General features: G+C 69.8%; 213 protein-coding genes, 4 tRNA genes, 1 other RNA gene and 1 riboswitch (2 of these 219 cut by a window edge). Of the genes, 123 read left to right on the forward strand and 95 right to left on the reverse strand.

The features are described 5' to 3' along the window. The 9 genes from MTES_RS14775 to MTES_RS14815 form a co-directional block, all read left to right on the forward strand. A protein-coding gene (locus MTES_RS14775; protein ID WP_167539369.1) for a cytochrome c oxidase assembly protein crosses the window boundary here: on the forward strand, window positions 1-307 show its final stretch. Its footprint begins 485 nt before the window's first position; 307 of the gene's 792 nt are visible here — the last part of the coding sequence; its start codon lies off the left edge, out of view; the stop codon is at window positions 305-307. A gap of 31 nt (window positions 308-338) precedes the next feature. After that, window positions 339-1,010 carry an O-methyltransferase gene (locus tag MTES_RS14780; protein ID WP_013586082.1) on the forward strand — a complete coding sequence of 224 codons (672 nt, stop codon included), beginning with the start codon at window positions 339-341 and terminating at the stop codon, window positions 1,008-1,010. A 350-nt stretch (window positions 1,011-1,360) separates the two neighbouring features. Then, a complete protein-coding gene (gene eno, locus MTES_RS14785; RefSeq protein WP_013586083.1) occupies window positions 1,361-2,641 on the forward strand; it encodes a phosphopyruvate hydratase in 1,281 nt (426 codons plus the stop codon). A gap of 201 nt (window positions 2,642-2,842) precedes the next feature. Beyond that, entirely contained in the window at window positions 2,843-3,577 is a 735-nt protein-coding gene (locus MTES_RS19925; protein ID WP_013586084.1) for an FtsB family cell division protein, read from the forward strand. A 57-nt stretch (window positions 3,578-3,634) separates the two neighbouring features. Then, a complete protein-coding gene (locus MTES_RS14795; protein WP_013586085.1) occupies window positions 3,635-4,153 on the forward strand; it encodes a DUF501 domain-containing protein in 519 nt (172 codons plus the stop codon). Continuing rightward, window positions 4,150-5,451: a S8 family serine peptidase gene (locus MTES_RS14800; RefSeq protein ID WP_013586086.1), complete on the forward strand. Its 1,302-nt coding sequence runs from the start codon at window positions 4,150-4,152 to the stop codon at window positions 5,449-5,451. Before MTES_RS14795 ends, MTES_RS14800 begins: the two co-directional genes overlap by 4 nt. Further along, on the forward strand, window positions 5,448-6,845 hold the full coding sequence (locus MTES_RS14805) for an NAD(P)/FAD-dependent oxidoreductase (protein WP_013586087.1): 1,398 nt from the start codon (window positions 5,448-5,450) through the stop codon (window positions 6,843-6,845). The genes MTES_RS14800 and MTES_RS14805 overlap by 4 nt, the downstream gene beginning before the upstream one ends. 246 nt (window positions 6,846-7,091) lie before the next feature. Next, window positions 7,092-7,164, forward strand: a tRNA-Leu gene (locus MTES_RS14810). Between the two features lie 138 nt (window positions 7,165-7,302). Beyond that, on the forward strand, window positions 7,303-7,872 hold the full coding sequence (locus MTES_RS14815) for a LemA family protein (RefSeq protein ID WP_013586088.1): 570 nt from the start codon (window positions 7,303-7,305) through the stop codon (window positions 7,870-7,872). A 37-nt stretch (window positions 7,873-7,909) separates the two neighbouring features. Here the strand turns inward: MTES_RS14815 and MTES_RS14820 are convergent, their stop codons facing one another. Beyond that, the gene (locus MTES_RS14820) at window positions 7,910-9,151 is read right to left on the reverse strand and encodes a winged helix-turn-helix domain-containing protein (RefSeq protein ID WP_013586089.1); all 1,242 of its coding nucleotides are present in this window, start codon (window positions 9,149-9,151) and stop codon (window positions 7,910-7,912) included. A 70-nt stretch (window positions 9,152-9,221) separates the two neighbouring features. Between MTES_RS14820 and MTES_RS14825 the strand changes: the two genes are divergently transcribed. Next, window positions 9,222-10,412: an AI-2E family transporter gene (locus MTES_RS14825; protein WP_013586090.1), complete on the forward strand. Its 1,191-nt coding sequence runs from the start codon at window positions 9,222-9,224 to the stop codon at window positions 10,410-10,412. Further along, window positions 10,409-11,638 (forward strand): threonine ammonia-lyase, encoded by a 1,230-nt coding sequence (gene ilvA, locus MTES_RS14830; protein ID WP_013586091.1) that lies wholly within the window; start codon window positions 10,409-10,411, stop codon window positions 11,636-11,638. The genes MTES_RS14825 and ilvA overlap by 4 nt, the downstream gene beginning before the upstream one ends. A 309-nt stretch (window positions 11,639-11,947) precedes the next feature. Here ilvA and greA read toward each other — a convergent pair whose 3' ends face one another. Beyond that, on the reverse strand, window positions 11,948-12,439 hold the full coding sequence (gene greA, locus MTES_RS14835) for a transcription elongation factor GreA (protein ID WP_013586092.1): 492 nt from the start codon (window positions 12,437-12,439) through the stop codon (window positions 11,948-11,950). A 102-nt stretch (window positions 12,440-12,541) separates the two neighbouring features. Continuing rightward, a complete protein-coding gene (locus MTES_RS14840; RefSeq protein WP_013586093.1) occupies window positions 12,542-12,937 on the reverse strand; it encodes a DUF4307 domain-containing protein in 396 nt (131 codons plus the stop codon). A 63-nt stretch (window positions 12,938-13,000) separates the two neighbouring features. Between MTES_RS14840 and MTES_RS14845 the strand changes: the two genes are divergently transcribed. Then, the gene (locus tag MTES_RS14845) at window positions 13,001-13,252 is read left to right on the forward strand and encodes a hypothetical protein (protein ID WP_013586094.1); all 252 of its coding nucleotides are present in this window, start codon (window positions 13,001-13,003) and stop codon (window positions 13,250-13,252) included. 130 nt (window positions 13,253-13,382) lie between these two features. On the opposite strand, the gene trhA is transcribed toward MTES_RS14845, so the two are convergent. Beyond that, window positions 13,383-14,075: a PAQR family membrane homeostasis protein TrhA gene (gene trhA, locus MTES_RS14850; RefSeq protein WP_013586095.1), complete on the reverse strand. Its 693-nt coding sequence runs from the start codon at window positions 14,073-14,075 to the stop codon at window positions 13,383-13,385. Window positions 14,076-14,238: 163 nt separating this feature from the next. Between trhA and MTES_RS14855 the strand changes: the two genes are divergently transcribed. Continuing rightward, window positions 14,239-15,012, forward strand: a complete 774-nt coding sequence (locus MTES_RS14855; protein WP_013586096.1) for an isoprenyl transferase — start codon at window positions 14,239-14,241, stop codon at window positions 15,010-15,012. Between the two features lie 212 nt (window positions 15,013-15,224). After that, a complete protein-coding gene (locus tag MTES_RS14860) occupies window positions 15,225-16,574 on the forward strand; it encodes a PhoH family protein (protein ID WP_013586097.1) in 1,350 nt (449 codons plus the stop codon). Between the two features lie 286 nt (window positions 16,575-16,860). On the opposite strand, the gene MTES_RS14865 is transcribed toward MTES_RS14860, so the two are convergent. The 7 genes from MTES_RS14865 to xseA are packed head-to-tail and all read right to left on the reverse strand — an operon-like array spanning window position 16,861 to window position 23,285. Beyond that, complete coding sequence (locus MTES_RS14865; RefSeq protein WP_013586098.1) at window positions 16,861-17,517, reverse strand: response regulator transcription factor; 657 nt, start codon at window positions 17,515-17,517, stop codon at window positions 16,861-16,863. Beyond that, entirely contained in the window at window positions 17,514-18,929 is a 1,416-nt protein-coding gene (locus tag MTES_RS14870) for a sensor histidine kinase (protein ID WP_013586099.1), read from the reverse strand. Before MTES_RS14870 ends, MTES_RS14865 begins: the two co-directional genes overlap by 4 nt. A 41-nt stretch (window positions 18,930-18,970) precedes the next feature. Further along, window positions 18,971-20,365, reverse strand: a complete 1,395-nt coding sequence (locus MTES_RS14875) for a class II fumarate hydratase (RefSeq protein WP_013586100.1) — start codon at window positions 20,363-20,365, stop codon at window positions 18,971-18,973. A gap of 32 nt (window positions 20,366-20,397) precedes the next feature. Continuing rightward, on the reverse strand, window positions 20,398-21,084 hold the full coding sequence (locus MTES_RS14880; protein WP_013586101.1) for a carbonic anhydrase: 687 nt from the start codon (window positions 21,082-21,084) through the stop codon (window positions 20,398-20,400). Further along, window positions 21,081-21,713 carry a DUF4245 family protein gene (locus MTES_RS14885; RefSeq protein ID WP_013586102.1) on the reverse strand — a complete coding sequence of 211 codons (633 nt, stop codon included), beginning with the start codon at window positions 21,711-21,713 and terminating at the stop codon, window positions 21,081-21,083. Before MTES_RS14885 ends, MTES_RS14880 begins: the two co-directional genes overlap by 4 nt. Continuing rightward, the gene (locus MTES_RS14890; protein WP_013586103.1) at window positions 21,713-21,943 is read right to left on the reverse strand and encodes an exodeoxyribonuclease VII small subunit; all 231 of its coding nucleotides are present in this window, start codon (window positions 21,941-21,943) and stop codon (window positions 21,713-21,715) included. Before MTES_RS14890 ends, MTES_RS14885 begins: the two co-directional genes overlap by 1 nt. Window positions 21,944-21,953: 10 nt before the next feature. Continuing rightward, the gene (gene xseA / locus MTES_RS14895; RefSeq protein WP_013586104.1) at window positions 21,954-23,285 is read right to left on the reverse strand and encodes an exodeoxyribonuclease VII large subunit; all 1,332 of its coding nucleotides are present in this window, start codon (window positions 23,283-23,285) and stop codon (window positions 21,954-21,956) included. A 56-nt stretch (window positions 23,286-23,341) separates the two neighbouring features. On the opposite strand from xseA, the gene MTES_RS14900 reads away from it, so the two are divergent. From MTES_RS14900 to MTES_RS14920, 5 genes are read left to right on the forward strand one after another with little or no spacing between them, the layout of a single operon-like run. Further along, entirely contained in the window at window positions 23,342-24,403 is a 1,062-nt protein-coding gene (locus MTES_RS14900) for a 4-hydroxy-3-methylbut-2-enyl diphosphate reductase (protein WP_013586105.1), read from the forward strand. Continuing rightward, window positions 24,400-24,942: a DUF6264 family protein gene (locus MTES_RS14905; protein ID WP_013586106.1), complete on the forward strand. Its 543-nt coding sequence runs from the start codon at window positions 24,400-24,402 to the stop codon at window positions 24,940-24,942. The genes MTES_RS14900 and MTES_RS14905 overlap by 4 nt, the downstream gene beginning before the upstream one ends. 54 nt (window positions 24,943-24,996) lie before the next feature. Next, window positions 24,997-25,503: a sigma-70 family RNA polymerase sigma factor gene (locus MTES_RS14910; protein ID WP_013586107.1), complete on the forward strand. Its 507-nt coding sequence runs from the start codon at window positions 24,997-24,999 to the stop codon at window positions 25,501-25,503. Then, a complete protein-coding gene (locus MTES_RS14915) occupies window positions 25,500-26,204 on the forward strand; it encodes an anti-sigma factor (RefSeq protein ID WP_013586108.1) in 705 nt (234 codons plus the stop codon). The genes MTES_RS14910 and MTES_RS14915 overlap by 4 nt, the downstream gene beginning before the upstream one ends. Before the next feature lie 13 nt (window positions 26,205-26,217). Beyond that, the gene (locus tag MTES_RS14920; RefSeq protein ID WP_013586109.1) at window positions 26,218-26,763 is read left to right on the forward strand and encodes an MOSC domain-containing protein; all 546 of its coding nucleotides are present in this window, start codon (window positions 26,218-26,220) and stop codon (window positions 26,761-26,763) included. Window positions 26,764-26,853: 90 nt separating this feature from the next. Here the strand turns inward: MTES_RS14920 and fbaA are convergent, their stop codons facing one another. Next, on the reverse strand, window positions 26,854-27,882 hold the full coding sequence (gene fbaA, locus MTES_RS14925; RefSeq protein ID WP_013586110.1) for a class II fructose-bisphosphate aldolase: 1,029 nt from the start codon (window positions 27,880-27,882) through the stop codon (window positions 26,854-26,856). A gap of 177 nt (window positions 27,883-28,059) precedes the next feature. Between fbaA and glpX the strand changes: the two genes are divergently transcribed. Together glpX and MTES_RS14935 are read left to right on the forward strand one after the other, a co-directional pair. Further along, window positions 28,060-29,049 (forward strand): class II fructose-bisphosphatase, encoded by a 990-nt coding sequence (gene glpX / locus MTES_RS14930; RefSeq protein WP_043363089.1) that lies wholly within the window; start codon window positions 28,060-28,062, stop codon window positions 29,047-29,049. A gap of 181 nt (window positions 29,050-29,230) precedes the next feature. Beyond that, complete coding sequence (locus tag MTES_RS14935) at window positions 29,231-29,440, forward strand: hypothetical protein (RefSeq protein WP_013586112.1); 210 nt, start codon at window positions 29,231-29,233, stop codon at window positions 29,438-29,440. Window positions 29,441-29,476: 36 nt separating this feature from the next. Here MTES_RS14935 and MTES_RS14940 read toward each other — a convergent pair whose 3' ends face one another. Together MTES_RS14940 and MTES_RS14945 are read right to left on the reverse strand one after the other, a co-directional pair. Further along, complete coding sequence (locus MTES_RS14940) at window positions 29,477-30,883, reverse strand: DNA recombination protein RmuC (protein ID WP_043361515.1); 1,407 nt, start codon at window positions 30,881-30,883, stop codon at window positions 29,477-29,479. 53 nt (window positions 30,884-30,936) lie between these two features. Beyond that, window positions 30,937-31,533 carry a 3'-5' exonuclease gene (locus MTES_RS14945; protein WP_043361518.1) on the reverse strand — a complete coding sequence of 199 codons (597 nt, stop codon included), beginning with the start codon at window positions 31,531-31,533 and terminating at the stop codon, window positions 30,937-30,939. Window positions 31,534-31,802: 269 nt separating this feature from the next. Between MTES_RS14945 and MTES_RS14950 the strand changes: the two genes are divergently transcribed. Beyond that, window positions 31,803-32,552, forward strand: coding sequence for a class I SAM-dependent methyltransferase (locus MTES_RS14950; protein ID WP_013586115.1), 750 nt, complete (start codon window positions 31,803-31,805; stop codon window positions 32,550-32,552). A 22-nt stretch (window positions 32,553-32,574) separates the two neighbouring features. On the opposite strand, the gene MTES_RS14955 is transcribed toward MTES_RS14950, so the two are convergent. Further along, window positions 32,575-35,670, reverse strand: a complete 3,096-nt coding sequence (locus tag MTES_RS14955; RefSeq protein WP_043361521.1) for an Ig-like domain repeat protein — start codon at window positions 35,668-35,670, stop codon at window positions 32,575-32,577. 291 nt (window positions 35,671-35,961) lie between these two features. Here MTES_RS14955 and ychF point away from each other — a divergent pair, with 291 nt between their 5' ends. After that, on the forward strand, window positions 35,962-37,035 hold the full coding sequence (gene ychF, locus MTES_RS14960) for a redox-regulated ATPase YchF (RefSeq protein ID WP_013586117.1): 1,074 nt from the start codon (window positions 35,962-35,964) through the stop codon (window positions 37,033-37,035). Between the two features lie 21 nt (window positions 37,036-37,056). Here ychF and MTES_RS14965 read toward each other — a convergent pair whose 3' ends face one another. Further along, window positions 37,057-37,716 carry a site-specific integrase gene (locus tag MTES_RS14965; protein WP_231848097.1) on the reverse strand — a complete coding sequence of 220 codons (660 nt, stop codon included), beginning with the start codon at window positions 37,714-37,716 and terminating at the stop codon, window positions 37,057-37,059. Window positions 37,717-37,981: 265 nt separating this feature from the next. Here MTES_RS14965 and MTES_RS14970 point away from each other — a divergent pair, with 265 nt between their 5' ends. Continuing rightward, the gene (locus MTES_RS14970) at window positions 37,982-38,635 is read left to right on the forward strand and encodes a hypothetical protein (RefSeq protein WP_013586119.1); all 654 of its coding nucleotides are present in this window, start codon (window positions 37,982-37,984) and stop codon (window positions 38,633-38,635) included. 132 nt (window positions 38,636-38,767) lie between these two features. Here the strand turns inward: MTES_RS14970 and MTES_RS18600 are convergent, their stop codons facing one another. Further along, the gene (locus tag MTES_RS18600; protein WP_013586120.1) at window positions 38,768-42,832 is read right to left on the reverse strand and encodes a helix-turn-helix domain-containing protein; all 4,065 of its coding nucleotides are present in this window, start codon (window positions 42,830-42,832) and stop codon (window positions 38,768-38,770) included. 254 nt (window positions 42,833-43,086) lie between these two features. On the opposite strand from MTES_RS18600, the gene MTES_RS14980 reads away from it, so the two are divergent. Then, window positions 43,087-43,602 (forward strand): hypothetical protein, encoded by a 516-nt coding sequence (locus tag MTES_RS14980; protein ID WP_013586121.1) that lies wholly within the window; start codon window positions 43,087-43,089, stop codon window positions 43,600-43,602. A gap of 995 nt (window positions 43,603-44,597) precedes the next feature. Here the strand turns inward: MTES_RS14980 and MTES_RS14985 are convergent. Then, window positions 44,598-45,569 carry an IS481 family transposase gene (locus MTES_RS14985; RefSeq protein ID WP_013586122.1) on the reverse strand — a complete coding sequence of 324 codons (972 nt, stop codon included), beginning with the start codon at window positions 45,567-45,569 and terminating at the stop codon, window positions 44,598-44,600. A gap of 144 nt (window positions 45,570-45,713) precedes the next feature. Between MTES_RS14985 and MTES_RS18965 the strand changes: the two genes are divergently transcribed. Next, a protein-coding gene (locus MTES_RS18965; protein ID WP_099046929.1) for an IS5 family transposase occupies window positions 45,714-46,626 on the forward strand; the annotation gives its coding sequence in 2 pieces (ribosomal slippage) (window positions 45,714-46,064 and window positions 46,066-46,626; 912 coding nt in all). 733 nt (window positions 46,627-47,359) lie between these two features. Here MTES_RS18965 and MTES_RS15000 read toward each other — a convergent pair. After that, entirely contained in the window at window positions 47,360-47,626 is a 267-nt protein-coding gene (locus tag MTES_RS15000) for a Txe/YoeB family addiction module toxin (protein WP_013586124.1), read from the reverse strand. A gap of 271 nt (window positions 47,627-47,897) precedes the next feature. Between MTES_RS15000 and MTES_RS18970 the strand changes: the two genes are divergently transcribed. Together MTES_RS18970 and MTES_RS15005 are read left to right on the forward strand one after the other, a co-directional pair. Further along, window positions 47,898-48,179 carry a type II toxin-antitoxin system RelE/ParE family toxin gene (locus MTES_RS18970; RefSeq protein ID WP_013586125.1) on the forward strand — a complete coding sequence of 94 codons (282 nt, stop codon included), beginning with the start codon at window positions 47,898-47,900 and terminating at the stop codon, window positions 48,177-48,179. Further along, a complete protein-coding gene (locus MTES_RS15005; protein WP_013586126.1) occupies window positions 48,166-48,468 on the forward strand; it encodes a HigA family addiction module antitoxin in 303 nt (100 codons plus the stop codon). Before MTES_RS18970 ends, MTES_RS15005 begins: the two co-directional genes overlap by 14 nt. 164 nt (window positions 48,469-48,632) lie before the next feature. Here the strand turns inward: MTES_RS15005 and MTES_RS15010 are convergent, their stop codons facing one another. Both MTES_RS15010 and MTES_RS15015 read right to left on the reverse strand, forming a co-directional pair. Then, entirely contained in the window at window positions 48,633-49,076 is a 444-nt protein-coding gene (locus MTES_RS15010; RefSeq protein ID WP_013586127.1) for a hypothetical protein, read from the reverse strand. Next, window positions 49,061-49,807 (reverse strand): hypothetical protein, encoded by a 747-nt coding sequence (locus tag MTES_RS15015; protein ID WP_148272896.1) that lies wholly within the window; start codon window positions 49,805-49,807, stop codon window positions 49,061-49,063. The genes MTES_RS15010 and MTES_RS15015 overlap by 16 nt, the downstream gene beginning before the upstream one ends. 432 nt (window positions 49,808-50,239) lie before the next feature. On the opposite strand from MTES_RS15015, the gene MTES_RS15020 reads away from it, so the two are divergent. Together MTES_RS15020 and MTES_RS15025 are read left to right on the forward strand one after the other, a co-directional pair. Next, window positions 50,240-50,452, forward strand: a complete 213-nt coding sequence (locus MTES_RS15020) for a hypothetical protein (protein WP_013586129.1) — start codon at window positions 50,240-50,242, stop codon at window positions 50,450-50,452. 30 nt (window positions 50,453-50,482) lie between these two features. Continuing rightward, entirely contained in the window at window positions 50,483-50,845 is a 363-nt protein-coding gene (locus tag MTES_RS15025; protein WP_013586130.1) for a DUF4440 domain-containing protein, read from the forward strand. Between the two features lie 2 nt (window positions 50,846-50,847). On the opposite strand, the gene MTES_RS15030 is transcribed toward MTES_RS15025, so the two are convergent. Further along, on the reverse strand, window positions 50,848-51,801 hold the full coding sequence (locus MTES_RS15030) for an ADP-ribosylglycohydrolase family protein (RefSeq protein ID WP_013586131.1): 954 nt from the start codon (window positions 51,799-51,801) through the stop codon (window positions 50,848-50,850). Window positions 51,802-51,894: 93 nt separating this feature from the next. Between MTES_RS15030 and MTES_RS15035 the strand changes: the two genes are divergently transcribed. Then, the gene (locus tag MTES_RS15035) at window positions 51,895-52,635 is read left to right on the forward strand and encodes a type IV secretory pathway, VirD4 components (protein ID WP_013586132.1); all 741 of its coding nucleotides are present in this window, start codon (window positions 51,895-51,897) and stop codon (window positions 52,633-52,635) included. 9 nt (window positions 52,636-52,644) lie between these two features. Here MTES_RS15035 and MTES_RS15040 read toward each other — a convergent pair whose 3' ends face one another. Then, on the reverse strand, window positions 52,645-53,952 hold the full coding sequence (locus tag MTES_RS15040) for a D-alanyl-D-alanine carboxypeptidase family protein (protein ID WP_148272897.1): 1,308 nt from the start codon (window positions 53,950-53,952) through the stop codon (window positions 52,645-52,647). Beyond that, entirely contained in the window at window positions 53,949-54,599 is a 651-nt protein-coding gene (locus MTES_RS15045; protein ID WP_013586134.1) for a hypothetical protein, read from the reverse strand. Before MTES_RS15045 ends, MTES_RS15040 begins: the two co-directional genes overlap by 4 nt. 134 nt (window positions 54,600-54,733) lie before the next feature. Here MTES_RS15045 and MTES_RS15050 point away from each other — a divergent pair, with 134 nt between their 5' ends. Then, window positions 54,734-54,904, forward strand: coding sequence for a CsbD family protein (locus tag MTES_RS15050; protein ID WP_013586135.1), 171 nt, complete (start codon window positions 54,734-54,736; stop codon window positions 54,902-54,904). A gap of 69 nt (window positions 54,905-54,973) precedes the next feature. Next, window positions 54,974-55,942 carry an aldose 1-epimerase family protein gene (locus MTES_RS15055; RefSeq protein ID WP_013586136.1) on the forward strand — a complete coding sequence of 323 codons (969 nt, stop codon included), beginning with the start codon at window positions 54,974-54,976 and terminating at the stop codon, window positions 55,940-55,942. Window positions 55,943-56,002: 60 nt separating this feature from the next. Here the strand turns inward: MTES_RS15055 and MTES_RS15060 are convergent, their stop codons facing one another. Beyond that, on the reverse strand, window positions 56,003-56,410 hold the full coding sequence (locus MTES_RS15060) for a hypothetical protein (protein ID WP_013586137.1): 408 nt from the start codon (window positions 56,408-56,410) through the stop codon (window positions 56,003-56,005). 173 nt (window positions 56,411-56,583) lie between these two features. On the opposite strand from MTES_RS15060, the gene MTES_RS15065 reads away from it, so the two are divergent. Both MTES_RS15065 and MTES_RS15070 read left to right on the forward strand, forming a co-directional pair. Continuing rightward, the gene (locus MTES_RS15065) at window positions 56,584-58,002 is read left to right on the forward strand and encodes a flotillin family protein (RefSeq protein ID WP_013586138.1); all 1,419 of its coding nucleotides are present in this window, start codon (window positions 56,584-56,586) and stop codon (window positions 58,000-58,002) included. Window positions 58,003-58,013: 11 nt separating this feature from the next. After that, on the forward strand, window positions 58,014-58,838 hold the full coding sequence (locus MTES_RS15070) for a DNA-formamidopyrimidine glycosylase family protein (protein WP_013586139.1): 825 nt from the start codon (window positions 58,014-58,016) through the stop codon (window positions 58,836-58,838). A 51-nt stretch (window positions 58,839-58,889) separates the two neighbouring features. Here the strand turns inward: MTES_RS15070 and MTES_RS15075 are convergent, their stop codons facing one another. Continuing rightward, window positions 58,890-59,438, reverse strand: coding sequence for a type 1 glutamine amidotransferase domain-containing protein (locus tag MTES_RS15075; RefSeq protein WP_013586140.1), 549 nt, complete (start codon window positions 59,436-59,438; stop codon window positions 58,890-58,892). A gap of 138 nt (window positions 59,439-59,576) precedes the next feature. On the opposite strand from MTES_RS15075, the gene MTES_RS19590 reads away from it, so the two are divergent. Then, complete coding sequence (locus tag MTES_RS19590; RefSeq protein WP_158309758.1) at window positions 59,577-59,714, forward strand: hypothetical protein; 138 nt, start codon at window positions 59,577-59,579, stop codon at window positions 59,712-59,714. 24 nt (window positions 59,715-59,738) lie between these two features. On the opposite strand, the gene MTES_RS15080 is transcribed toward MTES_RS19590, so the two are convergent. Then, window positions 59,739-61,214 (reverse strand): MDR family MFS transporter, encoded by a 1,476-nt coding sequence (locus MTES_RS15080; RefSeq protein WP_013586141.1) that lies wholly within the window; start codon window positions 61,212-61,214, stop codon window positions 59,739-59,741. A gap of 220 nt (window positions 61,215-61,434) precedes the next feature. Between MTES_RS15080 and MTES_RS15085 the strand changes: the two genes are divergently transcribed. Next, on the forward strand, window positions 61,435-63,351 hold the full coding sequence (locus MTES_RS15085) for an ABC transporter ATP-binding protein (protein ID WP_013586142.1): 1,917 nt from the start codon (window positions 61,435-61,437) through the stop codon (window positions 63,349-63,351). A gap of 114 nt (window positions 63,352-63,465) precedes the next feature. Here MTES_RS15085 and MTES_RS15090 read toward each other — a convergent pair whose 3' ends face one another. The 6 genes from MTES_RS15090 to MTES_RS15115 are packed head-to-tail and all read right to left on the reverse strand — an operon-like array spanning window position 63,466 to window position 69,937. Further along, a complete protein-coding gene (locus tag MTES_RS15090; protein ID WP_013586143.1) occupies window positions 63,466-64,362 on the reverse strand; it encodes a glycosyltransferase family 2 protein in 897 nt (298 codons plus the stop codon). Continuing rightward, window positions 64,359-65,489: a cysteine desulfurase family protein gene (locus MTES_RS15095; protein WP_013586144.1), complete on the reverse strand. Its 1,131-nt coding sequence runs from the start codon at window positions 65,487-65,489 to the stop codon at window positions 64,359-64,361. Before MTES_RS15095 ends, MTES_RS15090 begins: the two co-directional genes overlap by 4 nt. Continuing rightward, a complete protein-coding gene (nadC, locus tag MTES_RS15100; RefSeq protein WP_013586145.1) occupies window positions 65,486-66,343 on the reverse strand; it encodes a carboxylating nicotinate-nucleotide diphosphorylase in 858 nt (285 codons plus the stop codon). The genes MTES_RS15095 and nadC overlap by 4 nt, the downstream gene beginning before the upstream one ends. Then, complete coding sequence (gene nadB, locus MTES_RS15105) at window positions 66,337-67,872, reverse strand: L-aspartate oxidase (RefSeq protein WP_013586146.1); 1,536 nt, start codon at window positions 67,870-67,872, stop codon at window positions 66,337-66,339. The genes nadC and nadB overlap by 7 nt, the downstream gene beginning before the upstream one ends. Then, entirely contained in the window at window positions 67,869-69,200 is a 1,332-nt protein-coding gene (gene nadA, locus MTES_RS15110) for a quinolinate synthase NadA (protein ID WP_013586147.1), read from the reverse strand. The genes nadB and nadA overlap by 4 nt, the downstream gene beginning before the upstream one ends. Before the next feature lie 11 nt (window positions 69,201-69,211). After that, complete coding sequence (locus tag MTES_RS15115; RefSeq protein WP_050901884.1) at window positions 69,212-69,937, reverse strand: NUDIX hydrolase; 726 nt, start codon at window positions 69,935-69,937, stop codon at window positions 69,212-69,214. A gap of 305 nt (window positions 69,938-70,242) precedes the next feature. On the opposite strand from MTES_RS15115, the gene MTES_RS15120 reads away from it, so the two are divergent. The 8 genes from MTES_RS15120 to MTES_RS15155 all read left to right on the forward strand — a co-directional run bounded on the left by MTES_RS15120 (window position 70,243) and on the right by MTES_RS15155 (window position 80,722). Further along, the gene (locus MTES_RS15120; RefSeq protein WP_013586149.1) at window positions 70,243-71,418 is read left to right on the forward strand and encodes a MarP family serine protease; all 1,176 of its coding nucleotides are present in this window, start codon (window positions 70,243-70,245) and stop codon (window positions 71,416-71,418) included. Window positions 71,419-71,502: 84 nt separating this feature from the next. After that, a complete protein-coding gene (locus MTES_RS15125) occupies window positions 71,503-71,841 on the forward strand; it encodes a hypothetical protein (RefSeq protein WP_013586150.1) in 339 nt (112 codons plus the stop codon). Window positions 71,842-71,981: 140 nt separating this feature from the next. Then, entirely contained in the window at window positions 71,982-73,562 is a 1,581-nt protein-coding gene (locus MTES_RS15130; protein WP_148272898.1) for a hypothetical protein, read from the forward strand. Beyond that, entirely contained in the window at window positions 73,559-74,059 is a 501-nt protein-coding gene (locus MTES_RS15135) for a hypothetical protein (protein ID WP_013586152.1), read from the forward strand. Before MTES_RS15130 ends, MTES_RS15135 begins: the two co-directional genes overlap by 4 nt. A 69-nt stretch (window positions 74,060-74,128) precedes the next feature. Beyond that, a riboswitch (glycine riboswitch) is annotated at window positions 74,129-74,223 on the forward strand. A gap of 164 nt (window positions 74,224-74,387) precedes the next feature. Continuing rightward, a complete protein-coding gene (locus MTES_RS15140; RefSeq protein WP_013586153.1) occupies window positions 74,388-75,635 on the forward strand; it encodes an aminomethyltransferase family protein in 1,248 nt (415 codons plus the stop codon). After that, window positions 75,632-76,006, forward strand: a complete 375-nt coding sequence (gene gcvH / locus MTES_RS15145) for a glycine cleavage system protein GcvH (RefSeq protein ID WP_013586154.1) — start codon at window positions 75,632-75,634, stop codon at window positions 76,004-76,006. The genes MTES_RS15140 and gcvH overlap by 4 nt, the downstream gene beginning before the upstream one ends. Beyond that, window positions 76,003-78,882 (forward strand): aminomethyl-transferring glycine dehydrogenase, encoded by a 2,880-nt coding sequence (gcvP, locus tag MTES_RS15150; protein WP_013586155.1) that lies wholly within the window; start codon window positions 76,003-76,005, stop codon window positions 78,880-78,882. Before gcvH ends, gcvP begins: the two co-directional genes overlap by 4 nt. Window positions 78,883-79,009: 127 nt before the next feature. Continuing rightward, window positions 79,010-80,722, forward strand: a complete 1,713-nt coding sequence (locus tag MTES_RS15155) for an ABC transporter substrate-binding protein (protein WP_013586156.1) — start codon at window positions 79,010-79,012, stop codon at window positions 80,720-80,722. A gap of 48 nt (window positions 80,723-80,770) precedes the next feature. On the opposite strand, the gene MTES_RS15160 is transcribed toward MTES_RS15155, so the two are convergent. Continuing rightward, window positions 80,771-81,598: a CPBP family intramembrane glutamic endopeptidase gene (locus MTES_RS15160; protein ID WP_050901801.1), complete on the reverse strand. Its 828-nt coding sequence runs from the start codon at window positions 81,596-81,598 to the stop codon at window positions 80,771-80,773. Window positions 81,599-81,761: 163 nt separating this feature from the next. Between MTES_RS15160 and MTES_RS15165 the strand changes: the two genes are divergently transcribed. The 3 genes from MTES_RS15165 to MTES_RS15175 all read left to right on the forward strand — a co-directional run bounded on the left by MTES_RS15165 (window position 81,762) and on the right by MTES_RS15175 (window position 86,333). Then, complete coding sequence (locus MTES_RS15165; protein ID WP_013586158.1) at window positions 81,762-83,555, forward strand: ABC transporter family substrate-binding protein; 1,794 nt, start codon at window positions 81,762-81,764, stop codon at window positions 83,553-83,555. Window positions 83,556-83,707: 152 nt separating this feature from the next. Continuing rightward, the gene (locus tag MTES_RS15170) at window positions 83,708-85,252 is read left to right on the forward strand and encodes an ABC transporter permease (protein WP_013586159.1); all 1,545 of its coding nucleotides are present in this window, start codon (window positions 83,708-83,710) and stop codon (window positions 85,250-85,252) included. A 31-nt stretch (window positions 85,253-85,283) separates the two neighbouring features. After that, window positions 85,284-86,333: an ABC transporter permease gene (locus MTES_RS15175; RefSeq protein WP_013586160.1), complete on the forward strand. Its 1,050-nt coding sequence runs from the start codon at window positions 85,284-85,286 to the stop codon at window positions 86,331-86,333. 20 nt (window positions 86,334-86,353) lie between these two features. On the opposite strand, the gene MTES_RS15180 is transcribed toward MTES_RS15175, so the two are convergent. Continuing rightward, window positions 86,354-86,956, reverse strand: coding sequence for a PH domain-containing protein (locus tag MTES_RS15180; RefSeq protein ID WP_013586161.1), 603 nt, complete (start codon window positions 86,954-86,956; stop codon window positions 86,354-86,356). Window positions 86,957-87,018: 62 nt separating this feature from the next. On the opposite strand from MTES_RS15180, the gene MTES_RS15185 reads away from it, so the two are divergent. From MTES_RS15185 to typA, 3 genes are all read left to right on the forward strand, one after another. Beyond that, window positions 87,019-88,773, forward strand: coding sequence for a dipeptide ABC transporter ATP-binding protein (locus tag MTES_RS15185; protein ID WP_013586162.1), 1,755 nt, complete (start codon window positions 87,019-87,021; stop codon window positions 88,771-88,773). 260 nt (window positions 88,774-89,033) lie between these two features. Next, on the forward strand, window positions 89,034-89,525 hold the full coding sequence (locus MTES_RS15190; protein WP_013586163.1) for a hypothetical protein: 492 nt from the start codon (window positions 89,034-89,036) through the stop codon (window positions 89,523-89,525). Between the two features lie 149 nt (window positions 89,526-89,674). Next, window positions 89,675-91,588: a translational GTPase TypA gene (typA, locus tag MTES_RS15195; RefSeq protein ID WP_013586164.1), complete on the forward strand. Its 1,914-nt coding sequence runs from the start codon at window positions 89,675-89,677 to the stop codon at window positions 91,586-91,588. 230 nt (window positions 91,589-91,818) lie between these two features. Here the strand turns inward: typA and MTES_RS15200 are convergent, their stop codons facing one another. Both MTES_RS15200 and MTES_RS15205 read right to left on the reverse strand, forming a co-directional pair. Beyond that, window positions 91,819-92,181 carry a DUF2200 domain-containing protein gene (locus MTES_RS15200; protein ID WP_043361530.1) on the reverse strand — a complete coding sequence of 121 codons (363 nt, stop codon included), beginning with the start codon at window positions 92,179-92,181 and terminating at the stop codon, window positions 91,819-91,821. Window positions 92,182-92,280: 99 nt separating this feature from the next. After that, window positions 92,281-92,832 (reverse strand): helix-turn-helix domain-containing protein, encoded by a 552-nt coding sequence (locus MTES_RS15205; RefSeq protein WP_013586166.1) that lies wholly within the window; start codon window positions 92,830-92,832, stop codon window positions 92,281-92,283. 65 nt (window positions 92,833-92,897) lie between these two features. Between MTES_RS15205 and MTES_RS15210 the strand changes: the two genes are divergently transcribed. Then, window positions 92,898-93,626: an AzlC family ABC transporter permease gene (locus tag MTES_RS15210; RefSeq protein ID WP_013586167.1), complete on the forward strand. Its 729-nt coding sequence runs from the start codon at window positions 92,898-92,900 to the stop codon at window positions 93,624-93,626. Next, the gene (locus tag MTES_RS15215) at window positions 93,623-93,937 is read left to right on the forward strand and encodes an AzlD domain-containing protein (protein ID WP_013586168.1); all 315 of its coding nucleotides are present in this window, start codon (window positions 93,623-93,625) and stop codon (window positions 93,935-93,937) included. Before MTES_RS15210 ends, MTES_RS15215 begins: the two co-directional genes overlap by 4 nt. 78 nt (window positions 93,938-94,015) lie before the next feature. Here MTES_RS15215 and MTES_RS15220 read toward each other — a convergent pair whose 3' ends face one another. Then, window positions 94,016-96,925 carry an Ig-like domain-containing protein gene (locus tag MTES_RS15220; protein ID WP_013586169.1) on the reverse strand — a complete coding sequence of 970 codons (2,910 nt, stop codon included), beginning with the start codon at window positions 96,923-96,925 and terminating at the stop codon, window positions 94,016-94,018. Between the two features lie 297 nt (window positions 96,926-97,222). Between MTES_RS15220 and MTES_RS15225 the strand changes: the two genes are divergently transcribed. The 3 genes from MTES_RS15225 to dapC all read left to right on the forward strand — a co-directional run bounded on the left by MTES_RS15225 (window position 97,223) and on the right by dapC (window position 99,141). Continuing rightward, a complete protein-coding gene (locus MTES_RS15225) occupies window positions 97,223-97,645 on the forward strand; it encodes a hypothetical protein (protein WP_013586171.1) in 423 nt (140 codons plus the stop codon). A gap of 68 nt (window positions 97,646-97,713) precedes the next feature. Further along, window positions 97,714-98,034 (forward strand): ferredoxin, encoded by a 321-nt coding sequence (gene fdxA / locus MTES_RS15230; protein WP_013586172.1) that lies wholly within the window; start codon window positions 97,714-97,716, stop codon window positions 98,032-98,034. A gap of 3 nt (window positions 98,035-98,037) precedes the next feature. Further along, window positions 98,038-99,141, forward strand: a complete 1,104-nt coding sequence (gene dapC, locus MTES_RS15235; RefSeq protein ID WP_013586173.1) for a succinyldiaminopimelate transaminase — start codon at window positions 98,038-98,040, stop codon at window positions 99,139-99,141. Between the two features lies 1 nt (window position 99,142). On the opposite strand, the gene MTES_RS15240 is transcribed toward dapC, so the two are convergent. From MTES_RS15240 to MTES_RS15265, 6 genes are read right to left on the reverse strand one after another with little or no spacing between them, the layout of a single operon-like run. Then, entirely contained in the window at window positions 99,143-100,846 is a 1,704-nt protein-coding gene (locus MTES_RS15240) for an ABC transporter ATP-binding protein (protein ID WP_013586174.1), read from the reverse strand. Further along, window positions 100,843-102,411, reverse strand: coding sequence for an ABC transporter transmembrane domain-containing protein (locus MTES_RS15245; protein WP_080575438.1), 1,569 nt, complete (start codon window positions 102,409-102,411; stop codon window positions 100,843-100,845). The genes MTES_RS15240 and MTES_RS15245 overlap by 4 nt, the downstream gene beginning before the upstream one ends. Then, window positions 102,408-103,211 carry an ABC transporter ATP-binding protein gene (locus tag MTES_RS15250; protein WP_013586176.1) on the reverse strand — a complete coding sequence of 268 codons (804 nt, stop codon included), beginning with the start codon at window positions 103,209-103,211 and terminating at the stop codon, window positions 102,408-102,410. The genes MTES_RS15245 and MTES_RS15250 overlap by 4 nt, the downstream gene beginning before the upstream one ends. Next, window positions 103,208-104,257: a FecCD family ABC transporter permease gene (locus tag MTES_RS15255; RefSeq protein ID WP_013586177.1), complete on the reverse strand. Its 1,050-nt coding sequence runs from the start codon at window positions 104,255-104,257 to the stop codon at window positions 103,208-103,210. Before MTES_RS15255 ends, MTES_RS15250 begins: the two co-directional genes overlap by 4 nt. After that, window positions 104,254-105,309 (reverse strand): FecCD family ABC transporter permease, encoded by a 1,056-nt coding sequence (locus MTES_RS15260; protein WP_013586178.1) that lies wholly within the window; start codon window positions 105,307-105,309, stop codon window positions 104,254-104,256. The genes MTES_RS15255 and MTES_RS15260 overlap by 4 nt, the downstream gene beginning before the upstream one ends. 6 nt (window positions 105,310-105,315) lie before the next feature. Next, on the reverse strand, window positions 105,316-106,371 hold the full coding sequence (locus tag MTES_RS15265; RefSeq protein ID WP_013586179.1) for an ABC transporter substrate-binding protein: 1,056 nt from the start codon (window positions 106,369-106,371) through the stop codon (window positions 105,316-105,318). An 83-nt stretch (window positions 106,372-106,454) separates the two neighbouring features. Between MTES_RS15265 and MTES_RS15270 the strand changes: the two genes are divergently transcribed. The 3 genes from MTES_RS15270 to ddaH all read left to right on the forward strand — a co-directional run bounded on the left by MTES_RS15270 (window position 106,455) and on the right by ddaH (window position 109,829). Continuing rightward, window positions 106,455-107,285 carry a helix-turn-helix transcriptional regulator gene (locus MTES_RS15270; RefSeq protein WP_013586180.1) on the forward strand — a complete coding sequence of 277 codons (831 nt, stop codon included), beginning with the start codon at window positions 106,455-106,457 and terminating at the stop codon, window positions 107,283-107,285. A gap of 214 nt (window positions 107,286-107,499) precedes the next feature. Continuing rightward, on the forward strand, window positions 107,500-108,795 hold the full coding sequence (locus MTES_RS15275) for a citrate synthase (RefSeq protein ID WP_013586181.1): 1,296 nt from the start codon (window positions 107,500-107,502) through the stop codon (window positions 108,793-108,795). A gap of 248 nt (window positions 108,796-109,043) precedes the next feature. After that, a complete protein-coding gene (ddaH, locus tag MTES_RS15280; protein WP_013586182.1) occupies window positions 109,044-109,829 on the forward strand; it encodes a dimethylargininase in 786 nt (261 codons plus the stop codon). 94 nt (window positions 109,830-109,923) lie between these two features. Here ddaH and dapD read toward each other — a convergent pair whose 3' ends face one another. Further along, window positions 109,924-110,835: a 2,3,4,5-tetrahydropyridine-2,6-dicarboxylate N-succinyltransferase gene (dapD, locus tag MTES_RS15285; protein WP_013586183.1), complete on the reverse strand. Its 912-nt coding sequence runs from the start codon at window positions 110,833-110,835 to the stop codon at window positions 109,924-109,926. A gap of 44 nt (window positions 110,836-110,879) precedes the next feature. On the opposite strand from dapD, the gene dapE reads away from it, so the two are divergent. From dapE to MTES_RS18975, 3 genes are all read left to right on the forward strand, one after another. Continuing rightward, entirely contained in the window at window positions 110,880-111,956 is a 1,077-nt protein-coding gene (gene dapE / locus MTES_RS15290) for a succinyl-diaminopimelate desuccinylase (RefSeq protein ID WP_013586184.1), read from the forward strand. Continuing rightward, the gene (locus MTES_RS15295) at window positions 111,938-113,176 is read left to right on the forward strand and encodes a hypothetical protein (RefSeq protein WP_043361533.1); all 1,239 of its coding nucleotides are present in this window, start codon (window positions 111,938-111,940) and stop codon (window positions 113,174-113,176) included. The genes dapE and MTES_RS15295 overlap by 19 nt, the downstream gene beginning before the upstream one ends. 92 nt (window positions 113,177-113,268) lie before the next feature. Continuing rightward, the gene (locus MTES_RS18975; RefSeq protein ID WP_013586186.1) at window positions 113,269-113,442 is read left to right on the forward strand and encodes a DUF3117 domain-containing protein; all 174 of its coding nucleotides are present in this window, start codon (window positions 113,269-113,271) and stop codon (window positions 113,440-113,442) included. Between the two features lie 99 nt (window positions 113,443-113,541). Here the strand turns inward: MTES_RS18975 and MTES_RS15300 are convergent, their stop codons facing one another. Continuing rightward, on the reverse strand, window positions 113,542-114,180 hold the full coding sequence (locus MTES_RS15300; RefSeq protein ID WP_013586187.1) for an O-methyltransferase: 639 nt from the start codon (window positions 114,178-114,180) through the stop codon (window positions 113,542-113,544). Between the two features lie 71 nt (window positions 114,181-114,251). Between MTES_RS15300 and MTES_RS15305 the strand changes: the two genes are divergently transcribed. Further along, window positions 114,252-114,623 (forward strand): twin-arginine translocase TatA/TatE family subunit, encoded by a 372-nt coding sequence (locus tag MTES_RS15305; RefSeq protein ID WP_013586188.1) that lies wholly within the window; start codon window positions 114,252-114,254, stop codon window positions 114,621-114,623. A 22-nt stretch (window positions 114,624-114,645) separates the two neighbouring features. On the opposite strand, the gene MTES_RS15310 is transcribed toward MTES_RS15305, so the two are convergent. The 3 genes from MTES_RS15310 to MTES_RS15320 are packed head-to-tail and all read right to left on the reverse strand — an operon-like array spanning window position 114,646 to window position 117,643. Continuing rightward, a complete protein-coding gene (locus MTES_RS15310) occupies window positions 114,646-115,800 on the reverse strand; it encodes a P-loop NTPase (protein ID WP_013586189.1) in 1,155 nt (384 codons plus the stop codon). Continuing rightward, complete coding sequence (locus MTES_RS19930; RefSeq protein WP_013586190.1) at window positions 115,797-116,324, reverse strand: DUF1003 domain-containing protein; 528 nt, start codon at window positions 116,322-116,324, stop codon at window positions 115,797-115,799. The genes MTES_RS15310 and MTES_RS19930 overlap by 4 nt, the downstream gene beginning before the upstream one ends. Then, on the reverse strand, window positions 116,324-117,643 hold the full coding sequence (locus tag MTES_RS15320) for a magnesium transporter MgtE N-terminal domain-containing protein (protein ID WP_013586191.1): 1,320 nt from the start codon (window positions 117,641-117,643) through the stop codon (window positions 116,324-116,326). Before MTES_RS15320 ends, MTES_RS19930 begins: the two co-directional genes overlap by 1 nt. A 71-nt stretch (window positions 117,644-117,714) precedes the next feature. Between MTES_RS15320 and MTES_RS15325 the strand changes: the two genes are divergently transcribed. Both MTES_RS15325 and MTES_RS15330 read left to right on the forward strand, forming a co-directional pair. Beyond that, the gene (locus MTES_RS15325; protein WP_013586192.1) at window positions 117,715-118,485 is read left to right on the forward strand and encodes a general stress protein; all 771 of its coding nucleotides are present in this window, start codon (window positions 117,715-117,717) and stop codon (window positions 118,483-118,485) included. Continuing rightward, entirely contained in the window at window positions 118,482-119,153 is a 672-nt protein-coding gene (locus MTES_RS15330) for an alpha/beta family hydrolase (RefSeq protein ID WP_013586193.1), read from the forward strand. The genes MTES_RS15325 and MTES_RS15330 overlap by 4 nt, the downstream gene beginning before the upstream one ends. A gap of 4 nt (window positions 119,154-119,157) precedes the next feature. On the opposite strand, the gene MTES_RS19405 is transcribed toward MTES_RS15330, so the two are convergent. From MTES_RS19405 to MTES_RS15360, 6 genes are all read right to left on the reverse strand, one after another. After that, window positions 119,158-119,640 carry a hypothetical protein gene (locus tag MTES_RS19405; RefSeq protein ID WP_013586194.1) on the reverse strand — a complete coding sequence of 161 codons (483 nt, stop codon included), beginning with the start codon at window positions 119,638-119,640 and terminating at the stop codon, window positions 119,158-119,160. Then, window positions 119,637-121,367, reverse strand: coding sequence for a hypothetical protein (locus tag MTES_RS18605; protein ID WP_013586195.1), 1,731 nt, complete (start codon window positions 121,365-121,367; stop codon window positions 119,637-119,639). Before MTES_RS18605 ends, MTES_RS19405 begins: the two co-directional genes overlap by 4 nt. Further along, window positions 121,364-121,717, reverse strand: a complete 354-nt coding sequence (locus MTES_RS15345; protein ID WP_013586196.1) for a hypothetical protein — start codon at window positions 121,715-121,717, stop codon at window positions 121,364-121,366. Before MTES_RS15345 ends, MTES_RS18605 begins: the two co-directional genes overlap by 4 nt. Window positions 121,718-121,799: 82 nt before the next feature. Next, window positions 121,800-123,581, reverse strand: a complete 1,782-nt coding sequence (locus MTES_RS15350; protein ID WP_043361540.1) for a gamma-glutamyltransferase family protein — start codon at window positions 123,579-123,581, stop codon at window positions 121,800-121,802. Then, the gene (locus MTES_RS15355) at window positions 123,578-125,035 is read right to left on the reverse strand and encodes an aminopeptidase P family protein (protein ID WP_013586198.1); all 1,458 of its coding nucleotides are present in this window, start codon (window positions 125,033-125,035) and stop codon (window positions 123,578-123,580) included. Before MTES_RS15355 ends, MTES_RS15350 begins: the two co-directional genes overlap by 4 nt. 85 nt (window positions 125,036-125,120) lie before the next feature. Then, window positions 125,121-126,143, reverse strand: a complete 1,023-nt coding sequence (locus tag MTES_RS15360) for an endonuclease/exonuclease/phosphatase family protein (RefSeq protein WP_013586199.1) — start codon at window positions 126,141-126,143, stop codon at window positions 125,121-125,123. Window positions 126,144-126,258: 115 nt separating this feature from the next. Here MTES_RS15360 and MTES_RS15365 point away from each other — a divergent pair, with 115 nt between their 5' ends. Further along, window positions 126,259-127,119, forward strand: coding sequence for a PHP domain-containing protein (locus MTES_RS15365; protein WP_013586200.1), 861 nt, complete (start codon window positions 126,259-126,261; stop codon window positions 127,117-127,119). Between the two features lie 83 nt (window positions 127,120-127,202). On the opposite strand, the gene MTES_RS15370 is transcribed toward MTES_RS15365, so the two are convergent. Beyond that, window positions 127,203-128,651 carry a DEAD/DEAH box helicase gene (locus MTES_RS15370; protein ID WP_013586201.1) on the reverse strand — a complete coding sequence of 483 codons (1,449 nt, stop codon included), beginning with the start codon at window positions 128,649-128,651 and terminating at the stop codon, window positions 127,203-127,205. Between the two features lie 150 nt (window positions 128,652-128,801). On the opposite strand from MTES_RS15370, the gene MTES_RS15375 reads away from it, so the two are divergent. Beyond that, window positions 128,802-129,518: a ferritin-like fold-containing protein gene (locus MTES_RS15375; RefSeq protein ID WP_013586202.1), complete on the forward strand. Its 717-nt coding sequence runs from the start codon at window positions 128,802-128,804 to the stop codon at window positions 129,516-129,518. A gap of 42 nt (window positions 129,519-129,560) precedes the next feature. Here the strand turns inward: MTES_RS15375 and MTES_RS15380 are convergent, their stop codons facing one another. Next, a complete protein-coding gene (locus MTES_RS15380; protein ID WP_013586203.1) occupies window positions 129,561-129,848 on the reverse strand; it encodes a hypothetical protein in 288 nt (95 codons plus the stop codon). Between the two features lie 13 nt (window positions 129,849-129,861). Further along, window positions 129,862-130,086 carry a DUF3107 domain-containing protein gene (locus MTES_RS15385; RefSeq protein WP_013586204.1) on the reverse strand — a complete coding sequence of 75 codons (225 nt, stop codon included), beginning with the start codon at window positions 130,084-130,086 and terminating at the stop codon, window positions 129,862-129,864. 202 nt (window positions 130,087-130,288) lie between these two features. Here MTES_RS15385 and MTES_RS15390 point away from each other — a divergent pair, with 202 nt between their 5' ends. Both MTES_RS15390 and MTES_RS15395 read left to right on the forward strand, forming a co-directional pair. Next, window positions 130,289-133,453 (forward strand): ATP-dependent helicase, encoded by a 3,165-nt coding sequence (locus MTES_RS15390; protein WP_080575440.1) that lies wholly within the window; start codon window positions 130,289-130,291, stop codon window positions 133,451-133,453. After that, window positions 133,450-136,737 (forward strand): ATP-dependent DNA helicase, encoded by a 3,288-nt coding sequence (locus MTES_RS15395; protein ID WP_013586206.1) that lies wholly within the window; start codon window positions 133,450-133,452, stop codon window positions 136,735-136,737. The genes MTES_RS15390 and MTES_RS15395 overlap by 4 nt, the downstream gene beginning before the upstream one ends. Before the next feature lie 15 nt (window positions 136,738-136,752). Here MTES_RS15395 and MTES_RS15400 read toward each other — a convergent pair whose 3' ends face one another. Continuing rightward, window positions 136,753-138,129 carry a phosphotransferase gene (locus tag MTES_RS15400; protein ID WP_013586207.1) on the reverse strand — a complete coding sequence of 459 codons (1,377 nt, stop codon included), beginning with the start codon at window positions 138,127-138,129 and terminating at the stop codon, window positions 136,753-136,755. Between the two features lie 64 nt (window positions 138,130-138,193). On the opposite strand from MTES_RS15400, the gene nudC reads away from it, so the two are divergent. Together nudC and MTES_RS15410 are read left to right on the forward strand one after the other, a co-directional pair. Next, complete coding sequence (gene nudC, locus MTES_RS15405; protein WP_013586208.1) at window positions 138,194-139,099, forward strand: NAD(+) diphosphatase; 906 nt, start codon at window positions 138,194-138,196, stop codon at window positions 139,097-139,099. Further along, window positions 139,096-140,850 (forward strand): ATP-dependent helicase, encoded by a 1,755-nt coding sequence (locus MTES_RS15410; RefSeq protein WP_013586209.1) that lies wholly within the window; start codon window positions 139,096-139,098, stop codon window positions 140,848-140,850. The genes nudC and MTES_RS15410 overlap by 4 nt, the downstream gene beginning before the upstream one ends. A gap of 740 nt (window positions 140,851-141,590) precedes the next feature. On the opposite strand, the gene MTES_RS15420 is transcribed toward MTES_RS15410, so the two are convergent. Beyond that, window positions 141,591-142,985 (reverse strand): zinc-dependent metalloprotease, encoded by a 1,395-nt coding sequence (locus MTES_RS15420; protein ID WP_013586211.1) that lies wholly within the window; start codon window positions 142,983-142,985, stop codon window positions 141,591-141,593. A 170-nt stretch (window positions 142,986-143,155) separates the two neighbouring features. On the opposite strand from MTES_RS15420, the gene MTES_RS15425 reads away from it, so the two are divergent. Both MTES_RS15425 and MTES_RS15430 read left to right on the forward strand, forming a co-directional pair. Further along, the gene (locus tag MTES_RS15425; protein ID WP_013586212.1) at window positions 143,156-144,295 is read left to right on the forward strand and encodes a PDZ domain-containing protein; all 1,140 of its coding nucleotides are present in this window, start codon (window positions 143,156-143,158) and stop codon (window positions 144,293-144,295) included. 42 nt (window positions 144,296-144,337) lie between these two features. Beyond that, window positions 144,338-147,253 (forward strand): UPF0182 family protein, encoded by a 2,916-nt coding sequence (locus tag MTES_RS15430; RefSeq protein WP_013586213.1) that lies wholly within the window; start codon window positions 144,338-144,340, stop codon window positions 147,251-147,253. Between the two features lie 219 nt (window positions 147,254-147,472). Here MTES_RS15430 and MTES_RS15435 read toward each other — a convergent pair whose 3' ends face one another. From MTES_RS15435 to idi, 7 genes are read right to left on the reverse strand one after another with little or no spacing between them, the layout of a single operon-like run. Beyond that, window positions 147,473-148,366, reverse strand: a complete 894-nt coding sequence (locus tag MTES_RS15435) for a prenyltransferase (protein WP_013586214.1) — start codon at window positions 148,364-148,366, stop codon at window positions 147,473-147,475. Then, window positions 148,363-148,707 (reverse strand): lycopene cyclase domain-containing protein, encoded by a 345-nt coding sequence (locus MTES_RS15440; RefSeq protein WP_013586215.1) that lies wholly within the window; start codon window positions 148,705-148,707, stop codon window positions 148,363-148,365. Before MTES_RS15440 ends, MTES_RS15435 begins: the two co-directional genes overlap by 4 nt. Further along, on the reverse strand, window positions 148,704-149,027 hold the full coding sequence (locus MTES_RS15445; protein ID WP_013586216.1) for a lycopene cyclase domain-containing protein: 324 nt from the start codon (window positions 149,025-149,027) through the stop codon (window positions 148,704-148,706). The genes MTES_RS15440 and MTES_RS15445 overlap by 4 nt, the downstream gene beginning before the upstream one ends. Before the next feature lies 1 nt (window position 149,028). Continuing rightward, window positions 149,029-150,585 carry a phytoene desaturase family protein gene (gene crtI / locus MTES_RS15450; protein WP_013586217.1) on the reverse strand — a complete coding sequence of 519 codons (1,557 nt, stop codon included), beginning with the start codon at window positions 150,583-150,585 and terminating at the stop codon, window positions 149,029-149,031. Further along, window positions 150,582-151,451, reverse strand: a complete 870-nt coding sequence (locus tag MTES_RS15455) for a phytoene/squalene synthase family protein (RefSeq protein WP_013586218.1) — start codon at window positions 151,449-151,451, stop codon at window positions 150,582-150,584. The genes crtI and MTES_RS15455 overlap by 4 nt, the downstream gene beginning before the upstream one ends. Further along, window positions 151,448-152,515, reverse strand: a complete 1,068-nt coding sequence (locus tag MTES_RS15460) for a polyprenyl synthetase family protein (RefSeq protein ID WP_013586219.1) — start codon at window positions 152,513-152,515, stop codon at window positions 151,448-151,450. The genes MTES_RS15455 and MTES_RS15460 overlap by 4 nt, the downstream gene beginning before the upstream one ends. Further along, window positions 152,512-153,063 carry an isopentenyl-diphosphate Delta-isomerase gene (idi, locus tag MTES_RS15465; RefSeq protein WP_013586220.1) on the reverse strand — a complete coding sequence of 184 codons (552 nt, stop codon included), beginning with the start codon at window positions 153,061-153,063 and terminating at the stop codon, window positions 152,512-152,514. Before idi ends, MTES_RS15460 begins: the two co-directional genes overlap by 4 nt. Window positions 153,064-153,135: 72 nt before the next feature. Between idi and MTES_RS15470 the strand changes: the two genes are divergently transcribed. After that, a complete protein-coding gene (locus tag MTES_RS15470) occupies window positions 153,136-153,606 on the forward strand; it encodes a MarR family winged helix-turn-helix transcriptional regulator (protein WP_043363133.1) in 471 nt (156 codons plus the stop codon). A gap of 17 nt (window positions 153,607-153,623) precedes the next feature. Here MTES_RS15470 and MTES_RS15475 read toward each other — a convergent pair whose 3' ends face one another. Continuing rightward, window positions 153,624-154,271, reverse strand: a complete 648-nt coding sequence (locus tag MTES_RS15475; protein WP_013586222.1) for a formylglycine-generating enzyme family protein — start codon at window positions 154,269-154,271, stop codon at window positions 153,624-153,626. Further along, a complete protein-coding gene (locus MTES_RS15480; protein WP_013586223.1) occupies window positions 154,268-155,176 on the reverse strand; it encodes an SMP-30/gluconolactonase/LRE family protein in 909 nt (302 codons plus the stop codon). Before MTES_RS15480 ends, MTES_RS15475 begins: the two co-directional genes overlap by 4 nt. Window positions 155,177-155,321: 145 nt before the next feature. Here MTES_RS15480 and MTES_RS15485 point away from each other — a divergent pair, with 145 nt between their 5' ends. Beyond that, window positions 155,322-155,972, forward strand: a complete 651-nt coding sequence (locus MTES_RS15485; RefSeq protein ID WP_013586224.1) for a TetR/AcrR family transcriptional regulator — start codon at window positions 155,322-155,324, stop codon at window positions 155,970-155,972. A gap of 58 nt (window positions 155,973-156,030) precedes the next feature. On the opposite strand, the gene MTES_RS15490 is transcribed toward MTES_RS15485, so the two are convergent. Beyond that, window positions 156,031-156,104: transfer RNA gene (locus tag MTES_RS15490), tRNA-Met, on the reverse strand. 83 nt (window positions 156,105-156,187) lie between these two features. Between MTES_RS15490 and MTES_RS15495 the strand changes: the two genes are divergently transcribed. The 3 genes from MTES_RS15495 to MTES_RS15505 all read left to right on the forward strand — a co-directional run bounded on the left by MTES_RS15495 (window position 156,188) and on the right by MTES_RS15505 (window position 157,827). Continuing rightward, window positions 156,188-156,685, forward strand: coding sequence for a DUF6328 family protein (locus MTES_RS15495; protein WP_148272899.1), 498 nt, complete (start codon window positions 156,188-156,190; stop codon window positions 156,683-156,685). Next, complete coding sequence (locus tag MTES_RS15500; RefSeq protein ID WP_013586226.1) at window positions 156,682-157,488, forward strand: carbon-nitrogen hydrolase family protein; 807 nt, start codon at window positions 156,682-156,684, stop codon at window positions 157,486-157,488. Before MTES_RS15495 ends, MTES_RS15500 begins: the two co-directional genes overlap by 4 nt. Before the next feature lie 63 nt (window positions 157,489-157,551). Further along, a complete protein-coding gene (locus MTES_RS15505) occupies window positions 157,552-157,827 on the forward strand; it encodes a helix-turn-helix domain-containing protein (RefSeq protein ID WP_050901803.1) in 276 nt (91 codons plus the stop codon). Between the two features lie 9 nt (window positions 157,828-157,836). Here MTES_RS15505 and MTES_RS15510 read toward each other — a convergent pair whose 3' ends face one another. From MTES_RS15510 to MTES_RS15520, 3 genes are all read right to left on the reverse strand, one after another. Further along, the gene (locus MTES_RS15510; protein WP_013586228.1) at window positions 157,837-158,166 is read right to left on the reverse strand and encodes a hypothetical protein; all 330 of its coding nucleotides are present in this window, start codon (window positions 158,164-158,166) and stop codon (window positions 157,837-157,839) included. A 127-nt stretch (window positions 158,167-158,293) separates the two neighbouring features. Further along, window positions 158,294-158,530: a hypothetical protein gene (locus MTES_RS15515; RefSeq protein WP_013586229.1), complete on the reverse strand. Its 237-nt coding sequence runs from the start codon at window positions 158,528-158,530 to the stop codon at window positions 158,294-158,296. Window positions 158,531-158,668: 138 nt separating this feature from the next. After that, complete coding sequence (locus MTES_RS15520; RefSeq protein WP_013586230.1) at window positions 158,669-159,874, reverse strand: aminotransferase class I/II-fold pyridoxal phosphate-dependent enzyme; 1,206 nt, start codon at window positions 159,872-159,874, stop codon at window positions 158,669-158,671. Between the two features lie 171 nt (window positions 159,875-160,045). Between MTES_RS15520 and MTES_RS15525 the strand changes: the two genes are divergently transcribed. The 3 genes from MTES_RS15525 to MTES_RS15535 are packed head-to-tail and all read left to right on the forward strand — an operon-like array spanning window position 160,046 to window position 164,401. Next, window positions 160,046-161,647 carry a S1C family serine protease gene (locus MTES_RS15525; RefSeq protein WP_013586231.1) on the forward strand — a complete coding sequence of 534 codons (1,602 nt, stop codon included), beginning with the start codon at window positions 160,046-160,048 and terminating at the stop codon, window positions 161,645-161,647. 40 nt (window positions 161,648-161,687) lie between these two features. Further along, window positions 161,688-162,950, forward strand: a complete 1,263-nt coding sequence (locus tag MTES_RS15530) for a CDP-glycerol glycerophosphotransferase family protein (RefSeq protein ID WP_013586232.1) — start codon at window positions 161,688-161,690, stop codon at window positions 162,948-162,950. Next, window positions 162,947-164,401 (forward strand): CDP-glycerol glycerophosphotransferase family protein, encoded by a 1,455-nt coding sequence (locus MTES_RS15535; protein ID WP_013586233.1) that lies wholly within the window; start codon window positions 162,947-162,949, stop codon window positions 164,399-164,401. Before MTES_RS15530 ends, MTES_RS15535 begins: the two co-directional genes overlap by 4 nt. On the opposite strand, the gene MTES_RS15540 is transcribed toward MTES_RS15535, so the two are convergent. Further along, window positions 164,398-165,492, reverse strand: a complete 1,095-nt coding sequence (locus MTES_RS15540; RefSeq protein WP_013586234.1) for a glycosyltransferase family 2 protein — start codon at window positions 165,490-165,492, stop codon at window positions 164,398-164,400. The two genes, MTES_RS15535 and MTES_RS15540, sit on opposite strands and share 4 nt — an antisense overlap. 43 nt (window positions 165,493-165,535) lie before the next feature. Here MTES_RS15540 and MTES_RS15545 point away from each other — a divergent pair, with 43 nt between their 5' ends. Next, complete coding sequence (locus tag MTES_RS15545; protein ID WP_043361552.1) at window positions 165,536-166,774, forward strand: hypothetical protein; 1,239 nt, start codon at window positions 165,536-165,538, stop codon at window positions 166,772-166,774. Here MTES_RS15545 and MTES_RS15550 read toward each other — a convergent pair. The 3 genes from MTES_RS15550 to MTES_RS15560 form a co-directional block, all read right to left on the reverse strand. Next, the gene (locus MTES_RS15550) at window positions 166,771-168,108 is read right to left on the reverse strand and encodes a maltokinase N-terminal cap-like domain-containing protein (protein ID WP_013586236.1); all 1,338 of its coding nucleotides are present in this window, start codon (window positions 168,106-168,108) and stop codon (window positions 166,771-166,773) included. The two genes, MTES_RS15545 and MTES_RS15550, sit on opposite strands and share 4 nt — an antisense overlap. 71 nt (window positions 168,109-168,179) lie before the next feature. Further along, a complete protein-coding gene (locus MTES_RS15555; RefSeq protein ID WP_013586237.1) occupies window positions 168,180-169,118 on the reverse strand; it encodes a hypothetical protein in 939 nt (312 codons plus the stop codon). Between the two features lie 74 nt (window positions 169,119-169,192). Beyond that, window positions 169,193-169,885 carry an NTP transferase domain-containing protein gene (locus tag MTES_RS15560; RefSeq protein WP_013586238.1) on the reverse strand — a complete coding sequence of 231 codons (693 nt, stop codon included), beginning with the start codon at window positions 169,883-169,885 and terminating at the stop codon, window positions 169,193-169,195. A 425-nt stretch (window positions 169,886-170,310) separates the two neighbouring features. On the opposite strand from MTES_RS15560, the gene MTES_RS19760 reads away from it, so the two are divergent. From MTES_RS19760 to MTES_RS15580, 3 genes are read left to right on the forward strand one after another with little or no spacing between them, the layout of a single operon-like run. Continuing rightward, window positions 170,311-172,077 (forward strand): ABC transporter ATP-binding protein, encoded by a 1,767-nt coding sequence (locus tag MTES_RS19760; protein ID WP_013586239.1) that lies wholly within the window; start codon window positions 170,311-170,313, stop codon window positions 172,075-172,077. Between the two features lie 8 nt (window positions 172,078-172,085). After that, on the forward strand, window positions 172,086-173,615 hold the full coding sequence (locus MTES_RS15575) for a hypothetical protein (protein ID WP_231848098.1): 1,530 nt from the start codon (window positions 172,086-172,088) through the stop codon (window positions 173,613-173,615). 60 nt (window positions 173,616-173,675) lie between these two features. Continuing rightward, window positions 173,676-173,942, forward strand: coding sequence for a DUF3039 domain-containing protein (locus tag MTES_RS15580; protein WP_043363140.1), 267 nt, complete (start codon window positions 173,676-173,678; stop codon window positions 173,940-173,942). Between the two features lie 75 nt (window positions 173,943-174,017). On the opposite strand, the gene MTES_RS15585 is transcribed toward MTES_RS15580, so the two are convergent. Continuing rightward, window positions 174,018-175,352 carry a nicotinate phosphoribosyltransferase gene (locus MTES_RS15585; protein WP_013586242.1) on the reverse strand — a complete coding sequence of 445 codons (1,335 nt, stop codon included), beginning with the start codon at window positions 175,350-175,352 and terminating at the stop codon, window positions 174,018-174,020. A 188-nt stretch (window positions 175,353-175,540) separates the two neighbouring features. On the opposite strand from MTES_RS15585, the gene murI reads away from it, so the two are divergent. The 5 genes from murI to MTES_RS15610 all read left to right on the forward strand — a co-directional run bounded on the left by murI (window position 175,541) and on the right by MTES_RS15610 (window position 179,556). Further along, complete coding sequence (gene murI, locus MTES_RS15590; protein ID WP_013586243.1) at window positions 175,541-176,359, forward strand: glutamate racemase; 819 nt, start codon at window positions 175,541-175,543, stop codon at window positions 176,357-176,359. Between the two features lie 36 nt (window positions 176,360-176,395). Then, window positions 176,396-177,121, forward strand: coding sequence for a ribonuclease PH (rph, locus tag MTES_RS15595; RefSeq protein ID WP_013586244.1), 726 nt, complete (start codon window positions 176,396-176,398; stop codon window positions 177,119-177,121). A 1-nt stretch (window position 177,122) separates the two neighbouring features. Next, window positions 177,123-177,719 (forward strand): RdgB/HAM1 family non-canonical purine NTP pyrophosphatase, encoded by a 597-nt coding sequence (rdgB, locus tag MTES_RS15600; RefSeq protein WP_013586245.1) that lies wholly within the window; start codon window positions 177,123-177,125, stop codon window positions 177,717-177,719. A gap of 17 nt (window positions 177,720-177,736) precedes the next feature. Continuing rightward, window positions 177,737-178,555: a glycosyltransferase gene (locus tag MTES_RS15605; protein ID WP_013586246.1), complete on the forward strand. Its 819-nt coding sequence runs from the start codon at window positions 177,737-177,739 to the stop codon at window positions 178,553-178,555. An 83-nt stretch (window positions 178,556-178,638) separates the two neighbouring features. Beyond that, a complete protein-coding gene (locus tag MTES_RS15610; protein ID WP_013586247.1) occupies window positions 178,639-179,556 on the forward strand; it encodes a cation diffusion facilitator family transporter in 918 nt (305 codons plus the stop codon). Between the two features lie 145 nt (window positions 179,557-179,701). Here MTES_RS15610 and MTES_RS15615 read toward each other — a convergent pair whose 3' ends face one another. Next, window positions 179,702-182,179: an ATP-dependent DNA ligase gene (locus tag MTES_RS15615; protein WP_013586248.1), complete on the reverse strand. Its 2,478-nt coding sequence runs from the start codon at window positions 182,177-182,179 to the stop codon at window positions 179,702-179,704. Window positions 182,180-182,417: 238 nt separating this feature from the next. Between MTES_RS15615 and MTES_RS15620 the strand changes: the two genes are divergently transcribed. Further along, entirely contained in the window at window positions 182,418-183,272 is an 855-nt protein-coding gene (locus MTES_RS15620; RefSeq protein ID WP_013586250.1) for a Ku protein, read from the forward strand. Window positions 183,273-183,281: 9 nt separating this feature from the next. Here the strand turns inward: MTES_RS15620 and MTES_RS15625 are convergent, their stop codons facing one another. The 3 genes from MTES_RS15625 to MTES_RS15635 all read right to left on the reverse strand — a co-directional run bounded on the left by MTES_RS15625 (window position 183,282) and on the right by MTES_RS15635 (window position 185,821). After that, the gene (locus tag MTES_RS15625) at window positions 183,282-184,028 is read right to left on the reverse strand and encodes a DedA family protein (protein WP_013586251.1); all 747 of its coding nucleotides are present in this window, start codon (window positions 184,026-184,028) and stop codon (window positions 183,282-183,284) included. Between the two features lie 49 nt (window positions 184,029-184,077). Then, window positions 184,078-184,159, reverse strand: a tRNA-Leu gene (locus tag MTES_RS15630). Between the two features lie 51 nt (window positions 184,160-184,210). After that, a complete protein-coding gene (locus tag MTES_RS15635; RefSeq protein WP_013586252.1) occupies window positions 184,211-185,821 on the reverse strand; it encodes an amidohydrolase in 1,611 nt (536 codons plus the stop codon). Between the two features lie 72 nt (window positions 185,822-185,893). On the opposite strand from MTES_RS15635, the gene MTES_RS15640 reads away from it, so the two are divergent. After that, window positions 185,894-186,916, forward strand: coding sequence for an NADPH:quinone reductase (locus MTES_RS15640; protein ID WP_013586253.1), 1,023 nt, complete (start codon window positions 185,894-185,896; stop codon window positions 186,914-186,916). Here MTES_RS15640 and MTES_RS15645 read toward each other — a convergent pair. From MTES_RS15645 to MTES_RS15655, 3 genes are all read right to left on the reverse strand, one after another. Further along, window positions 186,900-187,559, reverse strand: coding sequence for a YoaK family protein (locus MTES_RS15645; RefSeq protein ID WP_013586254.1), 660 nt, complete (start codon window positions 187,557-187,559; stop codon window positions 186,900-186,902). The two genes, MTES_RS15640 and MTES_RS15645, sit on opposite strands and share 17 nt — an antisense overlap. Window positions 187,560-187,692: 133 nt before the next feature. Next, the gene (locus MTES_RS15650) at window positions 187,693-189,468 is read right to left on the reverse strand and encodes a M20/M25/M40 family metallo-hydrolase (protein WP_158309759.1); all 1,776 of its coding nucleotides are present in this window, start codon (window positions 189,466-189,468) and stop codon (window positions 187,693-187,695) included. 160 nt (window positions 189,469-189,628) lie between these two features. Further along, on the reverse strand, window positions 189,629-190,912 hold the full coding sequence (locus MTES_RS15655) for an MFS transporter (protein WP_043361558.1): 1,284 nt from the start codon (window positions 190,910-190,912) through the stop codon (window positions 189,629-189,631). 25 nt (window positions 190,913-190,937) lie between these two features. Here MTES_RS15655 and prfB point away from each other — a divergent pair, with 25 nt between their 5' ends. The 4 genes from prfB to smpB all read left to right on the forward strand — a co-directional run bounded on the left by prfB (window position 190,938) and on the right by smpB (window position 194,611). After that, a complete protein-coding gene (gene prfB, locus MTES_RS15660; RefSeq protein ID WP_013586257.1) occupies window positions 190,938-192,050 on the forward strand; it encodes a peptide chain release factor 2 in 1,113 nt (370 codons plus the stop codon). Window positions 192,051-192,149: 99 nt separating this feature from the next. Continuing rightward, window positions 192,150-193,169 carry a cell division ATP-binding protein FtsE gene (gene ftsE / locus MTES_RS15665; RefSeq protein ID WP_013586258.1) on the forward strand — a complete coding sequence of 340 codons (1,020 nt, stop codon included), beginning with the start codon at window positions 192,150-192,152 and terminating at the stop codon, window positions 193,167-193,169. Beyond that, window positions 193,166-194,083, forward strand: coding sequence for a permease-like cell division protein FtsX (gene ftsX / locus MTES_RS15670; protein ID WP_013586259.1), 918 nt, complete (start codon window positions 193,166-193,168; stop codon window positions 194,081-194,083). Before ftsE ends, ftsX begins: the two co-directional genes overlap by 4 nt. 51 nt (window positions 194,084-194,134) lie before the next feature. Continuing rightward, window positions 194,135-194,611 carry an SsrA-binding protein SmpB gene (gene smpB / locus MTES_RS15675; RefSeq protein WP_013586260.1) on the forward strand — a complete coding sequence of 159 codons (477 nt, stop codon included), beginning with the start codon at window positions 194,135-194,137 and terminating at the stop codon, window positions 194,609-194,611. Between the two features lie 9 nt (window positions 194,612-194,620). Here smpB and MTES_RS15680 read toward each other — a convergent pair whose 3' ends face one another. Further along, a complete protein-coding gene (locus tag MTES_RS15680) occupies window positions 194,621-195,271 on the reverse strand; it encodes an SIMPL domain-containing protein (RefSeq protein WP_013586261.1) in 651 nt (216 codons plus the stop codon). Window positions 195,272-195,493: 222 nt separating this feature from the next. Here MTES_RS15680 and ssrA point away from each other — a divergent pair. After that, window positions 195,494-195,863: a transfer-messenger RNA gene (ssrA, locus tag MTES_RS18990) on the forward strand. Window positions 195,864-195,937: 74 nt separating this feature from the next. Here the strand turns inward: ssrA and MTES_RS15685 are convergent. Next, complete coding sequence (locus MTES_RS15685) at window positions 195,938-196,477, reverse strand: YaeQ family protein (RefSeq protein ID WP_043361561.1); 540 nt, start codon at window positions 196,475-196,477, stop codon at window positions 195,938-195,940. A 59-nt stretch (window positions 196,478-196,536) separates the two neighbouring features. Here MTES_RS15685 and MTES_RS19410 point away from each other — a divergent pair, with 59 nt between their 5' ends. Beyond that, window positions 196,537-196,803: a hypothetical protein gene (locus MTES_RS19410; RefSeq protein WP_013586263.1), complete on the forward strand. Its 267-nt coding sequence runs from the start codon at window positions 196,537-196,539 to the stop codon at window positions 196,801-196,803. 4 nt (window positions 196,804-196,807) lie between these two features. Here the strand turns inward: MTES_RS19410 and MTES_RS15695 are convergent, their stop codons facing one another. Both MTES_RS15695 and MTES_RS15700 read right to left on the reverse strand, forming a co-directional pair. Beyond that, window positions 196,808-197,371: a hypothetical protein gene (locus MTES_RS15695; RefSeq protein WP_013586264.1), complete on the reverse strand. Its 564-nt coding sequence runs from the start codon at window positions 197,369-197,371 to the stop codon at window positions 196,808-196,810. Continuing rightward, the gene (locus tag MTES_RS15700; protein ID WP_013586265.1) at window positions 197,368-198,186 is read right to left on the reverse strand and encodes an inositol monophosphatase family protein; all 819 of its coding nucleotides are present in this window, start codon (window positions 198,184-198,186) and stop codon (window positions 197,368-197,370) included. Before MTES_RS15700 ends, MTES_RS15695 begins: the two co-directional genes overlap by 4 nt. A 103-nt stretch (window positions 198,187-198,289) precedes the next feature. On the opposite strand from MTES_RS15700, the gene MTES_RS15705 reads away from it, so the two are divergent. The 5 genes from MTES_RS15705 (at window position 198,290) to MTES_RS15725 (ending at window position 201,135) form a co-directional block, all read left to right on the forward strand. Next, window positions 198,290-198,362 (forward strand) — tRNA-Lys (locus MTES_RS15705). 220 nt (window positions 198,363-198,582) lie between these two features. Continuing rightward, a complete protein-coding gene (locus tag MTES_RS15710; protein WP_013586266.1) occupies window positions 198,583-199,437 on the forward strand; it encodes a hypothetical protein in 855 nt (284 codons plus the stop codon). A gap of 10 nt (window positions 199,438-199,447) precedes the next feature. Next, complete coding sequence (locus MTES_RS15715) at window positions 199,448-199,696, forward strand: hypothetical protein (protein WP_013586267.1); 249 nt, start codon at window positions 199,448-199,450, stop codon at window positions 199,694-199,696. Between the two features lie 36 nt (window positions 199,697-199,732). Beyond that, on the forward strand, window positions 199,733-200,254 hold the full coding sequence (locus MTES_RS15720; protein ID WP_013586268.1) for an NUDIX hydrolase: 522 nt from the start codon (window positions 199,733-199,735) through the stop codon (window positions 200,252-200,254). After that, window positions 200,251-201,135: an alpha/beta hydrolase gene (locus tag MTES_RS15725; RefSeq protein ID WP_043361567.1), complete on the forward strand. Its 885-nt coding sequence runs from the start codon at window positions 200,251-200,253 to the stop codon at window positions 201,133-201,135. The genes MTES_RS15720 and MTES_RS15725 overlap by 4 nt, the downstream gene beginning before the upstream one ends. A gap of 52 nt (window positions 201,136-201,187) precedes the next feature. Here the strand turns inward: MTES_RS15725 and MTES_RS15730 are convergent, their stop codons facing one another. From MTES_RS15730 to MTES_RS15740, 3 genes are read right to left on the reverse strand one after another with little or no spacing between them, the layout of a single operon-like run. Continuing rightward, window positions 201,188-202,408 (reverse strand): MFS transporter, encoded by a 1,221-nt coding sequence (locus MTES_RS15730; protein ID WP_043361577.1) that lies wholly within the window; start codon window positions 202,406-202,408, stop codon window positions 201,188-201,190. Next, entirely contained in the window at window positions 202,405-202,839 is a 435-nt protein-coding gene (locus MTES_RS15735; protein WP_013586271.1) for a MarR family winged helix-turn-helix transcriptional regulator, read from the reverse strand. The genes MTES_RS15730 and MTES_RS15735 overlap by 4 nt, the downstream gene beginning before the upstream one ends. Before the next feature lie 35 nt (window positions 202,840-202,874). After that, window positions 202,875-203,666: an IclR family transcriptional regulator gene (locus MTES_RS15740; protein WP_013586272.1), complete on the reverse strand. Its 792-nt coding sequence runs from the start codon at window positions 203,664-203,666 to the stop codon at window positions 202,875-202,877. 103 nt (window positions 203,667-203,769) lie between these two features. Between MTES_RS15740 and MTES_RS15745 the strand changes: the two genes are divergently transcribed. The 3 genes from MTES_RS15745 to MTES_RS15755 are packed head-to-tail and all read left to right on the forward strand — an operon-like array spanning window position 203,770 to window position 206,497. After that, window positions 203,770-204,654: a CoA transferase subunit A gene (locus MTES_RS15745; protein WP_013586273.1), complete on the forward strand. Its 885-nt coding sequence runs from the start codon at window positions 203,770-203,772 to the stop codon at window positions 204,652-204,654. Window positions 204,655-204,656: 2 nt separating this feature from the next. After that, window positions 204,657-205,313, forward strand: coding sequence for a CoA transferase subunit B (locus MTES_RS15750; protein ID WP_013586274.1), 657 nt, complete (start codon window positions 204,657-204,659; stop codon window positions 205,311-205,313). Continuing rightward, entirely contained in the window at window positions 205,310-206,497 is a 1,188-nt protein-coding gene (locus MTES_RS15755; protein WP_013586275.1) for an acetyl-CoA C-acetyltransferase, read from the forward strand. Before MTES_RS15750 ends, MTES_RS15755 begins: the two co-directional genes overlap by 4 nt. A 48-nt stretch (window positions 206,498-206,545) precedes the next feature. On the opposite strand, the gene MTES_RS15760 is transcribed toward MTES_RS15755, so the two are convergent. Further along, window positions 206,546-206,800: a hypothetical protein gene (locus MTES_RS15760; RefSeq protein WP_013586276.1), complete on the reverse strand. Its 255-nt coding sequence runs from the start codon at window positions 206,798-206,800 to the stop codon at window positions 206,546-206,548. 197 nt (window positions 206,801-206,997) lie between these two features. Here MTES_RS15760 and otsA point away from each other — a divergent pair, with 197 nt between their 5' ends. The 10 genes from otsA (at window position 206,998) to MTES_RS15810 (ending at window position 217,741) form a co-directional block, all read left to right on the forward strand. Beyond that, window positions 206,998-208,458, forward strand: coding sequence for an alpha,alpha-trehalose-phosphate synthase (UDP-forming) (otsA, locus tag MTES_RS15765; RefSeq protein ID WP_013586277.1), 1,461 nt, complete (start codon window positions 206,998-207,000; stop codon window positions 208,456-208,458). Beyond that, window positions 208,455-209,234 carry a trehalose-phosphatase gene (otsB, locus tag MTES_RS15770; protein ID WP_013586278.1) on the forward strand — a complete coding sequence of 260 codons (780 nt, stop codon included), beginning with the start codon at window positions 208,455-208,457 and terminating at the stop codon, window positions 209,232-209,234. The genes otsA and otsB overlap by 4 nt, the downstream gene beginning before the upstream one ends. Before the next feature lie 59 nt (window positions 209,235-209,293). Next, window positions 209,294-211,012 (forward strand): dihydroxy-acid dehydratase, encoded by a 1,719-nt coding sequence (gene ilvD / locus MTES_RS15775; protein ID WP_013586279.1) that lies wholly within the window; start codon window positions 209,294-209,296, stop codon window positions 211,010-211,012. Between the two features lie 45 nt (window positions 211,013-211,057). Further along, window positions 211,058-212,866 (forward strand): acetolactate synthase large subunit, encoded by a 1,809-nt coding sequence (locus MTES_RS15780; RefSeq protein ID WP_013586280.1) that lies wholly within the window; start codon window positions 211,058-211,060, stop codon window positions 212,864-212,866. Between the two features lies 1 nt (window position 212,867). Then, window positions 212,868-213,377, forward strand: a complete 510-nt coding sequence (gene ilvN, locus MTES_RS15785; protein WP_013586281.1) for an acetolactate synthase small subunit — start codon at window positions 212,868-212,870, stop codon at window positions 213,375-213,377. Between the two features lie 155 nt (window positions 213,378-213,532). Beyond that, a complete protein-coding gene (ilvC, locus tag MTES_RS15790) occupies window positions 213,533-214,558 on the forward strand; it encodes a ketol-acid reductoisomerase (protein WP_013586282.1) in 1,026 nt (341 codons plus the stop codon). Window positions 214,559-214,727: 169 nt separating this feature from the next. After that, a complete protein-coding gene (locus MTES_RS15795) occupies window positions 214,728-215,267 on the forward strand; it encodes a hypothetical protein (RefSeq protein WP_013586283.1) in 540 nt (179 codons plus the stop codon). Continuing rightward, window positions 215,264-215,602, forward strand: a complete 339-nt coding sequence (locus MTES_RS15800; protein WP_013586284.1) for a hypothetical protein — start codon at window positions 215,264-215,266, stop codon at window positions 215,600-215,602. The genes MTES_RS15795 and MTES_RS15800 overlap by 4 nt, the downstream gene beginning before the upstream one ends. A 217-nt stretch (window positions 215,603-215,819) precedes the next feature. Further along, window positions 215,820-217,424, forward strand: a complete 1,605-nt coding sequence (serA, locus tag MTES_RS15805; RefSeq protein ID WP_013586285.1) for a phosphoglycerate dehydrogenase — start codon at window positions 215,820-215,822, stop codon at window positions 217,422-217,424. Window positions 217,425-217,561: 137 nt separating this feature from the next. Continuing rightward, a complete protein-coding gene (locus MTES_RS15810; protein ID WP_013586286.1) occupies window positions 217,562-217,741 on the forward strand; it encodes a hypothetical protein in 180 nt (59 codons plus the stop codon). A 1,026-nt stretch (window positions 217,742-218,767) separates the two neighbouring features. Here the strand turns inward: MTES_RS15810 and MTES_RS15820 are convergent. After that, window positions 218,768-219,310, reverse strand: a complete 543-nt coding sequence (locus tag MTES_RS15820) for a TetR/AcrR family transcriptional regulator (protein WP_013586288.1) — start codon at window positions 219,308-219,310, stop codon at window positions 218,768-218,770. A gap of 79 nt (window positions 219,311-219,389) precedes the next feature. Here MTES_RS15820 and MTES_RS15825 point away from each other — a divergent pair, with 79 nt between their 5' ends. The 5 genes from MTES_RS15825 (at window position 219,390) to MTES_RS15845 (ending at window position 225,389) form a co-directional block, all read left to right on the forward strand. Beyond that, window positions 219,390-220,928 carry an MFS transporter gene (locus MTES_RS15825; RefSeq protein ID WP_013586289.1) on the forward strand — a complete coding sequence of 513 codons (1,539 nt, stop codon included), beginning with the start codon at window positions 219,390-219,392 and terminating at the stop codon, window positions 220,926-220,928. Window positions 220,929-220,953: 25 nt separating this feature from the next. Further along, window positions 220,954-222,003, forward strand: coding sequence for a 3-isopropylmalate dehydrogenase (locus MTES_RS15830; RefSeq protein ID WP_013586290.1), 1,050 nt, complete (start codon window positions 220,954-220,956; stop codon window positions 222,001-222,003). A 54-nt stretch (window positions 222,004-222,057) separates the two neighbouring features. Next, window positions 222,058-223,164: a branched-chain amino acid aminotransferase gene (locus MTES_RS15835; protein ID WP_013586291.1), complete on the forward strand. Its 1,107-nt coding sequence runs from the start codon at window positions 222,058-222,060 to the stop codon at window positions 223,162-223,164. A 211-nt stretch (window positions 223,165-223,375) separates the two neighbouring features. Continuing rightward, complete coding sequence (locus MTES_RS15840) at window positions 223,376-224,143, forward strand: fumarylacetoacetate hydrolase family protein (RefSeq protein ID WP_013586292.1); 768 nt, start codon at window positions 223,376-223,378, stop codon at window positions 224,141-224,143. After that, window positions 224,136-225,389, forward strand: coding sequence for an MFS transporter (locus tag MTES_RS15845; RefSeq protein WP_013586293.1), 1,254 nt, complete (start codon window positions 224,136-224,138; stop codon window positions 225,387-225,389). The genes MTES_RS15840 and MTES_RS15845 overlap by 8 nt, the downstream gene beginning before the upstream one ends. On the opposite strand, the gene MTES_RS15850 is transcribed toward MTES_RS15845, so the two are convergent. Continuing rightward, a complete protein-coding gene (locus tag MTES_RS15850) occupies window positions 225,377-226,459 on the reverse strand; it encodes an aminotransferase class V-fold PLP-dependent enzyme (protein ID WP_013586294.1) in 1,083 nt (360 codons plus the stop codon). The two genes, MTES_RS15845 and MTES_RS15850, sit on opposite strands and share 13 nt — an antisense overlap. An 80-nt stretch (window positions 226,460-226,539) precedes the next feature. Between MTES_RS15850 and MTES_RS15855 the strand changes: the two genes are divergently transcribed. Next, window positions 226,540-227,496: a LysR family transcriptional regulator gene (locus MTES_RS15855; RefSeq protein ID WP_013586295.1), complete on the forward strand. Its 957-nt coding sequence runs from the start codon at window positions 226,540-226,542 to the stop codon at window positions 227,494-227,496. 10 nt (window positions 227,497-227,506) lie between these two features. Then, on the forward strand, window positions 227,507-227,790 hold the beginning of the coding sequence (gene gltX, locus MTES_RS15860) for a glutamate--tRNA ligase (protein ID WP_013586296.1). It continues 1,231 nt past the right edge of the window; the window shows 284 of its 1,515 coding nt (coding positions 1-284); it begins with the start codon at window positions 227,507-227,509; its stop codon lies off the right edge, out of view.

Genomic DNA, 227,790 nt, shown 5'->3' on the forward strand with positions numbered 1-227,790 from the left:
CCTGCTCGCGTTCGTCGAGCTGCTGATCGACTCGGTCCCGGGTCTGCTCATGCGCTTGAACGACAATGTCGTGGACCTCATTCCGGATGCCACGCAGGCGGTCTCGTGGTGGCCCTCGATGCTGCACGACCAGCACCTGGCCGGCGACATGATCTGGTTCATCGCGGAGTTCGCCGACCTGCCGATCCTCGTCATCCTCATGATCCGGTGGATGCGCAGCGACCGCGTCGAGGCGAAGGGCTTCGACGACCTCTCCGACGAGGAGTACGACGAGATGACCCGCGCGCACCTGCGCGGCGAGCGTTGACCCGCGCCCGACACCCCGACAGGGTGGAAGGGTGCCCACCCACGACGACGTCGACACGTTCCTGACCGACACCCTCGTCGGTGACGACCCGGTTCTGGATGCCGTGCTGCAGACGCAGCACGACGCCGGTCTCCCGTCGATCGAGGTCGCCCCCGTCAACGCGAAGTTCCTGCACCTTCTCACCCGCATCGCCGGCGCGCGGCGTGTGCTTGAAATCGGCACGCTCGGCGGGTACTCGAGCATCTGGTTCGCGCGCGCCGTCGGTGAGGACGGACGTGTCGTCACGATCGAGGCCGAGCCCGCGAACGCCGAGATCGCCCGCGCGAACCTCGAGCGTGCGGGTGTCGCCGCCCGCGTCGAGGTGCGAGAAGGGCGCGGTGCCGATGTGCTCCCGACGCTGGAGGGAAGCGAGCCCTTCGACCTCGTCTTCATCGACGCCGACAAGGAATCGAACACGATCTACCTCGACTGGGCCGCGCGTCTCGGCCGCCCGGGCACCGTCGTCGTGCTCGACAACGTCGTTCGCGGGGGAGAGGTGGCGGATGCCGCGACCCCCGACAGCAAGGTGCAGGGCGCCCGCGCGGGTTTGGTCATGCTCGGCAGCGACCCCCGCTTCGACGCCACCGCGCTGCAGACCCTCGACCGCAAGGGCTGGGACGGGGTGGCGGTGGCGATCGTGGTGGACCCATCCCCAGGTCCCTGAGCGTGTCGAAGGGACCGGACCTCGGCGCGCGGTCCGGTGGCTTCGACGGGCTCAGCCACCTCGTGTCGCAGGTGCCTGAGCGTGTCGCAGGTCCCTGAGCTTGTCGCAGGTGCCTGAGCGTGTCGCAGGTCCCTGAGCGTGTCGCAGGTCCCTGAGCGTGTCGCAGGTCCCTGAGCTTGTCGAAGGGACCGGACCTCGGTGCGCGGTCCGGTGGCTTCGACGGCCTCAGCCACCGTGCGCGGGGCGGAATCCGAGCTCGACCCCACGCCCATCGAGCGCGGTCACTAGACTCGACCACGGACCGACGACGCTCCGCCCTCTTCCACCCAAGAACCAACGAGGAGTCCTTCGTGGCACTTATCGAGGCTGTCAACGCGCGCGAGATCCTGGATTCGCGCGGTAACCCGACCGTCGAGGTGGAGGTGCTCCTCGACGACGGAATCGTCCAGCGGGCCGCCGTCCCCTCCGGCGCGTCCACCGGCGCGTTCGAGGCCTACGAGCTGCGCGACGGCGACAAGAGCCGTTACAGCGGCAAGGGCGTGCTGAAGGCCGTCGCGGCGGTCGTCGACGAGCTCGGCCCCGCGATCGAGGGCGTCGAGGCCAGCGAGCAGCGCATCATCGACGAGATCCTCATCGAGACCGACGGCACCGAGAACAAGTCGCGCACCGGCGCCAACGCCATCCTCGGCGTCTCGCTCGCCGTCGCCAAGGCCGCCGCCGACAGCGCCGACCTGCCCCTGTTCCGCTACCTCGGCGGCCCCAACGCGCACCTGCTGCCCGTGCCGCTCTTCAACGTCATCAACGGCGGCGAGCACGCCGACAACGGCATCGACTTCCAGGAGTTCTTCCTCGCGCCCATCGGCGCCGAGACCTACGGCGAGTCCCTCCGCTGGGGCACCGAGGTCTACCACGTCCTCAAGGGCGAGCTGAAGTCCGCCGGCTACAACACCGGTCTCGGCGACGAGGGCGGCTTCGCTCCCGACCTGCCCAGCAACCGCGAGGGCCTCGACTTCCTGATCCGCGCGATCGAGAAGGCCGGCTTCACCCCCGGCAAGGAGATCGCCGTCGGCCTCGACGTCGCTGCCACCGAGTTCTACAAGGACGGTGTCTACACGGTCGAGGGCAAGGAGTGGAGCGTCGACACCCTCGTCGACTACTTCGCCGACCTCGTCGCCAACTTCCCGATCGTCACGATCGAGGACGCCCTCGCCGAAGACGACTGGGACGGCTGGAAGAAGCTGACGGATGCCATCGGCTCCAAGGTCCAGCTCGTCGGCGACGACCTGTTCGTCACCAACCCGAAGCGCCTGCAGCAGGGCATCGACCTCGGCGTCGCCAACTCGCTGCTGGTCAAGGTCAACCAGATCGGCACGCTGTCCGAGACGCTCGACGCGATCTCGCTGGCCACCCGCTCGGGCTACACCTCGATGCTGTCGCACCGCTCGGGTGAGACCGAGGACACCACGATCGCCGACCTCGCCGTCGCGGTCAACGCCGGCCAGATCAAGACCGGTGCCCCCGCGCGCAGCGAGCGCGTCGCGAAGTACAACCAGCTGCTCCGCATCGAGGAAGACCTCGGCGACGCCGCGGTCTTCGCGGGCCGCTCGGCGTTCCCCCGCTTCAAGGGCTGAGCGTCTGACGTCGTGAGGAGGGGGAGCCGAGCGGCTTCCCCTCCTTTCGCGTTCCCGGGCGGCTTTGCGGGGTGTTCGCCGAGACCCTCCCCGGTCGTCGGCGCGTCCCCGGGTCCGCTCGGATCGGCGACGTAGACTCGGCTCCGCCCGTCGCCCGAACGCTCGGTGGGGAACGACGCGGGTAGGAACGAGAGGGATGCCGTGGACCGACCGACACTGCCTCCCCGTGGCCCGGCATCCGGGGGATCCTCGGGCGCCAAGGGCAAGGGTGCCAAGGGTAAGAGCACCAACGGCAAGATCACCAACGGCAGGGGCGAGAAGGCCAAAGCCCCCACCGCGTCCACCGCGAAGACGCCGTCCGCGCGGCCTCCGGGTAAGCCCCGCACGCAGGGCGCGGAGCCGAAACGCCCCGCCCGCACCGCCGCCCGCGCCGCCGCTCGCCCCGCCGCCGCTCAGCGCCGGGTCGACGTGCGGGGGTGGCTCGGTGGCATCCGGGTGTCCGGCTTCGTCGTCATCATGCTCGGTCTCGTCGTCCTCGGCACGTTCGTCCTCGTTCCCACCGTCGGCACCTACATGGATCAGCGTCAGCAGATCCAGGCGCTGAAGAGCGCCGTGGCGCTGAGCCAGTCCGAGGTCGCCGACCTGCAGTCGCAGCGCGAGCGGTGGTCCGACCCGGCGTACATCACGACGCAGGCCCGCGAGCGGCTGTACTACACGATGCCCGGGGAGGTCGTGTACCTCATCGACGACGATCTTCCCGCCTCGGCCGCCCTCCAGGATCAGGCCGACGTGAGCGGAGACGTGAGCCAGACCCGCACCGACTGGATGTCGCAGTTCATGCGCTCGCTGACCTCGGCGGGATCCGCGCAGGTGGCGGTCCCGACGGTCGGGGTCCCCGACCCGACGCCGACGCCCGACGCGCCTCCCGCTCCCTGATCCGAGCCGCCGACCGTGCTCGGCGGACGGGCAACACCGCCGGGTACCCTGAGAGCGATGACTTCCACGCAGCTTCCCCCCGCCTCCGACGCCGACCTCGCCGTTCTTCAGACGCAGCTCGGCCGCGTGCCGCGCGGCGTGGTGGGTATCGCGGCGCGCTGCGTTTGCGGCAACCCCACCGTGGTGGCGACCTCTCCGCGTCTCGACGACGGCAGCCCGTTCCCCACGTTCTACTACCTCACGCACCCCGCGGCGACGGCCGCGATGTCGGTGCTCGAGGCGGGGCACGTGATGAAGGAGTTCCAGGACGAGCTCGCCGAGGACGACGATCTGCGCGCCGCCTACCTTGCCGCGCACGAGGCCTATCTCCGCGACCGCGCGGCCTACGGCGAGCCCGAAGAGATCGCCGGGATCTCCGCGGGCGGGATGCCGACCCGCGTGAAGTGCCTCCACGCCCTCGCCGGCCACTCCCTCGCCGCGGGCCCGGGTGTCAACCCGATCGGCGACCGCGCCCTCGCCCGCGGGACCTGGTCGCCGGAGCGGTGCGTCTGCGAGACCCCCGGAGCCGGCGGATGAGACGCGTCGTCGCCGCGGCGGCATCCCTCGTTCTTGCGGTGATGCTCAGCGGGGCGACGACAGCCCCCGTGCCCGAAGACCCCACCGACAGCGTCCGCGCGGGGGAGTACTGGCTGGATCAGTACGGCATCCGCGAGGCATGGAACACGACGCGTGGCGCCGGGCAGAAGATCGCGATCATCGACACGGGCATTGCTCGCGGACCCGTCGAGTTCAACGGCGCGGTCGTGGGCGGAACCGATGTGTCGGGCGCGGGCTCGTCCGATGGTCGCACCCCCGTGGGCGCGGTGGACTCCAACCACGGCAGCTGGGTCGCCTCTCTCGCGGCCTCGCGCGGTACCGGGAACGGCCGGGGCATGATCGGCGTGGCTCCGGAGGCCGAGCTCCTGTCGATCTCGATCGGCTTCGGGGCGTCGGCCTCTGTCCCGTTCACCGAGCAGATCGCGAATGCGATGCGCTGGGCGGTCGACCACGGAGCCACCGTCATCAACCTGTCGCTGACGACGAACACCCTGGACTGGGACCCCAGCTGGGACGACGCGTTCATGTACGCGTTCGATCATGACGTCGTCGTCGTGGTCGCCGCGGGTAACAGGGGGAGCGGCACCGACCGCGTGGGTGCCCCCGCGACCATCCCGGGCGTGCTCGCCGTGGGCGGCGTGGATCCGTCCGGACGCGCGAGCAGCGACGCGTCGACCCAGGGCATCACGATCGGCATCTCGGCCCCGAGCGAGCGGCTTCTCGGCATCTCGGCCGACGGCACGCTCGCGCAATGGAACGGCACGAGCGGCGCGGCCCCCATCGTGGCCGGAATCGCGGCTCTCGTCCGCGCAGCGCATCCGGGAATGGATGCCGACAACGTCCTGAACCGTCTCATCTCCACCGCGAAGCCCGCCCCGGGCACGGCGCCCGGTCTCGACCTCCTGTACGGGTACGGTCTCGTCGACGCGTCCCGGGCTGTCTCGGCGGACGTCCCCTCGGTGTCGGAGAACCCGCTCGGCAGCCTCGAGGACTGGATCCGGGTGTATCGGCGGGCCGACAGCGAGCCCAGCCCGACGCCGAGCTCGGCGCCGGTGGAGATCCCGCCGTTGCCCCCGGTCGAGGGGCCGCCCTCCGCGAGTTCGCCTCTGCTGCCGTCGCGCGATACCGTGCTGTACGGGTCACTGCCGCTCGCGGGTGCCACGCTCGCGGCTATAATGATTGCGCTCGGCGTCAGTGCTGCTGCCCGGCGAATTCGAAAGGCGCGCGGTTCTCGCGAGCCGAGCCGCACCACAAACCAGGAGTCTCTCCCATCGTGACCAGCACCGTGCCCAGGATCCTCATTGTCGGCGGAGGCTACGCGGGGTTCTACACCGCGTGGAAGCTCGAGAAGCTGCTCGGCCGCGGGGAGGCCGAGGTCACCATCGTCGACCCGCTGCCGTACATGACCTACCAGCCCTTCCTCCCCGAGGTCGCGGCCGGTGAGATCGAGCCGCGCCACGTCGTCGTCGGCCTCCGTCGTCACCTCAAGCGCACCACGGTGATCGCGGGCAAGATCACGGGGATCAATCACGCGACCAAGACCGCGACGATCACCCCGATCGTGGGCGACGAGACCTGGCAGCACGAGTACGACCAGATCGTCGTGACCGCCGGTGCCGTCTCGCGCACGTTCCCGATCCCGGGTATCGCCGAGAACGCGATCGGCCTCAAGACCATCGAAGAGGCCGTCGCGATCCGCGACCGCCTGACCTCGAACTTCGACAAGGCGTCGGTCCTCCCGGCCGGCCCCGAGCGCGACCGTCTGCTGACCGTCGTCGTCGTCGGCGGTGGCTTCGCCGGCATCGAGGTCTTCGCCGAGCTGCGCGCCTATGCGTCGTCGCTGCTGAAGTCCTACCCCCAGCTGTCGTTCGATGACACGCACTTCCACCTCATCGAGGCGATGGGCCGCATCATGCCCGAGGTGTCGCAGAAGACCAGCGAGTGGGTGCTGAAGGACCTCGCGAAGAAGGGCGCGTTCGTGCACCTGGACACGCAGGTCAAGGGCGCAGTCGACGGTGTCATCGAGCTCTCCACCGGCGAGCAGCTGCCCAGCGACCTCATCATCTGGACCGCCGGTGTCATGGCGAACCCCACGGTCGTCCGTGGCAGCGACCTGCCCGTCGAGGAGCGCGGTCGCATCCGCACCCGCCCCGACCTCCGCGTCGGCACCGACGAAGAGGTCGTCGAGGGCGCGTGGGCTGCCGGCGACGTCTCGGCCGTCCCCGACCTCTCGGGCGGCGGCGTCGGCGGGTTCTGCGTCCCCAACGCGCAGCACGCCGTCCGCCAGGGCAAGCTCATGGCGAAGAACATCGTGGCGGTCCTGCGGGGCGAGCAGCCCAAGCAGTACTTCCACAAGAACCTCGGTGCCGTCGCCGGTCTGGGCCTGTACAACGGCGCCTTCCAGTCCGGCAAGATCGCGCTGACCGGCTTCATCGCGTGGCTCGCGCACCGCGGTTACCACGGCCTGGCGATGCCCACGTGGGAGCGCAAGTTCCGCGTGGTCGGCGACTGGGTCCAGAACTTCCTGCACGGTCGCGAGACCGTGAACCTCGAGGCCGTGCAGAACCCGCGCGCCACCTTCGAGGAGTTCGCGGCCCGCCCGCGCCCCGCGGCCCCCGCCGCCGAGGCTCCCGCGGACGAGAAGAAGCCCGAGCCCGTCGCCGCGAAGTAACTCTTCGCGTCCCGAGACCCCCGCCCCGTCCACGGTGCGGGGGTCTCGTCGTTTCCGGATGCCGCGGTCCCGGCGACGCGGCGGAGAGTGTGCGCACCGCGGTGCTGGCCGGCGCCCACCCGCCCAGATCACGCGATCCGCCCCAGCGCACACGTCGGGTGCTCATCGCAGCGCGTGATCTCGTACGGGACGTGTGATGTCACGGGGATACTCGCCCGCACACCCCGCGATACGGTGGAACCACGGGCCCCCGTAGCCCAATGGCAGAGGCAGGCGACTTAAAATCGCTTCAGTGTGGGTTCGAGTCCCACCGGGGGTACAGTGCCCGCGCACGACCGCTCGCGCCGTCTCGCCGGACTCCATCCACATCCCCTGAGAGTCCCCGTCACACCCCCGTTCTGCGCTGCGCCGCGCGGTTACACTGAAGGGCAATCTTCCGAACGGAGTGTGGGGACTTATGTGGGAGTGGCTCGTACCGGTCTTGGTGATCGTCGGCATCGTGGTGATCGCCGGTATCTACCTGTGGGCCACTTACAACTCGCTCGTCGCGCTCAACGTGCGCGTCGATGAGGCGTGGAGTGACATCACCGTCCAACTGAAGCGCCGTGCCGACCTGCTCCCGAACCTCATCGAGACGGTCAAGGGATACGCCTCGCACGAGAAGGCCGTGTTCGAGAACGTCACGCGCGCCCGCGCCGAGACCCTCACCGCCGAGAGTCCCGCTGCGGCCGGCGTTGCCGAGGGCCACATGCAGCAGGCGTTGAAGTCGCTGTTCGCGGTCGCCGAGGCGTACCCGCAGCTGCAGGCGAGCCAGAACTTCCTTCAGTTGCAGCACTCGATCGTCGACACCGAAGACAAGATCCAGGCGTCGCGCCGGTTCTACAACGGCGGTGTCCGCGAGCTGAACACGAAGATCAAGGTCTTCCCGAACAACCTCTTCGCCCGCCAGCTCGGCTTCAGCGAGCGGGAGTTCTTCGAGGTCGTCGACGGGGCGGCCATCGCCGAACCACCTCGCGTCCAGTTCTGATCGACAGGCGCTCTCTCCACCTCGGAGGGGGCGCCTTTCAGGTGGAGCGTCCGTCGGGGTGGTCGTGGCGTTCGGCCCGCAGCGCTCCGGCGACGGCGTCGGCGGCATCGCCCCAGCGCGCGACCGTGATGCGCTCGAGGCCCTGCCAGTTCGCCGCGGCGACCAGCTCCGCGGCGACGCGATCGGCGGCATCCGGGGGCGCTCCGTGCTCCCACCACGCCGACTGCACGCGCAGCGCGCTCGACGCGCGGTCGGCTTTGAGGTCTATCCGCCCCACGACGTCGTCGCCGACGACCACCGGGAGCGAATAATAGCCGAACCGGCGCTGCGGTGCGGGCGTGTAGATCTCGATGCGGTAGTCGAAGTCGAACAGCCGCTCCGCGCGGTCGCGGAACCAGACGACCGGGTCGAAAGGCGTGAGGATCGCCGCCGCATCCACCCGGCGGGGGCGCGCGGCATCCCGATGCAGCCATGCCTTCGCGGGCCGCCCGGCCACCTGCCATCCGTCGACCTGCACGGGGATCAGCTCGCCGGCGTCGACGAGGTCGTGCACGGCGGCCATCACCGCCGGCCGATCGCGGATGCGCCAGTAGTCCGCGAGATCGGCCGCCGTCGCCACGCCGTACGCCACGGCGGCGCGTCGCACGAGTTCCGCGATGGCCGCCTCGCGGGGCACGACGGTCTCGAGCGCCGATGCGGGAAGGACATCGGATGCCAGGGCATACCGGCGCTCGAATCCTCGCCGCCCTGCGATCGCGACCTCGCCGAACAGCCACAGCCGTTCGAGGCCGTTCTTCACGTCGTCCCAGCCCCACCACGACCCGCGGGAGCCGCTACGGGCGTCGTGGTCGATCTCGGCCGGTCGCAACGGCCCGCGCGCGGAGAGCTCGTCGCGGAGCCACTGCAGCAACGGCTGGTTGGCCTCGGCCCAGGCGTCCGCGCCGTACTTGGCCCGAAGGGCGTCGCGACGGAACTGCAGCAACGGCCAGTCGTCGACGGAGACCAGGGATGCCACGTGCGCCCACGACTCCACCCATTTCGGCCGGCGTGAGAAGGCGAGCTTGTCGAGCAGCGCGGTGTCGTACGGCCCGAGGCGCGCGAAGACCGGCATGTAGTGCGAGCGGGAGAAGACGTTGACGGAGTCGATCTGGAGGATGCGCATACGGTGCAGGGCGCCCGTGATCTGGCGGGTTCCGACCGTCTCGGGCCGCGGCCGGGCGAACCCCTGCGCGGCCAGGGCGATGCGGCGTGCGTCGGCGCGACGGAGCGTCGTGGTCATGCGTCTCACCGTATCCACAGCCTCCGACATCACGGCGATCGCCCGGGGAGCTCGGCGGTAGGCTGACAGGATGACCGGATCCGATCCCGAGCCCCGCGGATCGTTCCTCGACGCCCTCAAGCGCCGCACGGTCTCCAGCGACCTCCAGCCCCCGGTTCCTCCGGCCCTGCGGCAGGCCACGGCGTACGCCTGGCGGCTGCTCGTCATCGCGGCGGCGCTGGGCGTGGTCATCTGGGTCGTCATTCAGCTCAAGCTGCTCGTCATCCCTCTCCTGGTCGCGATCCTCATCACGGCGCTGGTCTGGCCGGCGTTCTCCTTCCTGCAGCGGCACCGCTGGCCGAAGTGGCTCGCGATCGTGGTGACGGTGCTGGGGACGATCGCGGTCATCTCAGGCCTGGTGTGGCTCGCGGTCTGGCAGATCTCCCGCGAGTTCGCATCGGTCCAAGAGCGCACGGTGCTCGCGGTCGAGCAGTTCCGGCAGTACCTGATCGACGGGCCCCTGCACCTCAGCGCCCAGCAGATCGACGACGGGCTCACGCAGGCCGGAGCCTTCCTGCAGCAGCAGGCGGAACTTCTGTGGACCGGCGCTCTCGCGATCGGGACGACCCTCGGCCACGTGGGCACCGGCGTGCTGCTGACCCTCTTCATCCTGCTGTGCCTCCTCGCCGACGGCGGGGGCATCTGGCGATGGACGACGCGTCTGTTCCCTCGCGTCGCACGTCCAGCGGTCGACGGAGCCGGGCGCGCCGGGTGGCGCACGGTCAAGAGCTACGCGCGCACGCAGCTCCTCGTCGCCACGATCGACGCCATCGGCATCGGTCTCGGTGCCTTCCTCCTCGGCGTCCCGCTCTCGATCCCGATCGGCGTGCTCGTCTTCCTCGGTGCGTTCATTCCGTTCGTGGGAGCCGTCGCCACCGGCGCTCTCGCCGTCTTCATCGCGCTCGTCTACAACGGCCCGCTCATCGCGCTGTTCATGCTGATCGTCGTCCTCGGCGTGCAGCAGGTCGAAAGCCACATCCTGCAGCCGATCCTCATGGGCTCGGCGGTCAAGGTCCACCCGCTCGCGGTCGTGCTCGTCGTCGCCGGCGGCGCGATGATCGGCGGGATCGCGGGTGCGCTGTTCGCCGTGCCGCTCGCCGCCTTCGTCAACGTGGTCGCGGTGTACCTCAGCTCCAAGGCCTGGGAGCACGAGGGACAGCCCCTGGCCTCCCGAGATCTCATCTGGCAAACCGTCCCGCGCGAGCGCGGAAGGAGATCATGAACGACACTCCCACCCTGGCCGAGTTCGAGGATGCCGCGCAGGCTCTGCGCGGCATCATCACGCGGACTCCGCTCGACGAGTCGCTGCACCTCACCGAGCTCCTCGGCGTTCCGGTCAACCTCAAGCTCGAGAACCTCCAGCGCACCGGCTCCTTCAAGATCCGCGGAGCTTCGCACCGCCTCTCGCGCTTGACCGCCGAAGAGCGCGCGCGAGGGGTCGTCGCCGCCTCCGCCGGCAACCACGCGCAGGGCGTCGCTCTGGCGGCGCAGCAGCTCGGCATCCCGGCGACGATCTTCATGCCCCTGGGCGTTCCCGTGCCGAAGCTGCTCGCCACGCGCGGGTACGGTGCCGAGGTGATCCTCGAGGGGGCGACCGTCGAGACGCCGCTGCGTCTCGCGGCGGAGTTCGCCGAGCGCACCGGAGCCGTGCTGATCCACCCGTTCGACCACCGCGACATCATCGTCGGTCAGGGCACGCTCGGTCTCGAGCTGATCGAGGACATGCCCGACCTCGACACGATCATCGTGGGCATCGGCGGGGGAGGTCTCGCGGCAGGAGTCGCGGCGGCCGTGAAGGCGCGTGCGGCGGTCGAGGGGCGCGACGTGCGCATCATCGGCGTGCAGGCGCACAACTCCGCCGCTTACCCGTCGTCGCTCGCCGCCGGGTACCCGATGCAGGTCGAGACGACTCCCACGATGGCCGACGGTATCGCGGTCGCGCGCCCCGGCGATCTGCCGTTCGAACTCATCCGGAAGTACGTCGACGAGGTCGTCACCGTCACCGAGGACGACATCGCGCGCGCTCTCCTCGTCCTCCTCGAGCGCGCCAAGCAGGTCGTCGAGCCCGCGGGTGCCGTGGGCGTCGCCGCGATCCTCGCCGGCAAGATCCAGGCCACCGGACCCACGGTGACGATCTTGTCCGGCGGCAACATCGACCCGCTCCTGCTCCAACGCGTCGTGGCGCACGGGCTGTCGGCATCCGGTCGTTACATGTCGCTCCGGATCCCCCTGCCCGATCGTCCGGGCCAGCTCGCTCGCGTGTCGGAGCTGCTCGCGCAGGTCGGGGCGAACGTCATCGAGGTGCTGCACACACGCCACGGTCAGGGCCTTCAGATCAGCGAGGTCATCCTGCAGTTGAGCGTCGAGACGCGCGGTGCCGAGCACCGGGCCCTGGTGATCCAGACACTCGAGGACGCCGGCTTCATCGCCACGGTCGTCCCCGACTGACGGCGCGCCTCGAGGCCTTCGGCCGGGGTTCGGGGAGCGCTCTGCCGTTGGGGGCGGGGGATTGGCGCGCCCAAGGGCAGGAATCCGCCACAAACCGGTGCGCGGACCCCTCCCGTTGCCTCAAACCCGCAGCCGCGCTCGCCCCCTCCCGGCGCCCTTAACCCTCCGGCGCCCTCGACCCCGCGAGCGCCCTCGACCCCTCCCGGCGCCCTTAACCCTCGGGCGCCGTCGACCCCGCAGTCGTCCCCGACCCCGCAAACACCGAGAGCCGCTCACCCCGGACGGGGGAGCGGCTCTCGGATGTGGGGCTTACTGCCCCGAGTAGGTCTCGACCTTGACGATCTCGACCGAGATCTCCTTGCCGTTGGGGGCGGTGTACGAGCCCTTCTCGCCCTCCTTGAGGCCGATGATCGCCGCACCCAGCGGCGAGGCCTCGCTGTACACGTCGAGCTCGGAGTTCGCCGCGATCTCGCGGTTGCCGAGCAGGAACTTCTCCTCGCCGCCGGCGACAACAGCGGTCACGACGGTGCCCGACTCGACCACGCCGTGGCTCTCGGGGGCCTCGCCGACCTTGGCGTCCTTGAGGAGCTGCTGGAGCGTGCGGATGCGCGCCTCCTGCTTGCCCTGCTCGTCCTTCGCGGCGTGGTAGCCGCCGTTCTCCTTGAGGTCGCCCTCTTCGCGTGCGATCTCGATGCGCTTCGCGATCTCCTCGCGACCGGTGGTCGAGAGGTGCTCGAGCTCCTGAGCGAGGCGGTCGTAGGCGTCTTGGGTGAGGAACGTCACCTGAGCGTCATTGGACACGGTTACTCCTTCGTCGAGGCCGAGCGGCATCCTTCGGGTGTCCGCCGGGGGTATATGTCGAACGCCCCGGCATCGAGCCGGGGCGCGTCATCTAGCGCTATTTTACGGCACCCAACAAGAGTTGACAAAACCCGTGGTCGCCAGGGCGAGCGTCGGAATCTCCTCCGTGAACGCGCGGCTGTGATCCTCGGATGCCGGGTACTCCACGACACGCCACCCCACGGTTCCGTGATCCTCGTCCTGCGCCTCGATCGCGCACGCGACGGGCTCGCCGACGGGGGCGGTGAACTGGAACGAGATGGTCACACTCGACGCGTCGTTCACCGTGTAGCCGGTGTCGTTGGCGGTGACCGATCGCATGGTGTTCGACACGGTGGTCCACCCCAGCAGCGCCGTGAGCGTCAGCGCGACGACCCCGACGATGCTCCACAGCACGATCCGGCGTCGCGGCGATGTGCGTCGGCCGTAGCGCTCATCGAGCATCTCCTGCGTCGTCATGGTCTCTCCGGGCTTTAGGCTGGAGTTCCAGGCTACGCGCTTCCGCCCGGACCGAAGGACTCCATGCTTCCCGTGCTCGTCGCTCTCGCGACCACGCCCACCCCGGCCAACACTCCGGACGATTCCCTCGTCACGCCCGGGCCGTTCGGCTTCGGCGCGATCGCCTTCATCGGCGTCGCGGTGTTCCTCCTCGTGTGGGACATGCTGCGTCGCATCCGCCGTGGTCGCTACCGCGAAGAGGTCAACGCCGAGCTCGACGCCGAGGAGCAGGCGCGCGCGGCCGAGACCCCCGACGACGCCGCCCCCCGCGCCTGAGGTCGCCGTCGCGGCATCCGTCCTCCTTCCCCGCGGGCGGCTTCGACAAGCTCAGCCGCCGGTGACGGCCTGACAGCGTCGATGTCCCCGCTGCCCGCTGAGGAGCCACGGAGCGGGCTCGGGAGCGGCCTCAGCCGCCGTGATACGCCGGGGCGAGGGCGATCAGCAGGCACGCCGTCCAGTGGCACAGGAACGCCAGCACCGTGCACACGTGGAAGATCTCGTGGAAACCGAAGTGGCCCGGCCACGGGTTCGGGCGCTTGAGCGCGTACACGATCGCTCCCGCGGTGTAGAGCAATCCGCCCACCACGACGAGCACCATCATCGCGACGTTGGCCTCGAGCAGATCGAACAGGTACATCACGGCGGCCCACCCGAGCGCGAGGTACAGGGCGACGTAAAGCCACCTCGGCGCGTTGATCCAGAAGACCCGGAACAGGATGCCGAGCAGCGCGCCGCCCCACACGATCGACAGCAGCAGCACCGTCTTCGGTGTCGGCAGGGCCAGCACCGCCAGTGGCGTGTACGTGCCCGCGATCAGCAGCAGGATGTTCGCGTGGTCGATCCGCTTCAGGACGGCCTTGGTCTTCGGCTTCCAATGGAAGCGGTGATACAGCGCCGAGTTGCCGAAGAGCAGGAGAGAGGATGCCGCGAACACGGCGGACGCCCACTTCGCCGGCGCCCCCTGAGCGAGCGTGATGAGGACGATCCCGGCCGCGATCGCCACGGGGAAGGTTCCCGCGTGGATCCACCCGCGCCAGGTGGGTTTGACCTCGTCTTGGGCGCCCACGGCGGACGCCTCGAGGAGGGGCAGCTGGGGCATCTCCACGCCGTCATCAGGGGTCGTCGGTGTCACAGGAAAACCCTACGCGCCCGACCATGCCGCGGAGGGAACACGGCGCGATGCTCACCTTTTGCGCAGGCGGAAGCCGTGCGCGAGCGACGGGGAATCGCGCTGCGCGCGGTAGCGTAGGCGGGTGGCGCGGATGCGAAGGAACGAGGGGCGCGGCCCCCTTTACCGTCTGTACGCCTCACGCTTGCGCCGACGCATGCCGGCGACCGTTCCGCACCATGTCGCGATGATGATCGACGGCAACCGGCGGTGGGCGCGTCAGCTCGGTTACGACAGCGCGGCTCACGGTCACCGCGCGGGCGCCGCGAAGATGCACGAGTTCCTGCGGTGGTGCGACGACCTGGGCATCGGCGTCGTCTCGCTGTACCTGTTGTCCAACGACAACCTCGTCAAGCGCGACAGCCGCGAGTTGAACGACCTGCTCGAGATCATCGCGGAGCTCGCCCGCGAACTCTCGCTCGAACCCGATTGGCGGGTCCAGCACGTGGGCCGCGCCGAGGGGCTCCCGACCGAGCTCGCCGACGTCCTGCACGAGGTCACCGAACGCACGCGCTCGCACACGGGTCTCCACGTCAACCTCGCGGTGGGCTACGGGGGTCGGAGCGAAATCGTGGATGCCGTGCGCAGCATCATCGCCAAACACGACGCCTCGGGGGGTTCGCTGGAAGAACTGGCGGCCAGCCTGACTCCCGAGCAGATCGGCGAGCACCTCTACACGGGGGGTCAGGCGGACCCCGACCTCGTGATCCGTACATCCGGCGAACAGCGCCTCAGCGATTTCCTGCTCTGGCAGTCGGCGCATTCCGAGTTCTATTTCGTCGAAGCCCTCGGCCCGGACCTTCGGGAAGTCGATTTCCTTCGGGCCATTCGCGACTTCTCCGCGCGGGATCGGCGTTTCGGACAGTAAGGCGCACGCGCCGGAAACCCTCACCACGAGGGTGAGACTTGTTCACACACTCGTCATTTTCGTGGCGTGTTAACGACCCTCGGACGCCTCGCGGCATCGTACGGTGATCACATCGGGCACGGAGCCCGATCGAGTCGGCCTTCGGATTGCGACTCGTGACCCACAGGTCGACTCGTGACAACCGGGTGAGACACCCGGGTCGGGAGTGGGTTGTGACTGCACGAGCACCATTCGACCAGCGTCACGTCGTCGAGAGCAGCGTTTCCGAACAGGACCTGCGCACCTACGTTCTGGACACGTCCGTCCTCTTGAGCGATCCGCGGGCGTTCTTCCGCTTCGCGGAGCATTCCGTCGTGATCCCCGTGGTGGTGATCACCGAGCTCGAGGGCAAACGCCACGATCCCGAGATCGGGTACTTCGCCCGCCAGGCCCTGCGCCACCTCGACGAATTGCGCATCGAACACGGCCGCCTCGATTTCCCCGTCCCCGTCGGCAACGACGGCACGCTTCGCGTCGAGCTGAACAACACCGACCAGATGGTGCTGCCCTCCGGCATGCGCACGGGCAACAACGACAGCCGCATCCTCGCCGTGGCGATGAACATCGCCAAGGACGGCGCAGAGGTCACGGTCGTGTCCAAGGACCTGCCGATGCGCGTGAAGGCGGCATCCCTCGGCCTGACGGCCGAGGAGTACCTGGCCGAGCAGGCCATGGACTCGGGGTGGACGGGCATCGCCTCGCTCGACATCTCGGGAGACGACCTCAGCGACCTGTACGAGAGCGAGGTCGCCACCAGCGACGAGGTGGTCGGTCTTCCGGTGAACACCGGCCTGATCATCCACTCCGAGCGGGGCTCGGCGCTCGGTCGGGTCACCGGTGACGGCGAGTTCCGTCTGGTCCGCGGCGACCGCGACGCGTTCGGCCTGCACGGTCGGTCGGCCGAGCAGCGCATCGCCCTCGACCTGCTGCTCGACCCGGAGGTCGGGATCGTGTCGCTGGGCGGCCGTGCGGGCACCGGCAAGTCCGCCCTCGCCCTGTGCGCCGCACTCGAGTCCGTGCTCGAGCGGCAGCAGCAGAAGAAGATCATCGTGTTCCGACCGCTGTTCGCGGTGGGCGGGCAGGAGCTCGGGTACCTCCCCGGCGACCAGGCCGAGAAGATGGGACCCTGGGGACAGGCGGTCTTCGACACGCTCGGCTCCGTCGTCTCGGGCAACGTCCTCGAAGAGGTCCTGGCACGCGGGCTCCTCGAGGTCCTTCCCCTGACCCACATCCGCGGGCGCTCCCTGCACGACGCCTTCGTGATCGTCGACGAGGCGCAGTCGCTCGAGCGCAATGTCCTCCTGACGGTCCTGAGCCGCATCGGGCAGAACTCCCGTGTGGTGCTGACGCACGACGTGGCCCAGCGCGACAACCTGCGGGTCGGCCGTCACGACGGTGTCGCGTCGGTGATCGAGACGCTGAAGGGGCACGCGCTTTTCGGTCACGTCACGCTCACCCGGTCGGAGCGGTCGGCGATCGCCGCCCTCGTCACCGACCTGCTGGAGGCGGGCGAGCTCTCCTGAGAATCGCGGGAGGGGTCCGGGCGTCTGCGGTCGGGCCCCTCTCTTGCTCAAGATGAGAGCATTCTCATGCCCGGCTCCTGCGTTTTTCATAGCCGAAAGGCAGACTGGAGGCATCGGCGAGGGAACAGTCTCGTCACCGCCCCGGCGGTTCCCCCTGAAAAATGAACACGAGATCCGCTCTATACGGGCTGGTCGCTGCATTTCGGGTAAGTCAGCAGACCCCCGGAGCAGGGTCTCCCCACAGCCCCCGGTTTCCCCCCGCCGGGGGCTTTCGGGTTTCCGGCGCCTACTCCCAGCGGTACCCGGCGCCGCGGACGGTCGCGATGCGCGCCGCCCCGAACTTGCCGCGGAGGTAGCGGACGTAGACGTCGACGACGTTCGATCCGGGATCGAAGTCCATGCCCCACACCCGGCTGAGCAGTTGCTCGCGGCTGAGGACCTGTCCGGCGTGTCGGAGGAACTCCTCGGCGAGGGCGAACTCCCGCGCGCTCAGGTCCACCTCGCGACCGTCGATGCTCGCTCGACGGCCGCGGACGTCGAGCGTGACATCCCCGTGCGAGATCGAGATCGTGTTCGCCGTCACGGGTTCTCGAAGGCGCGATCGGACGCGCGCCAGCAGTTCGTCGAACTTGAAGGGCTTCGCCATGTAGTCGTTCGCGCCGGCGTCGAGGCCGTCCACGGTGTCGCGCGTGCTCGTGCGCGCGGTGAGCATGATCACGGGCAGCGCGGAACCCTGTCCGCGCAGCGTGCGCAGGACCTCGAAGCCGTCGATCGTGGGCAGCCCGACGTCGAGCAGCACGAGGTCGACCTCGCCGGAGAGAGCGGTGTCGAGCGCGTCGGCGCCGTCGTCGACGGTCACGGTCTGGTAGCCGGCGGCCTCCAGACCTTTCGCGACGAACGCGGCGATGCGTTCTTCGTCCTCGGCGATGAGGATGCGGGTCATCCGGTGGCCTCTCTCTGCATCACGACGTCTCCGGCGCGCACGGGGGTGGGAAGGTCGGCGGCGGAATGCGCCCGGCGAAGCGGAAGGTGAAGAGTGACCGTGGCCCCGCCGCCCGGCGTGTCACTCACGCTGCAGTAGCCGTCGTGCGCCTTGGCGATGGCGTCCACGATCGAAAGGCCGAGACCCGACCCCTCGACGCCACGACGGGTCGAGATGCGGTCGAATCGGCGGAACACACGGTGACGTGCGGCGGGAGGGATGCCGGGACCGTGATCGCGCACCCACAGGTCGACGTTGCTGTCGCCGATGTTACTGCCGATCTCGATGGGGGTCCCGTCCGGGGTGTACTTCGCGGCGTTGTCGGCGAGCTGCAGCCACGCCTGGATGAGGCGGTCATGGTCGCCGTGGATGCTGCCGCGGCCGCGGGACTCGATCGTCCACGTGTGGTGGGGGATCGCGCTCACGAGCTCGCCGACGCGATCCGTGAGGGCGGCGACGTCGATGACCTCCGTGGTGAGCGCGCCGGCCTCGACCACGGCCAGCGCGTCGATGTCGTCGACAAGTCGGGAGAGGCGGTCCAGTTCGGCGATACCGAGGTTGCGCGTCTCCGCCACGTCGTGCGGATCCGCGGGATCCATCATCTCCAGATGCCCCCGCACGATCGTGATCGGCGTCTTGAGCTCGTGCCGCACGTCATCGAGGAGCTGGCGCTGCGCGTCGACCGACATCGCGAGGCGATCGAGCATGGAGTTCACCGACGAGGTCAGGTCGGCGATCTCGTCGTTGCCCTGAGGGGGGAGACGGGTACCGAGATCCGCCAGGGTGATGGCATCCGCCGTGTCGCGCAGGCGGCGCAACGGAGAGAACAGCACCCCGGTGACGAACCACCCCGCCACGGCGACGGCGAAGAGCACCACGGTGCCCGCGATCGCGAAGGTCGCGGTCGAGAGCGTGACGAGCTCCATGCGTTGGTCGATCGAGATCGCCTGGACCGCCGTCGCGTCGCCCAGCGGGACGGCGGCGTACAGGACGGGCCCGTGCGCGCTGTCGACCCGGCCGCGCAGCTCGCCGCGGTCGATGGCCGCGCTCACGGCGGAGAGGAACCGGCTGTCGTCGGAGAGCGCGAGGCCCGGGGGAGACGGTGTGCCGGCGAGGATCGTCGAGCCGGAGAGGGCGACGGTGCCGTCGGTACGGCCGGGGATCGCCGCGGCGACGAGGGCCACGGCATCCGTCCCGCTCGCCGCTGCCGTGCTCGAGAACCCGTCGAGCTGTCGTTCGGCGTTCGCGATCACCCGTTCGCTCTGTACGAGGAAGGTCACCCCGCCGGCGACGATCAGCCCCAGAAGCAGAACGCCGAGGATCGCGCCGAGGAGTCGCGCGCGCACCGAGACGGGTCTCGGTGCGCGGCTCATCCTTCGATTATGGCGCGCCTCGGCGTTTCTGCTGTTGGGGCTCAGCCCGGGTGGGTCATCGAGAGCAGGTCGAGCTTCGCGTCGAGCACCTCTTCGGTGATCTCGCCGCGCTCGACGTAGCCCAGGTCGAGGACGGCTTCGCGGACGGTGATGCCCTTGGCGACGGCGTGCTTGGCGATCTTCGCGGCCGCCTCGTAGCCGATGACCTTGTTCAGGGGGGTGACGATCGAGGGGGACATCCCGGCGAACGCCTCCGCGCGAGCGACGTTGGCCTCGAGGCCGTCGATCGTCTTGTCGGCGAGCACGCGGACGGCGTTGGAGAGGAGACGGATCGACTCCAGCAGCGCCGTGCCCATGACGGGGATGGCCACATTCAGCTCGAACGATCCCGAGGCGCCGGCCCAGGCGACCGTCGCGTCGTTGCCGATGACACGCGCGCAGACCATGAGGGTGGCCTCGGGGACGACGGGGTTGACCTTACCGGGCATGATCGACGAGCCGGGCTGCAGGTCGGGGATGTGGAGCTCGCCGAGGCCGGTGTTCGGGCCCGAGCCCATCCAGCGGATGTCGTTGTTGATCTTGGTGAGCGACACCGCGATCGTGCGGAGGGCGCCGGATGCCTCGACGAGGCCGTCACGGTTGGCCTGAGCCTCGAAGTGGTCCTTCGCCTCGGTGATGGGCAGCTGCGTCTCGGCCGCGAGCAGCTCGATGACCTTCTGCGGGAAGCCGAGCGGCGTGTTGATGCCGGTACCCACGGCCGTGCCGCCGAGGGGGACTTCGCCGACACGGGGGAGGACGGCTTCGACGCGCTCGATGCCGAGGCGCATCTGGCGGGCGTAGCCGCCGAACTCCTGGCCGAGCGTGACGGGGGTGGCATCCATGAGGTGGGTGCGACCCGACTTGACGATGCCCTTCCACGCGTCCGCCTTCGCTTCGAGAGCCACCGCGAGATGGTCGAGAGCGGGGATGAGGTCGGTGATGAGCGCCTGCGTCACGGCGATGTGGACCGAGGTCGGGAAGACGTCGTTGGACGACTGCGAGGCGTTGACGTGGTCGTTCGGGTGAACCGTCGAGCCGAGGATGCGCGTGGCGAGGGTCGCGAGCACCTCGTTCATGTTCATGTTCGAGGAGGTCCCGCTACCGGTCTGGTACGTGTCGACCGGGAACTGCGCGTCGTGCACGCCGGTGACGACCTCGTCGGCGGCCTGGGCGATGGCATCCGCGATCTGACCGTCGAGGGTGCCGAGCTCCTTGTTCGCGAGAGCGGCGGCCTTCTTGATGCGGGCCAGTGCCGCGATCTGCGTCGACTCGAGGCCCGAGCCCGAGATCGGGAAGTTCTCGACCGCGCGCTGCGTCTGCGCCGCGTAGAGGGCGTCCTTCGGCACGCGCACCTCACCCATGGTGTCGTGCTCGATGCGGTACTCGATGTCGGTCACGTCGTCGTTCCTCCAGGTCGTTCGTTCGGTTCTCAGATGCGGGCGTCCGCGAAGCGGGGATCGTCAACCCGGGGGTCGTCGACATCGCCCACGATGACGACGGGGAACGCTTCCCCCTCGTCGAGTCGGTAGTTGGCTCCCACGACCGCCGTGCGCCCTTCGGCGACGGCTTCGCTGATCAGCTCGGAAGCGCGCAGCAGCTCACCCACGGTGTGACGGAGGTGCTCTCGTCCGACCAGCTCGGGGTCGACGTGGTCGGGGACGTGGCCGTCCACGGCGGTCGCCCGCTGGACGCGGCGCACCGCGGGGACGATCGGCGCGATCTGGCGCCAGATGTATGCGGGCAGGGTGGGGGCGTCGACGCCGGTGCTCTCGATCGCGGCACCGACCGCGCCGCACGCATCGTGGGCGAGGACGACGATGAGGGGAACCTCGAGGACGCCGACGGCGTATTCGAGGCTGCCGATCACGGAGTCGGAGATGACCTGGCCGGCGTTGCGGACCACGAAGAGGTCACCGAGGCCCTCGTCGAAGATGATCTCCGCGGCGAGACGCGAGTCGGAGCAGCCGAACAGGGCCGCGGTGGGGTGCTGCGAACCGGCCAGCTCCGCGCGACGCTCCACGTCCTGACGGGGGTGTGCGGGTGCGCCGGTCACGAAACGACGGTTGCCTTCGACCATCTGCTGCCAGACCTGGCCGGGGCTCATGGGTGCGCTCACGGGATCTCTTTCAGCTGCTTCACCTGCGAGGTCACCGACGCCGCCGCGAGAGCCGCGGTCTCGGGCGCGGCGTCACCGTAGACGAGCACGTAGTCGGGGCCGGCGGGAGTCGCCAGCGCGTAGTCGATGTTGCCGGTGCCGGAGGGGTTGGCCGGACGGTAGACGTCCCAGGTGATGCCGTCGATCTCGGTGGTCTCGGTGCTGCGCGTGCCGCCCAGCACCTGGCCCACCCAGGCCTCGTCGGTGTCGAAACCCTGCGCGACACGGAGGAATCCCGATTCGCCCGAGCGCACGTAGACCATCGTCCACGCCTCGGTGCCACCGACCCCCTCGACGGTCGCCTGGTTGACCCGCCAGCCCTCGCCGAGCGACGGGGTGAGCACGGGACGGCCCCGATCGGCTTCGAGGTCGGCGGCCAGCGCGGGCACATCCGGTTCCGGACGGGGGACCGGCGTCCCCCGGGGCACGATGGCGACGATGACGAAGACCACGGCGACGGTCGCCAGCAGCGCGGCGATGAGATTGCGGAAGGTCTTGCTCGAGCGGTAGCGACGCGAGGACTCGGCCTTGCGGGCCGCGGTCTCCTCCGGCGTCTCGGGGCGACCGAGCTCGGCGACGATGCGGGCCATCAGGCGTCCTCGCCCTCGCCGCGCGCGGCGTCGAGCCGGCGCTTCGCTCCCAGCAGCCACTCTTCGCAGCGGGCGTAGAGCTGCTCGCCGCGCTCCCAGAGGGCCAGCGACTCCTCCAGCGTGGGGGCGCCCTGTTCGAGCTCCGACACCACGCGCACGAGTTCGTCGCGAGCCTGTTCGAAAGAGAGGGTCGCGACGTCTGCCGAGGGGCCGGGAGTCGTCGCGGTCATGGTCTCCATCTTAGGCGCGCCCCACCGACACGCCGTCGTCGGATGCCTCGTCGTCGAGCCGAGCGGTGGGGATCTCGTCGATCTCCCCCTCCGATCGTGCCGCCAGCGAGCCGCGCTCGACGGTGATCGTGAGCGCCGCTCCGGCGGGGGCTTGGCTCGCGTCGCGGACGATCGCCCCGCCCTCGACCTGCGCGATCGCGTACCCGCGCGCGAGCGTGGCGAGAGGAGAGAGGGCGCGGAGCGAGGCGCTGAGCTCCCGCGTCCGGCGCCGTTCGCTCTCGAGCCGACGATCGACGATGTCGCGACCGCGGTTCGACAGCATCCACAGCTCCTGAGCCCGCGAGGTGAGCATCGCGTGCGGGGTGCGCAACGACGGGCGGGAACGGATCTGCTCGAGCTGGGCGATGTCGTGCAGCACCCGCTGCGTGAGGCGTCCGGTCAGGCGGGCGCGCAGCTGGGCGACGAGGGCGCGCTGCTCCGCCACGTCGGGGACGACGCGCTTCGCCGCGTCGGTCGGCGTCGACGCGCGCAGGTCCGCTACATCGTCGAGGAGCGGGCGGTCGTTCTCGTGACCGATGGCGCTGACGACGGGAGTGGATGCCGCAGCCACCGCGCGCACGAGACGCTCGTCGCTGAAGCCGAGCAGCGTCTGCGGATCGCCTCCGCCGCGCGCGATGATGATGACGTCGACCTCGGGGTCGGCATCCAGAGCCTTCAATGCGGCGAGGGTCTCGGGGACGCACCGGTCGCCCTGGACGGCGGCGTACTTCGTGCGGAAGTTCACGCGGGGCCAGCGCAGCTCGGCGTTTCGGTGCACATCCTTCTCGGCATCCGAGTTCTCGCCCGTGATGAGTCCGATGCAGTGGGGGAGGAAGGGCAGCTTCTTCTTGCGGACCGGGTCGAAGAGGCCCTCGGACCGCAGCTGTGCGCGCAGGCGCTCGAGCCTCTCGAGCTGTTCGCCGAGGCCCACGTGGCGCAGGGCGGAGATCGCGAACGAGAAGTCGCCCGTGCGGGGGAAGTAGTCGGCTTTGACGCACGCGACGACGTGGTCGCCGACCTGGAAGTCCTTCGGGAGGCGTGCGAGCGTGCTCGACCAGATGCGGAACGCCACGGTCGATTCGGTGTTGAGGTCTTTCAGACGGCCGAAGACGTTGCCGCCGCGGCGGTTGAACGAGGTGATCTCACCCTCGACCCAGACCGAGCCCCAGCGTTCGATGAACCCTCGGATCGTGTCGTTCAGACGCGACACCGAGGTCGGGGTGTCGGTGCGCGAGTCACGGGGGTGCACCGAGTCTGCGGGGGGAGCCTCGCCGGGCACCGTCTCGGGGTGGAACGAGGTCATGGGCTCCAGTCTGGCGGTTCGGCCGTCGTCCAGGGGCGCCCCGGTAGAATCGAGGGGTGAGCACACCTGTCGTCCAACTGCCCGTTCCCCGGATCCCGGGTCGACGTGGGCGGCTCCAGGATATCCCGGTCAAGGGCCAGAAGAAGGTGCTGCTGGCCGCGCCTCGCGGCTATTGCGCCGGTGTCGACCGCGCCGTCGTCGCCGTCGAGAAGGCCCTGGACCGCTACGGCGCGCCCGTCTACGTGCGCAAGCAGATCGTCCACAACATCCACGTGGTGACCGAGCTCGAGAAGAAGGGCGCGATCTTCGTCGAGGAGGTCGACGAGGTCCCCGAGGGCTCGCACGTCGTCTTCAGCGCGCACGGGGTGTCGCCCGCCGTCGTCTCGGCGGCGTCCGACCGCGGCCTGCAGGCCATCGACGCCACGTGCCCCCTCGTCACCAAGGTGCACCGCGAGGCCGTGCGCTTCGCGCGCGACGACTACGAAATCCTCCTGATCGGCCACGACGGACACGAAGAGGTCGAGGGCACGGCCGGCGAAGCCCCCGAGCACGTCACCGTCGTCAACTCGCCCGAGCACGCCGACGTGGTGGAGGTGCGCGACCCCTCGAAGGTCGTGTGGCTCTCGCAGACGACTCTGTCGGTCGACGAGACGATGGAGACGGTCCGCCGCCTCCGCCTGCGCTTCCCGCACCTGCAGGACCCGCCCTCCGACGACATCTGCTACGCCACGCAGAACCGTCAGGTCGCGATCAAGAAGGTCGCCGTCGGCGCCGACCTCGTCATCGTCGTGGGCTCGGCGAACTCCTCCAACAGCGTGCGCCTCGTCGAGGTGGCTCTCGAGCACGGCGCGAAGGCCGCCTACCGCGTCGATTACGTCGACGAGATCAGGCAGGAGTGGCTCGAGGGCGTCGAGACGGTCGGTGTGACCAGCGGAGCGTCCGTCCCCGAAGTGCTCGTCACCGAGGTGCTGGACGAGCTCGCGGGTGCCGGCTACCGCGACGTCGAAGAGGTGCGCACGGCCGAAGAAGACCTGATCTTCTCCCTCCCGAAGGAACTGCGACAGGATGCCGCCGGACAGCGCGATCAGCGTGCGCTGGGCGGCCGGGGTCGTTCGTGAGCGACCTCGACCCCCGCCCCCGTCCGCAGTTCGGCGAGTACGCGACACCGGAGGAGCAGCAGGCCCGCATCCAGCGGCCCGAGGTCACCGAGGCGCTCGACGCGGGCGTCGCCCCGCAGGAGGCGGCCCCCGTCCCGAAGGCGGCAGCGCCCGCGGCGACCCGCGGTCCGCTCGTCGATCGCATCATCACCCTGATGCTGCTGATCTACGGTCTCGTGTCGGTCGTCACGACGATCGCCCAGGTCCTCGATTTCCCGCACTACGCCGAGCAGGCCGCTCAGCTTCTCAACGTCGACGCGAAATACACCAACCTCACGGCGGGCTTCGTGTGGGGCGCGATCGCCGCGGTGGTCTACGGCGTCGTCTACCTCGTCACCGCGCTGCTCACGCTGCGTCGGCTCCGCCGGGGCCGCATCTCGTTCTGGATCCCTCTCGTCGGCTTCGCCGTGGCCGCGATCGTGGGCGGCACGTGCATCACGATCGCGATCATGAGCGACCCGAACTACCTCTCCGCGCTCATGGGCGGCATCGCGAAGTGAACCATCGGGGCCGGCATCCCGTGTCCTCCTGAGAACCCGAGGGAGGAGCCGGCCGTGGTGCGAGACGATCACGCGCGTCTGACCGCGCTGTACGACGCCCACGCGGCGCCGGTATGGCGGTACGTGGTCAGTCTGACGGGCGATCACGCCGGGGCCGACGATGTCGTGCAGGAGACGCTGCTGCGCGCTTGGCGTTCGCCGCGCATCATGAGCGACGACCCGGGGTCGTTGCGTTCGTGGATGTTCACCGTCGCCCGCAACCTCGTCATCGACGAGGCGCGCAGCGCGCGGCGACGCCATGAGCTGCCCGTCGACGAAGTGCCGGACTCCGGACGGGACGACGACACGGATGCCATGTTCGACGCGTTGCTCGTCGAGGAGGCGCTCGCGACGTTGACCCCGGATCACCGCGCGGTGATCGTGAGCGCGTATTACGGAGGACGAAGCGTCGCGCAGACCGCCGAGGAACTGGGGATCCCGGCGGGCACCGTCAAGTCGCGGCTGCATTACGCGGTGCGAGCATTGCGGCTCGCGCTGCAGGAGAGGGGGGTGACGCGATGAGCGCCGAACACGAGAGATTGTCCAGCTGGGACGGCGCGTACGTTCTGGGCGCCTTGTCGGCGGCGGATCGCGCCGAGTACGAGGCTCACCTCGCTGTCTGCGCCCCGTGCCGGAAGGCGGTGGCCGAACTCGCCCCCACCGCGGGACTTCTGTCGCGCCTGTCGGCGGAGCGGGCCCGGGCGATCGCGGCTCCGGACGGCCCCGCGCCGGTGGTCACGCCCCACCCGTCGCTGCGCACCCGGGTTGTGCAGACTGCCCGGCGGCGCCGCGCCCGACGGATCACGGCGTGGACGCTCGCGGCATCCCTCGCCGTCGTCGCGATCGCCGTGCCGACCGTGATCACCGTGACGAACGCGTCCTCCTCGTCGTCGGGCGTGACATACGCCCTCGACGAGGTGAACGGCGCCCCGCTCGAGGCGTCGGTCAAGCTGACCCCGGTCGCGTGGGGGACCCGGATCGACCTGGTGTGCCAGTACACCGGGGAGGTTCTCGACGCCCCACCGGGCGGATGGCCGTACGCCCTCGCGGTGACCGACGATTCCGGGGCGACCTCGGTGCTGTCGACGTGGCGCGCCGGCCCCGGGGCGACGACCGAGCTGAGCGCGGGGACCGACCTGGAGGCATCCAGTATCGGCTCGATCGAGATCCGTTCGGTCGACGGTGACCGGGTGGTCATGCGGCGCGACTTCTCGACCCCGTAGGTAGCATCGACGGATGCCACGCCTCGTCGCCGTCTGCGCCGTTCACCAGCTTCGTCCCGACGCCGGATCCCTGGGCGTCACCGCGATCGACAAGCGGGCCCTCGAGGGTTCCGTGCGGATCGGACCCTACGGCGTGCGATCCGACGTGCAGGCGAGCCGGAAGCACCACGGCGGGCTCGACAAAGCGGTGTACGCCTACTCGGCCGCCGATGCGGAGTACTGGGAGTCGGAACTGGGTCGCGACCTGTACCCCGGCTGGTTCGGCGAGAACCTGCGGATCGAGGGGCTCGACGTCAACGCGGCGCGCATCGGCGAGGTGTGGCGGATCGGCGACACGGTCGAACTCGAGGTCACGATGCCGCGGACCCCGTGCGCGACCTTCGCGCGGTGGGTGGGCGGGCGCGATGCGCGCGGGTGGGTGAAGCGGTTCTCGGACGCGGGTCGTCTCGGCGCGTACCTCCGGGTGCGGCGCTCCGGCGACGTGAGTGCGGGGGATGCCGTCGAGGTCGTGCGCTCGCCCGAGGGAGCGCCCACGGTTCTCGAGGTGTATCGGGGCTGAGCCTTCAGGATGCCGTGAGGGCGTGGCATCCGGAGCCGGGAACGACGAACGCCCCGGCCGGAGCCGGGGCGTTCGCGAGAGAAGGCGGGGTCAGCTCTTCGACTGGCCGTACGAGCCCAGCTGCTTGGTGGCCTCGACCACGCGGACGGCCATGGCCGACTCGGCGACCTTGCCCCAGGCGCGGGGGTCGTACTGCTTCTTGTTTCCGACCTCGCCGTCGAGCTTGAGCACGCCGTCGTAGTTGGAGAACATGTAGCCCGCGATCGAGCGCGTGAAGGCGTACTGGGTGTCGGTGTCGATGTTCATCTTCACGACGCCGTTCGCGACCGCGAGGGCGATCTCCTCGTCGGTCGAGCCGCTGCCGCCGTGGAAGACGAGGTCGAGGGGCTTGGGGCCGGTGCCGAACTTCGCGGCGATGCCCTCCTGGATCTCACCGAGCAGCTCGGGGCGGAGCTTGACGCCGCCGGGCTTGTACACGCCGTGCACGTTGCCGAAGGTGAGGGCCGAGATGTAGCGGCCGTTCTCGCCGAGGCCGAGGCGCTCGACGGCCTTGGTCACGTCGGCGACCGTCGTGTAGAGGGCCTCGTTCGAGCCCTCGTGCTGCACGCCGTCCTCTTCGCCGCCGACCACGCCGACCTCGATCTCGAGGATGGCGTTGATGTTCTTCATGCGGGGGAGCAGCTCCGCCGCGATGTCGATGTTCTCGTCGAGGGGAACGGCCGAGCCGTCCCACATGTGCGACTGGAAGATCGGGTTGCGGCCGGCCTTGACCTCTTCTTCGGAGGCCTCGAGCAGCGGCAGGACGAAGCCGGGCAGGGCGTCCTTGGGGCAGTGGTCGGTGTGCAGGGCGACCGTGATGGGGTAGTTCTTCGCGACCTCGGTCACGTACTTGGCGAAGGCGAGGGCGCCGGTGGCGCGGGCCTTGACGGTGTGGCCGGCGAAGTAGTCGGCGCCGCCGGTGGTGACCTGCAGGATGCCGTCGGAGCCGGCCTCGGTCAGGCCCTGGAGCACCGAGTTGATGGTCTGCGAGCTCGAGACGTTGATCGCGGGGTACGCGAAGCTGCCGGCCTTGGCGCGGTCCAGCATCTCGGCGTACTGCTCAGGGGTAGCGACGGGCATTGTGCTCCTTGTGTCGTTGCGGGGACACCGCCAGCCTAGCGAAGCCGCCGGATCGTGCCGGGGTGTAGGCGGGAGGAAGTGGGGGAGTATGCGCCAGTGTTAAGAACACCGATTCCTTCGCGCGCGAAGCGGAGAAATTGGGCGATTGTCACAACCTTCGTAGCTACAGTGGGCCTCATGGTGAGCCTGACATCCGATATGAGTCCGTTACACCCCGATCGGAACCTGGCTCTCGAGCTGGTTCGGGCGACCGAAGCCGCGTCGATCCGCGCCGTTCCCTTCATCGGCCGGGGCGACAAAGAGGCCGCGGACGGTGCGGCCGTCGATGCCATGCGCGCGTTCTTCAGCACGGTCAACTTCGACGGCACGATCGTGATCGGCGAGGGGGAGAAGGACAACGCCCCCATGCTCTACAACGGGGAGCGGGTCGGAAGCGGCCGCGGTCCGCAGTGCGATGTCGCCGTCGACCCCATCGACGGCACCTCTCTGACCGCCGCGGGACGCCAGAACGCTCTGTCCGTCATCGCGGTGTCGGACCACGGGACGATGCTCGACGCATCGAGCGTCTTCTACATGGACAAGCTCGTCACCGGCCCCGCCGGTGTCGGCGTCGTCGACATCCGTCTCCCCATCGGGGAGAACATCCGCTTGCTCGCCAAGGCGCTCGGTAAGCCCGTCGACGAGATCGTCGTCTCGGTGCTGAATCGCCCGCGTCACGAGCAGCTCATCGCGGACATCCGCGCGGCCGGCGCCGGTACCCGCCTCATGAGCGACGGCGATGTGGCCGGCGGCATCAACGCGGCCCGGCACAACGCCCGGACCGACATGTGCGTCGGCATCGGTGGCAGCCCCGAGGGCATCGTCACCGCGTGCGCGATCAAGGCTCTCGGTGGGCACATCCAGGGCGTCCTGGCCCCGCGCAACGACGACGAGAAGCAGAAGGGCCGCGAGGCCGGTCTTCTCGTCGACGGCGAGGTCTACGAGGCCGACGACCTCGTCAAGGGCAAGAACACGATCTTCGTCGCCACCGGCGTGACCGACGGCCAGCTGGTGCAGGGTGTTCGCCGCGAGGGCGACTTCCTCTACACCGAGAGCGTGGTGCTGCGCGGGGCCTCGGGCACGCTTCGCCGGATCTCGTCGGAGCACCTGACCTCGAAGTGGCTGTGACGCGGTAGCGGGGCGCCGCCCGGCTGGGGACGCGAGGCTCGCCGCACGGTGCGCGACGTACACCTACAGCCGGGCGTGTCGTGACGCAAGCGTGACCGGTCTCGAGAGGGTCGTCTGGCAGAATCGTGTGCAGTGTCAACGGCGACGCTGTGTTCTTCCGAGACCCGAAGGGGGATCGTCCATGGCAGCTCCGACGAACCAAGCCGCACCTCAGACCGGGGCGCACGCGGTCATCGCCGACGCCGTCGACCCTGCGCGCCGGCCCGATGTGTTGCTGCGCGTGCGGCGCGCGGAGGGCCACGAGGTCAGCGCCTGGTGGATGGTCGGCGCGTTCGTCGGCGTCTCCGCCGCCGTGATCAGCCTCTTGAGCTGGGTGCCCGGCGGGTCTTGAGCCCGCTCGGGCCGGTCGTCGTCACCGCCTTCGTACTCATCGCCCCTGGTCGTTGAGGCCCGCCCGCGACCGCACTTCGCCGACGTCTGCGGAAGCGATGGTGCGGGGCTCCTCGCTATCGGCAGCACCGCTACCGGCGCCGCTGTCTCCCGCACCGGCTTCGGACGTTCGCCTGGCGTCGGCCGCCGCCGGGACCGGGTGGGTCTCGGCCGAGTTCTCAGCCGTCGCGTCGATGAACTCGGGGGCCGCCCAGCGCCGCGGCGCCGTCTCGAGCGCGGCGGGGGGCGTCACGGCGTCGAGCTTCGTCTCGTCGATCCCCGGGAACTTCCGCGCGGTCACCAGCACGCGTGACTCGAGCGACCCGGCGAACTTGTTGTAGCTGTCGACGGTGCGCTCGATGGCACGTCGCAGGTCTCCGGCGTGACCGGCGAGGACGCCGACGCGCTCGTACAGCTCGGTCCCGAGGGCGAACAGAGTACGCGCCTCGTCGGACACGTCCTGCTGCGTCCACGTGAACGCCACGGTCTTGAGCACGGCCCAGAGGTTGACGGGCGAGGCGAGAGCCACTCGCCGCGAGAACGCGTAGTCGAGGAGCGTCGGGTCTTCGTCGAGGGCCGAAGCGAGCAGCGACTCGCTGGGGATGAAGCAGACGACGAACTCCGGACTGCTCTCGAGCCCCGCCCAATACGTCTTGCGAGCGAGCGCGTCGACGTGAGCTCGGACGGCTTTCGCATGGCGCGCGAGCAGCGCGGCACGGCGTGCGCCCTCGTCGCCCTGCGCGGTGACGGGGATGGCGCTGGCCTGAAGGTACGCGTCGAGGGGGACCTTGGCATCCACCGCCAGAGCTTTGCCGCCCGGGAGACGGACGACCATGTCGGGGCGGCCCGAGCCGGCGTCGGACGAGATCGAGGCCTGCAGGTCGAAGTCGACATACCGAGTGAGCCCCGCCGCCTCGACCACTCGGCGCAGCTGCGTCTCGCCCCACACCCCGCGCGTGCTGCCGGAGCGCATGGCGGACGCCAGGGCTTCGGTGGTCGCGCGCAGCGCCTCGTCGGCCTCCCGCGACTGGCGCAACTGCTCACCCAGTGCCGAGTACTGCTCCACGCGGTCGCGCTCCAGGCCGTCGACCTTGCGCTGCATCGCCTCGAGGGTCTCGCGCACCGGGTCGAGCGCCCGCAGGACCGTCTGGTCGCGCCGCTCCCGCTCTTCGCGCGCGGCCTGATCGTTGCGCGACTGGCCGACGGCCTCGCGGTACAGCGCCACCTGATGATCGAGCTGCGATTGGAGTCCCGCGCGCGCGGCGTCGGATGCGGCCGCGCGCGCCGAGAGCTCCGCACGCTCGACGGCGGCGCGCGCCGTGGCTCGCGACGCGCCCAGGAACCACCCGCCGGCGACGCCGAGTGCCAGGGCGAGGATCACGAGAACGAGGGCGATGGCATCCATGGGGTCAGCATGCACCAGACCTCCGACATTGCCGGAAAGACGGGCCGTGCGGGTCAGGCGACGGCGCGCTCGGCGACGGGTTCGACGGCGATCTGCGACACCCGGACGCCCAGGTGAGCGGCGAGGGCGTGTACGTCGGAGGCGCCGGCGCGACGGGCGCAGTCGATCGTGATCTCGGCGCACGCGACGGCGTCGGCCAGGGCGTCATGGTGGGCGAAGGGCGAGCATCCCGCCTCTTCGGCGACCAGGGGGAGCCGGTACGACGCGAGGGAGTAGGTCTTCCGCGACATCTGGACGCTGCACAGGTAGCGGTAGGGCGGGCACTCATCGCCCGTCGCGGCGCACGCGCGACGCAGGACCGACATGTCGAAGCCCGCGTTGTGCGCGACCAGGACGTCCGCCCCGGCGAATGCGGTCAGGCGGGCCAGTTGAGTGCTCCAGTCGGGGGCGTTCACGACGTCGGCGGGCTGGATGCCGTGGATTCCGACGTTGATCGGAGCGAAATGGTCGTGTCCCGGCGGAGGCTTGATGAGCCAGGCGGCGGTCGCGACGACTCGGCCGTCGCGGACCCGGGCCAGACCGACCGCACAGGCCGACGCGCCGCTGGAGTTCGCCGTCTCGAAGTCGATCGCCGTGAAGTCCAGTCCCACGGCTCCACTCTCACCCGACGTGACGAGGACCCGCCGAGGCGCGCCGAGGTGCTCGGCATCCGGCGTCGTCCGCCGGGGACGTGCGGTGCCCGGATGCCATGTCGCAGGCGCCGTCGTGCGGAATCGCCGCTCGCCGCGCCGGCGCGACCGGGGCGACGCGCGGGGCGGGCACGCGAAGTCCGCAGGACGGCGCGATACGCGGCACCAGGGCTCCGCTCCGCAGGACGATACGGGGGAGTCGTGTCGGAGGCCCGGCGTAGGGTCGGAGCATGACCGATCGCGAGAAGTCGACCTCGTTCGGGCAGGCGGCCTCCGCCTACGAGTCCGGGCGTCCGGGGTACCCCTCCGAAGCCGTGGCATGGCTGCTCGAGCCGGTGCGCGAGCCCGGTCGCGCGCTGCGCGTCGCCGATGTGGGAGCGGGAACCGGCAAGCTCACGCGCGCCGTCGTCGAGCTCGGCGCTGACGTGGTGGCGGTGGATCCGGATGCCGACATGCTCGCGACCCTGCGAGAGAACGCGCGCGGCGTGCCCACGTTCGTCGGCACCGCCGAGAATCTGCCGCTGCCCGACTCCGGGCTCGACGCCGTCGTCATGGGTCAGGCCTGGCACTGGGTCGACGTCGAACCGGCCTCCCTCGAGACCGCGCGCGCGCTGCGCAGCGGGGGAGTCCTCGGGCTCGTGTGGAACATCCGTGACGATCGTGTCGACTGGGTGCGGCGCCTCACCGGGGCCATGGGCGGCTCGAACGCCGAGGTCCTCCTCGCCACGACCGGTCCCCGCATCGCGGAGCCCTACGGCGAGCTGGAGCACCGGGAGTGGTCCTGGGAGCGTCGCATCACTCTTCCCCAGCTCCGCGACCTCGTCGTCTCGCGCAGCGACATCATCACGGCCAGCCCGGAGCGGCGCGCGGCCATCGATGCCGCGGTCGACGGGGTCGTGGCATCCGTTCCCGAACTCGCCGATGGGGGCTCGGTGGCCTTGCCCTACGTGACCCACGCGTTCCGCGCGCGGCGACCCTGACTCCGTCCTCGCAGCCCCCGTCTCATCGGGAAGCTCGCCGGCGGCGCCCCCGGACGACGATGACGAGGCATCCCAGCCCGGTCAGCATGAGCGCCGCGGCCGTGCCGAGCATTCCGGTGAGAGGGATGTCGGCGCCCGTCGCAGCCAACCCGCTTCGCGTGCTCGGGCGGAGCGTGATCGACACCTCGGACGCGGCGGTGTCGTAGCCCGCGGGCTGGAAGGCGACTCTCACCGTTCGGTCTGCCGACGCGATCGCATCGGCGGAGAGCTGAATCACTCCGTGGCCGTCGATGACGACGCCCTCGGCGAGGAGGCGTTCGCCGGCCCAAACGCCGATGTCGCCGCTCGGTTGCTCACCCGCGAGGGACGATGCCTTGCCCGCATCGTCGATGCGGGCGGCGATCTCGAGCCCCACGCCGCCGTCCGCCGTGTCGGTCATCGCCGTCGACAACGTCGAGGGCCTCTTCTGAACCACCGACGTCGCAGCGGCCGAACGGCCGTCGGCGAATCCCGGATCCCCCGAGAACTCGGCGGAGAACGTGTGCGTGTCGGCGCTGAGGAGGGACAGGGGAAGGGTCCAGCGAAGGACGCTCCCGTTCTCCTCGGGAACAGCGTCTGCGTCGGAGAAGACGTACAGCTCGTGATCCTGGTCCGACAACAACCGCATCGTGCCCGAGAGTGCTGCATCGCCACCCGTCGCACGTGCGATGACCGTGAACTGCCCCGCTGCGTCGGCGACGATGCTCTCGGGGAGGCCCTCGACGCGCACCTCTACCGGCGTTTCTTCGTAGGAAACTGTCTGCGGGTCTGACGAACTGGGGAGAGTCAGGCCGTCGAGGCCGAGGTATTCGGCCCGTACGCTGTTGCTCTCGCCGTCGAGATGGATTCCGTCCAGAGTGGCGACGCTGTCGATGACGGGCGCGTGGCCGAGCAGGACGTCGTCGTCGTAGAACGCGACAACGCCTCCGTCGACCTCTTCGATGCCTGCGCCGCGCACACGAGCCTGCAGGCGCAGAGGGTCGCCCACCGGCTGTGTCTCGGCGGTGGGATCGGATGCCGAAAGGGTCGCCGTCGAGGCGCGCGCGGCGGAATCCGACCCGTTCGACGCGGTGAGGGTGACGCCGGTCGCGTCAGCGGGGACGGTGAACGTGTGCACGGGAGCGACGACGCCATCGGCGACGGCTTCTCCCGGCTTCACGTCGGCGGGGGTGAACACGGTCTGGACAGTGTGCTTACCGGGTGTCAGCGGGGGAAGCGCAAACCCCCACCCGGAGTGGTCGTAGGTCGCGTACCCGGCGTACGTGTTGTCGTAGTAGTAGTGAGCCACGTAGCGGTTCTCTTCACCGGCGGCTGTCCAGTACGTCCGCTGGATGATGACCTTGCCGGGCTGGTATCCGGACGGCGGCGTGTCGTAGACCTCTTCTTCGACACCGCTCCAGTGCCATTCCGGTCCGGTGGGCCACTCGCCCTCATCGTCGGGAGTGCCCGGCGGAGGCGGGGGCGCGTCGACGTGAAGATCGACAGGCTCGCCGCAGTCGGAGGGGAGTTCGCCCACTGGCGTCGTGGCGTCGACATATGTCCTCGACGAGGACGACGTCAGCGCGTCCGTGCCGCGGAAGGCCATCCCGATGTCGGTGCCGTCGGGAGCGTCGATGCGGATCGCCACGCACCGTGCCGAGGTGGGAAGCGACGGGGACGTGCGCAGCGGGATGTCAGCGACCGTGTCGTCGTACGTTCGCGGGGGATTGGCCCGCACGTTCATGGTGAGCCCGTCCAGATCGACGGCACTAGAGCCGATCATCGCGTCCCACCGCGCCAGGAGGAGGAACCGGCCGTCAGCGAGACGACGCACCTGCGTCGTCACGGTCGTCGCCGCGGGGACGCTCTCGAGGAGATGCACGATCCGGCCGGGGAGGACGGTCGCTACATCGGGGGTGTAGGCGATCGTCACGTTCTCGTACCCGATATAGCTGTCGTCGTCACTGCGGTCGATGACGTTGATGTCCGTGATGTGAGCGAGGGCATCGATCTTCCACTCGCCGACCCCGTGCTCGGTGGTCACGATCGCCGTGCCGTCTTCTCGACCGAGCGTGATCGTCCCCGGGAGGGGTTGTCCGGTCTCGGCGCTCACCACGCGCACGACGAGGGGATTGTTCGGGCGGTCGGCGGTGATGACCGGGGTGTGCTTCTCCTGCCAGCGGAGGGTGATCGACTGTGCGTCTCTCGACGCACGGGCCGTGCGACCCGCGCAGTCCCCGCAGACATCGGGGGAGAGGTAGTTCGCGCCTCCGCGTCCGCCTCCGGCGGAGGCGAAGTCATCGCGGAAGAAGCTGTGAATCATGCGATCGGGTCCGCCGCCGTCGCCGGCGACCACCCCGCCCCCGCCGCCGCCCCCGCCCGCGTGGCGGATGAGTTCCTGTCCCTCCGGCTCCGCGCCGCGGCTGTTGGCTCCGCTCGTCGAACACAGAGCGGCGGCGGTCACGTAGGAGCCGCGTAGCCACTCGCTGGCGTCGTGCCCGGGCTCGCCGCCGCGATACGCGCCGTGGGTGAAGACGCTTCCGGCGCTCCAGACCCGCGATTCGCCGCTTCCTCCGCCCCCGCCGGCCGCCACGGCGAGCACCTCGGCGTCGCTGTCGCAGCGGGCCCCGTTCGTCCCCGCGATGATGGCCGTCGCGTCTCCGCCGTTGCCGCCACTCTGACGAGTGGCCTTCCACGGCCAGGCCCACATCTCTTCCTGACCCGTGTACGCCGCGGGCAGGCCACTGCCCGCGCCTCCCGCGAGGGAGGCGAATGCTCGTGCATTCTGGGCGCCGAACAGGAAGCTCCATTGCTCGCCCGCGGGGCGCGTGACGCTGAAGTCGAAGGCCGCTGCCGCACCCCCACCCTGCCGCCCGCTTCCCGGCGCGCCGACGACGGTGACGTCGATCGCGCCGGCGATGCCTGCCGGTACGGTCCACGATTTCACCGGCGTGGACGGCGTGATGGTGAGGGAGCGTTCGAGCGACACGACGGCAGGCGCTGCCGCCTGCTCGGGTGCTGCCGCCTGCGCGGCGGACGCCTCACCGACGACGAATCCGGGTGCCATCACCAGGGCGGCTCCGAGGGCGAGTGCGAGCACTCGCGGGACGGCGGCGCGCCGAGAGGATACGGGCGCCAGCGCACCGCGAGAAGAAGTTTTCATCCGTTCCAGGACCCCCGTGTGGCGGGGCTCCTTCCGAAGGCGGTGGACGACCCCGGGGTCAGAGTATCGGAACCTGTGCATTCGCTGATGGTGCGGAGAGACTGTCCGCCGCAGCCGGTCGAGCTGTTGCTCGGTCCGTCGGTTTGCGGGGGCGTGAGCGCGTCCGCCCGAGGTCTCGCCGTCGAGCGCAGGCTCGAGAGGAGCCGCAGCCGGGTAACCTGGACTCCCGTGGCTCTTACCATCGGAATCGTCGGCCTTCCCAACGTCGGAAAGTCGACCCTCTTCAACGCTCTGACCAAGAACTCGGTGCTCGCCGCGAACTACCCGTTCGCGACCATCGAGCCCAACGTCGGGGTCGTGAACCTTCCCGATGTGCGCCTGCAGCAGCTCGCCGACGTGTTCGGCAGCGAGCGGCTCGTGCCCGCCGCGGTGTCGTTCGTCGACATCGCCGGCATCGTGCGCGGCGCGAGCGAGGGCGAGGGGCTCGGCAACCAGTTCCTCGCGAACATCCGTGAAGCGGATGCCATTGCCCAGGTCGTCCGCGGATTCGCCGATGACGACGTGGTCCACGTCGACGGCGCGGTGAACCCCGCGAGCGACATGGAAACCATCAACGCCGAGCTGCAACTCGCCGACCTCCAGACCCTCGAGAAGGCGATCACGCGCTACGAGAAAGAGGTCAAGGGCAAGAAGCTCGACCCCTCCGTGCTCGACGCCGCCAAGGCCGCGCAGGATGCGCTGCAGCGCGGCGTACTGCTGTCGGCATCCGGTCTGGATCTCTCGCCGATCCGCGAGCTGGGCCTGCTGACCGCGAAGCCCTTCATCTTCGTCTTCAACGTCGACGAGGCGGTGCTCACCGACCAGGCGAAGAAGGACGAGCTCGCTGCTCTCGTCGCCCCCGCGAAGGCGGTTTTCCTGGATGCCAAGATCGAGTCCGAGCTGATCGACCTCGACCCGGAGGACGCCGCCGAGTTGCTGGCGTCCACCGGCCAGGACGAGTCGGGCCTCGATCAGCTCGCTCGCATCGGGTTCGACACGCTGGGCCTACAGACCTACCTGACCGCCGGCCCCAAGGAAGCGCGTGCCTGGACGATCCCGCAGGGCGCGAAGGCTCCGCAGGCGGCCGGTGTCATCCACACCGACTTCGAGAAGGGCTTCATCAAGGCCGAGGTCATCTCGTTCGCCGACCTCATCGAGCTCGGCTCGGTCGCCGAGGCCCGCGCGAAGGGCAAGGCCCGCCTCGAGGGCAAGGACTACGTCATGCAGGATGGCGACGTGGTGGAGTTCCGCTTCAACAACTGAACGGGCTGTTTTGCCGCGGAATTACGCGGATGTTGACGAATCAGTCCGCACAGAGTCCGCAAAAGTCCGCAGAACGGTTTCAACGAGAGCGCCCGCGACGGCACGCGTGCGGTCGTCGGCGGTGGGCCACAAATGGCTGTACGTGTTGAGCGTTGTGGTCGCTTTCGCGTGCCCCAGGGCTCGCTGCACGGTGACGACATCGCAGCCCGCGGCGATCAATCCCGAGGCGTAGAAGTGTCGGAGATCGTGTAGCCGCACGCCTTCGATGCCGGCTCGCTGGAGCGTCGTCTTCCACCAGTGGTGATCGGTGTTCTGATGCGGCGGCTCATTGTTCTTGCCGTAGAAGATCCACCGGTCGGCACCGAACGTCTTCCACTTCGCGATGTGGTCGCTCAGCAGGTTCAAGAGCTCGTCGGGTGCGGGGATGTCGCGCTCGGAGCCGTACTTGGGCGGGCGTAGATCGACGAGTCCGCCGGGCTTGCGTTGCACCTGTCGCCGCACGTGGATCTGGCGGTGCAGGAAGTCGATGTCGGGAAGCTGCATCGCCGCTGCCTCGCCCAGGCGCAGCCCCGCGAACGCGCAGAACACGATGAAGGGCCGGAACCACTCCTCGGCGGCGTTCATGATCGCCGCGACCTCTTCCGGTGTGGGGATGCGCATGGCCATGTCGGCCTTCCGCATACGGGGGAGTGTCACCCCGAGCGAAGGGTCGGTGGCGATCAGTCGGTCACGTACCGCAGCGCGAAGCACCGCTCGCACGTTGTTGACGCGTGTCTTGATTGTTCCGGGCGCCCGCTTCGTATCCCTATCCGGGCGGTGCGCGCCGAGCGGCCCCGATTGTGCAACGCTGGCCAGCTGTCACCTATTCGTGCGGCAGTCCCGAGCCGACTCCGGTCTGCCTTGAAATCAAGACGCGCGGGTCGAGCCGACACGATAACGTTCCCGCGTGAGCATTCAGGAATGGGCGCCGATCCTCGGCGGAGCAGCTATCGGAGCGATCGTGACGTCGGCTGCCAGCATTGGGATTGCAATATTCAATGCCAAGCGGCGAGATGGAGAACGGGCTGCAGACCTGCTTGACCGCAAGGAGGAGCGCCGGCTCGCCGCGGATCAGCGTAAGGATGACCGGAGCAACGCGCTTGCGGACCGCGAGGACGAACGCAAACACACGCGGGCGGTCCTGGAGGATGAGCGGCAACACGACGCGAAACGCCAGGCAGCTGAACGCGCCAACGAGGCGCTTCGAGATACCCTCACGATGCTGCGGACGATCCGCGTGAACTACGCCGAGAGGTCGGAGGGTGTCGTGGTGCCCTACGCCGACTACATCAAGGCAGCCGATACAGCGCTTCTGATACCCGAGCGAGCGTTCGCGGAGTACCTGTCGCTCGACATCTTGAACCTGCAAGGGCTACCCATCCTCGGACGCTCCTTGGGCGAAGAACACAAGACAAGCGCCGCGCAGTGGGAGCACTTGAGCGACCTGGTTAAGCGGTGCACAGACTACGCGGTCGATGGGTCCTGGGACTCCGCGTGGCTCGAGACAGCGCGCAAGCTCGCAAAGGATATCGATGACGCTTGGGAAGAGATGGGCCCGTAGCGAAGCGCGGAGAGGCGCACGGGACATCGATGCTGATGGGAGCGGATATGAGGGCAACCGCAATCCTCTCACGAGCCGGGAACGAAAGTGGAGCCGTCCGCGGGCATCCAATGGCTCGCGGCCCTAAAGCCGTCACCAGCGACGCGGGTTCCGGAGGCTCGCATCATCCTGGCGCTCAGACGCGATTCGAGCGGTCGCGCGAGCCGCTACCTCGTCGTAGAACCGGCGCACCTCTGAAGCCGCGTCAAATTTGAGCGCCAGGCGCTCGGCGCCGGCCCTGAGGGCGACTTCTTCCGGATCGTCTGTGCCGACGGCTCGCGAGTGGCTTCCGTACTCGGCTGAGCCGTGAAGGCCCAGGATCACAGCACGCTTGAGCGATCCTGGCAGAGCGGATGCGGCCTCAATCGCTCGAGCAACGAAGCTCGGGGCTCGCAGAACGAAGTCACGAGGCGCGCCGTTCAGGACAGCTCGCGCCAAATCGACGCGATCCGGTTGCTGCGTCTGGATCAGTGAGAGCAGTGCGGCTTGCACGTCCTCCTCGTATCCAACGAACATTCGCTGAAGGACGTCGAGACCATCGTGCCCTCGACGATGCGGAGCATCCTCAAGGAGCCAGTTGATGTGGTTCCGAATCAATCCCGGTAGGTCCGGGCTCGCTCGAAAACTGAATGGCATCGATTCGAGGTAGGGCAATGCGTCGTAGCCGTCGGGTCCATCTTCCTGTCGATCGATCCGGCGTTGCAGGAAAGCGAGCGCTGCATACGGATCGATTGCGATCTGCCGCGTCATCAACTCACCGAAGTCATCAGCGTCGAGACTGGGCGTCTGCGCAAAGCGATCCATGAAGACCGCGCGCTCATCTGCGGATAGGTGAGCCCATGGAACTGTAGCGCCTCCGGTGAGAACGCTCGCCGCGGCCGCAGCAACCGCCGAGTTTGTTTCGATCGGAGCTGCGTGCAAGATCGCCAGCACGACTTCGGGGTCCAGCTCTTCGCGCCAACGAGCGGTCGCGAGCAGCGATGAGTATACGGCGGGGTGTTTCGTTGTCAGCAGTGCGTCGACAACGCGGAGCTGGCCGATGGTAAGTGGACTTCTAGTTCCCCCGACGGCTGATGCGACCATCGCAGCGGGCTGCTCGCCTTGCGCGATCTTGACCATCACGATTGACAAGAGGTCCGGGTAGTCCGAAGCGAAGCAAGCGCTAATGGCGGCTTCGACGATGCAATCGTCCGCAGGGCTGGCTGGAGTGCGCGGCGTGAGCGCGGCGCGAGCGAGGTCGGAATTCGACACGAACATGAGTTGGAGCAACCGCTGCGGCGGGGTGAATCGCTCTCTTTCATTTAGCGCATTGTCCATCGCATCGCGAAGTCGGGTGAGGATCTGCTCCGGCGAAAGGGTTGAGTTCCATCGGCGGGAAAGATCCTGTATTGCCCGCTCGAGCTGCGCCGCGGACCGGTGGTAACGAGCTACAGCAGGCGACTCGGTTCCCTCACCGCCCCCTTTAACGCTCTGGGCCTCGTCCTCGTCGTCCTCATCTGTATGGAAGCCACCGCGCGTCACGCGTGCGAGCAGAAGGTCATCGTCCGCAGCCAGTTTCCTGCGTGCCGCGCGTGCGGCCGACCGCCGAGCGCCTTCGCCGTAGGTGGCATGCCAGCCAAGCGCGCGATAGGCCGCAAGCCGAAGGCCGGCGGGACGCGACGCATCCGACAGCACCGAACTCAATCCGCCCATGATGGTCGTGAACTCCTCAGTCACATCATCAGAGCGGTGGTTCGACATCAGGCCTTTCTCTAGCACTTCCGTCGCTGCGTACGCCGACTTATCGTTGCTCTCCAGCGCGCTGATCGCGATGGTGATTGCGGCCGATCGCACGTCGGAGACGACGTCGAGGTCAATGTCGTGCCGGACGATGGATAGATTCCACCCGCGAGATTCCGTGACCACGATGTCGCGCGCCATGACCGCGCTCAGGAGCGAAACAAGTTGACTGGCGCGCGGCTTGAGTTCCGGTTCGGCGAGCAGTTCGGCGACCGTGTCGACATAGATGCGGTTGAAGCGCACTGTGCGGCGGGGGTGGAACTGACCCAACTCGCGAAGCAACCTCATCGCGTGCTCCGGGTTCTGGTTCTCTCTCCGCGGATCGGGACCACCGATTTCAACAAGCAGCCTCATCGACCGAGAAAGGTGGTCGACGTCGCTTCCCGCATGTGCGATCAAGGGTGCTAGTGCGCGCGCGACTTCGGCGGTGGTGAATCCGCGCGGAGGTCCCCATATCCCGCTGAAGGGATCCTCTTCGTCAGGGGCTGGACTTGCGAGCAGCAGGTCAGCCAGGTCCAGGGCGCGTCCGGGGTAGATGGCGGCCACTGACGCGACTCTCTTCGCAAGGGAAATGCGCGCAGAGTTAGGGAGCGTGAGAGCGTGTTCAGCCAGCGCCGACCAGAGTGTGTCGGCCAACTCAGATGGCCCCTGCGCGCGCCTTTGCCAATCGATCACGCTTACATTTCGAAGCGCATGCGAAAGGGCGAGACCGCGCGCCTCGTCGGCGAGTCGAATCGCGAAGCGCTTGTCTAGACCGGACCGCGATACAAGCGCCCGCTCCAAGATGGCGTCGCCCAGGAGGTCGGGGACGACCCGAACAGTCTGGCTCCGTCGTAGAACCAGACCGAGGTCATCGAGTTCATCCACTACGTCCAGAACCCTCGCTTCATCGATGTTGCTCACACTTGCGATGACGTCGAGGAACGACGAGTCCGTGAGGTTCGCCGGTTGAACGGCTGCAATGGCCTGCAGCACGGCGATGCGTGCATCCGCGTTCGAGCCGCGGATCACGATGTCGGTGAACCGCGTGAGGATTTGCTGGCGCAGTTCGTTCTGCGTCACGAGGTCTCTATCTGTCAGGACCCCCTCCCGGATCAGGTGCGCGCCGAGGACGATCATGAATGGGCAGTCGTAGCCAACGCGTGCTAGGCCTTCGACTCGAGTATCGGAGGCGAGTTCGCCCAGTGCCTCGCGAGCGAGAGACTCGGCCGCATCGATCGGAAGGTCATCGAGTGTGATCGAGATTCTCGCCGCCTCAGGGTCGGAGAGGTCAAGTGCGGCATGAAGTTGAGGGGTTGCGCGAGGACGCGTCGACATCACCAAGGTGGCGTCCGGCCGAGTTCGCCGTACCCCGAGTTCCAGAGCGCGTACGTCAAACTCAAAGTCCATTGCGTCATCGATCACGACGACGGGCGCGCCCTCCGGCAGAGCCTCGTAGGTTTCAGGAGCGATGGAACCGCGCGACGCGAATACCACCGGCCTTCCGACGTCGCTACGCGCGAAGGCTCGCAGGAGACGAGACTTACCTATCCCGCCGCGACCGATCAAGATGATCCGCTCCTCGAGTGCCGCGCTGAGATCGATGAGTCGGGTGAGCTCGTTCTCACGGCCGACTAGTTCGAAGTTACGATCAACACCTAGACGCCCGGCGAGCGCAGAGTCGTACTCATCAGGTGTCAACCACGGACTGGGCTCGCGCACGCCGAGAAATGGCTCCCGCATTCCACGGAAATAAGTATCGACGAGGGCGAGAGCGTCCCGACGCGGCAGCTGTCGGACGAGCGCGGACAGATCCTCGCCGTCCCACAGTCTCCAACCTGGGTGATCCTGCATCTCCAATCGTGCTGCTGGTGTCGCGGTCTTGCGACTCAATGCGATGGTGCCGGATGTGATCTTCGCTTCCGCGGTGACTTCAGCAACCGCCGCACGGATGTCCTCCGGGCCGAACGTCTTGTGACGCTTGCATTGGACACCAATCCGCTCACCGCCGCCGTCGATGAACACGTCGACGCCGAACTGCTTATGGCCCGTTGATCCGTTACGGGTTGCGGTCCGGTCGGGATACCTGCGAGCGCTCAAGTCCCGGATAAATGCCTCGAACGCCTCATCAGAGAGATTCTCAAAGGGAAGGGTCAGCACGAGATTGTGGGTCGCGTTCGCAGCATCCACTTCATAGCTACCTGCCGCGGTCGCGTCATCGAGAGAGAGCCCGAGCACCGAGCAGAGACCAGGGAGTTGAGATTGTCGAGGTCGGGAGCGTCCGCGCTCCCACGCGCTTACTGTCTGCTGGCCCACGCCCATTGCCCGGGCGAGTTCTGCTTGGTCGAGCCCAGTGGCAGTCCGGGAAACCCGAATTAGCGTCCCGAGAAGCGAGATCATGCACTTACTCTGCACGGGGTGAACGCGTACGGTTACAAATGCACGTATAAATCCCGTACCGGCGTGTCGTCACCCCAATCGTGCTCGCTTGGCGGACTCGCTCGCGCGTCGAACGGCGCGCGGCCTCCTATCGGTCGGAGCAAATGCATGCCGCATACGGGCTGGACGCGCGAGGCGTGCCGGCCAGACCGCATTCGGTTGGCTCGCCCTTCGAGCATTGGAAGTTGAGACACCAATTCTGCGAGGATCTGGTCATGAGCGCAGAAGATGTCGACGCCTCCTCCCGGGCCGTGAGAATCGAGTCGTGGCGTCCTGAAGTCGAGATGGATACCGATGCGCTCTTCATGCACACGGTCTACGTGCTGCCGACTCGAACGGTGATCGTGGACGAGTGCCCCGTTAAGGTCTTCGACGACTCCGTCCGCTTTCTTCCGAAGTATGCTCGCGCAGCCGGGGCGGAGGTCCAGTTCGCCCCCATCCCTGGTGACCGGCGATTCTTGTCCGAGTACTCGCATGATCCTGGGGCCTGGCAGTTGGCGCTTACGTGCTTCGGTTTCGTCAACGACTGGTTGATCATGACGGTGAACGCGTGGATCACCTCACGTTGTCAAGTGACCGGACTGTCTGACTCGGAGGCGCTGGAGCACGAGATGGAAGTCGAAATCGCCGAGTGGAAACCGAAGAAGGGCAAGTTCGTCGGGCTTCGGATGAAAGGGCGGGGGTCAGATGTGATCGCCGCGATACGCGAGCTTCGCTCGCTGGATGACTGAGCTATGCGCGTTGGGGGGACGATAATCCAGTCGGGTCCGGTTCCGCCTCCGCGCGGACCACTTCGGGACGCCTACTTGGACAGAAATGGACGCGAACAACTGCGCGTTGCGGAGAGTGAAATTCGACTAGCGATCGTCGCCCTGGGCTCGTTGAATCCCACGGATCTCGATGTCTACCCCTTCGAATCAGAAGACAATGAAGTGCGTCTTGAACAGCACTCGGCTCTGAAGGCGCTGTGGGCCGGCCGTCGACGTCTAATAGGTCGGACCAAGATCGTCGCCGCCGAACCGCACATACGATCAGCCGAACAGGCTGCGGTAAGGGCGCTCAATTTTCTCGAGGATCACGCGCTCGGCGAGGCCGCGCACGAGGCCGTGCATAGAACAGCCCAGTTACGTCGTGGCCTGCTAGGTTGCCGGATTGAGTTCCGAGATGACGCCTACTGGACAACTTGCCCGTTCTCCTTGGTGCACATCCGGGTCGGCTTTTCCGCAGGAATCACGGGATCGTTTGTCTGCTCGGTGTGCGAAAGCCCGATGGAGGACTGTGATCACCTCCCGGGAACCACACACGACCATGTCAAACGCGGAGGAGGCGGCTCTTGCAATGTCTGCCACGCGACAAGTTGCGAGCACGACGACGGCGAAATTTATGCGGCCACGGTGACTCCCATTGGCGTGGCTTTCAGTGCTCACGAGGTCTCCATGGTCCCGCGGCCGATGTACCCGCAGGCGCGATTCCGGGAGATCGAAATAACTGACGATCTGGACTCTGAAGCTCGTGCGCTCGCGCGAGAGGGACGCCTGCACTGCGATGAATGCTTGGGGCCATGCGAAGGGCTGCTAGACGCGCGGGCTTGGGGGGGAGAGGGTCGGGCTTCCGATCGCATAACTGCTGAGATGCACTCGCCTTCGTCGAGCGCCGGTGGTCGGCGACCGCGTGCCAGTACACGGCGAGAACGCTCGGCGCGCGGTTAGCGGTCCTAATCGGGGTGCTAGGTGTACTGACCTCGACCGTTGTTGATTCGGTCGATGGGGGTGCCTCCGATGCCGAGGTGGTGCCTGTCTAGGTTGTAGTGGTCGAGCCATGTGGGCAAGGCCGCAGCTCTGTCGCTGTTAGATGCGAAGGGTTGGGCGTAGGCCCATTCGGTCGCGAGGGTGCGGTTCAGTCGCTCGACTTTCCCGTTGGTCCAGGGGCAGTGCGGGCGGATGAATTTCTGAGTGATGCCGTGCGCGTCGATCACGGCGCGGAAAGCGGCCGAGTGCCGGTGGGCGAACGCGTTGTCGCTGATGACACGTTCGACCCTGACGCCGAGGGCCGTGTAGAACGCGATCGCGCGTTCGAGCACCCCTGCGGCGGTGTCGCCCTTCTCGTCATCGTGGATCTCCGCGTAAGCGACTCGGGAGTGGTCATCGATGACGGTGTGGATGTAGTCGTACCCGAGTCCGCGCTTGTGTGCGGGGCGTGCTCCGCGGCCGTGCGCGCGCCATCCGCCGCCATCGGGGATGCGGCCCAGTTTCTTCACGTCGACGTGGATGAGTGAACCGGGATAGTCGTGCTCGTAGCGGTTCGCCGAGCGGCGCGACGCGCGGATTACCGTCCCGGTGACGGTGTTCAGTTCCCGCAACAGCGGCGCCCGGTGACGGCGCAACACACGCCCGACCGTCGAGGTCTGCATACCCAGCTTGGCCGCAAGGAACACCGGGCCCCGGCGAGTGAGCTCGCGCATGAGCCGCACGCGGGTCTCCACCCACGGTCCGGTCCGGGCGGGATGCGAGCGGGCGACGCTGGAACGGTCGATGAGACCCGCTGGCCCGTTCTCACGAAACCGTCGCCACCACTGCCACGCGGTCGTCCGCGAGATGCCCATCGCTGCCGCGACATGCGCGACCGCACGCCCCGACTGGATGCGTTGGATCATGATCAACCTGCCGGCAGGAGTCAGCCGGGCATTAGCGTGGGACACGAGAAGCCTCCGTGTGCTCGAGCTGCAGAACTAGACAGCTCCAACTCGACACCGGAGGCTTCTCCTACGTCAACAACGATCCGGGTCAGTACAGCTAGGGCGTGTCTTGTAATTGGTCGGTGTGTTGGCTGAGATGCTGGCAGGGTGTCGCGTTTCGTGTTGCTCTCGGATGATCAGTTCGTGTTGATCGCTGATCTTCTCCCTGGGCCTACGGGTAGGAAGGGGCGTCCGTTCGCGGACGCGCGGACGATGGTCGAGGGCATCGTTTACCGGTACCGGACCGGGATAGCCTGGCGGGATCTGCCGCGGACGTTCGGGCCGTGGCAGACGGTGTGGGCTTGGCATCGCCGTCTCGCGGCCGATGGCACCTGGGACGTCGTGCTCGACCGACTGGTCAGCGCTGCGGACACCGCTGGCGCGGTGGACTGGTCGGTGTCAGTGGACTCCACGATTGCGCGCGCCCACCAGCACGCGACGAACATCTCCCGGGTTACGGGGGGCTTCGTCGAATTACACGAATCCGCGACTCGAGCCGCCTGACCACGGCTTGCCGCCTGACCACGGCTTCGGTCGCTCCCGCGGAGGCCTGTCCACGAAGATTCACCAGCTCGTCGACGGTCATGGACTGCCCTTGGTGACATTGGTCACCCCCGGACAAGCGGGCGACTCGCCGATGCTGCTGCCCCTGCTGGCCGAACTCCGCGTCACCCGGCCGGTCGGACGCCCGCGCACCCGACCCGATCGAGTGCGCGGCGACAAGGCGTACTCATCCCGAGCGATCCGCGCCCACCTTCGCAGCCGTGGCATCGAAGCAGTGATCCCGGAGCCCCGCGACCAGCAAGGCCACCGGAAACGGCGCGGATCCCGAGGCGGACGCCCCGTCTCCTACAACCCGGTCGACTACCGCAACCGCAACGTCATCGAACGCGGCTTCTGCCGAGTCAAACAATGGCGAGGCCTCGCTACCCGCTACGACAAGCTGGCAATCGTCTACCGCGCCGCGGTCGTCCTCAACGCCGTCATCGCCTGGCTACGCCATTTACAAGACACGCCCTAGGCGGCAACGTCTCGATAGGGAGCGGCGAAGGTGAGGGCGACGCGTCCGGCACTCTATCGGCAGCCTCGATCCGTCGGGAGATTGCGCTCCGAGGGCTTCGATCACGTTCCACGGCGTCCGCAAGCCGGTCCCCCGTCGGTCGATTGGACGGAGTTGTCAGTGGTTGTTGTGTGACGCCCACCTGAGATCGGCCCTCGTCGCAGTAGCCCCGCTCGCCCCGAAGCCCGATGATCCCCCGGCATGCGCACGGCCGCAAGTCGCCGAGAACCCGTCTATCGCAACTCTACGTTCCGCGTCAGCTCAGCCACGCGGCCCACGCCTACGACGTGCAGGGTGAAGGAGCAAGGCAATGCACGCAGGCACTTTCCGTGAGCATGCTCGCGACCGTCGCCCTCGCTGGCATCGAGTGACAACCTCGTTACATCGTCCGCGGGCGCCGAAATGCCAAGCGTGACGCTGCTGCATCGAAGGCTGCAGCGCAGCGTGCGCGAGAGACTGCGCGTGCCGATGCTGTCGACCGGTTCGCGTCGAAGTGGGGGAGTGAGCGGGGAGCCCACGACCGTCTGAGCGCGGCTTCGTCGGAGCTTGAACGACTGCATCGGCAGGAGGCGGCGTTGCTGCGCGAGCGAGATGAATTCGTGCGCGTGATGCGCGTCGCGGAGGTGAGTTGATCCACGCTGAGCATGCGGACCAAGCTGAGCAGACAAGCGCTCATGAAGCGCCTGTAGCCGCGTTAGTAGTGGTAGCGCGCCTGCAGGATCGTGATGTGGGTGTCGCTCGCGATGTAGACGAGGCGATTCGCTTCGTCGATGCGGCGTGACCGGGCCCCGGCGAGTGCGTGCTTGAGAGCTTCGGGCTTGCCGATTCCCTCGAACGGGTCGTCGCAGAGTATGTCGGCGATCAGCTGATTGATGCGGCGCAGAGTCCTGCGGTCTTGCGTCTGCCAGTAGAGGTAGTCGTCCCACCCCTTGGCTGTCCAGGCGAGCTTGCGCTCGCTCACGGCTCGAGGAGGTCGTGCTCTTCGATCTCGCCGTCGTGAGCGCTTGCAAGGGCGCTCAGAGGCGACGGGCGTTCTCGGGGGAGCGGAGCAGGTAGCTCGTCTCGATGAGGGAGTCCTACTCGTCCTTCGACATTGTGTGGTGTCGTCGCGGCCGTGACCCTGCCGTTGTCGAGTCGGCACCCGCCGAGCACACGGCCGGTCGTGCGATCAGATAGCGAACAATGAGGTTAACGTCTCGCGTTATTAACGTTGTGCGTTATATCATGATGGTGTGATCAGGTCGTTCGGGACCAAGGAGACCGAGCGGCTGTGGCGTCGTGAACGCGTGCCCTCGATCGATCCCCGGATCCATTCGACGGCGTTGCGAAAGCTGCGTCAGGTGGGGTCTGCCGAGTCTCTGGACGATCTTCGGGTTCCAACAGGAAACCGGCTCGAGGCTCTCAAGGGCGCTCGAGCAGGGCAACACAGCATCAGGATCAACGACCAGTGGCGGATCTGCTTCGTGTGGACCGACGCTGGGCCAGAGGAGGTGGAGATCGTTGACTATCACTGACAAGATTCCCCCGGTCCACCCCGGTGAAGTTCTTCTGGAGGACTTCATCAACGGGCTGGGGATCACGCAGAACAAGCTCGCTGTCGCCATCGGGGTTCCGCCACGGCGGATCAACGAGATCGTGCACGGCGCTCGCGGGATCAGCGCGGACACCGCGCTTCGATTGTCGAGGTACTTCGGTACCTCGGCGGAGTTCTGGATCAATCTCCAGAGCTACTACGAACTCGATCGTGCCGAAGATCTCGCGGGGGAGCAGATCGCCGCGATCACACCCCTCCAAGTCGCGTGATGCCGGCCGAGGGATCCGGGTGCTTGGCCCGCGTAATCGAGTGAGCGCACGCCCCACGCCGCGGAAGTCTCTTACTCTTTCACGTGGATGAGGCCGTGCTCACCAAATAGGCGAAAAAGGACGAGCTGAGCCGGAACGCATCTGACTGCTCATTCGAGTCGGCGCTACGTCGGCTGGTCGGTTTCATTCACCCTTTCGCCGTTCTCGACGGACTCGCTCTCGCCCCCGTCTGCCGTCAGCGCTAGCAGGTCGTCGCTGATGAACACCGTCACCGGATCTCCCACGTCGAGAACCACAGCACTCTCATCGAGCGCGCGTTCGCTACTTGCGATTACCTTGCTCGGCTGAAAAAGGCCCGACAAGAAATTGGGTGTCTCGTACTGGACGCGGGCGAGCGCGAACCGTTCGTACGTTTCAGAGACAGTTAGTCGGAGGTTCACGAGTCGCACACTCCCCAGCACGTCATCAGTGTCGGGGTCGGTGACGTCGACAAAACGCCAACTGACCACCTTGTCTCCGACCGCAACTCCAGCGTCCTCTCCGACGTTGATTGCGATGCTCAGCGCGCTCATCACGCGCGCAACCTTCGCGTTCAGCTCTCTGGCCATATCGCTTCCTTCTCTAGGGAGTCCGCCCTCGCTGTGATCTCGACATCTGCAAGCGTGCTGCCCGTCGTGCCCGCGCGCCTGAGAAGATCGGCTCTGTAGCTATCGGTCACTACCGATGCGACCTGGAACACGACCACATGGTTCTCGCGAATCTCGATGCATTCCAGCACTGCCTTGACCTGGTTGAGAGTGGTGCTTCGCAGAACGTACCGGGAATCCACCGCCGGCCGCTCGCTCTGCCACTTCGCGCCGATCACGAGGACGCCGTTCGCAACGGCGACCTCAATCTCCCGGAACGTGGCCGCACGAGACATAGCCCTGGCTTCGGCCAACACGCGCCGCCGCCCCTCTGTCAACGTGTCGCCGTGCCATGTCTTCAGCCGCTTCTCGGCATCCTCGGCCCGGGCGGTCGCGGCGCCCGCCGCTTTCTCCCATCGTTCTAGATCGACTGCGAGCGCATCATGCGCCTTGGCCTTCGCAGCGAGATCCCTCCATCGTCGCCAACCCCATCGAACGAAGCGAATCACGTACACCACCAGGGCAATCGCATAGAACGCCCCGACCAGTATCACGACAGCCCAGTACAGCCAGACGAGCTTCGCTGACACGGCGTCGTTATAGAAGCCGATGGCACCCGCTACAGCCAGGCCGAATGTGATCGGCCAGAGAAGCCACTTAGGGAGGGGACTGCGCCTCGGACGCGCGTGATCGGGCGCGTCGCGGTCGGTCATGTTCATAACGTACCGATGCTCTGGCGACTGTCGTACCCGTGGCACCCGAGCCCACCTCAGGAGGTGAGCTGGGCGAGTGCAGCCGGTTGCCCCACGTCGTTGTGTGACGACGAGCAGTCCACCTGGATGCGGGCCTCGCGATGGCCGGCGCGGGCAGCGGCACGCGAGCACGGTTCGCGCCGTGCTGACGGAGGTCCGCAAGCCATTGTAGTTGATTCACCAAAGGTCGACGGGCGCCAAGGCGGTTATAAATACCTGTTCGGAGTACGTTCATGAACTTTCAGACAGTTCGAGGAAATGCGCCGTATTCGATCCGCTTCAACAGCTGAGGCGCTTGCGCTCGTACATTCCGGGTCGCGAGCAACCGCACGCGAGGATCTCGTCTTCGACAAGCCCGGTGACGCCGCGGACGGTCAGCGTTAGCGTGGGCTCATGAGCGACATCCGGGTGCTGACGGCGGTATCTGTGCTGAGCCTCGTGGTGTGGATCAGTGCGATGCTCGGGGCTTTCGTCTCTGCCGGCCCGATACGGTGGCTTTGGCTTTCTCTGGGGATCGTCGCCATCGGAGTGAACTTCGCGTCTTTCTGGCGAGCCCGGTGGATCGAGAATGGTCCGGCGCGGCGGCGCCTTCAGGACCGTCAGTGATCCCGGAGCCGATCATCTGACGGAGGATCTGTGTCGACAACCCCGCTCTCCATCACCACAGCCTGGGCTGCCGAACGCGCCCTCCTGCGCCCCGATGTCCGCCATGACGAGACAGCGCTGCGCACCCTGCTCGCGCCGGACTTCCGGGAGTTCGGCCAGTCCGGACGCGCCTACGACCGCAACCAGATGATCGCGGCGCTCCTCGTGTCGCCCGCAGAAGACGTTCCCGTCCATCTCAGCGAACAGACGACGCTGCCGCTGGGACCGGACGCCGTTCTCCTCACCTACCTGCTCAGTTATGACGGCCGTCTTTCGCGGCGGTCCTCCCTCTGGCGCTGCGCCGACGGCGAGCCCCGGCTGGTCTTTCACCAGGGCACCGCCGTAGGAGGCTGAACTCAGCCCTGGGCCGTCCCCACCGCCACCCGCGCCCGCCGCGCGAGCTCCGTACCGTCGATGCCCGGCCACCCGTGCAGCCCCTCCGTGTGCGAGGCCGGTAGCGCCTCGGCACCCCAGACCGCACCGGCGAGGGAGCCGGCGATCGCGGCGACCGTGTCGGTGTCGTTACCGCCGCGGACGGCTCGCTCGATGGCATCCGAAGGTCCGCTCGCGCCGGCGACGGCGGCCAGGGCGCCCTGGAAGGCGCGCACGACCCAGCCGTTCGCCTCGCGGAAGTCGCGCGGATGCGCGCCGGGAGCCAGGGCCTCGTCGATCAGCACCGCCCACCGATCACGGCGCTGCGGCGGGACGACCTCGAGCTGGCCGCGCATCTCGAGTTCGCCGGTCAGGATGCCGTGACGAATCGCCGCGCACCAGAGCGCGCACGCGTCGATGTTGTCGTCCTCCCAGTGCGTGAGCTGCGCGACGGCCGCCGCGGCCGCGGTGAGCTCGTCCGCCGGACGATCCAGATAGCCGAGGGCGATGGGGCCGGTGCGCATCAGGGAGCCGTTGCCGCCGCTGCGACCCGTCTCATCGTGGGCCGCGCGCGAGGCGGTGCGGATGGCATCCATCGTCGGGGGAGACGGGATGCGGCCGAGCACGTGCCGGGTCTGGGCACCGACGTCGAGTGCCGTGCGCGCCCAGCCCTGCCACGCGGCGACGATGCGCTCGAGGGCTTCGGGGTCGGTGAGACGGCGGCCCGCGGCGAGCTCGTCGAGCACCGGGACGGCCATGCTCGTGTCGTCGGTCCATTCGCGCTCCGCGTGACCGAAGTGGCCGCGGCCGAAGGCGGGCACCATGTCGTCGGAGAGCGCGGGGCCGAACTCGTACGCCGAGCCGAGGGCGTCGCCGGCCGCGGAGACGATCACGGTTCCGACGGCGCGGTCCAGCTGCGCGGGGGAGAGGTGTGCCATGGCTCCAGCGTACGAGGGCGAGCGAGTCTGGACGCGGTGGACGGCGTTGTCCAGCCTCCCCGGATGTCCCGGTCGTTTCGTAAACTGGCGGCCGTGAACGCGCCCAACCCTCGCACGGCTTTCATCCCTCCCGGGTGGGCGACGCCCTTCGCCTCCCGCAAGCGCCTGCAGCTCCTGCCTGCCGAGATGTTCAACCGCACCTTCGAGCGGGCACCCGACGAGTGGCTGCACGTCGCGCCGCTGCGTCGGCCGCCGCTCATCCTCACGATTGCGTTCGCCCTCATCACGCTCATGTGCGGCTGGATCGTGTGGGGCGTGCTCACTCAGGCGGGAACCACGCCGTCGATGCAGGGCCCGATGCCGTACATCATCGCCGTGCTGTTCGGCATCCTGGGCCTGTTCGCGGTGCTGGTGCTGCTCAACCTCATCGCGGCCTCGCGCAGCCGTTCGTCGTGGGGCAACCGCCAGTGCATCGCGGTCGGGCGCAGCGGCATCGCCGTGCGCTACCAGGGCGTCGCGGTGAACATCCCGTGGGACGAGGTCACGGGCATCTGGGCCACGACGACCAACTCGACGGGGGTCTCGCAGGCGCGTCTGATCAAGACACCGGTGCTGCGCATCGAGCGGGACACGGGCGACGGCACGGAGGGCGTGCTCGGTTCGTGGAGCATCGCCCCTTTCGTTCTGGATGCCGCGCCCCAGGCGACGTACGCCGCGTTGCACTTCTACTGGGTCTATCCGGGAGCACGTCAGGAGCTCGGGACGACCCTCGCCCAGCAGCGCATCGACGGCTTCGCGGGTTACGCGCCGACGACGGTCGCGCCGCGCGGGTAGTCCTGCGCGTCAGCCGCCGAGTTCGGTGGGGTGGGTCAACCGCCACCACAGCGTCGGTTCCTCGATCTCGCCCGCGATCATCACGTCGGAGGAGGCGGTGTTCGGGCCGGCGGTCCAGGTGATCGTGCCGACCTTCTCACCGTCGGCGTACTTCTCGGGGGTCGTCGTGTCGAGATGCGTGGTCACCGCGGTGTCGGACCACGTCATGATCGAGGCGTTCTGACCGACGACGACCTTCGCGCTGGACCCCCACGGGGTCGTGATCTTCCCGATCTCCGCGCCGCTGGTCCCCACCTGGATGGTGTGGAAGCCGTCACGGATGCTCTCGAGAAGCACGACGACATCCTGATTCGCGCTCGCTCGGGTTTCACCGCCGAGGCGGATTCCGAGGACGTGCAGCGGCGCGCCGATGCCGACGTCGAGCACCGAGGTGAACAGCAGATTGAAGGTGCCGTCGCCGAGGTTCCCCGTCTTCAAGCCCGTGATCCCGGAGGTCCCGAGAAGGACGTTCGTGTTCTCGATGTTCCCAGGCCCCGCGGGCAGGTTGACCCACGGAGTGGCCGCGATGGCGGCGATCGCGGGATTGGCCGCGGCGAGCGTGCCGAGAGCGACGAGATCGCTCGGCGTGCTGGTGTTGCGGTCGTCGATGCCGGTGGCATCCACGATCCGGGTCGCGTTCAGACCGTTCTTGGTGAGCCACGACCTCGCGGCGTCGACGTAGGCCCCCTCCGAGCCGAAGGCCCAGCGGGCGACCGCGACGGCGTAGTTGCTCGCGGAGGGCAGCAGCATCGTGGCGAGCGCGTCGTGCAGCGACAGCTTCGCGCCGTCGGGCATGCGCGCGATCGTCGCCCCGCGGACATAGAACTGGTCGTACAGGTCGGTGTCGGCCTCCGCGAAGGCGATCGTCGGACCGGGATCGTTCGCATCGGCCAGGGGGTGCGCGTCGAGCACCACCAGCGCCGTGACGAGCTTCGAGATGCTGGCGATGGGGCGCGCGTCGTCGCCACCCGAGGACCAGGTCACCGGATCCGCGCCGAGGTACGTCCCTCCGCCCTGAACCGTCACCAGCATCGAGCCCGAGCTCGGCAGCGCGACCGACGCGGCGGCTCCCGGGGAGATGCTCGGCGCATACGACGTGACGGTGGGCGGTCCGACGGGTGCCGCGGAGGCCCACCACACGTAGCCGCCGCCCCCGCCGAAGAAGAGAAGCAGGAGGACGAGGAACACGATCAGGACGACACGCCCGCCGCGTCCGCTCGGGCGTTCCTCGCTCTGTTCGCCCTCGAGGAGATCGCCGAAGGGATGGACGTCGCTCACAGGTCGCTGAAATCGTCGGCCGGAACGTTCACGGATGCCACGATGTCGCCGCTCATCCCGAGCGAGATGAACTTCTTGCCGACGCTTCCCACGTTCTGCAACGACGAGGTTCCCGGCACGTCGTGGACGTCGAGCCGCAGCTCGTCGCCGTATCCGGCGACGGCGCCGGCCGCCAGGGCCTCGGCCCGGGTGGAACCCACTCCGATGCCCTGCGCGGTACGGACGGGATGGCCGTTGACCTCGGCCGCGGTGACCGACAGCCACCCGGGACCGTCGGGCGGCGTGAGCAGCCGCAACCCGGGCCATTCGTGGGCGATGACGCCGGTGTCCCACCCGGTCGGGGCGAGGACGTTCGAGCTCGTCGGGTCGGCCCCGAGCGCGGAGCGCCAGTCGTCCACCGCGCTCGCGCCGTAGACGAGGGGATCCTGCGCGGTGCCGCCCTCGACCGTCGCCTGATCGAGCGCGAGCACGATCACCGACGCGGCGGAGACGACCTCCACGGGGGGAAGCGTCTGGGCGGATGCGGTCGGCACCGTCGCCATGTCGGCCAGGCCCAGCGAACTCGAGGCGGAGCTGCAGGAGCCGAGCGCGAACGTCAGGCCGAGCAGCGCGATGCCACCGGCGAGAGCGGTTCGGGAGGGGCGCACGCTTTCGAACTTAGCGGTGCGACGACGTGTCTTCCTCACTCGATTCGGAAATTCAACCCCCCTCATGCGGGACATCGAACGACATAGCGTGGCCTCATCGGGAAAGACCCGAGAATGACGCGGGAGGAGCCGACATGGGACTCGACGACAAGATCAAGAACGCCGCTGAAGACCTCACCGGCAAGGCGAAGGAAGCCTGGGGCAAGGCCACGGACAACGAGCGGCTCGAAGCCGAGGGCCAGGCCGAGCAGAGCAAGGCCAACGTCAAGAAGGCCGGCGAGAACGTCAAGGACGCCTTCAAGTAAGTCGCCCTCCCCGAATGCCCCGACCGCCTCGGTCGGGGCATTCGTCGTTTTCCCCGCGATAATGGCGGCATGACCGATGCTGTTCCCACCGAGACCCCCACGCCGGTCTCGGGTACCCCCGTCGTCCTGCGCGCCCACGGCTACGAAGCCGCGATCGCCAGCGTCGGCGCCTCCCTGCGCTCTCTGACGTTCGAGGCGCGCGACCTCGTCGTTCCCTTCGCCGAAGACGAACTGCGCCCCGCCTACCGCGGGACGACGCTCGCCCCCTGGCCCAATCGCGTGGTCGATGGCATCCATCGTTTCGGTGGTGAGGAGCACCAGCTGGCTCTCACCGAGCCCAACCGTGCCCACGCGCTGCACGGGCTCCTCTCGTGGACGAACTGGAACATCCTCGACGCCTCGGATGACGCCGTCACCCTGACGGCGACCGTTCCCGCACAGTCCGGATACCCCTGGTGGCTCGTCGTGTCCACCACGTACCGACTGGATGCCGACGGCCTGACGCAGACGGTCCGGGCGACGAACCTCTCCGACGCGCCCGCCCCGTGGGGCACCGGTCCGCACCCCTACCTCGTCGCGGGTCCCGCGACGCTCGACGAGTGGACGCTCGAGCTTCCCGCGGACACCGTGCTGGAGGTGACGCCGGACCGCCTTGCGCCGGTGGCGCTGGCATCCGTGACCGTCGACGCGGAGCGCTTCGACTTCCGTGCCCCGCGCACGCTGGGTGCGGTCGAGATCGACCACGCCTACACGGGTTTGATCCGGGATGCCGACTCCCGCGCGACCGTCACCCTCACCGATCCGTCGGGCACGGGCGTGGCGATGTCGTGGGACGAGTCCTGCCCGTGGGTGCAGATCCACACGGCGGATCTGCCCGCGGGACCCGGCACCCCGGGACACCGCGCGGGACTCGCCGTCGAACCGATGACGTGCGCGCCCGATGCCTTCAACGACGACGCCTACGACTACGACACCGGGGTGATCGCTCTCGCCCCGGGCGCGTCGCACGAGGCCGGATGGACCATCTCGGCGCGCTGAGTCGCGTCCTCACGGAAACCGCCCCGCCGCTCGCGCGACGGGGCGGTTTCGTCGTGTGCGTCAGACGACCTGGGCGCCGCACATGCCGCAGTCGCCGGCCGCCGACACCTCGACGAAGCAGTCGGGGCACATCGTCCGCATCGGGCGGTCGGTGACCGCGACGGCCTTGGGAGTGCTGGGGCGACGCTCGGCCCGGGGTGCGGCGCTGCGCGCACGCTTCATCTCGACGGGTGCGGGCGGCGGGGGAGCGACCGCGGGCTTGTGCGCCTCGCAGTAGAACCGCACGAAACCACCGTGGTGCTTGGGGTGGCGGTGCTTGACCGCCCAGAGCTCGGTGCGCTCGATCAGCGCGCCGTCCGTGCCGCACGCCACACAGCGCGTGGGCTCACCGGGAACCACATCGGCGACGAGGACCGGGACGTCGAAGGCGATGGCATCCCTCCAGTCGGAGGAGGACACGATCTTCATGGGGGACCCTTCCGGAGGCGGTTCGGGCCGCCTTCCTCTTAACGGTACGCCCCGACCGAGCGTCCCGTGACGGTTTCTCCCCCGTAAGGGGGTGGACACCGGCTCCGAGTCGGCCGATAGGTTGGAGGGAATTCCCCCGTACCGCTTCGCGCGGTGCCTGTCGAAGGAGAACCATGGAATTTGCTGCTCTGGGGGCGATCGGCATCGTCGTGGTCATTGCACTCGTCGTCGTCATCGTCGTCTTCCTCATCGTCGCGGGCTTGATCCGCGGCTGGTACCGCGTCGCCAAGGCCGATGAAGCCCTGGTCATCGTCGGTAAGCGTCAAAGAAGCGCGGACGGTGAGTCCTCGCGCATCACCGTCATCACCGGCGGCGGAGCGATCGTCAACCCGCTCACGCAGCGCGGCGAGATGATCTCGCTGCGCGCTCGTCAGATCAAGATGGAGCCGACCGCGCAGTCGTCCAACGGCGTCACCGTGAACGTCAGCGGTGTCGCGCTGGTGAAGATCGGCTCCGACCCCGAACAGGTGCGTCGCGCGGCCGAGCGTTTCGCGTCGCAGGACAAGGCCATCGAGCAGTTCACCACCGAGCAGCTCGAGGGTGCGCTCCGCGGAGTCGTCGCGACGCTGACCGTCGAAGAGCTCATGCGCGACCGTCAGCGTCTGTCGGACCAGATCGCCGAGGGGATCAAGGGCGACCTGTCGTCGCAGGGGCTGATCCTCGATTCGTTCCAGATCCAGGGCGTCACCGACAGCAACGGGTACATCTCGGCGCTCGGCGCCACCGAGGTCGAGCGCGTGAAGCGCGAGGCCGAGGTCGCGCGCATCAACGCGGTCCGCGAGATCCGCGCGCGCCAGATCGCCACGGACGAGGCGAACCTCATCGAGCAGACGAAGCTCGACAAGAACAGCGCCGCGGCCAAGGCCGAGGTCGGTCGCGCCAACGCCGAAGCCGAGCAGGCCGAGGCGCTCACGCGCGCCGAGCGTCGCCAGGCCGTGCTGCAGCAGGAAGCGCAGAACACGCAGGCTCGCCTCGAGTCCGAGGTCGCCCGTGTCGCCGACGCCGACCTGTACCAGCGTCAGAAGGCCGCCGACGCCGAGGCGTACGCGCAGATCAAGGCCGCTGAGGCCCGTGCGCAGATGGCCGAGCAGGAAGCCGCCGCCGTGCGCGTGCGCGCCGAGGCCGACGCCCAGGCCGTGCGCCTCGCCGGTGAGGCACGCGCCGAGGCGATCCGCGCCGAGGCCGAAGCCCTCTCGCACAACCAGGAGGCTCTGCTCGCGCAGCGTGCTCTCGAGTCGCTCGTGCCGATGATGGCGGAGTTCGCCAAGGGATACGACCGCGTCGGCAACATCACCGTGCTCGGCGGCGAGGGAGCCAGCGGCCACCTCGCGACCGAGTCGGCGACGGGCCTGCGTTCGTCGTTCGAGGCCGTGAAGGCCGCGACCGGAATCGACCTGACGCAGATCATCCAGGGTCGCGCGGTCGCGGATGCGTTCGTGACCGCGCAGCGCTCGGGGGAGAAGGCCCCGGCCGCGGCGCCGTCGTACCCTGCCCCGACCACGCCCCCGGCCGCGCCCGAGACCGGGGTCTGATCGGCGTCCTCATGCCCGAGGCACCCGAGGTCGAGGCGCTCACGCTGTTCCTGCGTGAGCGCCTCGGCGGTCACACCGTCCGCGAGGTCGACCTTCTGGAGGGGCGCGCGCTGAAGACGCGGGCGCGGCCGCTCACCGAGCTGATCGGTCGGAGAGTCACCGGCGCCACGCGCCACGGGAAGCATCTCGACCTCGACCTGGAGGGCGTCCACCTGGGGATCGGCTTCGGCCGCGCCGGGTGGGCGACCTGGCGAGACACCGGAGAGGCGGACGTCGATTCGCCCGCGCCCGAGATCGCCCGCGTCGTTCTCGACAACGGCATCCTGGGCATCACCGATGCCGGCGAGTGGCTGTCCGTGCAACTGCACGTCGTCGATGCGCCCCAAGACGTGCCGGCGGTGGCGAAGCTCGGACCGGATGCCGTCGACCCGGGCTACTCGCGGGAGATGCTCGCGGAGGCCCTCGGCGGCCGACGCAAGCAGCTCAAGGCGCTGCTTCAGGAGCAGGAGACGCTCGCGGGAATCGGCAACGCCTACTCGGACGAGATCCTGTACGCCGCGCGCCTCTCACCGACCGCGCACGCGTCGTCGTTGAGCGAGGACGACGTCACGCGGCTGCACCTCGCGCTGCACGACACGCTCACGGCCGCGGTCATCGCGCGGCGCGGAGTGCCGATCGCGGAGCAGAAAGCCGCGAAGGTCGCGTCGATGCGTGTGCACGGACGTGCGGGCGAGCCCTGTCCCGAGGGGGATGGCGTCATCGAGGACATCCCGGGCACGAAGGGTGCCGGCCAGTGGTGTCCGTCCTGTCAAGTTCTTCCCGACGGCACGACGTGAACACGACGGCCCCGCACCGAGCTGGTGCGGGGCCGTCGTCCGGGGAGAACGTCAGGCGGTCTGGCCGGAGTGCCGGCCCTCGGCGACTTCCTCCACGAGCTTGGCGTTGAACGCGGGGAGGTCGTCGGGGTTGCGGCTCGAGACCAGGCCCTGGTCGACGTGGACCTCTTCGTCGACCCACGTCGCACCCGCGTTGCGCAGGTCGGTCTGCAGGGTCGGGTAGCTCGTGAGCGTCCGGCCCTTGAGCACGTCGGCCTCGGTGAGGATCCACCCGCCGTGGCAGATGACGGCCACGGTCTTGTGCTGCTCGAAGAAGTCGCGGGTGAAGGACACGGCATCCGTCACGATGCGGATGTCGTCCGCATTCTGCACGCCACCCGGAAGGACGAGGGCGTCGAAGTCGTCGGCGGAGGCCGAGCCGACCGCGAGGTCGACCTTCTGCTCGTGACCCTTCTCGCCGGTCACGGTGCCCTCACTCGGCGACACCAGGACGGCCTCGGCTCCCGCCGAGGTCACGGCCTGCCACGGACTCGTGAGCTCGCTGTCTTCGAAGCCATCGGTGAGCAGGAAGGCGATGCGCTTGCCGCTGAGATCGGTCATGGTTCGACTCTCTCTTTCTCGATCGGGGGTCACCCCACGGTAAGAATCGAGGGCTTCTCCGGAACGGGGGTTGCGGATGCCGGGGGCCGGCGTTACCGCGCGGCCCGGTCGTGCGCGCGCAGGCGTAGCATGGAGCGCATGTCCGGTGACACCACGTCTGACACGACGTCCGCCTCGAAGCCCGTTCTCACTCTGCTGAACGCTCCCGGCGACGAGGCGAAGGAGTCGTCTCGCCCCGCGTCGCAGTGCTGCGGCGGCGGTTCCTGCTCGCTCTGATCCGCCCTCCGTCCCGCACTCGTCTCAGTGCGCGAGCGGGACGGTGCCCTCGATCTGATCCGCGGGCTTGCGGATGACGAACGCTCCCACGATCAGCGGCAGCGAGATGATCGCGGCGATGAGGAACGCGGTGCGTGTGCCCGCGGCATCCGCCTCCACTCCCTGCCCGGTCGCGGCCGACACGGACGACATCACCGTGATGAGCAGCGCGATGCCCGCCGCTCCCGCGACCTGCTGGACCGTACCCACGACAGCCGAGCCGTACGAGTAGAAGCGCGGCTCGAGGGAGCCGAGCGACGCGGTGAACAGCGGCGTGAACGAGAGCGCGAGACCGATCATCATGACGGTCTGCACGACGATCAGGAGCGCGAACGGCGTCTGGGTTCCGACCGTCGTGTAGAACCACAGCGTGCCGCTGACGATCACGGCACCGGGTACGAGGAGCACCTGCGTGCCGAAGCGGTCGTAGATTCGCCCGATGACGGGGCCGGCGAGGCCCATGACGAGCGAACCCGGCAGGACGGCGAGCCCGGTCTCGAGGGGGCTCTTGCCGAGCACCGTCTGCAGGTAGAGCGGCAGCAGGGTGATCGCGCCGAAGAATGCGAGCGACATCACGCCCAGCTGCGCGACGGTCAGCGTGAAGGCGCGCGAGCGGAACACGCGCAGGTCGAGCAGGGCGGAGTCCGTGCGCTGGAGGCGGATCTGGCGCCAGATGAAGGCGCCCAGGCCGACCACACCGATCGTCAGGGCCGCGATCAGGGTCACGAGCGAGGTCGAGGCGGCATCCGGGTCACCGCCGTGTCCGCCGCCGATCTGGCTGAGACCGAAGACCAGGCCGCCGAAGCCGAGGGCCGAGAGGATCACGGATGCCACGTCGATCGGCGCGGTGCGCGTCTCCCCGAGGTTGTGGATCCACCGCGCGCCGACGAACAGCGACACGAGGGCGATGGGCAGGACGATGCCGAAGATCCAGTGCCAGCCGAGGGACTGCAGGATCAGACCCGACATCGTCGGCCCGATCGCCGGGGCGAGCGCCATGACGATGCTGACGCGGCCCATCATCCGGCCGCGGTGCTGCGGCGGCACGATGGTCATGATCGTCGTCATCAGCAGCGGCATCATGATCGCGGTGCCCGACGCCTGGATGACGCGCGCGACCACGAGGAGCTCGAAGCCCGGCGACAGGAAGGCCACGAGGGTTCCGGTCGAGAACAGCGTCATCGCGGTGATGAAGACCTGGCGCGTGGTGAACCGCTGCAGGAGGAACCCCGTGATCGGGATCACCACCGCCATCGTCAGCATGAAAGCCGTGGTGAGCCACTGGGCGGAGACGGCGGTGATGTCGAGGTCGCGGATGAGGAACGGGATCGCGACGTTCATCGTCGTCTCGTTCAGCATCGCCACGAAGGCGGCCGTCAGCAGCAGCCAGATCACGCGACTCTGCGCGGACGTGACGCCGGAGGTGGCGGGCGGGGAGGCGATGGTGCCGGTGGCGGCCATGACGAGGTCCTTTGCGTGCGGGGGGCTTCGTGGCGCCAGAACGGCGACGTGCATCCAACCGAACGACGTGTGCCGCGGAGATATTCCACCGTCGAGAAGAATTCGTGGAACGGATGCCGGGGAGCAGGACCGCCAGTTTAGTCGGTGCGGCCGCGGGGCGCCGGTGTCCGTGGGCGGACGTAGGCTGGCCCGCATGGGCCCAGGTGGAGTTGGCGGAAGCATGTTCCGCGGTGTCGATGCCGCCGAACAACGTCGTCGTAACGCCCAGGCCCCGCGCGTCGCGAACCTCGGTCAAAGGGTCGTCGAGCTCTTCCGGCCGTACCGGGGACGGATCGCGATCACCGTCCTTCTCGTGATCCTCGCCTCGGCGATCGGGGTGATCCCGCCCCTCCTGGTTCAGCGGATCTTCGACGACGCGTTGTTCCCGATCGACGGATCGGCCCCCGATCTGCGACTGCTCGCGATCCTCGCGAGCGTCATGATCGTGCTCTTCCTCTTCTCGGCTGCGCTCAACGTCGGTCAGACGTGGTTCACCGCCACCGTCGGCAACCGCGTGACGGGCGATCTGCGCACCCGGCTGTTCGAACATCTCCAGGCGATGGAACTGGGATTCTTCACGCGAACCAAGACGGGCGTCATCCAGTCGCGACTGCAGAACGACGTCGGGGGCGTGTCGGGGGTCCTCACGAACACGGTCACCAGCATCCTCGGCAACGCGGTGACGGTCATCGCCTCCCTCGTGGCCATGATCCTCATCGACTGGCGCCTGACGCTGATCGCCGTCGCGCTCATGCCGTTCCTCATCTTCGTGCAGCGACGCGTCGGCCAGGTGCGCGCGCGCATCGCGGGGGAGACGCAGGAGTCCCTGTCCGAGCTGTCGGCGATCACGCAGGAGACCCTGAGCGTGTCCGGCATCCTGCTCTCGAAGTCCTTCAATCGTCAGCGCACCGAGTCGGCGCGCTTCGACGCCGAGAACGACAAGCAGGTGCACCTGCAGGTGCGCCGGGCGATGAGCGGCCAGGGCTTCTTCGCGGTGGTGCAGGTCATCATGTCGAGCGTGCCCGCGGTCATCTATCTCGTGGCGGGGTTCCTCATCGCCGGCGGCACGGGGGCCATCACCGCCGGCACGATCGTCGCGTTCACCACCGTCCAGGCGCGTCTGCTGATGCCCCTGATGGGTCTCATGCGCGTGGCGCTCGACGTGCAGACCTCGTCGGCGCTGTTCGCGCGCATCTTCGAATACCTCGACCTGCGTCCCGCCATCGTCGATGCGCCCGACGCGCTTCCGGTGTGGGCCGCCCCGGGCCCCGTCGGCCGCATCGAGTTCCGCGACGTCGAGTTCCGTTACCCCGACGCCCCCGCGCACACGCGTCCGACGCTCGACGGCGTTTCTTTCACCGTCGAGCCCGGGCAGCACATCGCCTTCGTCGGGCCGTCCGGTGCGGGCAAGACGACGATCCTGTATCTCACGCCGCGCATGTACGAGGCGAGCGGTGGTGCGGTCCTGTTCTCCGGGGCGGACGTGCGGACGCTGGAGCAGGCCTCGATCATCGACGAGATCGGCATCGTCTCGCAGGAGACGTACCTCTTCCACGCCACCGTGCGCGAGAACCTGCGCTACGCCCGGCCCGAGGCGACCGACGACGAGATCGAGGCCGCGTGCCGCGCGGCGAACATCCACCACGTGATCGCGGGATTCGAGGCGGGGTACGACACCGTGGTGGGCGAACGCGGATACCGTCTGTCGGGTGGGGAGAAGCAGCGCATCGCGATCGCGCGGGTGCTGTTGAAGGACCCGCCGGTCCTGCTGCTGGACGAAGCGACGAGCGCCCTCGACACGGTGTCCGAGCGCATCGTGCAGGAGGCTCTCGAGACGGCGTCCCACGGCCGCACGACCCTGTCCATCGCACACCGCCTGTCCACGGTGATCGGCGCGGATCAGATCCACGTGGTGGATGCCGGTCGCATCGTCGAATCCGGCACCCACGCCGAGCTGCTCGCGGCGGGAGGGCTCTACGCCAGTCTCGCCGCGGAGCAGCTCGCGGCGTCGTTCGTCCTCGCCGAGGAGGAGCACGACGCGGCGGGGCTCGCCCGCGCCGCGCTGCCGGCCCGTCGGGCCGACGAGGCCCCCGCGTAGCGAGGTCTCTCAGCCCGTCAAGGTCCCTGAGCGCGTCGGAGGTCTCTGAGCGCGTCTCAGGTCCCTGAGCTTGTCGAAGGTCCCTGAGCTTGTCGAAGGGACCGGGCACACCCGTCAGCCCGGCAGCGTCTCCACGAACGCCTCGAGAGCGATGCGATACGCCGGATCGGGATGCGTCTCGGCGATCCGTGACAGCGGCGGGAGGTCGAGCGTCCGGATGAGTGCTCCCCGCTCGATGACCGCGGCCTCCGCCCCGGCCGCGCGGAGCACCGCGATCCCCTCGCCCAGGGCCTCGAGGTAGTCGCGCAGCACGGCGAGTTCGCCGAGTCGCTGCGTGATCGAGCCGCCGTCGCGGCGCTGCCGCCACTCGACGATCACGTCGGGGATCACGTCGAACGCCTCGGCGAGCGTGTACATCCGCTGCGCCAGCACCTGATCCTCGTAGTACCGCCCTTCCGGGAACCGGAGGTCGTGCGCTCGCCAGAACGCGGTGCGGCTCAGCTTCGACCAGGCGACGATGTTGCCGGATGCCACGGGGTGCGCGGTCAGCGACGTCCGCTCGCGCGCCGGGTCGGTGGCGGCCGCGACCCAGGGCTGCACCTCGCCCGCGGTGTAGTCGGGCCCCTCGGCATCCGGTCGCAGACGCACGTACGCGCCGACGACGAAATCGCTGCCGGTCCGGTCGAGCGTGTCGGAGAGACGCGTGAGGGCGTCGGGGCGGAGCAGGTCGTCGGCGTCGAGGAACGCCGTGTACGTCGTCTCGACCAGGGAGAGTCCGGTGTTGCGGGCGGCCCCGAGACCGCGCTGGGTCTCGTGTCGGACGACCTGGAACCGCGGGTCGGCGGCCGCGGCATCCGCGAAGAGGTGTCGGGTGTCGTCGGTCGAGGCGTCGTCGACGAGCACGGCCGTCCAGTGCCGATGCGTCTGCGCACGGAGGGAGTCGAGCGCTTCCTCGGCGTAGTCGGCGACATTGAAGCCGGGAACGATGACGGTCACGCCGGTGGTGCTCACCCGCGCGATCCTACGGCGGATACGGCCGCCGCGACCGCATCCGCAACGGGTTCCAAGGATGCCGTGAGCCCGTGCGGGAGCGTGAAGCGCACCGCGGTGCGCGCGTCGTCGTGGGCGATTCCGAGGGCGAGGAGCACGTGGGAGGCCTCGTCGCTCCCCGCGGCGCACGCGGATCCGCTGGAGGAGACGACCCCGCGCCGTTCGAGTTCGAGCAGGACCGTCTCGCCGTTCGTTCCGGGGAAGACGAAGCTGGCCGTGCCCGGTAGTCGATGCTCGGGGTGGCCGGTGACTCGCGCGCCCGGCACGAGCGCGAGAACGCGGGCGACGAACGCATCCCGCAGCGCTGACACGCGGACGGCCTCATCGGAACGTTCCGCCTCGGCCAGTTCGAGGGCGCGCGCGATGGCGACCGCCCCGGCGACGTCGGGCGTGCCGGAGCGACGTCCGCGCTCCTGGCCCCCGCCGTGCAGGAGGGGCTCGAACGGCAGCCGCCCGCGGACGGCGAGGATCCCGGTGCCTTTGGGGGCGCCGATCTTGTGTCCGGCCACCGTGATGGCATCCGCTCCCGTGCCCGACAGGGCGAGCCAGCCGGCGGCTTGAACGGCGTCGAGGTGCAGCGGGACGCCCCGCGCGTGGGCCACGGCCGCGAGGGCGGCGGCATCCTGGATCGTGCCGACCTCGTTGTTCGCGTACCCGATGCTCACCAGGGCGGTGTCGTCACGGAGCGCATCCGCGAGGGCTGCGGGCGTGAGCGTCCCCGCGCCGTCGATGGCGGCGCGCGTGACGTCGACGCCGTGCAGGCGCGCGAGGTAATCGGCGGAGGCGAGCACCGACTCGTGCTCGATCGCGGTGGTGACGAGGTGCTTCTTCCCCGACCCGAGCACGATGCCCTTGATCGCGGCGTTGTTCGATTCGGTGCCGCCGGAGGTGAACATCACGTCGCCCGCGCGCATGCCGAGCACGGCGGCGACGCGCGCGCGAGCATCGTCGAGGGCGGATGCCGCGGCCTCACCGACCTCGTGATGGCTCGACGGGTTGCCGAAGAACCGCGTGAGGTACGGCGCCATCGCCTCGAGCGCCTCGGGGCGCACGGGGGTCGTGGCGGCGTTGTCGAGGTAGAGCGTCACGCCGTCTCGATGCGGATGTCGAGGCCCAGATCGAGCGCGGGCGCCGAGTGGGTGAGCGCGCCGACCGAGATCACATCGACGCCGGTCTCGGCGATCGCGCGGACCGTCTCGAGGGTCACCCCGCCCGAGGCCTCGACCTGTGCCGCTCCGGCGATGCGGGCGACGCCGATGCGGAGATCCTCGAGCGAGAAGTTGTCGAGCATGATCGTGCCGACACCGGCGGCGAGGACAGCATCGATCTGGTCGAGCCGGTCGACCTCGACCTCGACATGCGTGGTGTGGGGGAGGCGGGCGATCGCGCTCTCGAGCGCCTGCGTGACCGAGAGGCCGCTCGCGGTGAGGACGGCGAGGTGGTTGTCCTTCGCCATCACGGCGTCCGAGAGCGAGAAGCGATGGTTGTGTCCGCCGCCGTCACGGACGGCCTGCCGCTCGATCGCACGGAGCCCGGGCGTGGTCTTGCGGGTGTCGACGACGCGCGCGCCCGTGTGCGCGACCTCGGTCACGTATCGGTTGGTCAGGGTGGCGATCCCCGACATGCGCTGCACGAAGTTCAGCCCGATGCGCTCGGCCGTGAGCACCGCGCGGGCGGGACCGGTGACCACGGCGAGCGTGTCGCCGGGAGCGAAGCGTTCCCCGTCGCCCACGCGCTGGTCGATGACGACCGAGGGATCGGTCAGCGTGAACGCGGCGGCGAAGACGGCCGCGCCGCTGAACACCCCGTCGACGCGGGCGACGAGTTCGGCGCGCGCGGTGGCTCCGGCGGGGATGAGGGTCTCGCTCGTCAGGTCGCCCCAGGGAGCGTCCTCCTCGAGGGCGGCGGAGACGACGCGGTCGATCGTGGCGCGGGTCAGCATGCGAGGACCTCCGGGGATGCGGGGATGACGTCGGTGTGAGCGGTGCCCGCGAGGGGCGTGGACGCGGGGGTCTCGGCATCCGGGGCGTCCGAACGGAAATGCGCACCCACCGATCCCGTGCGTGCGCGGGCGGCGGAGACGAGGTGACTCGCGACGAGGAGCAGGCTCGCGTCCTCGATCGAGCGAGGCGACGGGCCGGCGCTCCACGACGCGAGCACCGCGGCGGCGCGTGCGAGACCGTCCGCCTCGCGGATCAGCCCCGCCTCTTCCCACATCAGCTGCTGGAGCGCCGCGCGCGAGAACGGCGGCGCGTCGGTCGCGGTGACCGGCTCGATCACGGCTTGCGCGGTGCCGGGTGCGACCGGCCAGTGGCCATCGCGCGCGACGGCGTCCCCCGCCCGGGCTCCGAACACGGCTCCTTCGAGGAGGGAGTTGGATGCCAACCGGTTCGCGCCGTGCACACCGGTCCGGGCCGTCTCGCCCACCGCATACAGTCCCGGCACCGTGGTTCGTCCGTCGAGGTCGGTGACGACACCGCCCATCAGGTAGTGCGCCGCGGGCGTCACCGGGATGGGGTCGCGTGCCCAGTCCAGACCGCGCTCGCGCACAGCGGCGTCGATCGTGGGGAAGCGCTGGGCGAGCCGTTCGGCGCCGAGGGCGGTGGCATCCAGTCGCACCGGGCGACCGCCCTGGGCGGCCATCGCCCGCGCGTTCGCCCGGGCGACGACGTCGCGCGGCGCGAGCTCGCCGTCGGGGTGCGCGTCGAACGCGAAACGGCGGCCGGTGTCGTCGATCAGCACGGCGCCTTCGCCCCGGACGGCCTCCGAGACGAGGAACGGAGCGCCGACGGCGAGGGCCGTCGGGTGGAACTGGACGAACTCGAGGTCGGCGACCGCCGCACCGGCGCGGATCGCGGCCGCGATGCCGTCGCCGGTCGCGCCGAGCGGGTTCGTCGTGTGCGCGTACAGCTGACCCGCGCCCCCGGTCGCGAGGATCACCGCATCGGCGTCCAGTCGCTCGCCGCCGTCGAGCTCGATCCCCGTGACGCGGCCGTCACGCACGACGAGATCGCGCAGCTGCTCGTGCTCCCGCACGGTGAGCCCCGCGGCGCGGACCGCAGCCCCGAGCGCGGCCTGGATCTCCGCTCCCGTCGCGTCGCCGCCCGCGTGCAGCACGCGCGGCATCGCGTGGGCGGCCTCGAGGCCGCGCGAGAAGTCGCCATCGGCCGTGCGGTCGAATGCGACACCGCGCCCGACGAGCTCCGCGATGCGCGCGGGGCCTTCGCCCACGAGCACATCGACTGCCGCGGGGTCGCTCAGCCCCGCGCCCGCGGTCACGGTGTCGGCCGCGTGCGAGGCGAGGGTATCCGCCGGATGGGTCACCGCCGCGATACCGCCCTGCGCCCACCGCGTGTTGGTGTCCGGCAGCGCGCCTTTCGTCACGACCGTGACGCGGCATCCGTTCTCGTGCGCATGCAACGCCGCCGTGAGACCGGCGATGCCGCTGCCCACCACGACGACGGTCGTCATTTCACCGCGCCGTTCGGCTTGGCCGCGAGCATGCGCTCCAGCGCCACGGTGGCGGGCTCGGCGACGTCGGCCGGCACGGTGATGCGGTTGACGACCTGGCCGTCCACGAGGGACTCGAGCACCCACGCGAGATAGCCGGGGTGGATGCGGTACATCGTCGAGCACGGGCAGACGACGGGGTCGAGGCAGAAGATCTCGTGCTGCGGGTATTGCGCGGCGAGGCGCTGCACGAGGTTGATCTCGGTGCCGATGGCGAAGGTCGTGGGCTCGGTCGCTGCGGCGATCGCCTTGCGGATGATGTCGGTGGAGCCTGCCTCGTCGGCGGCGTCGACCACGTCCATCGGGCACTCGGGGTGCACGATCACGCGGACTCCGGGGTGCTCGGCGCGGGCCTTGTCGATCTGGTCGACGGTGAAGCGGCGGTGCACGGAGCAGAAGCCGTGCCACAGGATCACACGGCTGTCGGCGATCTGCGCGTCGGTCGACCCGCCGAGAAGCTTCCGGGGGTTCCACATCGGCATCTGCTCGAGCGGCACGCCCATCGCCTTCGCGGTGTTGCGGCCGAGGTGCTGGTCGGGGAAGAACAGCACGCGGCGTCCGCGCGCGAACGCCCACTCGAGCACGGTCCGGGCGTTCGAGGAGGTGCAGACGATGCCGCCGTGACGCCCGACGAAGCCCTTGATGGCGGCGCTCGAGTTCATGTAAGTCACCGGGATCACGGGCAGCAAGCCGTCGGCATCCGGGGTCTCCAGGTCGCCCAACACGTCGGCGAGCTGCTCCCAGCACTCCTCGACCTGGTCGATGTCGGCCATGTCGGCCATCGAGCAGCCCGCGGCGAGGTTGGGCAGGATGACGGCCTGCTCCGGACGCGACAGGAGATCGGCGGTCTCGGCCATGAAGTGCACGCCGCAGAAGACGATGGCCTCGGCTTCGGGGCGCTCCTTGGCGGCGTTGGCGAGCTGAAACGAATCGCCGACGTAATCGGCGTGCCGCACGACCTCTTCGCGCTGGTAGAAGTGCCCGAGCACGACGACCCGGTCGCCGAGCGTCTCCTTCGCCGCACGGATGCGGGCGTCGAGCTCGTCGTCGGTGGCGTCGCGATACGCCTGCGGAAGCTCGCCCTGGCGCGGGGCACCGGTGGGGATGACGTCGCCCATCGACGAGCCCGGACCGTATCCGGGGCGGGTGTCGAAGTCCCACGGGCCCACGGCGAGGTCGGTCGTGCAGGTCGCGTCGGTCGACGCGCCGGAGACGATCGCCTGGATCGCGTGGTCGACGCTGGGGTCGATGGCGGGGCGCGGCTGCAGGGTGATGAGGGTGGCGGACATGGGCGTTCCGATCAGTGACGGGACGGGAGCGGGCCGCGGTCGGCGAGCTCCACATCGCGGTTGTAGCGGTACAGGCGGGCGGGGCGGTGGCTTCCGGTGCGGAAGCGTTCGGTCGGGATGAGGGTGTTCGACGTGTCGACCTGACGGCGGAAGTTCGCCGGGTCCAGGCGCTTGCCGAGGATCGTCTCGTTCACCTCACGCAGGTCGGCGAGCGTGAACTCGTCCGGCAGGAGGCCGTGCGCGATGCGGCTGTAGCCGACCTTGTTGCGGAGGCGCCAGAGCGTGTACTCGACGATGTCGTTGTGGTCGAACGCGAGCGGGGGCAGGTCGGTGGCGTCGAACCACTCGACGTTCTCGGGCGCGTCGCCCTCACGCTCGTGCGCGGCGACCTGGGCGTCGACTTCGTCTGATCGCAGCAGGGCCCAGTAGACGATCGACACGACCCGCGTGGGGGAGCGGTCCACCGCTCCGAACGCATACAGCTGCTCGAGGTAGCTGGGAGTGAGGCCCGTGGTTTCGGCGAGAGTCCGGGATGCCGCGGTGTCGAGCTCCTCGGTCGCATCGAGCCACCCGCCCGGGAGCGCCCACCGACCGTCGAACGGGTCTCGCGTGCGACGCACGAGGGGGAGCGACAACACGGGCTCATCGTGGGCATCGCGCCGCACGCTGAAGATGACGGTCGACACCGCGACGCGCACACCGGCGTCGCGGGTCTCGGGCTCAGGGGTTCGTGTCATGGTGACCATATCTCCGCTCTCGATCTTAGTGTCATCCGGACCCGAAGGGCGAATCCGCGCGGCGAGGTGCCGGTGCGCCCGCGAGGTGCGGGCGAGCCCGCGAGGTGCCAGCGAGCCCTCGAGGTGCCGGCGAGCCCGCGAGAAACGCCGATTCTGTCGAGACACGGCGACACGCCGCGTGTCTCGACGCGAACGGCGTTTCTCGGCGACCGACACCGGCGCGCCGCGCCGCGCCCCGCCGCCAGCGCGTCGGAAGCGTTCTCTCAGACGTCCGTCCTAGCCTCGGAGGGATCCAGGAGGTGCGGGTGGCTGTTGTCGACATCGTGCTGATCGTCGTGCTGGCGGTCGCTCTTCTCGTGGGGCTGTCTCGCGGCTTCCTCGCCACGATCGGCTTCTTCGCCGGCCTCGCGCTCGGTGCCGTCGCCGCGTTCTGGGCGACCCCGTTCGTCGGGCAGTGGGTGGCCGAACCGGACTGGCGCGGGCCGGCCATGGTCGGTGCGGGTGTCCTGCTCCTCCTTCTCGGCGCGGGCCTCGGCAGCACCGTGGGCCAGATCTTCCGCCGGGGCGCCGACCGCATCAAGCTGCGCATCCCGGAGCGCCTCCTGGGCGGGGTCGTCAACGTCGCCGCGGCGGCTCTCGCCATCTCCTTCGTCTCCGGCTCGCTCATCCCCGCCGGGATGCCGGTTGTCTCCGCCGCGCTCGGCTCATCCGCCGTCGTCCGGACGATCGACGACATCACCCCGTCCCCCCTGCGCGCCGCGATCGCGCAACTGCGCGGAACGGTGCTCGCCGACGGCATCCCGCGTCTCGGGCAGCTCATCCAGATCGGGCCGGTTCCCACCGCCCCCGACATCGCGCTGGACGACCCGGCGCTGACCGAGGCGGCGCAGTCCGTCGCCCGGATCTCGGGCACCGCATACGCGTGCGGCATCACCTCGAGCGGGTCGGGCTTCGTGGCGGCAGACGGCCGGGTGATCACGAACGCGCACGTCGTCGCGGGCGTGGACGCGCCGCTCGTCGAGCTGCCCGGCCAGCCGGCGCGCGAGGGTCGCGTGGTCTACTTCGATCCCTCGGACGACCTGGCCGTCGTCGCCGTCGACGGGTTGGATGCCACCCCCCTCCCGGTCGTCTCGACCCTCGAGGTCGGAGCGGCCGCCGTGGTGCAGGGCTACCCGTACGGGGGTCCCTTCACCTCGGGGAGCGCGCAGGTCCTGTCGGTGGGCAGCGTCCCGGTCCCCGACATCTACGACGGCCAGTCGAGCCCGCGCGAGATCTATGCGCTCGCCGCGACCGTGCGACCGGGTAACTCCGGCGGCCCCCTGCTGACGCCGTCCGGGGATGTCGCGGGCGTCGTCTTCGCCCGCTCGGACACCGACGATAACGTCGGGTACGCCATGACGCCGGCGGAGCTGGAGCCCGTGATGGCGCAGCTCGGATCGTTGTCGACGCCCGTGGCATCCGGCGCCTGCACTCCGCGTTAACGCCCACGCCGACCTCTCCTCACCAGGTAGGGGGCTGTGGAGAGATTCCCGTGCCGTCTCGGCTATCCGACTACCGTCTCGCGGATGACCGACCGATACGCGATCGACATCGGGGGATTCCTCAACCTCGCCGGCGCCACCTCGCGTTCTCTCGACGACCTGACGAGCGCCGTCAGCGCCGCCGTGCAGGCCCTGTGGGCGATTCGGGATGCCGTCTCCTCGGCGCCGGAGCTCTCTCGAGGGTTCGACAGGGCGACGGGCCCGTGGGAGGCGAAAGCGTGCGGACTGGTCGAGTACGCCGGAGCGCTCCTGGAGGGGGCTGAGCAGGCGGTCACGGAGTACTGCCGCGCCGACGTGGTGATGGCCCTGAACGCCGACCAGAGCGTCGCGCGCCAGGGGACCGGACGGTGGCGAGTCGCGTGACCGTGAGCTTCGGCGGGATCCCTGAGCTGCCCGTGGAGTTCGGAGAGCTGTCGCGGGTCGCCCAGGAGCTGCGTGCTCGCGCGGGCGTTCTTCCCGGGGCCGGAGCGGAGGCGGCCTCGGCCTGGGACGGTCTCGAGGCCGTGTACCAGGCGCCGGAGACGGAGGAGCTGGTCGCCAAGATGAGGTCTCTGGTCCTCGTCAGCGCGGATGTGGGCGAAGCGCTGGTCCGCGCCGCGGACATCATCGATCAGCTCGCCGACGACCTGGTGTGGCTCGCGATGCAACGGCGGGGACTCGTGGACGATGCCGAGGATTTCTTGACCGCGTCACGGGGCATCGAAGACCGTGAACGGGCGAGCGAGCTGGAGGCGCAGATCGAGCTGTTCGCGACCGATGTGGAAGAGCGCCTCGACCAAGCGCGCTCGGACCTCGAGGCCATTGCTCCGCCTCCGCCGTGGGAGGTCGCGATTCCGGATGCCTCCCCGCCACCGCTCGGACCCCGGCTGACCTGGTCGGCGCGCACCGAGACAAGAGCCGACGATCTGGTGTTGGCTCCTCTCATCGCGCTCGCACGGGCCGACACGTCCCGGGTCGCGCGCCTCCTCGCTGCTCATCCCGAGTGGGCGGAGCGCTTGCGTGCCCGTCCGCCTTCGCCGGAGGTCGTCCGCGCGTGGTGGGACACGCTGGGGCCGGGCGCCGTCGCGGCCCTCATCGACGGCGCGCCGGTCCTCATCGGCGCCCTGGGAGGTGTTCCACCGCTCGACCGGGTCGCCGCCAATCGGGTGAGCGCGCGAGCGCGTCTTCGTGAGGTGGAGGGCGAGTTGCCCGGGTGGGAAGGCGTTCTTCAGGAGGGGGCGAGTGCTGACTTGCAGGCGGATCGCCGGGCCAAACTTGATGCCCTGCGAGCGGAGCGCGACTACCTCCGTAGCGTCAACGCAGGCGAGGTGAAGCTTTACCTCTACGAGCCTGCGGACAATCGCATCATCGAGATGCTCGGCACGCCCGGGCCAGAGACGACGAGGATCCTGGCCTACGTGCCCGGAACGTTCACGCGCGTAGACAGCTTCTATCGAGGCGAGGTCCAGAGCATCTCGAAGTGGATGACGGAGCAGGAAAGCGAGATGGTCGCGTTCGTGTGGAAGGGCACCGACTTCCCCGGCGACGACCAGTATCCGGGGCAGACGGGATTCGGGATCGGCCTTCTCGAAGCCAACGACCCCGACCGCGCTGCGCCGGCGGGGGAGGCGCTCGCGCGATTCCGGCGAGAAGTGTCGAGCGATCCGTCTCTGGCGCACGGTCTACAGCTCGCCGCGGGGCACAGTTGGGGACTCGTTCCGATCACGGCTTCGGAGATGCGCGGCGTGCGCTATGCCCAAGTTCACTCGCTGTCCGGCGCCTGGGTTCCCGACGGGTGGGCGCCGCACCCTTCGACCAGCTACTCGCATTGGAGCTACACGGACGCGCTCTCGATGGCGCAGGACGGGATGCTGGTCAACGCGGGCCGAGCGCCTGACACGGTCTCGGCTTTCGAAAGTCACATCTACGAGCGGAAGACGGACGCGGAGGTCCCGCTCGGCGGGGACCTCGCTCCGTTCCTTTACCCGGACGGCCCCACGCTGCGTGTGTCTCTGTCACCTTTGGCCAACCACAACCTCATAGCGGGCGTGAGCGAGGAGAACAAGAACGTCTTGAACGATCTCAAAGAAGGGCTGATGGGATGACAAGAAGAGTTGTCGCAGGATTTGGCGCGCTTCTCCTTCTCGGTCTCCCACTGACGGCGTGCTCGGCTTCCGGCGTCACTGTGGACGAAGCTCTGAGCGTTGACGACGCGAAGGCGCTTGCTCAGAAGGTCGAACGAGAAATCGCCGCGGTGCTCCCCTCATCGATGCTCGCAGACCTCGAGCAGCAGGAGAAAGGCGCCTTCTTCGGCTGTACTCGAGATGGTGCCAGGCAGTGGGCGGGCGGGCTTACCGCCACCGTAGTAGGCGATCCAACGCCCGAGGACGTTATCGGAGTCATCGCGGACCACTATCGGAACGGCGGCGACTACCGCGTCAGCCTCCGGCAAGACCAGGGGGACTCGATCGTCAATATCGCCGGTGAGTACGGGTCGCTGTGGATCGTTCGTTACATCCGTGACCGAGCGGAGCTCGATGTCGATTCGTTCTCGCCCTGCATCCGCCTCCCCGATGGCGTGTGGCCAGGCGGCTCATACTGATTCCCGGAGCGCGGGCTGTGCCCCGAGCCCCCACCCGCTAGGCTGACCCCACAAGTCCATACCGGCCCCATGATCGATGCGGGAGAGCTCCGGCGAACGCAGCCGGGCACCGAAGGAGCAAGCCTCCCCGCCAATCTCTCAGGTACGCGTACCGCGTCGATCGGGCCACTCTGGAAAGTGATCCGGGTGCACCGCGCCGGATCCGCCGACGGTGAAAGCCCGCGTCCGCCCGAACAGGGTGCACGGGCGAAACTCTCAGGCCCATGACAGAGGGGGAGTTCTTCAGACGCCGCCCGGCGTCTGTCCGTCATCGCGAACGGCAGAACTCATGACCGAAACCCCCGCTCCACCGCGCACTTCGCCGCTGCACGATCGGCACGAGGCCCTCGGCGCCTCGTTCACCGACTTCGGCGGCTGGAACATGCCCGTGCGCTACACCTCCGACCTCGCCGAGCATCACGCCGTCCGCCGGGCCGCCGGCCTCTTCGACATTTCGCACATGGCCGAGTTCCGCGTCGAGGGCGAGGCTGCAGCCGCGTTCCTCGACCACGTGCTCGCCGGGCGCCTGTCGACCATGAAGATCGGCAAGGCCAAGTACTCGCTCGTGCTCGCCGAGAGCGGCGGCATCGTCGACGACGTGATCGTCTACCGCCTGGGCGAGCAGAGCTTCCTCGTCATCTCCAATGCCGGCAATCGGGATGCCGTGGCCGCGGCCTTCGACCTGGCTCAGCGCACGTGGGGCCCCGCAACAGAGGTCCCTGAGCTTGTCGAAGGGACCGGAACCCCCGCAGTCGCCGACGTCACGAGTACAGCGACCGCTGCCCCCGCGTCGGCCGCTTCGACAGGCTCAGCGACCGGCGCTCGCGGAACCCTCGCGGTCGCCGACGTCACCGACGACTACGCCCTCATCGCCCTCCAGGGCCCCGAGGCACGCGGCATCCTGAGCTCCACCCCGGGTGTGGAGATCACCGGCACCCCGCTCGACGAGCTCGGCTACTACGCCTGGACCGAGGGCTCCTTCGACGATGCGCCGCTGTTCGTCGCCCGCACGGGGTACACCGGCGAAGACGGCTACGAGCTCATGATCCAGACCGCCCAGGCCGCCACCCTCTGGGATGCGGCGCTCGCCGCGGGCTCTTACCGCGGTCTCGTCCCGTGCGGCCTCGCCGCGCGCGACACGCTGCGCCTCGAGGCGGGGATGCCGCTGTACGGTCACGAGCTCTCCCGCGACATCGTTCCCGCGCAGGCGGGCCTCGGCCGTGTCGTCGCCGTCGACAAGGAGGCGTTCGTCGGCAAGGACGGTCTCTCGTCGGGACCTGCCGACGCCCCCGTGCTCGTGGGCCTCGTCTCGGAGGGCCGCCGCGCGGGCCGCGCCGGCTACGCCGTGCTGCACGGCGACGACGTCGTGGGTGAGATCACCAGTGGCGCCCTCAGCCCCACCCTCGGCCACCCCGTCGCGATGGCGTTCGTCGCGCCCGCGGCATCCGGAATCGGAACCGACCTGACCATCGACGTGCGCGGAACCCGCATTCCCGCGACCGTCACCGCCCTTCCCTTCTATCGGAGAAACGCATGACCGACCTCACCGCCCTCAGCTACACGTCCGAGCACGAGTGGATCTCCATCGACGGTGACGTCGCCACCGTGGGGATCACCGACTTCGCAGCCGACAAGCTCGGCGACGTCGTCTTCGTCGAGCTTCCCGGAGCCGACTCCGCGGTCACCGCGGGCGACGTCTGCGGCGAGATCGAGTCGACCAAGTCGGTCGGCGAGCTCTACGCCCCGATCACCGGCACGATCGTCGAGGTCAACGACGCCGTCGTCGACGACCCCTCCCTGGTCAACGCCGAGCCCTTCGCCGGCGGGTGGCTCATCAAGATCCGCGTCGAGGGCGACCTTCCCGGGGACCTGCTCGACCGCGCCGCCTACGAGGACCTCACCGCATGACCTCCGTCCTTCCCCCTCGCACCGAGACCGGCGCGCCGGTCGCGTTCACCGACCGTCACATCGGCGTCGACGCCGCAGCTCGAGCCCGCATGCTCGAGGTCGTCGGCTATGACAGCGTCGAGGCTCTCGTTGAGACCGCTGTCCCGGCATCCATCCATGTCCAGCCGCGCGCGACGAGCTCGATCCCGCCGGCCGCGACCGAGGCCGAGGCACTCGCCGAGCTGCGTGAACTCGCTTCCACCAACAGGTCGGCGCGCCCGTTGATCGGCCTCGGCTACTACGACACCTTCACCCCGTCGGTGATCGCGCGGAACGTCCTCGAGAACCCCTCGTGGTACACCGCCTACACGCCGTACCAGCCCGAGATCTCGCAGGGCCGGCTCGAGGCGCTCATCAACTTCCAGACGATGGTCACCGACCTGACCGGTCTCGCCACGGCGAACGCCTCGATGCTCGATGAGTCCACGGCCGTCGTCGAGGGCATGCTCGTGGCCCGTCGCGCGTCGAAGGCGAAGACCGACCTCTTCCTTGTCGACGTCGACGCGCTGCCCCAGACCAAGGCGCTACTGCATCACCGCGCCGCAGCCGTCGGCATCCGCATCGAGGAGACCTCGTTCGCGGGCGAGCTGCCCGAGGCGTTCGGCGCCTTCGTGCAGTACCCCGGCGCGACCGGTCGCGTGTGGGACTTCTCGGCCGTCGCCGATGCTGTGCATGCCGCGGGTGGCCTCGTCGTCGCCGCCGCCGATCTCCTCGCCCTCACCCTGCTGCGGTCCCCGGGCGCCCTCGGCGCCGACGTCGCGGTCGGCACGACCCAGCGCTTCGGCGTGCCCCTCGGCTTCGGCGGACCGCACGCCGGCTACATGGCCGTGCGCGCGGGCCTCGAGCGTCAGTTGCCGGGTCGCCTGGTCGGCGTGTCTCAGGATGCCGTCGGGGCCCCCGCCTACCGCCTGTCGCTGCAGACGCGTGAGCAGCACATCCGCCGCGAGAAGGCGACGTCGAACATCTGCACCGCCCAGGTGCTGCTGGCCGTGATGGCCGCGATGTACGCGGTCTACCACGGACCCGACGGGCTCCGCGCGATTGCGACGCGGGTGGCGCAGAAGGCCGATGCCCTGGCATCCGCTCTCCGCTCCTACGACCTGACCCTCGCCAGCGACGCGTTCTTCGACACCGTGCGCGTGCACGTGCCGGGGCGCGCGCAGGACGTCGTCGACCGCGCCCGTGAGCGCGGCTACCAGCTGCTGTGGGTCGACGACGCGACCGTGGGCGTCTCGGTGGATGAAACGACGACGGATGCCGATCTCGCGGCCGTGCTCGACGCCTTCGGCCTCGCTTCCGCGGAGCTGCCCGAGGGCGAGGCCCTGCGCGGCGTCGACGATGCGCTGCACCGCGACGACGAGTACCTGACCCACCCCGTGTTCCACACGCACCGCAGCGAGACCGCCATGATGCGGTACCTCAAGTCGCTCGCCGACCGCGACTATGCGCTCGACCGCGGCATGATCCCGCTCGGCTCGTGCACGATGAAGCTCAACGCGGCCACCGAGATGGCGGCGGTCTCGTGGCCCGAGTTCTCTCGCGTGCACCCGTTCGCCCCCGAGGCCGACGTGCACGGCTACCTCGAGATGATCGACCAGCTCGAGCGCTGGCTCGCCGAGGTCACCGGTTACGACGCGGTGTCGCTGCAGCCGAACGCCGGTTCGCAGGGCGAGCTCGCCGGGCTCCTTGCCATCCGCGGCTACCACCTCGCGAACGGCGACACCGATCGCACGGTGTGTCTCATCCCCTCGTCGGCGCACGGCACGAACGCCGCTTCGGCGATCCTCGCGGGCATGAGAGTCGTCGTCGTCGCGTGCGATGAGGCCGGCAACGTCGACCTCGGCGACCTGCGCGCGAAGATCGCGCAGCACGCCGCAGAACTGTCGGCCCTGATGATCACGTACCCCTCGACCCACGGGGTGTACGAGCACGACGTGCTCGAGATCACCCAGGCCGTTCACGACGCCGGCGGGCAGGTGTACGTCGACGGCGCCAACCTCAACGCCCTGCTGGGCTTCGCCCGCTTCGGCGATCTCGGCGGCGACGTGTCGCACCTCAACCTGCACAAGACGTTCGCGATTCCGCACGGCGGAGGCGGCCCGGGCGTGGGGCCGGTCGCGGCGAAGGCGCACCTCGCGCCGTACCTGCCGTCGCACCCGTTTTCGCAGCGCGCGGATCACGCGGGCGGCACGTTCGACGGGGGACCGGTCTCGGCTGCCCCGCACGGCTCCGCCGGCATCCTGCCCATCTCGTGGGCGTACGTGCGCATGATGGGCGCCGAGGGGCTCCGTCAGGCGACCGCCGCGGCGGTGCTCTCGGCCAATTACATCGCCACGCGCCTGCGCGAGCACTACCCGGTGCTCTACGCGGGGGAGGGCGGCCTCGTCGCGCACGAGTGCATCCTCGACCTGCGTCCGCTCAAGGAGCAGACGGGCGTGACGGTCGACGACGCGGCCAAGCGCCTCATCGACTACGGCTTCCACGCCCCGACGATGTCGTTCCCGGTCGCCGGCACCCTGATGGTCGAGCCGACCGAGAGCGAAGACCTCGCCGAGCTCGATCGATTCGTGGATGCCATGATCGCCATCAAGCAGGAGGCCCTCGCGGTCGCCGCAGGGGAGTGGCCCGCCGACGACAACCCGCTCGTCAATGCCCCGCACACCGCCGAGACGGTGGTCGTGGGGGAGTGGGAGCACCCGTACTCGCGGGAGACGGCCGTGTACCCCGTGCGTTCGCTCATCCGCGGGAAGTACTGGCCCCCGGTGCGCCGCATCGACCAGGCCTACGGCGACCGCAACCTCGTGTGCTCCTGCCCTCCGCCGGAGGCATTTGCCTGAACGAATCGACCGCGGCGGCGGCTCCCGGCATCCGGAGTCGCCGTCGGGGTCGGCGCGCTCAGGCAATCGCACAGCACGCGTTGGGTAAGGTTCCCCTGTGCACCCTGGCCAGTCTCATGTACCTCGATTGACCACACGTCCCCGGGCCCTGCTGCGAGCTGCGGCGCTGCTGGTCGTCGCGACGATCGGGCTGTCCGCCTGCTCCGCTCCGGAACCTGCCCCCGAGCCCGAGAAGCCCGTCCGCACCAGCCTCACCGTGGGCGTCGTCGGCTCCCTCACCAGCTTCAACGCGGCGACCGCGCAGGGGGCCACGCCCGCCAACCGGGCGGTGGCATCGCTCCTGGACGAGCGCCTCGGCTCGCTCGACGGAGAGCTCCAGGTCGTGCCCAACAACGGCATGGGCCGCATCACGCGCGTCGAAGGCGATCCCCTCACGGTCAGCTACGAGCTGTTCCCCGACCGCACCTGGTCAGACGGGACGCCGGTGAGCCTGGACGACCTGCTCTTCGGCTGGGCGGTGTCGTCGCATTTCTTCGACGATGCGACCTATGACGCGCAGGGGCAGATCGTCTCGGGCACGCGATACTTCCAGACCGCCGTGCCGGCCGATCCGAACGCTCGGACGGCGCGTCCGACCCTCAACCGCGCAAAAGACACGCTCACTCTCGTGTACGACCAGCCCTTCGCCGACTGGAACCGGCAGTGGATGCTCGACCGCCCCGTGCACGTCGTCGCCGCGAAGGCGGGCGTCACCGTGCAGCAGCTCATGACGGCCATCCTTTCCACGGCGGAAGGCGACCCCTCCGCCCCCGCCACCCCGAACCCCGTCCTGGCGGCCGCGGCCGCAGCCTGGAACACCGGTTTCGATGCGCCCGCCGGAGGAGTGCCCGACGCGGCGTCGGCCGTGGCGGCAGGTCCGTGGAAGGTCTCCGAGGTGACCGCGGATGCTCTGACCATCGAGCGACGCGACGACTACCAGGGTGCCCACTATCCCGGGCTCACCGGTCTCACCGTCCGGTTCTTCGCGGATCGCGCTTCGCAGCTCGCCGCGGTCGCGGCCGGCGAGGTCGACGTGGCGAACGTGGGCGACCTCGACCCCACCCAACTCGCGTCCCTGACCGATGCGGGGGTGCAGGTCACGACCGGGCCCACCACGCAGACGCTCCAGTTGCGCTTCGCGGATGGCACGCCGTCCGACCTCCGGCAGGCCGTGACCCTGTCGCTCGATCGCGACTCCCTCGTCAAGGAGCTCATGCAGAAGGTCCGCCCCGATGCGCGACCGTTGCAGTCCTTCCTCTCCTCCCCGGCCACGGGGCAGCTCTACAACGACCTCACGTCGGGGAACAACGCACCCGGAACCTCGGCGGATCCGGATGCCGCGCGCTCCGCGCTCGAGGATCGCGCCGCCGTCCTCCGCGTCGCCTACGACGCCACCGACGACCTGTCGGGCGCGGTGTTCACCCGACTGGTGACGATGGGAGCGAAGGCGGGCATCGCCGTTCGCGCCGCCGCGGAGGGGGAGCAGGCGGAAGCCACCCTGTCCTGGGTCGGCGAGGACGAGAGTCTCTACCGCTCCTCGCGTGACCGCCTGGCCGAGGGGGTGGACGGCCCCGACGCGCAGCGCGCGTTCCGCAAGCTCACGAACGACACCGACCCGGTCGACGTCCTGGCGAGCGCGAAAGAGATCGACCGCTCGCTGTTCACCGCCTACGCCGGTGTGCCGCTGTTCGAGCGCACGGGTGCCGTCGCCGTCGGCAAGGGCGTGCAGGGGGTCGCCTACACCTCCGAACCCGATGGCATCCCGCCGTCCTTCTGGACCTGGTCGGTCACCACTCCCTGATCCTCGCTGTCGGACACCGGATGCCGAGCCCCGGCGACCGTGTCGGGGTCAGGGCGTGGCGGTCGGGGTGGGAGCCGGTGTCGGCGTGAAGATGCCGGGCCACCACGCGGCGGCGAGCGGGTAGCCGACGAACGCGACGATGTCGATGATCGTGTGCGCCACGACCAGCGGCATGACCCGGCCCCAGCGTCGGTAGCACCACCCGAAGACCAGGCCCATGACCACGTTTCCCAGCGCCGAGGGCCACCCCTGATAAAGGTGGTAGCTCCCGCGCAGGAGTGCCGTCGAGACGATGACCCACGTCCACGACCAGCCGAGACGCCGCAGGCGGTCGAAGAGGTAGCCCAGGAAGATCACTTCCTCGGTCAGCCCCGCACGCAGCGCCGCGAGGATCAGCAGCGCGATCACCCACCACGAGGAGTCCAAGGGTGCCGGGATCACCGCGATGCTCTGTCCGAGCGCCCGGCCCGCGGCGTAGACCCCGATGCCGGGAACGCCGATCAGCGCGACGAGCAGGACACCGCGGGCGATGTCGCCCCCGAACCGCCGGAAATCGAGACCGATGCGGCGCAGGGCGCTGAGCCCCGGTTCCCACAGCAGATACACCACGAGGGCGACCAGCGCGAGCGAGAAGAAGATGTCGAGGAACTGGTAGATCGCGTCCCAGAGCGGTTCGGCGCTCCGCGAGGGGTTCAGCTGCGTCTGCTGCTGAGAGATCGGAGCACGTGTGGCCGCGCGGATGAACGAGACGACCGAGTAGATCGCGGACTGACCGACCGTGACGAGGAGGACGAGCGCGATCTCCCACGGCAGCCGTCGGCGCCGGTAGGCGTCTTGTTCGATCCCGGGTTCGTGAAAGGCCGAGTCGCGGATCATGTTGTCAGATTGCCACATGCAACCGTTCCCGAATTAAAGGTATGTAACGGTTTCCCCAGGAGTTTTGACCAACGCAGTGCATTTCCTTATCGTTTCCGTATCCACGGCTCCCCCCGCTGGCGTCTGTTGCGCGGGGAATCGCCAACCTTGCACTGGAGGCAAAGTGTCTGAAAAGACTCGGCGCACACGCGCCCTGACGGCGGGAGCAGGTGTCGCCGTTGCGGCGCTCGCCCTCGCCGGCTGCACCACGACGGCAGCACCCGAAGGCGGCTCCTCCGCCTCCGGCGGCACCATCACCATCGCCACGACGAACGCGTTCACCTCGTTCAACGGCGACACCCCCGAGGCCAACCTCGACACCAACGGCATGGTGGGCTACCTCACCGGCGTCAGCGGCGGTCTGGGTCTCGGTGGCTTCCAGCGCCTCGACAAGGACTTCAGCGTCCTCGACAACACCGACTTCGGCACGTACGAGAAGGTGTCGGACGACCCGCTGACGGTGAAGTACACCATCAACGAAGGCCTGACCTGGTCGGACGGCCAGCCCATCAACGCCGATGACATGCTCGTCAACTGGGCCATCAACTCGGGTTACTACGACGACGCGAAGCTCGACGAGAGCGGCGCCGTCACCAACGGCGGAACGCAGTACTTCACCCTCGCCGGCAGCACCGCGGGCCTCGACACCACGGCGTTCCCCGAGATCAGCGACGACAACATGTCGATGACGCTGACCTACTCGGAGCCCTTCGTGGACTGGGAGCTCGTCAACCCGATCGGTAAGCCGGCTCACGTGCTCGCCGAGAAGGCCGGCGTCTCCGAGGAGGACTTCGTCAAGCTCCTGAAGGACACCCCCAAGGGCAACCCGGACGCGCCCGTCGCCCCCAACGCGACGCTGAAGGCCGCGGCCGATTTCTGGAACAAGGGCTACGACGTCACGGCCATGCCGACCGACGCGAGCCTCCTCGTGGCGAGCGGTCCGTTCATCGTGACCGACTTCACTCCCGAGCAGAGCATCACGCTGGGCAAGAACCCCAACTACAAGGGCAAGATGTCGCCCTCGTACGACCAGCTGATCATCCGCTTCATCGGTGACGCCAACGCGCAGGTCACGGCGCTTCAGAACGGTGAGGTCCAGGCCATTCAGCCGCAGCCCTCCGCCGACACGCTGACCGCGCTCAAGAACGCCAACTCGACGGTCCACTCCGGCAGCCAGCTGTCGTACGACCACGTCGACCTGAGCTTCGGGGGCGTGTTCGCCGACGCCAGCGTCCGCGAGGCGTTCCTCAAGACGATCCCGCGTCAGCAGATCCTCGACTCGATCATCAAGCCGATCAACCCGGATGCCGAGGTCCTGAACTCGCAGATCTTCCTGCCGACCGATGGTGACAAGTACAGCACCGCGGTCGCCGCGAGCGGATACGACAAGTTCACCGAGCCCGACATCGAGGGCGCCAAGGCGCTGCTGAACGGTGCGACCCCGACGGTCCGCATCCTCTACAACACCAACAACCCGAACCGTGTCGACAGCTTCCGCGCCATCCAGCAGTCGGCGCAGCAGGCCGGCTTCAACATCGTGGACGCCGGTTCGCCCGACTGGAGCAAGCTCCTCGGCAGCGGCAGCTACGACGTGTCGATCTTCGGTTGGATCTCGCCGGGTGCCGGTAACGCCGCTCTCCCGCAGATCTTCAAGACCGGCGGCGGCGGCAACTACAACAACTACAGCAACGCGACCGTCGACACCCTCGTCGACGAGAGCCAGGTGACGACCGACACCACCAAGCTCGATGACATCAAGGTGAAGATCGACGCTGAGACGGCCAAGGACTACTACGGTCTGCCGCTGTTCCAGCTCCCCGGCCTGTTCGCCGACAACGGTACCGTCCAGGGCATCGACTACTTCGGTGGCCAGACGGGCATCGTGTGGAACGCGCAGGAGTGGACGCTGGCGGGTTGATAACCCGTTGAACCCTCGCGAGGCGCCGGAGTCGCCCGACTCCGGCGCCTCGTTTCGCGTGTGCGCGTGCGCCGAACCCGGATCGCACGCGACTATCCTTTCCTGGGCACCTACAGGTGCCTTTCCACCCGATCGAAAGAAGACCTCCCGCGATGGTCGGATTCATCCTCAGGCGCATCGCCGTCTCGATCCTGGTTCTGCTCGCAGCATCGTTCATCATGTACGTGCTGGCCGCCAACTCCGGCGACCCCCTGCAGGACCTGCGTGACAGCTCCGCCGCCAACCGTGACCAGCTCATCGCCGCCCGTGTCGCGGCGCTCGACCTGAACGTCCCGGTTCCTCTGCGTTACTTCCTCTGGCTCGGCGGTGCTGCCGGCTGCCTCGTGCCGTTCACCGGCGCGTGCAACCTCGGCCTCACCGTCTCGAACGCGGCCGTGCTCGACATCCTCCCCACCGCCATCGGGTCGACCCTGCAGCTCGTGACGGCGTCGTTCGTGCTGGCCATCGTCCTCGGCATCGTGGTCGGCGTCGTCTCGGCGCTGCGTCAGTACAGCGGATTCGACTTCGGAATCACGCTGCTCAGCTTCTTCCTCTTCTCCCTGCCGTCGTTCCTCGTCGCGGTGCTCCTCAAGGAGTTCATGGCGCTCGGCTTCAACAGCTTCCTGGAGTCGGCGACATCCATCCCGATCTGGCTGATCGCTCTGCTGGCCGTCGTCACCGCGGTTATCTGGCAGGCCATGATCGGCGGCGAGGTGCGTCGCCGTGTGATCGTCGCCGCGGTCGCCGGCCTGGCGACGGTCGCCCTGCTCGTGTACTTCAACGTCACGGACTGGTTCCGCAACCCGGGTCTCGGGCCCGTCGGACTCCTTCTGTTGATCGCCGGCATCGTGGTGATCACGACCGCCCTGATCGCGGGCCTGCAGAACCGCCGTGCGCTCATCGTCGCCGCCCTCAACGGGGCGATCGCGTACGCGTGCTACTTCGCGCTGCAGGGTCTCTTCGACATCTCGACCTTCAACACGATCATCATCCTCGGCATCTTCGCCGTCGCCGTCGGTTTGATCTCCGGCTACGTGCTGGGCGCGCCCGACCGTGGAATGGCCGCGCGCATCGGTGCGCTGGTGGCCTTCCTCTCCGGTGCCCTCGTCGTCCTCGACCGCTACATGCAGTCGTGGCCCCAGTACGTCAACAACCCCCGCATCAACGGTCGTCCGATTGCCACGGTCGGTGCCAACACCCCGGGGTTCACCGGCGACATGTGGATCAGCGGGATCGATACGTTCACGCACCTGCTGCTGCCGACGGTCTCGCTGCTGCTCATCTCGTTCGCCGGGTACACGCGCTACGCGCGCGCCGGCATGCTCGAGGTGATGAACCAGGATTACATCCGCACGGCGCGGGCCAAGGGTCTGCCCGAGCGCACGGTGATCCTGCGCCACGGACTGCGGAACATGCTGATCCCGATCGTGACCCTGATCGCCACCGACATCGGCGCACTCCTCGGTGGTGCCGTCATCACCGAGAGGGTCTTCGCGATCTCGGGCATGGGCGCGTTGTTCGTCACCTCCATCCAACGCGTCGACGTCAACCCCGTGATGGGCTACTTCCTCGTCATCGCGATCACCGCGATCGTCTTCAACTTCTTGGCTGATCTCGCCTACGCCACGCTCGACCCGCGCGTGCGAGTGGTCGCATGATCGCCGCCATCCGAATCCCGGAGGTCCTCCGATGACCCAGATGCTTCCCGAGCCGGCCAACGTCGATGCTCCGCCGCCCGTCGACGAACGGAACACCGTCGGGGTGAGCCAGGGACGGCTCATCCTTCGGCGCTTCCTGTCGAACAAGGTCGCCGTCGTCTCCGGCATCCTGTTCATCTTCGTCGCCGTCTTCTCGGTCTCCGCGATCGGCCTCGGTCCGATCCCCGGGTGGTGGAAGTACGACTACACCTCGCTGAACCCGCAGAACGACGGGGGAGCGCCCACGCTCTCGCTGTGGCCGTTGTCGGTCGGTGACCACCCGTTCGGTCAGGACCGTATCGGCATCGACTACTTCGCCATGACCATGCGCGGCATCCAGAACTCGATCCTCGTCATGATCGTGATCAGCTTCGTGGGAACGGCCGTCGGCACCGTGATCGGCGCCCTCGCCGGGTACTACCGCGGCTGGGTGGACTCCGTCCTCATGCGCATCACCGACGTCTTCATCGTCATCCCGATCATCGTCATCGGTGCGGTCGTCGGCCGTGCGACCGGCGGTCTGGGTGTCGTGCCGCTCGCGTTCTTCCTCGCCATGATCTCGTGGACGACGATCGCGCGACTCGTGCGCGCCGAGTTCCTCTCCCTGCGCGAACGCGAGTTCGTCGAGGCCGCTCGTGTCGCGGGCGCCAGCGATGCACGCATCATCTTCAAGCACATCCTGCCGAACGCGATCGGCGTCGTCATCGTCGCGGCGACGCTGCTCGCGGCATCCGCGATCCTCCTCGAGACCGCGCTCAGCTACCTGCAGCTCGGTGTGCGCCCGCCCGACGTGTCGCTCGGTCTGATCATCTCCGACAACCAGTCGGCGTTCCAGACCCGGCCCTGGCTGTTCTGGTGGCCGGCCGTGTTCATCGTGCTGCTCGCGGTGCTCGTGAACTTCGTCGGCGACGGTCTGCGTGACGCTTTCGACCCGCGGCAGAAGCGGTTCTCGCTGCGGCGGACGAAGGAGCAGCCGGCGTCGTCGACGACGGCTCCCGCCAGCACGCAGGCGCGGGTGCACCCGGAGACGCCGTCGTCATGACGGCCGTCTCGCGGCGGGTGTCAGGCCAGCGCCACGGCCAGCACCATTCCGGCGACACCCGCGATCAGCAGCAGCAGGTTGTCGACGCGTGGGGCCACGGACACGGGAACCGACTCGGCGATGCCGGCCTCGACACGGCCGGCATCGCGCAGAGCGTGCCAGCGCGTGCGGACCATCTCCGCCGCGTTGCCGGAGTCGGTTCCGGGAAGCTCGCCGGGACGGGTGTTCGGCGCGGTCGCGCCCTCGCTGCGCCGGTGGGCGCGCATGGCGCGGAGCGATCCGGCGGCGCCGGGAGCGGGTGCGGCCGTCACGCCGATCCGGCGACCCGGAGTGTGCAGCTGCAGGGCGTAGCGGGTGTCGACGTGGATGAGCGCCGCCCACGGCACGCGGTATCGCAGGGCGATGTTGTCGACCTGAACAGCCTCATCGTCGACGGAGATCGACGGAGACCAGAGCACCGCGGTGACAGCGGCAGCGGCACCCAGGGCGCCGACGATCACGAGGGCGGGTGCGTCCGAAGCGCCGGGCACCACGAGAAGGCCGATCGCGACCGCGGCGATGATCGCCCACGCGATGACGCACAGGAAGCGGGTGAACGTCGAACGGAACGTCTGGCGTGGCATCCTCCGATTCTTTCATTTCCCGATCACTCACTCCCGCTGAGCGGGACGGAGAGGACAGTCTCATGAGCACGACCGAGACGGCGGGCGTCCCCGCCCTCCAGATGACCGACGTCAGCGTCGACTTCGCCGTCGACGATGTCTGGGTTCCGGCCGCGAAGAACCTGAACTACTCGATCGCCCGCGGCCAAGTCGTCGCCGTGGTGGGCGAGTCGGGATCGGGCAAGAGCGTGAGCTCGATGGCCGTCCTCGACCTGCTGCCCAAGAACAGCAGGGTCACCGGCAGCATCAAGGTGAACGGGCGTGAGATCACGGGGATGTCGGCGCGGCAGATGCGCGAGCTGCGCGGTCCCGAGGTCGCTGCGATCTTCCAGGAGCCGATGACCGCCCTCAACCCGGTGCTGACCGTGGGATCGCAGATCATCGAGGCGCTGCGCGCTCACACTCCGATCGCGCCGTCCGCGGCGAAGGCGCGTGCCCTCGAGCTTCTGGGAATGGTCGGCCTGCCCGACCCGGCGAAGGCGTTCGCGTCGTACCCGCACCAGCTGTCGGGTGGGCAGCGTCAGCGCGCCATGATCGCGCAGTCGATCAGCCTCGAGCCCGCCCTCCTCATCGCGGACGAGCCGACCACGGCCCTCGACGTGACCGTGCAGGCGGAGATCCTCGACCTCATCCGGGATCTGCGCGACCGCCTCGACTCGGCCGTGCTTCTGATCACGCACGACATGGGCGTGGTCGCCGACCTCGCCGACTGGATCGTCGTGATGAAGTCGGGGCAGATCGTCGAACAGGGTCCCGCGGCCGTCGTGCTCGGCGACCCGCAGGACGACTACACCAAGGAACTGCTCGCCTCGGTCCCGCGTCTTGGCGAGACCCTCGAGGGGGAGGCCACGGTCGACATCGTCGAGGCTCTCGCCGCGGCCGTCGCGGAAGGCCCCGCGCACACCGAGGAACTCACGCTCGCGGCAGCAGCCCCGGTGATCGCGCACCCCGTGCTCGAGCTCGAGCACGTCTCGATCGAGTACGGCAAGAAGGGCCGCGTCGCCGCGTTCCGTGCCGTCGACGATGTGACCCTCGGCATCGCCGAGGGCGAGATCGTGGGCCTCGTGGGGGAGTCGGGCTCGGGCAAGTCCACGATCGGTCGTGCCGCGATCGGTCTGCAGCCGATCGCCGACGGCCGTCTGGTCGTCGACGGTGTCGACATCTCGAGCGGTTCGCGAAAGCTGATCAAGTCGCTCCGTCGTCGCGTCGGCATCGTGTTCCAGGACCCCTCGTCGTCGCTGAACCCGCGACTGCCGATCGGGGAGTCCATCGGCGAGCCGCTGTTCCTGGCCGGCGAGGCGAAGGGTGCGGAGCTGGACGCCCGCGTCGAGAAGCTCCTCGACGAGGTTCGCCTTCCGCGCAGCTACCGCAACCGCTACCCGCACGAGTTGTCCGGCGGTCAGAAGCAGCGCGTCGGCATCGCCCGCGCGCTCTCGCTGCAGCCGCGTCTGCTGGTCGCTGACGAACCCACGAGCGCCCTGGACGTCTCGGTGCAGGCCCGCGTGCTCGAGCTGCTCAGCGAGCTGCAGAAGGAGCACCGCTTCGCGTGCCTCTTCATCAGCCACGACCTCGCCGTGGTGGATGCCATGGCCGACCGCATCGTCGTGCTCAACCGCGGCAAGATCGCGGAGCAGGGCACGCGTGACGAGATCCTGCGCGCCCCCAAGGAGGCCTACACGCAGCGCCTCATCGCGGCCATCCCGGTGCCCGACGTCGAGGTGCAGGCGGCGCGTCGCGAGCTGCGTCACGAACTGCTGCGGGACACACCGGCATCCTGACGTCTGCACGGTGGAGGGCGGGATTCCTGGGGGAGTCCCGCCCTTTTCCCTGTCTGTGAGCGCGGCCAAGATGAGGAAACGGGACCGCTCCGGGCGTGCCCGATTGTCCTTTTCCCGCTTCCCTGGCGGAGCACGGCGGTGCGCGCCGGCAAACGGCGACGCATCCGCGGCTCATGAAACAGGGATGAGGTCGTTCTCATGAACCTGGGGAGAAGCGGCGATTCGGAGAAACATGGACGTCCTACTAAAGGAGGCGCGACATGAAGTCGAAGAAACGAATCCTGACCTCGGTGATCGCCGCGGCCGCTGCAGGGCTGCTGGGATCGACGATCGTGGCGGCACCGGCAAGCGCTGCCGGTGAGCTCGCCACCGCGAACATCGGTTCGCAATCCGCCGTCACCATCTCCAACACCTGGACCGACGTGAACGGTGACCCGTTCGCGTTGACGGTCACGGGCAACTTCAGCGGACACACGGCGAACGGTGCGGTGCTCGACAGCATCCAGCTGTGTTACTCCGGCCCCGCGAACTCCGCCATCCTCGTTTCGCCGTACACGCGAAATGCGGAGGGGAACATCTGGGAGAGCGGACCCGCGCGTCAGATGATCAAGGGCGCGGACACGCCGGCGCCCTGCATCTCGTACACGGTCGGCAAGTACTACGAGGCCGGCTCGGATGACGTCGTACGGGTCGCCAGTCGGATCACCGGTTCGACCAGCAAGCTCGAGACGATCGCGGCGTTCTACCGCTGAGCGGCAACGCACGCTTTTCCTGAGCGAGAGGGCGGGATTCCCGACGGGGTCCCGCCCTTTCTGCTGTCTGCCAGGGAAAGTTGCGCACGCCCGGTAGAGTAAGAGGGCCCGATTCCGGGCGACACCCCAATTCTTCCTGGAGACCCTCCATGGCGCACGCCCTTCGTCCTGACCTCCGTAACGTCGCGATCGTCGCGCACGTCGACCACGGCAAGACGACCCTCGTCGACGCCATGCTCCGCCAGACCGGCTCGTTCGGCGAGCACGCGCACGTCGAAGAGCGCGCGATGGACTCGAACGACCTCGAGCGCGAAAAGGGCATCACGATCCTCGCCAAGAACACGGCGATCACGTACAACGGCATCCACACCGAGGTGCCCGTGACGATCAACGTCATCGACACCCCGGGCCACGCCGACTTCGGTGGCGAGGTCGAGCGCGGCCTGTCGATGGTCGACGGAGTCGTGCTGCTCGTCGACGCGTCCGAGGGCCCGCTGCCCCAGACGCGTTTCGTGCTGCGCAAGGCGCTCGAGGCCAAGCTCCCCGTCATCCTGCTGGTCAACAAGACCGACCGCCCCGACGCGCGCATCGCCGAGGTCGAAGAAGAGGCGCACGACCTGCTTCTGGGACTCGCGTCCGACCTCGTCGACGACGTGCCCGACCTTGACGTCGACGCGCTCCTCGACGTGCCGGTGGTGTACGCCTCCGGCCGTGCGGGTGCGGCATCCCTCAACCGTCCCGACAACGGCGCGCTGCCCGACAACGAGGACCTCGAGCCGCTGTTCGCCGCGATCCTCGAGCACGTCCCGGCTCCCTCCTACGACGACGAGGCGCCGCTGCAGGCCTGGGTCACCAACCTCGACTCCTCGCCGTTCCTCGGCCGTCTCGCGCTGCTGCGCGTGTTCAACGGCACGCTCAAGAAGGGCCAGACCGTGGCCTGGGTGCGTGCCGACGGCACCACCAGCAACGCGCGCATCACGGAGCTGCTGAAGACCCGCGCCCTCGAGCGCTACCCGGCCGAAGACGCCGGTCCCGGCGACATCGTCGCGATCGCCGGATTCCCCGACATCACGATCGGTGAGACGATCGCCGACCCCGAAGACGTGCGCCCCCTGCCGGCCATCACGGTCGACGACCCCGCCATCTCGATGACGATCGGCACCAACACCTCGCCGCTCATGGGCAAGGTCAAGGGCCACAAGCTCACCGCCCGCATGGTCAAGGACCGTCTCGACCGCGAGCTCATCGGTAACGTCTCGCTCAAGGTCGTCGACATCGGACGTCCGGATGCCTGGGAAGTCCAGGGCCGCGGAGAGCTCGCTCTCGCGATCCTCGTCGAGAACATGCGCCGCGAGGGCTTCGAGCTCACCGTCGGCAAGCCCCAGGTGGTCACCAAGCGCGGCGAGGACGGCAAGCTCAAGGAGCCGTTCGAGCACCTCACGATCGACGCCCCCGAGGAGCACCTCGGCGCGATCACGCAGCTGATGGCCGCCCGCAAGGGCCGCATGGACAACATGACCAACCACGGCACCGGCTGGGTACGCATGGAGTTCGTCGTGCCCTCGCGCGGCCTCATCGGCTTCCGCAGCGAGTTCCTCACGATCACGCGTGGCACCGGCATCGCCAACGCCATCTCGCACGGCTACGACGACTGGGCGGGCTCCATCACGACCCGCCAGAACGGCTCGATCGTCGCCGACCGCATGGGCGTCGTCACCCCCTTCGCCATGATCGCTCTGCAGGAGCGCATGAGCTTCTTCGTGCAGCCCACCGAAGAGGTCTACGAGGGCATGGTCATCGGCGAGAACTCGCGCGCCGACGACATGGACGTCAACATCACCAAGGAGAAGAAGCTCACGAACATGCGTTCGTCGACCTCCGACTCCTTCGAGTCGATGACGCCCCCGCGCGTGCTCACGCTCGAGGAGTCGCTCGAGTTCGCCCGCGACGACGAATGCGTCGAGGTCACGCCCGAGAAGGTGCGCATCCGCAAGGTCGTGCTCGATGCGACCGAGCGCGGTCGTGCCGCGTCGCGCCTCAAGCGTCAGGATGCCAACGCGTAAGCGTTCCCGGCTGATCGCGGCCCCGTCGAGCTCACGCTCGGCGGGGCCGTTCCGCGTCGCCGCAGGGGGTCGCTGAGCCTGTCCGGGCACCTCGCGGGCCGCGGAAGGTGGCTGAGCCTGCCGAAGCCCCTCGCGCTCGCGATACGCCGCGGGGGGTGGCTGAGCCTGTCGAAAGCCACCGGACCCTTCGACAAGCTCAGGGTCCTCCCATGCGACACGGTCAGGGGGCCTCAGGGGGCGGGGGTGGGTGCCTGTTCCCGGAGCACCTTCGCGAGTGGACGTCCCTTCGCCAGCTCATCGACCAGCTTGTCGAGAAGGCGGATGCGGTACATCAGCGGGTCCTCGATCTCCTCGACCCGGATGCCGCAGACCACCCCGGTGACCTGGTCGGCCCGAACGTTGAGTGTCGCCTCGTCGAAGAACTCCCGGAACGTCGTCGTCCCCTCGGCGTGGCGGGCGATCGTCGCGTCGTCGAAGCCCGTGAGCCAGCGGATCACGGCATCCAGATCGTCCTTCGTGCGCCCTTTGCGCTCCACCTTCGCGAGGTAGAGCGGGTAGACGGACGCAAAGGTCATCTCGAACACGCGGGACATATCCGGCACACTACGCGGTGCGCGCTCAGGGACACAGGGGTGTCCGAGCGCTGGCGCGGGGAGGCGCGATAGCGTGCGCGTTCGTCGGCGGCGCGGAGATCAGCGCGACTCCACCACGCACACCGCGCTCATGCCCGGTGTCAGCGCCTCGAACACGTGCGGGGCGTCGCCGGGGTAGGACAGGTAGTCGCCGGGGGAGAGCTCGTAAGGGTCGTCGGCTGGTCCCACGCGACCGCGTCCGGTCACCATGACGAGATGCTCGACGGTTCCGCGCGGGTGCGGGTCGGACAGTCGGGGCTTCCCCGGCTCGGCGCTCAGCAGGTAGATGTCGCGGCGCGCGTGGGGCGGACTCGCGGACAACAACACGGCGAGGTAGTCGGATGCTGACGACGGCACGGCCGTGGATGCCTCGCCCGCGCGGATGAGCGTGGGGGAGGGGACGCCCTCGTCGACCAGGATTGCGAACGGGATCTCGAGCGCCGTCGCCAGGGCCCACAGCGTCTCGACGCTGGGGTTGCCGCCGCCGCTTTCGAGCTGCGACACCGTGGCTTTCGCGACGCCCGCCCGCCGGGCGAGTTCCGAGACGCTGAGGTCACGGCGCTCGCGCTCGCGCCGCAGGGTCGCCGCGATACGGTCGCCGAGATCCGTCATGCGTTCATTATGCTCGACGATCGTTCGACTTGACGAACGACGCTCGCTCGTTCACCATGATGTCCATGCGTTCGTTCTCTCGAACACCTGAGGGTGTCGCCGCCCGGCAGGGCCTTGCCGTGGCACTCGCCACGAGCGCGTACGGCATCTCTTTCGGCGCCCTATCGGTGGCCTCCGGTCTCGACGTCTGGCAGACGTGCGTCCTGAGCCTGCTGATGTTCACCGGCGGCTCGCAGTTCGCCTTCGTCGGCGTGATCGCCGCCGGCGGAGTGGCCGCCGCCCCCGCCGCCATCGCCTCCGCGGTGCTGCTGGGGGTGCGTAACGCCGCCTACGCGATGCGCATGGCGCCGGTCGTCGCGGGTGGGTTCTGGCGCAAGGCCGGAGCGACGCAGTTCACGATCGACGAGTCGGTCGCCGTCGGACTCGCCCAGACCCAGCCGCGCGCGCGGCAGGTGGGCTTCTGGGTGACGGGGGTGGCCATCTGGGTCGGCTGGAACCTCTCCACCCTCCTCGGCGCGCTGCTCGGAGACGTGCTGGGCGACCCACGCGCCTACGGCCTCGACGCGGCTGCGGCGGCCGCATTCCTCGCTCTGCTCTGGCCACGTCTGCGCGGCCGACAACCTCTGGCTGTCGCGGCCGGTGCCGCCGTCGTCGCGGCGCTGCTCACGCCGGTGCTCATGCCGGGCATCCCGGTCATCGCCGCGGCCGGTGTCGCCGTGGCCGTGGGGCTGTTCGATCCGCGCCGACCGACGCCCGACCCGGCCCGCGTGGCTGAAGAGAAGGGGATGCCATGACGCTCTGGACCGCTGTGCTGTTGGCATCCGTTCTCTGTGTCGCGCTGAAAGCCGTCGGTTACCTGCTCCCCGCGCGCTGGCTCGAGTCGCCGCGCGTCGAACGGATCAGCGACCTTCTCACCGTGGCGCTTCTGTCGGCGCTGGTCATGGTGCAGACGCTGGCCGTCGGAGGCACGGTGAGTGTCGACGCTCGCGTTCCCGCGGTGGCCGTCGCCGCGCTCCTGCTGTGGATTCGCGCGCCGTTCCTGGTCGTGGTCGCCGCCGCTGCTCTCACCGCCGCGCTTCTGCGGTTGTGGGGGTGGGCTGCCTGACGTCGCGGCGTCTGGACGGACGCGGGGTGCGGTGGCGGCGCCGTCGCGCCCTCACCGCACCCCGCAGCAAATGGTGGGTCAACCGAGGATGGCGAACCCCGTTCTCCAGGTCGTGTTGACGCTGAAGCCGATGATGGCCGGGGCCCCGGTGAGTGCGGTGCTGGGGAAGGCGGCGGGTTCGGTGCGTCCCGTGGTGGTGCCGTCGCCGAGCTGGCCCTGGTCGTTTCCGCCCCAGGCCAAGGCGGTGCCATCGGCGAGGAGGGCATACGCACTGTTGTCGGTCGTCCCGATCTGCGTGGCGGTGCTGATGTTCTTGACCGCGACGGGGGTGTTGCGCGTCGTGGTCGTGCCGTCGCCGAGCTGACCGTAGTTGTTCCCGCCCCATGCCCGGATCTGGCCGTTCGAGAGGAGGGCGTACGTGCTGTAGCCGGCGGCGACGACGCGGGTGGCCGTGGTGATGTCGGACACGGTCACCGGACTGTCGACGAAGCTTTCGCTGTACGGGTCGTCCTCGGTGCCGTTGCCGAGGTTTCCGCCGGCGCTGTTCATGCCCCACGACTTGATGGTGCCGTCGGAGAGGAGAGCGAAGGCGGTTCCGGTTGACGCCGCGATCTGGATCGCGGTGTTGATGCCGGTCACCGGCCCCGGTTCCGTGCGGTAGGCCGTGGTGCCATCCCCGAGGGCCCCGGCACCCCAGGAGACGACGTGGCCGTCGGAGAGCAGGGCGTAGGCGGCGGATCCCTCACCGCTGTCGGGGGCGAGGGCCACCCCGATGGCTGTCGTGATCTCGGAAACCGCCTGCGGCGTCGTCGTGTTCGCGCTCCCACGTCGTTGGCTGAGGCTCTGGCCCCATTGCAGAACGCTGCCGCCCGTCGTCACCGCGAGCACCGTGTTGGACGCGACCGCGATATCGACGACCTCCGTGAGGTCCGGTACACGGGCCCAGCTACTCCGCGAGGTGGTGGTGCCATCGCCGAGCTGTCCGGAATCGTTGTTGCCGACGCCCCAGACGGTTCCATCCTTCAAGAGCGCGATGGTGTAGCCGACACCGGCACCGATCTTGACGAGGGGCGACGGGAACGCGCGCGACAACTGCGTGGGGGAAAGCAGTCTCTCGTCGGTCGAGTCGGTACCCGCGCCACCGGAGGTGTCCTTGTAGCCGAGGTCGTTCGCGCCGATGGCGCAGGCGTTGGCGCCGAGGACGGTGACGGGAAGTGCGGCGGACATGCCCGCGCTCGTCGCCCTGACGGAGATTACGGTGCCGGGCGTCATCCACGTGTCGTCCGGACTGAGCTGGGTGCCGGCGGTTCCCGACGCCTCGGTCGTGCCGACGGCGGGCGACACGCTTCCGGCCGTCGATGAGAAGGAGACCGTCTGCTGGCCGAGTCCGACTCCGGTGCGATTGTCCATCATCGTTGCGGAGACGACGAGGGTCCCGTCTGCCGCGACTTGCGAGGGATTGGCCGACACGGTGATCGTGCGGTCGCCGACGATGAGGAACAGGGTGTTGTTGCTCGCCTCGGAGGAGTTGTCCTGCAAATAGGTCGTGTTGGCTGCGCCCGAGACCACCGTGGGGGTGGCCGTCGTGGCGGTGGCGGCATTGTTCCCCCAGGCGTAGACGGTGCCGTCGCTGGTGATGGCGTAGGCGCCGAAGACCGCTGCGGTGATCTGGGTGACGTTCGTGAGCGTCTGCACGGACTGGGGCGTCGAGTAGGCGGTCGCGTAGTCTTGCGTGCCGTTGCCGAGTTGCCCCTGTTCGTTGCCGCCCCAGGATTTGACGGTGCCGTCCGTGAGCACGGCGTACGCGCTGACGTATCCGGCCACGACCTGGGTCGCGGTGGTGATGCCCGAAACGGTGGTCGGCAGGGAGCTGTTGGTCGTCGTGCCGTCGCCGAGGCGCCCGCGATTGTTGTTGCCCCACGCGCTGATGGTGCCGTCGGTCATCCGGGCATAGGCGCTGTAGGCCCCGGCTGAGATCTGCGTGACCCGGGTGAGCTGCCCTCGAGGGCCCCAGACGAGCGCCCCCGGGGTGTTGCGCGGCGTGGTCGTGGCGTTGCCGAGCTGGCCCTCGTCGTTGTTGCCCCAGGAGCGGATGCTGCCGTCCTCGAGCAGGGCGTAGCTGCTGGCGAAGCCGAGGGCGATCTGGACGGCCTTGGGCTCGGAGGAGCCGATCCCTGCGACGGTGACCGGGGTCGGGCTGTTCGGAGCAGTGCTCCCGTTTCCGAGCTGCCCGTCGCTGTTGTCTCCCCACGCCCGAATGGTGCCGTCGGCCAGCACGGCCATGCTCAGCGAATCAGATGCAGCGATCTGCGTGACGTCGGAGAGCCCGTCGATCCTGGCCCAGGTCGCGCGGTCGGTGGTCGTGCCATCGCCGAGCTGTCCGACGGCATTGGAGCCGACTGACCAGACGGTGCCGTCCTTCAGCAGCGCGAGGGAGAAAGCCGATCCCGTGACCACCGATACGATCGGTGAGGGGAACACCAGCGCGAGCTGCGTCGGCGAGGTGGGAGAGGCGGACCCGGGCACGCCCGCCTTGCCGTGATCGTTGCCGCCGACCGCGTAGGCATTCGCGCCGAGCTGTGTGACGACGGCGGACCCACTGGCCCCGCCGCTGAGGGCGGTGACCGTGATGCTGCTGCCGGGGAGGGCCCAGGCGTCGCTGGTCGTCATCGTCGAGGTGGCGACGCCGGATCCGTCGGTCGAGGCGGTCGTGGGGGAGAAGCTCACGCCGTCCGGGCCGGTGAACGAGACCGGCTGACCGGTCATCGGCGCTCCGGAGGCGTCCGTCACGGTCGCGGTGACCAGGACGTTTCCCGCGGCGGGGGACTGCATGTTCGGCGTGGTGGCCGTGACCGTCGGCCCGGCGGAGACGGCGAGAGCGGGGGTGGCGCTGACGGTGACGATGACGGGAACCGCCCAGGCGGCACCCGCGATGACCGTGCGGCGGGAGAGGGTGGGCGCGTCGGACGCGGGCACGAGGGCGTTCATTCGGGAGTTCTCCGGCGAGGCAGGGGAGGGTGAGGAACGCGGTCACGCTGACACGCGCTCCTTCAGGGTCGCGGTCGCCGGGCCCAGGGAACGTGCCTTCTCGTCTGGCGACGGACGGGTGAACTGCAGCGGGAGCGGAAGGACGGCGCCGTGTCGGGCGCCGGGCCACACGGGCGAACGTCCCGAGCCACGGGGTATCACCCGTGACTCACCCCGAGGGGGTGTCGGGTTCACCCGGGCGCGGGTGGCGCGGTCGTTCTCCGCCGCCCCATAGCGTCGCCCCGTAAAATGACCCGAATGAGCTCTGGCATCCTGCGCGTCGTCGGCTGGGTCGTGGCGCTCCTCATCGGCGTGTTCTATGGAGCGGCGGGCACGATCGGTCAGGCGTTCCGTCTCGGCCCGGTGCCGCTGGGTCTGCTGCTCGCCACTCTCGGCAGCGCCGCTCTGCTGGTGGCCCTGCGCACGCTGACGGGTGACCGCGTGAACGCATTGGCCGGAGGGTTGGGCATCTCGCTCGCCACGTACGTGTTCTCGCAGCCGGGCGTCGGGGGGTCGGCGATCGTCGCCGCTCCCACTCCGGGCACGGAGTGGATACCGGTCGTCTGGACGATCGTCGGTCCCGCGCTGATGGTCTTCGTGGCCTTCTGGCCGACCTTCTCGCACCTGCCCCCGCGGCCGGCCGATAACGCAGCCTCGGAGCCCGTCGTCTCGGTGCGCTGAGATCGACGGATCATAGGTCAGACGGCGCGCGGCGAGGCCGGTCGAGCGAGCGCGATTAGACTGGTCGCGTGACTTACGTGATCGCCCTCCCGTGTGTCGATGTCAAAGACCGCGCCTGCATCGACGAGTGTCCGGTCGACTGCATCTACGAAGGCGAGCGGTCGCTCTACATCCACCCCGACGAATGCGTCGACTGCGGTGCGTGCGAGCCCGTCTGCCCGGTCGAGGCGATCTACTACGAAGACGACCTCCCGGAAGAGTGGTCCGACTACTACAAGGCCAACGTCGAGTTCTTCGACGACATCGGTTCTCCCGGCGGTGCGGCCAAGGTCGGCGTGATCGCGAAGGATCACCCCGTCATCACCGCGCTTCCCCCGCAGAGCCACTGAGCCGTGGGCGTCGCCGACCTCGCCGACTACCCCTGGGACGCCGTCGCCCCGTACGCGGAGCGCGCCCGGCGTCACCCCGCCGGCATCGTCGACCTGTCGATCGGCTCGCCCGTCGACCCCACGCCCGCCGTCGTCGCCGAGGCGCTCGCTGACGCGACCGACGCCCACGCCTACCCGGCGACCGCCGGCACCCCCGCACTGCGCGAAGCCATCGTCGACTGGTACGCCCGTCGCCGCGGTGTCCCCGGCCTGACGCGGGCGAACGTGCTGCCCACCGTGGGGTCGAAGGAACTGGTGGCGCTTCTGCCGCTGCTCCTGGGTCTCGGCCCCGGCGATGCCGTGGTGCATCCCCGCGCCGCGTACCCGACCTACGAGATCGGTGCTCGTCTCGTGGGCGCGGAGCCGGTGGCATCCGATGATCCGTCCGAGTGGCCGGAGAACACCAAGCTCGTGTGGGTCAACTCGCCCGGGAACCCGGACGGCCGGGTGCTCTCGGTCGCCGAGATGACGGATGCCGTCACCCGGGCGCGTGCGCTCGGAGCCGTTCTCGCGTCCGACGAGTGCTACGCCGAACTGGGGTGGGACGCCCCGTGGGACACCGAGCGCGTGCCGAGCGTGCTGGATCCGGCCGTCGTCGGCGACGACCTGTCGGGCGTGTTGTCGGTGTACTCGCTCAGCAAGCAGTCGAACCTCGCGGGCTACCGCGCGGCGTTCCTGGCGGGCGACGAGCAGCTCGTCGCGCGGCTTCTGACCGGCCGCAAGCACCTCGGACTCATGCCGCCCGCGCCCGTGCAGCGCGCGATGACCGTGGCCCTGGGTGACGACGCGCACGTGGTCGAGCAGCGCGAGCGGTACGCCCGCCGTCGCGCCGTCCTCCAACCCGCCGTCGAGGCGGCCGGATTCACGGTCGACCGCAGCGAAGCGGGCCTCTATCTCTGGGCCACCGAGGGGCGCGATGCGTGGGAGAGCGTGGGGCGTCTGGCCGATCTCGGCATCCTGGTCGGACCCGGGCATTTCTACGGGACGCACTTCCCGAACCACGTGCGGTTCTCGCTGACGGCGACCGATGAGCGGATCGCCGCCGCCGCCGAGCGACTGACGCTCTGACTCAGGTCGACCGGCTCCACGCCTCCCACAGCCGCGCGTAGGAGCCGCCTGCGGCGCGCAGGTCATCGTGCGTGCCCTCCTCGCGCACGCGCCCGGCCTCGAGGAGGACGACGCGGTCGGCGGCGGCCGCCTGGCTCAGGCGGTGCGCCACGACGAGCGCGGTGCGTCCCTCGACGGCGGCCAGAGCGGCATCCTCAAGACGACCCGCTTCGGTCGAGCCCGCCTCGGCCGTGGCTTCATCGAGGACGACGAACGCGGGGTCGGCGAGGATCACGCGCGCGAGGGCGAGATGCTGCGCCTCCGCGGCGGACAGGGCGGTGCCCGAGGCGCCGACGGGTTCGTCGAGGCCCCGCGGGAGGCGCGCGACGACGCCGTCGGCGCTCACCCGTGACAGCGCTCGGTGGATGTCGTCGTCGCTCGCGTCCGGGGCCGCGAGTGTCAGGTTGTCGCGCAGGGTGGCGTCGAAGACGTGCACGTCTTGCGTGACGAGCGCGACGGATGCCGGCCGGTGCACGACCCCCGCGAGCGGTTCGTGCACGCCCGCGGCGATGGCGGCGAGGGTGGATTTGCCGGCACCGGATGCCCCCACACCGGCCACGGTGGTGCCCGTTCCGAGTTGGATCGACACGTCGTGCAGGACGGGGTGGCCCGTTTCGTACGCGTGGGTGACGTCGCGCAGGTGAACGTCGTCGGCTGCCGGTCGCAGCGCCGAAGGCGCGGGTGCTGCGGAACAGATGACCCCGACGATCCGCGAGAGCGAGGCGAGAGCGGACTGCAGGTCGTCGACGACGAACAGCAGTTGATTGATGGGGCCGAAGAGGCGCAGGAACAGCAGCATCGCGGCCGTCGTGCCACCGACCGTTCCGTGTCCGTTCGCCACGAGGACGAAGCCGACCGTGAGCAGACCCGCCATGCCGAGGAACTCGGCCGCGTTGAGCCGCGCGAAGAAGAGGTTCTGGATGCCGCGCGCCCGCATGCTCCAGCGGACGACGCTCCAGGACGCCCCCGCGATCCGCGCGAGGTGGGACGACTCCGCGGAGTATGCGCGAACGGTTTCGAGCCCGCGCAGGGCGTCGAGGAGGTGTTGAGCCCGCTCGGACATCGCGGTCCGCTCCGCCGCGTAGACGGCGGGAGCCGAGCGCAGGTAGCGACGGACGGCGACCACATGCAGCGGCGTGACGCCGACGAGAGCGAGGGCGTACCAGGGGTCGATGACGGCCATGCCGACGAGGGTCACGACGATCGTGAATGCGGCCCCGACGAGGGCGGGAACCACACGCGGAACGGCATCCGACACCTCCGCGACGTCGTCGCCCGCGCGCGCGACGAGATCGCCCGTTCCCGCGCGCTCCACGCGCGACGGCGGCAGATGCAGCGCGGTGTCGACCATGCGTTCGCGCAGATCCGCGAGGGCGGTTTCGCACAGGCGGGACGCGGCGACCATGCCGACGGCGGTGAGCGCGGCCCCGACCACGACGGCACCGGCCATCACCGCCGCGAGGACGACGGCGAGGTGAGGGGCGTCGTCCCCGGCCCCGATCGCGTCGACGATGACGCCGAGGGCGAGGGGGCCGACGACACCGGCGATCGCCGCGGCCAGCACCACGAGGACGAGCCCCGGTACGCGCCACCATCCGCCCGGCAGAGACCGGCGGAGCTCGCGCGCGACCTCGCGAGCCGATGCGAGCGGAAGAGCGGTGCTCATGATCGTCCTCCGTCCGCGATCCGCACGACGCGGTCGGCCACCGCGGCGAACGCGGGGGAGCGGGTGATCACGACGGTCCGCCGATGGAGCCGGGCCTCGTGCACCCGTTCGGCGATCCGCGACTCGGTGACCGCATCGACAGCGGTGGTGGGGTCGTGCAGCACGAGGAGTTCGGGGTCGTGTGCGAGCGCCCGCGCGAGGGCGACGCGTTGGCGCTGACCCCCCGAGAGGGCCGTCCCGTTCTCGCCGACGCGGCTCGCGAGGCCGTGGGGGAGCACCTCGGCGAGCTCGTCGCACGCGGCGGCGTACAGGGCGGCGGCGAGCGTGTCGGCATCCCGCTCGGTGGAGCGGACGTTCTCCGTCACGCTGCCGGTGAACAGGTGGGCCGCGTGCGGGGCATGCAAGGCCTCCGGATGCCGCGCGCGCAGCGCCGCGAGAACATCGGCCGCGCGCGCGCCGTCGCACGCCACGACGACGAACTGTTCCGGCTGAACCTCGGGGAGGTCGACCGGGGCAGGGGTGTCGTCCGCGACGGCCGCGAGCGGCTCCGCGTCGCGGAGAAGGTCGAGGACGCGCGCGGCGGAGGCGGTCGCGGACGCCCACCACGCTCCCGTGTACAGCGCGAGAGCTTCGAGGGGGTCGAGGAGGAACTGGGCGAGACCCACGATCGCGATGAATTCGCCGAGTCCGAGCGTGCCCGACAGTGTGAGGATCGCGGCGACGACGGCGACGGCGGTGAGGAAGAGGCCCGTGACGATGCTCATGGCTCCGCCGAACACGCCCTCCGCGCGTCGGGCGCGCACGGTGTCGGCGAGCGCGGCGCGGCTCGCGCGGCGGTATCGGCGGCTCGCCTCGACCTCGGCGCCGATGCCGCGGATCACGCGGTAGCCGCTCAGGAGGTCGGCCGCCCGGCCGGCCGCGGTCGCGGCGGCCTCCTGCTCCTGCCCACTGCGTTCCCGCAGGCGGCGGCCCGCGCGCTCGGTGAGCCAGAGCAGCAGGGGTGCCCCGAGAAGCACGGCGAGCCCGAGGGGCCAGGAGATCGTCAGGAGCACGGCGCCGCCGAACAGGACGGCGGCGAGTTGGCCCACGGGGTAGACGCCGATCTCGACGGCCTCCGACAGGCGATTGGCGTCGGATGTCGCGATGGAGAGGGCGACGCCGGGCTGGTCCGAGGGGCGTCCCGGGCCCGGCCGGCGGTGCAGCAGGTGCGCGGACACGGTCGTGCGAAGGCGATGCTGCACAGCCAGCATGCCGAGCTCGGCGAACCGAGAGCCGAAGCGCCACGAAAACGACAGTGCGAGGAAGTCCGCCGCCAGGACGCCCAGCCACAGCGCGAGCTGGCCCGGGTCGCCGGTCGTCACCGCACGCTCGATCGCGAGTCCCATGATGATCGGCACCAGCGCCTCGCCCAGCTGGTGTGTGACCGACAGGACCGCGGCGGGGACGGTGTACCGCGGTGAGGCGCCCATCACCCGCAGTGCGAGACGGCGGGGCGTCGTCGCGGCGGTGATCGGGATCTCGCGCGTGGGCACCGGCTCGGCGGGAGCCTGCAGCAGCATCTTCATCCGTGGGCCGTCCGCGCCCGCCCGAGGGCCGAGACGGCGGGGGTTCCCGACACGGGATCCGGGGTGACCACGCACCGCAGACCGAAGACCTCCTCGACCATCTCAGCCGTGACGATGTCGGCGGGTGCACCCTCGGCGACGATGCGTCCGTCCTTCACGGCGATGAGGTGGCTGCCATAGCGGGCGGCCTGGTTCAGGTCGTGGAGTACGGCCACGAGCGTGCGGCCCTGTGCGTTGAGGTCGGTGAGCAGTTCCATCAGCTCGATCTGGTGCGCGATGTCGAGGAACGTCGTCGGTTCGTCGAGCAGGAGGATGGGCGTCTCCTGAGCGAGCGACATCGCGACCCACACGCGCTGGCGCTGACCGCCCGAGAGCTCCGAGACGAGACGGCCGGACAGGTCGGCCGTGCCCGTGGCATCCATCGCCGCCGTCACCGCCGCTTCGTCCTGAACGGACCACTGCCGGAGGAAGCCCTGGTGCGGGTACCGTCCCCGCGCGACCAGGTCGATGACCGTGATGCCGTCGGGGGCGAGCGAGGTCTGCGGGAGGAGCCCCACCGTGCGCGCCAGTTCCTTCGGCGGGTAGTCGCCGAGCGGCCGGTCGTCGAGCCGTACGGTCCCGGCGCTGGGCGTCAGCAGGCGCGCGAGGGCACGGAGCAGCGTGGACTTGCCGCTCGCGTTCGCCCCGACGATCACGGTGAACGACCCGTCGGGGATGCCGACCGAGAGGCCCTCCGAGATGACACGGCGGTCGTAACCGATCGTGAGATCCGTGGCGGCGAGGCGGGCGGGAGCGGTCATGCGCGTCTCCGGGTTTCGTGGATGAGGAGCCAGACGAGGTAGATCCCGCCCACGACGACCGTGACGAGTCCGACGGGCAGGGGAGTGGGCAGCACGTGCTGGGCGACGATGTCGGATGCCGTCAGCACGACTGCGCCGATGAGCCCCGCCGGGACGAGCGCGATGCCCGCGGTGCGGGTGAGCCGGCGAGCGATCTGCGGAGCGGCGAGCGCGACGAACGCGATCGGACCCGCGGCCGCGGTGACGACGGCGGTGAGAGCCACGGCGCAGACGACGAGACCAAGTCGCGCCCTCTCGACACGGATGCCGAGCGCCCGCGCCGCGTCATCGCCGAGCTCGAGGCGCGACAGGGCGCGCGAGAACGCACCGAGCGCGACGAGGGCGAGGACGACGACCCCGGCGGCGGGCAGGAACTGCGCCCAGCCGACCGGAGAGAGCGACCCCGCTCCCCACACGGCCGCGACCATCGCGACCTCGACCTTCGCGCGCAGCAGCAGATAGGTGCTGAGGGCCTGGAGCATCGCGGAGATCCCGATCCCGACCACGATGAGGCGGAATCCCTGGATGCCACGACGATAGGCCAGCACGTACACCAGGGCCGCGGAGACGAGGCCCCCGGCCACCGCGCCGGCCGACACGGGGACGCTCCCCGCGGACGCACCGAGGAGAAGGATCGCGCCGAGACCGCCCGCGTAGGAACCCGCGGACAGCCCGATGATGTCGGGGCTGGCGAGCGGATTGCGGGTGAGCGACTGGAACACGGCGCCCGAGATGCCGAGGGCGACGCCGAAGACCACGGCGCCGAGCACGCGCGGCAGTCGCCACTCGCGCACCACGGTCGCGGTGAACCCGCCGTCGGTGCCGAGGAGGGCTCCGGCCACCTGGGCGGGGGTGAGGGGGAGATCGCCGAGACACAGGGCGAGGATCGCGAGGGCGGCCAGGGTCACGGCGATGGCCGCGCCGGTGACGAGCGTGCGCACCCGGAAACGGACCGACAGTCTCCCCCGGCGGACGACGGCGGTGCGCGGACCGGTCGCGACGGTCACAGGCTGCTCGCTCTCGCGCGCCGTACCAGGACGATCAGGACGGGTGCGCCCACGAACGCCGTGACGATGCCCACGGGCACCTCGCTCGGCCACAACACCACGCGGCCGACGACGTCGGAGAGCAGCATCACGACCGGGGCGATCACCATCGTGTAGGGAAGGATCCAGCGCTGGTCGGGGCCGACGATCCACCGAGCGACGTGCGGGGCCATGAGGCCGACGAAGGCGACCGGCCCCGCGATCGCCGTGGCCGAACCGGCCAACACCGTGATCGCGACGATCGAGAGCACACGCGTGCGCACGAGCCGGGTCCCGAGAGAGGACGCGAGCTCGTCGCCGAGACCCAGGGAGTTCAAGGACCGTGCGCACGCCAGCGCCACGACCATGCCCGCGCCGACGAACGGCAGGGTGGGCAGGATGACATCCCATCCGCGCTCCACGAACGAGCCCGCGTTCCACCCGCGCAGGCGGGCGAAGGTAACGGGGTCCAGCAGCATCATGGCGCTCGTGATGCCCAGCAGGACGGCACCGACCGCGACGCCGGCCAGGGTGAGGCGCGCCGGATCGGGTCCCCCTCGACCGGCCCCGCCGATTGCGGTCACGACCACCGTCACGAGCAACGCGCCGCCGAAGGCCCACGGCAGGAACTGCGCGGCGGAGACGGCACCCAGCACGACGCCGATCGCGACGAAGAGCGCGGCCCCGGCATCCACTCCGAGGATTCCCGGGTCGCCCAGCGGGTTGCGGGTGAACGCCTGAATGAGGGCACCCGCGAGCCCGAGCGCGACCCCCACGACGATCCCGGCGACCGTCCGGGGAACGCGGAGGTCGAGCACGATCTGATCGGTGAGCGTTCCCGAGGGAGCCGCGAGGGCGTGCCACACGTCTGCCGGGCTGAGGGCGTTCGACCCGACGGCGATGCTGAGTGCCGCGCTCGCCGCGAGAGCGACGACGGCAAAGGCGAGTCCCGCGGCCCGCCGACGCCGGGCGGGGGAGGAGGGGCGGTCGCGCCGCGCGCCGGGGCGCGACGCGACCGAGAGGGCAGAGATCACCTCGGGTCAGCCCTCGACGCTCTGCGGGGACGTCCCCGCGACCGCCTTCTCCAGACGCGGCACGAGGTGATCGATGACGTACTTCTGGCTGAGCGGCGTGAGGAAGTAGATCGCGCCGGCGAGTTCGGCATCCGTGTACACCGCGCGTCCACCGGTGACCGCCGACAGCGATCGCGTCGTGCCGAAGTCGAGGAGGTCGGGCAGCGACTCGGCGCTCTCGGTGGCGAAGACGATGACGTCCGCGTCGATGAGCGACATGGTCTCGCCCGAGATGAGCGCCTGTGCGCCCTCCTGCTGGACGTACTTCTCCAGACCGGGGGTGATGACGAAGCCGAGGTCCGTCAGGAAGTCGGTGTTCAACCCGTCCGGGTACACGTAGATGCTGCCCTCCCAGGGACCGCCCTGCGAGAAGGACGCCGTCTTCCCCGCGAACTCCGGGTGCGCCGCCGCGGCGGCCGCGTACTGCTCCTCGATGCCGGTGATGAGCTTCTCGCCCTCGGTGCTGCGTCCCATCGCCTGCGCGATCTGACGGGTCTGGCCCTTCCAGTCCGAGAAGTAGCGCTCGGCACCGGGGACGCTCGCGATCGTCGGAGCGATCGCGCTGAGCTTCGTGTAGTCGTCGGCGGTCATGTTGGCGTTCGTCCCCACGATGAGGTCCGGCTCGAGCGAGGCGATCTTCTCGAACTCGAAGCCGTCGGTGGCCGAGAGGACGGTGGGCTCGGCGCCGTTGAGCAGGTCGGTCGCCCACGGCCAGACGGCGTACGGCTGCTCGCCGTACCACTCGGTCGTCGCGATCGGGGGCGTGCCGAGCTCGAGCAGGATGTCCTGCTCGGTGAGGCCGACCACGACGACGCGCTGCGGCTCGGCCGCCACGGTGGTCTCGCCGAACTGGTGGGTCACGGTGACGGGGAACGTGTCGCTCGGCTCGGTCGAATAGGTCGCGTTCTCGGCGACGGCCGTGGCGGTGCCGCCGCAGCCCGCGAGCAGGGCGGCGGTGACGGCAAGGACGGTGCCGAGCGCGGCGAGGCGCGCGGGGCGGGAGCGGTGGAGGGATCTGGGCATGGGAGCTCTCGGGTCAGCGGGATCGGGCGTCGCTAGGTTAGCCTTGCCTTACTTTGGCCGCCATCGTCGTGAGGAGACATCCCGTGCTGATCGAGGACACGGTCATGTCGCGTGGCGAACACTCGGACCACGTGGATGCCGCCGACTCCGAGCCGCGTGTTCGCCAGTGGACATTCGCCGAGTTCGCCGTCACTTCGACACTCGTGGACGGCGGCAGCGGCTTCGATCTGCACCGGCACGAGGAGGATCAGCTCGCCTGGATGGCATCCGGATCCATGGAGGTGTCGGTCGGGACCGACCGCTGGCACCTCCGTCGCGATCACGCGGCATGGATCCCCACCGGGGTGCTGCATGAGATGCGGTTCACCGAGCCCGGCGAACTCGTCAGCGCCTATGTCGATCAACGGCATCGCCCGAGTCCAGCGGGGTGGAGTCGGGCGCGCGTGCTCGCCCTCGATCCGCTCGGCGGAGCGTTGCTGCGCTATCTCGCCGCCGGGGGCCGGTCCGAGAGGCGTCGGCAGGAGAGCTTCGCTCTGCTGAGCGATCTGGTCGCCGAAGCGCCCGTCTCCCGCGAGATCGTCGCGTTGCCGCAGGATCCGCGTGCCCGCGCGATCGCCGTCGCGCTCCTCGCCGCACCCGACGACGATCGCGATCTCGACGCGTGGGCGGCCCAGGCGGGTGTCAGTGCCAAGACCATCGCTCGTGCCTTCGTATCGGACACGGGGCGCACCTTCCGGGAGTGGAGGGTACGGGCGCGCCTGCATGTCGCGGTCGGCCTGCTCCTCCGAGGCGATCCCGTGCACGAGGTCGCGCTCGCGGTCGGCTACGACTCCGTCAGCAGCTTCATCTCCGCGTTCCGTGCTCGGTTCGGGGTGACCCCGGCGGCCTACGCCGGTCATCACCGACGCGCATGAGGAGGATCCCTCCATTCGATGGGGGCATCCTTTGGCGGTGTCATCTGTACGCGCCCCGGGCTACTAGGCTGTAAAAGCACTGTGTTCGGGCAACCCTCCGAGCGTGTGCCGATCGTGAGGCCGCACTCGTGGCATCCCCCGGTCGAGAAAGGCTGCGGGTGCCTCCGCCCCCGTGGTCGATGAATTGGGCGACCAGAAATCGCAAGGAGGCGCGGTGAGCGACGCGGGAACGCAGAACGACAAGGCCACCCTTTCGGTGGGGGGCACCACCGCCGAATTCCCGGTCCTCCGGGGAACGGACGGCATCCCGAGCATCGACATCGCGTCGCTGACGAAGCAGACCGGTCACACGACGCTCGACTACGGCTTCGTGAACACGGCGTCGACGAAGTCCGCCATCACGTACATCGACGGCGACCAGGGCATCCTGCGTTACCGCGGCTACCCGATCGAGCAGCTCGCGAAGAACAGCACCTACCTCGAGGTGGCATGGCTGCTCATCTACGGCGAGCTGCCCTCGGCATCCGAACTGGCGTCGTTCGACGAGCGCATCCGCCGCCACACGCTGCTGCACGAGGATCTCAAGCGTTTCTTCTCGTCGCTGCCCCCGACCGCGCACCCCATGTCGGTGCTGTCGGCGGCGACCGCGGCCCTCTCGACCTATTACGAGTCCGAGTCCGACCCGCACAACCCCGAGCACGTCGAGCTCAACACGGTCCGCATGCTCGCGAAGCTCCCCGTGATCGCGGCGTACGCGCACAAGAAGAGCATCGGGCAGGCCTTCCTGTACCCCGACAACTCGCTCGGCTTCGTCGACAACTTCCTCAAGCTGAACTTCGGCGTGCTGAGCGAGATCTACGAGGTCAACCCGGTCATGACGAAGGCGCTCGACCTCCTTCTCATGCTCCACGCGGACCACGAGCAGAACGCCTCGACCTCGACCGTGCGCCTGGTCGGCTCGACCGGTGCCAACCAGTTCGCGTCGATCTCCGCCGGCATCCAGGCCCTTTCCGGCCCGCTTCACGGTGGCGCCAACGAGGCCGTGCTCCAGATGCTCGGCCGCATCCGCGACTCCGGCGAGAGCGTCGAACGCTTCGTCGAGCGGGTGAAGAACAAAGAAGAGGGCGTCAAGCTCATGGGCTTCGGCCACCGGGTCTACAAGAACTACGACCCGCGCGCCAAGCTCGTCAAGGAAGCGGCCGACGAGGTCCTCGAAGCCCTCGGCGTCAGCGACCCGCTCCTCGACCTCGCCAAGGAGCTCGAGCAGATCGCTCTGCAGGACGACTACTTCAAGGAGCGTCGCCTGTACCCGAACGTCGATTTCTACACCGGCGTCATCTACAAGGCGATGGGTTTCCCCACGCGCATGTTCACCGTGCTGTTCGCCATCGGGCGTCTTCCCGGCTGGCTCGCGCAGTGGCGCGAGGCCATCACCGACCCGCAGACCAAGATCGGTCGCCCGCAGCAGCTGTACACGGGCGCCGCGGAGCGGAACTACCCCGGGGTCTGACCCTCACACGGAACGCCCCATCCCTCTCGCGAGGGGCGGGGCGTTCAGCTGTACGCCGCGGTGTGCGGCGGGCGATGCCCCCAGCAGCGGGCGGACCCCGGCGGCGGCGGGCGGACCCCGCGATAAACGCCGTCCGTGTCGAGACACGCGGTGGCGCGGCGTGTATCGGCAGGAACGGCGTTTATCGGGGAAGGAGAGGGATGCCGCGACCCGCGGCCGCGGTGACGGAGCCCCGGTAGGGTCGGGGCATGTCGCGTCTTCTCGTCCGCCGCCCCTCGCCGCTGCTCGCCGAAGGGGAACTGACCCATCTGGATCGCGTCCCCGTGGACGCGGACCTCGCCCTCGCCCAGTGGCGCGGCTACGTCGATGTGTTCCGCTCGCGTGGGTGGGACGTGATCGAGATCGCGCCCGCCGATGATCAGCCCGACGGTGTGTTCGTGGAGGACGCTGTCGTGGTGTTCGGCGACCTCGCGGTGCTCTGTCGCGCGGGAGCCGCATCGCGTCGCGGCGAGGCCGAGAGCGTCCGCGCCGGGGTGCTGGCATCCGGAATCGACCTCGCCGAGATCGTCGAACCCGGAACGCTCGACGGGGGTGACGTGCTGAAGGTCGGGAGCACCGTGTACGTCGGCGCGTCGTCGCGGACGAACGCCGCGGGCATCGCGCAGCTGCGTGCGCTCCTCGAGCCGCGCGGGTGGGAGGTGCGCGAGATCCCGGTGACGAAGGTGCTGCACCTGAAGTCGGGTGTGACGGCGCTTCCCGACGGCACCGTGATCGGGTTCGAGCCGCTCGTGGACGACCCCGCCCTGTTCCCGGTGTTCCAGGGCGTCTCGGAAGAGCACGGTACCGCTGTGGTCGTGCTGGACGAGGGCACCGTTCTGATGTCGTCCGACGCTCCCGAGACCGCCGCCGCGCACCGCGCCCGGGGCCTCGAGGTCGTGACCGTCGACGTCAGCGAGTTCGAGAAGCTCGAGGGCTGCGTCACCTGCCTGTCGGTGCGCCTCCGCGACGGAGACGCACCGAGGGCGGCGGGGTAGGGCCCGGCGCCCCCGGAACGAGAAACGCCGATCGTGCCGAGACACGCGGTGAGGTAGCGAGTCTCGACAGGGACGGCGTTTATCGACCGGGGGATCAGGCGTGCAGCGCCTCGTTCAGCGTGACGCCGACGCCGGCGCGCGCCGACGCCTCGACGGCCCCGGTGAGCGAGTTCCGACGGAACAGGATGCCGTTGCGCCCGGACAGCTCGCCGGCCTTGACCGTCTCGTCGCCGACCTTCACCTTGGTACCGGCCGTGACGTAGAGACCCGCCTCGACCACGCAGTCATCGCCGAGAGAGATGCCGATGCCGGCATTGGCGCCGAGAAGCGTGCGCGCGCCGATCGAGACGCGGTGCGTGCCGCCGCCCGAGAGCGTCCCCATGATCGACGCGCCGCCACCGATGTCGGTGCCGTCGCCGATCACGACACCCTGGGAGACGCGCCCCTCGATCATCGAGGAGCCGAGCGTGCCGGCGTTGAAGTTGACGAAGCCCTCGTGCATGACGGTCGTGCCGGGGGAGAGGTGCGCGCCCAGGCGCACGCGCGAGGCGTCGGCGATGCGGACGCCCGCGGGAAGGACGTAGTCGGTGAGGCGCGGGAACTTGTCGAGCCCCTGGAGCTGGATGCCGTGGCGCTTCAGCTGCGGCAGCAGCCGGGCCGCGTCGTCGGGGTGCATCGGACCGGCGTTCGTCCACGCGACGTTCGGGAGGTGCCCGAAGATGCCGTCGAGGTTGATCTCGTTGGGGCGCACGAGCAGGTGGGAGAGGGCGTGCAGGCGCAGGTAGGCGTCGGCGGTGGAAGCGGGCGCCGCGTCGATGTCGATCGTGAGCGACACGGCCTCGACGCGCACGTTGCGCCGTTCGTCCGAACCCGCCTGAGCGGCCAGGTCGGGGGAGAGCTCGGCGTCGTCGCCGAGAACGGGACGGGGGAACCACGCGTCGAGGACGGTGCCTCCCTCGGTGATCGTCGAGAGTCCGGCACCGCTGATTCGTCGTTCGTTGCTCACCGCTCCAGGCTACCGGCGGCAGCACGCTCGGTAGGATCGTGGGCATGTCGCCGCTCGATCTCTCGTCTTCCTCGCTCGACCTCACGCGCGCCATCTGCGACATCCCGAGCGTCTCCGGCGATGAGACGACACTCGCGGACGCCATCGCCTCAGCTCTCGCCAGCTACGACCACCTCGAGGTCATCCGCGACGGCGACACGATCGTCGCGCGCACGAACCTCGGTCGAGCGCGGCGGGTCGTGATCGCGGGACACATCGACACGGTCCCCATCAACCGCAATCTGCCGGTCGAGGACCGCGAGATCGACGGGGAGGCCTTCCTCTGGGGCCGCGGGACGGTCGACATGAAGGCCGGCGTCGCCGTGCAGCTCAAGCTCGCCGCCGAACTGGTCGCCCCCTCGGTCGACATCACCTGGATGTGGTATGACCACGAAGAAGTCGATTCCTCGCTCAACGGTCTCGGCCGGCTGTCGCGGAACCGACCCGACCTGTTCGTCGGCGACTTCGCGATCCTCGGGGAGCCGAGCAACGGCGAGGTCGAAGGCGGCTGCAACGGCACGCTTCGGGCGATCGTGCGCACCGACGGCGTCCGCGCGCACAGCGCCCGCTCCTGGATCGGTGAGAACGCGATCCACAAGGCGGCTCCGATCCTCGCGCGTCTCGCGGAGTACCGCGCCCGCGAGATCGAGGTCGAGGGGCTGCTCTACCGCGAGGGACTGAACGCCGTGAAGATCGTCGGCGGAGTCGCGGGCAACGTGATCCCGGATGCCTGCGAGGTCCAGGTCAACTACCGGTTCGCCCCGAGCCGCGACGCGGCAGGCGCCGAACGCGTCGTGCGCGACGTCTTCACCGGCTTCGACGTCGAGTTCGTCGACATCGCCGAAGGGGCGCGACCCGGTCTCGATGCGCCCCTCGCGCAGGAATTCGTCGCGGCGGTCGGGGCCACCCCTCGGCCGAAGTACGGGTGGACCGATGTCGCCCGCTTCTCGGCCCTGGGCATCCCGGCGGTCAACTACGGACCCGGTGACCCGCATCTCGCCCACCACGACGAAGAGCGGGTGGCCGTGGCGCAGATCGACGCGGTCGAGCGCGGACTGCGCGCGTGGCTGAGCGGGTCGTGACCACCGAGGTCGCGGCATTCGGAACCCTCCGGGGGTGGGCGCGCCTGCCCGTGGCGGCGCGCATCGCGCTCATCTACGTCGCGGCGCGCGTCGTCACGACGATCTTCTTCCTCCTGGCTGCCGGGATGTCCGGGCCCACGTCGCGTTTCGGCGTCGAGCCGGCGCTCGGTCAACTGGCCCTCGGCTGGGACGCGCAGTGGTACTGGTTGGCGGCGCTGTCTGGGTACCCGTCCGTCCTTCCGCTCAACGCGGCGGGTGCGGTGTCCGAGAATGCCTGGGCCTTCCTCCCGGTCTACCCGTACCTGTCGGCGGGAGTGGGCGCCTTCCTCGGTTCGTGGGGCGCGGGAGGCGTGGCCATCGCCCTCCTGTCCGGTTACGGTGCGAGTCTCGCGCTCCATGCGCTGCTGCGCGATCGCCTGGGCGATGCCGCGGCGACGTGGGCGGTCGTCTTCTTCGCCGCGGGGCCGCTGGCCGCGATGTTCCAGGTGGGGTACGCGGAGTCGCTCTTCCTGCTCCTGCTGTTCGTCGCCCTGCGCTGCGTGCAGCGCCGGCGGTGGGGATGGCTCTACGCCCTGATTCCCGTGATGGGCTTCACCCGCCCGGGTATCCTCGCCTTCGCCCTCTTCCTCGGGCTCTACGGCATCCATCGATTCCTTCGCCGTCGGAGCGATCCGCTTCCGCGCCGCGAGATCGTGCACATCGTCGCGCTCGGCGTGGTCAGCGTGGTCGTCGGCTTCGCCTGGCAGGTGATCGCCGGGCTCGTCACGGGAGACGCCGGGGCGTACCTCGCGACGGAGCTGGCGTGGCGCCGCAACTGGATCGCTGACGCGAGCGGTCACTTCGTCCCCGTCGAAGGCTTCGTGCAGGCGGCGGCGTTCTGGTTCACGCAGTGGGGACTCGGCCCGTGGGCGGGGTACATCGCGCTCGTGATCCTCGTCATCGGAATCACCCTCGCGCTCCTTTTCGCCCGCCCGGTCCGGCGGCTCGGCGTCGAGATCCGCCTGTGGTCCGCCAGCTACCTGGTCTACCTGCTTCTCGTGTTCTTCCCGCAGTCGAGCATCTTCCGGCTCCTCCTGCCCGTGTCGCCGCTGTGGGGCGCATTCGCGGTGCCGCGCTCGACCGGCTGGCGCGCGGGCGTTCTCGCCCTCGCCCTGCTGGGGCAGTGGTGGTGGATCTACAACATGTACGCCCTCGGGAACACGTACTGGCAGATTCCCTGACGGATGCCGTGTGGCCTCGCGTGGCGCGCGACCACGCGCCACGCCCGCTACCGGTAAACTGTCAGGAGACCAACGACGAAAAGGGGGCCGCGATGGCAGCCATGAAGCCGCGAACCGGTGACGGACCGATGGAGGCCGTGAAGGAGGGCCGGCTGATCATCGTGCGCGTGCCGCTCGAGGGTGGCGGGCGACTCGTCGTCTCGGTGAACGACGCCGAGGCGAAGGAACTGCACGACGTGCTCGGTGGGGTCGTCAACGCATCCTGATGCATCTTCACGAAGAGAAGGCCGGTCCCTCGGGGCCGGCCTTCTCTTCGTCGTGGTGAGCGTTGGAGCTCCGCGGGTGAGCCGCGGGGTGGAGCGCTGTCAGGCCGTCGGGGCGACGGTCGTCAGCTGCAGGAGCCCCTCACCCGTGGTCGAAAGGGCGCCGAAGACCGCCGGTGAAGCCTGGACTTCTTGGATGAGCGAGCGGTACGCCGTCGTGACGGCATCGCGGCGCACCGGGTCGGCGACCGCACCGCCGGCGAGGACGCGCGGAATGAGGACGGTTCCCCCTGCCCGGACGAGGCGCAGGCCGTGTTCGACGTATTCGATGACGCCGTCGGGGTCGGCGTCGATGAAGACGATGTCGTAGGACGCTTCGTTCATCCGGGGGAGGACCTCGGAGGCGCGACCGGTGATGAACCGGGCGCGAGCCGCGGGAATCCGCGCGTCCGCGAAGGCGGAGCGCGCCGCACCGAGGTGCTCCGGCTCGCTGTCGATCGTGGTGAGCGTCGCGCGCGGAGAACCGTGCAGCAACCAGAGCCCGGAGACGCCGCCGCCGGTGCCGACCTCGACGACGTTCAGCGCACGTGTCGCGGCGGCCAGAAGCGCGGTCTGCGCGCCGACCGCGGGGCTGATCGGGGCGGCACCCAGCTCGAGCGCGTGCGCGCGAGCCCGGGCGATGTGCTCCGGTTCCACCGTCGACTCCTGCACGAACCGCTCGTTCGCCTCATAACCACTCACCTGGACCTCCGTGCCCAGGCTAGAGGGCGCCGTCGTGCCGGAGGCCGAGGCGCGGCGGGTAATCTGAACTCATGTTCTTCGGGCTCACCATCGAGAAGCTCATGCTGATCGGTGTGGTCGCCGCACTCGTCATCGGCCCGGAGCGTCTGCCCAAGTACGCCGAGGCCCTCGCGAAGTTGACGCGCCGCGCCAAAGAGACGCTCCAGGGCGCGAAATCCCGCATGCGGGAAGAGATGGGTCCCGAGTTCGACGACGTCGATTGGCGCAAGCTCGACCCCCGGCAGTACGACCCCCGCCGGATCGTCCGCGAAGCCCTCCTCGACGACACGCCGACCGCGACCATGCGCGCCGCCGGCGCCGCCGCTGTGGCCGCCCGCGTCACGCCGGAGAAGCCGCCCTTCGTTCCGGGCGCGCTCCCTCCGTTCGACGACGAATCGACCTGAGTTCCGAGACCGCGTTGGCGCGTCAGGCTGACGGCGTGACGCGGAGCGCCCGTCCGGCGAGCCCCCGCGGATTCCGGGCCAGAGCAGCCGCAGCCGCCTCGATGGCGCGCGACGCCGGGTCGCCGGGCGCCGTGAGCACCACCGGCCGACCGTCGTCGCCTCCGCCGCGCAGCGCGGGGCTGAGGGGAACGGATGCCAAGAGCGGGACGTCGGCATCCTCGGTCGACAGAGCCCGAGCCACCGCTTCGCCTCCGCCGGAACCGAACAGGTCGAGGGAGGATCCGTCCGGCAGGGTCATCGCGGACATGTTCTCGATCACCCCGATCACGCGCTGACCCGTCTGGCGCGCCACGGTACCCGAGCGAACCGCGACGTCGGCGGCGGCCGCCTGCGGCGTCGTGACGACCAGCACATCGGCGTGGGGGAGCAGCTGTCCCACCGAGATGGCGACGTCGCCCGTCCCGGGAGGCATGTCGAGCAGCAGCACGTCGAGGTCACCGAAGAACACGTCCGTGAGGAACTGCTGCACGGTGCGATGCAGCATGGGACCCCGCCAGGCGACCGCGCCCGCGGCATCCTCTCCGGGGCGGCGCAGGAACATGCCGATCGAGATCACCTTCACGCCGCAGGCGACGGGCGGCAGGATCAACTCGTCGATCCGCGTCGGCGCCGGGGGAAGACCATCGGCGTCGATGAGTCCCAGGAGGCCGGGGATCGAGAAGCCGTGGACGTCGGCGTCGATCAGGCCGACGCGCAGGCCGCGCGCCGCCAGGGCGACCGCGAGGTTCGCGGTCAGGGTCGACTTGCCCACGCCGCCCTTGCCGCTCGTCACGGCGATCACACGCGTGAGCGAATCGGGGCCGAAGGGCATCTCGCGCTTCGCGCGGCCGCCGCGCAGCTTCTCGGTGAGCGCCTTCCGCTCGTCGGGCGACATCACCCCGACCCGCACGTCGACCGCGTCGATCCCCGCGGCCGACGCGGCGGCATCCCGGACGTCCCGTTCGATCCGGTCGGCCGCGGGGCACCCCACGATGGTCAGCGCGATTCCGACGGCCGCGGTCGTGCCGTGGACATCGACCTCGCGCACCATGTCGAGCTCGCCGAGGGGGCGCCGCAGCTCGGGATCGGTGACCGCCGCGACGGCCGCACGCACCCGCTCGGCGAGGTCCGCGGTCACGGCGCGGGCCGAGACTGCTCGTCGTTCTCGTCGAGGCGTTGGAGAGCGGCGCGCAACTCGGTGCGCAGCGTGTCCTTGGTGATGACGTCCTCGGTCAGATCGCGAATGGCCATGCGCAGGGCGACGATCTCGCGGGCGAGGTACTCGGTGTCGGCGAGATTGCGCTCTGCGCGCTGCCGGTCCTGTTCGATCTGCACGCGGTCGCGGTCGTCCTGACGGTTCTGCGCGAGCAGGATGAGGGGAGCGGCGTACGACGCCTGCAGCGACAGCACGAGGGTCAGCGCGGTGAAGCCGATCGCGGCGGAGTCGAAGCGCAGCTCGTCCGGGGCGATCGAGTTCCACCCCATCCAGACCACGCAGAAGAGGGTCAGCGAGAGCAGGAAGGTGGGCGTTCCCATTGCCCGGGCGACCCACTCGGTGAAGCGACCGAAGCGATCGCGAGAGGGCTGGGGAGCACGTGGGGCGAGAACGCGGCCGCGGCCGCGGGGCGCGTCGAGAGCGGGCTGGCGGTTGTTCCGAGCCATCAGCGCCTCCTCGGGGTCGGTGGGGTCTGGACAGGGATGCTCTGGGTCGCGGTCGGTCTGCGTGTGACCTTGGGCGTCGGATCATCGCTGTCGTGCGTGCGCCAGTCGTCGGGCAGGAGGTAATCGAGCACGTCGTCAACGCTCACGCAGCCGACGAGACGGTGCGCCTGATCGATGACGGGGAGCGAGACGAGGTTGTAGCTGGCGAGGAGGCGGGCGACCTCGGCGGCCGTGGCGTCGGCGGGCACCGGCTCCAGCGTGTCGTCGATGATCGCGCCGAGCCGCTCGTGCGGCGGGTAGCGCAGCATGCGCTGGAAGTGCACGGTCCCCAGCAGGCGGCCGGTCGGCGTCTCGTAGGGAGGGAGGGTGATGAACACGGATGCCGCGAGCGCGGGGTGCAACTCGTGCCGGCGGATGAGGGCCAGGGCCTCCGCCACCGTGGCATCCGCCGACAGCACGATGGGCTCCGGCGTCATGAGACCGCCGGCCGTGTCGGGGCCGTACTGGAGGAGGGCACGCACGTCGTCGGCTTCCTCGGGCTCCATGAGGTCGAGGAGTTGCTCCGAGCGCGACTCCGGCAGCTGACCGAGGAGATCGGCCGCGTCGTCGGGCTCCATGGCATCCAGGATGTCGGCGGCGCGCTCGTCGCCCAGCTGCTCGAGGATGTGGACCTGCTCGTCCTCGGGCATCTCTTCGAGGGCGTCGGCGAGGCGATCATCGCTGAGTTCTTCGGCGACCTCGATGAGGCGTTCTTCGGGGAGGTCGAGCAGCGTGTTGGCGAGGTCGGCGGGCTTGAGCTCGGAGTAGGTCGCGACGAGCTGTTCGGCGGACTGCGCCTCGCCCGGGGTCTGGTTCTCTCGCACTTCGGTCCACGCCGCGAACGTCGTGGGTCCCTTGGCGAACGGCGAGGCACTCGTCCGGGGGCGGCGGAGGAACAGCTGTCCGACATCCCACTCGCCGAGGCGGTTGCGCTCGATCGCGACGTCTTCGATCACGGCGGTGCCGGAGCCGTCGACGAGGCTCACACGACGACCGAGCATCTCCGCCATGACGCGCACTTCGCCACCGCGCTGCTGGAAACGGCGCACGTTGATGAGGCCGGTCGTGATGACCTGACCGGCCTGTATGGAGGTGACGCGCCCGATGGACACGAACACATGTCGGCGCCCGGGAATCTCGACGACGAGCCCCACGACGCGCGGCGCAGCGGACGCGCGGTAGATCACCACGACGTCGCGCACCTTACCCAGACGGTCTCCCGCCGGGTCGAACACCGTGCAGCCCGCCAAGCGGGCGACGAAAACCCTTTGCGTGCTCACCGGTCCAGCGTAGTCCGCACCTCCTATGCAACACCGGTGGAACGGTCAGGCGCGCGTGACAGGATGGTGAAATGAGTATGTTGGCGGGGCGACCCGGGGCAGGACGCGACGAGGTCGGCGAGAAGGTCGCGTCGTTTCCCACGTACGAGCAGGCGCAGAAGGCCGTTTCCTCCCTCATCGCGGGCGAAGTGCCCGCGCGTGACATCGCGATCGTCGGGACGGGGCTTCGCTCGATCGAGCGGATCACGGGCCGGCTCGGCTACGCCACCGCGGCGCGTTCCGGTGCCCTGAACGGCCTGATGATCGGTCTGCTCTTCGCGTTCATCTTCGTCCTCGGTCAGCCGACGGTGCAGATCGCGACCTTCCTCGGCGTTCTCCTGGTGGGTATGGCCCTCGGCATGCTGCTGAGCCTCGGCACCTATTCGCTCATCCGGCGTCGCCGCGACTTCGCGTCCGTGATGCAGGTGAGCGCGGACCATTACGACGTCTGCGTCGCCGCGGCGAGCCTGCACAAGGCACGTGGGGTGCTCGGGCCGACCGGAACGGCGCGCACCGTGGTCGCCCGCCCGTCCGTCTCGGTCGATGACGCTCCGCCGCAGTACGGCGAGCGGATCGCCCCCGGAGCACCGACCCCGTCGTCGGCCGCGCGCCCCGCGGCGACGACCTCCGCGCCGGCCGACGATGAGCCGCCGCGCTATGGGGAGCGAATCGTCCCCCCGACGCCGCAGCCGCACCGCGATGCCTCCGAAGACGGCCGCGCTCCCGCGGAATCGGCCGGGGTCGAGCCGTCTGCTGAGGAGCCGCCGACCGAGGCGCCCGGGGCTCCGCGCGACGACCGGTGACGGTCGAGCCCGTCCGCATCCCGGTCGACCTGCCGAGCGGAGCTTCCTTCGTTTCGGGGCTGTGGGACGCGCCGACGGACGCATCCGTGACGATCGCTCTGGCGCACGGAGCGGGAGCGGGCATGACCCATCCCTTCCTCGAGGGCCTCGCCACCGCTCTCGCGGCCGACGGCTTCGCCGTGCTGCGGTTCGTCTTCCCCTACATCGAGGCGGGACGCCGGATGCCAGGACCCGTCGCCGCGGCGACCGGGACGTGGGCGGCTGTGCAGGAATGGTGCGCCGAGGCGTCGGCGTCGGGAGCGTTCGTGGCCGCGGGGAAGTCGTATGGCGGGCGGATGGCATCCGTCGCCGCCGCGGAAGGACTCATCGTCCCCGACGGGCTCGTGTACCTGGGCTACCCCCTGCATCCGCCGGGGCGCCCCGACAAGCCGCGGTCAGAGCACCTGCCGACGGTGCACGCACCCCAGTTGTTCGTCGAGGGCGAGAACGACCCGTTCGTCGACCCGCACGACCAACTCATCGAGGCCGTGGCTTCGTGCCCGGACGCCCGCGTGCACTGGATCGCCGGTGCCAATCACTCCTTCGAGGTGAAGGGCGCGCGGCGACCGGCGGATGAGATCGGCGCGGGGCTGGCGCCGGTTGTCGCCGGCTTCGTGCGGGCGTTGTAGACGGCTACGGCCCGGGGGTTGCGGGGAGGGTGCCGCAGCGGGAGATGGCAATCATTTCTAGGGCGAGGCGGCCGTCTATATGGGCTTCCTGAACGCTTACGCTCACATTGAGATCCTTCTCGAGCAGATCGAGGTTCGCGAAAGACACGTCGATGCCCAGATCTCGCTCCTCCCATTCGTCTCCTAAGCGGGTAGGGAGTGCTGCAAGTAATGCGTGGACATCCACGTCGTCCGCAACATAGATGATCCAGTGGCCCGTGTAGAACGCGCCCCGATCGCGGGACATCAGTAGCGGATCGTCGCACGGGTACGGTGGCTGCTCCGGTTGGCGAACAACCTCTTTGGGATCTGGAACAACGTTCACGAGCTTTTCGAGCGTTTGAGTAGTCTCACTCTGCACAGCCTCATATGAGGGTGTGTCCACGGAGCAACCCTCAACTCCGAGCAGGACGAGTGCGACGAGTGTGATTGCAGCGAGCTTCTTCATGATCGTTTCGCGTCCTTGAGGAGTTTCTGCACGGCGTGCAGGACATCGCCATTGAGGTCCTCGTCATCGCTCATAAGAGCGTTGTGGTGCGCAACGCTGTCTCCGATGATGAACGGCGGCGCCACCGGTCCGTACACGAGCTTCAGCGGGTCAGCACCAGGGATGCCAGAGCTCACGATCGTGATACCGGGAAACGATTCTGGGGGAACGTCGAAGCCGAGACCTCCGAGCCGGAGTCCGGCGTAGCTGCGATTGATGTCGTCCGGCGCTTGGGCTGCGTAGTAGGCGGTGTCAAGGTTCGGGACGTAAGGTCCGACGGCTCCGACGCCGCCAGCCAAGAACCGCGCGTCCAATGTCGCGCCGTAACTCTCGGCGTTGCTTCCGACAGCACTGGCATACGAATGCTCGTAGCTCATCGTCCACAGTGAGGGTTCAGCCGCGCTGACGCCGATCACGACGTTCGCGAACTCGACACCTCGTTCTTGAGCGAAGCCGTTGTATTGCGGACCCTCGGTCAAGGGCTTGTCGAGTTGTGGCATTGGGCCGGTCATCACAGTGAAGGCGATGACGCTTCCGGGGCTCGCATTCCTGACCTGCCAGTCCGCGAACCTCGTGATCGGCTCGTCGCCGAAGAACGACGCCGCCTGCGTGTTCGTGCCGGGAACCACGAAGAGCGCGGACGTGGCCCGTGACGGATCGCCGGACATCTCGATCAGCGCGCCGTGATCCGGGTCCCAGGCGTAGAGCTGTTTCCGGCCGTCCTGTACCGCTTGGAAGTACGCGAGTTCCGCGTCGATCGCGCGCAGACGGCTGTCGGCCTGCGCCGCGGGCGACCGGAACCTGGCGGTCAGCGGGTCCGCGTCGAGCTGCGCCTCGCGCCGCTCCCGACGGAGCTCCTCGACCCGCGCCGCCGCGCGCGAGCGATTCACAGCGACGCGCGTCGCGATGTCCACGCCGTCGAGGTTGCCGATCGCTGCCGGCATCGCGGTGATCAGGGCGGTCGCGGTCGCCGCGGGCAGGGCGTTCCACCACTGCGCGATCGCTGCGGGGTGAGCGCGACGGATCACGGCGAGCCATTCGGGATGCTCGGTGAGAAGCCGAGCGGCGTCGAAGCCCCCGTGCTCCGCCAGCCGTGTGAGGAGGGGGAGGGCAGCGGCATCCGTGATCGAGGTCGATTCTGCGGTCAGCGTCTGCTCGTCGACGCGAAGTTTCGCCGACAGTGTCCACGGAATGTCCGGGATGGCTCGGAGCTGAGCTGCGCATGCGTCGACCGCCTCGGTGTACCGGTCGAGGAGTGCCGTGCACGCGCGCCGGAACTCGGCCTCCTCGTCGGCGCGTGCGTCTGCGGCGAGAAGTTGTGCGAACGGGTCGTCGGAGACGGGCGGCGCGAACCGGTCGAGGATGTCGCGCGTGTCCAGACGTGCGACGAGGGCGTCTCGCTCTCGGGTGACGGCATCCAGTTCGTCCGCCAGTATCTCGACCGCGGTGCACGCGAGCCCGATGCCGGTCAGGATCTCGACGGCAGCGGGGCCGATGAGGGTCATCGCGTCCTGGAGGTCGACGGATTCCGGTGCGCGGTAGACCTCGGGGAGCATTCCCCACGAGAAGAGGATGTTCTCTGCGCTCAGCCGGAGGGGCGTGGACGCCTGCCGCAGAGCCCGGGCGCAGCGACGCAACGCTTCGGGGTCTGCGGGCGCGACCGGGATCGCGGCGCGGTCGAGGCTCATGAGAGGCGTGCCCCGAAGCGCGATGGGTCGAACAGCGGAGCGCGCGTGCGCGCATCGAGTGCCGCCGCGGACTCGGCCATCTCTTCGTCCGCCGTGACGTAGGACAGCACGATCGTGCGAAGCGCCGCCACGGCGACCCGTCCGTGCGAGACCATGCCGCGCGACAGGGCGACGCGGGCGCCTGCGACGTCGTCGAATGCCGAGCGCGCCGTCGACACGCGCGCCAGAGCGGTGCTCATCGCCTCGACGGCGCCGCGAAGCGCGTCGGAGCGGTCGAGGGTCTCGTCGAGGGCGCGCCGCAGGCGATCGGCGATACCGATGATCTGGTCGGGCTGCAGCGAGTAAGACATGCCGGGATGCTAGGGAGTTTCGCGGCCCGCGATTTTCACCCTGTGGATAGCGCCCGGCGCCTTTCACCCGCTCCCGTGCGCGTCATCTCCCGGCTGCGTACCCCTGCATTCCGCGCGGATTCGCCGCCGCCCACAGCAGACCGTTCGCGTCTCGACCGACGGCACTCACGCGGCCCAACGCCCAGTCTCCGGCGACCGTCACGCGATGACCGCGTCGCTCGAGGTCGGAGACGACCTCGTCGCCTATCCGCCCTTCGACCATCGCCCCGGCCGGCGTCCAGGTCCGCGGCCAGAAGGAGTCTGCGATCGCGGTGGTGTGGAGCGTGGGCGAATCGATCGCCTGCTGCGCCGTGTAGCCGCCCACGAGCGTCCGCAGGATCACCGGCAACTGCCACTGGTCCTGCTGGTCGCCGCCGGGAGACCCCAGAGCGGTGACCTCGTCGCCTCGGGAGAGGAGGGTGGGTGTCAGCGTCGTCCGGGGGCGTCGACCCGGCAAGAGCGAGGAGGGATGCCCCGGAACCAGCCACGTCATCTGCAGGCGGGTGCCGAGACAGAAACCCAGCTCGGGGACGGTCGGCGACGATTGCAGCCAGCCGCCCGAGGGCGTTGCGGAGATCACGTTGCCCCACCGGTCGATGACGTCGATGTGGCAGGTGTCACCGCGCGTCTGGCCAGAACGATCAACCGTGGGTTCACCCGTTGCGCCGGCGGCGACACCCGCGTCGGTGCGCAGGGGAGGGATCACCGGATGCCGCCCCTCGGGCGACCCGGGACGGAACTCCGGCGACGCGTCGTCGCCGATGAGGGCCCGACGCTCGGCGATGTAGTCGTCGGCGAGCAGCGCCGACGGCGACGCCGCCCCTTCGCCGTCGCCGAACCAGGCGTCGCGGTCCGCGTACGCGAGCTTCTGCGCCTCGAGGACGGTGTGCGCACCGCGCCCGCGGCTGATGTCGAGGGCATCGTCCTCGAAGGGATCGAGCATCCGCAGCGTCTGGAGCAGCGCCGGCCCCTGCGTCCACACCCCGGGCTTGTACACGTCCCATCCACGGAATCGGGCGGAGACCGCGGGTTCGACGCTCGCGCGCCACGCGCGCACATCCTCGGCGCCCAGGACGCCCCGGTGCTCGCCGCCATCGGAGTGGCGGTGCGGCTTCTGGATGAAGGCGGCGGCCGCGGGGAGCACCTCTTCGGCCCAGCGGGTTCGAGCGGCGTCGATGCGGGCTTCGCGCGATTCCGCGGGGACACCGGCGGCGATGAGCGTGTCGAGGACGTCGGCGTACGCCGGGTGGCGGACGACCGTATCGGGAGCGGGGGCCCGGCCGTTCGGCATCCATTGGTCGGCCGATGTGGGCCAATGATCGCGGAAGAGGTCGGCGACGCGGCCGATCGTCGCGGCCGCGCCGGCGACGAGGGGGTGCCCGTCGCGGGCATAGCCGATCGCGTACGCCAGGATGTCGCGGAGTTCCCACGTGCCGTGGTCCCGCAGGAGGAGGAGCCAGGCATCGACCGCTCCGGGGACCGTGGCGGCGAGTCCGCCCGCGCCCGGGACGAGGTCGAGCCCCAGGCCGGTGACGTGGGCGATCGTGGCCGCGGCGGGCGCCGGCCCCTGCCCCATGAGCACGACCGGCTCCGCGGCTCCGGCCGGACGTACGAGTGCGACCAGGTCGCCGCCGGGTCCGTTCAGGTGGGGTTCCACGACGTGCAGGACGAACGCGGCGGCGACCGCGGCGTCGAAGGCGGTCCCGCCGCGCTCGAGGACGGCCTGTGCAGTCGCCGTCGCCGTCCAGTGGGTGGATGCCGACATGCCGAACGTCCCGCGAAGGGTCGGGCGTGTCGTGAATGCGGGCGGGGGTGTGAAGCTCACCGCGACAGCCGAGCGATCCAGTCCTCGACCTCGTCGGCGGTGCGGGGGATGTCGGCCGACAGGTTCACCGGGCCGTCCGAGGTCATGACGATGTCGTCCTCGATGCGCACGCCGATGCCGCGGTACTCCTCGGGGACGGTGAGGTCGTCGATCTGGAAGTAGAGACCGGGCTCGATCGTGAAGACCATCCCCGGCTCGAGCAGACCGTCGTAGTACATGTCGCGACGGGCCTGGGCGCAGTCGTGCACGTCGATGCCGAGATGGTGGCTCGTGCCGTGGACCATGTAGCGCCGGTGCTGGCCGCCGGTGTCGGCATCCAGGGCCTCCTGGGCCGACACGGGGAGAAGGCCCCACTCCGCGACGCGAGCGGCGATGATCTCCATGGCGGCTTCGTGCACGCGACGGAACGGCACGCCCGGTCGGGCGGCCTCGAATGCCACGTCGGCGGCCTCTCGGACGGTTTCGTACACCCGGCGCTGCACGTCGGTGAACCGTCCCGAGACGGGGAGAGTGCGGGTGATGTCGGCGGTGTAGAGACTGTCGACCTCGACCCCGGCGTCGATGAGGATGAGGTCGCCCGGCTTCACCGCGCCGTCGTTGCGCGTCCAGTGCAGGTAGCAGGCGTGGGGTCCGGATGCCGCGATCGTGTCGTATCCGACCGCGTTGCCGTCGGCCCGGGCGCGCTGGTGGAAGACCCCTTCCACGACCCGCTCCCCGCGGGGGTGCTCGACGATGCGGGGGAGCTCCGCGACGATGTCGTCGAAGCCCCGCGCCGTGACCTCGACCGCCAGGGCCATCTCGGCGAGTTCGAACTCGTCCTTGACGAGACGCAGCTCCGAGACGAAACGGGCGAGCTCGTCGTCCTCACCGAGGGTGCGATCGGCGTCGGACGCGACGAAGTCATCGACGTGGGCCGTCGCGACGCCCAGATCGGCGGCCACTCCTTCGAGTGCGGGACGAGGCCCGATCCAGAACTCTCCGACGGACGCGTCGGCGTAGAACTCGGGCGTGGTGCGGTCGGCGCGCTCCCGGAAGTAGAGCACGACCTCGTGGCCGTCCTCGCGCGGCTCGAAGACGAGGACCGAGTCGGGTTCGGCGTCGGACGCCCAGCCGGTCAAGTGCGCGAACGCCGAGTGGGCGCGGAACGGGTAGTCGGTGTCGTTGCTGCGCTGCTTCAGCCCGCCGGCGGGAATCACGAGCCGCTGGCCGGGGAAAGCGGCGGACACCTTCGCGCGACGCCGCGCGGCCCAGGCCGCTTGCTCACGGGGGCTCGGCAAGGCCTCCTCGCGCTCGGCCCAGCCCGTAGAGATGGTGTCGAGGAACCCCTGCGGGAACGGTGCCTTCCGGTTCGTCGTCGAGTTCGAGGGCGCGTCGTTCGCCTGCGGCTCGGCGGTGACGGGGGTGGCTGCCTGCTCCGAGGGGGCGATCGTGTCGCCGGTGGCGGGGGATTCCATTCCCCCAGTTTCGCACTGCTCGCGCCGGGGTGCTCGGGTGGGTCGAGCGTGTCGCGGACGCGGGGGTGGCATCCGGAATCCGGGGTCAGCCGCCGGTGCGCTCGAGTTGGACGACGACGGGACGGTGGTCGCTGCCGGAACCGTCGAGCGTGCGCATGACGATCGAGCCCGAGACCGTCCAGTCCGGCGTCGCCATGACGTGGTCGATCGGGGCGCCGAGAATCGCGGGGATGTCGGTGGGCCACGTGCCCACGCCGCCGTTGCCGCTCGCGGAAGTGGTGTCGCGGCAGCGACCCAGGGTGCCGCCGTCGACGCCGAGTCCGGTCATGTGGTCGATCGTCGCGTTGAAGTCGCCGGCAAGGATCACGTTGTCGCTCGCGCACTGGTCGGCGAGCCACTTCAGGTCGGACCGCCACTGCGTCATGTAGTCCTCGCGCGGGGCGACGGCGTGCGCGGCGACGATGATCGGGCCGTCGCCGGAGACGGGCATGGCGACCGCGCTCGGCACGGTGGAGGTGTTGCTCGACCCGTCGAGGGAGGAGTCGATCACCGAGTAATCACCCAGTTCGGGGCGGATGAGCACCGTGGTCGAGGTGGCACCCCACCCGGTCACGCCGTACTCGGCGTGGTGGGCCCACATCGGCCGGCCCATGTCGCGCATGAGTTCGGCCACGCGCGTGCCGGTGTCGATCGTCGTCTCCGGCAGGGTCACCACGTCGGCCTGCATGTCGACGGCGAACTGCGCGATGGACTCGGCCGAGGTCGCCGCTCCCGCCGTGTTCCACGTCATCACGCGCAGACTCGTCGCGGTCTTGTCGGGGAGGCTCTCGTCTCCCGTGCCGCGCTGCATGATCATCAGGCCATTCGCGCCCGCGGCCACGCCGAAGACGAGGGCGAGGGTCAGCGCCAGGGCGCGCAGAGGACGGATCAGCGCGAACAGCAGGGCGAGCACTGCGGCTGCGGCGAAGACCGCGCCGAGGGCGGCCCGGAACGAGATCACCTGGACGAGCGGGAAAGTGCGCTCGAGGCCGAAAACACCGGGCCAGGTCAGGACCGCGGCGCCCGCAGCGAACGCGAGCGCGACGATGACTCCGAACAACCGACGCACGCGCTCGACCCTAGGGGAGCCGCCTGAGAGAACCACGGATGCCGCGGCCTCCGGGCACTCTCCTCACTCGAGCCCTCGCCCCGCCGGCGACCGCGACCCGCGCTAGGCTCGATGGGTGGAGCAAGATCGGCGATTCGAGGGTCCCAGCGACCTGCATCTCCACTCCACGCACTCCGACGGGACGGAGGCGCCGGCACTGGTCATGGCTGCCGCCCATAGTCATGGTCTGCGCACCGCCGCGCTCACCGATCACGACACGACCTCGGGGTGGGCGGAGGCGGCCGAGGCCGCGACCTCGCTGGGTATGACCTTCGTACCGGGGATGGAACTGTCGGCGCGGCACCGGTGGAGAAGCGTGCACGTTCTCGCCTATCTCATCGACCCGGACGATGCGGGCCTGCGGGCCATGACGGATCGCATCCGCTCGTCGCGGCTCGACCGGGCCCAGATCATGGCGGAACGGATCTCGCGCGACTACGACATCGCGTGGGACGACATCGTCGCGCAGACGACCGACGGCGCGACGGTCGGCCGTCCGCACATCGCCGACGCGCTCGTCGCGCGGGGCATCGTCGCTGACCGGACCGAGGCGTTCGCGAGCATTCTGCACCCCTCGAACGACTACTACGTCGCCCTGTACGCGCCGGATCCGGTGACCGCCGTCGAACTCGTCGTCGGGGCCGGTGGCGTGCCGATCGTCGCGCACCCGGCGGGTCGGGCGCTGCTGCCCGACAGCGTCACCGCGGCCATGCTCGACGCCGGTCTCGCGGGATTCGAACTCGGGCATCGGGAGAACCTCCCCGAGCCGACCGCGCTGCTCGCCGGTCTCGCCCGCGAGCGCGACCTCATCGTCACGGGGTCGAGCGACTATCACGGTCTGGGCAAACCGAACGTCCCCGGGGAGAACACGACGGCCGACGACATGGTCGCGCGGATCTTCGCGCTCGGGCACGGGACGGACCCGGTCTTCCCGTAACCTTCCCCGGGCCGGATGGTCCGATCCGCGAACGCGAACGGCGCCGGTCCCGCGTGGGAACCGGCGCCGGTGAGGTCTTCGCGTCAGGCGACGGGAGCCGACGGGGCGCCCGAGCTGCCGCCGCTGCGGCGACGGCGGCGTCGGCGCGGAGCCGCGTTGCCGTCGTGGTGCTCCTTGCCGGCGCCGTCGTGCGTTCCGGCCCCGTCCTCGGTGCGAGGGGTGCTGTCGCCGGATGCCTCGCCGGACGAGGAGCCGCCGCGACGGCGGCGACGGCGCGGAGCGCGTTCGCCCTCGGCATCCGGGGTCTCGGTCTTCTTCTCGACCTTGGGTGCGACGGCCTTCGGGGCGGTCACGAGACGACCCTTCGTGCCCTCGGGGATGTCGAGGTCGGTGTAGAGGTGAGGGCTCGACGAATAGGTCTCGGTGGGCTCGGGCTGACCGAACTCGAGGGCGCGGTTGATGAGGGCCCACTTGTGCAGGTCGTCCCAGTCGACGAACGTCACGGCGATCCCGGTCTTGCCGGCGCGGCCGGTGCGGCCCGCGCGGTGCAGGTAGGTCTTCTCGTCGTCGGGGATCGTGTGGTTGATGACGTGGGTGACGTCGTTGACGTCGATGCCGCGGGCGGCGACGTCGGTGGCGATCAGGACGTCCTTCTTGCCGGCCTTGAACGCGGCCATCGAGCGTTCGCGCGCTTCCTGGCTCATGTCGCCGTGGACGGCGGCGGCGTTGAAGCCGCGGTCGCCGAGCTCGTCGACGAGCTTCTGCGCGGCGCGCTTGGTGCGGGTGAAGATGACGGCCTTCTCGCGACCCTCGGACTGCAGGATGCGGGCGATGACCTCGTCCTTGTCGAGCGAGTGCGCGCGGTAGACGAGGTGCTTGATGTTCGCCTGCGTGAGACCCTCGTCGGGGTCGTTGGCGCGCATGTGGATCGGGTTCGACATGAACCGGCGCGCGAGCGCGACGATGGGTCCGGGCATGGTGGCCGAGAACAGCTGCGTGTGACGCACCGGCGGCACCTTGGAGAAGATCTTCTCGATGTCGGCGAGGAAGCCCAGGTCGAGCATCTTGTCGGCCTCATCGAGCACGACCTCGGTCGCGTTGGACAGGTCGAGCAGACGCTGGTTGGCGAGGTCGATGAGGCGACCGGGCGTTCCGACGACGATCTGCGCGCCGGCCTTGAGCTGGTCGATCTGGCCCTCGTACGCCTTGCCGCCGTAGATCGCGACGACGCTGGTGGGGCGGTTGGAGGTCAGCATGTCCATATCCTCGTAGACCTGGACGGCGAGCTCGCGCGTGGGAACGACGATCAGCGCCTTCACGCCCGGTTCGGGGTTCAGGCCGAGACGCTGGACCACGGGGATGCCGAAGCCGAAGGTCTTGCCGGTACCGGTCTTGGCCTGGCCGATGATGTCCTGGCCCGGAAGGCCGAGGGGGATCGTCTGCTCCTGGATCGGGAAGGCATCCACGATGCCCTTGGATGCCAGGGCATCGACGATGTCCTGATCGACGCCGAGTTCGGCGAATGTCGTCATGAGCGTGCCTGTTCCGGCGGTGAGAAACCGCCTGGGGAGTCGGATCCACGCCCTCCACTCGTCCACAGGCGCGGGGCCCCGATCCATCGCCGGGGCGTGTCCACTCTACCCAACAGTGTTTCGCGTGCCCCCGACGCCTAGGCTGTAGGCGTGTTCGAGTGGTTCCGTCGTCGTCAGCGCCCGGTCGGTCGGACGCTGCAGTTGCGTTCGCGCGGAGACCTGGGCGAGGCCCTGCGCGTGGACTTCGCGGAACTCGCTCCCGACATCGAGACCTTCCTCGGGCAGGCCGCCTACCTGCAGCTGGGGTTCTTCGAGACCCTCAGCGAGCTGATCGCCCTGACGCCGGAACTGGCGGAGAAGGAGTCGCTCTCGCGCGCGGCGGGGGCGGCTCTCATCAAGCACCAGGAGCTGGTGGGACTCATCCGGGAGCGGGGCGCCGACCCGACGCAGCTCATGCTGCCGTTCCGGGAGTCGCTCGACGCCTTCCGCCGCGCCACGCACGGCGTGCGCCCGCAGGAGACCATGCTCTCGGTTCATATCACCGCGGGCATGCTCGACGATTTCTACCTCGCCCTGTCCTCGAGCTACGGCGACACCGGGCGTCGCGTCGCGCGCATCCTGAAGGCGGACGACGATCGCCAAGCGATCGTCGACATCCTCGGGGCGACCATCGCGAGCGACGAGGAGTGGCGGTGGCTGCTCGCGCTGTGGGGTCGGCGCCTGGTGGGTGACACGCTCCTCGTCGCGCGGGCGGCGCTGCGGCATCCGAGACTCGATCGTGCCGAAGAAGCCAAGGTGGAGCCCGTCTTCACCGAACTCATGGGCGCGCACGCGCGAAGAATGGATGCCATGGGGTTGGCAGCCTGACGCGCTGAGGCCGATCGTGCCCCGGCGTCGCGGGGGAGCCCGTCAGATGCCCAGGTGGGCGCGGTCAGTGGCGTCCCGACGGACGCGCGTCCGCGACAGCAGCGGAATGAGCACCAGTGTCGTGAGGGCGGGCGCGGCGATCGCGACCAGCCACAGCAGCGGCGACGCGACCGTGAGCCCCGCCCAGGTGAGCGCGGTCCACGAGACGGCGGATGCCGCCGCTCCGGCGAACGGGGCGAGGGCGACGCCCCGTTCGCCTCGGTGCGGCAGCGCGAAATGGATGCCGAGCCCGATGACGGCTCCGACGATCAGGCCGAGCAGGATCTCCATGCGCGGGTGAGAGTCAGGCGACGAAGCCCACGCGACGGGACTCTTCGGTGCCGAGCTCGACGAACGCGAGGTTCGCGGTGGGCACGATGTAGGAGTTGCCCTTGACGTCGGTGAAGGTGACGTGGCTCGCGGAGCTGTCGAGGGCGGTGACGACCGACGACTTCACGACATCGGAGCTCTCGTTGGTCTCGAAGCTCAGTTCGCGGCCGGTGTTGGTGATGCCGATGCGGATCTCCACGATGCGTCCTTTCCGCCCGGGTCGCGGTCGGCCCGGTGCGCTCTTCGACTCTAGGGCAGCCCTCCGACACGACGTCGCGCGTGGCGGGCCGCTTCGCGGATGGCGAACGCCGCGGGGAGCGACGGGCGCGGAGGCCGCCTGTCGGGGAGCGCGCGGTTCGGTCGCGCGGCCGGTGTCGGTGGCCCCGGCTAGCGTGGAGGACATGCTCGATCGTGACGCCCCGCAGCCCGTTCTCGGCGCGGCCGTTGCGGGTCCCGCGACCGGGGAAGCCCTGCTCGACCCGCATCAACGACAGGTCGTCGCCTGGGCTCCCGAACGCAGCGGGGTGGTCGTCGGGGCCCCCGGGTCCGGGAAGACGTCGACGCTCGTCGCCCGGGTGCGTCGGCTCGTCGAGTCCGGGGTGGATCCCGACGACATCCTCGTCCTCACGCCGACGCGGCCGGGGGCGACGGCGCTGCGCGACCCGCTCGCCCTCGCGGTGGGACGAGCGACCTCGGGCGCCCTGGCGCGATCGCTCGCCTCCTTCGCCTTCCAGCTCGTGCGCGGGGCGGAGGTGCGTCGGGGCAATGAGCCTCCGCAGCTGCTGACGGGCGGTGACGAAGATCAGATCGTGAAAGACCTCCTCGACGGCGACGCCGCCGATGAGAGCGAAGGGATCTCGCGGTGGCCCGAGTGGCTCGGCCCCTCCATCCGGGCCACTCGTGGATTCCGCGGCGATCTGCGCGCGTTCCTCGCGGAGTGCACCAACCTCGGGCTCAGCCCCGATGATCTGTCCGCCCTGGCGTCGCAGCACGGGGTGGAGGTGTGGGAGTCATTGGCCTCCTTCACGCGCGAGTATCGGCACATTCGCCGACGGATGCGCGGTGCCCATCGGGATGCCGCGGACCTCGCGCGGGAGGCCGTCGGCATCCTGGACGATGCTCTGCGCGACAGGGATGTGCTCGGCCGGTTCGCGGCACTGCGGTGCATCCTCGTCGACGATGCGCAGGAACTCACGAGCGGCGGCGTCGATCTGCTGCGGGCGTGTCGAACGCTCGGGATCGGCGTGGTCGCGTTCGGCGATCCCGACGTCGGCTCGGGCGCGTTCCGCGGCGCGACTCCCGAGAACTTCGCCCGGCTCGCCCGGGAGCTGGGGGATCTCGCGGCCCTGCGCAGAGTGCACCGCGGGACGCCGGAGCAGGCCGACCTCGTGCGTTCGGTTGCCGCACGCGTCGGTGCCGCGGGAGTCGTGGCGCACCGACGAGCGCCCGAGGGGGCCGCGTCGACGGGCTCCGTGCGCACCTTTCTCCTGCGGTCGCCGGCGGAGGAGGCCGACGCGATCGCCCGCCTGCTCCGTGAACGTCACGTGCTCGACGGCATCGCGTGGGGGCAGTGCGCCGTGATCGCGCACGATTCGCGACAGGTCGCGGCTCTCGAGGCGGAGCTGGCGGCCCGCGAAGTGCCGGCGCGCTCCAGCGGCCCGGGCGTCGCGCTCGGTGCCCAGCGGCCCGTGCGCGACCTCGTGGCCTTGGTCGAGCTCGGAGCCACCGACCCCTCGGAGTGGACTCCGGAGTCCGTCACCGACGCGCTTCTCGGAACCTTCGGCGGGCTCGATCCGATCGAGCTCCGGCGGCTTCGTACGGTCCTGCGGCACGAGGAGATGCGTGAGGGCGGAACGCGGTCGGCGGGTGAGGTTCTGGCCTCGGGGCTTCGGCATCCGCTCGAGTTCGCGACGATCGACTCGCGGGAAGCGCGACGAGCCGCTCGGCTCGGTGAGACGCTGGCGGCGCTTCGCGCGCAGGCGGAGCAGCACGCGACGGCGCACGAGTTGTTGTGGACCGCGTGGGAGCGAAGCGGACTCTCCCGGTCGTGGCGCGAGGCCTCACGCGGCCACGGGCCGCTCGCCGAGCAGGCGAATCGCGATCTCGACGCGATCGTGGCCCTGTTTCAAGCGGCCAAGCGCTTCACGGAGCGCGAGCCTGACGGCGAGGCCGCGGTCTTCCTCCGCGCGATCCTCGACAGCGATGTCGCCGAGGACCGCATCGAGCAGCCGGCGGTGGTCGACGCCGTGCGCGTGTTGACTCCCGCGGCGGCCGCGGGTACCGCTTTCGACACCGTCATCGTCGCGGGCGTGCAGGACGGGGTCTGGCCCAACACCCGCCTGCGCGGGGGACTGCTCGAGACCTGGCGCCTCGCCGACGCGGTGCAGTTCCCCGACCTCCCCGCCGCGGGCATGCTCGATCGTCGACGCGCGGCGATGCACGACGAACTCCGTTTGTTCGTCCGAGCGATATCGCGTGCCGGGGAGCGGCTGATCGTGACCGCGGTCGACGACGACGACACCGGGCCGAGCGTGCTGTTCGAGATGCTCCCCACTCCGGAGGCGGCATCCGCGATTCCCGAGCATCCGCTCTCGCTGCGCGGGCTCGTGGCGCGGCACCGGCGCACGCTGACGGTTCCCCGCGTCCCCGCTCCGGACCGACGGCACGCCGCGGGGCAGCTCGCGCTGCTGGCGACCGCGGGTGTCGCGGGAGCGGCGCCGGAGCAGTGGTACGGGGTCGCCGCTCCCAGCTCGACGGCGCCGTTGCGCGACCTGGCGAAAGAAGACGTGCGGGTATCGCCGTCTCGTCTGCATGCCCTCGAGGAGTGCGAGCTGAACTGGGTCATCGCCGACCTCGGCGGCGACCGCAGCGGCACGACGGCGGGGATCGGAACGATCATCCACGCGGCCCTCGAGACTGCGGCTTCGGCGTCGGAGGACGATCTGTGGGCCGTGGTCGAGGAGCGGTGGGGCGAGCTCGTCTTCGACGCCGCGTGGCGGGAGCGCGCGGAGCGTACGCGCGCCCGGGACCTCGTTCGGCGTCTCGCGACCTATCTGCGGCGTTTCGACGACGCGGGGGGCCGCCTGATCGGTGCGGAACGGCATTTCGAGGTTCCCATTCCCGTCGACGACGCGGGTGAGCACGGCGCCGTCGTGAGCGGTGACATCGACCGCGTCGAACTGACGCCGTCGGGCCGAGTCGTGATCGTCGACCTCAAGACCGGGAAGAACGAACCGCAGACGGATGCCAAGGTCGCCGACAATCCGCAGCTGGCCGCGTACCAGCTGGCCTTCGCGTCGGGCGCGATCGAGAACACCGAGGGTCTGGCCCCCGGCGGCGCCAAGCTGCTCGTGCTCCGCCCGACGGCGGCGACCAAGGACTACGCCGAGCCGCTGCAGCCTCCCTTCGACGGGGAGGCACGCGATGCGTTCGTCGAGCGCGTCCAACGAGCGGTCGGCGTGATGCGCGGGGGGAGCTTCGCCGCGCCCTACGAGGTGCACTGCCGCGACGAGTTCTCGTACGGACTCTGCCGCATCCACACGGTTGCGCCGGTGAGTGCCTCATGACCTCGACGCTCTCCGCGGCGACGATCGCCGCCGCGCTCGGCCAGTTCCCGCCCACGCCCGAGCAGACCGCCGTGATCGAATCGCCGCTCGCCCCCGCCCTCGTCGTGGCCGGCGCCGGCAGCGGCAAGACCGAGACGATGGCGGGCCGTGTCGTGTGGCTCGTCGCGAACGGGATCGTGCGCCGCGACGAGGTGCTCGGCCTGACCTTCACCCGTAAAGCCGCGGGGGAGCTGGCCGAACGTATCCAACGGCGCCTTCAGCGGCTCTCAGAGTTCGAGACGCGCGGCCTGCTGCCGCTCCTTCCCGAGCTGCACGCCTCAGGCAGGCTCGGCGTCTTCGCCGAACTCGCGGCGCAACAGGGAGCGCGCGGTGATGCAGCGCGCCGCGCGGTGCTCGACGCTCTCGCCGACGAGTACGCGACGCTCGGCACGGGGGAGAGCGACGGCGACCAGCTCCTGCACCGGCCGACCGTCTCGACGTACAACAGCTTCGCCGATTCGCTCGTGCGGGAGCACGGGCTGCGCATCGGGCGCGACGCCGAGTCGGCGATCCTCTCGGAGTCCGCGGCGTGGCTTCTCATGCGGCGCGTGGTCTTCGCCTCGGACGACCCGCGGCTCGAGGAACGGCAGGAGTCTCCGCGCACCCTGATCGACGCGGCGCTGCGGATTGCGCGCGACGGTGTCGACAACCTCGTCGACCTCGAACGCCTCGCGGCCTTCCCCGACGAGTTCGGACGGATCGTCGAGCGCCCATCGACATCCGCGCGGGTCACGGTGTACAAGGACGTGGCGGACGCCGCCGCGCGTGTCTCCGCGCTCAGTCTGTTGGCGACCCTCGCCGCGGCCTACGACCGCGAGAAGATCCGGCTCGGCGTCATGGACTTCGCCGATCAGGTGGCCGGGGCGCTGCGGATCGTCCGCGAGCATCCCGCCGTGGTGGCCGAGCTGCGCGCGCGATATCGCGTCGTGCTGCTCGATGAGTATCAGGACACGTCCGTCGTCCAGACCGACCTGCTGTCGACCCTGTTCGGAGGCACGGGCGTGATGGCCGTGGGCGATCCCCACCAGGCCATCTACGCGTGGCGCGGTGCGAGCGCGGGCAACCTCGGCGGGTTCCCGGCGGCCTTCTCACCGGAGGGCGGATGCCGACACTTCTCGCTCCTGACCAGCTGGCGCAACAGTGCCCGGGTCCTCGACGTGGCCAACGCCGTCCTCGCGCCGCTCGCCGACCGTTCGCCGATCGCCGTGGGGGCGCTCACCTCGCGTCCCGGTGCGCCCGATGGCCTGGTCGAGATCGTGTTCGAGCGCGACCTCGACACCGAGGCCGACCGCGTCGCTTCGTGGTTCGCCGGTATCCGCGCAGCCCGTCAGGCCGAGGGGCGCGCGACAACGGGTGCCGTCCTCTTCCGCAGCAAGAAGCACATGGTGCGTTTCGGGGACGCGCTGGGGCGGCGTGGCATCCCTCACCGCATTCTGGGGCTGGGTGGCCTGCTCACGACACCCGAGGTCGTGGACGTCGTGTCCGCGCTGCGGGTGATCAGCGACCCGGAGGCCGGGTCCGCGCTCATCCGGCTGCTGTCGGGACCGCGGTGGGCGGTCGGGCTTGCCGACCTGCGCGCACTCGCCCAGCTCGCGCGACGTCTCGCGACCCACGACGTCGCTCTGCAACCGCTCGAGGCCGAGGTCGTCGATCGGCTGCGCGCCACGCCGGGCGCCGATCGCGCGTCGCTCGTCGACGCCCTCGATTTCCTCGCGCGGCAGAACGACGACCATGGGTGGCTCGCCGACATCACACCCGCCGGGCGAGCCCGTCTGCGGGAGGCCGGGACCGTGTTCGCGGGCCTTCGCCGCAGCATCGGCGCGCCCATCCCCGAGCTCATCCGCCTGATCGAAGCCGAGCTGCGTCTCGACATCGAGCTCGCGGCCAACGAGTCGCGGGGTCCTGCCCGGATTGCCTCCGCGCAGCTCCGAGCGTTCGTCGATGAGATCCGCGGATTCCTCGCCGCAGACGAGTCGGGCTCGGTCGCGAGTCTGCTGGCGTGGCTGGATCACGCGGAACAAGCGGACGAGTTCGCGCCGCGGACCGAGCCGCCCGAGGACGACGTCGTCCAGCTCCTGACGATCCACGGGTCGAAGGGGCTCGAATGGGATGCCGTGGCGGTCGTGCGGTTGGTGACGGATGAACTCCCGTCCCTCCCGCGTGACACGAAGGGGTGGCTGGGGTTCGGCATCCTGCCCTCCGACTTCCGCGGTGACGCGGCCTGGCTTCCGACGCTCGGTTGGCGGGGGGCCGAGACGCAGCAGGAGCTGAAGGCCGCCATCGACGACTTCGTCGTGGCGAACCGCGCGCGTCAGCTCGACGAGGACCGTCGACTGGCGTACGTCGCTTTCACCCGCGCCCGTGACCACCTGCTGCTCTCGGGGTCCACCTGGTCGGGCACGAAGAAGCCCCGTCGGCCCAGCGTGTTCCTCGATGAGGCGGCCGAGGCGCTGGGCAGCGAGCTCGTCGTCGGAGAGGCGGGGGAGGATCCCTACGACGGGGAGCGCCGTCTGCTGCACTGGCCGCTCGACCCCCTCGGTTCCCGCCGGACGGCCGTGACCGCCGCGGCGGCGGAGGTCGTCGCGGCGCGGGACGCAGCTCCGGCGGAGCCCGACCCCGATCTGGCGTTGCTGCTCGCCGAGCGCGCCGCGCGCCTGCAGCCGGTCCATGCCCCCGCGCCCACGCGCATTCCCGCCTCTCGATTCAAGGACTACGTCGCCGATTACGGGGCGGCCGTCGATGAGGTGCGGCGTCCGATGCCGGAGCGGCCGTATCGGCAGACGCGGCTGGGAACCTTGTTCCATGCGTGGGTCGAGCAGCGTTCGGGGCTCGTCGGCGCGGGAGTGGGCCTCGATGACGGCGGTCTGTGGGAGGACGACGACTTCGGCGCCTCCGCCGCGGACGCGGCCGAGCTCCAGCGACTCCGTGACTGTTTCGAGCGCTCCGAGTGGGCGGCGCTGCAGCCGATCGAGGTGGAGACCGAGATCGACTTCGTCACGCGACGGCTCGACGGGCGCGAGCACGTCGTGATCTGCAAGCTCGATGCCGTCTACCGCCGGGGCGATCGCTACGAGATCGTCGACTGGAAGACCGGCAAACCTCCGGCCACCGCTGAAGAGCGGCGCTCGCGGATGGTGCAGCTCGAGCTGTACCGCGAGGCGTACCACGCCAAGCACGGAGTGCCGCTGGAGTCCATCGACGTGGCGCTGTTCTATGTCGGGGACGAGCTGGTCATCCGGGGATGACTCCTCGGCGGGGCGTCAGGAGCTCTCGCCTGTCACACCCCAGCGGCGGAGTGCCGCGCGGCTCGCGCGCGCGGCGTCTTCCTCGTCGTCCTCGTCGTGCGCGGGGTCTCCGGCGGCCGCGGGGGCGGTGCCGACCGTGGCGTCCGCTCCGCCGGAGTGCGACTCTGTCCTGGTCCAGCCCTCGAGATCGATCGGGGCCGTCGGACCGGGCTCTTCGCTGAGAGCCGGGGGCAAGTCGAACGTCCCGGTGTCGGCGTTGGCGCCCGGGAGGTCGTCGTCGGCCAGGGCCGCGGCGAGTCCGGCTGCCGCGGCCTCGCGGTCCCGCTCGGCGGAGAGGTAGAGAGACAGAGCCTCGGGATCGTAGGCGTCGGTCTGCATCGACGTATCCGCGGTGGCGATCACCGCCGGGGGCACCTTCTCGACGAGCGCGAGAGCGTCATCGATGTCGGTGCGGGTGTCGGCGACGATGTGATCGCCGCGGACGCCTTCGACGAGCGCCTCGAGCAGGGCGACCGCATCCGCGACGACCGACGCGTCGCCGGCGTCGTGCCCGTGGACCAGCCACCGGGCGAATTCGAGTTCCGCGTAGAGGCGGGCTCGTTCGCGAAGAAGCGCGTCCGGGGAACGATCGCCGGCCGCCGTGTAGCCGTCGAACACGTCGTCCGCGGCGAGCGGAGCGGATGCCAACCAACGGAGGTCCACGGCCGGATCGCCGACGCTGAGGCCCGACCAATCGAGCACGCCGGTCACATGGGGGATGTCGTCATCGTCGTCCTCGAGGAGGATCGACGAACTCGTGCCGCCACCGAGGACGACCGCCGATTCGAAGCGCCAGAGTTCGTCCTCGCGCAGAGCACGGCGCCAGCGCAGCATCAAGCCGTCGGGGACGCGGTCCGTACCGTCAGCGCGGTCGAGCAGGCGCGCGGTGTCGTCCCTGACCTGCTCGGGGGAGCGGACGGGGAGGCCGTCGGTGCGGACGATCGAAACCGGGAGGGCGTGGATGGCTGCCAGCGCGCCGCCGATGGCCGGGGCGTAGCCCGGTCCCTTGGGCAGGTGGGCGGGATCGATCCGGTACCCGTCGAGATGGGTCGTCACCAGGACCCGGTCCGTTCCTGAACCGCTCTCCCCGAGCACCTCTGGAACGGCGAAGGGGAGGAGGGCGCGCACACCCGGGGTGAGGGCGAGCAGTGCTCGAGACTCCGCAGCCAGGTCGGAGGCGAACTCCTCGGACGAGGGCAGGCGGACGACCGCGGTGCGTCCATCGTCGAGGTGGACGATGGCGGAGTCGAAGCGACCCGCGCCGTTCTCGGTGAGCGCTCCGACGCGCGTCACGCCGATCCGCGGGAGGGCCGCCGTCACCGACGCGGCTAGAGTGAGGGGCGAGCGGGCCATGCCCCCAGGGTAGGTCGCGTGCTCGCTCGTTCCCCTTGCGCCACGCCCTTGAGAGAGGTGTTCGATGCCTTCTCCGTCTTCCACGCGATGGCCGGGCGGTGCGCTCGATCGGCGCGGTGACGAACGCGAGGCCGAGGATCTCATTGGGCGTGAGCGCGCGGTATCCGGCACTCGCGTCCTCCTGATCCGCGCAGACGCGGCCCCTGTCGCAGACGGGCGGCTGCGGCTGGTCCCCGCGAGCGAAGTCGATGGAGCGCTCGAGTGGGCCTTCCTGGGGCGAAGCATCGATGGCGCTGCCCTTCTCCTCGCCGTTCTGGGGGAGGAAGGCGAGGAGCCTGCTCTCCCCTCGGGGGTCGCGTGGGGGCGGCTTCGGAGCGTCGGCGGTGACCTGCCCGCGGACGAGGCGGAGATTCTCGCCACGGCTGTCGCTTTGGCCGGCTGGCTCCGCGAGGCGCCGTTCTGTCCGGCCTGCGGTACCCGTACCGAGGTGCGCCACGCGGGATGGTCTCGCCACTGTCCGCACTGCGGTCGCGAGCACTTCCCTCGCACCGACCCCGCGGTGATCGTGCTGCTCTCGTCGGCGACGGACCCGAACCGGGTCCTGCTCGGAGCGAACGCGGCGTGGGGCGGAGGCCGGTACTCCTGTTTTGCCGGCTTCGCGGAAGCGGGGGAGTCCCTCGAGGATGCCGTCGCGCGCGAGATCTTCGAGGAGGCGGGCGTCCGTGTGCAGGACGTGGAGTATCGCGGCTCGCAGGTCTGGCCGTACCCCCGATCGTTGATGCTGGGTTTCCGTGCCCGCGTGGTGGACGACGCCGAGGTTCGCGCCGACGGCGAGGAGATCATCGAGGTGCGCTGGTTCGACCGGGAGCAGATCGGTGCGGCGCTGCGCGGAGAGGACGCCGTGCAGCTCCCCGGCACCTCGTCGATCGCCCGCCGCTTGATCGACGACTGGTACGGGGGTGTGGCGTGACCTCGGATGCGCTGGAGGGACTCGACGACCATCAGCTGGAGGCGGCGCGGGCGCTGCGGGGGCCTGTTTGCGTCCTCGCGGGGGCCGGTACGGGCAAGACCCGCGTGATCACACGGCGCATCGCGCACGGGGTGGACACGGGCGCCTACTCGCCTCAGCGGGTGATGGCCGTGACCTTCACGGCGAAGGCCGCCGGCGAGATGCGTGGCCGCCTGCGCGCCCTCGGGGTGAGCGGTGTCTCCGCGCGCACGTTCCACGCGGCGGCACTCGCCCAGGTGAACTACTTCTGGCCGACGCTGGCCGCCGACCAGGCGCCGTCCATCATCGACAACAAGGTGCGCATGCTCGCCCACGCCGCCGACGGGATCGGGCTCTCTCCCGATACCGCGACGCTGCGGGACGTCGCGTCGCAGATCGAGTGGCGCAAAGTGACCATGCGCTCGATCGAGCAGTACGCCGCCGCGCGGCCGGAGGGCGTGGGCCGCCTGCGGGTGGATCAGGTGGTCGATCTCCAGCGCGCCTACGAGAAGCTCAAGGACGAGCGACGGCAGATGGACTTCGAGGACGTGATCCTCACCTGCGCGGGGATGATCGAGGCTGAGCCGCGCGTGGCCGCCGCCGTGCACGAGCAGTACCGGCACTTCACGGTGGACGAGTACCAGGACGTGTCGCCGCTGCAGAACCGCCTCCTCGAACTCTGGTTGGGCGACCGACGCGACCTGTGCGTCGTGGGCGACGCGAGTCAGACGATCTACTCCTTCACCGGTGCCGACGCCCGCTACCTGCTCGAGTTCGAGCGAACGCACGAGGACGCCCGGGTCGTGCGCCTCGAACGCAACTACCGCTCCACGGGCGCCGTGCTGGCCGTCGCCAACGACCTCATGCGAGGCCGAGCGGGAGCGCTGGAACTCGTGGCCGCTCACGAGGGAGATGCCCCGGTCCCCGCCGTCCGCGCGTACGACGACGATGAAGGGGAGGCCTCGGGCGTCGCTGCGGATGTCGCCGCGAGGATCGCCGACGGCGCCGATCCCGAGTCCATCGCGATCCTGTATCGCTCCCACGCCCAGTCCGCGGTCGTCTTGAATGCGCTCGCGGCGCAGGGGGTGGCCGCCACGGTGCTGGGGGGACGGAAGTTCTTCGACCTTCCGGAGGTGCGGCAAGCGCTCATGGCGCTTCGTGCGGCCTCGGTGGCGCCGGTCGAGACCGGCTTCCTCGCCACGGTGCGCGATGTGCTGCGCGGAGTCGGGCTCACGGACGAACCGCCGCAAGCGGGCGGCGCGCTTCGCGACGGCTGGGAGGCTCGCGCGGCCCTCCTCCGGCTCGCCGAAGAGGCTGCTCCCGGTACGGATCTGAGGTCGTTCACGGATGACCTTCAGGCGCGGGCGCGCGATCAGCATGAGCCGGCGACCCGCACCGTCACGCTCTCGACGCTGCACGCGGCGAAGGGGCTGGAGTGGGATCACGTCTTCCTCATCGGGGTGAGCGAGGGTCTTCTCCCGATCTCGTACGCCACCAGCTTCGAGGCGGTCGACGAGGAACGTCGGCTCGCGTATGTCGGCGTCACGAGGGCCGCACGCTCTCTGTCGGTGAGCTGGGCGCGTGGGCGGGGCCGTGCGGATCGGGAGCCGTCGCGTTTCCTTCGAGAGATCGGCAGCGGCAGTCTGCGCTCGGACGATGGTCTTCCCAGACACGCCGGATCGAGTCGGCGCGCAGGCGGAGCGAGCGGGACGGGACGCCGGACCGCACGGTGAGGAGGTGCCGCGCGGCGCGGCCCGCTTCGGCGGCCAGCGCGACGTCGACCGTCGTGCAGGGGCGCGCGAGCAGCTGAGCCGCGAGGAGCGGCCAGGACTCGTCGAGGCGCTGCGCCGTGGCGTCCAGGCAGGACAAGCACGCGGTGCGCCCCGGATGCACGGCAGGTCCGATCCGCGCGCTCGCTCCGTCGAGGACGAGCGGCAGGTGCACCACGTCGTCGCGGAGGAGAGCGGTGGCGCGACGCGGGTCCACCCGGTGAGCGGCGAGCAGGATCACTCGGCAGCCCTCTGCCACGGGTGCCGTATCAGGCCCCGCCCACGCGACGACCTCCGTGCGACCCGGAAGCGCGGCGAGGACGGCGCGTACCGCCGAGGAGGGGAGATCGTCCGCGGTCTGCAGGACGAATGAGCCCCCTCTCCGGGGTCGCCGAAGCGCCGGTGCCAGGTCGCGCAGCAGGGCGTCGGCGTCCGCATCGTCGGCGCGGTGCAGGCGAGCGAGCGCGCGCAGCTCGCTCCGCGTCGTCCCGCTCTCGAGCGCCTCGACGGCCGCCTCCACCCAGGGGGCTGCCGGATCGAGGAGCGCCCGGGCGGGCACGCCGAACTGGAGGGTTCCGTCCGCACGGAAAAGCGGGGGAGCGGCCTGGTCGAGTCGGATCACTCACCGATGATCTCGGGGACCGACCGCCCATCCTCCCTTATCCACACCCTCTCGGACCGCGGACCGCGGTGGGGAGGAAGTGTCAGACCGGACGCTGGTCGCCCGGCGCCCCCTCGTCCCCGTCCTCGTGCCCATCCGCGTCCTCCGACGCATCGTGGGACGCGTCCGCGGACGCGTCGTCGGCAGGGCGGGCTTCGCCGCTCTCCTCGGCGAGCAGCTGCGCGAGCGCGTCGTCCATGGCATCCGTGGGGGCGGCTTCGCCGCGTGACGCGGCGACCACGCGGGCCACGAGACCGGCCGGGTCGTCGACGTCCTCGGCGGTGGGCATGAGGTCGGGGTAGTCCCAGAGCGCGTCGCGCCCGGCGACGCCGACGGCGTCGGTGACCGCGCGCCACATGGCGGCTGCCTCTCGCATGCGGCGGGGCCGCAGCTCGAGTCCCACGAGCGACCCGAGGGCCTGCTCGGCGGGTCCGCCGACCGCACGGCGGCGACGCACCGCCTCCGCGATCCGTGCCGCCGAAGGCAACCGCGAGGTGGCGTCCTCCGTGACCACGTCGACCCACCCCTCGATCGTGGCGAGGAGGTTCTCCAGACGCGTCAGGGCCGCGGTCTGCTCCTCGGAGCGGGCGGGCAGCAGCGCGCCGCTCTCCAGCGCGCTGCGCAACTCTTCGGGCTGTGACGGGTCGAACCGCGACGCGAGCTCCTCGAGCGCGTCGGTGTCGACGCGGATGCCGTGGGCGAAATCGCGCACCTGCGAGATGACGTGCAGGCGCAGCCACCGGGCGTGCCGGAACAGGCGCGCGTGGGCGAGCTCGCGGGTTGCGAGATACAGGGCCAGCTGGTCGTCGGGGATCTCGAGATCGCGCCCGAAGTCCGCGAAGTTCTGCGGAAGGATCGCGGCCTCGCCATCCGGCATGACCGGGATGCCGACGTCTCCGCCCCCGACCACCTCGGTGGAGAGGCGACCGACGACCTGGCCGAGCTGCGTGGCGAACAACGAGCCGCCGACGGTCCGCATGAGGCGCCCGGCGCCCGCGATCATCTCCTGCATGTCGTCGGGAGCCTGCTGTCCCAGCGCGTCGGTCAGGGCGTCCGCGATGCTCGTGGCGACGGGTTCGGCAAGCTCCTGCCAGAGCGGAAGGGTCGCGCTGACCCAGGCGCCGCGGGTGATCGCGCGGGCGGGCTGGGGGAGGTCGGAGATGTTCGTGGCCTCTCCGAGCCAGAGGTTGGCGAGCGAGAACGCCTGCGACAGGTCGGTGCTCTGACCGGCGGTGACGCCTTGGCCGTCCTGGTTGGCGATGTGCAGAGCCTGGCGTTCCGCGAGGCTCCAATCGACCCCGTCCTGAGTGCCCGCGAAGGCGCCCTGCAGGTGATTCATCACGGCCTGCAGCATCGCCGGATCGATCTGCATGCCCGACAGCCGCGACAGCTGTTCGGGGTCGAGGCCCGACATGTCGCCCGACATCAGGCGACGCATGAGCTCCTGGAACTCTTCTTCAGGGTTCCGGTCGTCGTCTGCCACTTCTTCGCCTCTCAGCCAGGTCAAGGGGAACGGGATCTACGCTAGTCGCACGATTCCTCGCTCTCCCCGGCTCGGCTCCACGCCGCTTACGCCGCGCGCGAACGACCCCGGTAAAGGTAGGACCCGTGACGCTGTTCGACGAGAACGTCTCCGTCGTGCCCGCTCCCGCACGCCGACGGACACGCACCACGATCTTCGGACTGTGGTCGCTCGCCGTCGCCGTCGTCGTGCTGTTCCTCCTGACCTTCCTGCCGACGGCCTACGTCATCCAGCAGCCGGGGCCGGTGCTGAACACGCTCGGGACGTCGAAGAACGCGGACGGTGTCGACGTCCCGCTCATCACCGTGCCGGACGAGAAGGCCGACCCCACGACGGGACAGCTCGACCTGCTCACCGTGCAGGTCAACGGCAACCGAGAGCGCACGCCCACGTGGATCGAACTGGCGCTCGCGTGGTTCGATCCGTCGCGCGCGGTCGTGCCGATCGATCGGATCTTCCCCTCCGGGCAGTCGACGGAGCAGCGCAACACCGAGAATGCGGCGCTCATGACCGACTCGCAGCTCGAGGCGTCCGCCGCCGCGCTCCGTCAACTCGGTTACGACGTCCCTCAGCGCATCGTGGTCGGAAGCGTCACGGGCGACGGTGCCGCGTCCGGCATCCTCGAGGCGGGCGACGTGATCGAGTCCGTGAACGGAACGCAGACCGCGACCGCCGACGACGTGAAGGCGGCCATCCAGGCGGCGGGCGGTCAGCCCGTGACCTTCGGCATCGATCGCAACGGCACCCCGACGACCGAGACCGTGACCCCGCGCCAGGGGGATGTGAACGGACAGCAGCAGTGGCTCGTCGGGATCGTGCTCGCGATCGGTTTCGACCTGCCCGTCGACGTCCAGATCCAGCTGAACGACATCGGCGGCCCGAGCGCCGGAATGATGTTCGCCCTCGGCATCATCGACAAGATGTCGCCCGGCGACCTCACCGGCGGCCAGCACATCGCCGGCACCGGGACGATCGACGACAAGGGCCAGGTCGGCGCGATCGGCGGCATCCGACAGAAGCTCTACGGAGCTCGGGATGCCGGAGCCACATGGTTCCTGGCGCCCTCGGCGAACTGCAACGAAGTCGTGGGGCATGTGCCCGGTGGCATCCGGGTGTTCGCCGTGTCGACGCTCTCGGACTCGCTCAAAGTCCTCGAGACCATCCGCGACGGCGGAGACCTCGACGCCCTGCCCACCTGCGACGCGGGGAACAGCACGGGATCGTAGTATCCACGGCTCTTCCCCAGTGGTCGCGCCTAGGATGAGGTGGTGACCACGACCTCAGCGCCGAACCAGGCCACGCCGCCGAACCGCTCCCGACGAATCATCTCGATCAGCTTGGCGATCATCGCCGCTCTGGTCGTCGCGTTCTTCGTCTTCGCGAACCTCTACGCCGACTGGATGTGGTTCGCCCAACTCGGGTTCACCACGGTGCTGACCACCCAGTGGGTCGCTCGCGCCGTGATGTTCGTCGTCGGCTTCCTCGCGATGGCGGTGCCGGTGTGGGCGGCGATCCAGCTGGCGTATCGTCTGCGGCCGGTCTACGCGCGGTTGAGTTCGCAGCTCGACCGGTATCAGGAGGTCGTCGAGCCGCTGCGCCGACTCGCGATGTGGGGCATCCCCATCTTCTTCGGCTTCTTCGCCGGATTCGCGGCCTCGGCCCAGTGGGAGACCACCTGGCTGTGGGCGAACGGCGTCCAGACCGCTGTCACAGACCCGCAGTTCGGTCTCGACACCGGGTTCTACATGTTCGCGATGCCGTTCTACGCGGCGGTTCTGGGCTTCGCATCGGCGGTCGCGCTGGTGTCCCTGCTCCTGACGGCCGTGGTGTCGTACCTGTACGGCTCCGTCCGCGTCGGGCAGCGCGAGCTGCGTATCTCGAAGGCCGCGCGCATCCAGCTCGCGGTGCTCGCCGGTCTCTACCTGCTTCTCCAGGCTGCGAGCCTCTGGCTCGACCGCTACCGCACGCTCGTGCAGCCCGACGACCGCATCACCGGACCCGGCTACGTGGGCGCCAACGCCGTCATCCCGGGGCAGACGATCCTCGCGATCGCCGCCGTGATCGTCGCCCTCGCCTTCTTCGTGACCGCGTTCATGGGACGCTGGCGCTACCCCCTCATCGCGACCGCGCTCCTCGTCGTCTCGGCGATCGTCGTGGGTGCCGCGATCCCGTGGGCCGTGAACACCTTCCAGGTGCGACCCAACCAGCTCTCGCTCGAGAGCCAGTACTACCAACGCAACCTCGACAACACGAAGGCCGCGTACGGCATCGACAAGGTCGAGAAGGAGAACTTCGAGGCGGCGACGCAGGCGCAGGCCGGACAGCTGCGCAACGACGCGGCATCCACCGCCCAGCTGCGCATCATGGACCCGGCCATCATCGGGCCCACCGTCCGTCAGCTCGAGCAGTACCGCTCGTACTACCAGTTCGCCGAGCCGCTCGACGTCGACCGGTACCAGATCAACGGACAGAGCCAGGATGCCGTCGTCTCCCTCCGCGAGCTGAACACCAGCCAGCTGGGCGACGCCAACACCTGGCAGAACTCCACCCTCGTGTACACGCACGGCTACGGAATGGTCGCCGCAGCGGGCAACGAGCGCACGGCCGACGGTGACCCCGTCTTCCTGGAGCGCGCGATCCCCGGAACGGGCTTCCTGACCGACCTGAACTACGAGCCCCGCGTGTACTTCGGCGAGCAGTCGCCGCCGTACTCGATCGTCGGCGGCCCCGAGGGCGGCGAGGACATCGAGCTCGACTACCCGCTCGGTGCGGACGGCGGCACGGAGACGCGCACCACGTTCCGCGGCGACGGCGGACCGAGCGTGGGCAACGTCTTCAACCGGCTCATCTACGCCCTGAAGTTCCAGTCGGAGCAGATCCTGTTCTCGGACTACGTCAACCAGGACTCCCAGATCCTGTACGACCGCAACCCGAAGGAGCGCGTGCAGAAGGTCGCTCCGTACCTCACGCTCGACAGCGACCCGTACCCCACCGTGGTCGACGGGCGCATCAAGTGGGTCGTCGACGGCTACACCACGAGCGCGAACTACCCGTACTCGACGGGCGTCTCCCTCTCGCGCGCGATCGCCGACTCGAACAACCCGCAGCCGACCTACGCGCTGGATGACATCAACTACATCCGCAACTCGGTCAAAGCCACGGTCGACGCCTACGACGGCTCCGTGTCGCTGTACGCCTGGGACGACCAGGACCCCGTGCTGCAGACCTGGCAGAAGATCTACCCGTCGACGCTCAAGCCGTGGAGCGAGATGTCGGCCGACCTCATGAGCCACGTGCGCTACCCGACCGACCTGATGAAGGTGCAGCGGTCGATGCTCGGCGTGTACCACGTCGACGACGCGCGCTCGTTCTTCCAGCAGGACAACCGGTGGGCGACGCCCAACGACCCGCAGAACGCGAACGAGTTGCAGCCGCCGTACTACCTCACGATGAAGATGCCCAGCCAGGATGCGCCGTCGTACTCGATGTTCACGAGCTTCATCCCGGCATCGCAGGGCGGTCAGGCCAGGAACGTGCTCACGGGCTATCTCGCCGTCGACTCCAACGCCGGCGATGCGCAAGGCACGAAACGCGACGACTACGGGCGATTGCGCATGCTCGTGATCGACGCGGCGACGACCGTCCCCGGACCCGGTCAGGTGCAGAACACCTTCGACTCGGACACGAACGTCTCCTCGCAGATCAACATCCTCCAGCAGGGTCAGTCGCAGGTGCTCAACGGCAACCTGCTCACGCTGCCCGTCGGTGGCGGACTGCTGTACGTGCAGCCGGTGTTCGTGCAGTCCTCCGGTGACACCAAGCTGCCGCAGCTGCGCCGTGTGCTCGTCGCCTTCGGAGACAAGATCGCTTTCGAGAACACGCTGAGCGAGGCGCTCGACACCCTGTTCGGCGGTGACTCGGGTGCCGATACCGGCGACGAATCCGTGACCCCGACGGATCAGGGTGAGAACCCGACCACGCCGACGAACCCGTCGGTGCCGGCCGGTGACTACGCCGCTGCCCTGCAGGAGGCGCGCGACGCGCTGAACGCACGACAGCAGGCGCTCACCAGCGGTGACCTCGCGGCATTCGCCACGCAGGACGCCCGCCTCACGGCCGCGGTCCAGCGTCTGCTCGAGCTGGAGGCCCCGTCGACCGGAAGCACGCAGAACCAGGGCGGCTGACGCCCGGTCTACGCCGAACGCCGGTGCCCCGCCTCCGCGGGCACCGGCGTTCGCTGTTTCCGGGTTCGCGCCGCGGGCACCGGCGTTCGGCGTTTCCGGGTTCCCGCCGCGGGCGCGAGCTCCGCGGGCGTGAGTTCCACGGGAGCGAGCTCCCCGGGCGCGGGCGCGAGCTCCGCGCTCGCGAGCTCCACGGGCGCGAGCGCCGCGGGAACGGCCGGCTCACGCCGTCAGGAACCACCACCAGATCAACAGCATCGTCGTGCCGAAGCCGGCGATCTGGTTCAACCACAGGAAGCGGTTCCACCCGGCCGTGGCGCTGTCGCTGTCGGCATCCGTCACATTCCGGTACGGCCAGCAGACGACGAGGTACGGGATGACCAGCACCGCGGCCAGAGGCCCGGGCCAGGCGGTGAAGAGCATCGCCACACCGGCCAGCAGGTACGCGACGAGAGCGAAGCGGACCGTCCAGCGCGCGCCGCGGTCGGTCGCGATCGAGGAGATGTCCGCCGCGCGGTCGGCCTCGACGTCCTGCACGGCGCCGAAGGCGTGCGAGGCGATTCCCCAGAGGGCGAAGGCCACGAGCACGAAGACGAGCGCGGGTGTCCACGCGGCCCCCGCGAGGACGAGGCCGTAGACCGCGGGAGAGAAGAAGTGGATGCTGCTCGTCATCGAGTCGGCGAACGGCCGCTCCTTGAGCCGCAGCGGCGGCGCGGAGTAGAACACGACGAAGAACAGGCTCAGCGCGAGCACGAGCCACGACAGCGGCGACCCGACGATCACGAGATGCGCCACGAACGGCAGGCACGAGAGCGCCGCGGCCCACAGCGTGACGGCGTGCATCCGCTTGTCGAGCACGGCGCCGTGCGTGCCGCCCTTGCGGGGGTTGCGCAGGTCGGACTCGTAGTCGAAGACGTCGTTCACGCCGTACATCGCGAGGTTGTAGGGCACGAGGAAGAACAGGATGCCGATGATCAGCGGAGCATCGACGGTCCGCGTGGTGAGCAGGTAGGCGGCGGCGAACGGGAACGCGGTGTTGATCCAACTCACCGGTCGCGACGAGACGAACAGCTCCCGCAGCACGCGGCCGGGGGACAGGGCGGCGGAGGCGTTCATGCGGTGTCCTTCTGGTGCGCGGGAGGCGTCGAGGTCAGGGCGGGGGTGCGAGGGGCGAGCAGGGTGAACACCGCCGGCACGAGGAACGCCGCGCACAGGGGATACGCGAAGTCCTCGAGCGGAGCGAGCCCGAGGCGCAGACCGCTGAGGTGCTCCTCGGGGTATGAGAAGAGGTCGACGGCGATCATGAGGTTGTCGAAGACGAGGGTGAGGCCCAGCAACACGAGGGCGACGAGCCCCGAGGAGGCCATGCGCTCGCGGAACCGGCGCCGTCTCAGAGTGGAGAGGGTCACGACGGCGGTGACGACCAGGAACGGCAGGACGATGAGCGGGTAGGTCATACCCGCTCCCGCGCTCGGGCACGCCGCTGGAACACCGCGTACATCACGATCGACAGGTAGCTCAGGAAGAGCAGGAAGAAGACCTCTTCGAGCGGCAGGTGCGGCGCCAGCTCGACGCCGACGAACAGGGGGCTCTCGCCTTTCACGAAGACGCCGGTGATGATGCCCACCGCGTCCCAGACGAGGAAGAACGCCGTGGCGATGACCACCGCCGCCGTCGTCCGCAGCGGCGCGACGCGCAGCGCCAGCGAGAACTTGAGGTCGATCGCGATCATGCCGGCCAGCGAGAACAGGATCGCCCCCAGGTAGATCCCGGGCACCTCAGACCGCCGCGCGCACGGGTTCCGCGAGGGGACCGGCCGTGGTGTCGCCCGTCAGACGCTTGACGACGAGCTCGGCGGAGATGAGGCACATCGGGAGGCCGATTCCCGGCAGCACGGAGGTGCCCGCGTAGTAGAGGTTGCTCACCTTGCGCGAGCGGTTCTTCGGGCGGAAGATCGCGCTCTGGTTCAGGGTGTGCGCGAGACCCAGAGAGTTGCCGTGCCAGGCGTGCAGGTCCTCTGCGAAGTCCTCCGGCGCGATCGTCTTGCGCACGACGATGCGGTCGGCCAGGTCCGGGATGCCGGTCCACTCGGCGATCTGAGCGATTACGCGGTCCGCGGCCTTCTCGATGCGCTCGTCGCCCGCCCCGGCGACGCCTCCGCGGCCGCTGTCGGGATCGGCGGGCACGGGGACAAGCACGAACAGGTTCTCGTGTCCCGCGGGCGCCACGGAGTCGTCGGAGGCGCTCGGGCGGCAGATGTAGATCGACGCGGGGTCGGGGATCCTCTTGTTCTCACCGAAGATCGCGTCGAAGTTCGTGTGCCAGTCGTCGGTGAAGAGCAACGTGTGGTGGGTGAGCTGCGGCAGCTCGCCCTTCACCCCGAGCAGCAGGAGGAGGGCGCCGGGGCTCGGGACCTTGTCCTTCCACCACTTCTCGGGGAACTGGCGGTCCTTCTCCTTGAGCAGGTGGTTCTCGGTGTGGTGGAGGTCGGCGCCCGACACCACGGCATCCGCGGCGATGATCCGTCCGTCCGCGAGGCGTACACCCCGGGCGAGACCGGACTCGGTGATGATCGCCTCCACCGGCGAGGACGTCTCGATCTGCACGCCGCGCTCGCGCGCGAGCTTCTCGATGGCGGTGATGATCTCGGTCATCCCGCCCTTCGGGTACAGGACGCCGTCGCCGAGGTCGAGGTGACTCATGAGGTGATACAGGCTCGGCACTTCGAACGGGGAACCGCCCAGGAACACCGCGGGATACGCGAGGATCTGCTGGAGTCGCTTGTTCTGGAAGTCGGTCGTCACGCGCTTCCACAGCGTGCGGGTCAGCAGCGGTATCAGCGTGGGAAGCCGCTTCACGAGCGCGGGATCGCGCAGGCCCTTCGTCGACGAGTACGGGTCGTACAGGAACTTCGACGTCGACAGCTCGTACGCGTCTTTGGCCGAGTCGAGGTAGGCCTCGAGGTTCGGGCCCGAACCGGGCTCGTGCTCTTCGAACAGCGCACGCACGGCCTCGCGACCCGACACGATGTCGATCGGCTCGCCCTTCCCGGGAGGCCCGTAGACGCGGTACGCCGGGTCGAGGCGCACGAGGTCCAGCTGCTGGGCGGCGCTCGTGCCGAGGAGCCGGAAGAAGTGGTCGAACACCTCGGGCATGAGGTACCAGCTGGGTCCGGTGTCGAAGCGGAAGCCGTCCGCCTCCCAGGAGCCGGCACGGCCGCCCAGGGCGTCGCGGGCCTCGAAGAGCTGGACGTCGTGACCGCGGTCGGCCAGCAGGGCGGCGGTTCCGAGACCGGCGATCCCGCCTCCGACGACGACGATGCGCTGCGCGCTCATGGGCGGGGACCTTTCGGTGGACGCCCGAGGAGGGCACGGGCGGCGAGGGTGGCTTTGACGCCGTCGGGGACGCGGACGCGCGGAGCGCCGGCGGGGGACAGGCGCAGACGCCGGGACAGTTCCGCGAACAGATCATGTGCGGCGGTCACCGCCGCGCGACAGTCCGGCGGGAGGTGCGGGATGACGGATGCCGCGGCGGCGAGGTCGGCGTCGATCCGGTCGAGCACGGCGGTGCGTCGATCGTCGTCGGCCGCGCCGTCGAGGTAGTCCCGGCCGAGACGGTCGGCGTCGTCGGCGAGGTCGCGGAGGAAGTTCACGTCCTGGAACGCGGCCCCCAGGCGCCGCGCGCCGTCGACGAGGTCGGCCGCGGGGCGGGCGGGGGCGGACATCCCGGCGTTGAGGAACACCTGCAGGCACATCAGCCCCACCACCTCCGCCGATCCGTACACGTAGGCGTCGTGCGACAGGTCGTCGTGCTCGGCGGTGTCGATGTCGGTGCGCATCGAGGCGAAGAAAGGGGCGATCAGGTCGGCGTCGATGCCGCATTCCCGCGCCGTGCGGGCGAAGGCGTGCACGACGAGGTTGGCGCTGAAGCCGGTGGCGATGGCATCCATCACCTCGTTCTCGAGGGCGTTGAGGACCGCGCGCTCTCGCTCGGGCGTCAGACCCGCGTCGTGGGCGGGGCCGTCGACGATCTCGTCGGCGACCCGTACCAGCGCGTAGATGTTGCGCACGTGCGGGCGAGGGCGGGCTCCGAGCAGACGCGCGGCAAGGCCGAACGAGGTCGAATAGCGGTGGATGACGGCCGCGGCGGCGTCGTCGGCCGTGCGGGAGTACAGGGCCAGACCGGTCGGTCCGACACTCACGGGACGCGCTCCTGCACGGCGTCCACGAGGTCGAGCAGCATCGCCTGGCAGTCCTCGGGCAGCGTCGAAGCGGCGACGATGCCTCGTGCTTCGTCCAACGTGTCGCGGACCAGCTGCTCGAGCCGGACGCGCGCACCGGAGGCGGAGAGCGCCGTCTGAGCCGCGCGGATCGCCACGGGACCGGTGTGGGCGTTCGCCAGGGCGTCGCTGACCTCGGGCCAGGTCTCGCTCTCGCGCGCCAGGACGATGAGATGGGTCTTCTTCGCCTCGCGAAGGTCGGATCCCTCGTCCTTACCCGCCGTGGCCGCGCTTCCGAATGCGCCGATCAGGTCGTCGACGAGCTGGTACGCGAGGCCGAGGCGCTGGCCGAACCGCTGCAGGGCGTGCCGCACGGGAGCTTCGGCTCCCGCGAGGACCGCGCCGGCTTCCAGCGGGGCGGAGAACGAATAGACGGCCGTCTTGTCGTGCGTCGTGCGCAGGATCGTGTCGGCGTCGATGTCGCCGGCGGACACGGCGTTCTCGACGTCGGCGAGTTCCCCGGCGGCAGAGACGAGCACGGCGTCCTCCACGAGCAGGAGCAGTTCGCGGCGGAGGTCGGTGGGGATCTCCGCCATCGCCACGAGACGAGCGGCCTCGTGCAGCAGGAGGTCTCCTGCGAGGATCCCCGCGGCATCTCCGAGCAGCGCCGCTCCGGCGGCATCCGCTCCCCGCTCCGTGCCCCGCGAACGGAACTCGCCCCCGACGTTGGGCATTCCGCGACGTTCCACGTCGTGGTCGATGACGTCGTCGTGCACCACGAAGGCGGTGTGCAGCAGCTCGAAGGCCGCGGCCACCTGGTACAGCGCCGGTCGCGCGATATCCGGCCCGTCGAGGGTGTCGAAGGCGGACACCACCAGCAGGGGGCGGAAACGTTTCCCGCCCTCGGCTGCTCGGCGGATGGCGGATGCCAGAGCCCGGGCACCGTCTCCGTGCTGACCGAGACGTCGGTCGAGCCGGGAGAGGGCGCCCTCGATGGCGGAGTCGATGTCGTGGCGCGCGGCGGGGGTCGTGGCCAACGCGATCACGAGGCCCGCCGGACGGCTGGAGGGGTGCCGAAGAGGTGGAGCTGCTGCGCCTGGAGCACGAGCCACGGGCTGAACGCCCAGGGAGTGGCCTCGAGGGAGGCGGCGAGGTCGAGGGGATCGACCCAGCGGTGTTCCGCGACCTCGGACGGGTTGGGTCGGGGCTCGTCGTCGGTGTACGCGAGATACACGGGGCAGATCTCGTTCTCGACGATGCCGCTCGCGTCGACCGCGCGGTAGCGGAAGTGGGGGAGGGCGAGTTCCAGGTCGCGCACGCGCAGACCGACCTCGAAGCCCGCGCGGCGGTGCACGGCGTCGGTGAGGGTTTCGGCCGGTGCGGGGTGGCCGCAGAACGAGTTGGTCCATACGCCGGGCCAGGTCTTCTTGTCGAGCGCACGGCGGGTGACCAGCACCTGGCCGTCGGCGTTCATGACGTGGCAGGAGAACGCGAGGTGCAAGGCGGTGTCCGCACCGTGCACACTGGCTTTCGGCGCGATGCCGATCTCCTTGCCGCGCTCGTCCAGAAGGACGACGTTTTCGGTCTCGCTCATCGTGCCTCCTGTTTGCTAGTTTAGCTAGCGATGTGAGCTTCAATATACCTACGCCCAAAGGGGGTGTCCACCGTGACGAGCACCACGACTCGTTCTGGTAGAAGGCCTGCCGTCATCGAGACGCTGACGGCGGTGCGGGCGCTCAGCGACGCCTTCGACCGCATGCACAGCGGCATGAAGGGCGACATGGACATGAATGCCAGCGACCTCGCGACGCTGCGTATGCTCATCATCCGCGAACAGCGGGGAGAAACCGTGAGCCCGCACGACGTGGCGAGACATCTGCGCATCTCGACCGCCTCGACGACGAAGCTCATCGACCGATTGACGGCCTCGGGGCACGTCGAGCGTCGCGCGCATCCCTCCGACGGCCGCGCACGGATCGTGCTTCTCACCGAGAAGTCCCGCAGCGAGTTCTTCCAGCACCTCGGGGGACACCTCGGAGCGATGCGCGAGGTCGCCGCGCAGTACACCGACGATGAGCTCGCCCTCATCTCGGGGTTCCTGGGGTCGCTGACCGAGGCGATCACCACGACCGACTGAGTCCCGCTCGGCGCGGGTCATGACCGGGCTCCGCGTGCCACCCGCACCCCGACGTCGTCGAACGCGTCGCGCGGACCCGCCCCCCGGCGCGTCGATGAGCGGACGACCGCGGGGGCGTCGCTCCATCCGCCTCCGCGGAACACGCGCGCCGTGCCGCGTTCGGGGTCGAGGAGGTCTTCGCACCACTCCGAGACGTTGCCGAGGATGTCGAAGAGGCCGAAGAGGTTGGGCAGGCGTGCCCCCACCTCGACGGGTGCGCGGAGTCCGTCGGCCGCCGTCCACGCGATCTCGCGCACCGGTCCGTACGTCGACCCGGTGGCACCGGCGCGCGCCGCGTACTCCCACTCGTCTTCCGTCGGGAGCCGGAATCCGTCGCTCTCGGGGTCGGAGGAGACCTCCTCGCCGTCGAATCGGTAGACCGGATCGAGTCCCTCCCACTCCGAGAGCGCGTTGCACAGGCGCACGGCCCGGAACCAGCTGAGGTCGACCGCGGGGCGGCGCGGATGGCGGGACGGGATGCCGAGCAGCTCGGCGACCTGCTCCTCGGTGACGGGGTACACGCCGATCTCGAACGCGGCGACGACGATCTCACGCCGCTCGCTCCCGCGCATGTCGCCGCGCAACACCCGTCCGGCGGGGATCGCGGCCATCTCCACGTCGGTCATGCCAGCTCCAGCATCCACAGGTCGGCGTCGCCGGTCAGGAAAAGGCGCCCCTCATCGGCGTCGAAGGCGCAGTTGCTGACGAGGTGCGGGGTCGGGATGACGCCCAGGCGGGCGCCGTCCGCCGCGAAGACGACGACCCCCGCCCCGCTGCTGGTCCAGAGCCAGCCGCGGCTGTCGACGGCGAATCCGTCGGGGATGCCGGCATCCACCGTCGCGAAGGTGCGTGGCGCGCCGAGCGTGCGGCCATCCCAGGCGCACGCGACGATGCGGGGGAGGCCGTCGGCCCGGGACTCCGCGATGTACAGGACGTTCCCGTCGGGGCTGAAGGCGAGGCCGTTCGGCGCGTCGAGGTCGATCATCCGCCGGAGAGGTTCTCCCTCGACCCAGCGGTAGACGCTCTCGTGGCCGAGGGCGGGCGTGGCCGGGTACCCCTCGCGGGGATCGGAGATCCCGTAGAGCGGGTCGGTGAACCAGATCGCGCCGTCCGAGGCCACCACGAGGTCGTTCGGGGAGTTCAACGGCCGCCCCTCGTAGGCGTCGGCGAGGACACGCGTTCCGGACGCGTCCGTGCGGCTGATGGCCCGTCGCCCGTGCTCGGCGTGCACGAGCCTGCCCGCGCCGTCGACCGCGTTGCCGTTGGCGAAGGCGGAGGGGTCCACGACGCTCACGACGCCGCCGTCATCGCGCCATGCGAGAGTCCGCCGGCCGATGACATCGCTGAAGACCAGCGCGTTCCGGTCGGGCCACCAGACGGGTCCCTCGGCCCACGAGGCCCCCGCGTAGAGCGAGAGCAGCCGCGAGTCCTCGGGGAGGACCGCCCGCAGGCGCGCGTCGTAGACGCGGGGCGGCGACGCCTCGACAGGGCGGGGGCTCCGTGCGGGTTGCAGGGGTCGACCGTCGATCATGCTCGTCAGTCAACCGGGTGGCTCCGACATCGACCGAACGGGTTGACGGGATCACCGGAGTGCTCTCGCGTTCCCGTCAAGCCCTGCGGTCGTGGAGGAGTCGAATGATTAGATGAAGCCTCTAACGTTTCGAGGAGAGTCCGAGATGAGCCCCAGGCGTTACGCGTCACCGCTGCGCCAGGCCGAGGCGGCCCGGACCCGGGCGGCGATCCTGGACGCCGCCGCGGACCTGTTCTCGCGCGACGGCTACGCTGCGACGACGATGAAGGGCATCGCCGTCGCCGCCGGGGTCTCCGTGCAGTCGGTGCACCTGGCCGGCTCGAAGTCGGCGCTCCTCGTCGCCGCGTTCGAGCGGGCACGGCGGGGGGACGAGGGTGGCACGGGCCCGACGGAGGCTCCGCCGATCGCCGACATCCTGGATCGCACGAATATCGACGAGGCGATGCGGGTCTGGCTCGACGGCGTCGCGCAGGCGCATCGACGCTCCGCCGGCCTCGCGCGGGCGATGGCCATCGCGGGGGAGACGGATGCCGTGGCCGCGGCCGCCATGGCCGATCTCGACGCGCGTCGACGCCGGGACCTCCGCGTCGCGTCGACGTGGCTCGTCACGCGTGGCCTGCTCGGCGCGGGAGACATCGACGAGGTCACCGATGAGCTCAGCTACCTGATCGGCCCCGAGACGTACGCGTTCTTCGTCACCCGATCCGGGTGGTCGGACACGCGCTACCGCTCGTGGCTCGAACGCACTCTCCGTGACGTGCTGGCCCGGCGCGAGGAGGACGTTCCCGTCGCCTGAGGACGTGCCCGCGGAAAGCAGAAGGCCCCGGATCGGAGGATCCGGGGCCTTCTTTTTGTTGCGGGGACAGGATTTGAACCTGCGACCTCTGGGTTATGAGCCCAGCGAGCTACCGAGCTGCTCCACCCCGCGGCACAAGAGAAAACATTACGCGGAGATGAACGTCGACGCAAATCCGCACGTGCCGCCCGGGAGTGTCGCGCGACAATGTCCCGGTGAGCAGCAACATCGACGATCGCGACGACGGCAGGCCCGAGACCCCCGCGCAACGCGCGGACCGCAACTGGACCGACGTCCTGCAGGAACTTCGCGTCCTGCAGACCGGCACGCAGATCCTCACCGGCTTCCTGCTCGCCCTGGCGTTCCAGCCGGCCTTCGCCGACCTCGAGGCCGACTGGCGCGCGTTCTATCTCGCTCTCGTGGCGCTGTCCGCGCTGAGCGCCGTCGTGGCCCTCGCGCCGGTCGCCCTGCACCGCGCCGTGTTCCAGCGCGGCATCAAGCCATCGGTGGTGGGGTTCGGCCACCGATGCTTGCGCGCGGCCCTGGCGCTCGTCTCCCTCTTGCTCATCGGCGTCGTCGTCTTCGTCTTCGGCGTCGTCGTGGGGGTCGGCGGGGCGGTGGCCGGCGGGGTCGTCCTGGCTGCGGCGATCCTCGTACTCTGGGTGGTGGTGCCACTCATGTTGCGCCGTCGCGGGCGAAGGGATGACGCGTGACAGATCACGGATTCGGCTTGGCCGTCGCGCAGTTCGCGCCGACCGCCTCGCGGGCGGTCAATCTCTCGGCGATCGCGGAGGCGGTCGAGACCGCCGTCGCACGTGGCGCCCGGGTCATCGTCTTCCCGGAGTACTCGAGCTACTTCGTGGACCCCTTCGACGACACGCTCACCGAGAACGCCGAAGACCTGGACGGCCCCTTCACCGCAGCCCTGCGGTCCCTCGCCGCGGAGCGGGACGTCGTCATCGTCGCGGGGCTGCTCGAGCGCGCCGACGACGGCCGCCGCGTCCGAAACACGGTCGTGGCGGTCGCGGGGGATGGCATCCGGGCCGTCTATCGCAAGCTCCACCTCTACGACGCGTTCGGCCAGCGCGAGTCGGACTGGGTGGCGCCCGGAGAGATCGCTCCGCCCGAGACGTTCGAGGTCGACGGTCTGCGCTTCGGTCTGATGACCTGTTACGACCTGCGATTCCCCGAGGTCGGGCGTACCCTCGCCGACGCCCACGTCGACGTCGTCCTGGTCCCGGCCGAATGGGTGCGCGGACCGCTCAAGGAGCATCACTGGCGAACGCTGCTCCAGGCGCGCGCGATCGAGAACACCGTCTTCCTCGCCGGTGCCGACCACCCGCCGCCGCTCGGCGTCGGACACTCGATGATCGTCGACCCGCAGGGCGTGGTCCTCGCCGCGGTGGGCACGACGACCGACGTCGCCGTCGCCCACATCGATCCGGATGCCATCGCCCGCGTACGACGGGTGAATCCGGCGCTCGAACTCCGCCGGTATCGGGTGACGCCGCGCTGAAAGCAGGCTGAGTGCATGCGTCGATCGGACCCCGAACCCGCGGAGATGACGCAAGCTGGAGGGATGACCGGTCTCGCATTCGACTACCCCTGGATGACGTACATGGGGGAATTCGGGGCGAACCTGCGCAGGGCTCGGCTGGATGCGGGCCTGACGCAGGAAGATGTCGCCGTGTCCGCGCGCATCTCGCTCTTCACGTATCAGAAGCTCGAGAAGGGGGAGTCCAATCCCGGTACGCCGGCCAATCCCCGCCTGCAGACGCTCCTGGCCCTCTCGGCCGTCCTCGGCGTGTCGATCGAGGATCTCGTGCCCGACCTGGACCGCCCGCGCGAGAGCTAGAGCGAGCTCTCAGGGCGCGCCGTCGAGGAGTGCGGTCACCGCGCGTACAAGCCGCTTCGTCGTCTCGATGCTGAGGACCGTGGACTGCCGCGAGAACTGATCCGAACCGAACCAGACCCAGGTCTCGCCGCGGCTCTGCTCCAGCCCGATCGTGATCTCGGTGACGCCGATCGCGTGGATGTCGCCGTGCGGATGCAGGCTTCGCTCGACGCCGGGGATGGTGAGACCCTCACTGCGATGCGCGACGTCCGCCCCGGTGGATGGGTCGTGGTCGCCGACGCACCACGCGGGACAGGATGACGGCAACGGCAGGGCGCGAGGCGACTCGGACGAGCTCATGGGTGTCTTCTTCGTGACGATCGGGCAGAGACACCGCTGACCATAGGACGCAGGGCATCTCGATCGCGGGGGCGCGGGCCACCCATTCCGGTGGATCGTCGGGTCGGGCGATGCCGAAGCGCTCCCGTCAGGGCAACTCGGACGAGGGGTGGATCCGTTGCACGTAGCGGATCAGCGAGATCGAGCGGGAGGAGCGCCACCCCGAGCGGGTCAGGGCCATCGTGTACCCCTCCGCCCGCAGCTGCATGGCGGTCTCCGGGGTGAGGAAGGTCTTCTGCGGCACCTTCGTCCACTTGAGGGAGGTTCCGTACACGTGGGTGATGCGCGGGGGACGCGCGTCGAGGGTGTGGCGCGGGCGTGGCATGGAACTCCCCGGGAAACGGGCGACGGGAGTCGCGGGCGCGATCGCCGGCATGCGATCACCGGTGAGGCTACACCATGCATACATGGCATGCCTGCACGATGTCGTAACCGGGTGCGACCGCCCTCGGCGCGCGTCCCGTCAGCTGCGAGACGTGCCCGCGAGGCGCTCCGCCGCCTCCGCCAGCACCTCGACGCGCTTGCACGCGGCGAAGCGCACGAGCGTGGCGTAACGGTGCCGGTGCCCGGGGGAGACGAAGGCGGTGAGAGGGATGCCGACGACCCCGGCGCGGGCGGGGAGCTCGCGGCAGAACGCGTCCGCGTCCGTGGCACCGAGCGGGGCGGCATCCACGACGGTGAAGTACGACCCGCTCGGCGTCGACACGTCGAAACCGGCCGCACGCAGGCCCGTGCCCAGCACCTTCGCCTTCGCGGCCATGGTCGCCGCGACCGAGGAGAAGAACGCGTCCGGCAGACGCAGCCCCGCGGCGATGGCGGGCTGGAACGGCGAGCCTCCGACGTAGGTGAGGAACTGCTTCACGGCGAGGACCGCGGTGACGAGCTCGGCCGGACCCGTCACCCACCCCGTCTTCCACCCGGTGAGCGAGAACGTCTTGCCGGCCGACGAGATCGACAGCGTCCGCTCGGCGGCTCCGGGGAGGGTCGCGATCGGCACGTGCGGCCCGTCGAAGACGAGGTGTTCGTAGACCTCGTCGGTGACGATCAGCGCGTCGTGCCGGTGAGCGAGGCGCACGACCTCGTCGAGGACCTCGCGCGAGAACACCGTGCCGGTGGGATTGTGGGGATCATTGACCAGGATGACGCGAGTGCGATCCGTGACGGCGGATGCCAGGTCCTCGAGGTCGGGCTGGAAGTCGGGCCAGCGCAGCGGGACGCCGACGAGCCGCGCTCCGGCCAGGGCGACGCTCGCCGCGTAAGAGTCGTAATAGGGCTCGAACACGACGACCTCGTCGTCCGGGCCGTCGATGAGGGCGAGCAGCGTCGAGGCCAACGCCTCCGTCGCGCCCACGGTCACCAGCACCTCGCGGGCGGGATCGAGCTCGAGACCGTAGAAGCGCTTCTGGTGCTCCGCGATCGCGGTGAGCAGTTCGGGGAAGCCGCGGCCGGGGGCGTACTGGTTCACGCCGTCCGCGATCGCGCGCCGCGCCGCCTCGAGGACGACCTCGGGTCCGTCCTCATCGGGGAAACCCTGGCCGAGGTTGATCGCGCCGGTCGAGGTCGCCAGCGCCGTCATCTCGGCGAAGATCGTGGGGACGGCTCGACCGTCGGTGCCGAGGAGACCGGCTCCTCGGGCGGTGCGCTGCCAGGCGCCGGGGATGGTGTTCATCGGGATGTGCCTTCGAAAGGATGCGTGGGCCGCACGGCCGGTAGGTTCTCACCGTAGGCCATCGGCCTCGCGGGTCGTTGGTGCGAGACCCATAGAGGCGGCTCACCCGCGTCATAGGCAGCACACAGCATCCGGGGTCATCGTTGAAGCGCCTGGAAGAAGGAGCATCACATGAGCGACAACACGGACAACCGTCCCGAGGGTAACGACATCAGCCGGAACAGCGACGCGGCCTCCCAGAACACCGCGCCCACGTCGGCGAACACCGACCACCACGCCGCCGGGAACGCGAGCGACGCCGCCGCGCCCACCGGCGCCGTCCCGCCGATCCCCACGCGTTCCCCCGCCGCCGCCGCGGCCGCGTGGCCGCCGCCCGCGCACACCCCGGCCGCCGGATCCACCCACGACGGGGCCACCCGCCCGCAGGGCTACGCGTCCGCCCCCTCCGGAGCGACCGGCCCCACCGGACACGCCTTCGGTCCCGCCGCCGGCGGTCACGACCCGCGCGGGCAGCACCCCACGCTGCCCTACCCCGAGTCGGGCACCGCGGCGCAGCCGCGCAAGAAGAGCAACGCTCCGCGCGTCGCGGCCCTGCTCGTGGCCGCGGCCCTCGTCGGCGGTGGGGCGGGTCTCGGTGGCACGTACGCCGGACTGTCCCTCTGGGGCGGGTCGAACTCGGCGGCCGTCGCGGGTCCCACCGCGGTGACCGTCAACAACACCGAGGACGTCAACAACACCACGGCCGTCGCGGCCAAGGTGGTTCCGAGCGTCGTGACGATCCAGGCCATGGAGGGCCAGACCGGCGACACCGGTTCCGGCGTCATCCTGAGCAAGGACGGGTACATCCTCACGAACAACCACGTCGTCACCATCGGGGGCAAGTCCGCCAACCCGACGGTGTCGGTCACCACATCCGATGGCCGCGTGTTCTCGGCCAAGATCGTCGGCACCGACCCGACCTACGACCTCGCGGTGATCAAGCTCGACAACGCCTCGAACCTCACCCCGATCGAGTGGGCGGACTCGTCCCAGCTCAACGTCGGAGACAACGTCTCGGCCGTCGGTGCCCCGCTCGACCTGCCCAACACGGTCACCACCGGCATCGTCAGCGCGCTCAACCGGTCGATCCTCGTCGCCTCCTCGGCCGCCCCGAAGGACGGCACGGAGTCCGAGGACGGCTCCGGATCCGGCGGCAACGAGAACCCGTTCTTCTTCGACTTCGGCGAGGGACAGCAGGGCCAGCAGCAGCAGGCGACGGCGTCGATCAAGATCGCCGTCATCCAGACCGACGCCGCCATCAACCCCGGCAACTCCGGCGGCGCGCTCGTCGATGACGAGGGCAAGCTGATCGGCATCAACGTCGCCATCGCCAGCGCCGGCGGATCGTCCTCGGGCGGCCAGTCGGGCAACATCGGCGTGGGCTTCGCGATCCCCTCCGACGTCGCCAAGCGCATCTCGCAGGAGATCATCGACAACGGCTCCGCCACGCACGGCCTGCTCGGTGCGAACGTCCAGGATGCCGCGAGCATGCAGGGCGCGACCACGACCGGCGCGTACGTCGCCGTTGCCGTCGACGGCGGTGCGGCTCAGGCCGCCGGCCTCGAGAAGGGCGACGTCATCACGAAGTTCAACGGCATCCCCGTCACGAACTCCGCCGACCTGACCGCCCAGGTGCGCGCGCTCGCCGCGGGCGCCAAGGCCGAGGTCACCTACATCCGCAACGGGCAGGAGAAGACCGCCGAGGTCGCCCTCGGGCAGATGCCCACCAACTGACGCTCCGGCGTCGGACGCCACCCCGCGATAGGCTCGCGGGGTGGCGTCTTTCTCGTTCGGGGCGGGAAATGCGCGAAAACTCCGCCGTATTCCGCTCTACCTCGCGGGACGACTGCTCACCGCCCTGGTGCCGCGCTCGCGCGACCGGTGGGTGTTCGGCTGCGCGGTCGGCGTGACCGACGGCGCTCTCGCGCTGTGGAACGAGGCCCGGGCGCACGGCGAGCGGGCGACCTGGCTCGTCGCGGACGCGGATCAGCGGCGCGAGGCCGAGCGTCTCGGCATCCCGTGGGTCGAGAGAGACTCCCTCCGGGGACTGTGGGCGACGGCACGGGCGCGCGTCATCGTCGTCACGCACGGTTTCGGCGACGTGCACCGCTACGCCGTGACGGGCGCCTTCATCGTGCAGCTGTGGCACGGGATCCCGCTGAAGCGCATCGGCCTCGACTCGGCCGAGACGACGCGCGCCGGCTCGCCCCTGGCGCGTCGCGTGCTCGCGGTGCTGTACCGCCGGACGACCCGGCAGATCTCGCTCCTGCCCGCGGCATCCCACCTCGTCCGGGGCCGTCTCGAGACCGCGTTCGGCCTCCCCGACGCCCGTCTGCCGGTGACGGGCGAGCCCCGCGTCGACGTGCTCTCCCGCGGCCCGGCTGAGGAGAGACGTCTCGCGGCGCGCCGCGCGCTCGAGCGGGCGCTGGGTCGGCCGCCGGCCGACGCCCGCCTCGTGCTTTACGCGCCGACCTGGCGCGACGGAGAAGCGGATCCCGCGATTCCGGATGCGCGGGAGTGGGATGCCATCGCCGCCGCCCTCGATCGTCTCGACGCCACGCTGCTCGTGCGCTCGCACCCGCTCGGCGTCGGCGACTACGCACCGCCCATCCCGAATGCCCGCATCGCCCCGCTGGGCAGTGATGTCGTCGCGGACGTGACGCTGCTGCTCCCGGGCATCGACGTGCTCATCACGGACTACTCCTCGCTCGCGTTCGACGCGGCCCTCGTCCCGCTTCCGGTGCTGTTCTTCGCCCCCGACCTCGAGGCGTACGCCGCGCGGCGGGGGCTGTACGGAACGTATGCCGACGTGGCCGGCCCCGACCCCGCGCGGTCCTGGAACGACGTGCTCGAGCGGCTGGGCGGCATCCTGGACGATCCGACCGAGGCGCTCGACGCCTCGCGCCGTCGCAGCGCGGCGGTCCACGCGCACCGGGACGGCCGGAACACCGAGAGGGTCTACCGGGAGATCCTCCGTCGCCTCGGCCGCGAGGAACCCACCGATACCCGCGAGGGCGAGAGAAGGGCAGCGCGATGACCGACGCACGCTTCGTGGTCGACGGAAGCACCGCCGTGCTCGAGATCAGCGGAACGGGGCCCCGCCCGGCATCCGTCACCCTCATCGGGCGGCGTGCCCGCGTGAGCGCGCGGCTCCACGGCCGCGGACGTACCTGGCGTGCCGAGGTTCCCCTCCGGGCGGCGCGGTGGGGTGGCCCCGAGCTGCCTCTGCCGACGGGGGAGTACCGCCTGTCGATCGACGTGGGGGAGGCGACGGATGCCGTCGTCCCGCGCGCCCCGATCCCGCTGACCGTCCTCCCGGGGCTGCGGGCGGCGTGGACGGGATCGACGCTGCGGGTGGGGCCGCCGGTCGACCCGTCCTCCGATTCCGGCGAGGCCCAGACCGCCCTCGAGAAGCGTTACGCCGCTCACCGCGAACCGCTCGAGAATGCGGTGTTCTTCGAGAGCTTCTACGGTCGTAACGCGAGCTGCAATCCGCTTGCGATCGACCGCGAGCTCGCCCGGGTCGCTCCGGCCGTGACCCGGTACTGGAGCGTCGTCGATCTGTCCGTGCAGGTGCCGCCGGGCGCCGTGGCCCTCGTCGAGGGGAGCCCCGAGTGGTGGCGCGCGCGCAGCGCCGCCCGGTTGCTCGTCGTCAACGACTGGTTGCGCCGCCGCTTCGTCCGCCGTCGCGGTCAGACGGTGCTGCAGACCTGGCACGGGACGCCGCTGAAGCGCCTCGCGCTGCACCGACCGGGGTTCGACCCCCGGCGCGCGGTGGCCGTGGTGCGCGAGGCGCTCCGGTGGGATGTGCTCCTCGCCCAGAGCCCGTACGCCGCGCGCGTGCTGACCAAGGCGTACGCGTTCCTGCGCCGCCCGGTGTGGATCGAGGGCTACCCGCGCAACGACGTCCTGCACACCGACGACGGAGCGCGGACCCGTCGCGCCCTGGGGATCGGCGACGAGGAGCGTGTGCTGTTGTACGCCCCGACCTGGCGCGACGACCGGGACGCCATCGTCGACTTCGTCGACCCGACCACTCTGGCGCAAGCGACCGACTCCGTCGTGCTCGTCCGCGGGCACTCGCGAACGCTCCTGCCGGGCGAGGACGCACGCGGCCCGCGTGTCATCGACGTGACCGGGTATCCCGACACCGCGCGCCTGCTCGCCGTCGCCGATGCGCTCATCACCGACTACTCGTCGGTCATGTTCGACTTCAGCATCACGGGCAAGCCGATGTACTTCCTCGTCCCCGACCTCGAGCACTACCGCGGGGCGATGCGCGGGTTCTACTTCGACCTCCTCGATGCGGCCCCCGGTCCGGTCGTGCGGACGCAGGACGACCTCTCGCGGGCGATCGAGGAGATCGATCCGTCGATCTTCCGCGAACGCTACGAGCGATGGCAGCGGATCTTCAACGCCCGCGACGACGGACACGCCGCCGAGCGCGTGGTGGCCCGGATCCTGGACCAGGGCTTCGTCGAGCGCTAGGGGAGCGGGGTGTTGCGCCCGTCCAGGCGCGACGTGTCGACGGTGTCGCGCGCACCGCGTGCCACGCCCCAGAGGAATCCCGCGCCCCACGACAGGTGCATCGACGGCAGGACGGCGGCCGTCCAGGCGCGGTCGCGCCACCCGCGCCCGCCCCCGCGTCCGAGCGCGACCACGGTGACCAGCGCCGCGTAGGCGACGACGGGCAGGTGGACGAGGGATGCCACGGCGGACGGGCGTCCTCTCGAGCGCCGCCGTGTCTGCCAGAGGCCGGTGAGCGCGGAGGCGGCGACGGCGCCGACCAGGGCGGGAGGCGCGAAGAAGCGCAGGGAGTTGCGGCGCCCGTAGCGGCGGACGAGTTCGCCGCGCCAGGCACCCGTCGCGCGGAACTGGCGCACCAGGCGCGTCCAGCTCTCCCGTGGCCAGTAGACGACCGACAGTGTCGGATCGAACCAGACGCGGTACCCGGCGCGGCGCAGGCGCAGGTTGAGCTCCCAGTCCTCGCCCCGCCGGATCGAGGGATCGAAGCCGCCGACCTCGTCGAGGGCTGTGCGACGCATGACGCCCAGGTACGCCGACTCCGCCAGGCCCTCGGGCGCACCGCCGTGGTAGGCGCCGCCGCCGAGACCGGCGCGCGAGTTGTACGCGCGAGCGACCGCGCGCTGGAAGGGGGAGCGGCCATCGGCGCGCATCACCCCGCCGACGTTCGCGGCGCGCGTGCGCGCGAGGGTCGCGAGCGCGCGTCGGGCGTAGCCGGGGGAGAGCTCCGAATGCGCGTCGACGCGCACGACGGTGGGGAAACGGCTCGCGGCCAGAGCGAGATTCAGACCCACCGGGATGTCGGCATCCGGATTGTCCACGAGGACGATGCGCTCGTCGGCGGCGGCGAGCTCTCGCGCGATCGCGGTGGTGCCGTCGGTCGACGGGCCGAGGGCCAGCACGATCTCCACCGGCCCCGGGACGTCCTGCGCGAGGGTCGACGCAACGGCGCGGCGGAGGTATCGCTCCTCGTTCAGTACGGGCATGATGAAGCTCACGCCGGCGTCGTCGGGGGGAACGGGCGCGTCTCTTCCGCCGGGGGTCGGGAGCAGCATCCCTCGATCCTTTCACGCGGCACCTGGCCGGTACCCTGGAACGATGCCCCTCGCCCGCGATGCCCGACTCGCCGTCGGTCTGCTGCGGAAAGCCGTCGCCACGCGCACCGCACGGCGCGATCTGCACCGCGCTCTCGCGGAACGCGGGCCGCTCCCGGAGCGGACGTTCCGCATCGCGGTGTACTTCGCCGACGGGGCCGTGAACATGTACCAGATGCGCCAGTGGTACGCGCCGCTGCGCGAGCTCGCCGAGACGTGGCCGGTCGTCGTGATCAGCCGCGCGATCCGGGGTGCCGACGCCCTGTTGAAGGACGGCGAGTTGCCGGTGGCCTACGCGCCGACCGTGCGCGACGTCGAGCAGGTGCTGGCCGACCAGGACATCCGGCTCGTGTTCTACGTCAACCAGAACACCCGCAACTTCCAGATGTTCCGCTACGGCCGGCGGTGGCACGTGTTCATCAACCACGGCGAGTCCGACAAGATGTACATGACCACGAACCAGTTCAAGGCGTACGACTACGCCTTCGTCGCGGGAGACGCCGCGCGAGCCCGGCTCGGACGCGTGCTGTGGGACTACGACCTCGATCGGCGGACGTTCTCGATCGGTCGTCCCCAGGCCGATCAAGCGGCCGGGGAGCCTCCGTACCCCGCCGACGAGCGCACGGTGGTGCTGTACGCGCCGACGTGGGAGGGCGACCGCCCCTCGGCCCACTACGGCTCCATCCGGACACACGGCGAGGCCCTCGTGTCGGCGCTGCTCGCGACCGGGCGCCACCGTGTGGTCTACCGCCCGCATCCGCGCTCCGGGGTCGTCGATCCCGAGTACGGCGCGGCGAACGCGCGGATCGTCGCCGCCCTGGCCGCCGCGAACCGCGCCGATCCGGCTGCCCACCACGTCCACGACACGTCACCGGCGCTGGGGTGGCAGTTGCGGTCGGCCGATCTCGCGGTGCTCGACATCTCGGCGATGGTCTACGACCGGCTCGCGTTCGCTGCCCCGCTGCTCATCACGCGCCCGAGCGACCCGGAGGCCGAGGTCGACGAGACCGGCTACCTCTCCGCGTGCGAGTGGCTGGATGCCGAGTCCTCGGGCGACATCGTCGGCGAGGCCGATCGCGTGCTCGGTGACCCCGACGCGGTCGAGCGCCTGCACACGTGGGTGCGCCACTACTTCGGGGACACCACCCCCGGCGCGTCGACCGCGCGCTTCCGCGCCGCGGTGCAGGAGCTGATGGACCGGTGGGAGACCTGGCACGCCCGAGAGGGCGATCGCCCGGTCTAGTCGGCGGGGGCGAGGCGCCCGATCGCCGCCAGCGGGATGCCGAGCCAATCGGGCCGGTTGCGCGTCTCGTAGATCGCCTCGTAGACCGCTTTGTCGAGTTCGAACGCCGCGAGCAGGTCGCCGCCGCCCGGGATGCTGCCGCCGGTCGTCGCGGCGTAGCCGTCGAGGAACGCCTGCTGTGCGGCGATGACCCAGGCGCGGACGAGAGCGCCGTCGTCGTCCGAGATCGCCCCCGAGACGTAGTCGAACGAGCGGAGCATTCCCGCGACGTCGCGCACGGCGAGGTCGGGAAGCACCCGCTCCTCCATCGGTCGGAGGGGCTCACCCTCGAAGTCGAGGAGCACCCAGCCGTTGCTCGGCGTGTAGAGCACCTGCCCGAGGTGCAGGTCGCCGTGCACGCGCTGAAGGGCGGGCCATGCGTTCGCCGCGGCGCGCGCGTACACCTCGCGGATGCGGTCCACGTGGGGTGCCAGGGCGGGCACCTCGGTCATAGCGATGGCGAGCCGGCGTTCCCACGCGCCGACCACCGCAGCGCGATCGGCGGGCTCGGGCTCACGCGTGGGGAAGGCCGCGGCCAGGGCGACGTGCATGCGCGCCACCGCCTCGCCGAGCGCTCGGGCGGGCTCGCGGAAGTCGTCGTCGGCACCGGCGGCGTTGAGCGCCACCCGCCACGCGTCCTCGACCCCCTCGAAGAACTGCTGCGCGAACGCGAGCGAGCCCGTGATCGGCGTTCCTTCGGGCGAGGTCCACGTGCCGCGCACCTCGCCGATCGCGGCCGGGACGAACGTCGCTCCTGCGGCGGCGAGAGCCGTGGGCAGCTCGACGTCGGGGTTCACCCCTCCGTTGGCCTGTCGGAAGAGCTTGCAGATGACCGCGACGCCGTCCTCCTCCGGGCGGAAGATGATCGACGTGTTGGACTGCTCGCCGCTCAGCACCCGCGCGGTCGCGCGCGGGGCGGGAGCCCCGACCTGCGGGGAGGGGAGGGTGCGCGCGGCGAGACCGGGATCGCTCGACAGCGCGGTACCGGGAACCGTCACCGCGCGGTAGAGCAGATCGGTGAAGGCGTCGTCCGTGGTGGCATCCGCCCACACGGTGTCCTCCGACGCGGCACCGATGAGGCTCCCCGGGGGGACGCTTCCCGCCGGTCGCTCCGCCACCGGGACCTGGTAGACGACGGCCGGTTCCGCCGCGTCGTCGCGCACGAGCAGAAGCTGCGTCTGCGGTGCGGCCACCTCCCACGACGCGACCACGCTCAGCCGGGGGTCGCGTCCTTTGGTGCCGTACCAGCGCTGCCGCGGCATCCAGACCGCGAGGAGATCGAGGAGGTCGCCCATGCCGCGAGAGTAGCCCGACGAGACGATCGCCGCGCGGGTCTTGCGCCCGAGGTCCGCGGGATGAGAAGGGCTCAGGATGCCGCGTCGCCGGCGTCGTCGCCTTCGATCTGCGCGTTCTTCTTCCGGCGGGGCAGAGCCTTGCGGGCGATCGAGCCGGTCCGTCGGCCCGCTCCGCCCACGGCGCCGGCGATCGCGTCTCCGACGCGCTGCACGCCGTGAACGGCGGCGTGCTCGAGGCGCTCGGCCCCGGGGCGGGGCTCGACATCGGCGGGGAGGACGAGCGGGGGAGGGCCGAACGCACGGCGGGAGTTCACGAGCACCCGCCGGCCGAGGATGTGATTGCCGGCTCCGCCCACGACCGCACCCACCCCGAACGGGAGGGCTTTGCCCAACCACGACGCCCCGCCGCGCGCCGCGAACTGCCGCGCGAACGTCGTCTTGAGACGGTCGACGAGCGGACCGACGGCGGCGCGGGGAAGGGTTTTGGTGACGAGATCGCCCCAATAGGTGGAGCGGCTCGCCCCGCGCCCGGCCGCCTGCGCGGCCAACTGCGCGACGAGATCGGTGCCTTCTTTGCCCAGCATCAGCGTGAGGACGAGGGCGCGGGCGCGGTCGGGGTCGTCGATCGCGACACCGTGGACCTCGGCGACGGACTGCGCGTACAGCGCGGTCGCCTCGAGGAACCCGATGGTCTCGACGCCGCTGAGGGCGAGTGTGATCCCGGTGGTGATCCCCGGGACGACCGCGGTCGCGCCCACCGCTGCGCCGCCGGTCGTCACCGCGGTCAGGTAGCGGCGCTCGAGGATCCGCAGGATCTCCTGGGTGCCGGCATCCCGATGCCGGAGTCGGATGCTCCGCAGGTGCGCGAGCACGACGGGGCGCTGCACGGCCAACGCGCGGTCGAGCAGCCGGATGAAAGCGGGGTGCTCTTCGGACCCCACCGGCGGGAGGCCGCCCTTCCAGGGAGCGTCGTCGGACAGGGAGTGGATGCGATGCACCTTCTCAGCCATGTCGACATCCTCTCCCGGGACCTCGGGGGACGGGGGTGTCTTGACGCGTGGCGCGCGAACGCCCCGGCGTCGGATCAGACGAAGAGGTTGGCCCGCTCCAGGTCTTCGGCGAAGTCGACCTCGACGGCGTACAGGTCGGAGATGTCGAGCGGCTCGACGCGCACACCGTCGTGGATGATGGCGAGTTCGATGCCGCGCTCGAAGTAGTCCTGGTCGGCGACGCGCTGCAGCTGACGCATGAGCGCCTTCTTGTCTCGCGAGGAGATGTAGTTGATCCCGACCGCCTCGCCGACGCCGTCGTCGACGACCTTGGAGAGCTCCTTGACGAAGCCTTCGGCATCGACGGTGTACTTCACCTCTTCGTCACCGACGCTCGCGGTGTCGACGGTCACGAACGAGCGGTCTTCGTCGATGAGTTCCGCAGCGCGCCCCAACACGCGGGGGTCGAAGACGACGTCGCCGTTCATCCACAGCACACCGGAGCGCCCGGTCTTCGCGAGCGCGCGGAGGAGGCTCTTCGAAGTGTTCGTCTGGTCGTAGCGGTCGTTGTAGACGTAGTCGGCTGTGGGGAACGCATCGACGATCGTCTCGGCGCGATAGCCGACCACGGTGGTGACGCGCGCGTCGCGGCCGAACGCGGCACGGATGTTGTCGTGCTGCTGCTGCATGATGCTGCGGCCGTCGGCGAGCGGGGTGAGGGGTTTCGGCAGGCTGCGGCCGAGCCGCGAGCCCATGCCCGCAGCGAGAATCACGATCTGAACAGTCAAGGCTGGCTCCTGGGGGGATGAGTCGTCATGTCCGGTTCACCGGAATGTCACGCCTTTGTGTCCTGTCGATGCTAGCGAACGGCATACCGGGAATGGCATTATGCGCCCGACCGTTGCGGTTTCGTGATCGGGTACACCATCGCGCGTCCGCCGCCACCGCGTACGGCGGTGTCGGAGGGGCTTGCTAGTTTGGAGTGATGACAGCGTCGCTGCCGCAGCCCCAAGAATCGTCCGCCCCTCGGTCGGACGGCGATGCGGTGAGCGCCGATTCCACGCCCGAAACGCCTCCGACGCCGAAGCCGCGCACCCCGCGTGCTCCGCGGACGACGACCCCTCGGGCCCCTCGTGCCTCGACCTCGCGCACGCCGCGGAAGCCGGCCGCCACGACCGACACGCCGGAGACGGGCGAAACCAGTAGTGCACCGGTGACTCCGCGTCCGGCGAAGAAGCCCGCCGCCAAGAAACCGGCCGCTCCGCGGAAGCCCGCTGCTCCGCGCAAGCCGGCTGCTCCGCGAAAGCCCGCGGCATCCCGCCCGTCCGCGACCGGCGCGGCCCCCGAAGCCGTCTCCGCCCCCGCGGTTCCCGGCGACATCATCGTGCCGCCGCGCCCGCCTCTGCCGACCGCCGTCGAGACGCCGGCCGCGGGGGAGTCCGACCCCGAGACCACGCCGGTGCACGACGGCTCGAGCGATGATCTGACGGTGGCGGATGCCGCTGTCGAGGCGTCCGCGACCGGTGACACGACCGCGGATTCGGCGGAGGCCGGCGCGAGCGATCCCGTCGCCGGGCCGGACCTCGTGGTACCCGAGACGGAAGAAGACGGCGGCCCGGTCGGAGAGGCCGCGGACGCGGTCGATGCGGAGCCGGTCGAGGATCCCACGCCGCCGGATGCCGCTGTCGAGGAGCCCGCGGTCGAGGAGCCCGATGCCGAGGAGCCCGCGACCGAGCTGGTCGAGGACCTCACGCCGCCGGATGCCGCTGTCGAGGAGCCCGCGGTCGAAGAGCCCGCGGTCGAGCCGGTCGAGGACCTCACGCCGCCGGATGCCGCTGTCGAGGAGCCTGCGGTCGAGGAGCTTGCCGTCGAGGCGCCAGCGGTCGAGGGGGAGAGCGGCGCAGCTGATTCCCCGGCTGAGGTGCGCGACGACGAGCCTGTCGAGGACGCGGCCTCGGTCGAGGACCCTGCGCCTGTCGAGGGCGCGACGCCGGTCGAGGACGCCGCCTCCGGTGAGGACGCGACGCCGGTCGAGGACACGGCGCTGGCCCAGGACGCCGCGCCCCTCGAAGATCCGACGCCCGCCGATGCTCCGGTCGAGGAGTCGCCGGTGGAGGCCGACGCCGACGCTCCGAGCGAGGAGACCGCCGCGACCACCGCGGGGGCCGCGATCGGAGCCGCCGCGGTCGAGGGCAAGACCTCGGCGCACGCCGACGACGCGACCCCGGCGCTGACCCTGCGCAACGTGACCAAGACCTTCGGTGAGCTGCGCGCCGTCGACGGCATCGACCTGACGATCCCCGCCGGGTCCTTCTACGGGCTCGTGGGCCCGAACGGCGCGGGAAAGACCACGACGCTTTCGATCATCGCGGGACTCCTCCGGGCTGACGGCGGAACGGTCTCGATCAATGGAGTCGACGCCGCGAAGAACGCGCGCGCCGCGAAGAAGATGATCGGCGTGCTCCCGGATCGGCTGCGCACGTTCGATCGACTCACCGGTCGGCAGCTGCTGTCGTACTACGGCGCCCTGCGCGGCCTGCCCGCCGGCCTCGTCGAGAGCCGGTCCGCGGATCTCGCGCGCGCCTTCGACCTGGTGGACGCCCTCGCGCGTCCCGTGTCCGACTACTCCGCCGGTATGACGAAGAAGGTCATGCTGGCCGGGGCCATGATCCACTCTCCGCGGCTCCTCGTCCTCGACGAGCCCTTCGAGGCTGTCGACCCCGTCTCGAGCGCGGTCATCCTCGACATCCTCGGCGCGTACGTCGCGCACGGCGGAACGGTCATCTTGTCCAGCCACGGAATGGAACTGGTCGAGCGCGTGTGCTCTCGCGTGGCCGTCATCGTGTCGGGCCAGGTGCTCGCCGAAGGGACGGTCGACGAGGTGCGCGGCGAAGCGAGCCTCGAGCAGCGCTTCCTCGAGCTCGCGGGTGGTCTCGGCGACGTGGAGGGCCTGGAGTGGTTGCACACGTTCTCCGGCTGAGGCTGGCCATGATGCTCGGCGCCCTGCGGGGCGACCGGGACGATGTTCTTCGTCGGGTGGTCGGTCTCGTCGTGTTGATCGCCGGGACGATCTTCGCGGCCGTGAACGCGAGCGGTCTGGGCGAGGTCGACCGTCTCACCGCGGGCATCGTCACGGTTCTCGCGGGCTCCGCCATCACGCTCGGTTTCGCGGTCGGACCGCCGGTGACGGCCTCCGTGGACCCGCTCGACCCCCGCCGCTTCGCGGTCGTCGGCCCGGAGCCGCGGCCGCTCGCCGGTGCGCTGCTCCTCGCGGGGTTCCTGAGTGTTCCCGTCCTCGCCGTTCTCGTGCTCGCGATCAGTGTCGCGGTCGCCTGGAGCGAGCAGGGCGTCAGCGTCTTCGCGAGCGTCGCGTCGATCGTTCTCGGCCTCACCACGTGCGTGCTCCTGGCGCGCGTGAGCATGGCTCTCGGCACTCTGGTCAAGCGTCCCCGGCAGTCGCGCGAGCTCGCGGGCGTGTACCTCGTCGCCGTGCTGGTCGTCGTGGTCCCGGTGGCGGTCTTCCTCGGTTCCCTCGAGTGGCGGGGAACCGTACCCACGCAGCTGGTGTCCGCCGCCGAGGTGCTCGCCTGGACACCGGTGGGTGCCGCGTGGGGGATCGCCCTCGCCCCCACCCCGGGTGCCGCCGTCGGGAGCGCGGTCGTCGCCGTCGCCACGGTGGCGGTCCTCGCGGCGCTGTGGTTCGTCCTCGTGCGGATCCTGCTCACGACCACGCCGCGACCGGTCGCCGTGCGCGAGCGCGGTGGTCTCGGCTGGTTCGCCCTCCTCCCCGGGACGCCCGGGGGTGCTGTCGCCGCCCGCAGCCTCTCGTACTGGCTCCGCGACCGCCGTTACCTCGTGAACATCGTCATCGTGCCGATCGCCGCGGTGCTGTCGATGGTTCCGCTGGTCGTGGCCGGTGTGCCCATCGAGGTCGCGGCGCTTCTGCCCGTGCCGATCATGGCGCTCTTCTTCGGATGGCTTCCGCACAACGACCTCGCCTACGACTCCACCGCGCTGTGGATGCACATCGCGAGCGGGGTGCGCGGCTTGTCCGACCGCATCGGACGACTCGTTCCCGTGCTGCTGATCGGGCTTCCGATCCTGGCGGTCTCGATCCCACTCGCGATCGTCGCGCACGGGCGCTGGGCGTTCCTCCCCGTTCTGATCGGCGTCTGCGCTGCGCTGTTCCTCTCCGGGCTCGGCCTGTCCAGCATCTCGTCGGTGCTCGCGCCCTACCCCGTCTCGCGCCCCGGGGACAGCCCGTTCCAGCAGCCGCAGCGCACCGGCTCCGGCGGAGTTCTGGCCCAGGGTCTCGTCATGCTCGGCTCCCTATTGGCGGCGTCGCCCGCGCTGTGGTTCGCCGGTCACGCCCTGGCATCCGACAGCGAAGATGCCGTCGTCGCCCTGTGGGCCGGTCTCGCGGCCGGGGTGATCGTCCTCGTCGTCGGAGTCGCCGTCGGCGCCGCGGTCTTCGAGCGGCGCGGAACGCGCCTGATGGAGTTCGCGGAAGCGACCTGAGTGTCGGCCGTCCCGCAGAACCGGTCCGCCGGCTGCGCTCCGCGGCTACACTGGCTCACCATGAGCACGCCTCTCGACAGTCCTGACAGCGGGGGCCTTGCGACCCTGGATCGTGAGCTCGAGGAGCTCATCCGCGAAGAGAACATCGAGCCGGGTGACCACGAGCGCTTCTCGCACTACGTCAAGAAAGACAAGATCCTCGAGTCCGCCCTGACCGGCAAGCCGGTGCGCGCGTTGTGCGGCAAGAAGTGGACGCCGGGGCGCGACCCCGAGAAGTTCCCGGTGTGCCCTCAGTGCAAAGAGATCTACGAGTCCCTGACCAAGTAGTCGTCGCCGTGACGCGCCGGCGCGTCCGGTGCGGTGACGCGGCCCGTCGAGGCGACGTCCCCGTCGGCCCGCGCGTCAGCGGGCCGGAGTCGCCTCGCGGTACTCCGTCGCCAGCGCCGGGTCGGCCTTGCTGAGCGCGAGGGCGCGCATCGGAAGCTCTTCGCGCACGCGCGCGTGGTGGGCACGGGCGGCCTCGACGCCGGCAGGACCGAGGGCCGCGGCATCCGCCTCTCCGTCGATCATCAGCGTCGCCTGAAGGGCGCGGGCGTCGGGGTGTTCTGCGGCGGTCGAGAGTTCCTCGAAGCCGTCGCTCACGATGATCAGTTCCGAGGTCGCCGTACCCCCGTCGAGGGTGCGGAATGCGGCCTTGCGGCCTCCGTGCGACGCCTTCTGCGCCGACGCCTTCGCCACGCCCACCCAGGAGCCGTCGGCGGCCTCCCGAGCGACGAGCTTGAAGACCAGGCCCGCGGTGGGGACGCCGGAACCGGTGGAGACCGAGGTCCCGACGCCGTACGCGTCGACGGGGGATGCCGCCAGCGCGGCGAGAGCGTATTCGTCGAGGTCGCTCGTGACGGTGATCCGCGTGTTCGTCGCGCCGAGCTCGTCGAGCAGGGCGCGCACTTCGCCGGCGACGATCGGGAGGTCGCCCGAGTCGATGCGGACGCCGCCGAGCTCGGGGCCGGCGACGCGGACGGCGGTGCGGACGCCCTCGGCGATGTCGTAGGTGTCGATGAGCAAGGTGGTCCCGGTGCCGAGCGCGTCGATCTGCGAGCGGAACGCCTCCTCCTCGCTGTCGTGGAGCAGTGTCCACGCGTGCGCCGCGGTTCCCATCGTGGGGACGCCCCAGCGGCGGCCGGCCTCGAGGTTGCTCGTCGCCGAGAACCCGGCGATGTAGGCGGCCCGTGCGGCGGCGACCGCGGCCCCTTCGCTCGCGCGCCGTGAGCCCATCTCCGCCAAGGGCCGGTCTCCGGCGGCGACGCTCATGCGCGCTGCGGCGGTCGCGACGGCCGAGTCGTAGTTCAGGATGCTGAGTGCGAGGGTCTCGAGCACGACCGCGTCGGCGAAGGTCCCCTCGATCGTCAGCAGCGGGGAGCCCGGGAAGTACACCTCGCCCTCGCGGTACCCGGTGACCGAACCGGTGAAGCGGTAATCGGCGAGGTGGTCGAGGGTGGTGGCATCCACGATCCGGTTGTCACGCAGGTAGCGCAGTTCGCCGTCGCCGAAGCGGAAGTCCTGGATCGCCTCGAGGAGCCGACCCGTGCCCGCGACCACACCGAAACGGCGGCCGCCCGACAGTCGGCGTCCGAAGACCTCGAAAACGCAGCGGCGTTCCGCGGTGCCGTCGCGGAGCGCCGCGTCGAGCATCGTGAGTTCGTAGCGGTCGGTGAGCAGGGCGGTGCTACGCGTCATGGCGCCAGCCTATTGCGACCCCGCGCCCGCGCCGTGCCCACGCCGCGCCGTGCGAAACTCCTGAGTCTCGGGCCGCGAGGCCCACGGGCGGCCGGTGAAGTCGGCCCCACGCCCGATTTCTCAGGAGTTCGGTACGCCTCCTCACCGAGACCTGCCCGCCCATCCCCCGCCCGATAGGCTGAACCCCTATGGATGACGCGCCGATCGGGATCTTCGACTCGGGAGTCGGCGGTCTCACCGTCGCCCGGGCCGTGTCCCAGCAGCTGCCGCGTGAGTCGATCCTCTACATCGGCGACACCGCCCGTTCGCCCTACGGCCCGAAGCCCATCGCCGACGTGCGGCGCTACGCGCTCGAGGTCCTCGACACGCTGGTCGAGCAGGGCGTGAAGATGCTCGTGATCGCCTGCAACACGGCGTCGGCGGCGATGCTCCGAGACGCGCGCGAGCGCTACGACGTCCCCGTGGTCGAGGTCATCGGTCCCGCCGTCCGCACCGCGATGTCGACCACCCGCAACGGCCGGATCGGTGTCATCGGCACGGTCGGCACCATCGGCTCGCGCGCGTACCAGGACATGCTCGAGGTCAATGAGAATCTCACCGTGTTCGCCGAAGCCTGCCCGCGCTTCGTCGAGTTCGTCGAGGCGGGCGTCACCGACTCGCCCGAGGTGCTCGCCACGGCCGAGCAGTACCTCGCCCCGCTGCGTCACGCCGGCGTCGACACGCTCGTGCTCGGCTGCACGCACTACCCGTTCCTCGAGGGCGCCATCAGCTACGTGATGGGTCCCGACGTCAGCCTCGTCTCGAGCGACAGCGAGACCGCGAAGGACGTCTATCGTCAGCTCGTCTCCCGCGACCTCCTCGCGGGACCGGATGCCACCCCGAGACATCGCTACGAAGCCACGGGCTCGTCGGCCGACGATTTCCTGCGCCTGGCGCACCGCCTCATGGGCCGTGAGGTGCGCGAGGTGCAGCTCGTGCAGACCGGCGCCATCGACCTGCCGCGCTGAGGCGCGGCATCCACTTCCCGTTCCTCTGGAGGACCCATGACCCGCAAAGACGGTCGCACCACCGATCAGCTCCGTCCCGTGACCATCGAGCGCGGCTGGTCGGCGCACGCCGAGGGCTCGGCGCTCATCACGTTCGGCGGCACGAAGGTGCTGTGCACGGCGTCGTTCACGAACGGCGTGCCGCGCTGGCTGACCGGCAAGGGCAAGGGGTGGGTCACCGCCGAGTACGCGATGCTGCCGCGTGCGACGAACAGCCGCAACGACCGCGAGTCCATCAAGGGCAAGGTCGGCGGCCGTACGCACGAGATCTCGCGCCTGATCGGCCGCGCCCTCCGCGCCGTCGTCGACACCAAGGCGCTGGGTGAGAACACGATCGTGATCGACTGCGACGTGCTGCAGGCCGACGGCGGCACGCGCACCGCGGCGATCACGGGTGCCTATGTCGCTTTGGCGGATGCCATCGCCTGGGGCCGCGAGAAGAAGTTCATCGCGCAGCGTTCCGAGGTGCTCATCGACTCCGTCTCGGCCGTGTCCGTCGGCATCATCGACGGTGAGCCGATGCTCGACCTCGCCTACGTCGAAGACGTGCGTGCCGAGACCGACATGAACGTCGTCGTCACCGGCCGTGGGCTGTTCGTCGAGGTGCAGGGCACCGCCGAGGGCGCGCCGTTCGACAAGGCCGAGCTGGACCGGCTGCTCGACCTCGCGGTGAACGGGTGCGCCGAGCTGCGCGGCATCCAGACCGCGGCTCTCGAGGGCTGAGATGGCTCGCGTCGTCCTGGCCACGCACAACGCGCACAAGGTCGAGGAGTTCCAGGCGATCGTCGCCGCGGTCCGCCCCGACCTCGAGGTCGTCGGCTACGACGGGCCCGAGCCGGTCGAAGACGGCGTGACGTTCGCCGCGAACGCGCTGATCAAGGCGCGCGCGGCCGCCGCGCACACGGGGCTTCCCGCGCTGGCCGACGACTCGGGTATCGCGGTCGACGTGCTGGGCGGCTCGCCGGGGGTGTTCTCGGCGTACTGGGCGGGGCACAAGAAGGACTCCACCGCCAACCTCGAGCTCCTGCTCGACCAGCTTTCCGACGTCGCCGACCCGCACCGCACCGCGCAGTTCGTCTCGGTGATCGCGCTCGTCACGCCGGACGGGCGCGAGGACACGGTCGAGGGGCGTTGGCCCGGCCGTCTCGCGACGGCGCCGGGTGGCACCGGCGGGTTCGGCTACGACCCGATCTTCGTCCCGGAGGGTCAGACGCCGGGTGAGGAGCGCACGGTGGGGCAGTGGTCGGCGGAGGAGAAGAACGCGGAATCGCACCGTGCGCGGGCGTTCCGTCATCTCGTTCCCCTTCTGCGGCAACTTTGAGCGTGTAGGAAGGAAGCGTGAAGCCCCTTCCCGCGGTGTCGATCATCGTGCCCGCCTTCAACGAGGAGGCCGTGATCGCGCAGTGTCTGGACGCGATCGTGCGACAGACGGTACCCGCCGCCGAGGTGCTCGTCGTCGACAACCGATCGACGGACGCGACGCGGGCCGTGGTCGAGCGCTTCATCGCGGAGCACCCGGGTGCCGGCATCCGGCTCCTCCGTCAGGACGTGCGGCAGGGCCTCGTTCCCACGCGGAACCTCGGGATGGATGCCGCCGTCGGCGACGTCCTCGGACGCATCGACGCCGACACGGCGATCAAGCCCGACTGGGTCGCGCAGGTCTCACGCGTGTTCGCGTCGGGGGAGGTCGACGCGGCTTCAGGCCCGGTGGAGTACTACGACCTGCCGCTGCGCGCGATCGGCCAGCAGATCGACGACGCGTTCCGCCGGCTCCAGGTGCGTCTGGCGGGGGACTTCGTGTTCCTCTTCGGCAGCAACATGGCGGTGCGGGCCGACGCCTGGCGCGATGTGCGCGAGCACCTCTGCGAGGACGAGGCCGACATCATGCACGAGGACCTCGACATCGCCGTGCACCTCGCTCTCGCGGGGCGCCGCATCGGCTACTTCTCGAACATGGTCGCCGGGATCGGCGCGCGGCGCCTCGACGACCGTCCGCGCGACTTCCGTCGGTACATCGACCGTTTCGAGAACACGTACTCGGCGCACGGCATCCGTGACATGCGTCTCCGCGCGCCGATGGCGATCTTCCTCGGCGTGTACCCGGCGCTGCACGCGCACCGGCGGATCCAGGCGCAGCTCGCGGGCCTGCGGCGCTGAGGCCGGCGAGAGCGACACCCGTTCTCATTCCCGACTACCGCGAAAACACGCGGGAGATCGGGTGCGCCACCTAGCCTGGAGCTATGCACGATCACGCCCCTGCCGGTGGCATCCGGGATGCCAGCAACCGGCGTCTGCTCGCCACCGCCCTGACGCTCACGGCGTCGGTGATGGTCGTGCAGATCATCGGCGCGATCCTGTCGGGCTCTCTCGCGCTCCTCGCGGACGCGGCGCACATGTTCACCGATGCGGCCGCCCTGGTGGTCGCGCTGATCGCGACGGCGATCGCCTCGCGCCCGGCCGACGACCGCCGGACCTTCGGGTATCAGCGCGCCGAGGTGCTCGGGGCGCTCGCGAACGGCGTCATCCTGATCGTTCTGTGCGCGTGGGTCGGGATCGAGGCCGTTCAGCGTCTTCTGGCCCCCGCCGAGGCGGAGGTGCAGGGCGGGCTCATGCTCGTCGTCGCCGCGGTCGGCATGGTCGCCAACGCGATCTCGATGTGGTTGCTCGGCCGGGCGCAGAAGCGGAGCATCAACGTCCGCGGCGCGTACCTCGAGGTCCTCGGCGACCTCGTGGGGTCGATCGCGGTCATCATCGCGGCGATCGTGATCGTCACGACCGGATTCACGCAAGCGGATGCCATCGCCTCGCTGCTCATCGCGGTCCTCATCGTCCCGCGGGCCATCGGCCTGCTGCGCGAGGTCGTCGTCGTGCTGACCGAGTCGGCACCCGTCGACGTGCACGTGGCGGAGATCCGGCAGCACCTGCGCGACACCGACGGCGTCGTCGATGTGCACGACGTGCACGTCTGGCAGCTCACGCGCGGCGCTCCCGTGTTCAGCGCGCACGTGATCGTGGAGGACGAGGCGCTGATCGATGGGCGCGCAGCCCGCATCCTCGAATCCCTGCAGGGGTGCCTCGCCGACCACTTCGACGTGGAGCACTCGACCTTCCAGCTCGAGCCCGCGGGTCACGTCGAGCACGACTCGCGCCACGCGTAGGTCGCGCCGCGCCTCGGTGGCTTCGACGGGCTCAGCCACCCCGTCGGCCCGGGTCCCTGAGCTTGTCGAGGGGTGCGGTGGCTTCGGCGGGCTCAGCGACCCCGTCCGCCCGGGTCCCTGAGCTCGTCGAAGGGACCGGGACCCCTCAGCCCTCCCGCACGACCTCGCTCGGATCCTTGTCCGGCCGCAGCCCCCGCCACCGCGCCTGACGCAGGATGCCGTCCGGCGTGAACTCCGCGAACTCCACCTCGGCGACGAGCTCGGGGCGCACCCAGATCGCGTCGCGGGCGTCGGCCGCCGGAACGCCGACGAACGGATCCGCGTCGCTGCCGAGCGGCGCGAGGAGCTCGCTCAAGCGCGCCAGCGTCTGCTCCGAGAAGCCCGAGCCGACGCGGCCGGCGTAGCGCAGTCCGTCCGGGTCGGGCACGCCCACGAGCAGCGACCCGATCGTGCCCGCACGGTTGCCCTTCCCCGGGCGCACACCGCCGACGACGACCTCCTGCGTGCGCGAATGCTTGACCTTCAGCCACTGTTCCGACCGCTCGCCGCGGCGGTAGGGAGAACGCGGGTCCTTCACGACGACCCCCTCGAGCCCGAATCGACCGCTCGTGGCGACGGCGGCATCCACGTCGTCGAACACGGGTGGAATGACGACGGGGGCCGTGGCCTTCTGAGCGAGGGACTCCAGGATGCCGCGGCGCTCGGCGAGGGGGAGGGGCGAGACGTCGCGGTCTCCCACGCTGAGGACATCGAACAGGTACAGGTGCACGGGGGTGCGGCGGGCTTCCCGCTCGATCTCGCGGGGCTGGGCCAGGTTCATCCTCTTCTGCAGCAGCGGGAAGCTCGGCCGTCCCTGCGGATCGAGGGCGACGATCTCGCCGTCGATGATCGCGGGCTCGGGGCCGAGACCGAGGTCGACCGTCGTGAGCTCGGGATACGCCGCGGTGAGGTCGTTGCCGTTGCGCGAACGCAGGCGTAGGCGCCGGCCGTCCCACAGTCCGATCCCACGGATGCCGTCCCACTTCATCTCCACCCACGCCTGTCCCCACCGCCCGGCGGCTGCGCGCGCCAGCCCCGGCGTGGCGGACGTCGCGAGCATGGGGCGTACGTCGGCGGGGGAAGGGGCGCCGCGGCGGGAACCGTCCGGCGCGTCCACATCGCCGTCGGCGTGCCCAGCGGCGGCACCGCGAGGTTCCGGATCGCGCCCGACTCGACCGTGATCGAGCGCCACGACGGGCGCGCCGTCTGCCTGCGGGCGGCCCTCAGCATCCGTCTTCATCCGGTGCAGCAGCCACTGGGACTTCTCGCCGCGGCCCTCCGTGCGGATCAGCGCGACGCGCACGCGCCCGAGCGGGCCGTCGTCGCGCCCCTGGAGCGTCGCGATCACCTCGTCGTCGCGCCATTTCTCGAGCTCGTACGTGCCCGTGTCCCAGACAGTCATGATGCCCGCGCCGTATTCTCCGCGCGGAATCTCGCCGGTGAAGTCGAGGTATTGCATCGGGTGGTCCTCGGTCATGACCGCGAGGCTGTTCTTGGCTGTCGTCGAGGGGATGCCTTTGGGCACCGCCCAGCTGACGAGCACGCCCCCGTGTTCGAGGCGCAGATCCCAGTGCAGGCGGGACGCGTGGTGCTCCTGGATCACGAAGCGGGGGAGGCCCTCGGGCGCGGGCTCGCCGTGCGGTGCTTCGGGCACGGGTTCGGGCGTGCGGCCGGCGGTGCGCTTCGAGATGTACGCGCGCAGGGGCCCGGTCTCGCGTTCGACCGCGGCGAGGGGGTCGCCCGTGCGCTCGAGCACGTCGGTGAAGAGCAGGTGACGGAGGGCGGGGTCGTCGAGCTCCTCCCATGTGCGGGGAGCCGCGACCGTCGGCTGCGCCCGCCCGCGCAGCGAGTACGGCGCGATCGTGGTCTTCGAGCCGTTGTTCTGGCTCCAGTCGATGAAGACCTTGCCCGGACGCGCGGCTTTGGACATCTGGCTGACGACGAGGTCGGGGTGGTCGGCCTCGATCGCGCGCGCCAACTCCTTCGCGATCGCGCTGGCGGCTTCGCTCGACTGCTTCCCGTCGAGATGCGCGTAGAGGTGGATGCCCTTGCTGCCGCTGGTGACGGGGAGGGGGTCGAGGCCGATGTCACGGAGGATCGCCCGCGCCCACCGGGCGACCTCGGCGCACTCGACGAGTCCCACGCCGGGACCGGGGTCGAGATCGAGCACGAGACGGTCGGGGTTCTGTCGCTCGCCGTCGGGCGAGAACCGCCACTGCGGGACGTGCAGTTCGAGGCTCGCGACCTGCGCGAGGGAGACGAGCGTGGGAAGGTCGTCGACGAGCGGGTAGTCCTTCGCCCCCGACGAGTGATCGATCGGGAAGCGGCGCACCCACGCGGGAGCGCCCGGCTCCAGAGCCTTGGCGAAGAACGGTTCACCCGGGGCATCCGCGGTCCCGACGCCGTCGGGCCACCGTTTGCGCGTGACGGGGCGGTCGGCGACGTGGGGGAGAAGACGCGCCGCGACGCGGGAGTAGTAGTCGATCACCTCGCCCTTGGTGGTCCCGGTCTCGGGGTACAGGACTTTGTCGAGATTGGACAGCCGCAGTCGACGACCGCCGATCTGCACCGTCTGCTCCACCATCGCCCCAGCGTAGAGCGGGGGAGGTCCGGGATGCCGAGGGGGTTGCGGAGTGCCGGGGTCCCGGTGGCTTCGACAGGCTCAGCCACCTCGCGTCTGGGGTCCCTGAGCCTGTCGAAGGGACCGGGAGGCGGGCTCAGCCACCTCGCGCGTGAGGTCCCTGAGCTTGTCGAAGGGACCGGGAGCATTCCGCGGCGCAAGGGTCTCGGCATCCGGCCCCCTTTCGGTGTTCACTGATCTCATGCGATCGATCTGGAAGGGCGCCCTGACGTTCGGCCTCGTCAACGTGCCCGTGAAGGTGTACTCGGCCACCGAAGACCACGACGTGTCCCTGCACCAGGTGCACAATGCCGACGGCGGGCGCATCCGGTACCAGCGCATCTGCGAGATCGACGGCGAGGTCGTGCCCTACAGCGACATCGACAAGGCCTACGACGACGGCGAGCAGACGGTCGTGCTGACCAAGGACGACCTCGCGTCGCTCCCCAGCGAACGCAGCCGCGAGATCGAGGTCGTCGAGTTCGTGCCGAGCGACCAGGTCGACCTGCTGACTCTCGACAAGGCGTACTACCTCGAGCCGGACTCCTCGTCGCCCAAGGCCTACGTGCTGCTGCGCAAGACGCTCGAACAGACCGACCGCACGGCGATCGTGCGCTTCTCGCTGCGCCAGAAGACGCGGCTCGCGGCTCTGCGCGTCCGGGATGAGGTGCTCGTGCTGCAGACGCTGCTGTGGGCCGATGAGGTGCGCGAGGCCGCGTTCCCGGCGCTGGACGAGAGCGTGCGCATCTCGGCGAAGGAGCTCGAGATGTCGGCATCCCTCGTCGAGAGCTTCTCGAAGGACTTCGACCCCGAGGAGTTCACCGACGAGTACCAGGCGGAGCTGCGCACCCTCATCGACGCGAAGCTCGAGCAGGGGGACGCGATCGACACCGATGCCACCTTCGGCACGCAGGAGGAAGAGGACGGCGGAGAGGTCATCGACCTGATGGAGGCGTTGCGCGCGAGCGTCGAGCGCAGCCGCGCCGCGCGCGCCGAGAAGGACGAGCCCGCGAAGAAGAAGGCCTCCGCGAAGAAGAAGAGCTCGAAAGCGTCTTAGCGCGCGGGCTTAGCGCGCGGGCTTGTCGCCGTCTTCGAGCGTCTGGGGGTCGAGCGTCAGTGCCTCGGCCTCGGCGTGCGTGACGGCACCCTCGCGCTTGGCGGCGGAGCGTTCACGGAGGTAGTGGATGCCGATGAAGATCGCGGTGCCGGCGACGGCGGCGAGCAGGATGACGTCGATGTACTCGGTCACGATGTCGCGGATGAAGGGGATGTATCCCACCGCGTAGCCGAGCATCGTCAGCCCGATGCCCCACAGGACGGCGCCGATGAAGTTGTACAGCGTGTACTTGCGCCACGGCATGTGGCCGACACCGGCCGCGATGGGGGCGAAGGTGCGCACGACCGGGACGAAGCGCGCCAGGATCACGGTCAGCCCGCCGAACCGCACGAAGAAGGCGTTGGTGCGTTCGACGTTCTTCCTGCTGAACAGGCCCGAGTCCTTGCGCTCGAAGATCGACGGCCCGGCCTTGTGCCCGATGTAGTACCCGACCTCACCGCCGATGAACGCGGCGACGCCGATCGCGAGGGCGACCCACCACGCGTTGATCCCGAAGACGCCGTTGGGGGCCGCGGGAGTGGAGTGCGACAGTAGGCCCGCCATGATCAGCAGGGTGTCGCCGGGGAGGAGGAACCCGATGAGCAGGCCCGTCTCGGCGAAGATGATGAAGCAGACCACCAGCAGAGCCCACGGCTGCGAGTTGGTGATGATCGTCGCGGGGTCGAGCCACGGGAGCAGGGCGGTGGGGTGGATCACATCGGTCCCGTCGGGTCGGAGAGGTCGTGCTCGGGTACGGCAGTCGTCGTGCGGAAGGGGGGACTTGAACCCCCACGCCCGAAGGCACAGGAACCTAAATCCTGCGTGTCTGCCAATTTCACCACTCCCGCGAGTGGGATCAGTCTATGCGCGCGCGAGGCTCCCACGATGTGAAGCAGCCGTCAACCCCCGAACAGCTCGCCCCCGACGATCGTCGCGGCGTTGCGGGTCTCATGGATGCCGTCGGCCGGGCCCGTGAAGGGATCACGGTCGGCGATGGCCAGGTCGGCCGACGCCCCGGGGGTCAGGGTGCCCGATCCGAGACCGAGCAGGTCGGCGGACCCGCGGGTGTACGCGTCGAGCGCGACGCCGAGGGGGAGTGCCTGCGCGGCGCCGAGCGGCTCGGCATCCGGTTCTCCCGGCGGGCGACGCGTGACGGCCACGTGGATGCCGAGCCAGGGGTCATACGTGGAGACGGGCCAGTCCGATCCCATCGCGAGGGTCGCGCCGGCCGCGCGCAGGTCGGCGAAGGGGTAGAGCGAATCCGCGCGTTCTTTCCCCAGCAGCGGGAGCGTGACGTCCCGCACGAGGTCGTTCCGGCACGCCCAGTAGGGCTGGCAGTTGGCCGTCACCCCGAGCTCCGCGAAGCGCGGGACGTCGGACGGCGTGACGAGTTCGAGGTGCGCGATGTGGTTGCGCACCCCGGCGCGGACGTCGGCGGGGACCGCCGCGAACCCGTCGAGCGCGTCGCGCACCGCCGCGTCGGCGAGGGCGTGGACGTGCACGGAGATGCCCGCCGCGTTCAGGGCGGGCACCAGCTTCTGCACGACGGCGGGCTCGAAGTAGGCGAGGCCGTGCGATCCGTCGGGGTAGGGGGTGCAGACGTGCGCCGTGCGGGTCTCGATGATCCCATCGAGCATGAGCTTCGCGGTCCGGGTCGGGAACCCCGCCGTCGTGTTCGCACGGGCGCGCTCGACGCAGTCCGCGACGAAGGCGTCGATCGTGTCCGCCGTCAGATCGCGGGGCACCCAGATCGCGCCCGTCGCTCGCCCGACGAGGTTCCCCGTGGTCGAGAGCTCGCGGTACGCGTCCGAGAAGTCCGGGTAGCCCGCGTAGAGGCCGAGCGCCGCTTCCTGCCACCCGGTGATCCCGGCGGCCACCACGTCACGGGCGATCGTCCGCAGCGCACGGGCCACGTCGGCCGTGGCGGACGGCGGGACGAGAGGCGACACGAGCTGCATCGCCCCCTCCCGGAGCGCTCCGCTCGGGGTGCCGTCGGTGGAGCGTTCGATCCGCCCGTCGAACGGATCGGGGGTGTCCGCGTCGATCCCCGCCGCCCGCAGCGCCGCGCTGTTCACCCACGCGCCGTGGTGATCTGCATCCAGGAACAGGGCGGGACGATCCGGGACGAGTTCGTCGAGGTGCGCGGCGGTCGGACCCCCGTGGGGGAAGAGCGTGGGGTCCCAGCCCCCGCCGACGATCCAGGATGCCGTCGAACCGGCGGCGAACGCCCGCACGCGCCGATCGATCTCGGCGAGGGAGTCCGCTCCGGCGAGATCGCACCGCAGGGCGTCGACCGCGCCCCCGCCGAGATGGATGTGCGCGTCGACGAACCCGGGAGTGACGAGCCCGCCGCGCGCGTCGACCTCGTCGTCGACGGTGCCGAGGATGGTCCGCACCTCACGGCGCGTCCCCGTCGCGACGATCCGACCGTCGCGGATCCCCACGGCATCGCCGTCGATCATCGCGCCCGCCGAGAAGAGGATGCCGTTCGCGACGAGGAGACTGCTCATCCGCCCAGTGTGGCGGCCGACGGGACGACACGCCGAGGGAATGCGTGCGGGAGCGGGCTCCTTGTCCTCTTCATGCGCGCGATCACGTACTCCCAGACCGGTGGCTCCTCCGTCCTCACGCTCGGCGAGCGTCCCGTGCCCGAGCCCGGCCCCGGCGACGTGCGGGTGCGCATCGCCGTGTCGGGCGTGAACCCGACCGACTGGAAGGCCCGCGAGGGCGGCCGTCCCTTCTCCTTCCCGGAGGTGACGCCGAACCAGGACGGAGCGGGGATCGTGGATGCCGTGGGCCCGGGCGTGACGTCGGTTTCGGCCGGTCAGCGCGTCTGGGTGTATCTCGCACAGCACGAGCGTCCGACGGGGACGGCGGCCGAGTACGCGGTGATCCCCGCGGGGCGGGCGGTTCCGCTCGCGGACGACGCCTCCTTCGCCCTCGGGGCCAGCCTCGGCGTGCCGGCGATGACGGCGCACCGCGCGCTCACGGTGCACGAGGACGGTCCGTCGCGGCTCGCCCCCGGCGCTCTCGCCGGACGGACGGTTCTCGTGCAGGGCGGTGCCGGGGCCGTGGGCCACGCGGCGATCCAGCTCGCGGTGTGGGCGGGGGCGACGGTGATCGCGACCGTCAGCAGCGACGAGAAGGAGGCGCTGGCGCGCGCGGCGGGCGCCCACCACGTGCTGCAGTACCCGAGCGAGACGCTGGCCGACGGCATCCGGGATCTGGCTCCGAACGGTGTCGAGCACATCGTCGAGGTGGCGATCGCCGACAACGCGGCCCTCGACGTCGAGGTCATCGCCAATCACGGGAGCATCGGCTACTACGCCGACAACGGGGGTGACAGCTTCACCGCGGCCGTCCGGGCGAGCTTCGCCAAGAACGTCCGGTGGCAGGGCCTCCTGCTCTACACCGTCGGCGAGACGGCTCTCACGGCCGCGGCGGAAGACGTGTCGGCGGCGGTGGCCGACGGAGCGCTTCCCGTCGGAGACGAGGCCGGCCTTCCGCTGACCTGGTTCCCGCTCGCTGAGACGGCGGCGGCCCACGACGCCGTGGCCGACGGCACGACCGGCAAGGTCCTGATCCGGGTCAGCGACGAGGACTGACCGCGGAGCCGCGCCCGCGGAGGGCGATCACCGCGGCGGCGCCCGCGAGCGCGAGGGCGGCGATCCCCAGCGCGATCGGGCTGCCCCACCGGTGCGCGAGCCCGCCGATCACGGCACCCGTCACGAGCGAGGACCACAGCAGGAGCGGGCGACGCCAGGCCGTCCGGGAGCCGCCGGTGAGCAGGGCCGCGAGTCCGAGACCCAGGCTCACGAGCGTTCCGGTCGCGTAGGTGATCGCGACGCGCGCGCGACCCTCCGCGAGGAACAGCGTGTTCAACGCCCCCATCGCCGCGGCGAGGACGCCCACGCGCCACGTCGTGGACCCGCCCCCGAGCGCCAGGGCGGCGGTGGCCGCGACGCCCGCCGCCGATCCCGCGACGACCCACGCGCGCGCACGCGCGGCGCGCATGCTCACCGTCGCGCCGGCGGTGACGCCGATCACGAACGCGGCGATGATCCCGGCCGAGACGAGCGCCACCTGCGGGCTTCCGTCGAGCAGGCCCACCGCGCCCTGCGTCGAGTTGCCGCTCATGAACGAGACGAAGAGTCCGCCGGTGTCGAGGAACCCGATCGCGTCCACGAAACCCGCGACCGCGGCCAGCGCGGCGGAGAGGGCGAGCGCTTCGCGGTCCACGTCTTTCACGGCGCCCTCCCGATCCGACTCGCCTGATTCGCATCTTCCTGCGCGCGAGGCGGCGGGGCAAATCGTCCGTCGCGAAACGGCGTCGGGGCCGTGCGCCCGAAGCGCACGACCCCGACGGTCGATCCGGTGGTGCTTACTCCTGCGGGCGGCGGCGGGCGATGACCGTGCCGGCGGCGATGAGTGCGCCGAGCACGAGCATGCCGGCACCGATCGCGGGGAGCGCCGAGCCCTCGGCGTTCGATCCGGTCTTCGCGAGGTTGTCGCGCGGTCCCGGGCCGGTCGTGGTGCTCGGCGAGGGGCTGGGCTGGGTCGTCGGCTCGGCCGTGGGCTCCGTCGTGGGCTCAGCCGTCGGCTCGAGGGTCGGCTCCCCCGTGGGCTCGACGGTCGGTTCGGGCGACGGCTCGACCGCCGCGGTCCACGCCAGAGCGGCGGCCGCGTGGCCGATCGCCGGGGCGAAGATGTCGACCGAGTCCCGGTTGATGTTCGCGAGCGTGTCATTGACCGTGTGGTAGTTGCGGTCCATGAAGACGCCGGGCGTTCCACCGAACATCTCGACCTGCTCCTCGGTCTTGATGTCGTCGCCACCGGAGAACAGCCCGCCCGAGGGCACGCCGTTGTCGATGAACGCCTGGTAGTCGGAGCGACCCGAGTACTCGGTGTCGATCCACGGCTGCTCGATCGTGTCGAAGTAGTCGGTGTAGATCTTCTCGATCGCCTCCGAGCCCTCGGGGATGTTGACGCCCTCGGCGGGGAACGTCGACCGGTCGGCGTCGTACACGCCCACGGTGAAGTTCTCGGAGCCGATCATGTCGTAATTGAGGTACGACGAGATGCGATCCCACTCCGCCGCGTCGTTCGCGACGAGGTCGTTGACGTACGCGGTCGACCCGAGCAGACCGATCTCCTCCGCGCCCCAGAGGGCGAGGCGGATCCGCTTGTCATTGGGGACCTCGGATGCCGCGATCTTCTCGGCGAGGGCGAGCACGGCCGCGGAACCTGACGCGTTGTCGTTCACGCCCGGTCCTTCGGCGACACCGTCGAGGTGCGCGCCGATGACGACGGTGTCCTCGGGGTCGCCCGCGGTGCTGTCGGCGATGATGTTGAACGAGGTCCCCACGAGGAACTGCTTCTCGATGGTCGCGGTGCCCTCGACGGGAGCGTCGTCCGGTGCCGCCGTGATGAGCGCCTCGATCGCGTCGCCGCTGGCCTGCGGGAGTGTGGCGGCGGGGGAGTCCTCTTCGTTGCGCGGACCCGAGGTGACGTTGGTCAGCTGGTCCTCGGGAGCGGTGTTCTCCTCCGGGGGTCGCTCGTTGTTGTAGACGAAGACCGCGGCGGCCCCGGCATCCGAGGCGAAGCCGATCTTCTCCTCGAAGGAGCAGATGCCGCGCTGCACGAGGACGATCGATCCGGCCGGCACCTCGGCGTAGTCGCTCGCGGCGCACCCGAGGAAGCCGCCGTCCTCCGAGACGGGCAGGGCGAGGGGAGCGGTGACGTCGCCGTCGGTGCCCTCGCTGTTGTCGAAGTGCGACCCGGTGTAGACCGTGCCGTCGACGACGAGCGATGCCACGCCGAACTCGGAGTAGGGCACGTCGAACGCGTGGCGGGTCACGGTGAAGGCGCCGGTGTCGGCCAGGACCTTCTCGGCGTACTGCGCCGCCGCCTCGTAACCCGGGCCGTTCCACGACCGGTACCCCTCATCGGCGAAGGACTCGCTGATCGCCGAGAGCTCGGTCAGGTGCGTCATGACGTCGGCACCGGTGAGCCCGAGGTCGTTGGGGACCTCCGCGTCCGGTGCGGCGAACGCCGCGGGTGCGATCATCAGCGCACCGCCGACGAGAGCACTCGTCGCCGCGATCGCGGACGCGCGGCGCACGCGCCGAGGTGGGGGGAGCAGGGTGTTTCTGGGCACAGGAATGCACCTCTCCGCGGGCACCGATGCCCGCATCATCCAGGGGGAATGACGCGTCGTCCGGAGAAGACGATCGCGTTTTGATTCTGTCGGGAGATTGTCGGAAACGACAAGAGTCGCCGGAATTTTTACGGGGTCGAAACAATTCCGGCGACGAAAATCACCGTGCCCGCGGCACGTACCTGGGCACCCAGCGGACGAAGCCGAAAGCGCCCAGCGCGGCGATCACACCCATCGCGCCCACGGCCCCCGAGAGCGACACGGTGGCCGTCAGAGCCGAGATCAGAACCGGGGCGACGGCGCCCCCGGCATCCGTCAACGTGCGCCACGACCCGAGGAAGGCGGCGGGCTCGTCCGGGGGCGCGAGGTCGGCGCCGAGAGTGAGCAGGATGCCACTGGACAAGCCGTTGCCGACCCCGAGGACCGCGGCGAACATCGCGAACCACATCGCCGCACTCGTCAGATCGTGCGTGAAAGCCAGCGCGAGGAACCCCGCTCCCATGAGGACCATTGCGGGGAGGGCCGCCCACAGGCGCCCGAAGCGATCCATGACCTGCCCGCTCGCGTAGAAGAGCGCGAAGTCGATCGCGCCCGACACGCCGACGACGACCGCGATCGTCGAGGCATCCAGTCCGAGGGAGACGCCCCACAGCGGAAGCACCACCTGCCGAGCCGAGCGCACGGCGGACAGGGAGGCCGCCGCCAGACCGAGTCGTGCCAACACGGCGCGGAAGCGCCACATCGTGCGGAAGACGCCCGCCCGCTCGGCGGTGGGAATGGCCCCGCTCACGGGCTCCCCGGTGTCTTCGGCCTCCCGGGAGGCGCCCTCGGCGGGCTCACCGGCAGCGACCCCGGTCACGGGAACGGCCTTCTCGGGGTCGGGGCCCAGGAACACGAGAAGGATCGTGGCGACCTGGCACACGGCGAAGAAGAGGATGGATGCCGTCTCGTCGCCGAAGATCCCCAGCAACGCCGCGGAGATGAACGGTCCGACGAACATTCCGAGGCGGAACGTGCCGCCGAGCAGCGACAGCGCGCGCGCTCGGAAGTGCAGGGGGACACGCGTCGTCATGAACGAATGCCGGGCCAGCGCGAACGACGCGGCGCAGAATCCGATGAGGAAGACGGCGGCCGCGAAGATCGCGAGAGTCCCGGCGAAGACGACGCCGACCAGGCCGCCGAGGATGACGATGCCGGCCACCCCCATCGTGATCCGCTCGCCGAAGCGCGCCACCGCCCATCCCGCGGGGATGTTGCCGCACAGCTGCCCGACGACCAGGGCCGCGGCGACCAGAGCCGCGAGGGCGACATCGGCGCCGAGGCGGTTCGCGATGACCGGGATCAGGGGGATGACGGCACCCTCGCCGATGGCGAAGAGCAAGGTGGGCCCGTAGATCATGGGTGCGAAGCGCACCAGCACGCTCCGGGGAGAGTCGGCGGTCATCGTCTCCACGATAGGCTGATTCCAAATGCTCGAACTCGATTTGACCGCCGACATCCAGGCGCTGCGCTCGACCTTCGCCGATATCCAGGCCGTGGTCGACGTCGACGCACTCAAAGCCGACATCGACCGCCTCAGCGAAGAGGCCGGTGCCCCCGACCTCTGGGACGACGTCGACAACGCGCAGAAGGTGACCAGCCGGCTCAGCCACCGACAGGCCGAGCTCAAGCGCATCACCGAGATCGAGCAGCGACTCGACGACCTCGAGGTGCTCGTCGAACTCGCGATCGAGATGGACGACGAAGACAGCGCCGACGAGGCGCGCCGCGAGCTCGCCTCGCTCAAAGACGTGATCGGCCAGCTCGAGGTGCAGACGCTCCTCGACGGAGAGTACGACTCCCGCTCCGCCGTCGTCACGATCCGCTCGGGCGCGGGCGGCGACGACGCCACCGACTTCGCCGAGATGCTGCTGCGCATGTACCTGCGCTGGGCCGAGCGTCACAAGTACCCCGTGAAGGTCATGGACACGTCCTACGCCGAGGGCGCCGGCATCAAGTCGGCCACCTTCGAGGTCGATGTCCCCTACGCCTACGGCACGCTGTCGGTCGAGGCCGGCACGCACCGCCTCGCCCGCATCAGCCCGTTCGGCGGCGCCGACAAGCGGCAGACCAGCTTCGCCGCGGTCGAGGTCATCCCCGTGATGGAAGAGGCCGTCGAGGTCGAGGTCCCCGAGGGCGACATCCGCGTCGATGTCTTCCGCTCGTCCGGCCCCGGTGGCCAGTCGGTCAACACGACCGACTCTGCCGTGCGCATCACGCACATCCCCACGGGCCTCGTCGTCTCGATGCAGAACGAGAAGTCGCAGATCCAGAACCGCGCCGCCGCGATGCGCGTCCTCCAGACCCGCCTCCTCCTGCTCAAGCGCGAAGAAGAGGCGGCGAAGAAGAAGGAGCTCGCCGGGACGATCACGGCCAGCTGGGGCGATCAGATGCGCTCCTACTTCCTCTACGGTCAGCAGCTCGTGAAAGACCTGCGCACGGGCTACGAGGTCGGAAACCCCGCGGTGGTCTTCGACGGCGACCTCGACGGTCTCATCGCGGCCGGGATCCGTTGGCGCAAGCGCAAAGACGACGACGACTGAGACGGATGCCGGGGGTCCGGCATCCATAGGGTTTTCCCGGATGCCGACACGGCGCGTCCTGTCGGGCTCCTCGGAACGCGCGTTTAGGCTCGTCGAGCCATGATCCGGTTCGAGAATGTCACCAAGCGGTATCGCGGCACCACGAAGCCCGCGCTGAACGCAGTCGACTTCGAGGTGCAGCGCGGAGAGTTCGTCTTCCTCGTCGGCGCCTCGGGTTCGGGGAAGTCGTCGTGCCTGCAGCTGATCCTGCGGGCCGAGACCCCGAGCGACGGGCGCGTCGTCGTGCTCGGGCGCGACCTGCGCACCCTGTCGAACCGGAAGGTCCCCTACTTCCGTCGCCACATCGGCTCGGTGTTCCAGGACTTCCGGCTGCTGCCGAACAAGACCGTGCACCAGAACGTGGCCTTCACGCTGCAGGTGACCGGCGCTTCGCGCGGTTTCGTCCAGCAGGCCGTTCCCGAGGTGCTCGCCCTCGTGGGCCTCGACGGCAAAGAGAAGCGGTTGCCGCACGAGCTTTCCGGCGGTGAGCAGCAGCGCGTCGCGATCGCGCGCGCCCTCGTGAACCGCCCTCAGGTGCTGCTGGCCGACGAACCGACCGGAAACCTCGACCCCGGTACCTCGATCGACATCATGCGGCTCCTCGCGCGGATCAACGCCGGCGGGACGACCGTCGTCATGGCGACGCACGAGGCCGGCTTCGTCGACCAGATGCAGCGGCGCGTGATCGAGCTGCGCGGCGGCGAGATGGTCCGCGACGAGCGGCACGGCGGCTACGGCGACCGTTCCGGTCTGCCGGTGCTGGCGCCCGAGGTCGAGAAGGGTGCCGCCGCCGTGGCGGCGCTGACCGCGGTGCTCGAGGTGCAGCGCGAAGTGACGAGCATCACAGGACCGGTCGAGCCGCTGCGCGGGCCGGAAGGCTCGGAGCAGGTCTCGGCCGCACCGGTCGAGCCCGAGTCGCCATCGGTGACCACCTCGCCCGCCGCGGAACGGCGCGAGCCCGCTACGAACACGCGCTCGATCCCGGTGAGCACCCCCGAGGTCGACGCGCTTGGCCTCGCCGACAGACTCGGTCTCGCCGAGAAGAAAGACCGCGACGACGAAGTGGGACCCACGTCATGAGGTTCGGGCTCATCCTCTCGGAGGCCTTCTCGGGTCTTCGCCGCAACGCGTCGATGGTCATCTCGGTCATCCTCGTCACGTTCGTCTCGCTGACCTTCGTCGGCGCCGCGATGCTCATGCAGATGCAGATCGGCAAGATGCAGTCGTACTGGGCCGACCGGGCCCAGGTCGCCGTGTTCATGTGCTCGACGGTGTCGGACTCCGCCACCTGTACGCCCGGCGAGGCGGCGACGCAGGAGCAGATCGACGCCGTCCGCGCGACGCTCGACGGTGACGCGCTCAAGCCGCTGATCCGCGACTACAGCTTCTCGACGAGCGACGAGGCGTTCCAGAACGCCCAGGGACTGCTCTCCTCCGACATCGCCGGGGTGGTGACCGCCGACCAGTTCAACGCGACCTTCAGCATCAACCTCGTCGACCAGGGCCAATCCGACGTCATCGCGGAGGCGTTCAGCGGGCAGGCCGGGGTCGAAGAGGTCAAGGACCAGATGCAGTATCTGGAACCCCTGTTCCAGTCGCTGACGGTCGCCACCTACGTCGCGGTCGGGATCGCCGGGCTCATGCTCATCGCCGCGGTTCTGCTGATCGCGACGACCATCCGGCTCTCCGCGTTCGCCCGGCGCCGGGAACTCGGGATCATGCGTCTGGTCGGGGCGTCCAACCGCTTCATCCAGACGCCGTTCATCCTCGAGGGCGTCCTCGCGGCGCTCATCGGTTCTGCTCTCGCGAGCGTCGCCGTGTGGGCGATGGTCCAGGTCGGGGTCGAGCGCTATCTGCGCGATCGGATCGGCTTCATCACGTCCTGGGTGGGCCTCTCCGACGTTGCGATCGTCGTGCCCGTGATCGTGGTCATCGGCGTGGTGCTGTCGGCGTTGAGCGCCGGTTTCGCCATTCGGCGATGGCTCCGCGCCTGATCCCGTAGACTGAGCAGCTCTGTGTGCCCATGATCATGAGGAGGTGGCACCATGCCTCGTGAGCAGGGGGAGAAGCTCATCGCGTCGAACAAGAAGGCGCGACACGACTACGCCATCGAGAAGACGTACGAAGCGGGTCTGGTTCTGACCGGAACCGAGGTGAAGTCGCTGCGCCAGGGGCGCGCGAACCTCACCGACGGCTACGCCTACATCGACGGCGGTCAGGCCTACCTCGACGCCGTCCACATCCCCGAGTACTCGCAGGGACACTGGACGAATCACTCGGCGAAGCGCACGCGCAAGCTACTGCTGCACAAAGAAGAGATCGTGAAGCTCTCGCACGCGGTGGCCGCGGGCGGCTACACGCTCGTCCCGCTGCGGCTGTACTTCCTGGACGGGCGCGCCAAGGTCGAGATCGCCGTCGCCAAGGGCAAGCGCGAGTTCGAGAAGCGTCAGACGATCCGCGAGCGCGAAGACAAGCGCGAGGCCGAGCGCGCCATGCGGACGAAGAACCGTCTGGGCGAGTGAGCCGCCGCCTCACTCCGCGCGGAAGCGTCCTTCGACGGTCGAGCTGACGACGATCTCGGGCGGCTGCAGGCTGAACGACGGCCCCACGTCGGCCGCCATGGCGCGGGCGGCGAACATCGGCGCGTTCTCCGGCCGCGTCGCCAGCAGCCCGGCATCCGCGATCTCGACGGCGGTGACGGATGCCAGTCCCAGGGCATCCGCGTAGGCGGTGGCACGCTCGACGGCGACGTGGACCGCATCGGCGGCGACGTCCCGCTCGACGCGGGCGCGTGTCTCGGACGACAGGCGCCACTCCACCGCGGTGACCTGCACGTCGTCGGACTCGGCGACGTCGCCCAGCCACCACGACAGCGCCCCGGCGTCGATGAACGTGGCGGAGAGTTCGACGGCGGCGTGATGGACCAGCGGGAGCTGTGCCCCCTCGTTGTTCCACGGCCGGTCGGACCAGACCGAGACGCGGGCGCTCGACCACTCGGACACCTCACCCGAGCGGAGGTGCGCGACGAGTCCGTCCTGCACCGACGAGGCGCGCTCCTGCGCGCGCTCGACCACGGGACCGCGTGCGGGTCCGTCCGTGACGACGGTGACGCGGACCGCGGCCTCCTCGGCGCGCACGCGCGCATTGCTCTCGCCCCGCACGGTGATGACGACCTCGCTCATGCCGCGAGCCTACGGGAGGGTGCTACAGACCGGCCGGTTCGGGCAGTCTTGCGGACTTCGTTCGCCAGGGGGGCGAACTCCGCAGGACGGCGGGCCCGCACGGAGGGAATCATGGAGCCCCGCGAACCGTTGTAGACTGTGATGCTCGGGTGCCGCTGATGAAGACGGCGACCGAGGTGGTAATTCAACAGGGTGACAGTGGCCACTCCGAACGGAGTTCCCGGGGCTGATCGGTTTCGACAGCGCCTGCGAACCCGCGAGAAGCGGGCCGAGGATGTGGGGTTATCTCGTAAACGCTCCCTGCAAAACAATAAGTGCCGATGCTAAGCGCACTGACTTCGCCCTCGCTGCGTAAGCGAGCCCGATAGTCCGTCAGACCGTGTGTGACCCCGCCACGGATCCTGGCGTCATTTAGGGGTCTTGCTGCGTGACGGCGTCTGGACGTCACGCGGGACTTTTCCCAGGCTGGGCTTGTCGACTTAGGTGTCTGTGACAAAGGTCGGAGCCGAGCAGAACGTCTTCACAGACTGCGCCCGGAGAAAACGCGGAGACCCAGCGTTGGACGGGGGTTCGATTCCCCCCAGCTCCACGAGCCACTGTCACCTCGACGACGCCCCCGCTCCCACCCGTTTCGGTGGGGTGGGGGCGTCGTCGTTTCCGTCGTCCTCAGGCGGCGGGACGGGTGTGGATGTCCGTCTCGTCCGAGACGCCGTTGAGCTCGAGGTAGATCCGGCCCTCGGTCCGCGTGAGCGTGGCCGTGCTGCGCCGCTCGATGTGCCCGGCCATGCGCTCCACGAACCCCGCATCGAAGCTGCGCAGGAGCACTTCGTCGCCGCGGTGGATGCGCTTCCCGGCCCAGGGGGCGGCGACCTTGTCGGGGTCGCGGTGCGTGTACACGGCGGTGCGCGCGGCCTTCATGCTGCCGGTGTGGAGGCGGGCGGCATCCGGAGCCCCGACCTCGATCCACGCGACCAGGGCGCCCGTGAGGTCGCGGACGAGGACGGCGGGCTCATCCGTCGCCGAGATGCCTTCGCTGAAGTCGATGCCTTCCTCGTACTCGAGGCAGTAGGCGAGCACGCGCGTGAGCATGTAGGCGTCGGTCTCGGACGGATGCCGGGCGACGCGGATCGACAGCTCGTCGTAGACGCCGCGATCGACGTCCGAGAGCTGCACCGTGAACGTGTGAATGGTCGCGCCGATAGCCACGAGGGTCGAGCCTACGCGAGTGCTTGTCGGGGTGAGGATCCAGCGCCTAGCGTCGAGGGATGCCAGATCCCCGCGCACTCCGTATCGATGTCGGCCCGTTCCGCCTGGAGCCCACGCCCGACGCCGGCACCTGGACCGCTGTCGCGCGCGGCGACGCCGGGGGAGCGGCATCCGGGATCACCGCCGCGTGGAGCGACTGGGTCGCTTTCGCGGACAAGGTGCGCCGGGCCGACGAACTGTGGCGCGAGCGCGAGGCGCGCGGCGACGCGTGGGACGAGGGGTTCGTGGCGGCGAGGGATGCCGCAGCCGTCAACCCCTATCGGTGAGGCGTCACGGCCCTTCGACGAGGACGAGGCTCTGGCGGGTGTCGGCGAGCTTCACCCAGCCGTCGCCGAAGAGGTAGGTCATGCCGTAGCCGTCGGAGTCCTTGCCGACCGCCCACGCGGGGTTCTCGGTGACGTAGGTGCCGCTCGGCCCCTCCTCGCGGCGCCAGCCCGAGGCGACGAGGTCACGTTCGGCCTCGGCGGCGGTGGCGTCGTCGATCGGCGCCCAGCCGAAGACCTGCACGCGGTCGGTCGTGATCCGCTGATCGCCCCACTTGCACTGGATGCCGCCGTCGATCTCGGTCGCGCCGACGCGGAACGACTCGGCGCTGACGCTCCACCCGAGGCTGCGGAAGTCGTCGGCCGTGCTCTTCGGGATGATCGTGTCGCAGGTCGGGTCGGCCGCGGGTTCGGGGGTGCCGCCGTCGGTGGGATCGGGCGCGGACGTCGTGGCTCCGTCCGACGGCACCTGCGCCGCCGCGGTCGGCGTCGGCGAGGGCCCTGAGCAGCCGGCGAGGGCGATGACACTCAGAGCGGCGGCCGCGAGGGTCAGAGCGAAGCGCCGGGTCACGCGGAGTCCTCCTCGTGAACGAGCGCGAGGAACGCGTCGTGGAGGACGCCGTTCGTCGCGAACGACGAGGCCGCGTCGAGGCGGTCCGAGCCGTCGAAGGCGGTGAAGCTTCCGCCGGCCTCGCGCACGATGGGGGCGATGGCGGCGATGTCGTACTCCTGCACGCCGAACTCGGCGACGAGCTCGAGGCGCCCCTCGGCGAGCCACATGTAGGGCAGGGCGTCGCCGTAGCCGCGATCACGCCAGACGGCGCGAGAGAGGCGGTCGAGGGTCGGCAGCAGGTCGACGTCGTTCCACTGCTCGATGCTCTGGAAGCTGATGCTCGCCTTCGCGAGGTCGTCGACGTCGGACACATGGATGCCACGGGGTTCCCCGGAGGGGGTGATCGTCCACGCGCCATGCCCGGTGGCGGCCCACCACCGACGTCCCAGGGCGGGCTGGCTCACGACGCCGACCACCGGGACGCCGTCGACGGTGAGTGCGATCAGCGTCGCCCAGATCGGGATGCCGCGCATGTAGTTGTGCGTCCCGTCGATCGGGTCGATCACCCAGCGCCGGGCGGTGTCACCCGATGTTCCGAACTCCTCGCCCAGGACCGCGTCGCCGGGGCGCTCGGCATCCAGGATCTCCCGGATGGCGCGTTCGGTGGCGAGGTCGGCCTCGGTCACGTGCGTGCGGTCGGCCTTGGTGTCGATGCGCAGGTCGTCGGCGTCGAAGCGCGCCATCGCGACCGCGTCGGCGGCGTCCGCGAGACGCAGGGCGAGCGCGAGGTCGTCGGCGAGGGTGGGGAGGATCTCGTCGGGAGTCTGGGACACGGCTCCAGGATAACCGGCGAGACGGGGCCGATTTGGTGCCGCCGCGTCACGCCTGGTAACGTAATCCCTCGGTTCGCCAAGCAAATCTGAGGCGGATCAGCCTGCACCTCTAGCTCAATCGGCAGAGCAACTGACTCTTAATCAGTGGGTTCTGGGTTCGAGTCCCAGGGGGTGCACGCACGGGCCTCCACCTTCGGGTGGGGGCCCTTTCTCGCTCCGCGACGATCGCTCCCGCACCGTCCTGCACGCGATGTCGACGCTTACTTTCGCCATGCCCCATACCGTGCGCGCACGCCGCCTGTCACGCGGTGGAACGCCGCGGGTCCCCTCTGCGACGATCTCAGAATCGCGAACCGCGCCGCGGATCCGGCGCGACCGAGGACACTAGGAGCCCCCGTGACCGACACCCCTCCCGGCCTGCCGCCCGCTCCGCCCCTCCCGCCGACTCCGCCGGCCTCTCCGGAGAAGAAGCGCGGTGGGCGCCTCGGGCTCATCGTCGGTCTCTCGGTGGTCGGTGTCGTCGTCCTCGGCGTCGGCGCGTTCTTCGGGATCCGCGCGCTGACCGGCATGGCTGCGCCCGAAATGGCTGCCGCTCCGGTCGAGTCCGCCACCCCCGAGGCGGGACCGACCGGCACGACCGAGTACGCCCGCCTGGACGGGTTCATCACCGACCCCGTGTCCTCCTCGCGGGTCGTGCTCGAGGTGCCCGCGGACGAGGGCTTCGACGGGGGCCGGACGGTGATCAGCACCGCGCCGGACTCGCCGTGGGAGTGGAAGCAGATTCCGTCGGTCGACAACGACTCGCTTTACGGCGGCCAGATGAGCACCGCCTACGGCTTCCTGGGCTCGTGCATGTCGTTCGTCGGCATGGCCCGGAACGGGAGCGACGAGAACGCCCGGTGGGCTTTCAGCGACAAGGCCTACGGCATCTCGACGCTGCTGTTCTTCCGCGACCAGCTGGGGATCGAAGACCCCGCGCGATTCCACGAGGAGACCGTGGTGGGGGTGCCCTACCACGAGGAAGGTCTCGGCCAGATCCCGTTCTTCCACTACACGGTTCCCGCCGCCGAGAACAGCACCGGGGCCGACATGAAGGTCATGCAGGGTCCCGACTACAACACCGGGCACATGCTGTTCCTCTCCGTCGCGTGCTCGACCCCCGGCGACACCGAGAAGATGTGGGACACGATGACGACTCCGGGCAACGAGTACAGCGTGTACGTGGACGTGTTGCCCGCCTCCGCGGGATGACGGACGAGCCATGGAGGCGAAGCTCTACGGCATGACACGGCGGAGGCACGTCGTCTCGCTTGTCGTGCACGCCGTCTTGCTGCTGATGTTCGTCGCGCTCGCCGTGCTGAGCGCCATGAGCGCACGGTTCGGACCCGTGCAATGGGCCGTCGCCGGCTTTCTCCTGCTGTGGTCCGCTCTCTGGGTTGCGTGGGAGATCCGAGTGTTGTTCCTCTTCCGCGCCGGCCGTGCGGACGGTCAGGAACCGTCCGCCCAATGACGGCGTCGGACGGCCCGCATCGGAGAGGATGGCCCCATGGCCGATGACGAGATCTGGGACGTGACCGACATCCACGGAACGCCGACCGGCGCGCTCCACCGCCGGGGCGACGGGCCGGTTCCGGCCGGAGCGTTCCACATCGTGGCATCCGTCTGCGTGGTGTCGTCGACGGGGCGTGTGCTGGTGAGCCTGCGCGCACCGGGGAAGGACTACCCCCTCGCGTGGGAGTTCCCCGCCGGAAGCGCGCTGCGCGCGGAGTCGAGTCGTCGCGGCGCCTCTCGCGAACTCGAAGAGGAGACCGGGCTCGCGATCGCTCCCGACGATCTCGTACTCGTCGGGCGGGTGATCGAGGAGCGGGCGCTGTTCGATCTCTGGATCGCGCGCGTAGAGGGCGAACCGATTCCCGTCCCCGACCCCGAGGAGGTCCAGGATGCCGAGTGGGTCACGCTCGACGAGGTGCGCCGCCGCTGGGAGGCGGGGATGTTCGCGACCCCCTGGAACGCGCGTTTCGACCAGCTGTGGAGCACCCTCGAGCGCGAGGTGGCGACCCGCTCATGAGCGCCGGGTACCGCACGCGCGATATCGCCGTCCGCGGGGGAGCGCTGCGCGTGGGGGAATGGCATCCGGATGCCACCGGGGTGCCCTGGCTGCTCGTGCACGGCGTGACCGCGTCGCACCGCGCGTGGGCGTGGGTCGCGGAAGAGGCGCAGGACGAGCGCCTGATCGCGCCCGACCTGCGCGGGCGCGGGCGGAGCAACCGGGTCGAGGGGCCCGTGGGGATGACCGCGCATGCCGACGACCTCGCCGCGGTGCTCGACGCTCTGGAGATCGAGCGGGCCGTCGTGGTCGGGCATTCGATGGGCGCGTTCGTCTCGGCCGTGTTCGCCGACCTTCACCCCGAACGCGTGGAGCGTGTCGTGCTCGTGGACGGAGGCCTTCCGCTGACTCTCCCCGACGGACTCGACCCGCGGGAAGCGGTGCGTCACGTCCTCGGCCCCACCGCGGAGCGTCTCGGGCGGCGCTGCGCCGATCATGCCGCCTACCGGGACTTCTGGCGTGTACACCCGGCTTTCGTCGGACGGGACGACCCCGAACTCGACGCCTACTTCGACTACGACCTCGAGGGGTCGGAGCCGGAGCTCCGCCCCGCCACGACCTTCGCCACCGTCGAGCAGGACTCGATCGACCAGAACACGGGCCGCGCGATCGCCGCGGCGCTCGAGCGGATGCCGCGCCCGACCGTCCTCCTCGCGGCCGAGCGCGGGCTGCTCGACGAGATCCCGCCGCTCTACCCGGATCTGGACGTGCTCGCCGCCCGGTACCCCCGCCTCGGAGCGGTTCGGGTCGCGGACACCAACCACTACTCGATCGTCATGTCGCTCCACGGTGCTCGGATCGTTGCGGCAGCGGCTCGCGCCGGGGAGCTGCGGAGCATCTGAGGACGACGGAGGCCCCGGCTCCGAGGGGGAACCGGGGCCTCTTCACGCCGTCTCAGGCCGCGTCGCCGACCAGGACCGCGGCGCCTTCGTCCGCGGCATCCGGGTGCGCGCTGTCGACGTGGGCCAGGGTCTTGCGACCGAGCAGAATGCAGGCTGCCGCGATGAGGACCGAGACGCCGGCCACGATGTACGGCACTCCGGCTCCGGCGGCGTGCCAGAGGAACGCGGCGAGGGGCGGGGCGACCGCTCCACCGAGGAACCGCACCGCCGAGTACGCCGAGGAGGCGACCGAGCGGGGGAGGTCGGTGGCCTCCATGACGGCTTCGGTCAGCGCGGTGTTCACGACGCCCAGCACGAGACCACCCACGACGATGCACGTCACGAGGGCGGCGGGCGAGGTGACGACGAACGCGGCGACGAGCAGGTCCACGGCGAGCAGCGGCAGCGCGAGGAGCAGCACCGAGGTCAGGCGCATCCGGCGGAGGAGGATCGGGGCGACCCAGACGCTGGTGATCGCGAGCGCCACGCCCCAGCCGAAGAACGTCAGACCGATCCCCATGGCTCCGAAGCCGAGGGGGAACGGCGAGAACGCCAGGAGCGTGAAGAAGCCGATGTTGTAGAACAGGGCGGTCGCCGCGAGGATCGCGAGCGCCGGGCGTCCGAGAGCGCGGAACGGGGCGCTGAACGGGATCGGCGTGCGCGCGGGGGCGGGGCCGCGCAGGAGGACGGCGACGGCGACGAACGCGATCGCCATGAGCACGACGACGCCGAAAAACGGTCCGCGCCAGCTCGCTTCGCCGAGGATGCCGCCGAGCAGCGGACCGACGGCGATGCCGAGTCCGAGCGCCGCCTCGTACAGGATGATCGCCGCCGAGCTTCCGCCCGAGGCCGCGCCGACGATCGTCGCGAGCGCGGTGGAGATGAAGAGCGCGTTGCCGAGACCCCAGCCGGCGCGGAAGCCGATCACGGCGTCGACGCTGCCGCTGAGCGCGCAGAACAGCGCGAACACGACGATGAGCGCGAGTCCGACGAGCAGGGTGGCCTTCGCTCCGATGCGGCTGGAGATCCAGCTCGTGACGAGCATCGCGAGTCCGGTGACGACGAGGTAGCTCGTGAAGAGCAGCTCGGTCTCGACCGGCGTCGCTTTCAGGGAATCGGCGATCGCGGGGAGGATCGGGTCGACCAGGCCGATGCCCATGAAGGCGACGACGCAGGCGAAGGCCACGGCCCAGACCTGGGCGGGCTGTTTCCAGACGCTGGGAGCGGCGCTCATCGCACGACCTCCGGCTGCAGGCCCACGCGGGCGGAGAGGGCGCCGGCGGCGACGCTGACGGCATCCCACTCGGCATCCGTCATGTCGGCGACGTGCGGCGCGAGGGCGTCGCTCAACTGGGTGAGCCAGCGCTCGAGGGCGACGAGACCCTCGTCGGTGACGGCGATGACGCTGACACGCGAGTCGTCCGGGTGCGGTTCGCGCGTCACGAGGCCCGCGTCGCTCAGCTGGTGGACGAGCCGCGTCATTCCGGGCTGCGTCACGCGGCTCAGGGTCGCGAGGTCGCCGAGGCGCTGCGGGCCGTTGTCGCGCAGGAGGGTGAGCGTGCGCCATTGCGCGGCGGGGGCGTCGTTCTGGGTGTCGAGGGCGGCGATGCGCGTCAGGGCGTGCACCGCGAGCAGCAGTCTCTGCAGATCGTCATCGCGGGTCATGCAAGAAGCATACCGCAGATATATACCTGAGGTATCTATCTCGCGGCGAGCCGCGTCGACAGTTGGTGGGCGTGCGCGAGCAGGATGCGGCCGAGCTCCGCGAGGCGCTCGCCCGCGAAGCGGAACTCGACGCCCGTGAGACTGAGGGCCCACTGCGGTTGTCCGGCGCGGTCGAAGACGGCGGCGCCGAGGCCCCAACTTCCCTCCACGATGAGCCCCGGATTCACGGCGTACCCGCGCTCCTGCGTGTCGCGCACGCGCGAGCGCAGACGCGCCGGCGAGTGGGACGCGCCCCAGTGCGTCGCCAGGTCGTCGTGGCGCTCGAGGTAGGCGTCCACATCATGAGGCGGGAGGAACGCGAGGATCGCAAGGCCCGCGGATGCCACGCCCAGGGGGAAACGGATGCCCTCCGACAGCACGAACGAACGGATGGGGAAGCTCCCGTCCTCGCGCACGAGACACACGGTCTCGTCGCCGCGACGCACCGAGAGGAAGGCGCTCTCCTCCGTCCTGACGGCGAGGGAGCGCACGAGGTCGCGCGCGGTGGCGGTGATGTCGAATCGGGATGCCGCCGCGGCGCCCATGAGATACAGTTCCGGCCCCGGCAGCCAGTGCCCGGTCCCTTCGTCGCGGTCGACCAAGCCCTCCGCCCGCAGCGCGGAGAGGAGTCGATGCACGGTGGGGCGGGTGAGATCGGCGTCGCGTGAGAGGTCCCCGACGGACGCGCCCGCAGCGCCTGCGGCGGTCACGAGACGGAGCAGGGAGGCGGCCCGCGCGATCGCCTGCGCGCCGGGAACGGTCGATCGCGGGTGCGGGGCGGTGTCCACGATGTGGACGCTACGCCTCGCGGCATCCACATCGCAAGACGCGGCTGGGCGTGCCTCGGTGTGGAGGCCGAACATGAGAGGACGCAGACACGAAGGAGTTCGCGTGATCGACAAGACCTGGACCTCGGCCGCCGACGCGGTCTCCGACATCCCCGACGGCGCGTCGATCGCCGTCGGCGGCTTCGGCCTCTCCGGCAACCCCATCGCCCTCATCGAAGCGCTCCTCGCGCAGGGCACGCGCGACCTCTCGGTCGTCTCGAACAACTGTGGCGTCGACGACTGGGGGCTCGGCATCCTGCTCGGTGCCGGACGCATCCGCAAGATGACCTCGTCCTACGTGGGGGAGAACAAGGAGTTCGAGCGGCAGTTCCTCTCCGGAGAACTCGAGCTCGAGCTGACCCCGCAGGGCACCCTCGCGGAGAAGCTCCGCGCGGGAGGGTCGGGTATCGCTGCCTTCTACACGCAGACGGGCGTCGGGACGCAGGTCGCCGAGGGCGGCCTCCCGCAGCGGTACGACGGCGCCGGCGGTATCGCGGTCGCGTCGCCCGCCAAGGACGTGCGCATCTTCGAGGTCGGCGGGGAGCCGCGGGAGTTCGTGCTCGAACAGGCCATCACCACCGACTTCGCGCTCGTCCACGCCTGGAAGGGCGACCGCCACGGCAACCTCGTGTTCCGCAAGGCAGCCCGTAATTTCAACCCGCTCGCCGCGATGGCCGGGCGCACGTGCATCGCGCAGGTCGAGCACCTCGTCGAGCCCGGCGAGATCGAGCCCGACGACGTCCACCTTCCCGGGGTGTTCGTCCATCGTGTCGTCGAGGTCGGTCCCGCGATCGAGAAGCGCATCGAGAAGCGCACGGTCCGTGAGGGTGCCGTCGAGCCGAGCCCGGTCCCTTCGACAGGCTCAGGGACCTCTGCCGTGACCGAGGCGTCGAGTTCGGTCCCTTCGACAGGCTCAGGAACCTCGACCGCGACGACTAAGGAGATCTGATCGTGCCTCTCACCCGCATCGAGATGGCGGCGCGCGCCGCTCGCGAGCTCGCCGACGGCTCCTACGTCAACCTCGGGATCGGCCTGCCGACGCTCGTCCCCAACCACGTCCCCGACGGCGTGACGGTGGTGCTGCAGTCCGAGAACGGCATCCTGGGCGTCGGACCGTATCCGACGGAGGACGCGGTGGATGCCGACCTCATCAACGCCGGCAAGGAGACGGTCACGACGCTCCCCGGCGCCGCCTTCTTCGACTCGGCGCTGAGCTTCGGCATGATCCGCGGGGGCAAGATCGACGCCGCGATCCTCGGGGCGATGCAGGTCTCGGCATCCGGTGACCTGGCCAACTGGATGATCCCCGGGAAGATGGTCAAGGGACCCGGCGGGGCGATGGATCTCGTTCACGGGGCCGCGCGCGTCATCGTCCTGATGGAGCACGTCGCCAAGGACGGCTCGCCCAAGATCGTCGACGCCTGCTCGCTTCCCCTCACCGGGAAAGGGGTGGTCGACCGCATCATCACCGACCTCGCCGTCATCGACGTGACCGAGGATGGACTCGTGCTCGTCGAGCTCGCCCCCGGGGTGAGCGTCGACGAGGTGCGGGATGCCACCGAGCCCCCGCTGACCGTGCGACTCACCGAGGAGATCCGATCCGCATGAACACCGAGAACGACGTCGTCATCGTCGCCGCCGCCCGCACCCCGCAGGGCCGCCTCAAGGGTCAGCTCGCCCCGCTCACCGCCGTGCACCTCGGTGCCGCCGCGATCCGCGGTGCGCTCGAGCGGAGCGGCATCCCGGCCGACGCCGTCGACGCGGTGCTCGTGGGGCAGGTGCTTCAGGCCGGCGCCGGGCAGAACGCCGCCCGTCAGGCGGCCGTGGCCGCGGGCATCGGCTGGGACGTCCACGCCGCGACCGTCAACAAAGTCTGCCTGTCGGGGCTCACGGCGATCATCGACGCGGCCCGCATGCTGCGCCTCGGGGATGCGACCGTGGTCGTCGCGGCGGGCATGGAATCGATGACCCGCGCTCCGCACCTGCTCATGAACTCGCGCGAGGGGTACGCCTACGGCTCGGTCGAGGTGCTCGACCACCTCGCGTACGACGGCCTCACCGACGCGTACGACCGGGAGAGCATGGGCGCGTCCACCGAGCGCGCGAACGCCCGTTTCGAGGTGACACGGGAGGCACAGGATGCCGTCGCCGCGCGCTCGCACCAGCGGGCCGCCGCGGCTCAGGCCGGCGGCGTGTTTGATGTCGAGATCGTGCCGGTCGAGATCCCGCAGCGCAAGGGTGCTCCGGTCGTCGTCTCGGCGGATGAGGGCATCCGCGCCGACACGACCGTCGAGACGCTCGCGAAGCTCCGTCCCGCCTTCGCGGAGGGCGGCTCGATCACCGCGGGCAACGCCTCGCAGATCTCCGACGGCGCCTCGGCGGTCGTCGTCACCACGCGCGCCGTCGCCGACGAGCGCGGATGGGACGTCCTCGCGGTCGTCGGTGCCGCAGGCCAAGTCGCAGGCCCCGACAACTCGCTCCACGCTCAGCCCGCGCGCGCGATCGCGAAAGCGCTCGAGAAGCAGGGGCTCACGGCATCCGATCTCGATCTCGTCGAGATCAACGAGGCGTTCGGCGCGGTCGTCGCGCGCTCGCAGGCCGAACTGGGGCTCGCCGACGACGTCGTCAACCCGCACGGCGGGGGCATCGCGATCGGTCACCCGATCGGCGTCTCGGGCAACCGGCTCGTCGTCCACGCCGTCCACGAGCTCGTGCGGCGGGGGAGCGGCACCGCGGCGGTGGCCCTGTGCGGCGGCGGTGGTCAGGGCGACGCGCTCATCCTGACCCGCTGACGGACAGACGGATGCCACGGCGGTGAGGCCGTGGCATCCGGGATCCGATCAGCGCGCGAGGCGCTTCTTCAGCAGCTTCTGCTGCTTTTTGGCGACGGGGGAGTCTCCGGCGATGACGCGGCCGCGGCGGGCGCGGCGCGTGTCGACGACCGAGCCGATGGCGAGCGCGAGCGTGATGCCCCAGCTCAGCCAGGCGAGCGCGGTGCGCCAGGTGAAGGGCTCGTCGTTGCGCAGCGCCCGCAGGAGCGTGATGCCACCCGTGATGGCGCTGAGAAGACCCGTTCCGAAGATGTACTGGCGCATGCGCCCAACCTACCGAGGCCCCGGCTCTGGTGCCTCGCCTTGACACGCGGTCCCTCCCTCACCGATAAACGCTCCTCGTTCCGAAACACGCCGTCTCGCCGCGTGTCTCGGCGCCAACAGCGTTTATCGCATCCCGTCCACCCCTCTGCGCCGCCGGGAGCCGCTGTTAGCCTGAGGTCGATCCCCGAGGAGGACCTGTGACCCAGGCCGATTTCGTCGTCGTCGCCAACCGTCTGCCCGTCGACCGCACCCCGGACGGCGAGGGGTGGCGGCGTTCCCCCGGCGGTCTCGTGACCGCCCTCGAGCCCGTGATGCGACGCGCCGACGGCGCGTGGGTCGGCTGGGCCGGTCAACCCGACGTCGAGCTCGACCCCTTCGAGTTCGACGGCGTGCACCTCGTGCCGGTCGCGCTCTCGGCGTCGGACGTGCAGAACTACTACGAGGGTTTCTCGAACGACACCATCTGGCCGCTGTACCACGACGTCATCGCGGCGCCCACCTACAAGCGCGCGTGGTGGGACGCCTACGTGCGCGTGAACCGCCGCTTCGCCGAGGCCGCGGCGGCCGCCGCCTCGCCCAACGCGATCGTCTGGGTGCAGGACTACCAGCTCCAGCTCGTGCCCAAGCTGCTGCGCGAGCTCCGCCCCGACCTGACGATCGGGTATTTCCACCACATCCCGTTCCCGGCGTACGGCCTGTACTCGCAACTGCCCTGGCGCAAGCAGGTGCTCGAGGGGCTCCTCGGCGCCGACGTGATCGGGTTCCAGCGGGTCGCGGACGCGGGCAACTTCGCCCGTGCCGTGCGACGCCAGCTGCGGTTCGAGACCAAGGCCAGCGGCATCCTGGTCCCGGACGCTCAGGGCGGCACGCGGGTCGCCCTCGCGAAGGCGTTCCCGATCTCGATCGACGCGGAGTCGTACATCGAGCTCGCGCAGAAGCCCGAGATCCAGCAGCGTGCGAAGGAGATCCGCGAGGGTCTCGGCAACCCCCGGAAGATCCTGCTCGGCGTCGACCGTCTCGACTACACCAAGGGCATCCGCCATCGCCTCAAGGCGTGGGGCGAGATCCTCGAGGACGGGCGCGCCACCGTCGAGGACGCCACCCTCGTGCAGGTCGCGAGCCCCAGTCGCGAGCGGGTCGATGCCTACGTGCAGTTGCGTGACGAGATCGAGATGACGGTCGGGCGCATCAACGGCGACTACGACACGACGACGCACACCGCGATCCGCTACCTGCACCAGTCCTATCCGCGCGAGGAGATGGTCGCGCTCTTCCTCGCCGCCGACGTCATGCTCGTCACCGCCCTCCGTGACGGCATGAACCTCGTCGCGAAGGAGTACGTCGCGAGCCGCATCGACAACCGCGGGGTGCTCGTGCTCAGCGAGTTCGCGGGCGCGGCGGACGAGATGGGCAGTGCCCTGCTCATCAACCCGCACGACATCGACGGGCTCAAGGACACCATCGTCCGCGCTCTCGAGATGCCCGCCGCCGAGCAGGGGCGACGCATGCGCGCGCTCCGCAAGCGCGTGCGCGAACACGACGTCGAGGATTGGTCGCGCGAGTTCCTGGAGGCGCTGTCGACGTTCCACGACACCGCGTCGAGCGCCCGTGCCGCCGCGGAGATCGAGGCGGGCGCCGTCGAGGAGGACGCCGAATGACCGCGGCCGACGCGACGATCGAAGCCGTCGCCACCACGGACCGACTCCTGATCGCCCTCGACTTCGACGGAACGCTGTCGCCGCTCGTCGACGAACCGATGACCGCGCGGATGACCCCGGGCGCGCGGGCGGTGCTCGACGAGCTCGTCACCCTGCCGCGCACCGTCGTCGCCCTCGTGTCGGGCCGGTCGCTCGGTCATCTCCGCGAGATCGCCGAGCACACGGACGATTCGCCGATCTGGCTCGCGGGCTCGCACGGCGCGCAGTTCTGGGTTCCCGGCGTCGGCATCGAGGCGGCGCACGACGACACCGCCGACCTCGCGTTGCGCGATCGCCTGCAGGACGAGGTCGGTCGCCGCACGGCCGAGATGTCGGGCGTGTGGATGGAGCCGAAGGAGTACGGCTTCGGCGTGCACACCCGGACCGCGGATGCCGAGACCACGCGCGCCGCTCGCGCGCTGGCCGACGAGCTCGTCGCCACCGAGGCTCCCACGTGGCGCCGTCGCACCGGCTACGACATCCTCGAGTTCTCGTTCCGTCACGAGGGCAAGGACTCCGCGATCGCGCATCTGAGGGAGCGGGTGGATGCTTCGGCCGTGCTGTTCGCGGGCGACGACGTCACCGATGAGGACGCTCTGCGCTCCCTCGGGACCGGGGACCTCGGCATCCGTGTCGGTGGGGGAGAGACCGCCGCGACGCTGCGCGTCGACGACATCGCCGCGCTCGTCGGGGTCCTCGAAGGCGTGGCACGGTTGCGCCGAGCGCATACCGATTGATCAGGGATTCGACACTCGTGGCGCATCGGCGCGTCACGAGCGCGCAATAGACTGCGAGGATGCCCGCACCGCAGAATCCGAACACCGGCGAGTTCGATATCAAGCCCCGCAGTCGCGTCGTCACCGACGGCATCGAAGCCACCACGTCGCGCGGAATGCTCCGCGCGGTCGGCATGGGTGACGAGGACTGGGACAAGCCCCAGATCGGCATCGCGTCGAGCTGGAACGAGATCACCCCCTGCAACCTCAGCCTCGACCGTCTCGCGCAGGGCGCCAAGGAGGGCGTCCACGCCGGCGGCGGGTACCCGCTGCAGTTCGGCACCATCTCCGTCTCCGACGGCATCTCGATGGGCCACGAGGGCATGCACTTCTCGCTCGTGTCGCGCGAGGTCATCGCCGACAGCGTCGAGACCGTCATGATGGCCGAGCGCCTCGACGGCTCCGTGCTGCTGGCCGGCTGCGACAAGTCGATCCCCGGCATGCTCATGGCATCCGCTCGTCTCGACCTCTCGAGCGTCTTCCTCTACGCCGGATCTATCGCGCCGGGCTGGGTCAAGCTCTCCGACGGCACCGAGAAGGACGTCACGATCATCGACTCGTTCGAGGCCGTCGGTGCGTGCCTCGCGGGCAAGATGAGCGAGGCCGACCTCAAGCGCATCGAGTGCGCGATCGCCCCCGGCGAGGGGGCGTGCGGCGGCATGTACACCGCCAACACCATGGCGTCCGTCGCCGAGGCGCTCGGCCTGAGCCTCCCCGGCTCGGCCGCCCCGCCGTCGGCCGACCGCCGTCGCGACTACTTCGCCCACCGCTCGGGCGAGGCCGTCGTCAACCTTCTGCGCCAGGGCATCACCACGCGCGACATCCTGACCAAGGAGGCGTTCGAGAACGCCATCGCCCTCGCCATGGCGCTGGGTGGCTCCACCAACGTCGTCCTGCACCTGCTCGCGATCGCGAACGAGGCCGAGGTCGAGCTGAACCTGCACGACTTCAACCGCATCGGCGACCGCACCCCGCACGTCGCCGACATGAAGCCCTTCGGCCAGTACGTCATGAACGACGTCGACCGTCACGGCGGCATCCCGGTGATCATGAAGGCCATGCTCGACGAGGGCCTGCTGCACGGCGACGCGCTCACCGTCACGGGCAAGACCCTCGCCGAGAACCTCGCCGACCTGAACCCCGACCCGGTCGACGGCAAGGTCATCCACTCGTTCGACGACCCGATCCACGCCACCGGCGGCATCACGATCCTCCACGGCTCGATGGCGCCCGAGGGTGCGGTCGTGAAGTCGGCCGGCTTCGACGGCAACGTCTTCGAGGGTCCCGCCCGCGTGTTCGAGCGCGAGCGCGCCGCGATGGACGCCCTCGAGGCGGGCGACATCGCTGCCGGCGACGTCGTCGTCATCCGCTACGAGGGCCCCAAGGGTGGCCCCGGTATGCGCGAGATGCTCGCCATCACCGCCGCCATCAAGGGCGCGGGCCTCGGAAAAGATGTACTACTCTTGACGGACGGTCGATTCTCAGGCGGCACAACCGGCCTCTGCATCGGCCACATAGCTCCCGAAGCGGTGGACGCAGGTCCTATCGCCTTCGTGCGCGATGGTGATCTGATACGGGTCGATATCGCCGCTCGCAGTCTCGACTTGATCGTCGATGAGGCCGAGCTGAGTTCCCGCCGCGAAGGCTGGGAACCGCTTCCCCCGCGCTATACCCGTGGCGTTCTGGCCAAGTACTCCAAGCTCGTGCACTCCGCCGCGGAGGGCGCGGTCACGGGCTGACGGCCGTCCCCCTTCTCACCTTCTTACGGTTCTCGAGGTACTCCCATGTCCATCGATTCCCCTACGGCGGCCGTGCCCCGGCCGCCCGCCCGCACCGCTCCGGCGCCCGTGATGACGGGTGCTCAGGCGGTCGTCCGCTCGCTCGACCTGCTCGGCGTCACCGATGTGTTCGGTCTCCCGGGCGGGGCGATCATGCCCGTCTACGACCCGCTCATGGACGACGAGCACGTTCGCCACATCCTGGTCCGTCACGAGCAGGGCGCCGGCCACGCGGCTGAGGGTTACGCCGCGGCCTCGGGCAAGGTCGGTGTCGCGATCGCGACGTCCGGCCCGGGCGCCACCAACCTCGTCACCGCGATCGCCGACGCCTACATGGACTCGGTGCCGCTGGTGTGCATCACCGGACAGGTGTTCTCGACCCTCATGGGGACGGATGCCTTCCAGGAGGCCGACATCGTCGGCATCACGATGCCGATCACCAAGCACTCCTTCCTGGTCAAGACGGCAGACGAGATTCCGGGCGCCATCGCGGCGGCCTTCGAGATCGCCTCCACGGGCCGCCCCGGCCCGGTGCTCGTCGACATCACGAAGGACGCGCAGCAGGCGGAGGCTCCCTTCGTGTGGCCGCCGAAGATCGACCTGCCCGGCTACCGTCCCGTCACCAGGGCGCACGGCAAGCAGATCCAGGCCGCGGCCCAGCTGCTCGCGACCGCCAAGAAGCCTGTGCTGTACGTGGGCGGCGGAACGATCCGTTCGAGCGCGTCGGCCGAGCTGAAGGTGCTCGCCGAGGCGACCGGTGCCCCCGTGGTCACCACGCTCATGGCGCGCGGTGCCTTCCCCGACTCGCACGAGCAGCACCTCGGCATGCCCGGTATGCACGGCACCGTCCCCGCGGTGCTGGCGCTGCAGGAGAGCGACCTGATCGTCTCCCTCGGCGCGCGCTTCGACGACCGCGTGACCGGCAAGGCGGCGCTCTTCGCGCCCCACGCGCAGGTCGTGCACGTCGACATCGACCCCGCCGAGATCTCGAAGATCCGCACGGCCGACGTGCCGATCGTGGGCGACCTGAAAGAGGTGCTGGTCGACCTGGATGCCGCTTTCCGCGCCGCCGATGCCGAGCACCCGCACGATTACACGGAATGGTGGACCTACCTGAACGGCCTCCGCGAGGAGTTCCCGCTCGGCTACACGCCCACCACCGACGGTCTCCTGTCGCCGCAGCATGTGATCCAGCGCATCGGCGAGCTGACCGGACCCGAGGGTGTCTACGCCTCGGGCGTCGGCCAGCACCAGATGTGGGCCGCCCAGTTCATCAAGTACGAGCGGCCGAACGCGTGGCTGAACTCCGGCGGCGCCGGCACCATGGGCTATGCGGTTCCCGCGGCCATGGGGGCCAAGGTCGCTCAGCCCGATCGCGCCGTCTGGGCGATCGACGGCGACGGCTGCTTCCAGATGACCAATCAGGAGCTGGCGACCTGCGTCATCAACGACATCCCGATCAAGGTCGCGATCATCAACAACTCTTCGCTCGGCATGGTGCGCCAGTGGCAGACGCTGTTCTTCGACGGCCGCCACTCCAACACCGACCTGAACACGGGGCACGGCACGCGCCGCATCCCGGACTTCGTCAAGCTGGCGGAGGCCTACGGTTGCCTGGCGATCCGGGTCGAGAAGGAAGACGAGATCGACGCGGCGATCCAGCTCGCGCTGGACACGAACGATCGTCCCGTCGTGATCGACTTTGTCGTGAGCGCCGACGCGATGGTGTGGCCGATGGTGCCGCAGGGCGTCAGCAACAGCTATGTCCAGTACGCGCGCGACCACTCGCCCGCCTTCAACGAGCAGGAGGACTGAGATGTCTCGTCACGTGCTGAGCCTCCTCGTCGAGGACAAGCCCGGTCTGCTCACGCGCGTCGCCGGTCTCTTCGCGCGCCGCGGGTTCAACATCGAATCCCTCGCCGTGGGCGTGACCGAGGTGCCGGGTCTCTCGCGCATCACGGTCGTGGTCGACGTCGAAGGCCTGCCGCTCGAGCAGGTCACGAAGCAGCTCAACAAGCTGATCAACGTGATCAAGATCGTCGAGCTCGACCCCGCGGCATCCGTTCAGCGCGAACACGTCCTCGTGAAGGTGCGCGCCGACAACGCGACACGGTCGAACGTGCTCGAGGTCGTGAACCTCTTCCGCGCCTCGGTGGTCGATTACGCCCCGGATGCCATCGTGATCGAGATCACGGGTGACTCGGGCAAGGTCGCCGCCTTCCTCAAAGCCATCGAGCCGTTCGGCGTGAAAGAGCTCGCGCAGTCGGGTCTTCTCGCGGTCGGTCGCGGCGGCAAGAGCATCACCGAACGCGTCCTGCGCGGCTGAACCCCCGTCGGTCCCGGAGCCTGTCGAAGGGCCGACACCCCGAACCGCGTCGGTCCCTGAGCCTGTCGAAGGGCCCGACTCCCGAACTTCACTCGTCCACCAAACCCCCGGTCCCTTCGACAAGCTCAGGGACCTGAAACCAAGGAGAAAGTTCCATGGCAGAGATCTTCTACGACGACGACGCCGACCTCTCGATCATCCAGGGCAAGAAGGTCGCGATCGTCGGCTACGGCTCGCAGGGCCACGCGCACGCGCAGAACCTCCGCGACTCGGGCGTCGAGGTCGTCATCGCGCTCAAGGACGGCTCGAAGTCGGCCGCCAAGGCGCAGGAGGACGGCTTCGAGGTCAAGAACGTCGCCGACGCCGCCGAGTGGGCCGACCTGATCATGATCCTCGCGCCCGACCAGCACCAGCGCTCGATCTTCGCGGACTCCATCAAGGACAAGCTCACCGAGGGCAAGACGCTCGCCTTCGCGCACGGCTTCAACATCCGCTTCGGCTACATCGACGCCCCCGAGGGCGTCGACGTGATCCTCGTCGCCCCCAAGGCCCCCGGTCACACGGTGCGTCGCGAGTACGTCGCCGGCCGTGGCATCCCGGACATCATCGCCGTGGAGCGCGACGCCTCGGGCTCGGCCTGGGACACCGCGCTCTCGTACGCCAAGGCCATCGGCGGCACCCGTGCCGGCGTCATCAAGACGACCTTCACCGAAGAGACCGAGACCGACCTGTTCGGCGAGCAGGCCGTGCTCTGCGGTGGCATGAGCCACCTCGTGCAGGCCGGCTTCGAGACCCTCGTCGAGGCCGGCTACCAGCCGCAGATCGCGTACTTCGAGGTGCTGCACGAGCTCAAGCTCATCGTCGACCTCATGTGGGAGGGTGGCATCGCCAAGCAGCGCTGGTCGATCTCCGACACGGCCGAGTACGGCGACTACGTCTCGGGCCCGCGCGTCATCTCGTCCGACGTGAAGGAGAGCATGAAGGGGGTGCTCGCCGACATCCAGTCGGGTGCCTTCGCCGAGCGCTTCATCGCCGACCAGGACAACGGCGCCCCCGAGTTCCTCGAGCTGCGCGAGAAGGAGCAGGGTCACCCGATCGAGGCGACCGGTAAGGAGCTCCGCGGCCTCTTCGCCTGGAAGCAGCAGGACAGCGACTACACGGAGGGCAGCGCTGCGCGCTGACCTCCGCCGGAGGCTGCGTCATCCATAGCGATCGCCCAGGCGATCGCGGTGGGCTCGGCCGCGCGCTGAGTTCCTCTTCCCGAACGCCCCGGAACCCTGTGGTTCCGGGGCGTTCGCCGTTTCGGCGGGGCGCGCCCCGGTCGCGGGGGAGCGCCGCTACCGTGGAGACGTGAGCACACCGCGCGATGACGACGCCCTCTCGTGGGGCGGTGACGACGACCCGACCCTCGACGTCGGAGACAAGCGCGAGTCCGCGAGCCCCGGTGAGCCCGAACCGCTGATCCGGGAGCCTCGTCCGGAGCCGCTCGTCGCGTCCTCGCCCGAGCGCCCCGCGACCGTGGTGCCCGATGACGGCGGGGCGGCCGAGCCCGTGGCATCCGCTTCGTCCGAAGAAGTCCCGGATGCCGCGCCCGCGGCGCCCCTGGGCAACATCGGTCTCGTGGGCATCGGTGTGGTGGCCGCGACGTACCTGTTCTTCGCGCTCGGCTGGCTCGTCTCCGGACGCCAGCTGCAGAGCCTCGGCATCCCGATTCCGGACGTCACCGTCGTCGCGATGACCATCGGCGCGACACTCGCACCGCTCGTCTGGTTCGTCGCGGTGCTCGTGCTCACCCGCTCGTGGCGGACGTGGCAGCGTTTCCTGCTGCTCATCCTGGGGCTCGTGCTGCTCGTGCCCTGGCCGTTCCTGTCGATGGGGTCCCTCGCATGAGTGCCGTCACCCGTACGCGCCATCTCCCGACCTGGCTGATCGTCACGATCGCGGGGGTCTTCGGCCTGTTCTACGCCTACGTCGTGTGGAGCTCGGTCGCGCTCCTCGTGCTGCAGGTGAACGGCCCGCTCGGGCTCAACGGCCTCGGCTGGTTCGTCTACATCCTGCCCGTCGTCTTCCCGCTGATCGCCTTCGGCATCGCGTTCTCGATCGGGTGGCGGCGGAAGGCGGGGGAGTTCGCGATCGTGATGCTCGCCGGCCTCACCCTGTCCTCGGCCTTCTGGCTCGCGATCGTCGGGTACGGCACGACTTCGTACGGGCTGTACGGGTCGTAGGCGGCGGCGTGCGCGCCCCCGACGCGCGCCACCGGCCCGCACCCCGGCCGCCGCGCCGGACAGGGGCATCGGATCGGCGGGATCGTCACACGGTCCGGCATCCATCCGCCTCCGCGCTAGGCTGGCAGACGGCCCGCACGGGTCGCGCGCCCGGTTCGCGCCGGCGGTGTGCGACGGTGCGCGTCACCTCCCCAGCACCGTTTCGAAGGACGCATCCGTGACGAAGCCCGTCGTGCTCATCGCCGAAGAACTCTCTCCCGCCACGATCGACGCGCTCGGCCCCGACTTCGACGTGCGCAACGTCGATGGGACCGACCGCCCCGCGCTGCTCTCGGCTCTCGCCGACGCGCACGCGGTGCTGGTGCGCTCGGCCACCCAGATCGACGCCGAGGCCCTCGCGGCCGCCCCGTCGCTGAAGGTCGTCGCCCGCGCCGGCGTCGGACTCGACAACGTCGACATCAAGTCGGCCACGGCCGCGGGTGTCATGGTCGTGAACGCGCCGACCTCGAACATCATCTCGGCGGCCGAGCTCACGGTCGGGCACGTGCTGAGCCTCGCGCGCCGCATCCCCGCCGCCCACGCCTCGCTCGCGCAGGGCCTGTGGAAGCGCAGCTCCTTCACCGGCACCGAGCTGTTCGAGAAGACGATCGGCATCATCGGCCTCGGCCGCATCGGTGCCCTCATCGCCGCACGACTGCAGGGCTTCGACATGCGCGTGATCGCGTACGACCCGTACGTCACCGCGACGCGCGCGCAGCAGCTCGGCGTACAGCTCGTCTCGCTCGACGAACTGCTCGAGCAGAGCGACTTCGTCACGATCCACATGCCGAAGACGCCCGAGACCACCGGCATGATCGGCGCCGAACAGCTGCGCCGCATGAAGAAGACGGCTTACGTGATCAACGTCGCCCGCGGCGGACTCATCGACGAAGAGGCTCTCTTCGAGGCTCTCACCACCGGTGAGATCGCCGGCGCGGGCCTCGACGTCTTCTCCACCGAGCCCCCGGCCGAGGGCGGGCCGGCGCGTAAGCTCCTCGACCTGCCGAACGTCGTCGTCACCCCGCACCTGGGTGCCAGCACCGAGGAGGCGCAGGAGAAGGCGGGCGTCTCGGTCGCGCGTTCGGTGAAGCTCGCCCTCGAGGGAGACCTCGTTCCGGATGCCGTGAACGTCGCCGGTGGGGCCATCGACCCGTTCGTGCGCCCGGGTATCGCGCTCGTCGAGATGCTCGGCCAGTTCTTCAGCGGCCTCGCCGACAGCGCTCTGACCTCGCTCGACATCGAGGTGCGTGGTGAACTCGCCGCCTACGACGTCAGCGTCTACCGGCTCGCCGCGCTCAAGGGGTACTTCAGCCGCATCGTCAGCGAGAGCGTGTCGTACGTCAACGCGCCGCTGTTCGCCGAGCAGCGCGGTGTGGAGGCTCGCCTCGTCGTCGAGGCCGAGAGCCCGCTGTACCGCAACATCACGATCCTGCGCGGAACCCTCGCGGACGGCTCGAGCCTCACGGTCGCCGGCACGCTCGCCGGAACCCGCATGGTGCCGAAGGTCGTCGCCATCAACGGCTACGACATCGAGGTGCCGATCGAGCAGCACCACCTCGTCATGCGCTACGCCGACCGCCCCGGCATCGTCGCGATCTACGGCCAGAAGCTGGGTGAAGCCGGCATCAACATCGCGGGACTGCAGGTGGCTGCTCCGGATGCCACGGGTCGTGCGCTCTCGGTGCTCACGGTCGACTCGCCGGTGCCCGACGAGATCCTCGGCGCCATGCGCGAGGCCGTCGGGGCGGACCTGTTCCGCCAGATCGACATCGTCGAGGGCTGAGGCTCGAACGGTTCGGGGGAGGGGGTCGCCGCGGCGGCCCCCTCTTCCGCTTCTGCGGGCACACATCTCCGCTGGCCGGGGTGCGAGGGGCCGGTTCTTCTCGGGTGACGCCTCAGCTTCTGGGTGAGGATTCCCGGGTGGCTATCGTCCTCCGCGTCGTCTCCGCCGGTCTCGGCATCCTGTTCCTCGTTGCGGGGGTGGCGGACGTTCTGCGCCGAACCCCGTGGGGGATCCTCGGGGCGATCGGCGGGCTGCTCCTCCTGCTCGGGGTCGTGATGGACCTGCGGCGGGAGCGACGGGAGCGACGGCGCGACTGAGCTTTGCTCGCGGTGTGAACGGTGTGTGCGCTCAGGTCCGTCCATTCGTGCGCGTGAGCGCCTCCAGGGTGCTGGCGGCGAGCCATGAGGCTCGCTCATGCCGCGTACTGACGGGTGAGTTCCACGCTCCCTGCTCGGGTGATGCTGTTCGTGATTTTCTCGCCAAGACCCAGGCTTCTCGCTTCCGGTAGCCCCGTGATTCTGCAGAACTTGATCTGTGTCCACCGAACGGCGGACATCGGCTGCCTGCGAATGTCGCGCGCATGAACACTCGATACGTAACGAATGGACCTGCGTCGGCTTCGAGGGAATGCGCGCGCGCATCCCCTCTCGTCACCCGTCGGCGGTGGTGGTCCGCCTGGATAGCGATCTCGATTGTGACTGCCTCGCTCGTCCCCGCGACCGCAGCGTCCGCCCAATGGGGAGCGCCGGAACCTCAGAGGTATTGTTCCTCGTCGGTCGGGTGCTACGTGGATCCAGCCACGGGCCGAGCCGTTTACACCACGCTGGGCCCGACGCTCACGGCACGGGAGAGGGCGCTTCTGGGGCAGTGTCAGCTCCGGTTGGCGGGCAGCGGCGCCGGTCTCGCAGGCGGGATCGCAGGCAGAAACTGGCTGGCGGTTCTCGGAGCAGCGTTCAACGGGGGAGCCGCTTTGAGTGGTCCATGCAAAGATCTCTGGAACTCAACCGCTCGTTACAGGAGGAGCTGACCATGAGGGGCTCGCGCGGCGTCAACGTCCTGCTAATCGTTCTCGGGGTGGTCTTTGTTGTGGTCGGCGTCATCGGTCTTCCGACTCACGTTGTGAGTGCCTCCTTCGCGGGGGTAGGTGGTGTCCTCATGGTCACCGGCGGAGCGATCGCCTTGATCAAGAGCCGGAAATCGACCACCTGAAACGCACTCCCTAGAGCTCCCATTTCGCCCCGACGTCCGGTTCTCGTGCTCCCGGACGCCGGGGCGTTTGCGTGAGATCTTCGAGCCGAGCCGAGATATGCGTTCTTCAGGGTTCGACGCCGACAACGCGAGCGTCAGGTCGTCGCGGCGACGACGGCCTCGATGAGCTTGTCGAGATCCGCACCCTCGACCCGGGGGCTCGGGACGGCGTTCAGATCGAGCACGGCGTTGAAGTAGAGGCCGTCGCTGACCAGGAGGACGATCTGCAGGGCGGTCTCGTCGCGGGTGTGACCGCGCAGGCTCTCCTCCCACAGTTCTCGCACGTGCCGGAGCGACGCCGTCGCCGTGTCGTTGCCGTTCTGCGCCAAGCGGGAGACCGCGAGGATCGTGACATCGAGGGCGGAGCCGGTGTTCTGCGATGACCGGATGTGAGCTGCGACAGCACCCTCGGTGGAGCGCTCGATCTCGTCGATGTCTTCTTTCGCGAGCTTCTCGAGACGCTCGACGAGAGCGGCCTCGAGGGCGCTCTTCGAGTTGAAGTGGTACAGCAGCCCACCCTTGGAGACCCCCGCGGCTCGGGCCGTGGCGTCCATGGTGGCGGAGCGCTCTCCCTCGTCGACGAGGATGCGGGTGAAGGCGTCGAGGACGGCTTCGCGGGCGAGTGGGGGGCGGCTCATGACTCCTCGATCGTACTGGCGAGCGGTGTTTCCTGTCTGTTACTATACCGGCTGGACGGTTTAGAAACGGATTCCAAGAATGCTCACCTCGTCATTGCCCACGCAAGACATCGCCGTGACCCGCGCCGGGTGGCGCGGGTGGTTCGCGCTGGCCGTGCTCATGCTGCCCGTGCTCCTCGTGTCGGTCGACAACACGGTGCTGAGCTTCGCCCTGCCCGAGATCGCCCTCGACCTCCAGCCCTCGAGCATCGAGCAGCTGTGGATCATCGACGTCTATCCCTTGGTGCTCGCGGGGCTACTCGTCACGATGGGCACCCTGGGCGACCGCTTCGGCCGCAAACGCATGCTGCTGATCGGAGCGATCGGATTCGCCGCCGTGTCCGCGCTGTCCGCCTTTGCGCCGACGGCAGCCGCGCTCATCGCCGGCCGCGCGCTCATGGGCGTCTTCGGCGCGATGCTCATGCCGTCGACCCTGTCGCTGCTGCGCAGCATCTTCCGCGACCGCGACCAGCGGCGTTTCGCGATCGCGATCTGGGCGTCGGGTTTCTCCGCCGGCGCCGCCCTCGGCCCGATCGTGGGCGGGTTCCTTCTCGAGCACTTCTCGTGGGGATCGGTGTTCCTCATGGCTGTGCCGGTGCTCGTGCCTCTGCTGATCCTGGCCCCGTTCTTCGTCCCCGAGAGCCGCGACCCGGCGCCGGGTCGCTTCGACCCCCTCAGCGTGCTCCTGTCGCTCGCGACGATGGTGCCGATCGTCTACGGCATCAAGAAGCTCGCGGTCGACGGCCCGATGTCTCTCGCGCCGGTGCTGTTCGTCATCGGCATCGTCTTCGGCTGGCTGTTCGTCCGTCGGCAGCGTCGCCTCACCACCCCGATGCTGGACATGACCCTGTTCCAGCGCGGCACGTTCTCCGGCGCGATCCTCGTGAACCTGCTGAGCGTCGTCGGACTCGTCGGCTTCCTGTACTTCGTCGCGCAGCATCTCCAGCTCGTCGTCGGGCTCACCCCGATGGTCGCGGGCTTCGCCCTGCTGCCGGGACTCGCCCTCATGATCGTGTCGGGCCTCGCGGTGGTGCCGATCGCCGCCCGCTTTGCACCGCGAATCGTCGTGCCTGCCGCGCTCGCCTTCTCCGCGGTCGCGTACGTCCTCGTGGCCCTGTCCACGGCCGACCTCGTGCAACTCATCGTGGCCTTCGCACTTCTCGGCATCGGCATCGGCGCGGCCGAAACGGTATCGAACGAGCTCATTCTGTCGAGCGCGCCCTCCGCGAAGGCGGGCGCGGCCAGCGCTGTGTCCGAGACCGCGTACGAGGTGGGCGCCGTGCTCGGGACGGCCGTGCTCGGTGGCATCCTGGCCGCGTTCTACCGCGCTCAACTGGTGCTGCCGGCCGGGCTCCCGGATGCCGCCGCCTCCGCCGCGCGAGAGACGCTCGCCGGTGCGGTCGCCGTGTCGCACACCCTCGACGATGCCGCGCTGGCCGAGGCCCTGCGGGTCGCCGCGGCTCACGCGTTCGACTCCGGCGTGGTGGTGACGGCCCTGATCGGTGCCGGTCTCATCGTCATCGCGGGTGTGATCGCTGCCACTACCCTGGGAGGAACCCGCAGCACGTCGACGAAGTGACGTGCCCCGAGCTCTGAGGAGAGCGATGTCGCGTGTCGTGAAGCTGGCCGTCATCCCCGGTGACGGAATCGGTCCCGAGGTCGTCGCGGAGGCCGTCAAGGTCCTCGATGCCGTCACCGCCGACTCGGGCGTCGTCTTCGAGAAGACGCCCTTCTCCCTCGGTGCGGGGCGCTACCTCGAGACCGGCGACACGCTCACCGACGACGACCTCGCGGCGATCGCCGGGCACGACGCGATCCTGCTCGGCGCCGTCGGCGGAGTGCCCGGTGACCCGCGCCTCAAGAACGCGAACATCGAGCGCGGTCTGCTGCTGAAGCTCCGCTTCGAACTCGACCATTACGTCAATCTGCGCCCCTCGAAGCTGTATCCCGGCGCCTCAGGCCCGCTCGCCGACCCGGGCGACATCGACTTCGTCGTCGTCCGCGAGGGAACCGAGGGGCCGTACGTCGGCAACGGCGGGGCCATCCGACAGGGCACCCCGCACGAGGTCGCCAACGAGACCTCGGTCAACACGGCCTTCGGCGTCGAGCGCGTCGTCCGCTACGCCTTCGCCCTGGCGGAGCGGCGTCGCCACAAGTTGACGCTCGTGCACAAGACGAACGTGCTCGTGCACGCCGGGGGGATGTGGAAGCGGATCGTGGATGCCGTGGCATCCGAGTTCCCGGGGGTCGACGTAGACTACCTGCACGTCGACGCGACAACCATCTTCCTGGTCACGAACCCGGGCCGCTTCGACGTGATCGTCACCGACAACCTCTTCGGCGACATCTTGACCGACTTGGCCGGCGCCGTCACCGGAGGCATCGGCCTCGCCGCATCGGGCAACATCAACCCCGACGGCGCGTTCCCCTCGATGTTCGAGCCCGTCCACGGATCGGCGCCCGACATCGCGGGTACCCAGAAGGCCGACCCCACGGCCGCGATCCTCTCCGTCGCCCTCCTGCTCGACCACCTCGGGCTCACCGACGAAGCCGCCCGCGTCACCCACGCGGTCGAGACCGACATCGCGCACCGTGACGGCGTCCGCACCACTGCCCAGATCGGCGACGCCATCGCCGACCGCGTCCGGGCGTAACCTGGACCGATCGGCGAGCATCGCCCCCGGCACTCGACAAGCTTTGGACAACGAATGACCACCATCGACACCGATCCCGACACCGGCCTCGACCCGCTCGAGTTCGCGGTCACCCGCAACCTCGCGGCCAAGAGCGCCACTGATCGCGACGCGATCCTCGCCAACCCCGGCTTCGGGCAGAGCTTCACCGACCACATGGTCGACATCTGCTGGTCGGTCCGCGGCGGCTGGCACCGCCCGCGCGTCTCGCCCTACGGCCCCATCTCGCTCGATCCCGCCGCCGCGGTGCTGCACTACGGTCAGGAGATCTTCGAGGGCATCAAGGCGTACCGTCACGCCGACGGGTCGGTGCACACGTTCCGACCTGACCAGAACGGCCGACGCCTTCAGCGCTCGGCCCGCCGCCTCGCTCTGCCCGAGCTGCCGGTGCCCTACTTCCTGCAGTCGCTGCGCGAGCTGATCGCCGTCGACGGCGCCTGGGTGCCTTCGGGCGAGGACCAGAGCCTCTACCTGCGCCCGTTCATGTTCGCCAAGGAGGCCTTCCTCGGCGTTCGACCGGCGCACAAGGTCGCCTATTACCTCATCGCCAGCCCCGCCGGCGCCTACTTCAAGGGCGGCGTGCAGCCCGTCTCGATCTGGCTCAGCGAGGACTACTCCCGCGCAGGCAAGGGCGGCACGGGTGCGGCGAAGACCGGCGGCAACTACGCCGCGAGCCTGCTGCCCCAGTCCGAGGCGTACGAGAACGAGTGCGACCAGGTCGTCTTCCTCGACCAGGACCGCAACGTCGAAGAGCTCGGCGGCATGAACGTCGTGTTCGTCTACAAGGACGGCACGATCGTCACTCCGCAGTCGGACTCGATCCTCGAGGGCATCACCCGCGACTCGCTCCTGCAGCTCGCCCGTGACCGCGGTCACCACGTCGTGGGCCGCAACGTCTCTCTCGACGAGTGGCGCCAGGGAGTGGCATCCGGAGACATCGTCGAGGTGTTCGCGTGCGGCACGGCCGCCGTCGTCACCCCGATCGGCACCCTCAAGGGCCGCGATTTCATCGACGAGCAGCCCACCGGCACGCTCGCCCTCGAGCTGCGCGAAGAGCTCACGAACATCCAGTACGGCCGCGCCGAGGACAAGCACGGCTGGCTGTACCGTCTCGACGCGTAAGCGGCGGCGGCACACGAAGGGACCCCCGGGACACCGGGGGTCCCTTCGTGGTTTCCGGCGGCGCTGCCCCGATTCCGATAAACGCTGCTCGTGCGGAGAAACGCCCCGACACCGCGTTTCTCGCTCGGAACAGCGTTTATCGGCGCGCGCACAGGCCGCGAGCGGGCGGGAATCCGGATGCCTTGTCGGAGCCCGTGGATAGGCTGAAGAAGTGAAGATCGCTCGATTCAGCCACCAGGATGCCATTCGCTACGGGATCGTCGACGACGGCGAGCTCGTGGTCCTCGCCGGAGACCCGATGTTCGCCGGGTTCGATACGACGGGGGAGCGCGTGCCGCTCGCCGACGTCGCTCTTCTCGCCCCGGTGATTCCTCGCTCGAAGGTCGTCTGCATCGGCAAGAACTACCACGACCACGCGGCCGAGATGGGCGGTGCGGCCCCCGCCGAACCCCTGATGTTCCTCAAGCCGAACACCTCGGTGATCGGCCCCGGCGATGTGATCGTGCGTCCCACGAGCCTCAGCTCGCACACCGACTACGAGGGCGAGCTCGCCGTCGTCATCGGGCGTATCGCCAAGAACGTCCCCGCCGAGAAGGCGAGCGACTACATCTTCGGGTACACCGTCGCGAACGACGTGACCGCGCGCGACCTGCAGCGCAGCGACGGGCAGTGGTCTCGCGCCAAGGGCTTCGACACGTTCTGCCCCGTCGGCCCGGTGATCGAGACCGACCTCGACCTCGAGACCGCTGCCATCACCACGCGCGTCAACGGCGAGGTGCGTCAGCAGGGTCCCGTCTCCGACATGATCCACGGCATCGGCGCCCTGGTCGCGTACGCCTCCGCGGTGTTCACGCTGCTTCCGGGCGACCTGATCCTCACCGGCACCCCCGCGGGTGTCGGCCCCTTCGTCGCGGGCGACACGGTCGAGGTCGAGGTGAGCGGCATCGGGGTGCTGCGCAACGCCGTGCGCGATGCCTGACACCGCCGCGTCGGCGAGCATCGACCTCGTCGCCGCCCAGCGCCGGACGGTGCGGGTGCTGGCGGCGGGGCAGGTGCTCACCGGCGTGGCTTTCGGCGCGACTCTCTCGCTGGGTGCGCTGTTGGCAGCCGACCTGTCGGGTCAAGAAGCCCTGTCGGGTTTCGCGACCGCGGCGGTGACCCTCGGTGCGGCTCTCACCGCGATCCCGCTCGCGCGACTCGCCGCCCGCCGCGGGCGTCGGTTCGCGCTCACGACCGGCAACCTCGCCGCGCTGGCCGGGATCGTCGTCGTCATCACCGCGGCGGCGACGCGGACGTTCCCCCTGCTGCTCGCCGGGATCGCCCTCATCGGTGCAGGAAATGCCGGCACCCTGCAGTCCCGCTTCGCCGCGACCGATCTCGCGACGACCGCCCGCCGCGGCCGCGACCTTGCCACGGTCGTGTGGGCGACGACGGTCGGCGGTGTCGTCGGGCCGCTCCTGCTCGCGCCCGGCGAGCTCGTCGGGGCGAGCATCGGGATGCCGCGCCTCACGGGCGCGTACCTGTTCTCGTTCGCCGCGCAGGTGTGCGCCTTCGCCCTCTACGTGCTCGTGCTGCGCCCCGACCCGCTGCTGCTCGCACAGCGCCTCGATCGCGACAAGACGTCGTCCGCTGTCGCAGCGCCGGAGGTCGACCGCCCGCGGACCGCCCGCTTCGCGATGCTCGCGGTCGCCGCCTCCCACGTCACCATGGCGTCGGTCATGGCGATGACTCCGGTGCACCTGTCGCACATCGTGGCTCCGGATGCCGTCACGCTCGCCGTCGGCGTCACGATCGCCCTGCACGTGTTCGGCATGTACGGGCTCTCTCCCGTCTTCGGCATCCTCGCCGACCGCATCGGGCGTCTCGCGGTGATCCTGCTCGGGCAGGCGCTTCTCGCCGCGTCTCTGATCGTCGCTTCGCTGTTCTCCGCGTCGCAAGCGGGGGTCCTGGTCGCCCTGGTCCTCCTCGGCCTCGGCTGGAGCGCGGCGACGGTCGCGGGCTCCGCGCTGCTGACCGAGGCGACGCCGCTCGCGCTGCGGCCCCGACGTCAGGGGCGCAGCGACACGCTCATGACCGCGTGCGCGGCGGTCGGGTCGGTTCTCGCCGGGGTGATCCTCGGTCTCGTCGGATACGGCGGCCTCGCGCTCTGGGCGTTCGTGCCCGTCGCGCTGGTCTGCGCGGGAGCCGTCGTGGCTCGGAGGCGAGAGGCGTCTCAGATCGAATAGCTGAGGGCGGGCGCCGCGGCGGCGGGAGCGATCGTGCCGAGCGCGCGGAGCGCGCGGTCGACGTCTCCCTCGTCGTTGAAGACGTGGAAGGCCACGCGCGCCCGACCCGCGCGCCCCGACGCGGTGACGCCGCGCGCCGTGAGACGGGCGAGGGCGTCACCGGTGGCATCCGGCCACGTCACGATCGCCGAGGGGCGCTGGGGTTCCGGAAGACCGAGCCCGGCGCGGAACCGCGCGGCGAGGCCGGTGGTGTGAGCGTAGAGGTCGGTGATGTCGGCATCTGCGAACATCTCCAGCGCGGGTGCCGCACCGACGAAGGCCTGCCACGCGGGGGAGACGTCGAAGCGTCGGGCGTCGGGCGCGAGAGTGCCCCCGGTGCCGTAGCAGGACGACCACGGATCGTCACCCGAGTACCAGCCCGCGTGCACCGGGCGCAGAATCCTGGCGAACTCCGGCGTCACCGTGAGGAATCCGACCCCACGGGGGCAGCACAGCCACTTGTAGGCGTGGCAGACGGTCGCGTCGAACAGTGTCGCGTCGACCGGGAGCCAGCCTGCGGCCTGCGTGAGGTCGCAGAGCGTCCGCGCGCCGGCGCGTGCCGCCGCGGCGGCGATGCCCGCGGCATCCGCGACCTCTCCGGTGGCCGACTGCACGAGCGAGAACGCCACGAGCCAGGTGTCGGGGCAGATGGCGTCCGCCAGGTCGTCGAGAGGAACCGTGCGCAGCCGGACGCCGCGCGCGGCATGCGCGAACGGCGCGACGAGCGAGGCGAAGTCACCCTCCGGGCACAACACCTCCGCTCCGTCGGGCACCGAAGCGGCGATGAGCGACGTCATCACCGACGTCTGCGAACCGATGGCGACGTGGCTGACGGGGGAGTGCACCAGACGCGCGTACGCCGCGCGAGCGTCCTCGACGGCGCGGGACGCGGCGGCGACGTCGGGGCGACCGGATGCTGCGGAGTCGAGGTCGTCGCGCACGGCACGCACGGTGGCGCGCGAGGGGAGTCCGAGGGTGCAGGCGGCGAGGTAGTCGCGGCCGCCGGCGAAGCGGGAGGCGAGGCTGCTCATGGATCCAGGTTCCCAAGCCGCCCGGCATTGCACTAGATCAGGTGTTGCATGAGAAACATTCACTCTGCTTATGTTTCAGGATGACCGATTCCGACGACGACCTCGACGCCCACTCCCTCCGCGTGGTGAAGGCGATCGCCGACACCGGCTCGATCACGGCGGCTGCGCGCGCCCTGGGATACAGCCAGCCGGCGGTCAGCCAACAGTTGCGCCGGCTGGAGCGCCGAGCCGGCACCCCCATCGTCGAGCGCGTCGGCCGGGGCGTGCGCCTGACCGAGGCGGGGCGCGTGCTCGCCCGGCACGCGGCTGTCGTCACGACCGCTCTCGAAGCGGCGGCGGGAGATCTCGCCGAGCTCCGCGGCCTGCGGGCGGGGCGCGTGCGCATCGCGGCCTTCCCCTCGGCGTCGTCCACCGTCGTCCCGCGGGTGATCGCCGCCGTGACCGCGAGGCGCCCAGGAGTCTCGATCAGCTTCGTCGAGGCGGAGCCGCCCGAGGCGATCGTCGCGGTACGCGAGGACCGCGCCGATATCGCGCTCACCTACAGCTATCCCGGCGACCGGCGCGAGCTCGACCTCGCCGCGAACGGCCTGTCCGTACGCACCGTCGGGGGCGACGACACCGTCCTGGTGCTCCCCGTCGACCACCCGGCGGCGGAGGGTCCCATCGACCTCTCGAGGCTCGCGGGCGAGCGCTGGATCGCCGGATGCCCCCAGTGCCGGGGGCACCTTCTCGAGGCGTGTGCCCGCGCGGGGTTCGTGCCCGACATCGCCTTCGAGACCGACAACTACATCGCCGTCGAGAACCTCGTCGCGCAGGGCGTGGGGGTCGCGATCCTGCCGCGCATGGCCGTGGCATCCTTCCCGCTCCTCTCGGGAATCGCCGCACCCCGGCTTCCGGATGCCGAGGCCCGCACGCTGCACGTCGTGACCGCCCGCGGCGCCGAGCGCGTGCCGGCGGTCGGCGTCGCACTCGAGGTGGTGGACGAGGTGCTGGCCGAGTATCCGCATCCCACCGGTCGCGGGGGCGCCCGCCGGTAGGATCGAGGGGATGTCTGCCACGCCCGATCCCCGCACCACGACCGCCTCCGGCGCCGACGTTCGCGTCCGCTTCTGCCCGTCTCCGACGGGCCTGCCGCACGTGGGTCTCATCCGCACCGTCCTGTTCAACTGGGCCTATGCCCGGCACAACGGCGGCAAACTCGTCTTCCGCATCGAAGACACCGACGCCGCCCGCGACAGCGAGGAGAGCTACCAGCAGCTCCTCGACGCGCTGCGGTGGATGAACATCGACTGGGACGAGGGTGTCGAGGTCGGCGGGCCGCACGCGCCGTA

Source organism: Microbacterium testaceum StLB037, assembly GCF_000202635.1.
Taxonomy (GTDB): Bacteria; Actinomycetota; Actinomycetes; order Actinomycetales; family Microbacteriaceae; genus Microbacterium; species Microbacterium testaceum_F.

Excerpts from the sequence above, each read along its gene's own strand:
- MTES_RS14795 (WP_013586085.1), top strand. The coding sequence starts at position 3,635 with ATGACTTCCACGCAGCTTCCCCCCGCCTCCGACGCCGACCTCGCCGTT.
- MTES_RS14800 (WP_013586086.1), top strand. The coding sequence starts at position 4,150 with ATGAGACGCGTCGTCGCCGCGGCGGCATCCCTCGTTCTTGCGGTGATG.
- MTES_RS14815 (WP_013586088.1), top strand. The coding sequence starts at position 7,303 with ATGTGGGAGTGGCTCGTACCGGTCTTGGTGATCGTCGGCATCGTGGTG.
- MTES_RS14820 (WP_013586089.1), bottom strand. The coding sequence starts at position 9,151 with ATGACCACGACGCTCCGTCGCGCCGACGCACGCCGCATCGCCCTGGCC.
- MTES_RS14825 (WP_013586090.1), top strand. The coding sequence starts at position 9,222 with ATGACCGGATCCGATCCCGAGCCCCGCGGATCGTTCCTCGACGCCCTC.
- ilvA (WP_013586091.1), top strand. The coding sequence starts at position 10,409 with ATGAACGACACTCCCACCCTGGCCGAGTTCGAGGATGCCGCGCAGGCT.
- MTES_RS14840 (WP_013586093.1), bottom strand. The coding sequence starts at position 12,937 with ATGACGACGCAGGAGATGCTCGATGAGCGCTACGGCCGACGCACATCG.
- MTES_RS14845 (WP_013586094.1), top strand. The coding sequence starts at position 13,001 with ATGCTTCCCGTGCTCGTCGCTCTCGCGACCACGCCCACCCCGGCCAAC.
- trhA (WP_013586095.1), bottom strand. The coding sequence starts at position 14,075 with ATGCCCCAGCTGCCCCTCCTCGAGGCGTCCGCCGTGGGCGCCCAAGAC.
- MTES_RS14855 (WP_013586096.1), top strand. The coding sequence starts at position 14,239 with ATGCGAAGGAACGAGGGGCGCGGCCCCCTTTACCGTCTGTACGCCTCA.
- MTES_RS14865 (WP_013586098.1), bottom strand. The coding sequence starts at position 17,517 with ATGACCCGCATCCTCATCGCCGAGGACGAAGAACGCATCGCCGCGTTC.
- MTES_RS14870 (WP_013586099.1), bottom strand. The coding sequence starts at position 18,929 with ATGAGCCGCGCACCGAGACCCGTCTCGGTGCGCGCGCGACTCCTCGGC.
- MTES_RS14885 (WP_013586102.1), bottom strand. The coding sequence starts at position 21,713 with ATGGCCCGCATCGTCGCCGAGCTCGGTCGCCCCGAGACGCCGGAGGAG.
- MTES_RS14890 (WP_013586103.1), bottom strand. The coding sequence starts at position 21,943 with ATGACCGCGACGACTCCCGGCCCCTCGGCAGACGTCGCGACCCTCTCT.
- xseA (WP_013586104.1), bottom strand. The coding sequence starts at position 23,285 with ATGACCTCGTTCCACCCCGAGACGGTGCCCGGCGAGGCTCCCCCCGCA.
- MTES_RS14915 (WP_013586108.1), top strand. The coding sequence starts at position 25,500 with ATGAGCGCCGAACACGAGAGATTGTCCAGCTGGGACGGCGCGTACGTT.
- MTES_RS14920 (WP_013586109.1), top strand. The coding sequence starts at position 26,218 with ATGCCACGCCTCGTCGCCGTCTGCGCCGTTCACCAGCTTCGTCCCGAC.
- fbaA (WP_013586110.1), bottom strand. The coding sequence starts at position 27,882 with ATGCCCGTCGCTACCCCTGAGCAGTACGCCGAGATGCTGGACCGCGCC.
- glpX (WP_043363089.1), top strand. The coding sequence starts at position 28,060 with ATGGTGAGCCTGACATCCGATATGAGTCCGTTACACCCCGATCGGAAC.
- MTES_RS14935 (WP_013586112.1), top strand. The coding sequence starts at position 29,231 with ATGGCAGCTCCGACGAACCAAGCCGCACCTCAGACCGGGGCGCACGCG.
- MTES_RS14940 (WP_043361515.1), bottom strand. The coding sequence starts at position 30,883 with ATGGATGCCATCGCCCTCGTTCTCGTGATCCTCGCCCTGGCACTCGGC.
- MTES_RS14950 (WP_013586115.1), top strand. The coding sequence starts at position 31,803 with ATGACCGATCGCGAGAAGTCGACCTCGTTCGGGCAGGCGGCCTCCGCC.
- MTES_RS14965 (WP_231848097.1), bottom strand. The coding sequence starts at position 37,716 with ATGCGGAAGGCCGACATGGCCATGCGCATCCCCACACCGGAAGAGGTC.
- MTES_RS18600 (WP_013586120.1), bottom strand. The coding sequence starts at position 42,832 with ATGATCTCGCTTCTCGGGACGCTAATTCGGGTTTCCCGGACTGCCACT.
- MTES_RS14980 (WP_013586121.1), top strand. The coding sequence starts at position 43,087 with ATGAGCGCAGAAGATGTCGACGCCTCCTCCCGGGCCGTGAGAATCGAG.
- MTES_RS15010 (WP_013586127.1), bottom strand. The coding sequence starts at position 49,076 with ATGGCCAGAGAGCTGAACGCGAAGGTTGCGCGCGTGATGAGCGCGCTG.
- MTES_RS15015 (WP_148272896.1), bottom strand. The coding sequence starts at position 49,807 with ATGACCGACCGCGACGCGCCCGATCACGCGCGTCCGAGGCGCAGTCCC.
- MTES_RS15020 (WP_013586129.1), top strand. The coding sequence starts at position 50,240 with ATGAGCGACATCCGGGTGCTGACGGCGGTATCTGTGCTGAGCCTCGTG.
- MTES_RS15030 (WP_013586131.1), bottom strand. The coding sequence starts at position 51,801 with ATGGCACACCTCTCCCCCGCGCAGCTGGACCGCGCCGTCGGAACCGTG.
- MTES_RS15050 (WP_013586135.1), top strand. The coding sequence starts at position 54,734 with ATGGGACTCGACGACAAGATCAAGAACGCCGCTGAAGACCTCACCGGC.
- MTES_RS15055 (WP_013586136.1), top strand. The coding sequence starts at position 54,974 with ATGACCGATGCTGTTCCCACCGAGACCCCCACGCCGGTCTCGGGTACC.
- MTES_RS15060 (WP_013586137.1), bottom strand. The coding sequence starts at position 56,410 with ATGAAGATCGTGTCCTCCTCCGACTGGAGGGATGCCATCGCCTTCGAC.
- MTES_RS15065 (WP_013586138.1), top strand. The coding sequence starts at position 56,584 with ATGGAATTTGCTGCTCTGGGGGCGATCGGCATCGTCGTGGTCATTGCA.
- MTES_RS15070 (WP_013586139.1), top strand. The coding sequence starts at position 58,014 with ATGCCCGAGGCACCCGAGGTCGAGGCGCTCACGCTGTTCCTGCGTGAG.
- MTES_RS15075 (WP_013586140.1), bottom strand. The coding sequence starts at position 59,438 with ATGACCGATCTCAGCGGCAAGCGCATCGCCTTCCTGCTCACCGATGGC.
- MTES_RS19590 (WP_158309758.1), top strand. The coding sequence starts at position 59,577 with ATGTCCGGTGACACCACGTCTGACACGACGTCCGCCTCGAAGCCCGTT.
- MTES_RS15080 (WP_013586141.1), bottom strand. The coding sequence starts at position 61,214 with ATGGCCGCCACCGGCACCATCGCCTCCCCGCCCGCCACCTCCGGCGTC.
- MTES_RS15085 (WP_013586142.1), top strand. The coding sequence starts at position 61,435 with ATGTTCCGCGGTGTCGATGCCGCCGAACAACGTCGTCGTAACGCCCAG.
- nadC (WP_013586145.1), bottom strand. The coding sequence starts at position 66,343 with ATGCTGACCCGCGCCACGATCGACCGCGTCGTCTCCGCCGCCCTCGAG.
- nadB (WP_013586146.1), bottom strand. The coding sequence starts at position 67,872 with ATGACGACCGTCGTCGTGGTGGGCAGCGGCATCGCCGGTCTCACGGCG.
- nadA (WP_013586147.1), bottom strand. The coding sequence starts at position 69,200 with ATGTCCGCCACCCTCATCACCCTGCAGCCGCGCCCCGCCATCGACCCC.
- MTES_RS15115 (WP_050901884.1), bottom strand. The coding sequence starts at position 69,937 with ATGACACGAACCCCTGAGCCCGAGACCCGCGACGCCGGTGTGCGCGTC.
- MTES_RS15125 (WP_013586150.1), top strand. The coding sequence starts at position 71,503 with ATGACCGACCGATACGCGATCGACATCGGGGGATTCCTCAACCTCGCC.
- MTES_RS15135 (WP_013586152.1), top strand. The coding sequence starts at position 73,559 with ATGACAAGAAGAGTTGTCGCAGGATTTGGCGCGCTTCTCCTTCTCGGT.
- MTES_RS15140 (WP_013586153.1), top strand. The coding sequence starts at position 74,388 with ATGACCGAAACCCCCGCTCCACCGCGCACTTCGCCGCTGCACGATCGG.
- gcvH (WP_013586154.1), top strand. The coding sequence starts at position 75,632 with ATGACCGACCTCACCGCCCTCAGCTACACGTCCGAGCACGAGTGGATC.
- gcvP (WP_013586155.1), top strand. The coding sequence starts at position 76,003 with ATGACCTCCGTCCTTCCCCCTCGCACCGAGACCGGCGCGCCGGTCGCG.
- MTES_RS15160 (WP_050901801.1), bottom strand. The coding sequence starts at position 81,598 with ATGATCCGCGACTCGGCCTTTCACGAACCCGGGATCGAACAAGACGCC.
- MTES_RS15170 (WP_013586159.1), top strand. The coding sequence starts at position 83,708 with ATGGTCGGATTCATCCTCAGGCGCATCGCCGTCTCGATCCTGGTTCTG.
- MTES_RS15175 (WP_013586160.1), top strand. The coding sequence starts at position 85,284 with ATGACCCAGATGCTTCCCGAGCCGGCCAACGTCGATGCTCCGCCGCCC.
- MTES_RS15180 (WP_013586161.1), bottom strand. The coding sequence starts at position 86,956 with ATGCCACGCCAGACGTTCCGTTCGACGTTCACCCGCTTCCTGTGCGTC.
- MTES_RS15185 (WP_013586162.1), top strand. The coding sequence starts at position 87,019 with ATGAGCACGACCGAGACGGCGGGCGTCCCCGCCCTCCAGATGACCGAC.
- MTES_RS15190 (WP_013586163.1), top strand. The coding sequence starts at position 89,034 with ATGAAGTCGAAGAAACGAATCCTGACCTCGGTGATCGCCGCGGCCGCT.
- typA (WP_013586164.1), top strand. The coding sequence starts at position 89,675 with ATGGCGCACGCCCTTCGTCCTGACCTCCGTAACGTCGCGATCGTCGCG.
- MTES_RS15200 (WP_043361530.1), bottom strand. The coding sequence starts at position 92,181 with ATGTCCCGCGTGTTCGAGATGACCTTTGCGTCCGTCTACCCGCTCTAC.
- MTES_RS15205 (WP_013586166.1), bottom strand. The coding sequence starts at position 92,832 with ATGACGGATCTCGGCGACCGTATCGCGGCGACCCTGCGGCGCGAGCGC.
- MTES_RS15210 (WP_013586167.1), top strand. The coding sequence starts at position 92,898 with ATGCGTTCGTTCTCTCGAACACCTGAGGGTGTCGCCGCCCGGCAGGGC.
- MTES_RS15215 (WP_013586168.1), top strand. The coding sequence starts at position 93,623 with ATGACGCTCTGGACCGCTGTGCTGTTGGCATCCGTTCTCTGTGTCGCG.
- MTES_RS15220 (WP_013586169.1), bottom strand. The coding sequence starts at position 96,925 with ATGAACGCCCTCGTGCCCGCGTCCGACGCGCCCACCCTCTCCCGCCGC.
- MTES_RS15225 (WP_013586171.1), top strand. The coding sequence starts at position 97,223 with ATGAGCTCTGGCATCCTGCGCGTCGTCGGCTGGGTCGTGGCGCTCCTC.
- MTES_RS15240 (WP_013586174.1), bottom strand. The coding sequence starts at position 100,846 with ATGAGCACCGCTCTTCCGCTCGCATCGGCTCGCGAGGTCGCGCGCGAG.
- MTES_RS15245 (WP_080575438.1), bottom strand. The coding sequence starts at position 102,411 with ATGAAGATGCTGCTGCAGGCTCCCGCCGAGCCGGTGCCCACGCGCGAG.
- MTES_RS15250 (WP_013586176.1), bottom strand. The coding sequence starts at position 103,211 with ATGACCGCTCCCGCCCGCCTCGCCGCCACGGATCTCACGATCGGTTAC.
- MTES_RS15265 (WP_013586179.1), bottom strand. The coding sequence starts at position 106,371 with ATGCCCAGATCCCTCCACCGCTCCCGCCCCGCGCGCCTCGCCGCGCTC.
- ddaH (WP_013586182.1), top strand. The coding sequence starts at position 109,044 with ATGTCGCGTCTTCTCGTCCGCCGCCCCTCGCCGCTGCTCGCCGAAGGG.
- dapE (WP_013586184.1), top strand. The coding sequence starts at position 110,880 with ATGTCGCCGCTCGATCTCTCGTCTTCCTCGCTCGACCTCACGCGCGCC.
- MTES_RS18975 (WP_013586186.1), top strand. The coding sequence starts at position 113,269 with ATGGCAGCCATGAAGCCGCGAACCGGTGACGGACCGATGGAGGCCGTG.
- MTES_RS15305 (WP_013586188.1), top strand. The coding sequence starts at position 114,252 with ATGTTCTTCGGGCTCACCATCGAGAAGCTCATGCTGATCGGTGTGGTC.
- MTES_RS19930 (WP_013586190.1), bottom strand. The coding sequence starts at position 116,324 with ATGGCTCGGAACAACCGCCAGCCCGCTCTCGACGCGCCCCGCGGCCGC.
- MTES_RS15325 (WP_013586192.1), top strand. The coding sequence starts at position 117,715 with ATGAGTATGTTGGCGGGGCGACCCGGGGCAGGACGCGACGAGGTCGGC.
- MTES_RS19405 (WP_013586194.1), bottom strand. The coding sequence starts at position 119,640 with ATGAAGAAGCTCGCTGCAATCACACTCGTCGCACTCGTCCTGCTCGGA.
- MTES_RS18605 (WP_013586195.1), bottom strand. The coding sequence starts at position 121,367 with ATGAGCCTCGACCGCGCCGCGATCCCGGTCGCGCCCGCAGACCCCGAA.
- MTES_RS15345 (WP_013586196.1), bottom strand. The coding sequence starts at position 121,717 with ATGTCTTACTCGCTGCAGCCCGACCAGATCATCGGTATCGCCGATCGC.
- MTES_RS15355 (WP_013586198.1), bottom strand. The coding sequence starts at position 125,035 with ATGGAATCCCCCGCCACCGGCGACACGATCGCCCCCTCGGAGCAGGCA.
- MTES_RS15370 (WP_013586201.1), bottom strand. The coding sequence starts at position 128,651 with ATGACGACATTCGCCGAACTCGGCGTCGATCAGGACATCGTCGATGCC.
- MTES_RS15380 (WP_013586203.1), bottom strand. The coding sequence starts at position 129,848 with ATGGAGATCCTGCTCGGCCTGATCGTCGGAGCCGTCATCGGGCTCGGC.
- MTES_RS15390 (WP_080575440.1), top strand. The coding sequence starts at position 130,289 with ATGCTCGATCGTGACGCCCCGCAGCCCGTTCTCGGCGCGGCCGTTGCG.
- MTES_RS15395 (WP_013586206.1), top strand. The coding sequence starts at position 133,450 with ATGACCTCGACGCTCTCCGCGGCGACGATCGCCGCCGCGCTCGGCCAG.
- MTES_RS15400 (WP_013586207.1), bottom strand. The coding sequence starts at position 138,129 with ATGGCCCGCTCGCCCCTCACTCTAGCCGCGTCGGTGACGGCGGCCCTC.
- nudC (WP_013586208.1), top strand. The coding sequence starts at position 138,194 with ATGCCTTCTCCGTCTTCCACGCGATGGCCGGGCGGTGCGCTCGATCGG.
- MTES_RS15420 (WP_013586211.1), bottom strand. The coding sequence starts at position 142,985 with ATGCGTCGCCTGATGTCGGGCGACATGTCGGGCCTCGACCCCGAACAG.
- MTES_RS15435 (WP_013586214.1), bottom strand. The coding sequence starts at position 148,366 with ATGAACGCCTCCGCCGCCCTGTCCCCCGGCCGCGTGCTGCGGGAGCTG.
- MTES_RS15440 (WP_013586215.1), bottom strand. The coding sequence starts at position 148,707 with ATGACCTACCCGCTCATCGTCCTGCCGTTCCTGGTCGTCACCGCCGTC.
- crtI (WP_013586217.1), bottom strand. The coding sequence starts at position 150,585 with ATGAGCGCGCAGCGCATCGTCGTCGTCGGAGGCGGGATCGCCGGTCTC.
- idi (WP_013586220.1), bottom strand. The coding sequence starts at position 153,063 with ATGAGCGAGACCGAAAACGTCGTCCTTCTGGACGAGCGCGGCAAGGAG.
- MTES_RS15475 (WP_013586222.1), bottom strand. The coding sequence starts at position 154,271 with ATGACCGACGTGGAGATGGCCGCGATCCCCGCCGGACGGGTGTTGCGC.
- MTES_RS15480 (WP_013586223.1), bottom strand. The coding sequence starts at position 155,176 with ATGATCGACGGTCGACCCCTGCAACCCGCACGGAGCCCCCGCCCTGTC.
- MTES_RS15485 (WP_013586224.1), top strand. The coding sequence starts at position 155,322 with ATGAGCCCCAGGCGTTACGCGTCACCGCTGCGCCAGGCCGAGGCGGCC.
- MTES_RS15505 (WP_050901803.1), top strand. The coding sequence starts at position 157,552 with ATGACCGGTCTCGCATTCGACTACCCCTGGATGACGTACATGGGGGAA.
- MTES_RS15510 (WP_013586228.1), bottom strand. The coding sequence starts at position 158,166 with ATGAGCTCGTCCGAGTCGCCTCGCGCCCTGCCGTTGCCGTCATCCTGT.
- MTES_RS15515 (WP_013586229.1), bottom strand. The coding sequence starts at position 158,530 with ATGCCACGCCCGCGCCACACCCTCGACGCGCGTCCCCCGCGCATCACC.
- MTES_RS15520 (WP_013586230.1), bottom strand. The coding sequence starts at position 159,874 with ATGAACACCATCCCCGGCGCCTGGCAGCGCACCGCCCGAGGAGCCGGT.
- MTES_RS15525 (WP_013586231.1), top strand. The coding sequence starts at position 160,046 with ATGAGCGACAACACGGACAACCGTCCCGAGGGTAACGACATCAGCCGG.
- MTES_RS15535 (WP_013586233.1), top strand. The coding sequence starts at position 162,947 with ATGACCGACGCACGCTTCGTGGTCGACGGAAGCACCGCCGTGCTCGAG.
- MTES_RS15540 (WP_013586234.1), bottom strand. The coding sequence starts at position 165,492 with ATGCTGCTCCCGACCCCCGGCGGAAGAGACGCGCCCGTTCCCCCCGAC.
- MTES_RS15545 (WP_043361552.1), top strand. The coding sequence starts at position 165,536 with ATGCCCCTCGCCCGCGATGCCCGACTCGCCGTCGGTCTGCTGCGGAAA.
- MTES_RS15550 (WP_013586236.1), bottom strand. The coding sequence starts at position 168,108 with ATGGGCGACCTCCTCGATCTCCTCGCGGTCTGGATGCCGCGGCAGCGC.
- MTES_RS15555 (WP_013586237.1), bottom strand. The coding sequence starts at position 169,118 with ATGGCTGAGAAGGTGCATCGCATCCACTCCCTGTCCGACGACGCTCCC.
- MTES_RS15575 (WP_231848098.1), top strand. The coding sequence starts at position 172,086 with ATGATGCTCGGCGCCCTGCGGGGCGACCGGGACGATGTTCTTCGTCGG.
- MTES_RS15580 (WP_043363140.1), top strand. The coding sequence starts at position 173,676 with ATGAGCACGCCTCTCGACAGTCCTGACAGCGGGGGCCTTGCGACCCTG.
- MTES_RS15585 (WP_013586242.1), bottom strand. The coding sequence starts at position 175,352 with ATGACGCGTAGCACCGCCCTGCTCACCGACCGCTACGAACTCACGATG.
- murI (WP_013586243.1), top strand. The coding sequence starts at position 175,541 with ATGGATGACGCGCCGATCGGGATCTTCGACTCGGGAGTCGGCGGTCTC.
- rph (WP_013586244.1), top strand. The coding sequence starts at position 176,396 with ATGACCCGCAAAGACGGTCGCACCACCGATCAGCTCCGTCCCGTGACC.
- rdgB (WP_013586245.1), top strand. The coding sequence starts at position 177,123 with ATGGCTCGCGTCGTCCTGGCCACGCACAACGCGCACAAGGTCGAGGAG.
- MTES_RS15610 (WP_013586247.1), top strand. The coding sequence starts at position 178,639 with ATGCACGATCACGCCCCTGCCGGTGGCATCCGGGATGCCAGCAACCGG.
- MTES_RS15615 (WP_013586248.1), bottom strand. The coding sequence starts at position 182,179 with ATGGTGGAGCAGACGGTGCAGATCGGCGGTCGTCGACTGCGGCTGTCC.
- MTES_RS15620 (WP_013586250.1), top strand. The coding sequence starts at position 182,418 with ATGCGATCGATCTGGAAGGGCGCCCTGACGTTCGGCCTCGTCAACGTG.
- MTES_RS15635 (WP_013586252.1), bottom strand. The coding sequence starts at position 185,821 with ATGAGCAGTCTCCTCGTCGCGAACGGCATCCTCTTCTCGGCGGGCGCG.
- MTES_RS15640 (WP_013586253.1), top strand. The coding sequence starts at position 185,894 with ATGCGCGCGATCACGTACTCCCAGACCGGTGGCTCCTCCGTCCTCACG.
- MTES_RS15655 (WP_043361558.1), bottom strand. The coding sequence starts at position 190,912 with ATGACCGCCGACTCTCCCCGGAGCGTGCTGGTGCGCTTCGCACCCATG.
- prfB (WP_013586257.1), top strand. The coding sequence starts at position 190,938 with ATGCTCGAACTCGATTTGACCGCCGACATCCAGGCGCTGCGCTCGACC.
- ftsE (WP_013586258.1), top strand. The coding sequence starts at position 192,150 with ATGATCCGGTTCGAGAATGTCACCAAGCGGTATCGCGGCACCACGAAG.
- ftsX (WP_013586259.1), top strand. The coding sequence starts at position 193,166 with ATGAGGTTCGGGCTCATCCTCTCGGAGGCCTTCTCGGGTCTTCGCCGC.
- smpB (WP_013586260.1), top strand. The coding sequence starts at position 194,135 with ATGCCTCGTGAGCAGGGGGAGAAGCTCATCGCGTCGAACAAGAAGGCG.
- MTES_RS15680 (WP_013586261.1), bottom strand. The coding sequence starts at position 195,271 with ATGAGCGAGGTCGTCATCACCGTGCGGGGCGAGAGCAATGCGCGCGTG.
- MTES_RS19410 (WP_013586263.1), top strand. The coding sequence starts at position 196,537 with ATGCCAGATCCCCGCGCACTCCGTATCGATGTCGGCCCGTTCCGCCTG.
- MTES_RS15715 (WP_013586267.1), top strand. The coding sequence starts at position 199,448 with ATGGAGGCGAAGCTCTACGGCATGACACGGCGGAGGCACGTCGTCTCG.
- MTES_RS15720 (WP_013586268.1), top strand. The coding sequence starts at position 199,733 with ATGGCCGATGACGAGATCTGGGACGTGACCGACATCCACGGAACGCCG.
- MTES_RS15725 (WP_043361567.1), top strand. The coding sequence starts at position 200,251 with ATGAGCGCCGGGTACCGCACGCGCGATATCGCCGTCCGCGGGGGAGCG.
- MTES_RS15730 (WP_043361577.1), bottom strand. The coding sequence starts at position 202,408 with ATGAGCGCCGCTCCCAGCGTCTGGAAACAGCCCGCCCAGGTCTGGGCC.
- MTES_RS15735 (WP_013586271.1), bottom strand. The coding sequence starts at position 202,839 with ATGACCCGCGATGACGATCTGCAGAGACTGCTGCTCGCGGTGCACGCC.
- MTES_RS15755 (WP_013586275.1), top strand. The coding sequence starts at position 205,310 with ATGAACACCGAGAACGACGTCGTCATCGTCGCCGCCGCCCGCACCCCG.
- MTES_RS15760 (WP_013586276.1), bottom strand. The coding sequence starts at position 206,800 with ATGCGCCAGTACATCTTCGGAACGGGTCTTCTCAGCGCCATCACGGGT.
- otsB (WP_013586278.1), top strand. The coding sequence starts at position 208,455 with ATGACCGCGGCCGACGCGACGATCGAAGCCGTCGCCACCACGGACCGA.
- ilvD (WP_013586279.1), top strand. The coding sequence starts at position 209,294 with ATGCCCGCACCGCAGAATCCGAACACCGGCGAGTTCGATATCAAGCCC.
- MTES_RS15780 (WP_013586280.1), top strand. The coding sequence starts at position 211,058 with ATGTCCATCGATTCCCCTACGGCGGCCGTGCCCCGGCCGCCCGCCCGC.
- ilvN (WP_013586281.1), top strand. The coding sequence starts at position 212,868 with ATGTCTCGTCACGTGCTGAGCCTCCTCGTCGAGGACAAGCCCGGTCTG.
- ilvC (WP_013586282.1), top strand. The coding sequence starts at position 213,533 with ATGGCAGAGATCTTCTACGACGACGACGCCGACCTCTCGATCATCCAG.
- MTES_RS15800 (WP_013586284.1), top strand. The coding sequence starts at position 215,264 with ATGAGTGCCGTCACCCGTACGCGCCATCTCCCGACCTGGCTGATCGTC.
- MTES_RS15820 (WP_013586288.1), bottom strand. The coding sequence starts at position 219,310 with ATGAGCCGCCCCCCACTCGCCCGCGAAGCCGTCCTCGACGCCTTCACC.
- MTES_RS15825 (WP_013586289.1), top strand. The coding sequence starts at position 219,390 with ATGCTCACCTCGTCATTGCCCACGCAAGACATCGCCGTGACCCGCGCC.
- MTES_RS15830 (WP_013586290.1), top strand. The coding sequence starts at position 220,954 with ATGTCGCGTGTCGTGAAGCTGGCCGTCATCCCCGGTGACGGAATCGGT.
- MTES_RS15835 (WP_013586291.1), top strand. The coding sequence starts at position 222,058 with ATGACCACCATCGACACCGATCCCGACACCGGCCTCGACCCGCTCGAG.
- MTES_RS15845 (WP_013586293.1), top strand. The coding sequence starts at position 224,136 with ATGCCTGACACCGCCGCGTCGGCGAGCATCGACCTCGTCGCCGCCCAG.
- MTES_RS15850 (WP_013586294.1), bottom strand. The coding sequence starts at position 226,459 with ATGAGCAGCCTCGCCTCCCGCTTCGCCGGCGGCCGCGACTACCTCGCC.
- MTES_RS15855 (WP_013586295.1), top strand. The coding sequence starts at position 226,540 with ATGACCGATTCCGACGACGACCTCGACGCCCACTCCCTCCGCGTGGTG.